The following is a 223178-nucleotide window of genomic DNA, read 5'->3' on the forward strand; positions in this document are numbered from 1 at the left end:
GATCCACCATGGTGTTGATGGTGTCTTTCAGCTCGAGGATTTCGCCGCGCACGTCCACCGTGATCTTCTTCGACAAGTCGCCGCCGGCGACCGCCGTCGTCACTTCGGCGATGTTGCGGACCTGCGCCGTCAGGTTCGACGCCATCGAGTTGACGCTTTCGGTGAGGTCCTTCCAGGTGCCGGCGACGCCGAGCACGTTGGCCTGTCCGCCGAGACGTCCCTCGGTGCCGACCTCGCGCGCGACGCGCGTGACTTCGCCGGCGAAGGCGTTGAGCTGGTCCACCATGGTGTTCAGCGTTTCCTTCAGTTGAAGGATCTCGCCCGAGACGTTCACGGTGATCTTCTTGGAGAGGTCGCCGCCGGCGATCGCCGTGGCGACGTCGGCGATGTTGCGGACCTGCGCGGTCAGGTTCGACGCCATGAAGTTGACGTTGTCGGTGAGGTCCTTCCAGGTGCCGGCGACGCCGGGGACCTGGGCCTGGCCGCCGAGCTTGCCTTCGGTGCCGACCTCGCGGGCGACGCGCGTCACTTCGGAGGCGAACGAATTGAGCTGGTCGACCATGGTGTTGATGGTGTCCTTCAGCTCCAGGATTTCGCCGCGCACGTCCACCGTGATCTTGCGCGAGAGGTCGCCGCGCGCCACGGCGGTGGTGACGTTGGCGATGTTGCGGACCTGTGCGGTGAGGTTGCCGCACATCGCGTTCACGGAGTCGGTGAGATCCTTCCAGGTGCCGGCGACGCCGGGCACGATCGCCTGGCCGCCGAGCTTGCCGTCGGTGCCGACCTCGCGGGCGACGCGCGTCACTTCGGAGGCGAAGGAGCGGAGCTGGTCCACCATCGTGTTGATGGCTTCCTTGAGCTGGAGGATCTCGCCGCGGACGTCGACGGTGATCTTCTTGGACAAGTCGCCGTTGGCGACCGCGATCGTCACCTCGGCGATGTTGCGAACCTGGTTGGTCAGGTTGTTCGCCATCGAGTTGACGCTCTCGGTCAGATCCTTCCAGACGCCGGTCACCTCCGGCACCTGGGCCTGGCCGCCGAGCTTGCCTTCGGTGCCGACCTCGCGCGCGACGCGCGTCACCTCGGAGGTGAACACGCCGAGCTGCTTGATCATGGTGTTGACGATGTTCGCCGACTGCAGGAATTCGCCGCGGAGCGGGCGGCCATCGACGTCGAGCTTGACGGTCTGGAGCAGGTCGCCTTGCGCCACCGCAGCGACCGCACGCGTCACCTCGCGCGTCGGCCACAGCAGGTCGTCGATCAGCGTGTTGACGGAGCCTTCCATGTCGGCCCAGGAGCCGGAGGCGAGGCCGAACTTCACACGTTGCCGGGTCTTGCCCTCGCGCCCCACCACCTGGCCGACCAGCTCGAGCTGCTGCGCCATGCGCTGGTTGGCGGCGATGATTTCATTAAAAGTGTCGGCGATCTTGCCGTCGATACCGAGATAGTCGCCGCTCATCCGGACGGAAAAATCGCCGCTGCGCATGGCTTGCAGCGCGAGCAGCAGCTCCTGTCGGGAATCCGGCTCTGACGTACCGTTGACTCTTGGCTTTGGGACGCGACGACCGGAGCGTGATGCAGATCCGGGTTCGAGGTCGCTCATACTGATTCCCCCGCAGGCGTCGGCCGAATCTCAGGCGTGACGCAATTCATCAAACTAGAGCGTCAGCCAAATTCGAAATCAAGCGCCAAGGTTGCGACGCGAGGAAATGGAACCTGCTTTGCTCAGCCCGACCGCGATAACGACGACGGAGGCGATTGGTTCCACCCGGTTCCAGGAAATTTTGGACCGATTTGCCGTCTTTGCGGTCACGTCGCGGGCTGCCAGTCGACCGGTCAGGCGCCGCATGTGGGTGGCCGCCGGAAGACGAATCGGGGGCTACTTGTCTGCCATCGTACGCTCCACATCCTTCACCTGCGAACGCAGCACTGGCAGTTGGTCGCGGGCAAACCCGGCTAGCGCCGCATTGTCGGGGACTTTCAGATAGCGTTCGAGCAGGGCGATGGTGGATTCGTATTCGGCGATCTGCGCGGCATAGAAGGTTCGGACGTAAGCTGGTCCGTCCGACGTGTCGGGCTCGGCGAGGCTGGCGGCCGCCGTTGTCTTGCCGACGCGCGGCTCGGCACCGATCGCCTCTTGAATGTCCTTCAGGGCCTTGTCGCGTTTCGCCGCCTCTTCGGCACGCAAGGCGGCGAGGTTCTTCACCTCCGCATTGCCTTTCAGGTCGGTGCTCTCCAACAGGCCCTGCTGGAAGCGGCTGAACGCGTACAGGCCGTTGATGACGTCGATCGCCGTCGGCGCGCGGTCGCCCGGCCTTCGCTCGCCGGTGCTGTCGGCAAGAGCTGCGGTGCTGATGAGCATCAGGATGATCGCGACAAGGACTCGCATCGCTATCAATGGCGGATGGCGTGCGAAGTTCCCTCAACGTTACGATGCGGTAAGGACGGTTGCGGAACGTTGGTTCCGTCCCCACGTTTTTATCCATGAAGCAATCTGACATTTTCAGGGACAACGCCGACAACTGCCTGCAGCTCGCCGAGCGTGCCGAGGGCAAACCCGCTCACAGGCGCTATTCGCGCATGGCGGAGGCTTGGATGGCGCTCGCGAACGAGCAGGACTGGCTTGATGGCGAAATCCCGCCCGTCACGGTCCGCACCCGCCAAAGGCAGGATGCCTGATCTCGTTTTCGTGAATCCGCGTGTGAGATCGCTCACGGAATGAGCGCGACCAATCAACGATCATCCGGGAACAGTCGATCGTGCTGATTTTTTGATTCCAGGAGGAGGTTTTGCGATGGCTCCGCGTCTGGCACTTCTCTCACTCGTTCTCGCCTTCAGCGTCTCGGTCGCGTTTGCGACGGTGACGACGGTCCGGCAGGTGCATCAGGAAAATGCGGTGGTCTCGGTGCACGCAGCGCATGGCTAGCGTTGCTCTCTCTTGCGCGCCGGAACATTCGGCGTTCCGGCGCGTAAGCGCTTCGACAGGATCTGGAGAGGCGAGAGGACATCATGGCGCATTCCGACCACGGCATCGTCAAGGACAAGCGGGCTGAGGATCAGCCGCGCGACAAGCAGCGTGCGCAGACCGCGCACAACACGGGCTCTAAGGGCTCGCCGTCGCGTGAAGCGACGCGCGATCCCAAGCTCAACGACAACGGCAAGACGCCGGGATCCGGCGTGATGCCGGACGATTCCGGCGACGCGCCGACCGGTTAATACGCGAGGAACGAATCCCTTCGCGAAGAGTCGATGGATTGCTTTCGGCTGTCATGCCCCCGGTGCGCCGGAAGCAATCTCCAAGGACGGCCCTGGCACCCCACTGTGCCGGGGTCGTTTTTGTTGGTGAGACCGGGGTTCAATCCTCAACGTCGCCCTCGGGCTTGGCGGGCGTGTGTCCTTCAGGCCCGCGGCCAAAGACACCAAACTCGCTGGATTTGATGCCTGCCGGCGTGTCGATGCTTGCCTCGACGCCCGCGGCGGCGAGCCCGAATTTGAGCAGCTCGCGGACCGCCGCAGCGCGTGTCGGCATGCGGTGCTTGAACCGGAAATCATCGACAGCGGCCAGCTCTTCCGGCGAGAGCATGATCTGGAGGCGCTCGGCGCGAAGGTCGTTCATGGTCAATCACACAAAGTGAGTAAGTTGAGTATTTTGCTAAATGCGCCAACTTGCCGGGAGTTCCACAGGAGTCCAAAAAAGCGCCGATTGAGCAAGATATTCAAATAAAATCAATACGTTATGACTTGAAACGATCTCCGCCAAGGCGCATTTAAAGAGAAAGGGAGATGCGCCATGACGGATGAGGTCAGGTTACCCCGCAAGCTTTCCGAGGAACGAGAAGCACCGCAGCCGGTGCGCCCAAGCCACCAGAAGGTCATTGAGCAAGTCGAGCGCTGGGCCAACAGCCCGGGCCTGCAACCACCGAGGACGGACGATGCGAAGACGATCTGAACCCCACACATTCGAGCAACGGCTCGATGCACACAGGCTGCGGCTTGAGCATGAGCTTGCGGGCTTGCCGCTCGGCGTTCAGCGCGATTGCGTTGCGGCTCGCATCGAGCAACTCCAGGCAGCCGCCGAGATGTTTGAATTCCTGTCACCGCAAGGGGCGGCATCGGTCCGCTAAAGCATGATCCGGAAAAGTGTGCAGCGGTTTTCCGAAAAGATCATGCTCAAACAACGACCTAAAGCGCGATGATGATTCATCCCAATCTCATCGCGCTTTAGATCCACCCCGTCGCGTGGCACTGCGGCTCACGGCGTGTTTTGGAACGATCATCTTCAGGCCCGGTTGGTCCCGCACATCGGCAGAGCGGAGAATCGCGATGATGAATCAAGGCGAACTGGACCGCAGCGAAATCGGCCGGCTGATCGGCAGCGACAAGGTCGAGGGAACGTCGGTCTATGGTGCGGATCGCAACAAGATCGGCTCGATCGAACGCGTGATGATCGACAAGGTCAGCGGCAAGGTGTCCTACGCGGTGCTCGGCTTCGGTGGATTTCTGGGCCTCGGCAACGACCACTATCCATTGCCCTGGCAGTCGCTGAAATACGACACCGAGCTCGGAGGCTATGTCACCGGGATCACCGCCAAGTCGCTCGAAGGCGCGCCGAAATATGGCGAGCGCAGCGATTGGAATTGGGGCGACGACGCCGCGGTGCGCGGCATCAACACCTATTACGGCGTTCCCTTCGCGTAGAGCATCACAACGGCGGAGATGCAGGACGCGGGCTTACCCGGCCATCTCCCGTCGTCCCGGCCCCGCATGGACATGCACCTGCTTGGCGTGCAGCACCTCGCCGCATTCGGAGCACACCATCACGGGATCGAACTGCTTGCCGCAGGTCTTGTGCTCGTGCAGCAGCGGGCGGCCGCGCTCGTCGCCCATATGGGTGTCGCCCCAATGCACCATCGCCATGATGATCGGGTAGAGGTCGAGGCCCTTCTGCGTCAGGATGTATTCGTGGCGCTTGGGCGCCTCGGAATAGGGGACGCGGCGCAGGATGCCGAAGCGGACCAGCTTCTTCAGCCGCTCCGAGAGCAGGTGTCGCGTGATCTGCAGCGAGGACTGAAATCCCTCGAAGCGTCGCACGCGCAAAAAGCATTCGCGCAGGATCAGAAGCGTCCAGCGATCGCCGACCACGGCGACGGTGCGGGAAAGCGAACAAGGCTCTTCGTCCAGCGTGTCCCATTTCATGATCCGGTCTCCGGCTTGGCTAGTGAGTCAGAAAAAGGAACTAACTTGACTGATCAACGAAATTCTCACTGCAAATTAGCAGTCGGCCTCGAGATTTGACAGTTCTATTTTAGAACTATAGCCTCCGGCCCAATGACATCCGCACCGGAGGAGGCGACCTTTGCCCAAGCGAAACGCGACAGCTGCCGTCATCGGCGCCGGCGATTTCATCGGCTCCGAGATTGCCAAGAAGTTCGCTGCCGAGGGTTTTTCGGTCTTCGCCGGACGCCGCAACGGCGAGAAGCTGGCGCCTCTGGTGAAGGACATCGAGGCCGCCGGCGGCGAGATCCACGCGCGCTCGCTCGATGCGCGGAAAGAGGAAGAGGTCATCTCCTTCCTCAACGATGCCGACAAGCACGCACCGCTGGACGTTTGCATCTTCAATGTCGGCGCCAACGTCAATTTCCCGATCCTCGACACCACCGAGCGCGTGTTCCGGAAGGTGTGGGAGATGGCCTGCTATTCCGGCTTCCTCGCCGGCCGGGAAGCTGCGCGGCTGATGCTGCCGCGCGGCGGCGGCAACATCTTCTTCACCGGCGCCACGGCCTCCTTGCGTGGCGGCAGCGGCTTTGCCGCGTTCGCCAGCGCCAAGTTCGGACTGCGCGCGGTGGCACAGGCAATGGCGCGCGAGCTTGGGCCGAAGAACATCCATGTCGCCCATCTCATCATCGATTCCGGCGTCGATACTGAATGGGTGCGGCAGCGCCGGCTCGAAGCGCTCGGCCCGAACGCGCTGGATAATCCCGACCTGCTGATGCCGCCGTCCGCCGTGGCCGATTCCTATTGGCAGCTCTATCAGCAACCGAAGAGCGCCTGGACGTTCGAGATGGAGATCCGGCCCTTCGGAGAGAAATGGTGACCGCGGCACGGGACTGCGGCTAGACTGATCCCATACAAACCGAAATCCGGGAGGAAGCCTAAGTGAAGACCGCGATCACCGAACTGTTCGGCATTGAGCACCCCATCATCCAGGGTGGCATGCATTTCGTCGGCTTCGCCGAGCTGGCCGCCGCCGTCTCCAATGCCGGCGGGCTCGGCATCATCACCGGTCTCACGCAGAAGACGCCGGAGCTGCTGGCGAAAGAGATCGCGCGCTGCCGCGACATGACCGACAAGCCGTTCGGCGTGAACCTCACCTTCCTGCCGACCTTCGCGGCGCCGCCTTATCCGGAATACATCGCGGCCATCGTCGAAGGTGGCATCAAGGCGGTAGAGACGGCCGGCCGCAGCCCGGAAGCGTATATGCCCGCGCTGAAGGCCGCCGGCATCAAGGTGATCCATAAATGCACCTCGGTGCGCCATTCCCTGAAGGCCGAGCGGATCGGCTGCGACGCCGTCAGCGTCGACGGCTTTGAGTGCGGCGGCCATCCCGGCGAGGACGACATTCCGAACATGATCCTGCTGCCGCGCGCTGCGGAGGAATTGAAGATCCCGTTCGTGGCCTCCGGCGGCATGGCCGACGGGCGCAGCCTCGTCGCGGCGCTGTCGCTGGGCGCGGCCGGCATGAACATGGGCACGCGCTTCATCGCGACCAAGGAAGCGCCGGTGCATCAGAACGTGAAGAACGCGCTGGTCGCCGCGACCGAGCTCGACACCCGTCTGATCATGCGGAGCCTGCGCAATACCGAACGCGTGCTGAAGAACGCCAATGTCGATCGTCTGCTCGAGATCGAGCGCGCCAAGGGCGACAAGCTCACCATCGACGACATCCACGACCAGGTCGCCGGCGTCTATCCGAGGATCATGCTGGACGGGCAGATGGACGCCGGTGCCTGGAGCTGCGGCATGGTCGCAGGCCTGATCCATGACATCCCCTCCTGCAAGGAACTCGTCGATCGCATCATGAGCGAGGCGGAAACCATCATCCGCAGTCGCCTGATGGGGTTCCTGGACGGAGCGGGTGCGGCGCGAAAGGTCGCCTGACACCGTCAAACTTCTTAACCACGGCGGCACTTGGCCGCTGGAATTGCGCGCGACGCCTCCTAAATAGGGGTAAATTACCTCTTTCATAATCAATTTCAGGAGGCGTCCGTGGTCCTGAAGAGCGTTCCTTTTGCTGTTGCCGTGGCCCTCGTGCTCGCATGGGGCGGCGTGTCGCGCGCTGATGACTACAAGCCTGACGAATTTCTCGGCCTCGACCTGTCCAAGGCCGTGCTGTCACCGAAGCGGCTCGGGCCCGAGACGCAATTTGCGCCTGTCGCGCTGGAGGCGCGCGGCGGCAACGAAGCGCAGGCCCGCGCCGAGCCGGTGGATGTGCCGAAGAAGGTCGTCGCCGAACGCGTGCATGTGTCGGAGCCGAAGGTCGCGCACGTCAAGTCCGCGCAGCCGCGTGGTGCGGCCCGCACCAGGCTCGCGCATCGCCACGGCAATCCGCTGGATGCGCAGGCGAGGGATACCCGCATCCAGACCTGGCCCTGCCGCTCCGGCGGCATCTGCAACTGGCAGCGCTGAGGCTCCTGGATAGTTGGGTTGTGATTGATGTCCGCTGCATTGCCTGAGACGGCGCAACGGGATGATGCTCAATGTCCGATCTCCGCTATCGATGCCTGCTGACGGTCTGCGGTCTGTGTATCTTGAACTTCGTCGCGTTCGTCATTGGCGCGTTCGCGATCGGCGGCGACGCAGTCAATGGCAAGATCGTCGCGGGGCATTTCTATCTCGCAAGCCACGGAAAGCTCACCGAGGTCGGCGAAGCCATGTACAGCTACAGCCTGTGGCACGCACGTAGCGTCTTCGTTACGCTCCCGTTGGCGATGCTGACCGGATACCTCGCGAAACTGGACCAGCAGGCGAGGAAGGCGGCAAGACGCTCGTCCGATGGCCATCAAGTCGGCGTTCTTCCAAATTCACCCTAGGCCCGCCGCCGACCGTCATCCCCGCGTCGCAAAACCGTAGGCCTCGGGTCAAGAAACTGTAAGCCGGGAGTCAAACGGCGCAGGCACCTTCCGTCGCGATTCGACGAAGGTTTTCTGAATGGCAACGCTCCGCGCCGCGCGCGCATGGACCCGGCGGCAGTTCCTGGTCCGCTCCACGTCCGGCCTCGCCTTGGCCGCGCTCGCAAAGCCATCCATCAGCCGTGCCGCCGACCGCCCGCGGATCGCCGGCGGTATCCAGTCCGGCGACGTCTCGGAGGGCTCCGCCGTGATCTGGGCGCGTGCCGACCGGCCCGCGCGCATGCAGGTGGAATGCTCGACGGTCGAGAGTTTCAGGACCATCATTGCAGCGGCCTCCGGCGATGCGTTGCCCGAGGCCGACTTCACCTCAAAGCTATTGCTGAGCGATCTGCCGCTGGGGCAGGACATCTTCTATCGCGTGCGCTTCGACGACATCGCGACCGGCATTGCCGGCGAAAGCCGCGTCGGCCATTTCCGCACCGCGCCGGCAACCGGGCAGTCGATCTCGTTCCTGTGGTCCGGCGACACCGCGGGGCAGGGCTGGGGCATCGACATCGCGCGTGGCGGCTATCGCAGCTATCGCACCATGCTCGACAATCGCCCCGATTTCTTCATTCACTCCGGCGATCACATCTACGCCGACTGCACGATTCCACCTGAGCAGAAGCTGCCCAACGGCGAGACCTGGCGCAACATCGTGACCGAGGAAAAGTCCGAGGTCGCGCACACGCTGGCGCAATTTCGCGGCAACTACAAATACAACCATCTCGACGCACATTTTCGCGATTTCCACGCGAACGTGCCGATGTTTGCGCAATGGGATGACCACGAGGTCACCAACGACTGGTCGCCGACCGGCAGCCACGACGCCGCCGGCTATGAGGACGACGGCACCCCGCGCCTGGTCGCGCGCGCCCGCCGCGCCTTCTTCGACTTCATGCCGATCCGCGACGTCGGCGCTCGGCAGGGGCGGGTCTATCGCAAGATTGCTTACGGTCCGCTGCTCGATGTCTTCATGATCGACATGCGCAGTTTTCGCGATGAGACCTGGAACAAGGGCGACGACCATCGCGGCTGGATTCTCGGGGCCGAGCAGCTCGCCTGGCTGAAGCGGGAGCTGGCCGCCTCGCGCGCGACCTGGAAGGTGGTCGCGGCCGACCTGCCGATCGGCCTGGTCAGCCTCGATGCGGTCGCGCTCGGCAATGGGCCGCCTGACCGGCGCGAGCACGAGATCGCCGACCTGTTGGCGTCGATCAAGCGCGCGGGCGTGCGCAACATCGTCTGGCTCACCGCCGACATGCACTACACCGCCGCGCACTACTACGATCCGAACAAGGCGCAGTTCCAGGACTTCGAGCCGTTCTGGGAGTTCGTCTCCGGCCCGCTGCACGCCGGCACCTGGGGTCCCGGCGAGCTCGACAATACCTTCGGCCCGGTCGCGATGTACCAGAACGGCTGCAGCGCAGCGCAGGGCGAGAACCTCGCGCCGTGCTTCGGCCTGCAGTTCTTCGGCCGCGTCGACATCGACGGCGCGACCGGCGTGATGACCGTGACCTTGAAGGACGTCGACAACCGCGACCTCTGGTCGGTCGACATCGTGCCGCAGCCGCAGGCGCGCCCGGCCGTGGTGGCGCAGCATTCCTAAGGCATGCGCAAGCCGATGCCGCCGCGCACCGGACGGGGCGCGGCCTGCGGAGCCTCCGCGCGCGCATTCATCCAGTCAGGCGCTCGCGGAGCTGCGGGCTGCCGGACAAAGAATTCGCCCTGTTTGGGCGAGCCCGTGTAGGCAAAGCCGTCGGCATGCGCCGGAACTGCGCTGGCAAGGGCTGCCGCTACAAAGGCCATCGTCAAAAGCGTCTTCATGATCGTCTCCTGATTGCCTGCGGCCGGAACGACCGCGATGGTGAGATGCTGACAGGAGAGAGCGATCATCTGAAATGCCGTTTGGCTGTTGCGGCGATGCCCGCCGGCTATCTCGCTAAACTGATCTTGATTTGGTTTCCTTTGGCCGTCGCGCTATGGTGCCGTCCCCCGCCACCTCTTTTCCATCACCGAAGAGTCTGTCCCCGCGGCCTCACCGCGGGCATCTCGCGGGCTGAAATACGTCAGGAGCCTGTTTCATGGACAATCTGAAGACACAGGGCATCAGCATGCCCAAGCTCGGCCTCGGCACCTTCCGCATGCAGGGCGATGCCTGCCGCGCCGCGGTCGAGAGCGCGCTGTCGATCGGCTATCGCCACGTCGACACCGCCGAAATGTACGCCAACGAGGAAGCCATCGGCGCCGCGCTGGCCGCGGCCCGCCTGCCGCGCAGCGAGCTGCACGTCACGACGAAGGTCTGGCACGAGAATTTGGCGCCCGACGCGATCCGCCGCGCCTTCGACGCCAGCCTGAAAAAGCTTGGGCTCGACCATGTCGACCTCTACCTCGTGCACTGGCCGTCCAAGTCGGCGAACTGGGGCGCGGTGTTCGAGACCTTGATGAAGCTGAAGGAGGAGGGGCGCACGCGGGCGATTGGGGTCGCCAATTTCACCACCGCGCTGCTCAAGACCGCCGTCGAGGACATCAGGGCACCGATCGCCTGCAACCAGATCGAATATCACGCGCTGCTCGATCAATCGAAGGTGCTGGCCTATCTCAATGCCAGGTCGATCCCGCTGGTCGCCTACTGCCCGCTGGCGCAGGGGCGCGTTGCCTCGGATCCGGTGCTGGCCGAGATCGGCGCCAAGCATGATGCGACCGCAGCCCAGGTCGCGCTGAAATGGCTGCTCGACCAGAACGGCGTCGCGGCGATTCCGAAAGCGTCGCGCCGCGAGAGCCAGCAGGCCAATCTCGACGCGCTGAAGATCACGCTCGACGAGGCCGACCGCAACAGGATCGCCGCGCTGCCGAAGGACAGGCGCTGCGTCAATCCCGGCTTCGCGCCGGCGTGGGATTAAAAGTCGACGCTGGGCGCACTGTCACCCTCTCCCCTTGTGGGAGAGGGTGGCTCGCCGCGTAGCGGCGAGCCGGGTGAGGGGGGGCTTCTCTCCGCGTGCACATCTCTGTCAGTTTGAATTCGCCGAGAGAGACCCCTCATCCGGCGCTTCGCGCCACCTTCTCCCACAAGGGGAGAAGGAAAAGAGAGCACAAAGAAATGGCCCCGTGAGGGGCCATTTCCATGTTGCGTCGCGCGTTAGTCCCAATGGTGGCGGTGGCCGCTGCGCTTGATCACGACGACCCTGTCGCGATGGTGCCAGCCACGATGCCAGCCATGATCGCGATGCTCGCGGAATTCGGCGCGGGCGCCGTACGGGCCGTGATGGCCGCGCTTGATCACCACCGTCTCCGCGCTCGCCAGCGTCGGCGCCGCGATGACGAGTGCACCGAGCGCTGCAACCACATAACCAAGTTTCTTCATGATGTCCTCCTCCAAACGAATGCAAATCTAAACCGCGCATGCGCGTGAACGTTCCGGAGGAACTGGGAGAGAATTCTGAACGGCTGTTAATCGCAGCGCTGCTGCACGGGCGTCGGCGCGCCCGTGGCGATGTATTTGCCGTCCCTGATCGTGTACGCACCGCGCTCGCCGCGATTGTAGATCGCGCGCAGGCTGCCGTCCTTCGCCAGCAGCAGCCCGAACTCGCGGGTCTGATGCAGCGATGGAAAGTACACCATCACATTGAGCAGGCCCTCGGCATTGACCGTAGCGGACACGACCTCGTTTTCGTCCTTGGCGTCGCCGAAATTGCGTCGGTACATCACCCGGCCGTCCTTCCGGATTTCGTAAGTCAGGAGCGCACCCTTGTCGCGGGCGGGGCTGACGGCGCAATCGACCGCCCATGAGCCGAGCAGGCCCCATCGTTCGACCGTCGCCGCAAGCGTCTCGGCGCCGGCCATGGACGTGAACGCGATCCACACCACGGCAGCCGTGGTCCAGCGGCCCAAACAACGCGTCATGTCCTGAAAAGCCCCGCCTTGAAGAATTCCAAAGTGTAGCATCCGGCTCGCGGTCGTCCACGGCCGCCGCCGATTGCGCGCGAATTTGATCCGCATCAATGAGGCCGGCCGTATCAGGGGTAGGATGGCGGCTCCAGAAGGCGAACGTGGATAGACCAATGCTCAATCAAGTCATGGATTTTGCGGGCGAAGTGCTGCCGGGGAGCTGCGCCGTGCCGCCTTATTCCGAGACCGCGTTTCTGACCGAGCTCGGCGACCGCTTGAGGTCCTCGCGCATGCGCTGCGACCTGTCGCGCCGGGAGCTGGCTCGCCGCTCCGGGATTTCCGAGCGCTACATCGCCCAGATCGAGGCCGGCAAGGGCAACGTCTCGATCGTCCTGTTGCTGCGGCTGGCCTCCGCGATCCACGGCAGCCAGCCCCAGGCGGCCTGACGCTTCGAGGGGGACCGCCATGGGGCAGCTCGTTCTCGCCGCCAAGGTCACCCACGTTCCATCGTTGATGCTGTCGGAGCTATCAGGCAGCCCGTTGCGCGCCGCGCGCGAGCCGGCGGTCAGGTCCTTGCGCGAACTCGGCCGGCGGGCGAGAGAGCGCGGCGTCACCTGCTTCGTGGTGTTCGACACCCACTGGCTCTCCAATTTCGGCTACCACATCAATGCCAATGCGAGGCATCGCGGCTCGTTCACGAGCCACGAGGCGCCGCAGATGATCCAGGATCTGTGCTACGATCTGCCGGGTGATACGCCCCTGGCGCAGGCCATCACTGACAGGGCGGGGGAGGCGGGCCTGAACGTGATCGCCCATCAGGTGGCGAGCCTCGGGCTCGAATACGGCACGATCGTGCCGATGCACTACATGAACCCGGACGGCTTTGCCAAGGTCGTCTCGGTCGCCTCGCCGCTCTTCACCTCATTCGAGGAGAGCCGGATCCTCGGTGAAGCGACCCGCCGCGCGATCGACGAATCCGGCGAGCGGGTCGCCGTCCTCGCCAGCGGCTCGCTCTCGCACCGGCTCTGGCCGAACAAGAAGCTCGGCCCCGAGGCGTGGACATCGGTCGCCAGCGAGTTCAACCGCCAGGTCGATTTGCGCGTGCTCGAGCTGTGGCAGAGCCGCCGCTACCGCGAATTCCTCGACATGCTTCCGGACTACGCCGTCAAGTGCAACGGTGAAGGCGGCATGGCCGACACCATCATGCTGTTCGCCGCGCTCGGCTGGCACGACTATCGCGGAGCCGCCGAGCAGCTGTGTGACTATTTTCCGTCCTCCGGCAGCGGCCAGGTCAACGTGGAGTTTCACGTCGAGGCGTGAACACCGGTTCAACGCGGATCGAACGGTTCGAAGCTCGAATCGCGGCCTACCGACCAGGCTTCCGAATTCGATGGGAAGTACCGGATCAGGGTGACGATCTGATCTCCACTCGACCGATCCTTCCAAAGAAAGCCGTAGGTCCGGCCAGGCGATTTGATTCTTCGTGGTCCCTCAAACTGGTCAGGAGCGATCCCGCGTCTTGCACACTCTTGCTGAATGGCAAGCAGTGCTTCTCCGCGAGCGCTCTCTTCAGTGCTCGTTGCGAAATCCAGGATTTCGGACGCGACGACCACCATGCCAAGAGCGACGAAGATTCCGAGTATCCATCGCGCGATCCGTGCCGCCGCTCTCATCTACGCTTTCGCTTTCTCCACATTGGCGCTGCGGGCCGGCACGCCAAACTCCTTGCGGCACACCTCGGCCAGCACGGCGACGCCCTCGCGAATCTGCTGATGCGTGGGGCTGGCAAAGCACAGCCTGAGGCGTGAGCTGGAATGGCTCTTGTTGGTCGACCATTCCGGCCCGGGATTGATCGAGACGCCGGCAGCGAGCGCGGCCTGGTACAGCTTCAGCGTATCGACCTGGTCGGGCAGCTTCACCCACAGGAAGATGCCGCCCTTGGGCTCCTCGAACTCCGCCGCCGTCCCGAACTGCTCGTTCAAAGCTTCCATCAGCGTGTCGAGCTTGGTGCGCAGCGCCTTCGTCAGGGCCGGCACATGGCTTGCGAAATGCGGCTTGCAATAGGCCGCCAGCACCATCTGCTCCAGTGCGCCGGAGCCGGCATCCGTCTTCAGCGACAGCATCCGCGACATCACATCCCAGGGCGCGACGATGAAGCCGACGCGCAGCGCCGGTGCGATCGACTTGGAGAACGAGCCGATATGGATCACGCCGCCGTTCGGGCTCATCGCATGGATTGCCGGCGGCCGCTGTCCCGACCAGACGAGATCGGCATAGCAATCGTCCTCGAAGATGGGCACGCCGTATTCGGCCGCCAACCGCACCAGTTCGGCGCGGCGGCTCTCCGGCATGATGCTGCCGGTCGGGTTCTGCACGGTTGGAATGGTGTAGATGTATTTCGGCCGGATGCCGCGGCTCTTCAGATCGGCCAGCGTCGCAGCCAGCGCGTCCATGCGCATGCCGTCCGCATCGAGCGGAATGCCAACCACGTTGACCCCGAGCCGCGCCAGGCGGGTCAGCGAGCCCTGGTAACTGTCCTGCTCGAAGATCACGGTATCGCCGCGCGTCAGCAGCGTCGTGTTGACGAGGTCGAGCGCCTGGAGCGAGCCGGAGACGATCATGAGATCGTCGACCGTGCAGTTGATCCCGGCATCGCGCCTCAGCTTGGTCACCAGGAATTCGCGCAGGGGCAGGTAGCCCTGCGGCCCGTGCGCCAGACCGTAGGTGGCAAGCGACCGGCCCTCGCGCCGCAGCACCGCGTTGGCCGCCTCGATCAGCTCGTCCAGCGGCACCTGCTCGGAATCATTGTTGCCGCCGACGAAGCTGTATTTGGCCAGGCCCGTCCAGCGCGCGGAAGGGGCCGGCAGCCCTGCGGGAAACAGGGGCGCGAAATCGAAGCTGGACGTCATGGGAGCGTTCCTCGTTTTGTTCTTGTTGAGCAGCCGGCTTTGCGCAGGCCTGCGTTCTTGTTCCTATCCAACTTGACAAGAGGAGCATATATCAGCGGGGCAGCTTTGCATTGAAAGTATCAAGGATCGGTCAGACGACCAACTTGTCTGCAAGGTCATACCCGTTCGCGGTAATTTGGAATACTTCGCCTTTGTAGCCACGCGCCTCAATAAGGTTCTCACTTTGTAACTGCTCGATTGCGCGGAGCCATTTCGAGAATACTCGATGATTCTCTGCTCCAAACGTCTTTCCATTCGTTTGGATGTGAGCGCCACTCATGTGCTCGACCTTCATAATGAACCCATCATCATCCGCGGCAGCCTCGATGAGGAGTTCTCTCGCTTCAGGTGATAATTCTGGTGGTCGGCCAATACTTATTGGAGCTTGCGAGAGGTCGTTCAGGGCTCTCTCTAGCAGAGACTGCTCGATGTCCTTGCGTATGTTCGTCAGATACTCATGCCCATTCATTTGAATCTGCAGCTCGCGAGCAAACTTGGCTTGAAAATCTGGCGCATTGTCAAATGTAGATATTAGGCCGGCTCCCTCACACCAGGCGCGAAATTTCTGCAGGGCCTCATATTGGGTTAGATTTAGTGCGGCAGGTGCGACTGGAGCGTTTGAAAAATAGACCATTGCTGGTCTACCCGCGGCAACATGGGTCTGGATTTCCTCGACGGTCCCACTCGCCGCGTCGCCAGTTGGTGTCCCCAGCCGTGTCCAAAATATGCCGACCAATAGATCGCAATCTTTCAGGATGCGTTCGTTGATAAGTTGTTGGGGGCGTCCACCTAGGTCGGGGGACGCATGAGAGTCCCAGCCAACGGGAGTTAGGATTGTTTTTGTGGATAGCGAATGGATTGAATTCCAGTCGTTGATGGTTTGCCGAGCAATGTTTCGCTCGGTCAGGACATCGCCAGGCGATGCGATCATCACGGGGATAACAGTTGCAGTGTAAGCCATGATCAGTCCACCGCTATGTTTGTTCTGACCAGCCATAGAGGCCTTGAATTTTGATGACAGGTTTCACGGAGGCTTCCTCAATCGAGTTGAGCCGCTTCCAGTCGCGAGCAATGGTTTCAACGTCCAACAGGCCGACAGTGAAGGCGTTTGTAATCACCTTGCCAGAGAATTCGTCTCTGAAGCCCGATATCTTTGGGACCGGCAGTTGTCCTGTAAAGAGGTGCTGCTCCACATGTAGGGAAACCGACATCTCGACGGGGACGAGCTTCCCGTACCCGTTGTCCATTTGCACTGTCCTTGCTGGAAAGATATCTAGATCTTCGTGAATGCCCGGCTCGATCGGGTAGTCACCTCGGTCCCATCGAGCCGAAGCAGAATCGAGGCAAGTACCTAGGTCAATTCCATTATCGTCGAACGCCTTGACAGCAGAAAAGAAGTCGCCGGCCAGCTTAAATGGGTATGGTGCGGCCATCTGAAAGCGAAACGCCATCCGGGCCTCTCGAAAATCACAGACCGCGGGTATTGTCGGCTTCACCTGCCATTTGTGCGCCCCTGTATCGAAGGGACTGTATAGGTCGAGTTGATAGCCGTCAGCTCGGGTTTTCGCGGATTTTGTGAAGCCTTTTGGGCAAACGAGAACTCCCTTTTGAGCGCCGACGTCGGTCAAAAGGCCATAAAATTCCTCGACCCCCTTAACGTTTACCGGCTTCTTGTAATCCTTGCAGTCGATGATGATACTGATATCGTACTGCCCAACTTTCTCTCTTACGAGGACGTCTATCTGCCGCTTTCGCTTGCTCAAGCGGCCGTCCAAAAGTTGATTGTGGAGCACCTCTGCCTTTGGAGCCAGTTGCCTCTGAATTTCGGCAACCAGGAGTTCAAAGTCTTTATATTTTTCGGCCACCTGTCTTCCCCCGTTGACGATCTCCCTGTTTTTTAGTGGCTGGCGCTGCACGGGCCAGCCTTGTTCTTTTTCTTTCTTGCCAGCCGCCCGGAGGCGGGCCCGCCTTACTTCTTGCCGGCCGTCCTCGTTGGACGGCCCTGGCTGATGAAAGCGTAATGCGCATTGGCGACGCCGCCAACCATCAGGGCCTCGACCACCGGCTCGGCGATTTCGCCGGTTGCCGCCCAGTCGACGAGGAAATTGGCTCCGGTCCCGCCCCGCACGTCGTCGGTCGGAATGAAGATCGAGATGGTGGCGAGCGGCCTCAACGCCACCGGCGCCTTCAGATAGCTTTCGACCTGCTTGCCTGCGGTGTCGAAATAGGCGATGCGTTTGACCACCAGTGCTTGCGTCTCGGAGGCGTTGTGAACGCTCAAGGTCACCGAGAAATCGACGCGCAGCTTGCCCTGGCTCATCGCGACGCTGGAATAGGCCGGCACATAGAACCCGCCGCCGACGGCCAGTTCCTCCTTCGGCAGTGCGGTGAGCGAATCGGCGAAGCTTTGCTCGATATTGACCTTGGATTGCGCTGCGGCCGGCAAAGTGGACGTGAACGGAGCCAGCAGGGCTATCAGCCAGAGCACGATCCGCATGTGACGAATTGCTCGCTTGCCGCGGCGCAACCCGTCTCTAGGGTGCGGCAAAACGGACCCATTTGGCATGCACGAGCTCATTCGCGACATCACACTCTCTATCCTGTTTGCCTGGATGCTGGGGCTAGCAGCCCATTTCTCCCGGCAACCGCTGATCCTGGCCTACCTTATCGCCGGCTTCTGCATAGGTCCATTCGGCGCCGGCTGGGTCCATTCGCAGGAATCGATCAGCGTCATCTCCGAGCTCGGCCTGATCTTCATGCTGTTCATGATCGGCCTGGAGATCGACCTCAAGAAGATCGTGCGGGCGGGAAAGGTGATCCTGTTCGCGGCGGGCGGCCAGCTGCTCGGCGGCTGCCTGCTCGGGGTCCTGTTCTTTGCGGGCATTGGCCTGTCGCTCGGCGGCGGCCGTTTCGATGCGGTCTATCTCTGTATCGCCTGCGCGCTGTCGAGCACCGTCATCATCGTCAAGGTGCTCTACGAGAAGCGCGAACTCGACACGCTGCCCGGCCGCATCACGCTCGGCGTGCTCGTGCTCCAGGACATCTTCGCCATCCTGTTCCTGGCGGTGCAGCCGAGCCTCGCCAATCTGCAAGTGAGCGTCATCCTGCTCTCGATCGGCCGTGTCGCGGTGCTGGTCGCAGCCGCCCTGCTGGTCAGCCGCTATGTGCTGCCGCGCCTGTTCCACCAGATCGCCCGCCGGCCCGAACTGATCCTGCTCGGCGCGCTCGCCTGGTGCTTTCTCGTTGCCGAGACCGCGGAGCGGCTGTCGCTGTCGCGCGAGATGGGCGCGCTGATCGCCGGCGTCTCGCTCTCGACCTTCCCTTACGCGCTCGACGTCACCGCCAAGGTCACCACGCTGCGCGACTTCTTCATCACGCTGTTCTTCGTCGCGCTCGGCATGACCATTCCCGTGCCCGGCCTCTCCGTGATCGGGCTTGCCTTGATGATTGCGCTGTTCACGGTGGTGAGCCGGCTCGTCACGACCTTCACGCCGCTTTATCTGATGAAGCAGGGCCTGCGTGCCAGCCTGTTGCCGGCCCTCAACCTCGCGCAGATCTCCGAGTTCTCGCTGGTGGTGATCCAGACCGGCGTCACCGACAACCACATCGCAGCCGAAACCGCGAACGCGGCCTCTTTCGCCTTCGTGGTGCTGGCCGTGCTCTCGACCTTCGTGATGACCCGCAGCGACGAGATCACCCGCTGGGCGATCGGGCCGCTGAAGCGGATCGGCCTGCGCGATCTCGATCACGGCAACGGCCATGCCGAAGAGAGCCACGAGGGCGGCCATGGCGAGGCCCGTCGCATCGTCATCCTCGGCTTTTTCCGTGCGGCGAGCGCGCTGCTGGCCGAGATCGAACGGCAGACGCCGGTGCTGCTCGAGCAGATCACGGTGGTCGATTTCAACCCCAATGTGTACCAGACCCTGCTCTCGCGCGGCCTGCACGTGATCTATGGCGACATCAGCAATGTCGACACGTTGCTCCATGCCGGCATCGGCAAATCCGAGATGATCATCCTCAGCGTGCCGGATTCGCTGCTGAAGGGCGCCACCAATGCGAAGCTGGTCCGCCATGTCCGCGCGCTGAACCCCACCGCTCTGATCGTTGCGACCGCCGATCTGCTGGCCGATGTCGGCGAGCTCTACGAGGCCGGCGCCAGCTACGTCACGGTGACCCGGCTCAGCGACGCCCACGAGCTGTTTACCGTGATCGAGGCCGCCCAGGCTGGCCTGCTCGCGGACAAGCGCGCCGAGCTCGACCTGCGGCTCGGCGAGCGGCGAGAGGTGCTGCCCTGACGGCGTCCGGCCGTCTTCCTCCCGGGCATTGTGCACCTATATCCCTGGTATCTTCGGTGCAAGCCTGAAACCCGCCGGCGGGGCCGGTCATCAGGCATATGCGGTTGCGTCCAGGACACTAGCGCTTGGGCCCAAGTCCGGCTAAGCGTCCGGCTAAGCCTCCGGCCCATAACCGATAGAGATTGGGAAATGCCCGATACCGTCCAGGAAGTCTTGCAGGCCTTTGCCAGGGGCGAGCTCGTCGTCGTCACCGACGACGAAGACCGCGAGGGCGAGGGCGATCTGATCGTCGCCGCCTCGCTCTGCACCGCCGAGAAGATGGCGTTCATCATCCGCCATACCTCCGGCATCGTCTGCGCGCCTGTGACGACCGAGGATGCGCGCCGCCTGCGGCTCGATCCGATGGTCGCCCACAACGATTCCGCGCACACCACCGCGTTCACGGTCTCGATCGACTACAAGCCCGATGGCGGCACCGGCATCTCCGCCGAGGAGCGCGCTTCGTGCTGCCGCGCGCTGTCCAATCCCAATGTCGGCGCCAACGACTTCGCCCGGCCCGGCCACATCTTCCCGCTGATCGCCAAGGACGGCGGCGTGCTGCTGCGCTCCGGCCATACTGAGGCGGCCGTCGACCTCTGCAAGCTCTCCGGCCTGCCGCCCGTCGGCGTCATCAGCGAGCTGATGAACGACGACGGCAGCGTGATGAAGGGCGAACAGGTCGCCCGCTTCGCCGCCCAGCACAAGCTCAAGCACGTCACCATCGCGGACATGATCGCCTACCGTCAGGTGCGCGAGAAGCTGATCGAGCGGGTCTCGACTTTCGTCACCGAAAGCCCGATCGGCCCCTTGCAGGGCTATGCCTACCGCTCTCCGTTCGATTCCATCGCCCACGTCGCCTTCGTCTATAACGGCGTCGGCGACGGCAAGAACGTGTTGACGCGCTTCCACAAGCCGAACATCGTCAAGGACATCTTCACCGGCCACAAGCGGATGGCGGCCGTGCTCGAGCATTTCAAGACGTCCGGGCGTGGCGTGCTGGTCTATTTGCGTGACGGCGCCGCCGGCGTGCCGGTGGCCCCGCTGCCCGACGAGACGTCGACGGAGGCCGACCGCAACCGCCAGTGGCGCGAGATCGGCGTCGGCGCGCAGATTCTGCGCGATCTCGGCGTCACCTCGATCCGGCATCTCACTTCCTCGGTGCACGACTATAAGGGCCTGTCCGGCTTCGGCATCGAGATCGTCGCCAACGAGCAGCTCGAAATCTGACGACGTCGTTTCCGGGCTCGTGCCGTTGCGCCCCCCGGAATGACCGAAACCAGGATGCAATTGCACTTGTTGCCGTGGCACTTTACTTTGTCGGGCAATTCTTGACGGAACCAGATGCGAAAGGACGTTTCATGAGCGTGCGCCCTCAGGCCAAGGACAAGCCGGCTGCGGCTTCTTTCCAGTGGGACGATCCGTTCCTGCTCGATGAGCAGCTCACCGAAGACGAGCGCATGGTGCGCGACACCGCGCGCGCCTACGCCCAGGACAAGCTGCTGCCGCGCATCACCAAGGCCTATCTCGAAGAGACGACCGATCGCGAGATCTTCAACGAGATGGGCGAGCTTGGCCTGATCGGCATCACGCTGCCGGAGGAGTATGGCTGCGCCAATGCGAGCTACGTCGCCTATGGCCTCGTCGCGCGCGAGATCGAGCGGGTCGATTCCGGCTATCGCTCGATGAACTCGGTGCAGTCCTCGCTGGTGATGTACCCGATCTACGCCTATGGCGACGAGAACCAGCGCAAGAAATATCTGCCCAAGCTCGCCAGCGGCGAGTGGGTCGGCTGCTTCGGCCTGACCGAGCCGGACGCCGGCTCCGACCCGGCCGGCATGAAGACCCGCGCCGAGAAGGTCTCCGACGGCTATCGCCTGACCGGCAGCAAAATGTGGATCTCGAACGCGCCGATCGCCGACGTGTTCGTGGTCTGGGCCAAGTCGGCCGCGCACGACAACCAGATCCGCGGCTTCGTGCTGGAAAAGGGCATGAAGGGCCTCTCCGCGCCGAAGATCGGCGGCAAGCTGTCGCTTCGCGCCTCGATCACCGGCGAGGTCGTGATGGACGGCGTCGTGGTTCCGGAAGACGCGCTGCTGCCCAACGTCTCCGGCCTCAAGGGCCCGTTCGGCTGCCTCAACCGTGCCCGCTACGGCATTTCCTGGGGCGCGCTCGGCGCGGCCGAGGACTGCATGCATCGCGCCCGCCAGTACACGCTCGACCGCAAGCAGTTCGGCAAGCCGCTCGCCGCGACCCAGCTCGTGCAGAAGAAGCTCGCCGACATGGAGACCGAGATCGCGCTCGGCCTCCAGGGCTCGTTGCGCGTCGGCCGCCTGATGGACGAGGGCAAGTTCGCCCCCGAGATGATCTCAATCATGAAGCGCAACAATTGCGGCAAGGCGCTCGACATCGCCCGCGTCGCGCGCGACATGCACGGCGGCAACGGCATCTCGATCGAGTATCACGTGATGCGCCACGTTCATAACCTCGAGACGGTCAACACCTACGAGGGCACCCACGACGTCCACGCCCTGATCCTGGGCCGCGCGATCACGGGCATTCAGGCGTTTTTCTAAGCCGGCGCACCTCGGCATGGAATGCAACTGAACTCTCCAATTGCGTCATGGCCGGGCTTTGTCCCGGCCATCCACGTTCTAGCTGGAGAGAAGAACGTGGATGCCCGGCGCAAGGCCGGGCATGACGAAGTCAGCAAGGTATGAGCAAGCCATGTCCGACAACGACGATGTCCCGTTCAACCGCAACTTTCCGCTGAAAGCCGGCGTCGTCGAGGAGGTCCGCCCCGGCGTGCGGCGCGTGCTCTGTAACAATCCGAGCCCGTTCACCTTTACCGGCACGGTCAGCTACATCGTAGGCCAGGGCAACGTCGCTATCATCGATCCCGGTCCGGACGATGCGGCGCATGCGGCGGCGCTGCTCGATGCCGTGCGTGGCGAGACGGTGAGCCACATCTTCGTTACCCACACTCACCGCGACCATTCGCCGAACACGGCGCGGATCAAGCAGGCAACCGGCGCGCCGGTTTATGCCGAAGGCCCGCACCGCGCCTCGCGCCCGCGCTTCGAGAGCGAGAAGCACAATCCGGAATCAGGCTCCGATCGCGACTTCGTGCCCGATATCAGGATCGCGCATGGCGACGTCGTCGAAGGCGACGGCTGGCGTCTGGAGGCCGTGGCGACGCCCGGCCACACCGCCAACCATCTCGCCTTTGCCTGGCCCGAGCGGAAATTCAACTTCGTCGGCGACCACGTGATGGGCTGGTCGACCTCGATCGTGGCGCCCCCCGACGGTTCGATGATCGACTACATGGAATCGCTCGACCGGCTCGCTGCGCGCGAGGAGGATCTGTATTTCTCCGGCCACGGTCCCGAAATCCCGGATGCCCCGCGCTTCGTTCGTTTCCTGATCCGCCACCGCAAGGCGCGCGAGGCCTCGATCCTGCATCGTCTCGCCAAAGGCGAGGCCGACATCCCGACCATGGTGCGCGCGATCTATATCGGCATCGATCCCAGGCTGACGACGGCCGCAGGCTACTCCGTGCTGGCGCATTTGGAAGATCTGGTCGCCCGCGGCGTGGTGGCGACGGATGGCGATCCCGTGATTGGCGGGACGTACCGGATGGCGTAGGAGCGAATGGCGAATGGGGAGTAGCGAATAAGTGCTTTCCACTCGCTATTCGCTACTCCCCATTCGCCAATCTCACTTCTTCACCGTCTTCGCCGGTGCCTTCGGTGGCGCCACCGGGGTTTTCTTCACCGGCTTGAGCGCATCGGCGTCCGCGGCGGTGTTGAGATCGTCGATGAATTTTGTGACGCGGGCGGCGTTGCTGCCGAGGTCGCTCTCGAAATAGCGCGAGGCGGAGCGGATATCGACGCGGGAATCCTCGCCGTCGGGTACGACCCGGATCGAGATGTCCTCGCGCAGGCCCATGATCGGCGAGCGTGCCACCGCCTCGATGCGGCCGATGCGGCGCGGCGGCTGCGGCGCGCGCTCGTCGATGACGAGCCATTTGCGCTTGTTGACGAGCTGAAGCGCGATCGCATAGGCGCGGTCGACCGGGATCTCAAGCTCGATCGGCTCGATATCCGGATAGAACTGGCGCTGCTGCTCAGCCGAATAGAGGCCGGCATAGACCGCAGTGTTGGCGCCGTCGCCGGCGCGCAGGCGCGCCAGCGCGTCGAAGCGGGGCGGGTCGATTGGATCGGTGGTGATATCGTGGATCGCCGGCAGCTTGCGGTATTGCAGGCCGAGATAGGCGGGGTAGGCGAGGATCGCCCCGTCGATCAGGAAGGCGAGCAGGATGCGCGCCATGCCGCGCGAGCCGTTCTGCCAGATCGCGGCAAAGCCGGCGAGGCCGAACAGGATCGAGAGCGCCGCGATCGCGAGGCCGCCGAAGAAGGTGACGAGCGCCGGCTTCGGCTCCAGAAAGCCGAAGCGAACGACGATGATCGACACCACCACCGCCACCACCGCGAACACGGCCAGATTGCGTGCCCAGCTCGCGAGGCTGGACACGGGCTCCGTCTGATAGGGCGCGGAAAACCTGCGGGCCATACTTGTTCCATCACCGATTGTGGTCGCCGGTTGAGGGGGCAATGGGCGACGGGCGGAAAGCTGACCTAGCGCATTTTTCGCAGCGCTGTGAAGCGGTTTATCCCCACTTTGGGGCCGTCTGCCGGCGCCGGAGCGGTCTTTGGTCGCGGGTCGAACCATCGGCCTCGGACAAGCCACCAAAGGTGGGTGAAACCGTATGCAGGAATCGGCCGTGGCCGACAAAGGCAGCCGAAAACATTGCCGCAACGACGATAGTCGAGGACAGGATTCCGCGAGGCGGCTGTTCTGGCTCAGAGTGACCATCCTCGCCGCATTCTGTGTCGGGCTCCTGATGTGCCCGGCGCTGTGGATCGGGCCGCGCTCCTATCCGGAGGCGCCGGTCTGGTCGATACTGCCCGGGATCGAGGGCGTCGCGGCGAACGGTCTCTATGCCGCACTCTTCGTGCTGGCGGTGCTCGCCGTGGTGGCCCCCAGAGCCCATTGGTCCATTGCCGGCTTCCTTGCCATCGTCGCGGCATTCTGCGTTGCCGACCAGACGCGCTGGCAGCCCTGGGTGTTTCAGTACAGTTTCCTGCTCGCGATCGTGGCGCTCGGGCGAAGCGGCCGCACGGATCCGGGCGGCGATCAGCAAACGCTCAACGCGGCCCGGCTGGTCGTCGCGTTCACCTACATCTTTTCCGGCCTGCAGAAGGTCAATCCCAACTTCGTGGAGAACGATTTTCCCTGGGTCGTCACGCCCATCACCGGCCTGTTTCCGGCGCTGAGCGGCATTCTCGGCGCTTTCGGATTTGCGGTCCCCTTCATTCAAGTGGCGTTCGGCGCAGGCCTGCTAACCCGGCGTTACCGCCGCGTATCGCTGGTCACGGCGGTGGCCATGCACGTCTTCATCCTGGCGATGTTCGGTCCCTTCGGCCTGAACTGGAACAACATCGTCTGGCCGTGGACCGCGACGATGGCCGTCTTCGACGTGCTCTTGTTTTCAGGGGATGCGGAGCTCTCCTGGCGCGACGTGGTCTGGAACGGACGCGGCATCGGTCATGCCGCAGCCGTGGCGTTGTTCGCCGTGTTGCCCGCGCTGAGCTTCTTCAATCTCTGGGATTCCTATCTGTCGTCCGCGCTCTATTCCGGCAATCTGACGGAGGCGCAGATCTATCTCAGCGATCAGGGCGCGGCATCGACGTCGAGCAGCGTCAGGTCACGCGTGGTTCACACCTCTCCAAATACCAATGTGCTGAATCTTCAACGCTGGGCGATCGAAGATCTCAACGTGACGCCCTATGCGGAAACCCGCGTCTTCAAGACCATCGCCAGGGATGTGTGCGGCTCGTTGCGGGATCGCAACCAACTCGTGCTCGTCGTGAAGGAGCAGCGGATGTTCTTCAGCCGGCCGGAGGCGGGCTTTCGCTGCTCGCAGTTGTGAGCGCAAAAAAGGCCCCTGCGGGTAGCGCAGGGGCCGCATGGCGGATACAGTTTCGATGGTTGGACCTACGCCGCCGCGTTTGGGAAGCGGTAATCCTTGAACTGGTCGCGCAGCGCCGTCTTCAGGATCTTGCCGGTGGCGGTGTGCGGAATGCCGTCGACGAAGGCGACGTCGTCGGGCATCCACCATTTGGCGATCTTGCCGTCCATGTATTTCAGGATGTCCTCGCGGCTGGCCTGCTGGCCCTGCTTGAGCTGCACGATCAGCAGCGGCCGCTCGTCCCATTTGGGGTGGAACACGCCGATCACGGCGGCCTCCGCCACGGCCGGATGGCCGACCGCGAGGTTTTCGAGGTCGATCGAAGAGATCCATTCGCCGCCGGACTTGATCACGTCCTTGGAGCGGTCGGTGATCCGCATGTAGCCGTCCTCGTCGATGGTCGAGACGTCGCCGGTGTCGAAGAAGCCGTCCTCGTCGAGAATGTTGGTGTCGACCCGGTAATAAGCCTTGGCGACGGCGGGGCCGGAGACCTTGAGTCGGCCGAAAGTCTTGCCGTCCCAGGGCAGCTCCTTGCCGGCATCGTCGGTGATCTTCATCTCGACGGCGAAGGGCGCGTAGCCCTGCATCTGGAGGACGTCGAGCCGGGCATCGCCGGTCGCGTTCTGGAACGGCGGCTTCAGCGCCGCGACGCTGCCGATCGGGCTCATCTCGGTCATGCCCCAGGCGTGGCGGACGTTCGAGCCCATGTCGAGGAAGGCCTTGATCATCGAGCGCGGCATCGCCGAGCCGCCGCAGATCACCATCTTCAGGTCCGGCAGCTTCAGATGGTTGGCGGTCATGTGCTGGAGCAGCATCAGCCACACCGTGGGAACGCCCGCGGTATGGGTCACCTTCTCGGTCGAGAGCAGCTCGTACACCGAGGCGCCGTCGAGCTTGGCGCCGGGCATCACCAGCTTGGTGCCCTGCGAGGGCGCGGAGAACGCGATGCCCCAGCTGTTGGCGTGGAACAGCGGAACCACCGGCAGCATCGTCTCGGAGGCGCTGGTGCCGAGCGCGTCGACATTGTTCGCCATCAGCGCGTGCAGCACGTTGGAGCGATGCGAATACAGCACGCCCTTCGGGTCGCCCGTGGTGCCCGACGTGTAGCACATCGCCGCTGCCGTGTTCTCGTCAAAGTCCTTCCATTTGAATTTACCGTCGGCCTCCGCGATCCAGTCCTCGTAGGCCACCACATTCTTCAGCGTGGTCTGAGGCATATGCGCCTTGTCGGTGAGCACGACGTAGCGTTCAACGCTCGGCAGCTTGTCGGCGATCTTCTCCAGGACCGGAACGAAGGTGATGTCGGTCATCACGATGCGGTCTTGCGCATGGTTGATGATCCAGGCGATCTGCTCGGGGAAAAGACGGGGATTGACGGTATGGCAGATGGCGCCGATCCCCATGATGCCGTACCAGACCTCGAGATGGCGCCAGGTGTTCCAGGCGATCGTTGCGACGCGGTCGCCGAGCTTGATGCCGTCGCGCTCCAGCATCTGCGAGACCTTGAGCGCCCGCTTGTGGATCTCGCCGTAGGTGGTGCGATGGATCGGTCCTTCGACCGATCGCGTGACCACCTCCTGCTTGCCATGAATCCTGGCGGCGTGTTCGATGATCCGGTGGCAGAGCAGGGGCCAGTCTTGCATCAAACCAAGCATTCAGACGTTCCTCCAAGAAGTCGCTGGACGCGTTATCGCTCTCAGCGTTGGGCCAAAGAATTGTCATGAGTTTTAGCCTGCCGGACTTTCGCCGCAAATGGTCTTGTCGCGGCTATATGTCCGCCGGCGCGGCAATGGTTACCGCCGCGCTGGGGCTAACGCTTGTGCTGGCGGACCGGGCGGAGGCGCGAAAATATGCTGCGCCGCTCGATATCTTCGGCTTTGGTACACCACGGCCGCGCGCGACGGTTCATTCCGCCAAGATCCCGCTACCGAAACCTCGCCCCGCGGAGGCCCCCAAGGCACCGGACGAGGCCGCCCCGGAGGCTGACGGCAGGCCGACCCCTGACAAGCCGGGCGCCAACAAACCCGCCGAGGCCGCGCCGCCGCCCGAGAAGCTGGCATCGGCCTGCCGGCTCGCGCTGACCGAGGAGATCGCGGTCGCGCCGTCCATTCCGGATATCCGCGGTCCCGGCGCCTGCGGTGGTGAGGATCTGGTGCGGCTGGAGGCCATCGTGCTGCCGGACAAGCGCAAGGTGGCGGTCAAGCCGGCGGCCATCCTCCGCTGCACCATGGCGTCCGCGATCGCCGATTGGGTGCGCAAGGACATGGTGCCGCTGGCCACGAGCCTCGGCACGACCATCAGCGATCTCGATAATTTCGACAGCTTCGAGTGCCGCGGCCGCAATCGCGTCGCAGGCGCCATGCTGTCCGAGCACGGCAAGGCCAACGCCCTCGACGTCCGCGCCATCAAGCTCGCCAACGGGCAGTCGATCGGCCTGACCGACCGCACCCTGTCGCGCGAGGTGCGCGAGCGCGTGCTGCATTCGGTCTGTGCGCGCTTTTCCACGGTGCTCGGTCCGGGCTCGGACTGGTACCACGAAGACCACATCCATCTTGATCTCGCACAGCGGCGCAACGACTACCGGATCTGCCAGTGGAACGTCTGGGATCCCCTGCCGCAGGTCGCCCCGCTGCTGCCGGCGGAGCGGCCCGAGGAGGCGCCGCCGCGCGAGGTCGCGGCCAAATCTGAGACGAACAAGCCTGAGGCAAAGGATGGAGCCGATGACGAGGGGGCTGAGAAATCCCCCTTGTCTGCGGACAAGTCGGCTGCCGATGGCAACAAGGCTCAGCCGCACAAGCCGGCAACAAAAAAGCGCCGGTAAAACCGGCGCTTTTGGATATCAGAGATCAGGAGGCGATCAGTAGCTGCCCGCCTGGCCAGTTCCGCCGGCGCCAAGCGCCAGCCGCGAATTGTAGGGCGAGTCGCCGTGCTTGGGCTCGAGCACCACCACGATCGTGCCGACCTTGACGCGATCATAGAGGTCGATCGCGTCCTCGTTGGTCAGGCGGATGCAGCCCGACGAGATCGAGGCGCCGATATATTCCGGCTGGTTGGTGCCGTGGATGCGGAACAACGTGTCTTTTCCGCCGGAATAAAGGTAGATCGCGCGAGAGCCCATCGGATTGTCCGGGCCGGGCGCAACATAGGTCGGCACGCCCAGGCGTGAAATTTCGCCCGGGGTCGGATGCCAGGCCGGCCACTCGGTCTTGCTGCCCACCTTGGCGATGCCGGACCAGGCCATCGCCTCTTCGCCGACGGTGATGCCGTAGCGGATCGCCTTGCCGCCATCCTGCACGTAGTAGAGATAGTGGTTGTCGGAATCGACCACGATCGAGCCCGGCGATTCCTTGCGGTGGTAGTCGACGATGGCGCGGCGGAACGGCTCGGCGACCGGGGTGTTCTCGTACCGGACCTTGGCGAGGAGTTCCTTGTCCTTCGGCTTGAAAGCCTTGCTGTCGGTCGCTTCAAAATGAGTGGCCTGCATGCAGCCCGACAGCATCAGGCCTGCGGCCAAAATCCCCAACTTAACTTTCAGCGACGACATGGTTTGGTTCCAATCAAAACAATACCGCGCGGGAAAGCCTGAGCTTGGCGCCCAAGTTCCTCGACTCCGTTAATCCCATTATCGTTGAAATCTGCCACAATTCCAGCACTCAAGGTCTTTTCCCGCGCTGCAAGACCTCAGCTGTGGCTTTTTTGCCGCAAGTTTTTCAGCTTTGAGCGGGTTTTGGGGCAAAGTGGGCCGGAGTGTCGATTCTGTGCCACGGTTGGGCCACGGCACCGCCACAAATGCAAACGCACCGTTAATGTGCTTGTCATCATGAACTTGTCAGAATCGCGCTAAGGGCTGTCAGTCTGTCGCAGGCCCCAGCTGGAGTTGTGCATGTTTTCTGTGTTCGTTCCCTCCGACACCTCCCTCAAGAAGGCCGTCGTCGACGATCTCGCGACAGTGCCGGAGCATGCGGTGTGGATCGACCTGTTCAACCCGACTGCGGCCGAGGATAAGGCGGTGGAGCGGCTGGCGGGGATCGCCATCCCGACCCGGGAGGACATGCAAGAGATCGAGATCTCCAGCCGCCTCTATATCGAGAACGGTGCGCGCTACATGACGGCGACGCTGATGTGCCATTCCGATACCGACATGCCCCGGACCACGGCGGTGACCTTCATCCTCGGCGACCACCGCCTGGTGACGGTGCGCTACGATCAGCCAAAACCCTTCGCGCTGGTCGAGGCCAAGCTCGCCCGCGCCTGCACCCCGTCCATCACCGGCGAGATGGTGCTGATGGAGCTGCTGGACGCCGTGATTGATCGCTGCGCCGACATTCTGGAGAAATGCGGCGCCGACATCGACCAGGTCTCGCACGACATCTTCGAGCCCGAGAGCGAGCGCCACGGCCACGCCAAGCAATATTCCCAGATCCTGATCTCGATCGGCCGCAAGGGCGATCTGACCTCCAAGGTTCGCGAGAGCCTGGTCTCGATCGGCCGCGTCGTCGCCTTCCTCTCGGCGGTGGTGGAAGGCGTAAAATGGTCGAAGGACATGCGCGAGCAGCTCAAGACCATGCAGCGCGACGTCGCCTCGCTGACGGATCACGCCTCCTATCTCTCCAGCAAGATCACCTTCGTGCTCGACGCCATGCTCGGCGTCGTCAATCTCGAGCAGAACAACATCATCAAGCTGTTTTCGGTCATGGCCGTTGTCCTGATGCCGCCGACGCTGATCGCCTCGATCTACGGCATGAACTTCAAGGCGATGCCGGAACTCGAATGGGCGCACGGCTATCCGTTTGCTCTGGTGTTGATGCTGATCGCCGCGATCGTCCCGTACTGGATCTTCAAGTGGAAGAAGTGGCTGTGATAGCTACCGAGACCTTACGGCGTTCGCAGAGACACGGTGAATCGTGTCGCAGAATAGAGCGGGATTGCGGCCGTGTGGTGATGCGTGCTCGCCGCCCCAATTCCTCCGGTAAAATTTGAGCGGTGGGCTGAACGTTTGCGCGAAACTTGTCTGCGATAAGCAGTGCGTAGCCGCGAGGAACAGCCATGGTTGAAAAACACATAACGTCGCCCCGCAACGTCATCGATCTGGCGAACTATCGTCAGGTCCTGGCGAGCGGCAAGGCGTCGTCGATGTCGGCACGCATGTGCCGGCACTGTGGTGCTCCGCTGCTCGACGGTGAGAACGACGACGACTGCTCGACTGCATTCAGCACGGCCGCTCCGCGGCCGCGCGACAGGTCGCGTCGGATTCGAATCGATTGAGGAGCGGAAGGTAAGGGCGATCCAGGTCTTGCGGCGGCTTTGTCTGGATCGCCTTGCTTCCCGCCTTTCGGCAAATCAGCCCTAGCGTTTCACGATCTGCGCCGTCGAGACGATGGTCTCGGCGATCACGCTGTCGCGGCTGAAGAACGCAAGGTGCTCCCTGACATCGCGCAGCATCGCCTCGACATTCTCTCCCAATGCGTCCGGCGAGGACGAAGAGTAGGTGAGGGTGCGTCGTGTCAGGTCCTCCACGCTCACCGTGTGGCTGGTCTCGACCGTGACAAGTTCGGTAGGCTGAAAGGGACTGCCGCGAAAGAACGCGGGCAAGTCGCGATGGGTGCGCGTGCCTCTGCCTGCCTCCTCCCAGAGCTTGGCCGGCGACCAGCGGCGGCGAACTTCGTTGTAACCATCGAGCCAGGGGTTGCGGCCGTCGGTGGCTGAGAACGAAGCGCAGATCGCTATCGCGCCGTCGCGCGCGACCAGCCCATCGAGGCGTGCGAGCGTCGGCTCGCGATCCATCCAGTGCAATGCGCGGCCGATCGCCACTACGTCGAAGCTGCCGATGTCGGGGGCAAGCGTCTCGGCCTTGCCCTCGATCAGCGTGAGCGCGTGACCTGCGCTCGCGGCCGCGCGTTGCGCCGCATCGAGCATTGCAGGTTCGGGGTCGACGCCGACGAGGTGGCCGACATAGGGGGCGAAGCCGAGCGCCAGCAGGCCGGGTCCGGTGCCGAGGTCGATCAAGCCGGATCGTTTGGAGAGGCTGAGCTGTTCTGCGACGCTACGAAAGAACTCGTCCGGGTAAGGCGGCCGCAAATGCTCGTAGAGTGACACAGTGCTCGCGAACCGGCCCATGCTCTGCGTGCCTTGCCTACACGTGCTGGCCGCCGTTGATGTGGATCTCGGCGCCGTTGACGTAAGAACTGGTCTCCGTGCACAGCACATAGATGATCTTGGCGACCTCGTCGGGCGTGCCGAGCCGGTGCATCGGGATCTGCTGCTCGACGATCTTCTCGGTGCCCGGCGACAGGATCGAGGTGTCGATTTCGCCCGGCGCAATCGCGTTGACGCGCACGCCGACGCGGCCGAAGTCCGAGGCCATTTCGCGTGTAAGCGAAGCCAATGCGGCCTTCGAGGTGGCATAGGCGGCCCCCGCGAAGGGATGCACGCGCGAGCCGGCGATCGAGGTGACGTTCACCACCGAGCCCTTGGCCGTCTTCAATTCCTCGATCAGCCCGCGCGCAATCATGATCGGGGCGAAGAAGTTGACGTGGAAGACATGCGTCCAGGTGTCGAGGTCGGTGTCGACCGAGCCGAGCCGCGAGCCGCCGGGGCCCTTCGGCGAGATCGCGGCGTTGTTCACGAGTGCGTGCAGCATGCCGCCCTCGAGGCGGTTGCGGATTTCGGAGATGGCGCGCGTCGTGTCCCTGGGATCGGCGAGGTCGACCTGGATGTGGTCCTCGGGGCCGGCGTCCCAGGGGCAGTCCTCCGGGAAGGGATGCCGCGAGCAGGTGATGACGCGCCAGCCCGCCGAGGAGAAGCGGATCACGGTGGCATGGCCGATACCGCGGCTCGCTCCGGTCAGGAGTAGCGTGCGTCGCGGTGCGTTTGACGAATGCGGCATGAAGGTCTTTCAGGTCGGGGCCTAAGGATACATCCGCGTCTTGGACCACTTCTGGCCGGCCGCGTCACGGCGAAATTCGATGCGGTCGTGCAGGCGGAATGGGCGATCGTGCCAGAACTCGATACGCACCGGGCTGATGCGCCAGCCGCTCCAGCCCGGCGGCCGCGGCACCTCGCCAATGACGTACTTGGCCGCGACCTTTGCGATGGCCTGTTCGAAGGCGAAGCGGCTCTCCAGCTCCTGCGACTGCTTGCTCGCCCAGGCGCCGATCTGCGCCTGCTTGGGACGGGTGGCGAAATAGGTGTCGGCCTCGGCGTCGGTCACCGGCGTCACGTTGCCGCGGATGCGGACCTGCCGGCGCAGCGACTTCCAGTGAAAAAGTAACGCTGCCTTAGGGTTTGCGGCGAGTTCGCGGCCCTTCTGGCTGGCGATGTGGCTGTAGAAGACAAAACCCTCGGTATCGAAGCCTTTCATCAGCACCATGCGCACATCAGGCAGCCCGTCGGGATCGACGGTCGCGAGCGCCATGGCGTTCGGATCGTTCGGCTCGCTCTTGATCGCCTCGTTCAGCCAGGCCTCGAACAGCGCAAATGGCTCGTCGGCGGCGGTGAAATCACCGGATGTTAAGGGTGTCTGGTGTTTCATCGAGGTCGTGTCGGTCATGTCTGGAGTCCGAGTTGCGTTTCGCGGCCCAAAACGCGTTGTTGTCCGCTACCGCCCTATATAGGGCATGGGGACGCGTTGGCCTATCGGCGATCCGGCCGTCCGGCTTTGTCATGACGGTGATCCTGATCGGGGTCGGCGCCGGCGGTTGCAGCTTTTCCCGCAATGACGGCAGTGCCTATGCCAAGGCCGACGACAGCGACCTCACCGGCTCGATCGTGCGGCAGAGGGACACCGCGCCGACCGAGACCGATCTTGCCTTTGCCCGCAACGCCGCCTCCGACGTGCTCAGCAAGGGCGACAAGGATTCCAGCCAGCACTGGGAGAATCCGGAGACCGGGGCGCGTGGTTCGGTGACGCCGATCGCGCAGTCCTACGCCGCCGAGGACGGCCGCAGGTGCCGCGACTTCCTCGCGAGCTACGTCAACGGCAACACCGAAAGCTGGCTCCAGGGCGCCGGCTGCCAAAGCAGCCGTGGCCGTTGGGAGATTCATACGCTAAAGCCGTGGCGGAGCTAGGATTCGGCCGGCAATCCCAGTTGCAAAAATGCCACTCTCTCCCCACATGGATCGCAGGTGGGGCGGGGAGCCCTTTGGACAATTCGATTTCTTGAAGGAGACGTGACGGATGCGCGACCCCTATGAGGTCTTGGGGGTGCCGCGGAGCGCCAGCGCTGCCGCGATCAAGAGCGCCTATCGCAAGCTTGCCAAGAAGCATCATCCCGACAGCAACAAGGACGACCCGAAGGCCGCCGAGCGCTTCTCCGAGATCAATTCGGCGAACGAGATCATCGGCGACGAGGACAAGCGCAAGCAGTTCGACCGCGGCGAGATCGACGCCGACGGCAAGCCGCGCTTCCAGGGTTTTCCGGGCGGCGGCGGGCCGCGTGGCCGCGCGGGCGGTCCCGGCGGGTTCGAGAGCTATACGTTCCGCTCCGGCGGTGGCCCCGGCCAGGGCGGCGGCGCTTTCGAGGACATCCTCAACAGCATGTTCGGCGGCGGGGTGCGCGGCGCGCGGCCCGGGGCCGGCGGCGCCGGGCAGTTCGAATTCGACACCGGCGGGATCGGGCTCGATCTCGACGTGAACGTCGCCATGAGCGTCTCATTGGAAGAGTCGGTCAAGGGCAGCGAGAAGCGCGTCCGGCTGCCGACGGGCAAGGAGCTCAACGTCAAGATTCCGGCCGGCGTGTCCGAGGGCCAGCAGATTCGGCTGCGCGGGCAGGGCGAGAGCGCCCAGGGCCATCCGCCGGGCGATCTCTTGATCACCATCAGCATTGCGCCGCATGCCTATTTCAAGATCGAGGGCGCGGATCTCAGGATCGACCTGCCGGTCACACTTTACGAGGCGGTGCTCGGCGGCAAGGTCCGCGTGCCCACCCTTGGCAATGCCGTGGAGCTCTCGGTTCCGAAAAACACGTCCAGCGGCCGCACCTTCCGGCTGAAGGGCAAGGGTCTGCCGAAAGCGGGCGGAACCGGGGATCTCTTCGTCACCGTCAGGATTATGCTACCGGACGGGAACGACGCCGAGCTTGAAGCATTGATGGAAAAGTGGCGGGACCAACACCCCTACAATCCACGTAGCGGGCTTGGCTAGGGCGAGATCGGAATTGAAGGGGTTCTCCTAAGGTCTACGGCATCCTCTTTGCAGATGATGCTCATCATATGCCTGAGGCGTGGTAGCGCTTCATGTGCTCGACGTGTCGGCTGTCCGGCGGGGCAGCCGATAAAAAGGTGCGGCCTCGAGAGGGGGACCAGCGCGGTACCAAAAACCCCAATCGAGGCCGCCCGCGTCGATCGGCGGATCGAACGCTGCTCATTTTCGCGTGATCATCCGGTGCGATAATGAGACGCGCCGATGTCTTGATTCCAAATTTTCAATGACGGAATCGAGGCACCGCGCTCGTGCGGTTGTCTAGGTGCCGTTTTTCTCTGCCTGGTCGTAGACGGCCTGCGCCACCTTGGTCAGCCGGTCGCGGTCGCCGCCACCGCTGACGACATAGCCGACGCCCCGTTCAGCCCAGAACAACGCACCGTCCTTGTCCGTCCTGGCGTAGCGCATTTGCGTTGCACCATTCTCGGTCTTGGCGGTGTAGATCGTGTACCGCTCGCCCGAGGCGCCCTCATACATCAGGAACGACGCAGGCCCGCTCGGCCCGGGCAGGAGCCGGCCGCCGACCAGCTTCAGTCCGCTGGCCTCCAGGTTCGGCGCGAACACGGTCCAGCCGCAGCGCCTGGTCAGCCAGGCCTGGAGATGGTCCCGCTCGTTGCCGCCGACCTCGACGGGGTGGCGGACCTCGACGACATAGAGGCGATGGGCGTCGAGTGCGTCTGCCGTAAAACTCTGGAAGGTCGAGGGGGCGTTGGCGGCGCCATGCGCGATCCAGCCGGCGGTGCCGCCGGCGACGAAGGCGACCAGCACAGCCGCGGCGGCGCCATAGAGCCATTGCCGGGGGCGGCGCTCCAGCCGCTCGAGCTCCAGCCGCGCCGGCACCGGCTCCTGGGCGACGCCGTCGTAGCGGGCGTGCAGCATCTCGGCCATGGCGCGCCAGGACTGCACCCGTTCGGCATCCTCAGGATGGGCGGCAAGCCAGGCCTCGACGTCGGCGCAGCGCTCGGCCGGCAATTCGCCGTCGACATAGGCGTGCAGCTCGTCCTCGGTGATGGGAATATTGCGGTCGTTCATATCGGTCGTCTCTGGCTCTGCGGCCCAAAATATCCTTCGTGACCCAACTTCGCCCGCTTCTTTCGGCGGCGGGCGGACGCTGCGCGATGCATCAATCCTGCCATCATTTCACCCGCCTGAGCGCCGGGCGCTCGCCCTCCAGCGAGGCTTTAACGTGGGCACGGGCGCGTGCCAGGCGCGACATCACGGTGCCAATCGGCACGCCCTGGATGTCGGCGACCTCGCGGTAGCTCATGCCCTCCAGCATCACCAGCAGCAGCACCGAGCGCTGCTCTTCGACCAGCGTTGCCAGCGCCTTCTCGATGTCGCGTCCCTCGGCTTCGGTCCCGCTGGCATCCGGGTTGTTCTCGGTCAGCTGCATGAATTGCGGCCGCCTTGCCAGCGAGCGGCGCCGGTTCTTGTTGAGGTTGGTCAGGATCGTATAGAGCCAGCTCCTGACGTCACCTCCGAGGAACAGGCGCTCCGAACGCAGCGCCCGCACCAGCGTATCCTGCACCAGATCGTCGGCCGCATCCGCATCGCGCGTGAGCGCGCGGGCGTAGCGGCGCAACGCCGGGATCATGGCTTCCACACTCTGGCGAAACGCACTCATTGCGGTCTTGACGTCCTGGTATCAGGCGCGAGCGCCTCAACGATCATAACACCCGAACGGAACGGCTATTCCGGCGCTCGAAACAGCGTTAACGCCGCGGATTAGGACTGTACCGCGATGGAGGGCTGGTGTACCTCCAGACCCTAACGAGAGCTCGACGGGACGTTAGCAAAATGGCGCAGAATTCAGGTCTGATGCAAGGACTGATGCAGGGCAAGCGCGGGGTGATCCTCGGCGTTGCCAACAACCGCTCGATCGCCTGGGGCATCGCCAAGGCATGCCACGCCGCCGGCGCCGAGCTCGCCTTCACCTACCAGGGTGATGCGCTGAAGAAGCGCGTCGAGCCGCTCGCTGCCGAGATCGGCGGGCTTGTGCTCGGCCATTGCGACGTCACCGATGCTGCGACCATCGACGCGGCCTTTGCGGTGCTGCAGGAGAAGTGGGGCAAGATCGACTTCCTGGTGCACGCGATCGCCTATGGCGAGCAGCTCGACGGTCGCTACGTCGACACCACGCCGGAGAACTTTTCCAAGTCGATGCTGATCTCCTGCTACTCGTTCACGGCCGTGGCGCAGCGCGCCGAGAAGCTGATGACGGACGGCGGCTCGCTGATCACGCTCAGCTATTACGGCGCCGAGAAGTGGATGCCGCATTACAACGTGATGGGCGTGGCGAAGGCGGCGCTGGAGGCCAGCGTGCGCTATCTCGCCGCCGATCTCGGCGAGAAGAACATCCGCGTCAACGCGATCTCGGCGGGACCGATCAAGACGCTCGCCGCGTCAGGCATCGGCGACTTCCGCTATATCCTGAAGTGGAATGAGAACAACGCGCCGCTGCGGCGCAACGTCTCGACCGAAGACGTCGGCGGCAGCGCGCTGTATTTGCTCTCCGATCTGTCGCGCGGCGTCACCGGCGAGGTGCATCACGTCGATTCCGGCTATCACGTGCTCGGCATGAAGCGCCCGGACGCGCCGGACATCTCGTTCGGCGGCAAGGACTGACGTTTACCTGGAATGCCCGCGCCCACGATCTACTACCTTCGCCATGGCGAGACCGAGTGGAATGCGCTCGGCAGGCTTCAGGGCACCAAGGACATTCCGCTGAATGCGCGTGGCCGCAACCAGGCGGTGCAGGCCGGCGGCGTCTTGGCCGATCTGTTCAAGCGCGACGGCCGCGACAAGGCGGCGCTGGCTTATGTGTCGAGCCCGCTCGGCCGTGCGCGAATGACCATGGAACTCGCCCGCGGCAAGCTCGAGCTGCCGGTCGCAGACTACGCGCTCGACGATCGGCTGCGCGAGATCGACTACGGCGCCTGGGAGGGGCTGACCCTGGCCGAGAGCGAGGCGGCCGATCCCGATGTGTACGCCAGGCGCCTCGCTGACAAATGGACGGTGGGCCCCGCGGGCGGAGAGACCTATGCCGACGTGCAGGTCCGCGTCCGCGCCTGGCACGATCAGCTCCGGACCGACACGGTTGCGGTCGCCCATGGCGGGACCTGCCGGGCCCTGATGGTGTCGCTCGGCCTGGAGACGCCGGCCAGCGCCGCCGAGCTCTATATCGAGCAAGGCGCCGTCTACGTGTTCCGCGACGGGCGGCTGGAGAAGTATAGTTAAGCCGTGCCGCCGTCCTTCCGGGGCGGTGCAGCGGGTTTGACCCCCGGCCCCCCGCGCGTTACCACACGCCGGAACCGAGCGAGCACCAATGTCCTTCAACACCTTCGGCCACATGTTCCGCGTCACCACCTTCGGCGAGAGCCATGGGGTGGCGATCGGCTGCGTGGTTGATGGTTGTCCGCCGATGATCCCGCTCACCGAGGCCGACATCCAGGGTGACCTCGACCGCCGCAAGCCGGGCCAGTCGCGCTTCACCACCCAGCGTCAGGAGCCGGATCAGGTCAAGATCCTGTCGGGCGTGATGGCGCATCCGGAGACCGGCGTGCAGGTGACGACGGGCACGCCGATCGGCCTGCTGATCGAGAACACCGACCAGCGCTCGAAGGACTATTCCGAGATCAAGGACAAGTTTCGCCCCGGCCATGCCGACTTCACCTATGAGGCCAAGTACGGCCTGCGCGACTATCGCGGCGGCGGCCGCTCCTCGGCGCGCGAGACCGCGACGCGCGTCGCTGCCGGCGCCGTCGCGCGAAAGGTGCTGCCCGACGTGAAGGTGCGCGGCGCGCTGGTGCAGATGGGGCCGCACAAGATCGACCGCGACAAATGGGACTGGGACGAGGTCGCCAAAAATCCGTTCTTCTGTCCGGACAAGGACAAGGCCGCGTTCTTCGAGGCCTATCTCGACGGCATCCGCAAGAGCGGCTCCTCGATCGGCGCGGTGCTGGAGATCGTCGCCGAAGGCGTGCCGGCCGGCCTCGGCGCCCCGATCTACGCAAAACTCGATTCCGATCTCGCGGGTGCGATGATGACCATCAACGCCGTGAAGGGCGTCGAGATCGGCGCCGGCTTCGGCGCGGCGGAGCTCACCGGCGAGGAGAACGCCGACGAGATGCGCACCGGCAATGACGGCACGCGCTTCCTGTCCAACCATGCCGGCGGCATTTTGGGCGGCATCTCCACGGGCCAGCCGATCGTGGTGCGTTTCGCGGTCAAGCCGACCTCGTCGATCCTCCAGCCGCGTCTCACCGTCGATCGCCAAGGCGCCGACACCGAGATCTTCACCAAGGGGCGCCACGATCCCTGTGTCGGCATCCGTGCGGTCCCCGTCGGCGAAGCCATGATGGCCTGCGTGCTGGCCGATCATTTCATTCGGGATCGCGGCCAGGTCGGGCGATAGAGGCAGCGAGGTCTTCACCTCCCCTCCGGGGAGAGGTGAAGAGCCCGCGGATGACGCTTCGTGTCGCGGTACTAGCCCACCGCGCAGCTTGACGTCCCCACAACTTCGTCCGCAAATGCGGACATGCAAAATTCCGAGATCCAGCGCATCACCAACTGGCTGATCGACGGCGCGAGGTCGTCCGGAACCCCTTCCGAGATGATCGCCGAGGTCTGCGAGCATCTGGTCGCGGCCGGCCTGCCGCTGTGGCGGTTCGGTATCTTCATCCGCACGCTGCATCCCGAAATCTTCGGCCGCAATTTCATTTGGCGGGAAGGTCAGAAGGTCGAGATCGGCACCGTCGATTTCGAAATCCTGGAGACGCCTGAATTCGCCAGAAGCCCGCTTCGGATCGTGTTCGAGGAGGGGCTGGAGGTCCGGGGACGGATGGACGATCCGGACAGCAAACGTTTTCCGTTCCTCGACGACATGCGTGCCGAAGGCGTCACCGACTATTTCGCGGTACCGATGCCCTATCTCGACGGCTCGATCCACGCAACGAGCTGGGTCACGCGACGTCCCGGCGGTTTCAGCGACGACGACATCGCGGCGATCCGGACCCTCGTGGCGCCGCTCGCCCGCGTCAGCGAGATCATCAGCCTGCGCCGCACCGCCGAGATGCTGCTCGACACCTATGTCGGTAACCGCGCCGGGGCGCGCATCCTCGGCGGCCAGATTCGCCGCGGCCACAACGACACCATGCAGGCCGCGATCTGGCTGTCGGACCTGCGCGGCTTCACCGCGCTGTCCGACCGGCTGCCGGCCGAGACGGTGGTCGAGATCCTCAATCAGTATTTCGACTGCCAGGTCACCGCGATCCGCGGCCATGGCGGCGAGGTGCTGAAATTCATGGGCGATGGCCTGCTCGCGGTGTTTCCGATCGACGAGTATGTCGGCGATGCCGCGCATGTCTGCGCACGCGTGCTGGAGGCGGCCCGCGAATCTCGCGCGAGCGTCGAGGCGCTCGCCTTTCCCGTCGACGACGTCATCGAGCGCTTCCGCTTCGGCGTCGCGCTGCACGTCGGCAACATCCTCTACGGCAATATCGGCGGCGGCAACCGGCTCGACTTCACCTGCATCGGCCCCGCCGTCAATCTCGCTGCACGGCTGGAGAAGATCGCGGGCCGTCTCGGGCGAACCGTCGTGGTCTCGGAAGTCTTCGCCAGCGCCTGCCGCCACGACTGGCGTGAGCTCGGCGAATTTCCGATCGCGGGATTTTCCAGGGCGCAGCGCGTGTACGGGCTGGCGGAGGAAGCGCCGGCGGTGATGGCTTGAAGCACCGAGACCGCCTATGACCGTCGAATTCCGCCAGATCGAGATCGCCGACACCGATGCCTTTCGCGCCGCCGTCGATATGGTCGCCCGCGAGCGCAAATACATCGCGCTGGCGGAGGCGCCGCCGATCGAGCAGGTCCGCGCTTTCGTGGCGCGCAACGTCGAGCGCGGCTACCCGCAGATTGTCGCCGTCGCGGGCGGCACCGTGGTCGGATGGTGCAACGTGCCGCCGGCCAGCCGCGCGGTCTCGGCGCATGTCGGCGATCTCTTCATGGGGCTTCTGCCGGATTTCAGGGGCAGGGGCTTTGGCGAGAGGCTGCTGCGGCAGGCGATTCAAGCCGCGGACGCGTTCGGATTTCGACGCATCGAGCTCGGCGTGTTCGCGACCAACACCGCCGCGGCAGCGCTCTATCGCAAGGTCGGGTTCGTCGAGGAAGGCACCAGGCGGATGGCCATCCTGGTCGACGGCATCTATCACGACGAGATCATCATGGCGCGCCTGAAGGGATAGCTTGAGACGGCGCGGCCTATTCCTCCGGCTCCGTCGTGAACAGCAGCGGGTAGCCCTTGGCGCGGCCGGCATCGGTGGCGCGCGTCGCCTTGGTCTCGGCGACATCCTTGGTGAACACGGCGACCACGCAGGCCCCCAGCTTGTGCGCGGTGATCATGACCTTGTAGGCCTGATCCTCGGTCATGCGGAATTCGGCCTTGAGGATCATCGTGACGAATTCACGCGGGGTGAAGTCGTCGTTGATCAGGATGACCTTGTGCAGCTTGGGCCGCTCGACCTTGGTCTTGGTCCTGGTTTTTGGCTTGCTGACGGTGTCGTTCATTCCGCCTCCCGGAAACGGCGGGCTTGGGTTCCAGCCGCAGCGTTAGCCCGCGGCCTTCTCACCATATTGCAGGACCTGCACCTTCTCCAAGGTGATCAGCCCGCTCGACATCATGCCATCCAGGATGGGCAGGAATGCGTTGATGTTGTCCTCGCTGTCGACGATCTCGATCAGCAGTGGCAGGTCTTCCGAGAGCCGCAGGATTTTCGAGGTGTGCAGCCGGCTCGACTTGCCGAACCCCATCGGGCCGCGCAGCACGGTGGCGCCGGCGAGGTGCCGCTCGCGCGCCGTCATCACGATCGCTTCATAGAGCGGCTTGCCGTCGAAATGGTCGCTCTCGCCGATGAAGATGCGGAGCGAAACAGCCTGATTGGGAATTTGCATGGTCAGCTCCTTTTCAAGCGGTTGGTGCGGCTCGCCAGCATATGGCCGGCCCAGACCGACACCAGCCAGCAGACGACCGAGGACGCGACATAGGCGAGCGCGGTGTATTTCATGCCGCCATGGAACAGGCGAAAGGTCTCCAGGCTGAAGGCCGAGAAGGTGGTGTAGCCGCCGCAGAATCCGGTCATGACGAACTGCCGGTGCTCGGGCCGTGCCAGCACGCGGCCGTCCGGGCCGGTCAGCGTCGCATAGAAGCCGATGATCAGCGAGCCGGTGGCATTGATGAACAGCGTCGCGAAGGGAAAGCCTGGTCCGGTATCGAGCGCGAGCCCGACCAGATAGCGCGTCAGGCCACCGACGACGCTGCCGGCGGAAACCCAGGCATAGAGCATCGCGCTGCGCCAGCGGTCGGAGGCGGGAGCGTTCATCGGCCTCTACCCTCCAAGACTGTCGGCGAGGAAGAAGCCGCAACTGACGGCGGCGAGGCACAGTCCGACCGAGAAGGCGACGTTGCCGAGCGCGTGCATGGGTTCGCCGTTGCGGGCGAGCGTCAGCGTTTGCAGGCTGAACGAGGACACCGTGGTGTAGCAGCCGAGGAAGCCGGTCACAGCGAACAGCCAAGGATTGGGCGAGGCGAATACCGAGCCGGGATGGGTCGCCAGCGCACCAAAAATGCCGATCAGGAAGGCGCCGGTGACGTTGATGGTCATGGTGCCCCACGGAAACGTCTCGCCCAGCCGCCGCGCGATCGCGCCGGAGACGAAATAGCGCGCACAGCCGCCCAGCACGCTGCCGATCACGATCGCGACCATTCCGCTCAGCACGACGAACGACCTCCCATCATCATTTGTCCTCCGCTGCCAGCCCATTCCCGACAGCGAGCAGCCCGGCGAGCGCGACCAGCGCGAAGCCGAGCCCTGCGAGGAACGTGCCGGCCGGACCGTAGGCGTCCCACAGCGCACCGGCGATCACGCTCGCGGCCAGCAGTGCAAGGCCCGTGAACAGGTTGAAATAGCCAAAGGCGGTGCCGCGCAGGCTTGGCGGTGCGGCGTCGGCGACGAGGGCCGAGAGCAGGCCCTGCGTCAATCCCATATGCAGGCCCCACAGCACGACACCGAGCGCGAGGCCGCCAAGGCTCGGCAGCAGCGCCAGCGCGAGATCGGCGCCGGCGAGGAAGACGAGGCCGAGCGCGAGCAGGCCGGTCCGGTTGATGCGGTCCGACAGCACGCCGGCCGGATAGGCCGACAGCGCGTAGACGATGTTCATCAGCACCAGCACCGCCGGCACCCACATCGCATTGAGGCCGATGTTCTGCGCGCGGAGAATCAGGAAGGCCTCGCTGAAGCGCGCGAGCGTGAAGACGATTCCGACCGCCACGACGCGCCAGTAGACGGCGCCGAGCTGCCGCATCGCGGCGGTATTCAGCGGATTCTTCGCGGACTCCCGGCTCGGGTCCGGCTCCGGTTCGTTCACCGCGAACGCGATCAGTCCGAAGGACAGAAAGGCGGGCAGCACAGCCACCCAGAACACAGCGGTAAAATTGTCGGCCGTCCACCACATCAGGCCGATCGCCGCAAGCGGCCCCACGAAGGCGCCGATGGTGTCGAGCGATTGCCGCAGGCCAAAACTCGCGCCACGCAGGCCGATGGGAGCGATATCGGCGATCAGCGCATCGCGCGGCGCGCCGCGGATACCTTTGCCGACCCGGTCGATGAAGCGCGCCGCCACCAGCCATCCGACGCTGGGCGCGACCGGGAACAGCGGCTTGGTGAAGGCGGCCAGGCCGTAGCCGAGCGCGGCCAGCATCTTGCGGCGTCCGAGCCAGTCCGACAGCGCACCGGAGAATATCTTCGTGATCGAGGCGGTCGCCTCCGCGACGCCCTCGATGAAGCCGACGGTGAGCGTGGAGGCGCCGAGCACGGTGACGAGATAGACCGGCAGCAGGGCGTGGATCATCTCGGACGAGATGTCCATCAGCATCGAGACGAAACCGAGCACCCAGATTCCCCTGGGCAGCCCCGTACGCGCAGCATTCGGTGTCGTCGTCGTCACGCCGTCTCCCGGTCTCCGCTTCAGGCAACAAAAAACCCGCCAGCGGCGGGTTTGTCCATGCTCCCGCCAAAGGCATAGGCTCAAAAATTGCCTCACCTCAAGCAGGAGTCATCAGCCCATTACGATCAGCGACCGCCGGGCGGTTGTCGGGGGACTCCATCCCCATCTGTGCGGTCAGCCTAGCATGGAAATCGCGCCGGACAAGTAGGCGGGGCGCTCCATCCACGAGTCGTCATTCCGGGGCGATGCCCGGCGTCGAGCCCGGAATCTCGAATTTCCAGACGCGCAAGGGGCGCGCCGGAGTTCTCGATTCGCGAGCCCGGGACCGACGGTGATCGCGCGCGTTCCGATGTCATTGCGATGGCCAAACGACGGCAAGTCGCCGCGACGACGCAAATTCCTAACTTGAATGTGAAGCGCAAGCGATCTTCGCACTTTGCGGCAAGGCGTTTGCATGTCACCATCGCGTCATACGACGGGAGACTGCGATGCGCATGCTGTTCTCGATCGGGGCTGTGCTTGTGGCCGGCGTGCTCGCCGGAGGGGACGTCGCGGGCTTGGCGGCACCTGGGCCCAAATTTGAACCGCCCAAAAATCAACCGCAGCGGCTGGCGATTGACAGGGATGCGCAGACTGTCGATGTCGAGCTGATCCTTGCGGTCGACGTTTCCTACTCCATGGACATGGACGAGCTCGCGATCCAGCGCGAAGGCTATGCGCAGGCGATCCAGTCGAAGGAGTTCTTGCAGGCGCTGAAGCTCGGTCCGAACGGCCGGATCGCGGTGACCTATTTCGAGTGGGCGGCGTCCAGCGACCAGAAGATCATCATTCCCTGGCGGCTGATCGACGGACCGGAGACCGCCGACGCGGTCGCCGCCGAAATCATGAAGACGCCGATCCGGCGCGCCTCGCGCACCTCGATCTCCGGAGCGATCAATTTCGCGATGCCGCTGTTCGACGAAGATCCCTATCGGGGCTTGCGTCGCGTCATCGACATCTCCGGCGACGGTCCCAACAACAATGGCGGCCCGGTCACGGTGGCGCGCGACGCCGCGCTCGAGAAGGGCATCGTCATCAACGGCCTGCCGATCATGGTCAAGGAGCCGTCCTATTCGACCATGGATATCGACAACCTCGACTATTACTACGAGGACTGCGTCATCGGCGGTCCCGGCGCCTTCGTCATCACGATCAAGGACCGCGACAAGTTCAAGGAAGCGATCCGCACGAAACTCCTGATGGAGGTCGCGGGCCGCACGCCGGAGCGTCCCGTGATGCGCGTCGCCGACAAGGAGCCGCGCGTCAATTGCATGATCGGCGAGAAGATCTGGTCGGATCGCTGGGGCCGCTAGTGGCGGTTGGGACCTTTCGCCTCATCTCGCCCGGCGGTTGAACTTAACTCCTCGTTAACCGGTACGTGGCCCTAATCAGACGGTTTCTGTTTGTTTCCAGTCAGCCTCCTGACATTGCCGGCTGCGAACGAACGAATGCGGGTTTGTCAAACCTGTCTCCGAGCACCCAATGGCCATCGTCACGTCGAGCACCAGCCAGATTTCGCCCGCCAACGAGCGGCTGTATCACCAGAGCGCCCTGCTCGGTGACTGGAAGGGCAATTGGGTGGGAAACAATCAGCCCGTCGGCTTCAAGGTCGTGAACATCAGGGGTAACCGGGCGCAGGTCGAGTACACCCATAACGGGCACACCGAGCGCGGCTTTGCCGAGGTTCAGGGCACGCTCATCACCTTTGGCGGGGTCACGGTCGGCACCAAGGACGGCAAGAACATGGTGCTCCTGTTCTCCTTTGGGGGCGCCGGCAAGCAGACCGCCAATCTCGAGAAGCAGGCGCCGCCGGCCTCCGACAGCCGCCTGATGGGAAGCTGGGGCGGCTATTCCAGCGACAACGGCAAGAGCGCGAGCTTCAAGGTGCTCTCCATCGACGGCAAGGAAGCGCAGGTCAGCGTCACCACCGACGGCATCACCCGCCAGGGCACCGGCTACGTCTACAAGAACGTCATCATGTTCGGCCAGGCGCAGATTGCGACCGACGACGGGCAGAACGGCAAGATCATCTACCAGGTCGGCACCAAGTCCTTCATGGTGCCCGTGACGAAATATCCGCCGGCGGATTCGTCGTCTTCGGTCGACAAGACCGCCTGAACGCTTCGCGTTCCCGGCACGCGCGGCGGCCCGCCGCGCTCACCAGTTCGGTGCCCGCTTCTCCACGAATGCCTTCAGGCCCTCCTGCGCTTCATCCGACGTCGCAACGTTGCAGAAGTCGTCCACGGCGCTCGCGATGCTGCGCCGATAGTCGAGGTCGATCTGGCGCATGAAGGCGGCCCGGCCCATCCGCAGCACCGCGGCCGATTTCGCGGCGAATTGCGCCGCAATCTTCAGCACCTCGGCCTCGAGCTCCGCATCGGTGACGACGCGATTCACCACGCCGAGCTCGCGCGCTTCCGCGGCGCTGAAGACCCGGCCGGTGAACAGCAGCTCGAAGGCGCGATGGCGCCCGACGATGCGCGGCAGATGTGCGTAGTGGATCGCGGGAATGACGCCGACGTCGATCTCGGGATAGCCGAACGTCGCGCTTTCGGATGCCAGCACCACGTCGCAGGACACCGCCATGGTCATGCCGCCGCCGCGGGCCGCGCCGCCGACCGCGGCGATCGACGGCTTTCCGAGCGCGTATTGGGCGTCGTAAAGGTCGATATAGAGCGCCTGGAGGAATTCGCGGATCTGGCCACCGGATTTGCCGAGCAGGATGTCGAGGTCGAGGCCCGCCGAAAAGCGCCTGGCAATCGCGCTCGCCAGCACGACCACGCGCGCATCCGGATCGTCGGCGGCGCGGCGGAGCGCGGCGACCACCGCGCGAATGACCTCGAGGCTCAGCGCATTGACGGGCGGGCGGCACAGCGTAATGCGGGCGATGTTGCCTGTGCGTTCGTAAGTGACGGGATTGTCGGATGTCACCGGGGTCTCCATGTTTTCAGGACGTCAGCAGCTTCGTCGTCAACTCCGTCATCCTGAGGTGCGAGCCGTGGGGCGCGGCGCGCCTCACGCCGCTGAAGAAGCGGCCACCTCAGGGTGACGGTACCGGAGTTGGGCTCGACGGCCCGGTCCATTCGCAAGTTCAGAGCGGGGCGTTTGCTGTTTCTACTTCGCGGCCAGCGGCGGCAGCGGGGGCACGCTGTCGTTCGGTGCTTCCGCCTGCATCGTGATCAGCGTCATCGAGACCAGGTCGTAATAGCCGATCAGGCCGATGATATCCATGATGCCGCGCTCGCCGAACTTCTGTTGCGCCGCGCGGTAGACGTCGTCGGAGACCTTCTTGTCGCGATAGAGCGCCATCGCGAGGTCGTAGAGCGCGGCCTCGTCCTCCTTCATCGCCTTCGGCCGCACGCCGTTCGCGATGTCCTTGGCGACTTCTGGATCGAGGCCGGCCTTCATCGCGAGCGGATAATGCGCGAACCATTCATACTGCGCCGTCCATTGCCGTGCGGTGATCAGGATGGCGAATTCGCTGAGGCGCGCCGGCAGCGACGAATTCCAGCGCAGATAGTCCGACATCGCCGAGAGTTTTGGCGCGAGCTCCGGATTGCGGATATAGGCGCGGTAAGGCGGGTTGGTGAATTTGGCGTTGCGCGGGGGCACGGCGATCGCATCCGCCCATTCCTTCTGCGGCGGCGTCAGCTCGTCCGGCTTCAGCGGCACGAAGCGGGTCGGCTCGCCGGCGCGGGCTGCTCCCGAAACCGTCACAATGAGCAGCGCAGCCAGCGCCAGACCGAGATATCTCATCGTCATCCTCCCATTCGGCGGACTCACGCCGCCTTGCTCGATCGCCAGCTTACGTTGCGGCGCGAGTGAGGCAAGGATGCCGGCGCCGGGCGGGGCTGCGGCATTGGCATGGCCGTATGCCGTAGCCACGCGCCGGCATGGGGAAGATCAGATCCGTGCCTGCCTCACTGGCATTCGCGCCATCCGGAGGGTATAATTTGCGAAGTTTTCGACGGAAGCCTGAATGTCCAGCCTTGCAGGTTCTTGCGGTCTCGCAGCTCTCTTCGCCGTGCTTTGCCTCGGCGGAACGCCCGCTCATGCGCAAGTTGCGCCGCTCCGGTATTTCATACCGGGCGGATCCTTCGGCTTTGGCGACAGTGCCGGCCAAGGCTCCGACGCTTATGGCAACTTCCCAAGCTTCGATGCCGGCGGGCGCACCAATTTTGCGAATGGCTTCTTTGTCGGCAGCCAACGCGGCAACCTCAATTGGAGCGGCCTCGGCCAGGCGGGACTGGCCGGCAATTTCAGCGCGCTCTCCTATGATAGCTCGCAGTTCGGCTACAACACCAAGACCGCGGGCGGCATGCCCGTCACGTTCTTTGCCGGTTTCGACACGCTGAAATACGGCAACGGCATTGGCAGCTCGCTTGCGCCGCTCACCTCCGGCGCCGCGCCCGGCTATAGCGCGTTCGCGGGTGTCGAATTCAAGCCGATCTCCAACCTCAGCCTGTCGTTCGGGGCCGGGTTCATCCAGCAGGATTCGAGCCGCATGGACAGCGATATCAGATCGAACATGCTGCCCGGCGAGTCGCCGGCGTTGAGCGGCCTTCGGCGCTAGAACGACTGCGCAGACCGCATCACCGTTTCCGGGGCGCGCCGCAGCGATTTCGGCAGATCCGGCCCGGCTCCGAAGCGCATGATGATATCGGGACGCCGCTCACCCAGTCCGAGCCAGGTCGCGAATTGCGGCCTTAGTGCCGCCACCTCGACCGGCTGGTTGATGAAGGAATATTTGAGCCCGAGCGCGGTCGCCTGCAGGCCGAACCGCTGGCACGCACGGCCGACCGCAATCCAGTGCGACATGTCGCTACGATCAGCGGCGAGCACCACGACACCCGCGGAGCTGTCGAGCGCGGCGCGGTATTTCTCGTTCTCGCCGCTTGCGGTGAAGAAGAACGGGAGGAGCGGCCGCGCGAGCCATGCCGGCAGGGACGGGTTTCCCGAGGCGCGGGAGAACAGCCCGTCCATGGTCGCGACCGCATCGGTCTCGTTGAATCGCATCCAGCTCACGAGCTCGCGCATGAAGGCCTTGTCACGCATTTGCGCGGCATTGCCTTCGAGCACGTAGTCGGCCATTTTCGCGACGGCCGCGCGTTCGGTCATCAGGATTGCCGAGACGTTCGGCTCCCGGCAGGCGTTCTCGAGCTGGCGCAAGGCGTCAGGTGCCACCGGCTTGCCGTCGAACGGGGCGCGGGTGCTTTGCCTGAGGGGAATCGCGTTGACCAGCGCCGACGTTTCGGGGCGCGCTTGCTCCAGCGCGATCACGATCCTGTCGCCATCGACGATCGGTTTGGCGCGCCAGCCGAGCGCCGATGCCGCGAGGACGAGGTTCTCGGCGGCGCAGCCGAGGCTGACGAAAAGGTGGTGATCGTCGGGGTCGACGGCTGGACAGCGCCGCGTGAAGTCCGGCGCGATCGCGATTTCGTTGCCGTGGACGGAAAAGATCCACGGCTGGGTGTTGTGGCTGTTGGCCGCGAGCGTGGCAAAACGTACGAGCTCGCGGTCCCGCGGCACCGGTTGCAGCGGTGCCCGCGACGCTCGCACCGTGTCCTCATAGGTCGCCGGCGCAGCAGCCGAAGGGCGGGCGGCGATTGCCGCCGCGGAAAGCCCGAGCGCGCTCGCCATGAGTTGTCGCCGGTCGATCGCCATCATCCGCTCCACGGCCCTTTCGCGCGCTGCTTCTAGCGCTGCCGGACGCTCGGGCGGTTGACCGGTATCAAGGTTCGGATCGGCTCCGGATCAATTCGGTGAGGAGCCCGCTGCAGCCGTCCCTTGAGGCTCGCGGCTACCTTACAAACCGCGCCACCAGCTCGACATGCGGCGTGTGGCGGAACTGGTCGACCGGCACCACGGTCTCGATCCTGTAGCCGCCATCGATCAGCAGCCGTGCGTCGCGGGCAAAGGTTGCGACGTTGCAGGAGACCGCGACGATGACGGGCACCTTGGCTGCGGCGAGTTTTAGCGCCTGGGCCTGCGCGCCCTGGCGCGGCGGATCGAACACCACGGCGTCGAAGTCGCGCAGCTCCTGCGGCACCAGGGGGCGGCGGAACAGGTCGCGGGGCTCGGTCTTGATCGGCTTGAGCCCCGGCGTGCGCGCGGCTTTTGCCAGCGCAGCGACTGCGCCGGCGTCGTTGTCATAGGCGGTGACGCGCGCCTTCTCCGCGAGCCGCAGCGCGAACGGCCCGACGCCGCAGAAGAGGTCGAGAACCTCTTTGGCCTTGCCGATACGCTCCGCGACGAGAGACGCCAGCGTCTCTTCGCCCGCCACCGTCGCCTGCAAGAACGAGCCCGGCGGTAGCGTGACTTCAGCGCGGCCCATCTTCACCGTCGGCGGCAGGCGTTGCAGCACCAGCTCGCCATGCCGCGTCAGCCGCGCCAGGCGATGCTGCTCGGCAACGCGCGACAGCGCCGTGACGAGCGGCGTCGGCAGCGGGCCGGAGCCGCGCACGTCGACATCGAGGCCGTTGGTCGTCGCGGTGACCTGGATATCCAGCGGCTTCGTCACCGGCATTTTGGACGTGAGCGGCTCGGCCAGCGCCCAGGCGGCATCGAGCGCGCCGTCGAGCGCGGGATCGAGGATCGGGCAGCGATGGATCGGGATCACGTCGTGCGAACTCGCCGCCGAGAAGCCGACCTTGAGGATGTCATGCGTGCCGAAGCGGCCATGCAGCGTGACGCGCCGGCGTCCCACGCCATGGGCATCGACCAGCGGTGCCACCGCGCAATCGATGCCGGCCTGCGCCAGCGTCTCGACCACGATGCCGCGCTTCCAGGCGTGATACGGTTCGGTTGCCCAGTGCTGGATCGCGCAGCCGCCACAGACGCCGAAATGCGGACAGAACGGCGCGACGCGCTCGGGGCTTGCGACATCGATCGCGAGCAGCTTGCGGCGGTCGGGATGGTTTCCCACGACATGGTCGACCTCGACGGTCTCGCCTCGAAGCGTATAGGGCACGTAGATCGCATCGCCAGCGTCGAGTGCGACACCGTCGCCGCGATGGCCGACGTGATCGATCGTCAGGCGCTCAACCACGGCGCGCGCCCAGGAAGAATTCGATATTGCCGTCGCCGCCGGTGATCGGCGAGGGGAACACCTCGATGTCGGTGCAGCCGAGCGAAGCCGCGAACGTCGCGATGTCGTCGCAGATCTCCTGGTGCACGGCGGCGTCGCGGATGATGCCTTTCTTGTTATGCTTCCGCTCGGCTTCGAATTGCGGCTTGATCAGCGCCAGCAGGCTCGTCGGGGCGGCCGCCAGCGACAGTGCCACAGGCAGCACCGATTTCAGCGAGATGAAGCTGACGTCGATGACGACGACGTCGGGCCGCGCCGGCAGGCGCTTGCCGTCATAGGCGCGAATGTCGGTCTCCTCCATCGACACGATCTTTGGATGACCGCGTAGCGAGGGGTGCAACTGGCTGGTGCCGACATCGATGGCGAATACCAGGCTCGCGCCATTGGCCAGCAGCACCTCGGTGAAACCGCCGGTGGAGGCGCCGACGTCGAGGCAGACATGATCCTCGATGTCGATCGGGTAGCGCTCCAGCGCGCCGGCGAGCTTGACGCCGCCGCGCGAGACATAGGGGTGCGCGGGCTCGGCCTGGATCACCGCGTCCTCGGCGATGGTCTCCGACGATTTTGCCACGGGCTTGTCGTTGGCGGTGACGAGGCCGGCCTCGATGGCCGCGCGCGCCCGCGCCCGGCTTTCGAACAGGCCGCGCTCGACCAGCAGAACATCTGCGCGCTTGCGGGCAGGGGACATAATTTCTCCGGGAGCGACTGATGCGCTTACTTAGCGATCAATCGCGCGGCCGCCGTCCGGACGCAAGTCTCGAACGCGGCAAGGTCATGCCAGACGTCGATGGGCATCGTGACCGGGGTTACCAGCGGGCAGCCGTGCAGCTCCAGCGCATGGATCATCATGAGGTTGTCGACGAGCCCAAAATCCTCGACCGTCAGGCCCTGCGCATCGACCAGCCGCCCGTCCTCGGAGGTGACGTCCATGAAGCGGCCGACCCGGTCGGCATAGACCGCGCCGTCATTGGAATAGGCCAGGCAGAACTTGCGGCGGCCGGCCATGTAGCCGAGCTCGTAGACGGTGCCGGGATCGGCGCCGGCGCCGCGGAACGGCGTCAGGTTCGCGATGATGGCATCGGCCTCGTCCATCATCGCCTCGTTGGCGCAAAAGATCTGCCGCGAGGTGTCGGATGCGGTGAGGTCGACGGCGTTGTCGAGAGGATAGAGGCCGGTCAGCCCATGCGCAGCGCAGATATCGACCTTGCGCCGGCCGATCTCGACCGCGTCCGGAAGGAACACGTCGGGGCCTGCCAGATAGATCTTCATGGAGCCAAAGCCGGAAAAGTTTGGATCAAGGTGCGAGCCACATTGTGTGCTCTGCTCCCTCTCCCGCTTGCGGGGGAGGGTTGGGGAGGGGTATCTCCACAGGCGAGAACCCCCGAGAGGAAAAAGCCCTCACCCGGATCGCCTTCGCGATCCGACCTCTCCCGCAAGCGGGAGAGGTGAACCCAATCAGGCCAGCTTGACCGTCTCGGTCTTCACGTCCTTGCCGAGCGCTTCGAACACCTTGGCGACGATGCCCTTGGCGTCGAGACCGGCGCGGGCGTACATCGCGGCCGGCGTGTCGTGGTCCTGGAACACGTCGGGGAGCACCATCGTGCGGAACTTGACCATGCCGCTGTCGAGCGCGCCCTGATCGGTCAGGAACTGCGCGACATGCGAGCCGAAGCCGCCGACCGAGCCTTCCTCGATCGTGATCAGGATCTCGTGGTCGCGGGCGAGCTTGAGCACCAGCTCGGTATCCAGCGGCTTCATGAAGCGCGCGTCCGCGATCGTGGTCGAAAGGCCGTGCGCGGCGAGCTCGTCGGCCGCCTTCTCGCATTCGGCGAGACGCGTGCCGAACGAGAGCAGGGCGATCTTGCTGCCCTGGCGGATCATCCGGCCCTTGCCGATCTCGAGCGGAATGCCGACCTCGGGCATCTCGATGCCGCGGCCTTCGCCGCGCGGATAGCGCAGCGAGCTCGGACGGTCGTCGATCGCGACCTGGGTCGCCACCATGTGCACGAGCTCGGCCTCGTCGGCCGCCGCCATGATCACCATGTTGGGCAGACAGCCGAGATAGGCGTTGTCGAACGAGCCGGCATGCGTCGCGCCGTCGGCGCCGACGAGGCCGGCGCGGTCGATCGCGAAGCGAACGGGCAGGTTCTGGATCGCGACGTCGTGCACGATCTGGTCGTAGCCGCGCTGGAGGAAGGTCGAGTAGATCGCGCAGAACGGCTTGTAGCCTTCGCTCGCCAGACCTGCGGCAAAGGTCACCGCGTGCTGTTCGGCGATGCCGACGTCGAAGGTGCGGTCCGGGAACGCCTTGTTGAAGATGTCGACGCCGGTGCCGGACGGCATCGCCGCGGTGATGGCGACGATCTTCTCGTCCTTCTGCGCTTCCTTGACGAGGCTCTGGCCGAACACGTTCTGGTAGGCCGGCGCGTTCGGCTTGGCCTTGGCTTGCGTGCCGGTCGCGACGTCGAACTTGACGACGGCGTGGTACTTGTCGGCGGAGGCTTCCGCCGGGCCGTAACCCTTGCCCTTCTGCGTCACGACGTGGACCAGGATCGGACCTTCCTCCATGTCGCGCACGTTCTTCAGCACGGGCAGGAGGTGATCGAGGTTATGACCGTCGATCGGGCCGACATAGTAGAAGCCGAGCTCCTCGAACAGCGTGCCGCCGTCCATCATGAAGCCGCGGGAATATTCCTCGACGCGATTGGCGCGGTTGGCGAGGATTTTTGGCAGCCGCTTGTTGATCTGCTTGGCCGCCTCACGCAGCGTGCGATAGGTCTTGCCGGAATACAGGCGCGACAGATAGGCGCTCATGGCGCCGACCGGCGGCGCGATCGACATGTCGTTGTCGTTGAGGATGACGATCAGGCGCGAGTTCATCGCACCCGCGTTGTTCATGGCCTCATAGGCCATGCCCGCCGACATCGCGCCGTCACCGATCACGGCGATAACGTTGTTCTTGCCGCCGGACAGGTCGCGCGCCACGGCCATGCCGAGGCCGGCGGAGATCGAGGTCGAGGAATGCGCCGCGCCGAACGGATCGTAATCGCTCTCGCTGCGCTTGGTGAAGCCGGACAGGCCGCCGCCGGTGCGCAGGGTGCGGATGCGGTCGCGCCGTCCGGTGAGGATCTTGTGCGGATAGGCCTGGTGGCCGACGTCCCAGATCAGCCGGTCGCGCGGCGTGTCGAAGACGTAATGGATCGCAGTGGTGAGCTCGACCACGCCGAGGCCCGCGCCGAAGTGACCGCCGGTCACCGAGACGGCATCGATGGTCTCCTGCCGCAACTCGTCGGCGACCTGGCGAACCTGCTCGATCTTGAGCTTGCGCAGATCTTCCGGCGTCCGGATGGTGTCGAGAAGCGGCGTCTTACTGTATGCGTTCACGGCGATTTCCAATTTGTCAGCGCCGGAAGGTCGTTCCGGTGCGCGATGGGTTTGCACAATATCGGCGCAGCGCGAGTCCTTAAACCGTCGGAGCCACCTGCATGGGGCCAGGCCCCGTCTTCAAGCTTAGGTGAGCTTAAGTGCGCTCCGGTTCAGTCTATGTGATCCCTGTCACTTAGATCGGCTTCGTCCGTCCCAGCCAATTTCATTAGCAATTTGAAGCGCTTGTCGTTGGTAATCGATGCCCACGCAAGGCTAACAAAAAGCCACACTCCGCGCAGCTTTACACCAAAGCTTGGGCCAAAGCCAACCCGCTGGGCCGATTACGGGCATGCAGCTGCAACCGGCGGGCCAGATTGGTTAACCCTAGCGCCGGCGGGGAGGTTCCCGGCTTGCCTGGTTCCTCGGCAGGATTTTGGGCCGGAGGAAGGCTATTTCCGCTCGATTCCCGGGGCCGAACGGCTTCAGCGAGGGAACTCTTGGGATCTCTGCGCGGCCACTCGCGCCCATGGGCACACGCAGCAGCATGCGATCATGAAAAATTGCAGGCGTCCGATGCCCGAAAGGGGCTTCGGTGGTCGTCCCCTACTGGACGTCGAGCGGCGCGGTTCCAGTGGCCTGGCCACTGGCATCGGTGGTGATCTTGTCGACGCGCGCTTCGGCCTGGCGCAGCAATTCCTCGCAGCGGCGCTTCAGCGCTTCGCCGCGCTCGTAGATCGTCACGGATTCCTCGAGCGGCACCTTGCCGTCCTCGAGCCGCTTCACGATCGTCTCGAGTTCCTCGATCGCGCGCTCGAAGGTGAGCCTGGAGACGTCGACTTGGGTATTTTCGGCCATATCCGTTTCCGATTGCCCGATTCGCTTCACGTCAGAGAAAGCAGCGTTTTGCGGGCTTAATGTGGCGGGTCCGTCTAAGCGCCCATCAAGGCGCCGACATGCGCCGTAACAGATTCTTTCAGTCCTTGCAGGTCATAGCCGCCCTCGAGCACTGAAACAACGCGGCCGCCCGCGGTCTTGTCGGCAAGGTCCATCAGCTTGCGCGTCACCCAAGCATAATCCTCTGCGCGCAAATTCAGCGAGGCCAGCGGGTCGCGGTAGTGTGCATCGAAGCCCGCAGAGACGATGAGGAGCTCGGGGCTGAATTTTTCGAGCTGCGGAAGAATCAGGTTCTCGAACGCGGAGCGGAATTCGGGGCCGCCGTCTTCGGATGCCAGCGGCGCGTTGACGATGGTGTCGTGGTCGCCGCGCTCGCCCTTCGCGCCAGTGCCCGGAAACAGCGGCATCTGGTGTGTCGAGCAGTACATCACCGTCGGGTCCGACCAGAAGATGTCCTGCGTGCCGTTGCCGTGATGCACGTCGAAATCGACGATGGCCGCGCGCTGGATGCCGTATTTGCGCTGCGCATGGCGCGCGGCGATCGCGACATTGTCGAAGAAGCAGAAGCCCATCGGCTTGCCGATCTCGGCATGATGACCGGGCGGGCGCACCGCGACGAAGGCGTTGCGGTGTTCGCCATTCATCACCGCTTCGGTCGCCGCCACCGCGCCGCCGACGCCGCGCATCACCGCTTCCCACGTGCCCGGCGACATCGAAGTGTCGCCGTCGATATAGACGAGGCCGCTGGTCGGCGCGACGTGGCGCAGCTCGGTAACGTAATCCTCGTTGTGGCACAGCGTCACGAGATCGAGATCGCCCTCCGGCGCCTGGTCGCGGACCAGGAACTGGAAACGCTCGTGCGACAGCGCTTCCTCCACCGCGCGCAGGCGGTCGGGCCTTTCAGGATGTCCCGGCGGCGTGACGTGGTCGAGGCAGGCCTTGTGGGAGAGGAGAAGCGTGCTCATCAGGTCGGGCTCACTGGGGAACGGGCTCTTGACGTCGCTTGGCGCATCCGGCGCCAAAACGCAATGCAAATCCAATCTATGCCCTCCACCGGGAATGGCAAAGGGTTGTCCCGTTCCGGACCGTTTGATCCGGATCAATTCACGCGCAGGATGCGACTCAGCGGCAGCGGGCCGATCGGCCCGTGTGCCCGGAAGAACGCGAACAACGCGTCCGCATCGTAGCCGCCATATTGCGGCGCCGTGCCCTGTTTGGCGACGGTAAAACCGTCGCCGCCGACGGCGAGGTAATCGTTGACCGTGACGCGGTAGCCGCTGCCAGGTTCGATCGGCCTGCCATTGAGCGTCATCTTCTCGGCGGCCACGCGTTCGCCGAACGGCTTCGACGCATCCCAGGTGTAGCTGAACCCGTTCGACACCTGAAGGATTCGCGGCCGCTTCGGATCGAGCCATTGCTGTTCCAGCATGTCCTTGAGCTGGCTGCCCGTCAGCGTCATGGTGACGAGGCGGTTGCGGAACGGCTGGCTCGCGAACAGCTCGCCGAAGGACACCGCGCCGTTCTCTTTCGGTACGATATCGGTGCGGATGCCGCCGGGATTGGTGAATGCGATGACAGCGCTGCCATCCCTGGTGTCCTTGGTCGCGGCAAGTTGCGCGTCCGCGATGACGTCGCCGAGCGCGCTTTCGCCGGCCTCGTTCGGAATGCGTGACAGCGTCTGCGTCACCGATCCGGCCGGCCGGTTGGCGATCGGCGCCGACAGCTTGTCGTAGGCCTCGATCAGCGCGGTCTGCTCGGGATCCCTGGCGAGCGAGGCGTTGGCGACGATGACGTTCTCCGCCTTGGCGCTGACGATGTCGCGGGTTACAGGATCGAGCTTGAGATCGATCGCCGTGACCAGGGTGCCGTATTTGTCGCCGCTGGTGACGAGCCGGCCGTCGACTTGGCAAACATAGGCACGGTGGGTGTGGCCGCTGACGACGACGTCGACGGCGCGGTCGAATTTCCTGACGATATCGACGATGGGCCCTGTGATGGCAGGGCATTCATTGTAGTCGCCTGAGGGCTCGCCGCCCTGGTGGATCAGCACCACGATCGCCTCGACGCCACGCGCCTTCAGTTGTGGCACGAGTGCGTTCACCGTGTCGGCTTCGTCGCGGAATTCGAGCCCGGCAATGCCGGATGGCGAGACGATGCCCACGGTCTCCTTCAGGGTCAGTCCGATGAAGGCGACTGGGATGCCCTCAAACTCTCTGATCTCGTAGGGCGGCAGCACGCTCTTGCCGGTCGCGGTCTCCACGGTGGAGGCGGCGAGATAGCGGAATTTGGCGCCCGTGAAGGGATGCGGTCCCTGGCAGCCGTCGACCGGATGGCAGCCGCCGTTCTGCATCCTGAGCAGCTCGGCCTTGCCCTCGTCGAACTCGTGATTGCCGACCGAGGTGATCGCGAGCCCCATCATCGAGAGCGCCTCGACCGACGGCTCGTCGTGAAACATCGCCGACAAGAACGGGCTCGCGCCGATCAAATCGCCGGCGGCAACGAAGATCGTGTTCTTGTGCCCTTCGCGCAGCTGCTTGACCAGCGTCGCCATGTATTCGGCGCCGCCCGCGGCAACCATGACCTTCTTGGCTCGATCTTCGGGATCGTTGATGCGGATGCCGCCGGGCGGCGGCCGCAGATTGCCGTGGAAGTCGTTGATCGCAAGGATGCGCAGCTCGACGGGCGCGGCGGTCTGGGCAGCGGCGGGGAGGGCGCAGGTCAGCGCGAGAGCGGCAAGGATGGATCGGTATCGCATGGAGGCAAGACTAGTCGTTCGGCGCGAAGATTTCACGAAGCATTGTCCTGAACGTGTTGCGGTAGGACGAGGATTCTATCCCCGGCCACAGTATCGTAGGGTGGGCAAAGCGGAGCGTGCCCACGTCTTTCGCTGTCATCGAGACGGTGGGCACGGCGCAGTTGCGCCTTTGCCCATCCTACGATTCCGGACTTGTGGAGGGAAAGTGCGCCCTACCGCCTCTTCCGGTTCGCGAACGCATTGAAGGCAGCTACGGCGTCGTCCGACTTCAAGCGCTCGCCGAACAGATGGGCTTCCTGGTCGATGCGGCGGGTCAGTTCCTCCGGCGGGGCACGCAGCAGCTTGCGCGAGGTCGCGACCGCCTCGGCGGGCAGCCGGCAGATATCGCGCGCCACCTTGCGCGCCTCGACCTCGGTATGTCCCGGCGAGACCACGGTGTTGACGAAGCCGGCAGCGTGCGCCTCCGCGGCAGTGAAGGTCCGCCCCATCACCAGCATCGCGAAGGCGCGCTGGTAGCCCATCGTGCTCGGCATCAAGAAGCTGGCGGCGCCGACCGGCACCAGCCCGAGATGGATATAGGGTGCGGAGAAGGTCGCCGCGTTCGAAGCGAGCACATAGTCGCAATGGAACAGCATCACGGTGCCCATGCCGATCGACGCGCCGTCCACGGCTGCGATGATCGGCTTGGTGTTGAGCGCGAGCGAATAGAGAAACCTGGCGCCGTTCGACAGCGTCTCCGGCCGCGCCGTGTCGGCCTTCAGAAAATCGTCGATGTCGTCGCCGGCGGTGAACACGCCGGAGCCGCCGGTGATGATCATGCAGCGAATGTCCGGGTTGTTCTGCGCGGTGTCGATCGCGCGGCTCATCTCCCGATACATGTCCTGCGTGATCGCGTTCTTCTTGCCCGGGCGGCGCAGGGTGATGACGCGCGTTCCACGCTCTTCGGCGACGACGATGTTGCCATTCGGCATGATGTCCCCCTGCGGTCGCCGCGCCGCTTGCCGCCGGCGAGTCTCGCGAGCATCAGCCTACATCATCTTGCGGGCGTGCCAATCCGCCAGCTCAACCTTTTCGACGACGATTCCGCTGCTCCTGGCGCATGTCGCGCCGGCTGCGGCGGTATTCGGTCCAGGGAACTGTGACGCGCAGCATGGCGCAGCGGCGTTGTTCGTCATGCGCCGTTGCGCGCCGCAACAAATGGCTACAATGTTTCATTTGAAAAACCGGTGGTTGTGGTGCACGATCATACCGTTCGTGTTCCATTTGGCCGATTGCTCGATTGATGATTGCCGCAACTGGTGTCGACGAATCCTCGGTGCATTATCGCGGCTGGCGTGTCGTGCTGGCCTGTTTCCTGATGGCGTTCTTCATGTTCGGCTTCGGCCTTTACGGCCAGGGCGTCTATCTCGCCGAGCTTCAGCGCGCCCATGGCTGGCCCGGCACGCTGGTGTCCGCGGCCAGCACCTTCTCGTTTCTCCTGACCTCCGTGCTCGTCATCTTCACCGACGATCTGCTCGCTCGTATCGGGCTGCGTTCACTGATCCTGTGCGGCCTGTCGGCGCTGGGCGCATCGACGGTGCTGCTGGCGCTGATGCAGACGCCCTGGCAGCTCTATCTCGCCTACGCGCTGATGGCGGTCGGCTGGACCGGCATGGGCACCGTGGTGATCGCGACGGTCCTGAACTCCTGGTTCGAGCGGCGCCGCGGGCTTGCGCTCAGTCTTGCCTTCAACGGCGCGACCTGTGGCGGCATCGTCCTCGTTCCGTTGCTGCTGTCGCTGTCCGGCAGCATCGGCTTCCGCTTCGCCATGCTGGCGGCCACGATCGTGATGGTGGTGCTGGTGCTGCCGGTGGTGGTCGTCTTCACGGGCTGGCCGGCCGGGACGCCGCTGGCACCCGGTGGACGCTCCGCCGGCGGCACGGCCGCGCCGGCTCATTCCCGCAAGACGCTGCTCGCCAATGCTGCGTTCTGGACCATGGTGCTGCCGATCGCGATCGCGCTCCTGGCGCAGATGGGATTCATCATCCACCAGGTGACGTTCCTCGAACCGCTGATCGGGCGCGCCAGCGCCGGTCTTGCCGTCACCGTCATGGCCGCGATGGCGGTGGTCGGGCGCCTGTCGCTCGGCCTGTTCGTCGACCGGCTCGATCCGCGGCTCGCCTGCGCGGCGTCGATGACGAGCCAGGCGGCGGCGTTGTTCGTGCTCGTGCAGAGCACCAGCCCGACCGTGCTGCTGGTGTGCTGTGCCGTCTACGGTTTCTCGATCGGCAACATGATCACGTTCCCGCCTCTGATCATCCAGCGCGAGATCGGCTCCGCCGCCTTCGCCGCGGCGATGGGCCTGGGGACCTCGATCAGCGGTATCGTCAGCGCCTTCGGCCCCGGCATCGTCGGCCTCGTGCGGAGTTTCACCGGCAATTACACGGCGGCGTTCGCGATGTGCGTGGTGCTGGATCTGGTGGCTGCGGGCATCGTGCTGTGGCGGCCGGGGAAAAGGCTGGAAGATTCGCACACTCTATCACCGTCACCCTGAGGTGGCCGCTTCTTCAGCGGCCCTCGAAGGGCGACGGCCCGGCTGTATCCTGGACGTTCATCCTTCGAGGCTCACCTCACGATGCCTCGCATCGCAAGCCTCGCACCTCAGGATGACGAGACCGGCAGTCAGCCCAGCAGCACCGCGTCCGCCGCCGCGACCGACTCCGCACTTTCCGTCACGGTGCGCTCCAGCGCGCTCGCCTGCACCGTGATGTTCTCGGCGAAGAAGCGCGCGAGCGAGACGTAGCGCGGCGCATCGGCAAGGCCGTCGCCCTTCGCCGCCAGCGCCTCGGAGGCCAGCATGCAGCCGCCGAGCGTGGCGCCGAACTGCTGGAGATAAGGCGTCGCGCCGGCAAGCGCCTCGTTCGGTGCGGACGTGACGCGCTCGAGCAGCCACTTGCTGGTGCGCGTCAGCGCCTCCAGCGCCTCACGCAGCTTTGCGCCCGTGGTGCCGAACGCAGGATCGTTGGAGGTTTCGACCTGCTTGACGATCGCGGCGAGTTCGTCGAGCAGCGCCCACACCGCAGCGCCGCCATTCGCCGCGAGCTTGCGCGTCACGAGGTCGATTGCCTGGATGCCGTTGGTGCCCTCGTAGATCGCGGTGATGCGCGCGTCGCGGTAATGCTGCGCGGCGCCGGTCTCCTCGATGAAGCCCATGCCGCCATGCACCTGCACGCCGAGATAGGCGACCTCGTTGCCGACATCGGTGGAATAGGCCTTGGCCATCGGCGTCAACAGCGCCGCACGCGCGGCTGCGTCAGCGCGGACCTTCGGATCCTTGGCGCGCGTCGAGACGTCGATTGCGACTGCGGTCGCATAGCAGATGGTGCGCGCCGCCGCGGTCTGCGCCCGCATCCGCATCAGCATGCGCTTGACGTCGGGATGGACGAAGATCGCGTCCGAGCCGTCGCCCTTCTTGCCGACGGCGCGGCCCTGCTTGCGCTCCTGCGCATAGGACAACGCCTGCTGATAGGCGCGATCGGCGACGCCGACGCCTTCGAGACCGACGCCGAGGCGGGCCTGGTTCATCATCGTGAACATGCAGCGCATGCCCTGGTTCTCTTCGCCGATCAGAAAGCCGATGGCGCCGCCATGATCGCCCATGGTCATGGTGCAGGTCGGCGAGGCGTGCATGCCGAGCTTGTGCTCGACGCCGCTGGCGAAAATGTCGTTGCGCTGCCCCAGCGAGCCGTCGGCATTGACCATGAACTTCGGCACGAGAAAGAGCGAGATCCCCTTGGTGCCGGCGGGCGCGTCCGGCAGCCGCGCCAGCACGAAATGCACGATGTTGTCGGTCATGTCGTGCTCGCCATAGGTGATGAAGATCTTCGTCCCCTTGATGCGATAGGTGCCGTCGGCCTGCTTTTCGGCGCGGGTGCGCAGCGCGCCGACGTCGGAGCCGGCCTGCGGCTCGGTGAGCTGCATCGTGCCGGTCCATTCGCCGGAGACGAGCTTTTCGAGATAGATCGTCTTCAACTCGTCGCTGCCATGGGCATCCAGCGCCTCGATCGCAGAGGCCGTGAGCAGGGGGCAGAGCCCGAAGGCGACGTTGGACGCGCTCCAGATCTCGGTGCAGGCGGCGTTGATCGCAATCGGCAGACCCTGGCCGCCGAAATCCTCAGGCCCCGAGACCGCGTTCCAGCCGCCCTCGGTCCAGCGCTTGTAGGCATCCGGCCAGCCCGGCGCGGTCGTGACCTTGCCGTCGCTGAGCTTGATGCCGTGCTCGTCGCCGACCTTGTTCAGCGGCGCCAGCACGTCGGTTGCGAACTTGCCGGCCTCTTCCAGCACCGCGGCGACGACGTCTGCGTCGAAATCGCCATAATGGCCGGCTTCCATGGCGGCCTTGAGGCCGGCGCCATGATTGAGCGACAGCAGCATGTCAGAGATCGGCGCGCGGTAGGTCATGGCTCACTCCCGTGGACGGATATTGGCGCCGTATTCCCATGAAACGCCGGAGGTCTCAACTGCCCGGACGCCGGGACGGCTCCGGCAGGGAACGGAGGCCTCGGTCCGGACCAATAATCAATAATATGGAGTGTGGCGTGGCCGATCCCGGGGGCTGTGGTATTTTGCCCCTCCAGGCGGTTGAAATGCCGCGCCGCACCCTATAGACCGGCTGCGACTGAAGGGAATCCGCGGCAGCCAGTTCTTCCGCCGGCCCCGGGTCGCCTGTTGGGGCGTAGCCAAGCGGTAAGGCAGCGGATTTTGATTCCGCCATTCGGAGGTTCGATCCCTCCCGCCCCAGCCAGCGCTTCCGCCCAGCCTTAAGGATCCGGCGAAACCGGCCCGGCCCGGGAGCTGCCGCACAGCTCTGCGTCACGCTGCCGCTTCGCCGGTGTCGCTCGAAACGCGCGCTCCGGATCTTTCGCAGGGCCGGCCGGCGAGGTCACAGCATCGGCTCGAACTGGCAGTGCACCAGCATCTCGGAGACCGAGGCGTTGTTCGGCAGCATGAGCGCGGTCTCGACCAGGCCGGCGATGTCGCCCGGCTGGCTCATCTCGTGACGGGGGATCTCGTCGTCGTTCAGCGTCATGTCGGTGGCGACGTAGCCCGGGCAGATCACTGTTGCGCGAATGCCCGCCGCGCGCCCTTCGCGGCGGATGCCGTGGGTGAGGGCGACCACGGCGAACTTGGTCATCGCGTAGCCGACATTGCTTCCCACGCGCTTTCCCGAGAGCGACCCCAGATTGATGACCCGTCCATGACCGCAGACGGCCAGATGGGGCAGGGTGGCTCTGACGAGGCGGAGGGGACCCTTGACGTTCACGCGCCACATGTCGTCGAGCTCGCTTTCGCCCTCGTCGGAGACGCGAACTTTCGGATTGATTCCGGCGGCGTTGACGATGGCATCGACGCCGCCCCACTTTGCGATCGTCGCGTTCACCCACGCGGTCGGGCTCTTGGCGTCTTCCGCGTCGTAGCGATGCGTCATGAGCCTCTCGCTCTCCGCGAGCCGGCTCGGGTCGCGAAGCCCCGCCGATACGCGGAAGCCCGCCGCCAGGAGCCGATCGACGACGGCGCGTCCGATGCCGCGCGAAGCCCCAGAGACCATGACGATCCGATTGCCGACTTCCAACATCCCAGTCCGTCTCCTACCGGTGAGCCAAGCGCATCGCGAAATGTAAGGGGACGCGCGTGACGACGAGTAACAGAAATTCACTCTGCCGGCATCGGGCGTGCTTATGGCTCGCGAGCCGGCGGCTTCGGCCGGGATATTGGATGTCCTTATGAGGGCAGAACAAATCCGCTCTATGCGCGCCTCGGCCTCCGCACGTAGCTTTCCGCAGCTTTGCCTGACTGCAAAAGAACCCTGCGGATGGGATTTTCGGACTATCGAACGGCGTTGGTGACTGGCGCGTCCTCGGGCATCGGGGCTGCGACGGTTCGGCGCCTCCGCGCGGAGGGGCTGGAGGTTCACGCGCTGGGGCGCGATGTCCGCCGGCTGGCAAGCCTGTCGGCCGAGACCGGATGCCGCGTGTGTAGCGTCGATGTGAACGATCTCGAAGCGTTGACGCGGCTTGCGGCTTCGGCCGCATTCGACGTTCTCGTCAACAATGCCGGCCAGTCGCGACGCGGCAACATCCTGGATACCGCACCTGATGATGTCGACACCCTGGTCGACGTCAATCTGCGCGCGGTCCTGCACCTGACGCGGCTGATCGTGCCTGGCATGGCAAGCCGCAATCGCGGCCACGTGGTCAATATCTCGTCGATTGCCGGCCACTACGCCTTCGGCGAGAACGCGACGACATTCAATTCCTCCGTGGCCTATCACGCGACGAAGGCGGGCATCCATTCGCTGTCGCAGCAGTTGCGCGTCGATCTCTACGGGACCTGCGTTCGCGTCACCGAAGTCTCGCCCGGGCGCGTGGCGACGAGCATCTTCCAGAACCAGAATGCCGCCGACAATCCGGATGCCCGCTTCGTCGGCGGCTTCGAAACGCTTCAGTCCGAGGACATCGCCGATGCCATTGCGTTCGCGGTGGGATCTCCGGCCCGGATGAACGTCGCGATGATCGAAATCGTCCCCACGTTCCAGGTCGTCGGCGAACTACGATTCGCGAGCCGATCCGGGGCCGCACGTTTGAAAGACACGAGAAGTGGAGCTGACAATGCCTGAACTCGCAAACCGCCTCAAGACCGTCAAGGTGTCGGCCTCGGCGGCGATGACGGACAAGGCGCGCGAGCTCCGGGACGCAGGCGTCAAGATCGTCGGCCTGTCGTCCGGCGAGCCGGACTTTCCGACGCCGCCGCACGCGATCGAGGCCGCGCATCGGGCCGCGCTTGCGGGCGATACCAAATATCCCGCACAGCCCGGCACCGTCGCGCTGAGGACCGCGGTGCAGCGCAAGTTCAAGCGGGAGAACAATCTCGACTACGCCCTCGACGAGATCCTGATCGCCAATGGCGGCAAGCAGATCATCTTCAATGCGCTGTTCGCCACCTGCAATCCCGGCGACGAGGTCGTCATTCCGGCGCCGGGCTGGATCACCTATGCCGACATCGTTCTTCTTGCGGAGGCGACGCCCGTCGCCGTGCCGTGCCCGGAGAACAACCAGTTCAAGCTCCGCCCGGCTGACCTGGATGCGGCGATCACGCCGCGGACGAAGTGGCTGATCCTGAATTTTCCCAACAATCCGACCGGCGCGGCGTGCACGCGCGCCGAGATGCGCGCGATCGCCGACGTCATGCTGAAGTATCCCGACGTCTGGATTCTCACCGACGACATCTACGAACACCTCACCTATGACGGTTTCGAGTTCTGCACCATCGCGGAGGTCGAACCGAAGTTGAAGAACCGCGTCGTGACCGTGAACGGCGCGTCCAAGGCCTACGCCATGACAGGCTGGCGGGTCGGCTATTGCGGCGGTCCCAAGGACCTGATCGCGGCCATGAACAATGTCCACGGTCAGGCGACCGGCGGAATCTGCACCGTGAGCCAGGCGGCCGCGGTCGCGGTCCTGGATGGTCCGCAGGATTTCCTGAAGGAGCGCGCGGACATCTATCGCGACCGGCGCGACCTGGTGGTCAGGCTGCTCAATCAGATCCCCGGCATCACCTGCCACAAGCCCCAAGGGGCCTTCTACGTGTTTCCGAACATCGCCGGTTGCATCGGCAAGACCACGAAGGCCGGGCGGCGGCTGGAAACCGATGCCGACTTCATCTCGGCGCTGCTGGAAGAGCAGCATGTCGCGGCCGTGCCCGGCGGCGCCTATGGCATGAGCCCGTACTTCCGAATCTCCTACGCGACCGATACCGAATCGCTGAAGGAAGGCTGCCGGCGGATCGCGAGCTTCTGCGAAGGCCTGCGCTGACCGGGCATCGGGATAGCAAGGGCAGGACTCTCCAGCGGAGGACGAAAGATGCAGTCAGTGGCACTTGCCGATCAAGATCGGAGCATTTTGCCGAACCGATTGTCATAATTGTTCCGAATGCCCCTAAACGAAGATGTTCTTGGCCCCGTGGAATGCCGCCGCATAAGCTCCGTGGAAAGAGGGGTAGGCCTTGGTATCGCGCAGTCCAGGACGGCCAGCGATGACCACCAGCGACGATGCGGTGGCGGTTTTGACTGTTGAGGCTCCACGGGCAGCCCGGCGGGGATCGCGGCGGCGTCTGGCCTTGCCGGTCGGGCTTCTGGCCGTCCCGATGCTGGCATTTCTCACATACTTCTTCTTCTATCCGGCGCTGGGGCTGCTGTTCTCGAGCATCCAGACCCAGGACAGCCGCGGCATCATTGGACGCCCCTTCACGCTCGCGCACTACGCGCGTCTGATCAACGTCGAGCTTTACGCGCGCGTGCTCTGGACGACGCTGCGGATCAGCATCATCACCTCGGTGCTGGCGACCGTGCTCGCCTATCCGGTCGCGCTGGTGATGGTCAAGAGCCGTCCGATGGTGACGCGGCTCATCACGCTGATCGTCATTGCGCCCTTGATCGTCAGCGTGGTCGTTCGTGGATACGGCTGGCAGCTGGTGCTCCAGAACGGCCCGAAGGGCATGTTGAACTGGATCCTGATGACGCTGCACATCGTCGACGCACCGATATCGGTGCTCTACACCGAAGTGGCCGTCGTCATCGGATCGCTGCACGTGTTCTTCCCGATGATGGTGCTGCCGCTGGCATCGGCGCTCGGCAAGATCGATCCCAACCTCGAAGATGCGGCCCGCATGCTGGGTGCGCCATGGTGGAGGGTGTTCCTCCGGGTGACGCTGCCGCTGAGCATGCCCGGCTTCGTGGCGGGCTTTACCCTGGTCTTCTCGCTCACGGCCGGTTCCTTCGTCATTCCCGCGATCCTGGGTGGCGCCTCGGCCGTCATGCTCGGCAATCTGATCGAGCAGCAGATCTTCGTCGTCTACGACTGGCCGTTCGGCGCCGCCATCGCCGTCGTTCTCGTCGGCCTGGTCCTTGCGGTGAATGGCGTCTCGATGTGGCTTCTGGAAGGTCGCCGTCTCAGGAGGCCCGAGTGATGGACGAGCGGTTCTCCGGCTTCGGCGCCTTCATCCTCTACACCATCACCGCCGCCATGATGCTGTTCATCCTGGCGCCACTGCTCCTCGTCATGGCCGTGTCGGTCTCCGATTCCTATTTCGTGACGTTTCCGCCGCAGGGCTTCACGCTGAAATGGTACGCCAAGGTTCTCCAGGACCGCGACTTCCTCGAGGCGATGAGGCTGAGCATCCTGCTCGCGCTCGGCACGACGGCGGGCTCGCTGCTGTTCGGCGTGCCCGCGGCCTTTGCGCTGGTGCGCGGCAATTTCTTCGGCCTGGCGGCGATCAAGGGATTCCTGCTGTCGCCGTTGATCTTCCCGGCGCTGGTCACGGGCCTGGCGCTGCTTCAGGTCCTGACCAAGCTCGGCTCGCAGGATGCGCGGCTCAACCTTCTGATCGGCCACGTGGTCGTGACGTCGCCCTATGTCATCCGCACCGTCGTCACCAGCCTTCAGCTGGTGGACGAGAATCTGGAGGATGCCGCGCGCACCCTCGGCGCGAACCGGCTGACGACCTTCTGGCGGGTGACGCTGCCGCAGATCGCCTCCGGCGTCGCGGCCGGCGGACTGTTCGCCTTCATGGTGTCCTTCGACAATTACCCGGTCACGATGTGGCTGGCGAATTCCGAGTACTCGCCCGTGCCGCTGGTCCTGATGCGGCAGCTCGTCAACGTCTTTGATCCTTCCGTGCCCGCGATGTCGACGATCATCATCCTCATGGCGATGGTCGGCGTTCTCGTACTGGAGAAGTTGGTCGGCCTTCGCCGCGCGCTGGCGGCCTGATGTGCATTGCTAGATGGAGATTGGACTCATGAAGCTGACACGTAGGACTCTCATTAAGGCCGGTGCATCCGCGATTGCCTTCCCGACGATCATCAGCCGGGCGTCGGCGCAGGACGTCAAGCAGCTGCATGTCGGCGTCTACAATTCCGCGCTCGGCAAGCTCATCCAGAAAGAGGTCATTCCCAAGTTCGAAGCCGAGTTCAAGTGCCGCGTCTTCACCATCGAAGGCGCGACGCTCTCCAACATCGCCGCCCTTCGCGCGACCCGCGATACGCCGCGCTTCAGCATGATGATGATGGACGACGTCGGCATTCCCCAGGCCAAGCAGGAAGGTTTGATCGACAAGCTCGACGCCAGCAAGATTCCCAATCTTGCGAAGGTCTATCCGCGCTATCTGTTCGAGGAGGAGTATGGCGTCGGCTTCTCGATCTCGAGCGCGGCCATGTTCATCAATCCGCAGGTGACCAAGCCGCTCGAGAGCTATGAGCAGATATTCGACGCCAAGTATCGCAAGCAGATCCTGCTGAATACGCCCAAGAACACCCAGAGCGTTCTGATGCTCATCGTGGCGACGGCGCTCACGACGGGCAAGCCGCTGAAGGAGGCGCAATACCTGGTCGATGGCGGCTGGGACAAGCTCGCAATGCTCAAGCCGAACGTCCTGACGATCTACGACAGCGAGGCGCAGGTGCTCCAGGTGGCCCAGGGCCAGGCGACGATCGGCGGCATCGAATATTCGAAGGCGATCTATCCGCACACGGCCAAGGGCATGCCGCTCGACATGACGTTCCCCAAGGAAGGCGCGTTCACCGGCATCAACAGCATGACGCTGGTCAAGAACGCGCCCGAGCCCGAGCTTGCCTGTGCGCTGATCAACCGCATTCTGGAGCCCTCGGTCGCCAAGATGCTGTCCGAGCAGACCCTTAGCGCGCCCTCGGTGGGCGGCATCGACTTCAAGCCGGAGACGGCCAAGTTCCTTGCCTATCCCGACACCAAGGCAACCGATCTCGGGCTGTTCACGCCGGACTGGAAGTTCATCGTTCCGCGCCGCGGTCCGTGGCTGGAGCGCTACAATCAGGTATTCACGAGCTAGGGCAGGATGCCATGAGGTCTTCCGAAGTCAGGCTTGACCGCCTCAGCAAGGAATACAACCGCACCGTCGCGGTCGACGACGTCTCGCTCACGATCGAGCCGGGCCACATGGTGGCGCTGCTCGGTCCGAGCGGATGCGGCAAGACGACCTGCCTTCGCATGATCGCGGGGCTGATCCGTCCGACCTCAGGCGACGTCTTCGTCAACGACAAGAAGATGACGGACGTTCCGGTGCATCGCCGCAACGTCGGGATGTTGTTCCAGAACTACGCGCTGTTTCCTCATCTGACCGTCGAGGAGAACATCGCATTCGGCCTGGAGATGCGCGGGATATCCAAGGCCGATGCCGCAAGAAAGGTGGGCGAGGCGCTCAATCTCGTCCAGCTCTCCAGCTTCGGGAAACGCTATCCGGCACAGCTCTCCGGCGGCCAGCAGCAGCGCGTCGCATTGGGGCGCGCCCTGGTGATCGAGCCGGCGATGCTGCTGCTCGACGAGCCGCTCGGGGCGCTGGACAAGGGGCTTCGCGAAAGCATGCAGGTCGAGCTGCGCGCCCTTCAGCGCAGGCTCGGCCTGACCACCATCATGGTGACCCACGACCAGGACGAAGCCCTGACGATGGCCGACAAGATCGTGGTGATGCGCGATGGCAAGCTCGAGCAGGTCGGTTCGGCGACCGAGATCTACCAGCGGCCGGCCTCGAAATTCGTCGCGCAGTTCATCGGCGCGTCAAATCTGTTCGAAGGCCCCGTCGAGCAGCGCGACGGAAGCGGCGCTCTCATTCGTGTATCGCCCGAATTGAGCCTTCAGGTCGATCAGATATCGCCGTCGGTCAGCGAGGCGATGGTCTCGATCAGGCCCGAGGCGATCGTCGTCGAGCGCGCTGGCCTGACCCCGGCGGCAAAACGCGCCAACAGCGTGACGGCCCGTGTCGACCAGGCGATCTATCGCGGCTTCGTCAGTCACTATTACCTCAGGACGCCGAGCGGCGGGCAGATCATCGTGTTCGAGCAGAATCAATCGCAGCAGGCGGGACTTCGATACGCCGTGGGCGAGGAGGTTGTCGCGCGGTGGGAGTCGCCCAGCAATCACGTCATTGCCCGTCACTGAGCTCGGGACGCGCGGCGTCTCGCGGGCAATCGACATCGCTTATACCCGCAGACGAACATCGTCTTGGATCGGTTTCCGCCACTTGGCTAGATCGAGGGTGGCGGCGCCACGGGCGTTGGACCAGCGAGGCCCTTTTGTCGATTAATCAGCCCAGCGCCCCCTTCGTCGGCACGATCGAGAAAAGCCCGAAGATCAGCCTGATCGGCACGCTTGCGATGCTGGTCGAGGCGCCGGGCGACTTTGACCTGATTCAGCAGGGGCGCATCTGGGCCCTGGCTGATGCCGTTTCCGCCTGGCCCAACGTCCAGGAAGCCGTCATTGGCGTCACCAATGTGATGCTCGTATTCGAGCAGCCGCCCGCGGACATCGACATGCTCGGCGCTTCGATCGTCGAACTGTGGCATCGTGTGCCCAGCCGAAAAGCCAGCGGCAAGATCATCGAAATTCCCGTGGTCTATGGCGGAGAGCTCGGGTTTGATCTGCCGGCGGTCGCAAGCCGCGCCGGGCTGTCCGAGCGCGAGGTCATCAGGATCCACAGCGAGGGCGACTACACCGTCTGCGCCATCGCGAGCTCGCCGGGGTTCGGCTACCTCCACGGTCTCGATCCGCGCATCCACATGCCGCGCAAATCCGTGCCGTCGCTCAACATGCGCGCAGGCTCGGTGACCATCGGCGGGATGCAGACCGGCGTCGCGGTGCTGACGAGTCCGAATGGGTGGAACGCCATCGGGTGGGCCTCGGTCGCGATGTTCGACCCGACGTCCGTACAGCCCTCGCTCATGCTCCCGGGCGACCGTGTCAGGTTCAGGATCGATCGGATCGAGCTGTGATCGAAATATTGACCAGCCCCGCCTTCAACACCATCCAGGATCTTGGCCGCCACGGCGCGCGCCGTTTCGGCGTGAGCGCCTCTGGCGCCATGGATCCCGTCGCGCTTGCGGCCGGCAACGCACTGCTCGGCAATGACGACGGTGCCGCCGGTATCGAGATCCAGACCTTTCCGTTCCGGGTGCGCTTTTCGGCCGACACCGCGTTTGCGCTCACCGGCGCCGATCACCAGTCCACGCTGGCGGGATCGACCGTCCGACCGTGGTGGTGCACGCGGGCGAAGGCGGGCGACATTCTCGCGATCGCCGTGCCGCGGCGCGGCGCGCGCGTCTACGCGACGTTCGGCGGCGGCATCGATGTTCCGCGCGTGCTCGGTTCGCGCAGCACGCATCTCCGTGCCGGGTTCGGCGGTTTGGAGGGGCGCACCTTGCAGGCGGGCGACGTCGTGCCGATCGGGACTGCGTTCGGCAAGAACAACGGCCGCTTCGACTTCGGCGTCGCGCCGCCGGACGTCGCGATCGCTGGTGCAGCTCCGGCGGATGACCGTGTGCTGCGGATACGCGTCATGCGGGCCGGGGAATATGATCTGTTTTCGGAGACGATGCAGACGAGGTTCTGGTCCACGACCTGGAAGATCAGTGCCCGGAGCGACCGGGGCGGATACCGCCTCACCGGAGACAAGCTGACATTGGACGCGCCGGTCGAGATGCGCTCGCATGGCGTGGTGGCTGGCGTCGTGCAAGTGCCGCCGGGCGGCGAGCCGATCATCCAGATGAGCGACGCCAATACGGCAGGCGGCTATCCGAAGATGGCGGCGGTGATCCAGGCCGATCTCTGGCGCCTCGGCCAGGCAGCGCCGGGTTCGCTCATTGCCTTCAGCGAGGTCAGCTACCAGGACGCGGTCGCGGCCATGGTTCCCGTCAACGATTACCTCGCGAAGTTGCGCGCGACCGCGGATCTCTATCGAGCGCTTTAGAGCATGATCCGGAAAAGCGTGAAGCGGTTTTCCGAAAGGATCATGCTCAAACGAAAGTGGACGTCAACAAGAACAAGAGCAGGGTACGAACATGAAAATCGGCATCAATTCGGACATGGGCGAAGGTTTCGGCAATTACAGCATCTGCGACGACGAGGCGCTGATGGGCATCGTCTCGTCCGCCAACGTGGCCTGCGGCTTCCACGCCGGCGATCCCATCATCATGGATCGCATGGTCCGGCTGGCGAAGCAGAAGGGCGTCGAGGTCGGCGCCCATCCGGGCCTGCCGGATCTGCTCGGATTTGGCCGCCGGGTGATCCAGATGGACGCCGCCGAGCTCGAGAAGCACATGGTCTATCAGATCGGCGCCTTGCAGGCGATCGCGGCCAATGCCGGCCACCGCGTGACCCATGTCAGCTTCCATGCCGCGATGGGCAACATGGTCAATGCGGCCCCTGACATGGCTGACGTCGTCGCCCGCGCGATTGCGACCATCAATCGCGATTTCATCGTGTTCTCGCAGCCTGACGCCGAGATCGTGCGCGCCGCGCGCAAGGTCGGCCTGCGTGTCCTGACGCTGTTCCTGGCCGATCGCGCCTACGACGAGAACGCCCATCTGGTGTCGCGCAAGCTTCCCAATTCCGTCATCACCTCGACGGAAGCCGTGGCCGAGCGGGTCAAGCGGTTCCTGGACAGCGGAACGGTGCAGACCATCGAGGGCAAGTCGATCAAGATCGAGGCGCGCTCGATCCTGATCCACAGCGACACGCCCGGATCGGTCAATCTCGCCGGCACCGTGCGCCGGGTGATCGAGCAGGGCGGCGGCGAAGTCACGCCCGCGACCGTCCTGCTCAACTGACCGGGCCGCTCCCGGCGAGCGGACGGATGCGCACGATCGGTGTGCCGTAGCCGATCATGGCGCCGGTCTCCGCGATCACGGCATCGACGGTGCCGGCGGCTGGTGCCACGATGGGCGCGTACAACAATCCGATCTTGACGAGGCCGACGATCGCGCCGGCCTCGATGCGCTGGCCGGGTGCGACGAACGGCTTGTCGCGCCAGGGATGGGCCGCAAGGAAATGTCCCGCGACATCGGCTTTCGCAATGACGGAATGGTCCGTCGCAGGAGCGGTCGCGGCGGCAGACGCCGGTGAGCCAGCCATCCGGGCGCCGGTGTCCACGACGAGCTTCAGGGATTGTCCGGGCACCTCGATCTCGATCGTGTCGACGCCGGACCTTTCCAGGATCTGCGCCAGACGCTCGATATCGGTCAGCTCGATCGGCATGTTCTGCTCTCCTCGACAAGGCGCACATGGGTCCTGAGCCGATCGAGATAGGCGGACATCTCGGCCTCGGCTTCCAGCGCATCGCTGTAAGCGGTCTGCTCGAACCGCAGCTTGCCGCCGAGCCGCGCCTGTCCGACGCGCCACAGATCGGCGCCGATCACGGTCGCGATCTTCGGATAGCCGCCGGACGTCTGCGCGTCGCGCATCTGGATGATCGGCTGTCCGTTCGGCGGAATCTGGATGACGCCGGGGACGATGCCGTGCGAGCGCTTCTCGATCGGCGCCTTCGGCTTCACGGCAGGGCCTTGCAGGCGGTAGCCGTAACGGTTGCTCTGCGGCGTGATCTTCCAGCTGCTGGACCAGAACAGCTCCTGCGTGGCGGCGTCGAACCCGTCATACTCGCCGGCGATCACGACCCTGACGATGGTCTCGCCCGCGGCAGCGTTCGGCCGCGCGAGCGTGATCCCGGCCGGTTCGACGCCGAGCTCGCCGATGATCGCGGTTGACGCGGCGCAGGGCAGGATGTCGCCGGGCTGGAGCGGCCGTCCGTGCAATCCGCCGAACTCGCCGCGAAACTGCGTGCTGCGCGAGCCCAGCGCCATGGGCACGTCGATGCCGCCGTCGACGGTCAGATAGAGTCGTGAGCCGCGTGGCATCGCCGTGACGGTCAGGATATCTCCGGCGCGGGCATGCGATCGCCACCATGGCGGGATTGCGCGTCCTGCGATCTCGGCCTCGACATCGGCGCCCGTGAGTGCAAAGGCCATGTCCCGGCCGAAACGGAGGCGGAACGGCATCATCGGGATCTCGATGCCGGCGGCGTTCTCGTCGTTGCCGAGCAGGATGTTGCCGGCGCGCAGCGCAACGTCGTCCATCGCGCCCGACGTGCCGACCCCGAAGCGATACTGGTCGAAGCGGCCGAGATCCTGGACGCTGGCGGGACCCGTGACTGCCAGGATCTCGATCACCGGATCACCTGCTTGATCTCGAAGCGGATGGTGTCGCCCGGCGCCAGCGCGGCCGGCGTCGGCCAGGACGGATCGAAGAACGTCCAGCTCGTGTGCCCGATGGCGTGCCAGCCGCTCGGCCCGGGCGATGCGGAGACACCCGTCTGCGATCCACCGATGGAGACCGAGCCGCCCGCGGAACGCTGCAGCGGCGTCTGCCGCCGCGGCATGGTGATGCGCGGGTCCATCCCACCGAGATAGCAATAGCCGGGATGGCTGCCGAGCGCGAACACCGTGTAGAGCGGTGCGGCATGCAGCGACACCACGTCGTCGACCGACAGGCCGCAATGATCGGCGACGGACTGCAGCTGCGATCCGATCTCGCCGCCATAGGTGACCGGCAGCCGGATCTCGCGGCCGCCGATCACGAGGCCTTCCGCCGCGTCCCAGCCGTCGTTGAGCGCGGCGATCAGGGTGTCGAGCTCGCGCGGAGGGGTCTCGAAGGTCAGCATCAGATTGGTGATGCCGGGAATGGCCTCGCGGATTCCCGGCCATGTCGACGCGGTGGCGGCCAGCGCCCAGATGCGCCGCTGATGCGGCAGGTCGAACGTTCCCGGTGCCTCGAACAGCAGGGCTGATGTCCCGAGCAGGCTGATCCGCGGCCGGTCAGACGACGTCATTGCGCGGCCACCCGCGCATTCATCCAGTGCTCGAGATGATGGATGTCGTAGCCGCCGCGGCAGAACGCGGGATCGGCGAGGATCGCCTGATGCAGCGGCACATTGGTCCGGATGCCTTCGGCGCGCAATTCGGACAGGGCGACGCGCGCACGCGCCAGGGCCTCGTCGCGGGTGCCGCCATGGGCGATCAGCTTGCCGATCAGCGAATCGTAGTGACGGGGAACGGTGGCGCCGGCCGTGACGTGCGAATCGATCCGGATGCCGATGCCGCCCGGCACATCCCAGCGCGTCACCGTGCCGGGCGAGGGCGCGAAGCTGGTGGGGTCTTCGGCATTGATGCGGAATTCGACCGCATGGCCGACGGGCGCGATGTCGCTCTGTGAGATCCCCAGCGGCTCGCCTTGCGCGATGCGGATCTGCTCCCTCACGATGTCGATCCCCGTCGTCATCTCGGTGACGGGATGCTCGACCTGGACGCGCGTGTTCATCTCGATGAAGAAGAACTGCCCGTCCTCGTAGAGGAATTCGAAGGTGCCGGCGCCGCGATAGCTGATCCGCCGGCAGGCTTCGACGCAGCTTGCGCCCACCTGCGCGATCAGCGCGCGATCGATGCCGGGCGCGGGAGCTTCCTCGACGACCTTCTGGTTCCTGCGCTGGAGCGAGCAGTCGCGGTCGCCGAGCCAGAGATGATTGTCGTGCTGATCGGACAGCACCTGAATCTCGATATGGCGGGGCTTTTCGAGGAATTTCTCGATGTAGACCGCAGCGTTCCCGAAGGCCTTGCTGGCTTCGGCGCGGGTCAGCGCCAGCGCCTCGTCCAGCGCGCCCTCGCTCCGCACGATCCGCATGCCACGCCCGCCGCCGCCACCGGCGGCCTTGATGATTACAGGATATCCGATGTCCCGCGCGATCGCGCGCACCTCCGCCGGATCATCCGGCAGCGCGCTGTCCGGCCCGGGTACGCAAGGCACCCCCGCCATCCGCATCGCGCGCTTGGCCGCGACCTTGTCGCCCATGGTCCGGATGCAATCCGCGGGCGGGCCGATGAAGGTGAGGCCGGCGCGCGCGACCCGGTCGGCGAACTCCGCGCTTTCGGAGAGGAATCCGTAACCCGGGTGAATTGCCTGGGCGCCGCTGGTCTCGGCCGCGAGCAGGATCGCCGCCACGTTGAGATAAGTGCTGCTTGCCGGCGCCGGTCCGATGCAAAGCGCCTGGTCGGCAAGCGCAACGTAGCGCGCATCGCGGTCCGCTTCCGAGTGAATGACGACCGTCTTGAGACCCATCGCCCGACAGGCGCGCTGGATGCGAAGCGCGATCTCGCCGCGATTGGCGATCAGGACCTTGTCGAACATCAGGATGAACCCGCAGGGCCGATCCGGAACAGGGGCTGCCCCGCTTCGATCTCGTCACCGTTCTCCGCGAGGATCGCCAGCACGACACCGGGCGCCTCGGCGGCGATGTCGATGAAGGTCTTCATCGCCTCGATGATGCAGATCTTCTGCCCTGCCTCGATCCGCGTGCCGACCTCGACCAGCGGCGGCTCGTCCGGCGCCGCGGCCCGGTAGAACACGCCGTGCATCGGTGCGGGCACGAGGATGTCGGTGGTCGCGTCGGGGGCAGGGCTCTCCCGGTGATCAGGGGCGGGAGCCTCAACGCTGCTCCCGCTTGCAGGGTGTGCGGGGACCGCGGGTGTCCCCGCAGGCGCACGCTTGAGGATGCGGATGCGGGTGCCGTCCTGTGTGAGGTCCAGCTCCGCGATGGAGGAGCGCGCAACCAGATCCACGAGTTGTTCGATCTTGGGGAAGTCCACAGTCACGCTCCGCGTTGACGGCCTGTCGAGTTCGCGGCGTTCATGCGTCACTCGGCCGACGGCCGGCTCTTCTGTGCAAAATTGAGGCCGCCGACGACCTGCTGGGTCGGCAGCACTTCCATGAAGGCGACATTCATGCGCGCCGGCGATCCAACCGCGAAGGCGATCGAATTGGCGATGTCCTCGGGCTGGAGTGCATCGTAATCGTCGAAGAAGCGGCGCTTGGCTTCGGCCAGATCACCCAGCAGCCGTCCGAACACTTCCGTCTCGACCCGGGCCGGCGATATCTCGGTGACGCGAACCCTGGTTCCGTAGAGATCGACGCGCAATTGCTGCGACAGCGAGTGAATGCCCGCTTTGGTGGCATGATACACGGTGTTTCCGCCGCCAAACGCGTAGTGGCCGGCGATCGAGGAGATGTTGACGACATGGCCGCGGTCGCGGCGCGCCATGCCCGGCACGACGAGCCGCGTTAGATGCAGAACGGCGCGCAGATTGACGTCGATGAGCGCGTCGACGTCCTCCGGCGTGGTGTCCAGGATATTGCCGCGCCGGGACTGGCCGGCATTGTTGATCAGGACGTCGAACTCGGCCGATTGCGCCAGTGCCGCAAGCGCGTCGAGGTCGCTGATGTCAACGGCGCAGGGGCGGCATCCGGTCTCCGCGGACAAGGCGCTCAGGCGCGTGGCGTCGCGGGCCACGGCGTAAACTTCGAGCCCTTCCGCACGCAGGCGGCGAACCGTCGCAGCCCCGATCCCCGAGGATGCGCCCGTGACCAGGGCCGTTCGATAGTCCGAAAATCCCATCCGTGAGGGCTCCTCTGCTACCGTCCAACCCGCTGGTGGCGTCGGCTGCAACGCGAGCGGCGGACGAGTGCAGCACTACCTATAGGCCCCTCGGGTTCCCAGTGGTAAGAACAATTCCTTCTGATCCCATAGCTTCAGCCTATTGCTGCTGCATGGCTCCCTGTCTGGATATCCGGAGACGCCGTATTGGATACGAAACGTTTGGAGGCCTTCATCAAGGTCGTGGATCTCGGCAGTATGACGAGCGCGGCGAAGGTGCTGAATGTCGCGCAGCCGGCCCTGAGCCAGCACATTGCGAGCCTGGAGGCGGAATTCAAGTGCAAGCTGCTCGATCGCAGCGCCCGCGGGGTCAAGCCCACCGAGGCCGGACGAATCCTCTATCGCTATGCGAGGTCGATCCAGCGGCAGATCGAAGAGGCGAGGCGCACCATTCTGGACAACAAGCCGGAGTTGACCGGCAACGTCACCATCGGCCTCGCCCCGCTCAGCTCGGCGGCATTGCTCGCGACCCCGCTCCTGATGCAGATTCGCGAACGCTATCCCGGCATCGTGCCGCACATTTACGACAGCTCCGGGATCATGCTCAGCGAAATGATGCTGAAGGGGAGCATGGACATCGCTGTCCTCTACGGCGATCGCCCGGTGACCGGTCTCGATTACAAGCCGCTGATGCGCGAGCATTTTTATCTTGTCGCGCCCCGCAGCATGTATCCGGAACAGATGCCTCCGGAGGAGGTTTCGGCGGAGGAGGTCGCGCAATTCGACCTGCTGCTCCCCTATCGGGAATCCTTCCTGCGACAGACGGTCGAGCGGGTCTGCGCCGAGGTGGGGCTCCGCCCGCGCATCGTCGCCGAGATCCACTCCCAGTCGACCCTGTCTTCGGCGATTGCAGCCGGAGTGGGGGCTGCCGTGCTCCCGATCTCCATCGCAAAGGCATTGCCGAACCTGGATGAACTCTGCATTCGGCGGATCAATGCGCCGTCGGCCTCGCAGCAGATGTCGCTCTGCATCTCCGATAACGCTGCCTTGTCCGATGCCGCATTCGCCGTCTACAAGATATTGCTCGAGATCATCGTCAAGACCTGGGGGCCGTTCGATTTCCCGCCCGGCACGACGACCATCGCAGAAGGTCCCCCGACATCGCCTCTGGACGGTCAGAAGAACGAGCCATAACGAAACGCGATGTGGCAATCCTAAAATCTGAAATTCTCCGACGTGAGACGGTCGACTATCTCAGGTGAAGCGCAGATTGCGGACCCTCGGAGGGACCATGGTTCACGTCGTCAGAACATTCGATCGGCCTGGTGCAGACCTCGTCGAGCGCATCAAGCAGTTTCCTCCGTCCACCCTGCACGAGGCGCAGGGTCGATCGGGTGCGCTGACCTCCCGCATCAAGCCGATCTATTCCGGGATGCGCGCCTGCGGACCGGCGCTGACGGTGAGCTGCCATCCGGGCGACAACATGATGCTGATCACCGCGATTTCGCTGGCCAAGCCAGGTGACGTGCTCGTGGTGAGCGCGGGCGATCATCCCGAGCAGGGCGGCTTCGGCGAGGTGCTGGCGACGGCCTGCGTCGCCAAGGGCATCGTCGGCCTGGTCACGGATGCCGGCGTTCGCGATGGCCTCGCGGTGCGCGCCACCGGCTTCAACGTCTTCTCCTACGGCCTTTGCATGAAGGGCACCGTCAAGGAGACCCTCGGCACCATCAATCAGCCGATCGTCATCGGCGGCATCGCCGTCCGTCCCGGCGACATCGTAAGTGCCGATGACGACGGCGTCGTGATCGTGCCCAAGGAGAACATCGCCGACGTCTGCGCCAAGTCCGCGGCGCGCGAGGACAAGGAAGCCGGCGTGATGAAGGCGCTCAAGGCCGGCGGTGACATCCTCGAGCTGTCCGGCATCGGCAAGGTGCTGGAATCCAAGGGCTGCACCTTCGCCTGAGCGGCATGCGCCGCAGGCGAGCAACAACGCGCCGCAAGCGAGCAATGACAGGACAACCAGTGGCAGCCATTCTCGGCTCGGGCGAGCATCGCTACCGCGTCGTCGACAATTGGGCGAAGCTGCCGGATGGCTGGCAGCTCACCGACGTAGCCTCGGTCGCGGTCGACAGCCGCGATCGCATCTACGTCTTCAACCGCGGCGCCCATCCGATGGTGGTGCTCGACCGCGACGGCAATTTCCTGCGCAGCTGGGGCGAGGGCCTGTTCTCCCGCGCTCATGGCCTGCACATCGACGCCGATGACAATCTCTACTGCACCGACGACGGCGACCACACCGTGCGCAAATGCACGACCGACGGCAAGGTGCTGCTGACGATCGGCGTGCCCGAGAAGCCGTCGCCGTTCATGAGCGGCGATCCCTTCCATCGCTGCACCCACACGGCGCTGTCGCCCAAGGGCGAGATCTACGTCTCCGACGGCTACGGCAACGCCCGCATCCACAAATTCACCCCGGACGGCAGGCTGATCAACAGCTGGGGTGCGCCCGGCACCGACCCCGGCCAGTTCAACATCGTGCACAACATCGTCACCGACGCCGATGGCTGGGTCTATGTCGCCGACCGCGAGAACCATCGCGTGCAGGTGTTCGACGGCAACGGCAAGTACGAGACGCAGTGGAACAATCTGCACCGGCCGTGCGCGCTGTGCTGCTGCGGCGGGGCCAGGAGCCCGACCTTCGTGATCGGCGAGCTCGGCCCGGCCATGCCGGTCAACCGCAAGGTGCCCAATCTCGGCCCGCGGCTGTCGATCGTCGATGCCAAGGGCCAGCGCATCGCGCGGCTCGGCGGCGAGGACGGCCCCGGTCTTGCGAGCGGCAAATTCCTCGCGCCGCACGGCATCGCGCTGGATTCCAGGGGCGACATGTATGTCGGCGAGGTCGGCGTCACCGACTGGAAGACCAATTTCCCGGACGAGGACATGCCGACCGTGGTCCGCACCTCGCGTTGCCTGCAGAAGCTCGAGCGCGTGGCGGACGTTCCCCGCTAGAGGCCCGCTCAGCCCTGGCGGCGCAGAAATCCCGTGATCGTGACCTTGTCCCAGATGCCGGCCGCGGCGAAGGGATCTGCGCGGTTGAAGGCTTCGACCTCGTTGCGGCCCGGCGCCTCGATCAGGAACAGGCTGCCGATCATGGTCGCGCCGTCGTCGGAGACGAGCGGCCCCGACATCACGATCTTGACGCCGAAGCGCGAGGTGTCGCTCAGGAAAGCCTTGTGCGCGTCGTAGTTGGCGAGCCTGGTCGGCAGCGCGCCGGCGCGGTCGATGGCGTGAATGGCGAACAGCATGATGTCTCCGTGTTCTTACTTCGGTTCTTGGGACGGCCGCAGGGGCGGCCGTCCGTGTTTGTCGTGATCGGTTGATCTACTTGCCGCCGAGCTTGCTGGCCTCCTCGAAGGTCGGGCAGGTCCGCTGCTCCAGCGGCACGTCGAACGGCTGGTAATTGTCCTTGGTGATGACGGTCGGCTTCAGCACGATCTCGGCGATGACGGGCTGGTTGCGCAAGGAGCGGATCGCCATCATGGTGCCGAGGCAGCCCTGCGCAAATCCGTTGTAGTCGCCGCTCGCCAGCAGCTTGCCGGACTTGATCGCGTCGATCGCCTCCTTGGTGCCGTTGATGCCGATCACCTGCGCCTTGCGGTTGGCGCCGTCGAGCGCCTCGATCGCGCCGACCGCCATGGCGTCGTTGGCGGCGAGCACGCCGTCGATCTGCGGATTCGACTGCATCAGATTCTCCATCACCTGGAGCGCCTGGAGCCGCTGATAGTTGCCGGGCTGCGAGGCCAGCAGCTTGGCGCCTGCGTTCTCCTTCAGCGCGTCGTTGAAGCCGCGCACCCGGTCGACGTTGGTCAGCGAGCCCTTGACGCCCTCGATGATGACGATGTTGCCCTTGCCGCCGAGCGTCTTGAGCAGGAAGCGTGCGGTTTCCAGCCCGAGGCTGTAATCGTCGGCGCCGACGAAGGAGAGGAACTTGCCGCCCGCGGAGCGGTCGGTGATGTTGACGACGGGGATCTTGGCCTCGTTGATCTTCTCGACCCCCGGCACCATCGCCTTGTAGTCGACGGGCGTGAAGACGATGGCGCTCGGTTTCTTCACCACGACATCCTCGATCTGGCTGAGCTGCTCGGGGATCGAATCCGGCTTGGTCGGAATGTACTGGAGCGTCTTGGCGTTCAGCACCTTCGCCATGTTGTCGGCGCCGACCCGCACCGTCTGGAAGAACGGGTTGGTCTGGTTCTTGGTGAAGACGGCGATGGTCTCGCCGTCGGCGCGGGCCTGTGTCGTGAACGCGGCAGCCACCAATAGCGGTACTGCCAGGTAACCCAGTTTCTGTTTCATGTTGCCTCCATCCCTCATTTTGCTTGTTTGACGTCTTGAGAACTCATTGCGCGCGGCGGCGGGTCTTCATGTCGAGCCAGACCGCGAGAATGACGATGATGCCTGTCACCAGCGGCTGCCAGTTGGCGCTGACCGAGAGCAGATTCATGCCGTTCAGCACCAGCGTCAGGATCAGCGCACCGATGAAGGTGCCGAACACGGTGCCGACGCCGCCGAACAGCGAGGTGCCGCCGATCAGCACGGCCGCGATCGCGGGCAGCGTCAGGCTTTCGCCGATATCGGCCTCGGCCGAATTGAGCCGCGACAGGAAGATGATCGAGGCGAGTCCCGCCATGGTGCCGGAGACGGCATAGACCAGCAGCAGGCGCCGCGCGACCGGGATGCCGGAGAGGCGCGCGGCGACCGGATTGGCGCCGATCGCATAGATCTCCTGGCCCCAGACCGTGCGCTGGGCAAACAGCGTTCCGATGCCGAGGAACACCAGCAGCAGATAGACCGGGATCGGCAAGCCGAACAGATAGCCGCTGCCGATCTGGCGGAAGCCGGCCGGAAAACCGTGAAGCGTCTCGCCCGCCATGTACCAATAGGTGAGGCCGTTCAGCACCCAGAGCATGCCGTAGGTGGCGATGAAGGAGGGGATGCGCAGCGCGGTGACCATGACGCCGTTGAGGAGCCCGACGATGCCGCCGCAGGCAAGTCCGGTGAGGATGCCGAGCGCGGGCGAGCCGGTCTTGTGGATCACGGTCCCCGCGATGCAGGCCGACAGCGCGACATTGGCGCCGACGGAGAGATCGAGACCGGCGGTCAGGACCACGAGGGTCAGGCCGGAGGCGATGAAGAAGGTCAGGCTCGCTTGCCTCAGCACGTTGAGGATGTTGCCGAGGCTCAGGAAGGACTCGCTGAGCACGGCGAGCACCGCGCAGATCAGCAGTGCCGCGAGCAGCCGGTAGAACAGCTGGATCGCGTCCTGCGACAGGAAGGAGCGGGGCGGCACGATCGCCTCTTTGGTGATGTCGGTCATGCGCGGCTCCGCAGGCCGTCGAGGAACAGGGCGACGATGACGAGGACGCCGACGCTTGCGACCTGCACCGAGGATGGCAGCGAGATCAGGTTCAGCCCGTTACGCAGCACGCCGACGGAGAGAACGCCGAGCAGCGTGCCGAGCAGCCAGCCATTGCCGCGCTCGAAGGAGGTGCCACCGACCGCCACCGCGGCGATGGCGTCGAACTCGAGCCCGAGGCCGGCGGTGGGATGACCGGAGTTCATTCGCGCGGTCATCAGCAGGCCCGCGATGCCGGCCATGGCGCCGCCGATCGCATAGACCGCGATCAGGAGCCGGTTCGGCGAAAGGCCGGCATAGCGCAGCGCCTCACGATTGCCGCCGAGTGCGAAGATATAGGTGCCGAAGCGGGTGTGATAGAGCAGGCCGTGAAACGCGGCGTAAGTCACCAGCGCCATTACGATCGGCACGGGGACGCCCAGCAGCGTCGCCGAGTAGATGTCGCGCACGCTGTGAGGGATGCCGACCACGCTCTGGCCGTCGCTGACGATCAGCGACAGGCCCTGCGCCATGCCGAGCGTGCCGAGCGTCGCCACGAAAGGCGGAATGCCGAGGATCGCGACCAGCCAGCCATTGGCGATGCCGAAGGCCGTGCCGACCAGCAGGCCGGCACCCAGGCCCAGCAGCATCGACTTGGTCGCGAGCGACACGATCGCGACGCAGAGCGAGGTCAGCGTCAGCACCGCGCCCATCGACAGGTCGAGTCCCTCGGTCATGATGATCAGGGTCATCGGCAGCGCGAGCATGGTCAGGATGGTCGATTGCACCAGCACGTTGGAGAGGTTGGCGACCGACAGGAAGCCGGGCGCGATCGCGCTGAACAGCGCGATCAGCAACACCAGCACGATGGCAACGCCGGGAATGCGTTGCAGCGGATTGGGCTCGGAAACGACCGCGGCTTCACGCATGATGCATCCCCAGTCGCACGATGTTCTCCTCCGTCAGTTCGGCTCGTGTCAGGTGTCCCGCGATGCGGCCCTCGCGCATTACATAAGCGCGGTCGCAGACATGGCAGATCTCGACCTGTTCGGACGAGATCATCAGGGCGGCGGCGCCTTCCGCGACCAGGCGGTCGATCAGCGCAAAGATCTCGGACTTGGCGCCGATGTCGATGCCCCGCGTCGGCTCGTCGAAGATGAAGAGCTTCGAGCCGGCCGCCAGCCATTTGCCGATCACGACCTTCTGCTGGTTGCCGCCGGAGAGCAGGCCGACGGTCTGGCGCGCGCTGGGCGTCGCGATGCGCAGTTGCCGGATCAGGCCGTCGGCGGTGCGCTGCGCGGAGCGCTGATCGAACAGTCTGCTCGGGAACAGTTTTCGCAATGCCGACACCACGAGGTTGTCGCTCACCGACCGGAGCAGCGCGAGGCCTTCGCTCTTGCGGCTCTCCGGGATCAGCGCGATGCCGCGGCGTGCGGCGAGGTCAGGCTCGCCGGAGATGCTCTTGCCGTCGAAGATGATTTCGCCGGCGCTTGTGGGATCGGCACCGAAGATGGCGCGCGCGACCTCGCTGCGGCCTGAGCCGACCAGGCCGCAGAGGCCGACGATCTCGCCCCGGCGCACCTCGATGTTGATGTCGGAGATGCCGGTCGACGCGCTCAGGCCCCTGACCTCCAGCAGCAGTTCGCCGGGCTTGTCGGCGAAATTGCGCGGATAGGTCATGTCGACGGTACGGCCGACCATCATGCGGACGAGCTGGTCCGGCGTGACGTCGGCAGGTTTGACGCCGTCGATGCGGCGGCCGTCGCGCAGCACCGTGATGCGATCGCCGAGCGCGAACACCTCGGCCATGCGGTGCGAGATGTAGACGATGGAGACGCCGTCGGCCTTCAGTCGCCCGATCAGCGCGAACAGCAGCTCGGTCTCGTGGTCGGACAGCGCCGCGGTCGGCTCGTCCATGACGAGGATACGCGCGTTCTGGCTGATCGCCTTGGCGATCTCGACCATCTGCTGCTGCGCCACCCCCAGCTTGTCGACGATGGTGGAGGGGTCGATGTCGAAGCCGATCGTGCCGAGCACGCGTTTGGCGTCGGCGAGGATCCTGCGCCGGTCGATGGTGCCGGGGATGCGGCCCTTCGGCTCGCGGCCGAGGAAGATGTTCTGGGCGATGTCGAGATGGGGGACCAGCGAGAATTCCTGGAAGATCACGGCGATGCCGAGCGTCTGCGCATCCGCAGTCGAATTGATCGCGACCTTGTCGCCCTTGTAATAGAACTCGCCGGCATCGGCGCTGTAGGCGCCGCACAGCACCTTCATCAGGCTCGACTTGCCGGCGCCGTTCTCCCCCAGCAGCATGTGGACTTCGCCGGGGTAGACGGCAAACGACACGTCGTCCAGCGCCTTGACGCCGGGAAATTCCTTGCTGATGCCGCGCAGCTCGAGCAGCGGCGTGGGCGAGGTGACCTCGATGGGGAGCGCGTCGCTCATGCCATCTCACTCATGTCTTGGCTCCGCCTGAAAAGATCTTTCCGGGGTTCATCAATCCATCAGGATCGAGCGCGGTCTTGATCGACCGCATCACGTCGACGGCCTCGCCGAGCTCGTCGGCGAGATAATCGATCTTGCCGAGCCCGATGCCGTGCTCGCCGGTGCAGGTGCCGTCCATGGCGATGGCGCGGGCGACCATTCGGGCCTGCAGCGCCTTGGCGCCTTCGCTCTCCGCAGGCTTGGCCGGATCGATCAGGATCAGCATGTGGAAATTGCCGTCGCCGACATGGCCGACGATCGGGGCGGTGAAGCCGTGCGCGTCCGCGTCACGCCGCGTCTCGGTCAGGCATTCCGCCAGCCGCGAGATCGGCACGCAGACATCGGTGATCACGGCGCGCGCGCCGGGCCGCAAGCCCAGGCCCGCATAGAGCGTGTTGTCGCGGGCGTGCCACAGCCGGCTGCGGTCTTCCTGTGCCTTGGCCCAGGCAAAACCATGCCCGCCATGGTCGGCGGCGATCGCCTCTGCGGCCTCGGCCTGCTCGGCGACGGAGGCCTCGGAGCCATGGAATTCGAAGAACAGGGTGGGTGCCTCGCGATAGCCGAGCTTGGCGTAGGCATTGATGCCGCGCATCATGACATCGTCGAGCAATTCGATGCGCGCCACGGGGATCGCGGACTGGATCACGGAGATCGCGGTGTCCACGGCATCATGCAGTGTGTCGAAGCTGCAGACCGCGGCCGAGATCGCCTGCGGCACGGGATGCACCTTCAGCGTGATCTCGGTGATCAGGCCGAGCGTGCCTTCGGCGCCGACGAACATGCGTGTCAAATCATAGCCGGCGGCCGATTTGCGGGCGCGCTTCGCGGTCCGGATCGCGCGGCCGTCGGCCAGCACCACCTCCAGCGCCATGACATTGTCCTTCATGGTGCCGTAGCGCACCGCCATGGTGCCGGAGGCCCTCGTCGACGTCATGCCGCCGATCGAGGCGTCGGCGCCGGGATCGATCGGGAAGAAAAGACCTGTGTTGCGCAGCTCGGCATTGAGTTGCTTGCGCGTGATGCCGGGCTGCACCACGACATCCATGTCGCTGTCGTGCACGGCCAGCACCTTGTTCATGCGCGCGAAGTCGAAGCAGACGCCACCGGCGACAGACGCCGCATTGCCCTCCAGCGAGGTGCCGGCACCGAACGGCACGATCGGCATGCCCGCGCCGGCACAGAGCTTGACGATCTCGACGACCTCCTGCGTCGTCTCGGGGAAGACGACGATGTCAGGCGGCAGGCTCTGATAATGCGACTCGCTCTGGCCATGCTGATCGAGCACGCCGCGCGCAACGCTCGCGCGCGGGCCGATCATGCCCGTGAGGCGATCGGCCAAAGCTGCTGTGCTGACCCGCGGTCCCATCCTTGCTCCCTGTCTGCCCCGATGACGGACTCTTGTCGGTCCGTTAGCGTTGTGGTTCGGCTTAGGCGGCTCTTGCGTTGCTCGCAACCTGCTTCAGGCCGAAATCGTAGTTGAGATGAAAATACTCGCCGTCCACCATGCGACCATCCGGCGCACGCCCTGCCGGGTGGCGGACGAACTCGCGGATCAGGCTGTCCTTGACGCCGAACACCACGTCGCTGTCGAGATATTTGTCGCCGGCGACGAACACGTGAGTCACGAGCTGCTCGAAGCCCGGCGCCGAGATCATGAAATGCACATGCGCCGGACGCCAGGGATGGCGTCCCTGTACCTCCAGCATCTCGCCGACCGGGCCGTCATGCGGGATCGGATAGGCCGCCGGCTTGATCGACCAGAAATGGAAGCGGCCGTTGGCGTCGGTGTGGAAGCGCGCGCGCATCGCGAGATCGCCGATGTCGTCGAGCTGCTGCACGTCGTAATAGCCGTCGTCGTCGGAATGCCAGACGTCGACGATGGCGCCTGCCAGCGGCTTTCCGTCGACGGTCGAGACCGAGCCGGTCACCAGCATCGGATCGCCCTCCATCGGACCCGAGATGTCGGCGCCGCTGTCCTTCTCCGGCGCCGCCTGGACGAAGAAGGGCCCAAGCACCGTCGTCTCGGTCGCACCTTCCGGCACCGGATGGTTGATCGCGTCGACCAGCATGGAGACGCCGAGCGTGTCCGACAGCAGGATGAATTCCTGGCGCTTGTCGTCGCACATGTGGCCGGTGCGGGTCAGGAAGTCGATGCCGTATTCCCATTCCTTCTGCGTCGGCCGCACCTCGCGAACGAAGGCATGGAGGTGGCGCACCAGCGCCTCGCTGACCTCTTTGATGCGCGGATCGGTTGCATCTGCGATCCGCTCCAGCACCGCGTCCGTGATCGTGGTCTCGTTGAAGTTGCGCATAGATGTCTCCGCTGATCAGAGCTTTGGTTCGCCGAGGCCGGACAGCCGCTCGAGATGCTTCACGGTCGCGATGAAGTCGGCCTCGCCGTCGCCCTGCGCCACCAGCGAGCCATAGGTCTCGCGCACCTGCGCCGCGAGCTGCAGTGGCACGCCGACGGCGTGGCCGGCGCCGAGAATGAGATCGAGGTCCTTGGCCATCTGCCTGCAGGAGAAGGTGGACTCGAAATCCCGCGTCCGCAGCGGCGCGGTCTTGTACTTCACCATGGGCGAAGCCACAGCGCTGTCGTCGAGCACCTTCAAAATGTCCGGCCACGCGATGCCGCCCTTGCGCGCCAGTGCCAGGCTTTCCGCCATCATCGCGGCCGACACCGCGATCATCAGATTGACCGCGAGCTTGGCGTAGCGGGCTTCCTCGGCCGGCCCGAGATAGGTCTGGGCGCGGGTGAAGGCGGCGAACAGCGGCCTTGCATTGCCGAAGGCGTCCTCCGGCCCCGAGACGAAGCAGGTCAGGGCGCCGGTGTGAACGATGCTGGCATTGCCGGAGACCGGCGCGCGCAGATAATGGACGCTGCGCGCCTGCGCGGCCGCCGCAACTTCGGTGGAGGCCTCGACGCTCACGGTGCTGGTCTCGACCAGAACGGCTCCGGGCGTCATCGCGGCAATGAGGCCGGCGGAGCCGAGCAGCGCGCCGCGCAAGGCGGCGTCGTCCGGCAGCGACGTAACGACCGCCGCTTTGCCGCTCACGGCGTCGGCCGGTGAGGCGGCAATCGAAATGCCCAGCGTGCGGGCCTCGCTGATCCGTGCCGCGCTCTGGTCGAACGCGGTCACGGCAAAACCGGCCTTGGCGACGAGCACCGACATCGGCAGGCCCATCTTGCCGATCCCGATGAAAGCGACTTCTTTTGCAGCGTCAGTCATTGTTGTTGCCCATTGGCGCCTTCAGGCGGCGCGTCCCTGTCGTTCGATATCCTGCACCAGCCGCCGGCCGGATTCCGCCAGCAGCTCCTTCTTTGTTTCCAATCCCGCGACCAGCAGCCGGCCGTCCCGTTTCGTCCACGCGCCGCCGATCATGACGGCCTCGATATTGGCAAGGCTCGTCTGCATCACCACGGTCGCGACGGGATCGTGCACCGGGACAAGGTTGAGATCGGAGGCGTTGATGATGACGAGGTCGGCGAGTTTTCCGGGCGTCAGCGATCCGATCTGGTCCTCGCGACCGAGCATGCGCGCGCCTTCCGTCGTGATCCAGCGTAGCGCCTCGCGCACGGGGATCGTGGTCGTCGCCGGAATGGTACCGCTGCCCTTGCGCGTGTCCGCATTGTCGAGCGCCCGCTGCATCGACAGCGCGACGCGGGCGGCGGAGAAGAGATCGCCGGCCAGCACGGATTCGAGGTCAATGCCGATTGTCGGCCGCACGCCGCGCTTGAGCAGCCGTCCGGTGATCGGGAAGCCATGGCCCTGGATCATCTCGTTCTCCGGCGTTACCGAGAAGGACACGCCGAGGTCGATCATCCGGTCGAGCAGATCGTCGGGCAGATCGTTGCCGTGGACGATGTTGATTCCGCCGCCGACGAGGCCCGCCGCGATCAGCTTCTCCCAACCGTCAGGCGTCTTGGCCGGTCCACCGCCCTGGTGCATCGATGCGATCAGCTCGAGCTCGCGCGCCAGGCGGAAATCGTGCATGGCGACGTCGAGCGTCGAATAATGCGGACCCAGGATCGCAAGCCCGAGCGTCACGAGGCCGTCGCGGTCGGCGAGGGGGCCGGCGAGCAGCCGCTCGACCTCGCGGCGTGGATGCGGCACTTCCGAGAAATGCGGCTCACCCGGCTTCGGCTCCGGTTTCGGCGAGCCGTGGAAGAAGGCGGCGCGGATGCCGCTCTCGATCAGGCCGCGCACGGCAGCGTCGGTATGATCAGGCGTCGGATTGTTGTGGCACCAGTCGACCAGCGTGGTGGTGCCGGAATTGATCTGGTTCAGCGCGCCGACCAGCGTGGCGATGTAGATGTCGTCGGGCCGGAACACGGTCGCGAGCCCGGCATGCATGCGACGGAAATATTCCAGCAGCGTCCAGTTCGCGGCATAGCCGCGCAAGCCGGTCTGCCAGGTGTGCATATGCGCGTTGATCAGGCCGGGGATGACGATGCGGCCTGTGCCGTCGACGATCTCCGTGTCGGCCGCGACATCGATCGTCGGGCGCACGCTGGCGATGCGGCGGCCCTCGACCAGCACATCGCCGGTGCCGAGGTCGCCGATCGCATCATCCATGCTGATGATGGTGGCAGATTTAATGAGCGTGCGCCGCATCGCTTCAAGCCGCCGCTTTGATGACGACGGGCGGCTCGCCGGCCCAGGCGCGCGCGATCAGGTCGCGGATGGCATTGCGCTCCAGCGGCCGTGGATTCCAATAGGCATTGGTGACGGCAAGGTCGGCCGCCTTGTCGATGCCGCTCTCGGGCATGCCGACGTCGCGCAGCGCCAGTCTTGCCCCCAGCCGCTTCGCAAGGTCGAAAAGTCCCTGCGATGCATCGGCGGCCCCGATCGCGCGCGCGATGCGCGCCATCGCCTCGGGCACCGCGGGCGCGTTGTAGGCCAGCGCATGCGGCAGCACGATGGTATGGGTTTCGGCGTGCGGCAGATCGAAGCTGCCGCCGAGCGTGTGGCAGAGCTTGTGATGCAGCGCCATGCCGACCGTGCCGAGGCAGACGCCGCACAGCCAGGCGCCATAGAGCGCCTCGGTGCGGGCCTCCCGGTCATCGCCATCAGCGGCAATGGCGGGCAGGGCACGCGCGAGCGCGCGGATGCCTTCTTCCGCCATCAGCGATGTCACCGGATTGGTGTCACGCGCATAAAGCGCCTCCACGGCGTGCGCGATCGCATTGATGCCCGATGTCGCGGCGAGACTCGCCGGCAGCGTCAAGGTGAGATCGACGTCGTAGATCACGGTCTCCGGCAGCACGGCCGCATCGCGCACCGTGGTCTTCAAGCCGTTCTCGGTCTGGCCGACGATCGGTGTCATCTCCGAGCCGGCATAGGTGGTGGGAATGCAGAGCTGGTTGACGCCGGTGCGCAAGGCGAGCGCCTTGCCGAGACCGGTGGTCGAACCGCCGCCGAGCGAGACGACGCAATCCGCCTCGCACGCCTTCATCGCGTCGAGCGCCTTTGCGGTGATCTCGACCGGGGTGTGCATGGTGGCGCCGGGGAAAAGTCCCGCATAGAGCGGGCCGAGCGCGGCACCGAGGCTCTTGCCCTGCGCCTCCTGCTGCGGCGTCGTCAGCACCAGGGCGCGCTTGCCGCCGAGCCGCTCCACCTCGGCCTTCGCCGAGGCAAGGGTTCCGCTGCCGAACACGACGCGGCAGGGCAGGTTTTCAAAGGTGAACGAACCGATCATGCGCCGGTCTCTTTGATGGGATAATCGACCTGGAAGCGGCCGATGCGCAAGTCGCCCAGCGCCTCGCGCACGCGCAAATGCTCGGGGTGGGTGGCATAGGCCGCCAGTGCGGCCTGGTCGGTGAATTCCGAGAACAGCACGACGTCGCAGGCGTAGTCGACGGCGCTCACGTCGACGCCGACCTCGATATGGGTGAGGCCGTCGATCCGGCCGCGCAGGCCCTCGAACAGGGTCTTGACCTTGGTTCGGGCAGCGGACCGCTCCGCAGGCGTCTCCCCGCGCAGCCGCCACATCACGATGTGCCTGATCGGGCCCGACATTTCCCTGTTTCCTCGCCTGTCATCTTGCTTCTGTTGACCCCATTTTGGCTTGCGGGATACGGAAATAAAGGCCAATAATTGTAAGTCTCTTTTCCTGTAAGTGGAAAAATGGATCGGCTGCTGCAATTGGAGGTGTTCGCCAAGACGGCCGAGCTCGGCAGCCTGTCCAAGGCCGCCGAGGCCTTGCGCATGTCGAATGCGGCCGCGAGCCGCTATCTCAGCGCGCTGGAGGAGCGCCTCGCCGTTCGCCTGATCGAGCGTAACACCCGCCGCTTGTGGCTGACCGAGGCGGGCCAGGAATTGCTGGAGCGCTCCAGCCGGGTCTTGAGCGAACTGGCGGAAGCCGAGGACATCGTCAGCGATCGCGCGCTGTCGCCGCAGGGCATGCTGCGGGTCACGAGCTCGCTGTCCTTTGCGGTGATCTATCTGGCGCCGATGCTGCCGGCCTTTCGCGCGCGCTATCCGAAGCTCAACATGCAGATCACCACCGCCAACCGCTATCCCGATTTCATCGAGGCCGGCATCGATGTTGCGATCCGGACCCGCGAGCAGGAGCCGGATTCGAACATCATCGTGCGCCGCATCGGCCAGATGCGCCGCGTGCTCGCGGCAGCGCCGTCATATCTCGCGAGCCATGGCGAACCGGAGCAGCCCGCCGATCTCGCGCGCCACAACATGCTGGTCTACAATCTCGCCAACGATCCCTATTCCCTGCGTCTGCGCAGGAGCAGTGGAACGCAGACGGTGCGCATCACGCCGACGCTCGACAGCAATGACGGCCAGGTCATTCGCGGCGCGGCGCTCGCGGGCCTCGGCATCCTGATCCAGCCGCTCTATATCGTGCAGAGCGACATCGCGGCGGGCCGTCTCGTCCCGGTCCTGCTGGATTGGGAGCTGCCTCTGCTCACCATGAACATCGCCTACCAGAACCGTGCCGGCCTGCCGGCCAAGATCAGGGCCTTTTCCGACTTCCTCGTCACCCACATCCGCGAGCATTCGGAGCCGGGGATCTGGATGGACGCGGCGAAGTAAGCGGGAGACTTTCGTGTATCTCGGCATCGATCTCGGCACCTCGGCCGTCAAGACCGTTCTCGTCGACGGTGCCCAGCGCGTGATTGCAAGCGAGAGCCGGCCGCTCGCGACCGCCTCGCCGCAATCAGGCTATTCCGAGCAGGACCCCGCGCAGTGGATCGATGCGACCTTCGCCACGCTGGATGCCCTGAAGGCGACGCATGCCGGCGAGTTGGCGGCCGTCGAAGGCATTGGACTGTCCGGCCAGATGCATGGCGCCACGCTGCTCGATGCGAGCGCGAAGCCGCTACGGCCTTGCATCCTCTGGAACGACGGACGCTCCGCTGCCGAGTGTCGCATCCTGGAACGACGCTGGCCCGCCTTGCGTGCGACGACGGGCAACAAGGCGATGCCGGGATTCACCGCGCCGAAGCTGCTCTGGATCGCGGCGCATGAGCCCGACATCTTTGCGGCGACGAAGCTCGTCCTGTTGCCAAAGGCCTATCTGCGCCTGGTGCTATCGGGCGAGGCCGTCGAGGACGTCTCGGACGCATCGGGATCGCTGTGGCTCGACGCCGCGCGCCGGGACTGGTCGGAGGCAGCGCTGGCAGCGACCGGCCTGTCGCGCGATCACATGCCGCGTCTGGTCGAGGGATGCGCGCCCGCCGCGACGCTGCGCGGCGAGCTCGCGCGGCGCTGGGGCATGACCCGGCAGCCGGTCATCGCGGGCGGTGCCGGCGACAATCCGGCGGGCGCCGTCGGCATCGGCGCGATCCGGCCGGGAACCGCGTTCGTGTCTCTGGGAACCTCGGGTGCCCTGCTGGCACCGACCGGCAGCATCGCCGCCAACCCGGACCGCGCGGTGCATACGTTCTGCCACGCCATTCCGGGCATGTGGATTCAGGCCGGCGCGATCCTCTCGGCCGCCTCCTGCCTCGCCTGGGCCGCGCGCCTGTTCGGCATCACCGAGGCCGAGTTGCTGGCGCCGCTGGGTTCGCGTCCGCAGGCGCCGTCGCCCGTGAGCTTCCTGCCTTATCTTGCGGGTGAGCGGACGCCGCACGACGATCCCGCCGTGCGCGGCATGCTCGACGGCTTGAGCCACGGCACCGATCGCGGGACGATCGTGCAGGCGGTGCTCGAGGGCGTCGCCTTCGCGCTTGCCGATTGCCGCGACGCGCTCGCGGATGCCGGCATCGCGATCGCGGAAGCTGATGTCATCGGCGGTGGATCACGATCCCGGTTCTGGCTCTCGGTTCTGGCCAACGTGCTGAATGTTCCGGTCCATCGCTTTGCCGGAGGCGAGACCGGCGCGGCGTTCGGTGCGGCAAGATTGGGGCGGCTTGCTGTCACGGGTGAGGCAATCGCCACCGTGTGCACGCGGCCGCAGCGCATCGAGACGTTCGAACCTGACACCGGGCTGACCGATGCTTACGCCGAACGGCTTCTCGCCTGGCGCGAACTGTATCGGCCGCGCCACTAGCATCGCCGCGATATCGCATTTCGCTGTGTTCGGTATTGCCCTGTGCCGCGGCCTTTTGTTTAATGCGTGAGCCGCGCTGACAAGAAGATCGAGACGCGGGTGGGAAACGCATTGTGCGCCGGGAGGCACGATGAACGATCCGATCCTCGAGATGCGCGGGGTCTCGAAGTCCTTCTTCGGCATCAAGGCGCTGCGTGCCGTCGATCTCACCGTCTATGCCGGCGAAATTCATGCCTTGATGGGTGAGAACGGCGCCGGCAAGTCGACATTGATGAAGATCCTGTCCGGCGCCTACAGGCCCGATCCCGGCGGCGAGATCCGCATCGAGGGAAGCCCGGTCCGGATCGAAGGTCCGCTCGGCGGCCGCGCGGCGGGCATCTCCATCATCTATCAGGAGCTGTCGCTCGCTCCCAATCTCAGTGTGGCCGAGAACATCTATCTGGGACGGGAGATGTCGCATGCGGGTTTGCTGGCGCGCGGCGCCATGCGCGAGGGCGTCGGCCCCATCCTGAAACGGCTGGGCGCAGACTTCCTGCCGTCGACGCTGGTGGCGCATCTCTCCATGGGCCAGCGGCAACTGGTCGAGATCGCCCGTGCGCTGCATGCGAGATCGAAAATCCTGATCATGGACGAGCCGACCACCGCGTTGTCGGCCGGCGAGAGCGCGCGGCTGTTCGCGCTGGTCCGCCAGCTTCGCTCGGAGGGGCTCGCCATCATCTACATCTCGCATCGCATGGACGAGGTCTACGCGCTCGGCGACCGCGTCACCGTGCTGCGCGACGGCCGGCTGGTCGGCTCGCTCGACAAGCCCGACATCCGCGCCGACACCATCGTTCGGCTGATGGTCGGGCGCGACGTCTCCTCGTTCTACAAGAAGGACCATGATCCGAAGGCGGGGCGGGGACATCCCGTGCTCGCGGCGATCGACATGGCCGACGGCCAGCGCGTCAAGGGCTGCTCGCTCACCGTGCATGCGGGCGAGGTGGTCGGTCTCGCCGGCCTGATCGGCGCTGGCCGTACCGAGCTTGCCCATCTCATCGTCGGCGCGGCACCGAAAACGTCGGGCCGTCTCGAGCTTGAAGGGCGCCCGGTCGAGATCCGGACCCCCGGCGCGGCGCTCGAGGCCGGCATCGCCTATCTCACCGAAGACAGGAAGGCGCTCGGCCTGTTTCTCGACATGTCGTGCCTGGACAACATCAATCTCGCCGTGCTCGGGCGCGATGCGAAGCTCGGCTGGTTCCTGGATCGCGACAAGGCGCGCGAGCGCGCCGACAGGGCCTTCGCGGGGCTCAGCATCCGCGCCGCCAATGTCGGCGTCCCCGCCGGCGGCCTGTCCGGCGGCAACCAGCAGAAGGTGCTCCTGTCGCGGCTTCTTGCCATTGCACCGAAGGTCCTGATCCTCGACGAGCCGACGCGCGGCGTCGATGTCGGCGCCAAGTCGGAGATCTATTCGATCATCGACAATCTGGCCAAGGCCGGCACCGCGATCCTCGTTATCTCGTCCGACCTGCCCGAGATCATCGGCATCTGCGACCGCGTCATCGTGATGCGGGCCGGGCACATCGCCGGCGAGGTCACGCGCGGTCCGCATTTGCCGCTGACACAGGAAGACATCATGGCGCTTGCCACGGGGATGGAGCATCTCGATGCCTGACAATGGTGCTGCGGAGGTCCAGTCCGCCCCGACGGCCACCAACGGTGCCGCCGCAGAGACGAGGCGCCAGCGCGTGAGGGTGCTCATCAGTGCGCTCGGCATGCTGCCGGTGCTGCTGATCCTCTGCATCGGCTTCCATTTTCTGTCCGAGGGCCGCTTCTTCACCGGACAAAATCTCGGCATCGTGTTGCAGCAGGCCGCGGTGAACACCGTGCTCGCCGCGGGCATGACCTTCGTGATCCTCACCGGCGGCATCGATCTTTCGGTCGGCTCGATCCTCGCGGCCTCCGCGATGGCCGGGCTGACAATTTCGAAACTGCCGGAGCTCGGGATGCTGTGGCTGCCGGCCGCCGTTGTGACGGGTCTCGGCTTCGGTGTCGCCAACGGCGCGCTGATCGCGCTGCTCCGCCTGCCGCCCTTCATCGTCACGCTCGGCTCCCTCACCGCCGTACGCGGCCTGGCACGACTGCTCGGGGCCGACACGACCGTGTTCAATCCCTCGATTCCCTATGCCTTCATCGGCAACGGTTCGCTGACGCTGGTTCCCGGCGTTGCGTCGATCCCGTGGCTCTCGGTGATCGCCCTGCTCGTCATCCTGGTCTCCTGGCTGGTGCTGCGCCGGACCGTGCTTGGCGTGCACATCTATGCGGTCGGCGGCAATGAGAGCGCGGCGCGGCTTGCCGGCATCAAGGTCTGGGCCGTGCTGATCTTCGTCTACGGCATCTCCGGACTTTTCGCCGGGCTCGGCGGCGCCATGCAGGCGGCGCGGCTCTATGCGGCCAACGGCCTTCAACTCGGCCAGTCCTATGAACTCGACGCGATCACCGCCGTGATCCTCGGCGGCACCTCCTTCGTCGGCGGCATCGGCTCGATCTGGGGCACGCTGGTCGGCGCGCTGATCATCGCGGTGCTGTCGAACGGCCTCATCCTCGTCGGTGTCTCAGACATCTGGCAATACGTGATCAAGGGCCTCGTCATTATCGGTGCGGTCGCGCTCGATCGTTACCGGCTGCAAGGCTCCGCCAGAACTTAAGGGGCTCGGCCAGAACTTAAGGGGCTCCGCCAGAACATAAGAAAACTCGGCGCGCGCCCGCTCGAAGTGAATTCCGTTGCGGCAACTGGTCTGCCGCGCCGGGGACCAAGACAGACCAGGGAGGAAGTCCATGTTGAAGACGATCATGCTCGCCGGCGCCGCGACGGCGCTGGCCCTGACCACCGCGCCGTGCTTCGCCAAGGAGCTCAAGTCGATCGGCGTCTCGCTGGGATCGATGGGCAACCCGTTCTTCGTCGCGCTGTCGAAGGGCGCGGAGTTCGAGGCGAAGAAGACCAATCCCAACGTGAAGATCACCACGGTCGGCTTCGAATACGATCTCGGCAAGCAGGTCACCCAGATCGACAACTTCATTGCCGCCGGTGTCGACCTGATCCTGCTCAACCCCGGCGATCCCAAGGCGATCGGGCCGGCGATCAAGAAGGCGCAAGGCGCAGGCATCGTCGTCGTTGCGGTCGATACTGCGGCCGAAGGCGCCGATGCCACCGTGACCACGAACAACGTGCAGGCCGGCGAGATCTCCTGCCAGTACATCGTCGACAAATTGGGCGGCAAGGGCGACGTCATCATCGAGAACGGGCCGCAGGTCTCCGCCGTGATCGACCGCGTCGTCGGCTGCAAGAACGTCCTTTCGAAGAATCCCGGCATCAAGGTGTTGTCCAACGACCAGGACGGCAAAGGCTCGCGCGAAGGCGGCCTCACCGTGGCGCAGGGCTATCTGACCCGCTTCCCCAAGATCGACGCCATCTTCGCCATCAACGATCCGCAGGCGATCGGCACCGACCTTGCGGCGCGCCAGCAAAACCGCAGCGGCATCGTCATCACCGCGGTCGACGGCGCGCCCGATATCGAGGCGGCGCTGAAGGATCCGCAGTCGCCGCAGATCCAGGCCTCGGCCTCGCAGGACCCGTTCTTCATGGCGCGGCGGGCCGTGCAGGTCGGTGTCGGCATTCTCAATGGCCAGAAGCCGGCCTCGACCGTCGAGCTGCTGCCTTCCAAGCTCGTGACCAGGGACAACGTTGCCGAGTACAAGGGCTGGACCTCGGATCGATCCCAGTAAAGCGCCTTGCCGGGCGCGCTCGAAACACGACATGACGGGTGGCGTTTGATCGACGCCGCCCGCGGTCTGCAGAGGGGATGGAACGGCGGCAGGCGCCTGCAGTTCCTATCCCGGAGCCGCAGGAGTATCGATATGGTCGAGGAACGCCTTGCGAAGTTGCTGGGGCGGGCTGCAATGGATGTTTGGGGCGACATGCCGCGCGATGTCCAGGAAGCCTTGTTTGAGACGGCCATGAAAGGCAATGCCGGGGATCGCGAATCCCTGGCGCGGTTGCTGCACGACCGTCACCCCCGCACCTCGCATCCCCCCAAGCCGGCGGTCTAGTTCGACGCCAGCGCCGTCTTGGCGACCTCGGCCATCCAGCGCGATGCCACCGGCAGGATCGCGTCGTTGAAATCGTAGCGCGGGCCGTGCAGCTCGGCACCGTCGCGGAGTTCGCCGTTGCCGATCCAGACGAAGGCGCCGGGCCGGCGCGAGAGATAGTGGGCAAAATCCTCGCCGGCCATGCTCGGCGCAAGGTCGCGGCGAACCGGGGCCTGCACGTTTTCCGCAGCGATGCGTGCAAGGCCTGCTTCGGCCGGCGTGTTGGTCACCACGCCGACGCCCATGACGATCTCGGGCGTGACCTTGACGCCAAAGCTCGTCGCCACGCCGGCGCAGATCTCGTCGATCCGCGCGAGCAGGATGTCCTTCACGGCCTCGCGATGATAGCGCAGGGTGCCGCCGATCGCGACGCGCCCCGCGATCTGGTTGCGCGCCGTACCGCCTTCGAGCGTGCACAGCGAGAGCACGGCGGTATCGAGCGGATCGACGCTGCGCGACACGATCGATTGCAGCGCCACGATCAGATGGCCGGCCGCCATGACCGGATCGCGCGTCAGATGCGGCATGCCGGCGTGACCCGCATGGCCCTCGATGGTGATGGTGACGCGCCCGCCGGAGGCCATGACGACTCCGTCATGGACCGCGATGGTGCCGGCGGCAAGGCCCGGCCAGTTGTGGAAGCCGAACACCCGGTCCATCGGAAAGCGCTCGAACAGCCCGGCGGCGACCATCGCGCGCGAGCCGCCATAGCCTTCCTCGGCCGGCTGGAAGATGAAATCGACCGTGCCGCTCCAGCTGGTGTCGGCGGCGAGCAGCGCCGCGGCGCCGAGCAGGGAGGCGGTGTGCCCGTCATGGCCGCAGGCATGCATCACGCCTGATGTCGTCGAGGCGTAGGGCAGGCCGGTGTCCTCGGTGATCGGCAGCGCATCCATGTCGGCGCGCAGGCCGACGCGGCTCTGCGCGGATCCGCGCGTCAAGGTCGCGACGACGCCGTGGCCGCCGATGTCTGACACGAAGGAAATGCCGAGCTCGGTGAGCCTGTCCTGCACGAAGGCGGCGGTCGCCTTTTCCTGGAGGGACAGTTCGGGATGGGCATGCAGATGACGGCGCCACGCGGTCAGTTTCTGGTGCAGTTCGGGTGTCAAGGCAGGCATCTCTCGCAACGTGTCAGCTGCCGCCACCATAGCGGATTATCGCCGCCCCACATCAGGCGCCTTGGAATGCCTCGCGTGCAGCAACATCGTCATGGCCGGGCTTGACCCGGCCATCCACGTCTTGCCTGCTGCACGGAGAACGTGGATGCCCGGGACGAGCCCGGGCATCACGGATTGCCCAACGGCGAAAGCTTCGCCAGCCCCTTCCAGTCGAAGCCGATGCCGTGGCCCGGCCGCGACGGTGCCAGCGCCTTGCCGTCCTCGAGCACCAGCGGGTGCTCGATATAGGTGTCCAGCCCGAAACCGTGGGCTTCCAGATACGACCGGTTCGGGCAGGCCGCGAGCAGGTGCACGGTGATGTCGTGCGCGCCGTGGCTGGTGACGGGCAGGTTGAAGGCTTCCGCCAGCCGCGCGATCTTCATGAAGGCGGTGACGCCGCCGCAATTGGTGACATCGGGCTCGGGATAGGACACCGCGCCGGCGACGATGTAGTTCTTGAACTCCCACAGCGAGCGCAGATTCTCGCCCGCCGCGATCGGTACCCCGCCGGCCTGCATGATGCGGGCGTGGCCCGCGACGTCGTCGGGGATAACAGGCTCCTCCAGCCAGGTGAGGTCGTAGGGAACGAAGGCGCGTGCGGCGCGGATCGCGTCCTCGACCGTCCATTTCATGTTGGCGTCCGCCATCAGCGGAAAGCCGTCGCCGAGATGCTTGCGCATCGCCGCGACGCGCGCGACGTCGGATTTGAGATCGGGCCGGCCGACCTTCATCTTGATGGCGCGAAAGCCCTTTGCGAGATTGCCGTCGGTCTGCGCGAGCAGCGCCTCGACCGACAGATCGAGGTCGATGCCGCCGGCGTAACACGGCACGTGCGCGTCGAAGCCGCCGAGCAGGCGAAACAGCGGCAGCTTGGCGCGCCGCGCCTTCAGGTCCCACAGCGCGATGTCGAGCGCCGACAGCGCCAGCACCGCAGGTCCCCCGCGGCCGCCATAATGCAGGCCCCACCAGACGTGATGCCAGATCGCCTCGGTGTCGTCGGCCTCGCGTCCCTCGGCCAGCGGCGGGATCTCGCGCTTGAGGATGTCGGCGACAGCACCGCCATTGCGCCCGACCGTGTAAGTGTAGCCGACGCCCTCGGCGCCATCGGCATCGCGGATGCGGCAGGTGATCAGCTGGAACGCCGCGATCTCACCATGCGTGGAGTCCGAGAGCGTGACGGGGAGGGGAATCCGGTAGAGTCCGGACTCGATTGTCGCGATGCGTGCCATTTGGCCTCCCTGCGTTTTCTTTTTGTAGGATGGGGAGAGCGCAGCGAAACCCATCATCTTCAATCGGTTGGGCGATGGGTTTCGCTGCGCTCTCCCCATCCTACGCGCTTTGTTGGTTCGTAGGGTGGATTAGCCGTGCAAAGGTGCGAAGCGCATCTGCACGGCGTAATCCACCACTTCCGTCGCCGCGGAAAGCAAATTGGTGGGTTACGCCTTCGGCCAACCCACCCTACGGACTCGACTCACCGCATCGTCGCGAGCTGCACGGCCAGCGCACACGCGCGGTCATATTCGTCGAGATTGATCCATTCGTCGATCGTGTGCGCCTCGTTCTGGCCGGCACCGAAGGTCACGGTCGGAACGCCATGGCGGACCATCCAGTTCGCGTCCAGTCCGCCATTGGCGGCGCGGACATTCGGCGTGCCGCCGACCGCGGACACGGCTTCGATCGCGCGTTTGACGACGGGGAGGTTCTCCTTCATGCGGAACGGATAATAGTCGGTCTCGGCCTTGAACTTGACCTTGCCGGATTTGCCTTGCGCGTTCGTCACCTTCTTGGCCGCCTTCTCGAACGCGGCCTTGTAGGCCTTGGTGATCTCCTTGAAGAATTTTCCGTCATGGCTGCGGCATTCGCCGCGCACATGCACGTAGTCGGTGACGACATTGGTGGCATCGCCCGCCGGGCGGCCCTCGCCGCCGGTGACGGGGCCGACATTGCTGGTGCCCATCCGCGCGCTCGCGCCCTTTCCCTTCACCACCTTGCCGAACCAGCCACCGGCCTTCACGTCGGCAAGCGCGAGCGCCATGACCATGGTCGAGGAGATGCCGCGCTCCGGCGCGACGCCGGCATGCGAGGCGCGGCCGAAAATCTCGACGGTCCAGCGGTCGGCGCCGACCGCGCCGATGACGACGTTGGAAGCCGAGCCGCCGTCATAGTTGAAGGCCATCACCGGCGAGCCGAGCTCGTCGAGCTTGACGTGGCGCGCGCCATAGAGCCCGCTCTCCTCGCGCACGCAGAACAGCAGCGTGATCGGCGGATGGTCGAGCTTCTGCTTCTCGAGCTCGGCGGCCAGCGTCACCAGCACGCCGCAGCCGCAGCGATTGTCGCCGCCGAGCGCGGTCCTGGCCTCGTTGACGATCTTGCGTCCGGATTTCTTCGGCTTGGCGCCGGCGCAGAGCGGCACGGTGTCCATGTGGGTCATGAACATGATGCGCGGCTGGTTGTGCAGCGCGCCGCGGCCGGGCAGGTCGACGATGAGGTTGCCGGTCTCGGTCGGCACCGGAATGCGCGTGTTGGCGTCGTCGAGCCGGATCGCCTTGGCCGGCACGCCGCTCTCTTTCAGCGCGGCGGTAAGCTCACGCCCGATCGCCGCCTCCTGTCCGGTGACGCCCTCGATGGCGAGGAAACGCATGAGACGATCAGTGGCGGCTTTGGTGTCGACGGGCATGAACTTCATTTCCTTGATGCGATGTGCGCGTCAGCATCCCTTGCAGCACGCCGTTGTGCAAGGCTGCCTCGACGCATGAACGGCGGCGCTGCGTTGCCGGGCGTGCATGGTCCCGGGACCTGCAGCGCGAGGGGGGCGCGGGCGCATCCCTGCGGACTTGCGGGATCGCTGGGGATGGACGCTTCGCGCGGACATAATGTGTCTGAATGTTGCTGTCCGGTGACAGCTTCGGCTACGATTCGCCTCTAACCTAGGTTGTTTTTGGCGCTGCGGCACGCCGATGCATGCCGGAAGATCTTTGGGGGCGACGATGCGGATCGCGGCAATTGCGGGAAGTGCCTTACTCTTCGGTACCGTGGCGGCAGGTGCTGCGGATATGGCGGCCAAGGCGAGACCGATGCCGGTCGCCGCGCAGATCTTCAGCTGGACCGGATTCTACGTCGGCGCCAATGTCGGCGGCGCCTGGACTCCCAGCAGCGGCGGCAGCGATGCCGGACCGCTGTTCCCCCCTTTCGGCGTGACGCCCCCGGTCGCGGCCGTGCTGACGATTGTTCCCGGACAGACTGGCACTCTTGCCGGAGACGGACGCCGCAGCGGCGTCATCGGCGGCGGCCAGATCGGTTACAATTGGCAGGTCCAGCAGTTCGTGCTCGGCGTCGAGGCCGACGCGGTCGGCAGCGGATTGAAAGGCGGCAGCGCCACCGCTTCGCGCACCTTTGGTGCCCCGACATTTGCTCCGGCAGTCACGCAGACGGTGACGGTCGATTTCGGCCATATCGACTGGATGGCCAGCTTCCGCGGGCGCGCCAGCGTCACGGTGGACCGGGCGTTGTTCTACGTCACCGGCGGCGCCGCCGTGGCCGAGGTCGGTGGCTCCAAAACCACTGTCGTCAACGGCCCGGGTATCTCCATCCCGGCGGGAACGTTCACGGCAACAAACGGCGGCTCGACCACGCGCTGGGGCTGGACCGTCGGCGCGGGCATCGAATGGGCGTTCACGCCGAACTGGAGCCTCGCCGGCGAATATCGTTATACCGACTTCGGTCGCCGCAGCGTCGCCTTCACCGTTCCCGATGGGTTCGGCGGCGTGTTCGCGACGGGGACGTCAAGCTCGCGGCTGACCGTCGAGCAAGCGACCCTCAGGGTCAATTATCGCTTCGGCGGACCGGTGGTCGCGAAGTACTGATCTCGGCCCCCGGACGGCTTGGATCCGTGCAAGGATGGCGTGAACGAAACGCTCAACCCGTTCCGCGAGCCGGCGACGTATAGGCGATGAAGACCAGCACGCCGATTGCCAGCATCGCTGCCATGAACAGCAGCACCGCCGGCAAGCCCGCGAGCGCGGCCACCGCGCCCGTGAGCGACTGCATCAGCGCCGCGCCGAGGAAGAACGCGAGGTTGATCGCGGCGAGCGCCTTGCCGGCGGTCTGCGCATCGACGAGCTGACGGGACATGCCGAACAGCAGCGGCTGGGCGGAGGTGGCAAGGCCGATGAGCACGAACAGCACGAGATCGTATTGCGGCGGCATCACGGGCACCCCGCGCAGCATCGAGACCAGATAGTGCGGGGCTCCTAACGCCATCAGGGCCAATAGCAGCGCCCCGATCATGTGCGTGCTCGCCACCAGCTCGCGGCGGCGGCCGAGCCTGCGATCGATCATGCCGATCAGGAGGGGACCTGCGATCATCGCCAGCGTGAAGGCGCCGAGCTGGTTGCCGGCCTCGACGCGCGACAATCCCTTGACCTGCATCAGCCACGGCCCGCCCCACAGGCCGCGCAGCACCAGCGAGGTCGCCAGCGACACCAGCGCCAGCGCGATCAGGCCGCGCAGCGGCCGCGACAGGCCGAGCCTGAGCACCTCGATCATCTGTGACAACGGCGAGGACTCGTCCTTGTGCTCCGCCGGCTGGTTCGGCACCAGCACGAACACGGTGAGCGCGACCGCGATGCCGCCGATCGCGGAGATCCAGAACCCGGCGCGCCAGCCGTAAGTGTCGATCACGAAGGCGAGCGGGCTCGACGACAAGAGCATGCCGATATTGCCGATCGAGAGGATCGCGCCCGACCACAGCCCGAAGCGCGCCGCCGACAATTGCTTGGCCGCCAGCGTCATCGGGCACATCAGCATGCCCGAGGTGGCAACACCAAGCAGCAGCTGCCCGACCGCAAAACTCTCCGGTCCCGTCGCAAAGCCCGACGCCAGCGCGCCGAACACGGTTCCCGCCAGCAAGGCGAGCGACACCGGGCGCACGCCGAACCGGTCCATCGCCGCGCCGACCGGAATCTGCGAGGCCGCAAAGGCAAAATGATAGACCGAGGTGAGGCTCGCCAGCGCCTGCGGCTCGATATGGAAATCCGCCGCCATCAGGTCGAGGCTGATCGCGGGGATCGTGCGCAGCAAGGTCGAGAGCATGTGCCCGCAGGCGAGCGCGACCAGCGCGAAGATCAGCGCGCGGGTGGCAGTGCCCGCGTCGTCAGCGGCGGCGGTGGTCATGAGCGTTTCGTCCCGGCAAGCGTTTTGGCCGGGTTACACGATCGGAGCGAGGATGCCAATGGCGGGCGCGCAGACCGGGCGCTCGACGTTCACGTTGACCGGAGCTTCTATTCCGTTGCCACGCCCCGCATCGATGTCGCTGAAACGACGGTTCGGCGTGACGTCGCCGATCGATCAAGCGCGCCTCAATTCCTGCACTCGGATTTGTCGAAGCACAGGTTCGATCGCTCGAGCCTGGAGAAGTCCTCGGTCGCAACGACGACGAGAAGCCCGAGCAGAACGATCGCTGCGATGTTCGAGCGCATGCTGGCGCCGGTCCCGGCGGCGGGACGACCTCGCTCGAACTTCGAGAGATCGAGCATGCGCAGAATGCTGCTGGGCCGCGCATCATCATCCGGATCTCTGCGCGCGTGCGATCGCGTTCGAAAGGGTACGACGTTTCCCCATTGCTTCGGTTGCTCGGCCATCATCTTGCGCCTCGTTCTCATCGAGCAGTGCTTGCTGAATTTCGATGATAGGGCCCGAGTTGAGTCGAGCGTTCGTTAAATTCGAGATTACCGGCGCAATTCAGCGTGATGCCGCAGCAGCCTTTCCATCTCTCCATGTCGTTTCCGTCTGTTTCTGCTTTTCCTCTGCGGGATGTGTTCGATGCGAGCAACGCGTGTCGCGATGAACGAACATGACGGTTTGGACAGATTGTCGCACGCAATCGTTATTTTGCCGTCGGGATTTTGTCCGCAATACTTTCAGCCTCAAGCAACGGTTTGACGCGCAAGCAGCAGGTTCTGCTGATGCAGGCGCAAACAGTTCGAGGACAATCGATTTGATGCGTCGACCGAAGCTCAGCGTTGCGCTGTTTGGAATCCTTGCAGCAGCCGTGCTGGCCTGCGGCCTGTGGTACGTGTTCGTCGGAAGTGTCGAGCCCGTCGCGGCGGCCGCGCAAAGCGCTTCCGACCAGGCCGCGGCGAAGATCCCCGTGACCTCGTTCGTCGTGAAGAAGGCCGACTTTCCCGTGCACACCTATGGTCTCGGTGTCGTCTCGCCGTTCAAGACGGTGACGGTCAAGAGCCGCGTCGATGGCCAGATCACCAAGGTGTTCTTCAAGCAGGGCCAGATGGTGAAGGAGGGCGACCCGCTTCTGGAAATCGATCAACGCCCCTTTACCGCGGCACTCGAGCAGGCGGTGGCGAAGAAGGCGCAGGACGAAGCCACCCTGAGGAACGACCAGTTGAACCTCGAGCGATTTCAGAAGCTCGCGAAACAACAATTCGAGACCCAGCAGAATCTCGACACCCAGCAGGCGCTGGTCGATCAGATGACCGCGCAGGTGAAGGGCGACCAGGCCGCCATCGACAACGCGCAGACCAATCTCGGTTACACCTCGATCAGGGCGCCGATCAGCGGACGAACCGGTTTCCGCCTGGTGGACCCCGGCAACATCGTCCATGCCGCGGATACGACGGGGATCGTCACCATCGCCCAGCTGCAGCCGATCGCGGTGCAGTTCACCGAGCCCGAAGAGCAATTGCAGGCCATCGACAGGGCCCATGATTCCGGCGAGGTGCCGGTGGAGGCGCTGACCTCGGACGGAGCCATGACGCTGTCGCAGGGTAGGCTCGTGATCATCGACAATTCGGTGAACCAGGCCACCGGGACCATCAGCCTGAAAGCGCGGTTCGACAACAAGGACAACGCGCTGTGGCCGGGTCTTTCAGTCACCACGCGGATGCTGGTCGACACGCGCAAGGACGTCATCGTCGTGCCGCAGGATGGCGTGCAGCATGGGCCGGCAGGTCTGTTCGCCTATGTGATCGGCGACAATGGCAAGGTCAGCGCGCGGCCGATCAAGGTCAGTCAGAGTGGCGACGCCAATGCTGTGGTCTCCGAAGGCCTGAACGTCGGAGACAGGATCGTGGTGGCCGGGCAGTCGCGCCTGTTCGATGGCGCGCTGGTCGACGACAAGCCGCAGGGCACGCCGACGGCGGATGCGAGCGCGAGCGCCGCTCAAGCCAAGTCCGACCCCAAGCCCGATACCAAGACCGGATCGGCTGACTGACATGGCTGGCGGCATCTCGGCTCCGTTCATTCGCCTGCCCATCGCGACGTCGCTGCTGATGGTCGGCATCGTCTTCGTCGGGATCATCGCCTATCCGCAACTGCCGGTGGCGCCGCTGCCGGAGGTGGACTTCCCCACGATCCAGGTCTCTGCCAATCTTCCGGGTGCGGATCCCGAGACGATGGCATCCTCGGTCGCGCAGCCGCTCGAATCGCAGTTCGCGCTCATTCCCGGCGTCTCGGAGATGACATCGCAGAGCCAGACCAGCTCCACCCAGATCGTTCTGCAGTTCGATCTGTCGCGCAACATCGACGGCGCCGGGTCCGACGTGCTCGCCGCCATCAACGCCGCGAGCGGGCAATTGCCCAAGAACATGCCGACCCCGCCGACCTATAGAAAGGTCAATCCGGCCGACTCGCCCATTCTCACGCTCGGCGCGACGTCGACGACTCTGCCGATGACGCAGGTGTCCGACGAGACCTACACCAAGCTCGCCCAGGCGATCAGCCATATCAGCGGCGTCGGCCAGGTCGCCGTCGGCGGACAGCAGGCGCCGTCGATCCGCGTCCAGATCGATCCCGCCAAGCTGGTCGCCAAAGGCCTGTCGCTGGAAGACGTGCGCACCCCGCTCTCGGTGATCACGGTCAACAATCCCAAGGGAACGCTCAACGGAGATACCCGCACCTACACCGTCTATGCCAACGACCAGTTCACCAAGGCCGAGGCGTGGAACGACATCGTCATCGCCTACCGGAACGGCAGTCCCGTCCGCGTCGGCGACATCGGCCATGCCGTCAGCGCGCCGCTGGACAATACCCAGTATGGCTGGGTCGACGGCAAGCCGGGCGTCTTCCTGGTGATCTTCAAGCAGCCCGGCGCCAACGTGATCGACACCGTCGACAACGTCATGAAGCAGCTGCCGCATCTGCAGGCGGGCATCTCGCCGGCCATCAAGGTCTCGGTGCTGTCGGACCGCACGCAGACGATCCGCGCGGCTGTGAAGGACGTGCAGTTCACGCTGCTGCTGACGATCGGCCTCGTCGTGATGGTGATCTTCGCGTTCCTGCGCAGTCTCTGGGCCACCATCATCCCGTCGATCACGGTGCCGCTCGCCTTGCTGGGCGCCTGCGCGCTGATGTGGATGGCCGGCTACAGCCTCGACAATCTGTCCCTGATGGCCCTCACCATCGCGGTCGGCTTCGTGGTCGACGATGCCATCGTGATGCTGGAGAACATCACGCGCTATATCGAGGAAGGCGAGACGCCGATGGCCGCCGCGATCAAGGGCGCCGGCGAGATCGGGTTCACGATCCTCTCGATCTCGGTGTCGCTGATCGCGGTGCTGATCCCGCTGCTGCTGATGGGCGGCATCATCGGCCGCCTGTTCCGCGAATTCTCGGTGACGCTGGCGATGACGATCGCCGTGTCGGCCTTCGTGTCGCTGACGCTGACGCCGATGATGGCGTCGCGCTTCCTCAAGTCGCACGACGAGGAGCGCCATGGCCGGCTCTATATGCTCAGCGAGCGGATGTTCCAGGGCCTCGTGGACGGCTACGAGCGCGGCCTCGACCTCGTGCTGCGCTTCCGCTTCGCCACCCTGATGGTGTTCTTCGCGACCATCGCACTGACGGTCTATCTGTTCGTGATCATCCCCAAAGGATTCTTTCCGCAGCAGGACACCGGCCTGATCACCGGGATCGTCGAGACCTCTCAGGACGTGTCGATCGCGGACATGGCCAGGCACATGCAGGCGATTGGCGCCATCGTGCTGAAGGATCCGGCGATCGATCACATGGCGATGCGGATGGGCGGCAGCGGCAATACGCTCAACGACGGCACGATGTATATCACCTTGAAGCCGCGCGATGAGCGTACCGCCTCGGCCGACCAGGTGATCCGCCGCCTTCAGGTCCAGACGGCGAAGGTGCAGGGCGCGCGTCTCTACCTCCAGTCGGCGCAGGACGTGCGCGTCGGCGGCCGGGCGTCCCGGACGCAATTTCAGTTCACCCTGCAGTCAACCGACATGGACCAGCTCAACACATGGGCCCCGAAGCTGCTCGCCAGGATGAAGGAGATGCCCGAGCTGCGCGACGTCGCGTCCGATCAGCAGACGTCCGGTACGACGCTGACGCTGTCGATCGACCGCAATCAGGCCGCGCGTTTCGGGATCACCCCCGACGTGATCGATGCGACCTTGTATGACGCATTCGGGCAGCGGGAGATCGCGACCTATTTCACCCAATTGTCCACCTACTATGTCGTCCTCGAGGTGCTGCCCTCGCTCCAGAAGAATCCGTCCACACTGGAGCAGATCTACCTGCGTTCCCCGACGACGGGGGGCGAGGTGCCGCTATCGGCGTTCACCAGGTGGACCACGGCGCCGGTGCGCCCGCTGGCCATCAATCATCAGGGCCAGTTTCCGGCGGTCACGATTTCCTTCAACCTCGCGCCCACCGTTGCGCTCGGCCAGGCGACGCAGGCGATCGACGCGGTAGAGCGGCAGATGAACGTGCCGGCCGCCGTCACCTCCACGTTCGCGGGTACGGCGAAGGCGTTCCAGGAATCGCTCTCCTCGGTGCCCCTGCTGATCGTCGCGGCGCTGATCGTGGTCTATCTCATTCTCGGCATGCTCTATGAGAGCTACATTCACCCTCTGACGATCCTGTCGACCTTGCCGTCGGCCGGCGTCGGCGCGCTGGCGACGCTCCTGATCTTCCATTTCGACTTCAGCCTGATCGGGCTGATCGGCCTCGTCCTGCTGATAGGCATCGTCAAGAAGAACGGCATCATGCTGGTGGACTTTGCGATCGTGGCGGAGCGGGATCAGGGCCTGTCGCCGGTGGAGGCCATCCGCCGGGCCTGCCTGCTGCGCTTCCGCCCGATTCTGATGACCACGATGGCGGCAGTGCTCGGCGGTGTGCCGCTGATGCTCGGCCACGGCACCGGCTCGGAGCTCCGTCAGCCGCTCGGCTACGCCATGGTCGGCGGCTTGCTGGTCAGCCAGGTCCTGACGCTGTTCACCACGCCGGTGGTTTATCTCTATCTCGATCGTCTCTCGCAATGGTTCAGCCCGACGCAACACGCAGGACAGGATCATCACGACGATGTTGCCGGCAACGACGATCTGGACGTGGCCGAAAAGATCGCCCCGAAGAAGTCCAGGGTTCTTGCAGCGCAGTAACTGATTGACGTTGTCGGCGCGTCGCTCCCCACGACCGCAAAGCCATATTTCAAAATAGCATGGAAATTTTCTCTGCTGCGCCGCTGCCCGCCATGAGCGCCGCCGGCGCATCCGTATTCCCGGATGTTTCCGATTGCATTTGTTCGGACGAATTCACACACTGTGACCCGGAAAAGCCGCGGACGCGCCAACGTCTGGAAGACGGCTTCCGCTTTGGGGAGAGACACCATGCCGGATATTTCATTCGCCACGCGCCGCCTGTTGCTGGCCGGCGCTGTCTTCGGTGCGTTCACGTTGTCTGCCGCGGCGCAGCAGCCGGCCAGTCCGCCCGCCGCCCAGCCGCTGCCTCCGGGTTCCCCCTTGATCGGGCGCCCGGACGGCGAGGCCGCCGCCAAGCTTGCCCCCGTCGCGCCGCCGCCGATTCCGGCGCAGGCCGACAAGCTGCCGCTCGCCAAGCTCAAGGTGCCCGCGGGCTTCAACATCGAGGTCTATGCCTCCGGCATGGCGAATGCGCGCTCGCTCGCGCAAAGCGACAAGGGCACGGTGTTCGTCGGCAGCCGTCTCGTCGACAAGGTCTATGCGATCGCGGAGAAGGACGGCAAACGGTCGGTCAAGGTGATCGCGTCCGGCCTCTATCGTCCGAACGGCGTCGCCTTCAAGGACGGCACGCTCTACATCGCCGAGCTGTCGAAGGTTTCCAAGATCGAGAAGATCGACGATGTCCTGGACAACCCGCCGAAGCCGACGCTGATCTACGACAAGCTGCCGAAGGACGAGGCGCATGGCTGGAAGTTCATCGCGATCGGCCCCGACAACAAGCTCTATGTCCCGGTCGGCCAACCCGGCAACAATGTGCTGCATGACGCCGATCACGGCCAGATCCGCCGCATGAATCTCGACGGCTCCGGCGCCGAGGTCTACGCGGTCGGCGTGCGCAACACTGTCGGCTTCGACTGGAATCCTGAAACCAAGCAGCTCTACTTCACCGACAACGGCCGCGACTGGCTGTCGGAGACGGTGCCGGAGGACGAGCTCAACCGCGTCAGCAAGGCGGGCGAGGATTTCGGCGCGCCTTTCTGCTACCAGGGCAACATCATCGACCAGGAGCTCGGCTGGGGCAAGGACTGCAAGAACTACACCGCCCCGGTGGGCCTGATGGGTCCGCACACCGCGGCGCTCGGCATGCGCTTCTACACCGGCAGCATGTTCCCGAAGCAGTACAAGAATGCGATCTTCGTCGCGCGCCACGGCTCCTGGAACAAGTCGCAGAAGCAGGGCGGTGACGTCGTCCTCGTCAAGCTGAACAAGGACGGGACCGTGAAGTCGATGGAGCCGTTCCTGACCGGATTCCTCGAGGACAACAAGTATGTCGGCCGCCCTGTCGACGTGATGCAGCTGAAGGACGGCTCGCTGCTGGTCTCCGACGACTGGAACGGCGCAGTCTACCGCATCACCTACGGCAAGCAGAAGGTCGCGGCGAAGTAACTCACAACAGGTAGTAACCGTCGTCATTGCGAGGAGCCCGCGACAAAATTGCGAAGCAATTTTGCGCTGGCGACGAAGCAATCCAGACTGTTTCCGTGGAAACATCTCTGGATTGCTTCGCTTCGCTCGCAATGACGGAGTGCGCGGGAAGCGGCCAATGAACAGAACACTCACCGCCGCCGTGGCGCTCGCTTCGCTTGCCTTCCCGGCCAGCGCGGAAATCCACGAGCGCGCCGCGCCGTGCCTGGCCTGTCACGGCGAGCGCGGCACCTCCGAGACCGAGAATACGCCGTCGCTCGGCGGCCAGCAGGCACCTTACGCGCTGATCCAGCTCTTCATGTTCCGCGAGAAGCTGCGCGTGTTCGAGCCGATGAACGAGATGGCGAAATCGCTGACGGACGCCGACCTGAGCACCTTCTCCGACTTCATTGCCACGCTGCCGAAGCCCGCGCCGCCGGCCGATGCCGCAGACGGCGCACGGATGGCGCGCGGCGAAGCGCTCGCAAGGCAGAACCGCTGCAACACCTGCCACAACACCGATTACTCCGGAAAGGAGAACGTGCCGCGCATCGCCAATCAGCGCGAGGACTATCTCGCCAAGACCCTCGCCGAATACAAGGACAATACTCGCCACGGCTATGATGCGACGATGGCGGACGTGATGCAGACGGTCAGCAAGGATCAGATCGCGGAGCTTGCGTATTACTTCGCGCGTTTTCGCTGAGGTCGAGGCACCCGAACGGAGCCAGCCAGGATCACTTGCCTGTGCTCGGCGGCTGATGGTACTTATCCTGATAGCGCCGATTTGACTCAGCTTGCGGGCGCTTTCAAAAATGCAGCTAAAGAGAACCGCTACGCCTGCATCGTCCCGCATCCGGAATGTCGTCGGCCGTCCCGAAGGGGGAGGGCGAGATGAAGTTTGCCGCCATCGCGGATGTCCACGGAAACTGCCCGGCACTCGAAGCCGTGCTCGCGGACATAGCCGCCCTTGGCATCAGCGAGGTCGTGAACCTTGGCGATCACGTCAGCGGTCCGCTGGAGGCGGCCCGGACTGCGGATCTGCTGATCGAGCGGGGCTTTCCATCCGTGCAGGGTGACCAGGATCGAATTCTGGTTGAGCTGTCGCAGGCAGGGATCTCGGCCCGGAGCGATTTCCGGCAGCTCGAACGCAAGCACTTCGACTGGATGGCCGGCATGCCATCCACGCTCATGTATCGGGAGGATGTGTTGCTTTGCCACGCGTCGCCAAGGGACGATGCTGCGTTTTGGCTCGACTACGTCACGGCCGACGGCGCCGTCCGCGCGAGCCCGATCGACGTTGTCGAGGCGGGCGCTGAAGGCATCGATGCCCGGCTCATCCTTTGCGGACACACGCACATCCCGCGCGTGCTGCGTTTGAGGGATCGACGAATGATCGTCAATCCCGGCAGCGTCGGGTTACCCGGCTATGATGGGCGAACGCCTGTTCCTTACGTCGTCGAGACCGGGACGCCTCACGCGTGCTACGCAATTCTGGAGCAGTCTGGAGGATGGTGGTCCGCGACGATCCGATACGTTCCCTATGACACCACGGCCATGGCGGCATTGGCCCGCAAAAGAGGCATGCCGGCCTGGGCCAGCGCGATTGCCACCGGTTGGGTCGACCGAGACAGCTAGACCTGTTTCTGAAGTCGAATTGATATCGTATCGCCTCATGTCGACAGTTCCCGCAGCACCTTGTGCGTCTCATCGAGCAGAGCCTCGATCTGCCTTCGCTCGTTGATCGCCTCCCTTGAAAACAGCCCATGCGTTCGCGCATTCCCGTTGCCCTTCGGCGCGCCGCTCCTCCGCGCGCCGCCGTGCATGCGGCAGCGCGCCTTGCCGTGCGCCGCCGGCGCGCGGCACGTGCCGCCGTTGCGGGTCCTGGCGCCGCAGCGGGGACTGGCCTGCATCGGGCCGGTGTTGCGGGCGTGATGGCCGGTCATAGGCCGGCCCCTTGCCTTGCCTCGCTCGGGCCCGCCTCCGCAACAATCACGTTGGCATGCTGCGTGACGTTGCCCACGATCGCGCGTCCGCCGTCCTGCACCGACAGGTTTTTCACCGTGATCGCGCGCTCGTCGATGTTGCGGTGGCGGCTCAGGGCCTCGACCTGAGCGGCGAAGGTGCGGGCGAGGCGGGCCAATGCGCGTGTCACGGTCTCCTGCTGCGGAAGATCGTCCGTGCAGGCGAGGCGGCAGGCGCAGCGCATCGCCGCCAAATGAACGGAGACCATCTGGGAGACCAGCATGGCCTCGATGGAATCCTTCGGCGCGATGCTCCTGATCGTCGAGATCATGAAGGCGAGATTGGCCTCGTCGGGCTTCTGTCCGACCGCGCTCGCCTTGGCCAATTGCCTCAGCATGCCGTGGAGCGCGTCGCGGTCGACGGCACCGAGCGCTTCGGCCAGCAGCCGCTCGCCGGCTTGCGGGTCGGGATGGTTGATCGCGATGCGCCGCTTGTAGAGTCTCACGCGGGGGTTCACGGCGGGACTGCTACAATCGGTTGCCGCAAGCGGCGAGGGTGTGTGGTGGCTCAGAGATGTCGTCATGGGCTGTGTCCTTTGCCGGCGCAGGCGCGCGAACGAGCGTTCGCTCGTGGCGCGCGGATACGAATTTTTGGATGTCGATGAAGGGCTTACGCGCGACCGTGTCGATGCGCCTGTGGCCGGGGAGGCCGTGCCGCTTACGGTGATCGCGATGATGCCATTCTGCTCCTGTTTTGCCCGACGTGTCAAATGCGATTCGTAACATCCGAAAAAGAATCGCGATCCTGCCCAAGTGCTTGATCTCGCAAGCGCCGGCTTACTGTGCATGGGGTTGTTTTCGCATTTTTTGTTTGGAAGCGGCGTTTGCCTGCCGCACGGCGGAATGCCGACGCGCGAACGCGATTGCGAAATCCCGCCCGGCCGCTAATCATGCCGCTCACACGCGCCGCACCAACAAGCATGCACAAGCGGCGTCGAGGTCTGGGGAGAAAACGAATGCAACGAACGGCTCGCCTGCTCGCGCTCGTCGCCGGGCTCTGCGCGTGTACGCTGTCGACACAGGCCCTCGCGCAGAAATATCCGACGCGGCCGGTGAAGATCATGGTCGGCTTCAGCGCCGGCGGTCCCGTCGACGTGGTCGCGCGCATCATCGGCGACCGCCTGAGCAACAGGCTCGGCCAGCCCTTCGTGGTCGAGAACCGCGCCGGCGCCAACGGCATGATCGCCGCCGAAGGCGTGGCGCATGCGGACGCCGACGGCTACACCATGCTCGCCTGCAACTCCTCCACCATCACGCTCAACAAGACCCTCTTCAAGGATATCCGCTACGATCCGGAAAAGGACTTCGCGCCGCTCACCACCGTCGTCTCTGCGCCGCTCGTGCTGGTGGTCAATCCCGAGAATCCCAGGACTGCCGACATCAAGACCGTCGCCGATCTCGTCGCCGCAGCGAAGGCGAAGCCGGGCGAGCTCGCCTACGGCTCGGGCGGCAACGGCAACCTCGCCCATCTCGCCATGGAGCTGCTCGGCCAGAAAGCCGGCATCAAGATGATCCACGTGCCGTATCGCGGCGGTGCCGCGTCAGAGGTCGGCATCCTCGCGCAAGAGGTGCTCGCGGTGTTCGATCCGCTCTCCGCCGTGCCGCTGGTGAAGGCCGGCAAGCTGCGCGCGCTCGCGGTGTCCTCCGCCGAGCGGCTTCCGGCGCTGCCTGACGTGCCGACGGTTGCGGAAGCCGGCTATCCCGGCTTCGACCTGTCGTTCTGGGTCGGCTTCTTCATGCCGAAGGCCGTGCCCGCGCCGATCCTGGAGACGCTGCACCGGGAGATCGTCACGGCGGCGAAGGACCCGGCGGTCGCGGAGAAGCTCGGCTCGCAGGGTGTCGTCAGCGTGCTCAGCCCGACTGAGTATGCCGCGAAGATCGCGAAGGAGACCAAGGAGCTTGCCGAGGTCGTGGCGGCCGCGAACATCAAGGCGGAGTAGGAGGGCGGCGGAGCGGCAGGCTCCGCTGCACCTCTCCCGCTTGCGGGAGAGGTCGGCGCGTAGCGCCGGGTGAGGGCTCTATCCGCTGGGGGATTATCTTGTTGCCGCAAGACCCTCTCCCCAGCCCTCCCCCGCAAGCGGGGGAGGGAGCGCACCTGTTTCCGTCACAACCATAGAATCTGCTTGCGATAGCCGAGATCGTTCAGCAGCGGCGCCGCCGGTCCCTGATGGAACACGGCGCCACGCTCCAGCGCGAAGACGCGGTCGGCGAGCGCCAGCACGAGGTCGAGATTGTGCTCGACGATCACGATCGACATCTTCTCGCGGAGCTGGTCGAACACTCCAAACAGCTCCAGCGTCACGGCCGGTGCGAGGCCCTCGAACGGCTCGTCGAGCAGCAGCAGGCGGACATTGCCCGACATGGCGCGGGCGACCGCGACCATCTGCTGCTCGCCGCCGGAGAGATAGTCGGCTGCAACGTTCATGCGCTCCTTCAGGCGTGGGAAGTATTGCAGGATCTGCTCCTCGTTCCAGACCACGCCGTCGCTGCCGTCGGTCTTGCGCGCGAGCCGCCCGAGCGCGAGGTTTTCGCGCACGGTCATCCCGGCGAACAGCCCGCGCCCCTGCGGCACATAGCCGATACCGCGGCGCGCGATGTCAGGGGCGGGAAGGCTTGCGATGTCCGAGCCGCGATAGTCGATCGTGCCGGAGGCTGCCGGCACGAGACCGGCAATGGTCTTGAGCAGCGTCGACTTGCCGGCGCCATTGCGGCCCAGCAACGCGACGATCTCGCCCTCGCGCACGTCGAGCGCGGCGTCGCTCAGGATGTGGCTCTTGCCGTAAAACGTGTTGACGCCGCCGAGGCGCAGCACAGTGTCGCGCGCGCGGGCCTCCCCCATGTTGCGCCGATGCTCGACGGCGGGAATGCCCCTGCCGGTGTAGATCTCCTGCACCCGCAAATCGGCCCGCACCGCCCCGGGGCAATCGGACATCAGCACCTCGCCCTGGTTCATGACGGTCACGATTTGCGAGAAGCCGAGCACGCGGTCGATGTCGTGCTCGACGATCAGCACGGGAATGTTGGCCGCGATGTTCTTGACGAGGTTGGAGACGCGCTCGCGCTCGGCCGCAGCGAGGCCCGCGAGCGGCTCGTCGAGCAGCAGCACCTGCGGCCTGGAGCCTAGCGCGATGCCGAGATCGACCAGCCGCTGCCCGCCATAGGAGAGCTCGCCACCCTCGATCTCCTCGATGCCTTCGAGGCCGAGGAATTTCGTCAGCGCCGCGGTCTCGGCGTGTATCTCCGGATACGCGTCGATGTCGTTCCAGATGTTGAAGCGCATGCCGTGCCGCGCCTGCAGCGACAGGCGCAGATTCTCGTAGATGGTCAGTCCGCGAAACAGATTGGTGATCTGGAACGAGCGCGCCAGACCTAGGTGGCAGATGGCATTCGCCGGCACGCCGGCGATGTCGCGGCCTTGCAGGCGGATCGTGCCCTGGTCGGGTGCATAGAGGCCGGAGACCAGATTGAACAGCGTGGTCTTGCCGGCACCGTTCGGGCCGATCAGCGCGTGGATCTCGCCGGCGGCGACCTTGATGCTGGCGTTCTCGACGGCGCGGATGCCGCCGAACTTTCGCGAGACGCCGCTGACGTCCAGCACGGTGCCCTTCAGCGATTCCGGCCGCAGGAAGTCCGGCAGCGGCAGGCCCTCATGAATCTTGCGCCGGCTCATCGCCGCCGATTCTTCAGGCGCGGGACGGAGGTGCCGCATGACCAGCGCGCCGATGCCGACGAGGCCGCCGGGCGAATACATCACGAAGGCCACGAAGGTGAGGCCGAACCAGAACAGCCAGTCCGACGTCCAGATCGAGAACAGTTCGCGGAACAGGATAAAGAACAGCGCGCCGAGCGCGGGGCCGAGCAGGCTGCGCATGCCGCCGATCACCACCATCGCCAGCAGCTCGCCGGCGAACGGCACCGAGACGGCTTCGGCCGAGACCAGATAGTTCAGGAACGCGATCAGCGCGCCGGCAAGACCGGTGACCATGGCGGAGATCACGAACACCGCCAGCTTGTAGCGTTCGACCGGATAGCCCTGAAAGCTCGCCCGCAGCTGGTTCTCGCGGATCGCGACCAGCACATGCCCGAACGGCGAGCGCACCAGGCGCATCAGCATATAGAGCACGGCGAGCCCGATGATTGCGACCACAACGTAATAGTTCATCGCGCTGTCGAAGCTGACGGGGCCGATGCCGCCGCGCTTCAAGCCGCCGAGCCCGTCCTCGCCGCCGGTGACGCTGGTCCAGCGAAACGCGGTGGTGTAGACGAGCGCGGCGAGCGCCAGCGTCAGCAGCGAGAAATAGACGCCGCGCCGGCGCAGGATCAGCATGCCTGTTACGGCCGATGCGACCGCGACGACCACCATCGATCCCAGCAGCGGTAGCCAGATGTCGCCGGGGAAGAAGCGCAACTGGATCAGGCCGGCCGCGTAGGCGCCGATGCCGAACCAGGCGCTGTGGCCGAACGAGACGAGGCCGGTATAGCCGATGCAGAGATTGAGCCCCATGGTCGCGATCGCAAGGCCGACGATCCAGGTGCCGGTGTTTAGCGACAGGCCGAATGCCTTCAGCAGGAAGGGCAGGGCAACGACCGCCGCAGCTGCGATCAGCAGCGGCTTCAGCTTCGCGATGGTCGAGGCTCTCCTCATTCGAACTTCTCGATGCGCTCGCCGAGCAGGCCGCGCGGACGCACCAGCAGCACCAGGAACATCAGGATGTAGATCGAGGCTTCGCCGGCCGCAGGCTCAAAATGGATGGCGATGCCGCGCACCACGCCGACGAGGAGGGCGGCAATGACGACGCCCCAGAAGCTGCCGAGCCCGCCGATCACGACGACCACGAAGGCCACCGTCATGATGTCCGCGCCCATCGCCGGATGCACGGTCGTGATCGGCGCGAAGAAGGCGCCGCCGAGCGCAGCCATGCCGACGCCGAGCATCACGATCGCGGTCATGTAGGGTTGAAGCCGGATACCGAGGGCAGCGACCATGTCCGGCCGCTGGATGCCGGCGCGCACCACGCGCCCGAACGAGGTCTTGTGCAGCAGCAGCCAGATGCCGAGCAGCACCGCGGCGACGACGGCGAGGATCAAGAGGCGATAGCGCGAGAACAGGAAGTCGCCGACGATGACCGAGCCGCGAAAGGCTTGCGGGATCTCGGTCGAGACGGGCGCGGCGCCCCAGATCATGCGGATCGCCTGTTCTGCGACCATCGCAAGGCCGAAGGTGACGAGCAGGCTGAGGATCGGGTCGGCCGTGTAGAAGCGTCGCAGGATGAATCGTTCGAACAGGATGCCGAGCAGGGCGACCACGAGTGGCGAGATCACGACGGAGGAGCCGAAGCCGAGGCGTTTCGTCAGCTCGACGCAGACATAGGCGCCGAGCGCATAGAAGGCGCCATGCGCGAGGTTAACGATCCCGCCGACCGAGAAGATCAGCGACAGCCCGAGCGCGATGAGCAGATAATAGCCGCCGAGCACGAGGCCATTCACCACCTGTTCCAGCAAGAACTCGAACTGCATGTGGCGTCCGCCTTGCTGCGCGATCCCGGCGTCAGGCTTTCATCTCGCAGGGATTCTGTTCCTTGGTCGGATAGATCGTCTCCAGCGGATCGTTCGCCGCGGGGACCGCTTCGCCGAGCACCAGCATGTCCCACTGGTCCTTCATCTGATCCTTCGGCTTCACGGTGAAGGGATAGGCCTCCTGCACCAGCTGATGGTCCCAGGCGCGGAAATAGGCTTTGCGCGCCTTGCCGATGTCGAACTGGGCTTGCTTCTCGAAATAGGCGATCAGCTCAGCGCTATCGGTGGACTTGGTGGTGTTGATGGCCTCCGCCAGCAGCTTCAGCGTGACGTAGTCGATCCAGGCGTGGTTCTCCGGCGGTTTGCCGTACTTCTTCGTGAAGGCGGCGACGAAGGCCTGCGACGCCGGATTGTCCAGCGTGTGATACCAGACCGTCGGCCAGGTGCCGCTGAGATTGCCCGCGCCCGCGGCCCAGGCGTCGCCGGTGTTGAGGTTGAAGCCGACCAGCGGATAGGGGAAGCCGAATTCGGCATATTGCTTGACGAGATTGGTCACCTGGTTGCCGGCGAGGTTGCAGCAGACCACGTCCGGCTTGGCCTGCCGCACCTTGAGCAGATACGGGCTGAAGTCGGTGACATCGGTTGCGATCAGCTCGTCGCCGATCAAATTGGCCTCATGTGCGCCAAAGAACACTTTCGCGGCCTTGAGCAGATCGTGGCCGAAGATGTAGTCGGCGGTCAGCGTGAAGAACTTCTTGCCCTTCACCATGCCCTTCTGCGACAGCGCGGTGCCGACCGCGTTGACCATCACGGTGTTCGGGATGTCGCAGTGGAAGGAGTATTTGTTGCAGTTCTTGCCGCGCAGCGCGTCCGACCGCGCGCCGGTCGAGAAGAACACCTTCTTGTTGCGCTCGGCGACCTGCATGATGGTGAGCGACGAGGCGGACGAAATTTCGCCGAGCAGCACCACCGCGCCGTCCTGCTCCAGCATGCGCTGCGCCTTGGTGGCGGCGGTCGCCGGGTTGATCGAGTCCTCCGAGAGCAGGTCGATCGGCTTGCCCAGGATGCCGCCGGACGCGTTGATCTCCTCGGCCGCAAGCTTCGCCCCCAGCTGCGCGTAGCTGCCGATCACGCCGAGAAAGCCGGTCAGCGGCGTCAGGTGTCCGATCCGGATTTTCTCGGCCTGCGCCCTCACGATGGCAGGAAACCCCAGTGCGGATGCGCCGACGAAGGCGGCGCCCGCCCGTAACAACGTCCGTCGCGGATAGCGGATCATGTCTGTCTCCTCCCGGGTGCATCGCGTGCCTCCCTTCAAAACCGGGTATCCGGTATTGTGAGAGACGTTTTTCTAATGCTGGAGGATAATCCCGAACGCCGTTGCCGGTGTCAACCGGCAAAATCGCCGCCTGCGCGCGGCTCAGGCTTTTTGCGTGAGCGCCTTCTGCGCCGTGCCGTTGGCGCCGAATTCGGCAGAGAGGCGGTCGGCAGCGGCCTGCACGACCTGGGCGCTGGCATGCAGCGCCTGGTTGGAGAGCCGCCAGATCGGGCCGGAAATACCGAGCGCGCCGACCACCTGCCCGGTGAAATCGGTGACGGGCACGGCGACGCAGCGCACCTCCATGTTGAATTCGCCGTCGTCGAAGGCGACGCCGGTCCGCTGCACCTCGGCGATCTCGCGCATCAACGCACCGACATCGCTGATGGATTTCGGCGTCGACGGTTTCAGCTCGACGCGATCGATGAACCGGCGGAGTTGTTCCGGGCGGAGCGATGCCAGGATGATCTTGCCGAGCGCGGTGCAATGGGCAGGGCGCACCACGCCGACGCGATCGGTCAGCTGGAACGCGCCGGGCCCGCTGGTCCGCGCGATGACAACCACGGCATCGCCCATTCGCACTGCAAAATGGCTGCTTTCGCTGGTCTGGCGCGACAGCTCCTCCAGCACGGGCGTTGCGACATTGACCATCTCGATCTCGTCGAGCGCGGATGCGGCGAGCGCAAACAGTGGCCGGCCGATGCGGTAGCGCTTGCTGTCCTTCTCCTGGCGGAGATAGCCGAGCGAGACCATCGTCTTCGCCAGATGAAAGGTGGTCGAGTTGTGCAGGCCGACCAGCTTGCTCAGCTCCGCAAGCCCGATCCCCTCGCGATGACGCGCCACTTCCTCGAGGATCGAGAAGGCACGGCCGAGCGACTGGACGCCGCCGCCCCGCTGCTTGTCGTCGGTCTCGTCGTCGCCATTTGCCTTGGTAGCAGGGACCAGCTTGGCGATCGCGGCCTTGCGTGGGCTGGCAGGCTTCTCGCCGGTCGTGGGCTTGGTACGCGATTTCAAGGACAAGGCCCCCTTCTCGTGAATCGTCATGGCTCCATTCTTGCGAGACTAGCACGCAACGCGCGCGGCCGTCGGCGCGGGGCACTGCGTTTCCTCAAGCGGACAACCTACCACAATATAAATTGACGTACAGCATTATGAGAAATAGGCTCCAGGTGGCCCTGTGATGACCGGCCGCGTTCCCCGCATCGGTACAGAAGAAGTCGTCGGGCCGAGAGGGAGACCGGTTGATGTCGAAAAACATGCTCAATGGCGCCCAGGTCATTGTCGATTATCTGATCCAGGAGAAGGTGCCGCAGGTGTTCGGGCTCTGCGGCCACGGCAACATCCAGTTCATCGACGCGCTGTACGAGCGGTCTTCCGAGATCAAGACGATCTCCGTGCATCACGAGAGCGTCGCCGGCTTCATGGCTGATGTCTATTACCGCGTCTCCGGCCGGCCGACGGCGACCTTCACCTCGTGTGGGCCGGGCTCGGCGAACCTGCCAATCTCGCTCGCGAATGCCTTCCTCGATTCGGTGCCGTTCATGGCGATCACCGGCAACGTGCCGACCAGCCAGTTCAACCGGGGCGCATTCCAGGAAATGTACCGGCACTACCAGGCCGATTTCCCCTCCACCGTGCGCACGATGTGCAAGAAGGTGTTTCAGCCGACGCGTGGTGAAATGGTGCCGCTTGCGGTGCGGCAGGCCTGGAAGACCATGATCACGGGGCGGCCGGGACCTGTCGTGGTCGACGTGCCCTTCGACGTCTTCATGGAGGCCGCCGCCGAAGAGGCGCCGAAGGCGAGCGAGTGGAGCGCCAACATCTCCAGCCGCTGCGGTGCCGACCCTGATGGCGTCGAGAAAGCGGTCGACATGCTGCTTTCGGCGGAGCGGCCGGTGATGCTGGTCGGGCAGGGCGTGCGCTATGGCGGTGCGGCCGACGAATTGCGCAAGCTGGCCGAGCGGCTCCAGATTCCGGTGGCGGCGTCCGCGAGCGGGCTCGGCGCGCTGGACGTCAATCATCCGCTTGCGCTCGGCCTCGTGGCGCGTGCCGGCCATTACCAGGCCAATCACGCGACCCGTCAGGCCGACGTGCTGCTCGCGCTCGGCGTCCGCTTCGACGATCGCACCTCCAGTTCGTGGATTCCGGGTTATTCCTTCACGATCCCGCCGACCAGGCTGATCCATGTCGACATCGATCCCGAAGAGATCGGCCGCAACTACCCCGTCGCACTCGGACTAATGGCCGACGTTCGCACCTTCCTGCGGCAGCTGCATGCCGAGCTCGATCGTCGCGACAATCTCTTCAAGAAATCCGATGCGCGCAAAAAATGGCTGACGCAGATCGACGGCTATCGCAAGGAGTGGGACAGGTTCGTCGCGCCCGGCTTCTCCGACGACACTACGCCGATCAATCCGCAGCGCGCAGCGGCCGAGATCGACAAGGCGCTGCCGGAGGACGCAATCCTCGTCTCCGACATCGGCGTGCACCACAATTGGCTGCTCGGCTTCTGCAAGCCGAAGCGGCCGGATTCGCTGATCGGCTCGATGGGGTTCGGCCCGATGGGCTTTGGCGTGGCCGGTGTGATGGGTGCGAAGTTCGCGGCGCCCGACCGGCCCTGCGTGTCGGTGTGCGGCGACGGCGCATTCTTCATGCATGCCAACGTGCTCGGCACGGCGGTCGAGTACAATCTGCCCGTGGTCTGGGTGGTCTGGAATAATTACGCCTATGCCTCGATCCGCGGGCTTCAGCGCGGCTATCTCGGTGGCCGCGAGCTTGCGACCGATTTCAAGCATCCGGAGACGGGTGCGCGCTACAATCCGGATTTTGCCGCGATGGCGCGCTCGTGCGGCGTGGAGGGCGTGCGGGTGGATCGCGCGGGAGATCTTGGCGAGGCGATCCGTAAGGGCATTGCCGCCAACAGGCCCTATCTGATCGACGTCGATATCGCCGCCGACGTCAATCCGTCCGGCGCCGGCGTCTGGGAATTGCCGGGCCTCGGCCAGAGCAAGGCCGGCATCGGCACGCGCTTCCAGCCGGGCTGATCACGCGGTCCGCAGATCAACAATCAAGACAATATCAGGGAGATGGGAATGACTCTTGCTGGCAGGAAGATCGTCGTCGTCGGCGGCTCCTCGGGTATCGGTCTCGCCACGGCGGAGCTTGCCAAGGCGCAGGGCGCGGACGTCGTCATCGCCTCACGCAGCGCCGCAAAGCTCGATCCCGTTGCCGAGCGATTGAAGGTGACGGCCATTCCGACCGACGTCACCAGTGACGAGAGCGTCGCCGAGCTTTTCCGCCGCACCGGGCCGGTCGATCATGTCGTGCTGACGGCCGCACAGCTTCGCACCGGGCCGTTCAAGACCGTCGCGATGGAGGATGTGCGCGCCACCATGGAAGGCAAGTTCTGGGGCGCCTGGCGCGTGGCGCGCGCGGCGGAGATTCGCCCGGGCGGATCGCTGACGCTGGTCACCGGTTTCCTCAGCGTTCGGCCGCGACCGAACTCGGCGATCGTCAGTGCAGCCAATGGGGCCCTGGAATCGCTCGCCCGCGCGCTCGCGCTCGAGCTTGCGCCGGTGCGTGTCAATGCGGTGTCGCCCGGCGTGATCGATACGCCGATCCGCGCCGCGATGCCGGAGGCGGCGCGGAAGGAGATGCTGGCGAAGACGGCCGCTGCGCTACCGGTCGGCCGCGTCGGCATGGCCGAGGATATCGCGCAGCAAATCGCGAGCTTCATGACCAACGGTTTCGCCACGGGATCGATCGTCTATGTCGATGGTGGCGCACTGGTGAACTAAGGAGGACGAGCATGGCCGAGGAAACTGGCGGCGCCTTCATCCGCAACATCGCCGAGGTGCCGTGGCGCGAATTCCCCAACCATTTTGGCGGCGCGCTGTCAAAACCGCTGGTGATGCCGGAGACCGCGGGCTCGCGCCGCATCGACTACCGCATCTCGATGTACCAGCCGATGGCCTATGTCGCGCGGCATCATCACAAGGTGCAGGAGCAGGTCTATCACGTGCTCGACGGCGAGGGATTGATGGAGATTGCCGGTAAGAGCCATGTCGTACGCAAGCACGACGTGATCTTCCTGCCGCCCGGCGTCGAGCATGCGATCTCGAATTCGGGCCTGACCGATCTCGTGTTCCTGGTCGTGACCTCGCCAGTGACCGACGACGAGAAGCCGGTATGACCTAGCCCGAGGAGCGTTCGCGCGCCGCAAAGCGGATGGCACGAGCTTTTGCACTCTTTCCGGCCGCGCGGGCCGCGATCACGCCCCGTGCCTTGCCGTGGGAGCCGGTATTCTTTCGCAGCAAGGATGCGAACCGCTTGCGTGCACGGTTTGCGGAGAACCGCGCCGCCAGTTGCTCGGCCTTGCGCATGATGGTGACGACCGACGGAGTCAGATTGACCGGAACCCAAGCGACGTCCCTGGTCTTGGACAGGCTGCCGACGCCTTCGCAAGGCGCTTCTCGCGGAAGGTCGATCCGGATTGCGAGAGCCTCTGCGCGCTCGGTCCAGTCCTCGGCCTTGGTGCCCGTGATGATGCGGACATAGTCGCGCGTCTCACGCGGCAGCTCGCTCTCCCGGGCGAGCCACTTCTGGATGCGGCCGGGGCCTGCATTGTAGGCGGCTGCGGCGAGGCCGAGATTGCCAAAGTCGTCGCGGAGCTTGCGCAGGAACTTTGCCGACGCGGGCAACGCCTTCATGGCATCGAAGGGATCATCGAGGCCAACCTCGGCCGCCGTCTCCGGCATGAATTGTGCGACGCCCTGTGCGCCGGCCGGGCTGACTTCGTTGGAACGAAAGCGGCTCTCCTGCCAGAGCAGTCGCGCAAAGAACGGCACGGGAATGCCGCTGGCCTCGGCGGCTTCGCGAAGCGCGTGGCAGAATCGCTCAGTCGGCGAAACCGGGGCCTGCGCGACGGGCTCGACCGCGGGCGGCGGTTCGATCGTCTCCTCATGGGCTGCGCGGGCGTTGGCGAGCTCGATGGCCCGCACGCTCGCGAGGAAGAGCTCCACCACTGGAACAAGCGGGGAGGCTCGGTTGTTCACAAGAACGGCGTGGTCGAAGCTTGATGTTGGCCGGGACGCCGACGGATCGAGGTCGCACATCAGAATCAGAAACGCGGTGCAAGCCGCGACGACAAATCGCATTGCGTGGACAACCTCGAACTGTGGGATGAACGGCCAGCGCTACGCCGGCGATGGGGAGTTCTTAACCGTCCGATTGCGGCGAAGCTGCGATCACATTGGTTCCGTCGGTGTTACTACGGTGTTCCCGAAGAGAAATTTCCCGTGCGGTTGCGGGGATCTGCGAAGCGGGACGAACGAACATGATGCGGTGGATCTTCGGTGCGGTGATTTTGCTGTGGCTCGGCGTTCCGGCTTTCGCGGGCAATCTTGGCGCCGCTGCAGTGAATGACGCTGTGCGGCCTGCAAAACAGCCGGCCGCCGACAAGGTCGATGCCTCCGTTGTGAAGCTTCAGATCCTGCTCGATCGTGCGCAATTCTCTCCCGGCGAGATCGACGGCAAGTTCGGCGAGAACGCGCAGAAGGCGCTGAAGGCATTCGCGGAGCAGAACGGCATCGCGTTCGACAAGGGTATCGCCCCCGAACTGTGGGACAAGTTGAACGCGGCGAGCGAAGGCCCTGTCGTCGTCGACTACAGGATCGGCGATGCGGATGTGAAGGGGCCGTTCCTGAAAGCGCTGCCGGCGAAACTCGACGACATGAAGTCACTGGAGGCGCTGAATTACACCAACCCTCTCGAGGGACTTGCCGAAAAATTCCACGCGAGTGCGGATCTGCTGAGGGCGCTCAATCCCGGCAAGTCTTTCGACAAGGCCGGAGAGACCATCATCGTCGCGAACGTTTCGGTGCGGCGTGAGCTGCCGCGTACCGCGCGGCTCGAGGTCGACAAGAGGAACGGGACATTGAAGGCCTTCGACGGCTCCGGCCGCCTGGTCGCGTTCTATCCGGCGTCAATCGGCAGTCCGGATCGACCGACGCCGAGCGGGACGCTCAAGGTGACCTCGACCAATGACAAGCCGACGTATCACTACAATCCTGAGTACAAGTTCGATAGCGTCAAATCCAGAAAGCCGTTCGACGTCAAACCCGGGCCCAACAATCCGGTCGGCTCGTACTGGATCGGCCTGTCGGCGCAGGGCTACGGCATCCACGGAACGGCGGAGCCCGACAGGGTCAGCAAGTCTGCGTCCCACGGCTGCATCAGGCTCACCAACTGGGATGTTCGCGCGCTGGGCGACAGCGTCAAGCGTGGCACGCCGGTCGTCTTCCTCGATGCTCCGACGGACTCTTCGTCAAGGCCGCAGGAAAGGCCTGCCGCCAGGCGCGCGGCGAACTAATCCTTCGGAAAGTCCTTGCGCATCGCGATCTCGGCGGCATCGCCGGGCGACAGCACGGTCTGATCGAAGGCCGGTTGCGGCCTGGTCATGATGTCGTAGAGCGAGATGCCCTTGATGGGCTTGCCCATCAGCTCGCGGACGCAGTCGGCGAGCGTGCCGTTGTAGACGAGATAGGGCGGACCCCGGTCCTTCTGCCTCTCGCCCTTCAGCGACGGCCACTTCTTCAGTTCGGCCGGCGCGTCATAGGCGATCGGCGATCCCTCTTTGAACATGCGCTTGATCCCGGACGGCTTGGATTGCCGGGAATCCTAGAGCCGCCGGGTAAACACACGTTAAAGAATTCGTTAAAATCAGCCGGCAATGAAGGCGAGCAGGGTGCCGTTGGCCTCGGCCGGCGGAACGCAGATCGCAGGCCCGCTGCGCACCGCAGCCGGGCCCAGTGCCTTCTCGGTCGCCGCGAGATCGCCGCTGACGAGCACCAGTGCCGCGCCGCCGCGCTCGGAGAGGCCGGCGAGGGGCACGCCGGGATAGCGTTTGCCGAGCTGGTCGAGCGTCAGATAGACGAAGTCGGCGCGATCGCCGCCCGAGGCTACGGTCACCGCACCGTCGGCCTCGGTCTTCGGCTCGCGGTCGATCAGGCGCCCGAGGTGCGCGGCTTCCTTCGTGGGCTCGGGCGTTGCAATCAGCGTCTGCTTGATCCGCTTGGCCGCGTTGGCATGCCTCATCAGTTCGGGGATCCACACGGTCTCGCGGGTCTTGTGCTGGCAGGCGAAGATGCGAACGCCGCCCGGTGCTTCCGCGGTCGGCCACATGAAGGTACGGAATTTGGCCGCCGAGACCGTACCATCAGGCAGCGTGACAGGCCGTTCGAAGTCGGTCGGACCGATCGGCTCTAGACCCCGCGCGCGGATTTCCTCTGCGCCGGCGGCGCTATCGATTGCCGTGAAGGCGATGCGCTCGATGCCTTCGCCGTGCCTGTCGACGAAAGCGCGGGCCGGCGCATTGTGCTCGGTCGCGGCCAGCACGCCGAGCAGCTCCATATAGTCCGGGTCGAACATGATGGTGTAGTTGCCGGTGCCCATATGCGCGCTGTGAGTGCCGCGCGGCGAGATCGTGAAGCCGAGCTGCCGGTAGTTCTCGGCGGCCTTGTCGAGGTCCTTCACCATGACTACGGCGTGGTCGATACCGATGACGTTCTTGAGGGCCACTGTGATTTCCCCGCGGCAGGTGCAGATTGGATTTGGACGGCACGAGCGGCCGCTGTCCCCTATCTACGCCGGATAAGCGATCAAGTCATTTTCAAATCGGCGGGAGAAACCGGAATTTCCTTCCGCGAAATGCGGCATCGGCACGCGACGTCAGCGCGCCTGCTCGATATAGGCGGCGAGGATCGCACGCTCCTCGCCGGTCATCTCGGTGATGTTGCCGGGCGGCATCGCATTGGACCAGGCCGCGACGCGGCCGATCAGGCGGATGTTGCGCTGGATGTGCTCGGGCGCGTCGAGCAAAATGCCCTTCGGCGCGGTGACGATGCCGGCCCAGACCGGTTCGGCCGCATGGCACATGCTGCAACGGGACATCACGATCTCCTCGACATTGGCGACCGTGACTGGCGCCGACAGCGCGCCCGTCTTGACCTCGCGCGGGCCGGCCGCGGAGAGGAAGAGGATCGCGATCACGCCCACGGCGGCGACGCCCCACACCCACCACGGCGATTTGCGCCCGGCATGACCCTCGTTGAAGAAGTGACGGATCACCGGCCCCAGCGCCAGGATGATCGCGACGATGATCCAATTGAAGCGCGTGGCGTAGAGCAGGGGATAGTGGTTGCTGATCATCAGCACGACCACGGGGAGCGTCAGGTAGTTGTTGTGGACCGAGCGCTCTTTGCTGGTCTTGCCGAGTTTCGGATCGGGCGCCTGTCCCGCGATCAGCGCAGCGACGATCTTCTTCTGGTTGGGGATGATCAGCGTGAAGACGTTGGCGACCATGATGGTGCCGATGATCGCCGCGATCTGGTTGAAGGCGCCGCGGCCGCTCAGGACATGGGTGAAGGCGTAGGTCAGTGCGACCAGGAACAGATAGCCGCCGATGGCGAAGGGAAGCTCGCGTTGGGCAAGCCCGGTGCGGCAGGCGACCTCATAGAGCAGCCATGCCAGCGCGAGGCTACAGAAGCTGAACAGTCCCGCCTGGAATGGCGTGAGGTCGAGGATCGACTTGTCGACCAGGAACAGGTCCGCCTCGAGATAATACACCACCACCATCAGCGCGAAGCCGGACAGCCAGGTGGTGTAGGCCTCCCATTTGAACCAGGTGAGCTCGTCCGGCATCTGGCTGGGTGCAACCAGATATTTCATGATCCGGTAGAAGCCGCCGCCATGGACCTGCCAGGCTTCGCCTTGCACGCCGTCAGGAAGGTCAGACTTCGGCTTGAGGCTGAGGTCGAGGGCGATGAAATAGAAGGAACTGCCGATCCAGGCGATCGCCGCCACCACGTGCAGCCAGCGAAGCAGCAGGCTCGCCCATTCCGATATGATGGATCCCCACATGATCACCCCATCAGGTGCGACACAAATGCCGCAGCTTTGATGACCGCAACCGGCGGCCGTGCCCTTACAATGTGTCGCACCGATCAACGGCATTTTCCAGTATGATGGATCGCGGCCGATGCACATCGTGCGGGCATGAGCTGACGTGGGATTCGGCAGGCGGTTGACCCGCCGCAGAGTGATTGCGGGTCGATCGGTGTCGATAGTCGAGACGTGCAGGCCGGGAGGAAGACGACGTGAAGAACTGGATACGGTCCGTGGCGATACCCGTGGGACTGCTGATCGGCACTTCGACCGGGGCACAGGCCGAGCCGGTGCTGCAAGGCAAGGAGGCCTATGGCAATTGGCAAGCCGACAAGCCCGGCACGATCAGGCTGATCCGGCCGCAGGATCTGGTCAGGCCCGGCGCCACGCCGTCGGTTGCGAGTTCGTCGCGCGTGGTGCCGCGGCCACCGGAGGCTTCGCTTCAGGTGCCGGCAGGCTTCAAGATCGAGCTGTTCGCCGAAGGCCTGCGTGCTCCACGGATCATGCGTGTGGCGCCGAACGGCGACGTCTTCGTCGCGGAGACGCGGGCCGGCAATATTCGCGTGCTTCGTAGCGGTGAGGGCGGCAAGGTCGCGACCAACGAGGTGTTTGCCGGCGGCCTGCGGCAGCCGTTCGGCATCGCCTTCTTTCCGACCGGCGACAATCCGCAATGGGTCTACGTCGCCAACACCGACAGTGTCGTCCGCTTTCCCTATCAGGCGGGCGACATCAAGGCGCGCGGCAAGGCGGAGACGGTCGTCGCAAGTCTGCCGCATGACGGCGGCCATTCCACCCGCGACATCGTCTTCACGCCCGACAACAAGCGCATGCTGGTCTCGGTCGGCTCGCTCAGCAACGTCGCCGAGGGGATGGGCACGCCGCCGGGCGGGCTGGACGCGTGGGCGAAGACGCAGCCGCTGGGCGCGGCCTGGGCCAGCGAGACCGAGCGCGCGACCGTGCTGGCCTTCAGTCCCGATGGCAAGGAGCGGAAGATCTACGCCACCGGCATCCGCAACTGCGTCGGCCTTGCGCTTCAGCCCCAGACCGGCCTGCCCTGGTGCTCGACCAATGAGCGCGACGGCCTCGGTGACGATCTCGTGCCCGATTACGTCACGAGCGTGAAAGAGGGGGCGTTCTATGGTTGGCCTTGGTTCTACATCGGTAACAACGAAGACCCGCGCCACGCCGGCGCGCGCTCAGATTTGAAGGACAAGGTGACGGTGCCGGATGTGCTGATCCAGCCGCATTCGGCCTCGCTCGGCATGACCTTCTATCAAAGCACGCAGTTTCCCACGGAGTATCAGGGCGACGCCTTCGCCGCCGAGCACGGCTCATGGAACCGCTCGAAGCGCACCGGCTACAAGGTGATTCGCATCCGGATGAAGGACGGCAAGCCGACCGGAGAGTATGAGGATTTCGTCACGGGCTTCGTGGTGAGCGACACGGAGGTGTGGGGGAGGCCGGTGGGCGTTGCTGTGGCGAAGGATGGATCGCTGCTGGTGTCGGAGGATGGCAACGGCACGATCTGGCGGGTGACGAGCGCGCCGCGATGACGCTGCACCCTCGCCCCTTGTGGGAGAGGGTGGCTCGGCGCGTAGCGGCGAGACGGGTGAGGGGTTCTCTCCGCGAGTCCATCTTGCAATGAGTTTGCCGACGGAACCCCTCATCCGGCGCTTCGCGCCACCTTCTCCCACAAGGGGAGAAGGGAAGGGGCGTGCTTGCGGAGCCTATCCCCGTCTCACACTCGCTCCGCCATCGACCGGCAGCGTCACGCCGGTGATGAAGTTCGCCTCGTCCGATGCCAGGAATAGCGCGGCGTTCGCGACGTCCCAACCCGTTCCCATCTTCCTGCGCAGCGGCACCTTGCTGTCGCGCTCGGCTTCGACTTCGGCGCGGGTCTTGTGCCATTCGCGGGCGCGGGTATCGACGGCCATCGGCGTGTTCATCAGACCCGGCAAAATGACGTTGGCACGGATGCCGTATTCGGCGTTCTGGTAGGCGAGCTGCTCGGTGAAGGCGATCATCGCCGACTTCGTCGCCTTGTAGGCGACGTAAGGGTAGGTGGTGATCGCGGCCATCGAGGAGATGTTGATGATCGCGCCGCTGTGCTGCGCGCGCATGATCGGGATCACTTCCTTCGCCGCCAAAATGCAGCTCTTCAAATTGATGGCGACGACGCGGTCGAACGCTTCTTCGGTCAACTGAAGCAATTCGGCATCGCCGCCGGACAGGCTGACGCCGACATTGTTGTGCAGGACGTCGATCCGGCCCCAGCGTGTCTGCGCGTCCTTGACCATCGCCTTGATGTCGGCGCCTTTCGTCACGTCGGCGTTGAAGGCTGCGGCGGTGCCGTTCTTCTCGGCGATCATCGCGACGGTTTCCTGGGCCGATTCCAGGTGATGGTCGACGCACAGCACCCGCGCGCCCTCGCGCGCAAAGGTGAGTGCCGTGGCGCGGCCGTTGCCCATGCCGTCGCCGGGGCTCTGGCCGGCCCCGACCACGATGGCGACCTTGTCCTTCAAGCGCATCTCGGCTCACTCCCTGGATCGGTCCATCTCGTTATTTTCGTGCAGATTAGCAATCGACCCGACCGGAGAGAAGGGCGCGGCGCCTGCGTTCATGTCATTGAGATCGCATGGAATTGCATGCTGGCGGCCGGCCCATCGGGCACGACTGCCCGTTGCGGTCCGGGAACCGTTCCGAAGTCACGGCGTTTGTTGCGGAGCCTTTCCCGCGCTAGGCTCTCTCCGGGGCTTCCCAACGCCTGTGGCTTGCCGATGAATCTGCTTGATCCACAAGGGCCGGTCGCTGCTGCCAACAGCACCATCCTGGTCGATTCCGTCTTCATCATGCTTGCGATCGTGGTGCCGACCATCATCGCCATCCTGGCTTTTGCGTTCTGGTTTCGCGCCTCCAATCCGAAGGCGCGCTTTCAGCCGGACTTCGTCTATTCCGGGCGCGTCGAGATGGTGGTGTGGGCGATCCCGGCACTCACCGTGATCCTGCTCGGCGGCGTCGCCTGGATCGGCTCGCATCAGCTCGATCCCGCGGCGCCTGTGCCGGGCACCGGCAGTCCGGTGCGCATTCAGGCCGTCTCGCTCGACTGGAAGTGGCTGTTCATCTATCCGGACCAGCGCATCGCCACCGTCAACACGCTGACGGTGCCGGCCGGCGCCGAGCTGAATTTCCAGCTGACCTCGTCGAGCGTGATGAACACCTTCTTCATCCCGCAGCTCGGCAGCATGATCTACACCATGAACGGCATGGTGACGAAGCTGAACCTGCGCGCCGACAACGAGGGCAAGCTTCAGGGCCTGTCGGCGCATTTCTCCGGCGACGGCTTTCCCGACATGATGTTCGACGTCAACGTGATCTCGCCGCTCGCCTTTCCGGATTGGGTGGCGACCACGGCGAAGTCCGATGCCGTGTTGAACGAGGACAGCTACCGAAAGCTGATGCAGCAGGGCACCGAGAAGGGCAGGCTGGCCTTTCGCCTGGAAGATCCCCGCCTGTTCGACCTGATCGCGACCCAGCATATTCCGCCGGGACCGGGACCGGAGCTCATCTCCGATGCCGGCCGGCCGCACAGTGGAGGCCACGATGCTCGGTAAGCTCGACTGGTCGGCCATTCCATTCGATCAGCCAATTCCCCTCATCGCCGGCGCCGTGGTGCTGGTCGCAATCCTTGCCGTGCTGATCTGGGTCGTGGTCAAGGGGCACCTGCCTTATCTCTGGCACGAGTGGATCACAAGCGTCGATCACAAGCGCATCGGCGTCATGTACATCCTGCTCGCCTCGGTGATGCTGCTGCGTGGCGGCAGCGACGCCATCATGATGCGGATCCAGCAGGCGGTGGCCTACCAGTCGCAGGGTTATCTGCCGCCGGAGCACTACAACCAGATTTTTTCGGCTCACGGCACCATCATGATCTTCTTCGTGGCGATGCCGTTCGTGATCGGCCTGATGAACCTCGTCGTTCCGCTCCAGCTCGGTGTGCGTGATGTCGCTTTCCCGACGCTCAATTCGGTCGGCTTCTGGCTGACCGCGACCGGCGCCTTGCTGGTCAATCTCTCGCTCGTGGTCGGCGAGTTCGCGCGCACCGGCTGGCTCGCCTTCCCGCCGTTGTCGGAATTGTCCTATTCGCCGGGCGTTGGCGTCGATTACTACGCCTGGTCGCTCCAGATTTCCGGCGTCGGCACACTCGTTGCGGGCATCAATCTCGTCACGACAGTGCTGAAGCTGCGCACCAGGGGTATGAACTATCTGCGCATGCCGATGTTCTGCTGGACCACGCTGGCCTCCAATCTGCTGATCGTCGCGGCGTTCCCGATCCTCACCGCCACGCTCGCGATGCTGCTGCTCGACCGCTATCTGGGCTTCCACTTCTTCACCAACGAGGCCGGCGGCAACGTTATGATGTTCATGAACCTGATCTGGGCCTGGGGCCATCCGGAGGTCTACATTCTCGTGCTGCCGGCGTTCGGCATCTTCTCCGAAGTGGTGTCGACCTTCTCCGGCAAGGCATTGTTCGGCTATCGCTCCATGGTGCTCGCCACCATGGCGATCTGCGTCATCTCCTTCATGGTCTGGCTGCATCATTTCTTCACGATGGGCGCCGGCCCCGACGTCAACGCCATCTTCGGCATCGCCAGCATGATCATCGCGGTGCCGACGGGGGTGAAGATCTACAACTGGTTGTTCACGATGTATGGCGGCCGCATCCGCTTCGCGACCCCGATGCTGTGGGCGGTCGGCTTCATGGTCACCTTCATCATCGGCGGCCTGACGGGCGTGCTGGTCGCGGTGCCGCCGGCCGACTTCATGCTCCACAACAGCATGTTCCTGGTCGCGCACTTCCACAACGTCATCATCGGCGGCGTGCTGTTCGGCGCCTTCGCCGGCTTCGAATACTGGTTTCCGAAGGCCTTCGGGTTCCGCCTCGACGAGCGCTGGGGCAAGGCCGCGTTCTGGTTTACCTTCCTCGGCTTCTACGTCACGTTCTTGCCGCTCTACATCGCCGGCATGTTGGGCATGACCAGGCGCCTGCAGCATTACGACGTTGCGGCCTGGCGGCCGTGGATGTTCATCGCGGCTTTCGGCATGCTGATCCTGACGATCGGGGTGATCTGCCAGGTCATGCAGCTCGTCGTCAGCATCAGGAACCGCGAGGCCCTGTGCGACCGCACCGGCGATCCATGGGACGGGCGCTCGCTGGAATGGGCGACCTCGTCGCCGCCGCCGGTATTCAACTTTGCCTTCCATCCCGACGTCCGCGGCGAGGATGCCTATTGGGACATGAAGGCCAGCGCCCAGCAGCAATCGCTGGAGCACGACGAGCCCGAGTATCATGACATCGAGATGCCCCGGAACTCGCCAACCGGTTTTACCTGCGCGTTCTTTGCCACCATCATGGGCTTTGCGCTGATCTGGCACATCTGGTGGATGGTGATCCTGGGCGGTATCGGCGCGTTCGCGACCTTCGTCGTGTTCGCCTGGCGCGACCATGACGAGTACGTCATTCCCGCCGACGAGGTCGCCCGCATCGACCGCGTCAATCTCGAGGAGCGGCGCAGTCTCGTCAGCATGGCGGGAGCAGTCTGATGTCGATGACCGCAACAGTCGGCCGCGCCCATGCCGATCCCCATCACATCGGGCTCGTGATCGAGCATCCCGGCCCCGCGCCGAAGCGGATCGTGACTGCGTACGGCTTCTGGGTGTTCCTGCTGTCCGACATCGTGATGTTCTCCTGCTTCTTCGCGGCCTATGCGGTGCTGGTCAGCCAGACCGCCGATGGCCCGAAGGGTTCGGAGATCTTCGAGCAGCGGAACGTCGCGATCGAGACGGTCTGCCTGCTGCTGTCGAGCTTCACCTGCGGCATGGCCAGCATCGCGGCCGACGTGCGCAACCGGTTCTGGTTCTATCTCGGCATGGCCGTGACCTGTGTGCTCGGCGTGATCTTCCTCGCCATCGAGTTCCGCGAATTCGCCGATCTCGTCGCGCGCGGCTATGGCCCGTCGCGCAGCGCGTTCCTGACGGCATTCTTCTCGCTGGTCGGATGCCACGGCCTTCACGTTTCCGCCGGGGTGCTGTGGCTTCTCACCATGATGGCCCAGGTCTTTGCCAAGGGCTTTCGCGCCGATGTGTTGCGGCGGATGACGTGCTTTGCGCTGTTCTGGCATGCGCTCGACATCATCTGGGTCGGGGTCTTCTCCGTCGTCTACCTGCTTGGGAGTGGCGCATGAGCGATCAGACGCACATCGAACATGACCTCGCGCCAGGTGAGGAAGAGCAACACGGTGTCGGCGCGCGCATCCTCGGTTACGTCGTCGGCCTAGCGCTCGCGCTGCTGCTCACGGCGACGTCGTTCTTCATTGCCGGCACCGATCTGGTCTGGCAGCCCTCCATCCCCGTCGCGCTGATCGTGCTTGCGATTGCGCAGATGGGCGTGCATCTCGTGTTCTTCCTGCACATCACCACGGGGCCGGACAACACCAACAACGTGCTGGCGCTGGCCTTCGGGCTGCTGGTCGTCTTCCTGGTGGTCGGAGGCACCGTCTGGATCATGGCGCATCTCAACCAGAACATGCCGCCGATGGATCAGATCATGCAAATGCATCGCTAGTGCGAGCATGAATGCGGAAGCAGGGCGCACAAAAAAGAAGAGCCGCTTGTTTGTGACAAGCGGCCCAAGTCTAGGGAGGAAACGCCCAAGCAAAGCAATCCAAGCCGGACTGCTGCCAAGGAACGCTCGCGCAAAGCGCTTGCGTACGCATACAAATGCAGCAACTCCCGACGGAGTTCAATTCCGGATCAATACTGTCTCCGGCTACCACTCACGGCTGCGTGAACGACTTGTTCACTTTGGCCGGCGGCAATTATAGGCCTTGCGGAAGCCGGCGGCCTGGGCGTCGTCCTCCGAGCAGAACCAGCGGTCCGGCTTGGTGGTCGCCGGATAGCTTGGGCAGCCCCGCAAATGATAGATGCCGATATTGCCGGTAACGCGTGCGCGCACCGCGAGCTTGCCCTTGATGCCGCAACTGGGCGGCATCGTCAGTTCCTCCGGGAACAGCACGGCACGGATTTCCTTGTCGCGGTCCGCCCGGCAGGCAGCGCCGAGCAGCGCGCCGTCCTTCTTGCCGGTCCGGAATTCCTGCGGTGCAACAAAGCAGCCCTTCCAGATTCCGGCCGAGGCCGTCTTGGCTTCGGCCGCCGCCGGCTTGACGTTGGCCTTGATCGGCTCGCGTGCGATGGCGAAGCCGAGCTTGACCAGCTGCTCGTTCAGGCTGGCCTTGTCGCCCTCGGCCGTGCAGATCGCACGGTGGCGTTTGCCAAAGCTCTTCTCCGGCCCGACATCGTCACAGCGGACCGTCCGTTTGCCGATCAGCTTGGTCAACTGGTCGCGGGCCTCGATGCCGCAGGTCCAGGGATCCGCGTGATCGTCGATGCAGACCTGGTCGAGCTCGGGAGCGTCGACGCCGTCGAGGCGATAAGTGACGTCGCCGAGCTGGATGGAGTTGGCATCCCGGACGGTCGCAGCGGCGGTCAGCGCGGAAGCCGGGCCGGAGGTACCCAGAAAGCCGGACAGAGCGAGAAACAAAACAAGCGCGAAAGCGCGGGCGGCAGCAAATGAATTCCTGAAGGACATGCGGTCTCGCTATCGATGGCTCTGACGCCTCGTTCCTAGCATCCGGATGGGACGATACCAATGGTCTGCGCCCTGCGAAGTGCGACATTCGCCCGCCAGCCTTTACTCGCCGGGCACTCTGCCCCTATCGTTCGACGCTGTAGACAAGCGTGCATAGCCGAATCGCCCGGGAAGCGGCGAGGGCGGGAGGACAATGCTTCGATGAAAGACCCCGTGGACGTCCTGATCATCGGCGCCGGCGCGTCAGGCGCCGCGGTGGCGTGGTCGCTGGCCGAGACCAAGATGCATATCCTCTGCCTGGAGCAGGGCGGCTGGATGAACCCGGCGGAATATCCCAGCACGGGCCGCGACTGGGAGGCCAAGTTCTACGGCGAGTGGTCGTCGAGCCCCAACGTCCGCGGCCGGCCCGAGGACTATCCGATCAACGACGACAATTCGCCGATCAAGGTCGTCAACTACAATGCGGTCGGCGGCTCGACGGTGATGTACACCGCGCACTGGCCGCGGCTGCATCCCTCCGATTTCAAGGTGAAGACGCTCGACGGCGTCGCCGACGACTGGCCGATCGACTACGACGCGCTGACCCCGTTCTTCGAAGAGAACGACCGCATCATGGGCACGTCGGGGCTGTCAGGCGATCCGCTGTCGCCGCTGACGCATCCGCCGATGCCGCAGCAGCCGATGGGATTGTCCGGCGCGATCATCGGCAAGGCCATGAACAAGCTCGGCTGGCACTGGTGGCCGTCGGACACGACGGTCGCGACCACAGACTATGAGGGCCGCGCGCGCTGCATCAATCTCGGCCATTGCACGCCGGCCTGCGCGCAGGGCGCCAAATCCTCGACCGACATCACCTATTGGCCACAGGCGGTCCGCGCCGGCGTCGAGCTGCGCACGCATTGCCGGGTGCGCGAGATCACGACCGACGAGAACGGCATGGCCACGGGCGTGGTCTATTACGACAAGGACGGCGTCGAGCAGTTCCAGCCGGCGCATGTCGTCATCATCGCCTGCAACGGTGTCGGCACGCCGCGGCTGCTCCTCAACTCCGCGTCCAGCCGCTTCCCGAACGGTCTTGCCAATTCGTCGGGCCTCGTCGGCAAGAACCTGATGTTCCACCCCTACGCGCAGATCTACGGCTATGTGAAGGAGCCGACCGATAGCAACCGTGCGCCGCCGACCTGCCTGTGGAGCAAGGAGTGGTACGACACCGACCTGTCGCGCGGTTTCGTGCGCGGCTACGGCGTCCAGTTCGTGCGCGGGGCAGGGCCGGTGTTCGAGGCCGTCGTCAGCGAGCAGAAGGGCATCCTGCCGTGGGGTGCGGATCATCACCGTGTGTTCCGCAAGCTCAACGGCCATCGGCTGGGTTTTTCCGCGATCTGCGAGGACCTGCCGGAAGAGCACAATCGCGTCACGCTTGATCCTGTCCTGAAGGACAGCAACGGCATCCCCGCGCCGAAGATCGACTATACGATCAGCGAGAACAGCCGGAAGATGATGGAGCATGCGCTGGCGCGGGGCCGCGAGGTGCTCGAAACCGCGGGTGCGACCGACATCTGCGTGAATTCGCCGATCCCCTGGGGTGGCTGGCATCTGCTCGGCACGGCGCGGATGGGCACCGATCCCGAACGTTCCGTCGTCAACGAATGGGGCCGTACGCATGACGTGAAGAACCTCTTCATCGTCGACGGCAGCATCTTCGTCACCTCGGGCGGGGTCAACCCGACCTCCACCATCCAGGCCCTCGCGCTCTACATCGCCGACCAGATGAAGCAGCGCCTCGCCAATTTGTTCGACTGAGGCCGCCATGTCCGAAAGTGATCTGCTCACGCGCGCCCAGCGCGACGACCTCCGCACCATCGCCGCGATGATCGTGCCCGCCAGCGACGAGTACAAGGTGCCCGGCGCCGACGATCCCGCGATCCAGGCCGATATGCTGGCGACGCTCGGCCGCGATACCAAATTGGTGGTGGCGGCGCTGGACCATCTGACGCTATTGGCTGGGCAACCCCTCGTCGAACTCGATGCCACCAGGCGCGATGCGGTGGCGCAGGAGTTTCGCAAGCGCGGCGGCGTTGCTGCCGCAACCCTCGTCCGCGTCGTCCTGCAATGCTACTACCGCGACGACCGCGTGCTCCGTTCGCTCGGGCTCGAACTGCGTGCGCCGTTCCCCAAGGGCTATGTGCTGCCGGAGGGAGACTGGTCGCTGCTCGATCCCGTGAGGGCACGTGGGGGGACGCCAAGGAGTGTGTCGCGTTGAAGTTGATGATCATGCCTACCACCGTGGCACAACAGTCCCGGGAGACCGCGATGGAACCTGACGATCCCCGGCGTTCGAACACGTCTATCCCCGAGCGAGACGCAGATCGCCCCCATCGCGGTGTTACGCGTCGCGCCCTGCTTGCGACTGCGTCCCTCCTGGTCACGACGTCGGGTGTCAGCGCACGCGTGATCACAAAAGTGCTGCCCTGGAAGTCGAACGAGGTCTATCCGGTCACGCCGGTCCTGCCCGGCGGCTATCTCTTCTTCACCGCCAACGAAGCGGCCATGGTCGACGCCTTCGTCGACCGACTGATTCCGACCGACGAACTCGGCGCCGGGGCAAAGGACGCCGGCGTCACCACGTTCATCGATCGGCAGCTCATGGGCCCGTATGGAGGGCACGACTGGCTCTATATGCAGGGCCCATTCCCGCCAAATCCGCTGCCGTCGCAAGGTCTGCAATCGCCGTTGACGCCGCGCCAGCAATACCGGCTGGGACTGGCCGCGCTCGACGCCTACTGCACGACCACGTTCAACCGCAGATTCGTCCAGCTCAATGCGGATGAGCAGGACAAGCTGATCGGAGGCCTGGAGAAGGGTGAGGTTCAACTGCCGAACTTCTCCAGCAGAATGTTGTTCAACGCGATCTACGCCAACACCATGGAAGGCTATTTCGCCGACCCGATCTACGGCGGCAATCGCGACATGGCCGGCTGGAAGCTCGTTGGATTCCCTGGCGTGCGATACGACTTCCGCGATGTCATCGACAAGCCGAACCAGCCCTACACCCTGCCGCCGGTCGGCATGCAGGGCCGTCCGGCCTGGGGAGAGCGCTGATGGTTCGCCGTCTTCCTCGCAAGGATGTCGTCATCGTCGGCCTCGGCTGGACCGGCTCGATCCTGGCCTATGAGCTTTCGCGTACCGGCCTCGACGTGGTCGCGATCGAGCGCGGACCGTGGCGGGACACGGCGGCGGACTTCAACATCGGCACCGCTGCCGACGAGCTGCGCTATGCCGTGCGTCACGATCTCTTCCTGCGCCCGAAGCAGGAAACCCTGACCATGCGCAACAATCCGTCGCAGACGGCATTGCCGATCAGGCGGTGGGGAAGCTTCCTGCCAGGCAATGGGGTCGGCGGCGCGGGCATGCACTGGAACGGCCAGACCTGGCGCTTCCTGCCCGACGATTTCCGCATCCGCAGCCACATGATCGAGCGCTACGGTGAGAAGATCCTGCCCGAGGGCAATCACATCCAGGACTGGCCCGTCAGCTACGACGAGCTCGAGCCCTACTATGACAAATTCGAGCGTGTCGCCGGCATCTCGGGCAAGGCCGGCAACATCAAGGGCGCGATCCAGCCGGGCGGCAATCCCTTCGAGGGGCAGCGTGCCAGCGAATATCCGACGCCGCCACTGAAGCAGGGCTATCAGCAGGAGCTGTTCACCAAGGCCGCTGCCAATATGGGGCTGCATCCGTTCCCCCGGCCATCGGCGAACATCTCGGTGGCCTACACCAATCCGTACGGCTGCAGCATGGCGCCATGCACCTATTGCGGTTTCTGCGAATGGTTCGGCTGCGCCAATTATTCGAAATCGTCACCGCAGACCTGCGTGCTGCCTGCGCTGATCCGCGAGCCGACCTTCGAAGCGCGGACCGAATGCGAGGTGACCAAGGTCAATCTCGCCGCCGACGGCAAGATGGCGACCGGTGTCACCTATGTCGATGCCAGTGGCGAGGAGTGGGAGCAGCCGGCCGACCTTGTGCTGGTCTGCGCCTACAGCCTGTTCAACGTGCGGCTGCTGCTGTTGTCGGGAATCGGCAAGCCCTATGACCCCGCCAGCAATGAAGGCGTGGTCGGCCGCAATTATGCTTACCAGACAGGCTCCGGTTCGACGGCGATCTTCGAGAACGTGAAGTTCAATCCGTTCGCGGCCGCAGGTTCGCTTGGCGCCGCGCTCGACGACTACAACAGCGACAATTTCGACCACGGCCCGCATGGTTTCGTCGGCGGCGCCTCGATCACCTGCGCCCATACCAATGGAAGGCCGATCCGCTATCACCCGACGCCGAGGGGCACGCCGACCTGGGGCAGCGCCTGGAAGAAGGCGGTGCGTGACAGCTATCAGCGTGTCGCCAATGTCGGCGCGCAGGGCAGCGTGATGAGCTACCGCAACAACTATCTCGATCTCGATCCGACCTACAAGGATCCGCTCGGCCGTCCCTTGATGCGCATGACCTTCGACTATCAGCCGAACGAGCAGAAGATGGCTAACTGGATGGCCGAGCGCTGCGACGAGATTGCGAAGGCGATGGGCGCCAAGACGACCCAGGTCAATCGGCTCAACGTGCCCTGGAACGTCGTGCCGTACCAGTCGACGCACAACACCGGCGGTGCGGTGATGGGTAACGATCCCAAGACCAGCGTGCTCAACCGCTATCTTCAGTCCTGGGATGTGCCCAATGTGTTCGTGATGGGCGCATCCGCGTTCCCGCAGAATGCCGGCTACAACCCGACCGGGACGGTCGGCGCGCTGACCTATTGGGGGCTGGACGCGATCTTCAACTATCTGAAGTCGCCCGGCGCGCTGGTGCGGCCATGAGGTTGGAGCGTATCGTGCGGCTGCGCCATCTGATCCTGTTGCTGCCGCTGCTTGCGATCGGCGGCGCCGCGGCCGATCCGGACTCCTATGTCGATGTCGCGCGCGGCAAGGCGCTCGCGACTGCCGGCGATTGCGTTGCCTGCCACACCGCCAAGGGCGGCCGGCCCTTCGCCGGCGGGCTCGCGTTGCAGACCCCTTTTGGCGCTATCACGACCGCGAACATCACGCCTGATGATGCCACCGGGATCGGGAGCTGGTCTGCGAACGACTTTGCGCGCGCCATGCACGACGGCAGGCGACCGGACGGCACTTACCTCTATCCCGCCTTTCCCTATCCCTATTACACCAAGGTGACGCGCGACGATCTCGATGCGATCTACGCATATTTGCGCACGCTGCCGCCGGTCGAGAACCACGTCAACCGCAACACCCTGCCGTTCCCGTTCAACATCCGCATGTCGATGATCGGATGGAACATGCTGTTCTTCACGCCGGGCGAGTTCAAGCCTGACCCCAGGCGCTCGGACGAGTTCAATCGCGGCGCCTATCTCGTCGAGGGACTCGGCCATTGCGGTGCCTGCCACACGCCGTTCAATGCGCTCGGTGCGAGCAAGGACGACAAATATCTGCAAGGCAACCAGATCGACAACTGGACCGCGCCCAATATCACCAATGATACGCAGGCCGGCCTGGGCAAATGGACCGTCGACGACATCGTGCAATATCTGAAGACCGGGCAGACGCGCTTTAGTCTCGCCAGTGGCCCGATGAAGGACGTGGTCGAGAACTCGACCTCGCACATGCCTGACACCGACCTGAAGGCGATCGCGGTCTATTTGAAGGAACGCGGCGCGGCCGGGCCCGCCACACCTGCGCCGCTGCCGGCTTCCGATCCGCGCATGCAGGTGGGAGAGGCGATCTTCGTGGACACTTGCGCCGCCTGCCATATGCGCAACGGTGCAGGCGTCGAGCGCATGTTTCCGAAGCTCGCCGGCAATGTGGTGACGACCCAGGACGATCCCGCAAGCCTGATCCACATCATCATCGGTGGCGGCCGCGCCGCGGCGACCGATATAACGCCGACCTCGCCCGCAATGCCTTCGCTCGGCTACCGGCTGAACGACGCGCAGATCGCGGCCGTGGTCACCTATGTCCGCAACAGCTGGGGCAATGCCGCGGCCCCGGTCTCGACGGAAACCGTGCAAGGCATGCGTGCAAGGGTGACCGGCGCGGGCGACTAGCGGTCTTGCGGGAGAGACGCCGGGTAACCATCTGACTGGCCCAAAGGAATATTTGCCATGTTGGATTTTACCTCGGATGTTTCCGCGGCCGGCCTGTCGGCCGCCCCCGGTGATCGCGGTCCCGTCAATGATCAGCCGCTGCTGGACGCCTATTCCAATGCCGTGATCGACGTCACCGACCGCGTCGGCCCTGCCGTCGTGCGCGTCGAAACCGGGCCAAAAGTGCCGAACGGCCGCGAGCGCGGCGGGCTCGGCTCGGGCATCGTGATCTCGCCGGACGGGCTGGTCCTCACCAACAGCCACGTGGTCGGCTCATCGAAAGAGATTCGCCTGCGGGATGTCGAGGGTCATGTCGGCGACGCCCGGGTGCTCGGCGTCGATCCCGACACCGACCTTGCGCTGCTGCGCGCCAACGGCGTGCGCGACTTGCCCTATGCCGCGCTCGGCAACTCCCAGACCTTGCGGCGCGGCCAGCTCGTGATCGCGATCGGCAATCCGCTCGGCTTCGAATCGACCGTGACCGCCGGCGTGGTCTCGGCGCTGGGGCGCTCGATCCGCTCGGTGAGCGGACGTACGATCGAGGACGTGATCCAGACCGATGCCGCGCTCAATCCGGGTAATTCGGGCGGGCCGCTGGTGTCGTCGAATGCCGAGGTGATCGGAATCAACACCGCCATCATTAACGGCGCCCAAGGCATCTGCTTTGCGGTCGCCAGCAATACGGCGCAGTTCGTGCTGTCGGAGATCATCCGCCACGGCTATGTTCGACGCGCCTTCATCGGCGTTGCCGGACAGACCGCGCCGGTCCCGCGGCGGCACGCGGTGCTGGCCGGCGTCGAGAACAAGATGGGCGCGCTGCTGATGCAGATCGAGCCTGATGGTCCGGCGGCCAAGGCCGGCCTGTTGCCCGGCGACGTCGTCATCAAGCTCGACGGTGTCGAGATCAACGGCGTCGATGATCTGATCCGCGTGCTCGACCGCGACCGGATCGGCCGGCGGCTCGCCATGGACGTGCTGCGGCTCGGTCGCCTGCGGGCGATCGACATCGACCCGATCGAGCGGAAGCCGGCCCGCTAGCTGCGAGCCCGCGGGCGAGGTATGACGGTGTCATGCCTCGCTCCCGGAAGCCTGCCGCATGATGCCGGTGCATGAGATCTACGATGTGATCGTCATCGGCGCCGGTGCCGGTGGCATGACGGCAGCCGCCGTTGCCGCGGCCGAAGGGCTGTGCGTCCTTGTGATCGAGAAGACGGCGTTCGTCGGCGGTACTACCGCCTGGTCCGGCGGCATGGTCTGGATTCCTGCCAACGCGAAGATGAAAGAGGCAGGGTTGTCCGACAGCGTCGCCGATGCCGTCCAGTATATGTCGAGCACGGTGCCCGAAGCAGCCAATGCCGGCCTGCGTGCCGCCTTCCTTGCACGCGGACCCGAAGCGGTCGCCTATCTCGAAGCCAAGACCGAAGTCCGCCTCCAGCCGGTGAAGGCCTATCCCGACTATTATCCGGAGCGGCTGGGCGCGACATCAGGCGGGCGCGTGCTTGAGCCGGTTGCTTTCGACGGCACGCGGCTGGGCCCTGCTTTTGCGCGATTGCGGCCGCCGTTGCCGGAGTTCACGCTGTTCGGCGGAATGATGGTCAACCGGCTCGACATCCCGCATCTGCGGCGGGTCGGAAAGTCGCTGCGTTCGACCCTACGCGCCGCGCGGCTTGTTTCCGAATACGCGTTGCAGCGGCTGCGCAGCCCGCGCGGGACGACGCTGCATCTCGGCAACGCGCTCGCTGCGCGGCTCTATGCCTCGCTGCTGGCGCGGCAGGTCGAGATCCTCTTCAGCGCGGATGTCGAGGATCTGGCGATGCAGGGCGATCGCGTCAGCGGCGTGGTGATCCGTCACGGCTCCCGCGACCGTGCGATTGCGGCGCGCCGCGGCGTGGTACTCGCAGCCGGCGGCTTCTCGCACGATGCCGCTTTGCGCAAGCGGTTCTTTCCGCCGGCGGCCGGATTTGTCTCGGCGACCAATCCATCAGGCACAGGCGACGGGCTTCGGCTCGCGGCCACAGTCGGTGCCGCGCTCAATACCGAGGCGACGAACCCGGCCTATTGGGTGCCAGCCTCGCTGTTCCGCCGCGCCGACGGCAGCCGCGGCGTTTTCCCGCATACGGTGACCGATCGTGCCAAGCCCGGCGTGATCGCCGTCAATGCCGCGGGCCGGCGCTTCGTCAACGAGGCGCTGTCCTACCATGAATTCGTGCTGGCCATGCTGCGCGACGGCAATGGCGAGCCGGATCGGCCGTTCTACCTGATCTGCGACCGCCAGTTCCTGTGGGCTTACGGCCTCGGTCGCATCAAGCCGTTTGCGCGGAGTATCCGGCGCTACGTTGAAAGCGGTGAGTTGATCGAAGCGCCGGATGTCGCGCAGCTCGCGGCGAAGATCGGCGTCAAGCCGTCAACACTCGCGGCGACGATTGCGAACTACAACGAAGGCGCGAAGGAGGGCCGCGATCCCGAATTCGGCCGCGGCAGCACGATCTATCAACGCCATCTCGGCGATGCCGCTCACAAGCCCAACCCCTGCATCGCCCCGATCGTGCGCGCACCGTTCTTCGCGATGCGTATCTATCCAGCCGACCTCGGCACCGCGATCGGCATGAAGGTGGATGCCCAGGCGCGCGTACTTCGTGAAGATGGCACGCCGGTCGCGGGTCTTTACGCCTGCGGCAACGATATGGGCTCGATCATGAATGGCAACTATCCGGGGCCGGGGATCACGCTCGGGCCGGCGCTGACGTTTGGGTATATTGCGGGAAGGCATCTGGGAGAGGGTGGGGTGGCTACCCCGAGTGATGCGAAGGCGTCAGTCTAAGTTGTTGTCTCCGCCGCATCCACAATCTCCGTCATTGCGAGCACAGCGAAGCAATCCAGGCTACCTCCGCGGAGGGATTCTGGATTGCTTCGTCGCAAGGGCTCCTCGCAATGACGCGGCGAGAGCTTGGGCTCTATCCGCTACTCCGCAGCTGCCGCAAAGCGGCTGTTCTCGAGCTCCGCCTCCAGCCGCGCCTTCTCGGCAGCCGCCAGCTTGATGTTGGCTTCCTTGACGTGGCCGAAGCCGCGGATGGTTTCCGGCACGCGCGCGAGCCGTGCCAGCAGCGGGATCTGCTCAGCCTTTAGCCCGGCCATCCGCTGATCGATCATGTCGAGATAATCTGTGACCAGCTTCCGCTCGGTCCGGCGCTCCTCGGTGCGGCCGAACAGGTCGAAGGCGGTGCCGCGCAAAAACTTCAATTTTGCGAGAACGCGGAAGGCGTGGACCATCCAGCCGCCGAACTCCTTCTTCTGGAGATGCCCTGTGGTCTTGTCGCGCTGCGCGAAGATCGGCGGTGCCAGGTGGTACTTCAGCGTGAAGTCGCCGTCGAACTTCTCCGAGACCTTCCTGGCAAAGCTGCCGTCGGTATAGAGCCGCGCGACCTCGTACTCGTCCTTGTAGGACATCAGCTTGAACAGGTTTTTGGCAACAGCTTCGGTCAGCTCCGAGGACGCGGGCGAGGCGGCGGTTTCCGCCTTGCGTACCTTGGCGATCGCCGCGAGATAGCGGTCGGCGTACGCCTTGTCCTGATAGCTGGTCAAAAACGCTGCGCGGGTCGCGATGATGTCGTCGAGCGACTTTGTCGGCGCGGATGCGCGGCTCTTGAATTGCAGCACGCTGCGCACCCGCGCCATGTCGTGAGCGGCCAGCCGCCCCCAGGTGAACGCGAGCTTGTTCATCTCGATCGCGGCGCCGTTGATCTCGATGGCGCGGAGCAGAGCCTCCAGCGACAGCGGGATCGCGCCCTTCTGGAAAGCGAAGCCGAGCATGAAGGGATTGGTTGCGATGCTGTCGCCCATCAGCGCCGCGGCAATGCCCGTGGCGTCGATGATGTCGAGATTCTTGTCGCCGACAGCATCACGCAGCACGGTCTGCATCGTATCCATCTCGAAATCGAGATCGGGGTTTTGCACGAAGCTTGCGGTCGGTTGCAGGTCGGCGTTGATATAGGCTTTTGTCACGCCGCGCTCGGCGCGGCTGAGCGCGGAAGGGCCGGCCGAGACGATCATGTCGCAGCCGAGAATGACGTCGGCACCGCCGGTGGTGATGCGGACCGCGGAGATGTCCTCCGGCTTCGGTGCGATGCGGACATGGCTCATCACCGCGCCGTTCTTCTGCGACAGGCCGGTGAAGTCCAGCGCCGAGCAGCCGCGGCCGTCGACATGGGCGGCCATGCCGAGCAGGGCGCCGATGGTGATGACGCCGGTGCCGCCGATGCCGGTGACGAGGATGTTGTAGGGGGCGTCGAGCTCACGCGCGGGCGGCAACGGCAGGTCGGCGAACAGCTGGCCGGAATCGACTGCCGAAGTTTTCATGCGCTTGAGCGAACCGCCATGGACGGTGACAAAGCTCGGGCAAAAACCTTCGACGCAGGAAAAGTCCTTGTTGCAGTTCGACTGGTCGATCTGGCGCTTGCGGCCGAACTCGGTCTCCAGCGGCTGCACCGAGACGCAGTTGGAAGCCTGCGAGCAGTCGCCGCAGCCTTCGCAGACGAGCTCGTTGATGAAGGCGCGCTTGGCGGGGTCGGGATAGAGCCCGCGCTTGCGGCGGCGGCGTTTTTCCGCGGCGCAGGTCTGGTCGTAGATGACGACCGTGAGACCCTCGATGTCGCGCAGCTCACGCTGCACGGCATCGAGCTCGCGGCGGTGATGGATGGTCGCGCCTTGTGGGAAGTAGCTGCCCTCGGGGTATTTGCCCGGATCGTCGGACACGATCGCGAGCCGCTTGACGCCTTCGGCCCAGACCTGGTGCGCGATCTGCGCGACATTGAAAGCGCCTTCGGCCGGCTGACCGCCGGTCATCGCGACGGCGTCGTTGTAGAGGATCTTGTAGGTGATGTTGATGCCGGCGGCGGAGGCCGCGCGCAGCGCCAGCAATCCCGAATGGGTGTAAGTGCCGTCGCCGAGATTCTGGGAGATGTGCTTCTCGTCGGTGAAAGGCGACTGGCCGATCCAGTTCACGCCCTCGGCGCCCATATGCGAGATCAGATCGGTGCGGCGGGTCGGCATGCTCAGGGCCATGCCGTGGCAGCCGATGCCGGCCATGGCGCGGCTGCCTTCGGGTACACGCGTCGAGGTGTTGTGCGGGCAACCCGAGCAGAAGAACGGCGTGCGCGCGAGCTTGATCGGTGCGCTGGTGGTGACGGGATGATCGAACGCCTCCAGCCGTGCGAGGCGCTGCTCCAGCACCGGGCTGTGATGCCCGAGCTTGCGCAGCCGCGCCACCAGCGCGGACGCGACGATGGTCGGCGTCAGCTCGCCCTCGCTCGGCAGCAGCGGCGCGCCGCGCTCGTCGCGCTTGCCGGTGACGGTCGGGCGCCGCGATGCGTCGATATTGTAGAGGATGCGCATCAGCTGGTCTTCGATGAAGCCGCGCTTCTCCTCGACGACCAGCACGTCCTGAAGACCTTCGGCGAAACGCTTCGCGCCGCTCTCTTCCAGCGGCCAGGTCAGCGCGACCTTGTAGATGCGCAAGCCCAGATCCTGCGCGTCCTTGTCGGTAATGCCGAGGTCGGCAAGCGCCTGGCGCAGATCGAGATAGGCCTTGCCTGTCGCGACGATGCCGAGCCGTGCCGGCTTGGAATCGAGCACGATGCGGTCGAGCTGGTTGGCGCGAGCAAAGGCCTGCACCGCTTCCATCTTCGGGCCGAACAGGCGCCTCTCGGCGTCCAGCGGCGGATCGGGCCAGCGGATGTTGAGGCCACCGGGCGGCATCTCGAAATCGTCGGGAAGCCTGATCTGGATACGTTCGGGATCACTGTAGATCGACGCCGAGCTCTCCACGGTCTCGCTGATCGCCTTGAAGCCGACCCAGCAGCCGGAGAAGCGCGACAGCGCAAAACCGTAGAGGCCGAGATCGAGATAGTCCTGCAGCGTCGCCGGATTGATCACGGGGATCAGCGCTGCCGCGAACACCTGCTCGCTCTGATGGGCCAGCGTCGAGGACTGGCAGCCATGGTCGTCGCCGGCAAGCGCCAGCACGCCGCCATTGAGCGAGGTGCCGGCCGCATTGGCGTGCTTGAGCGCGTCGACCGAGCGGTCGACGCCGGGGCCTTTGCCGTACCAGATGCCGAACACACCATCGACCTTGGCGCCGGGAAAGAGGCCGACCTGCTGGCTGCCCCAGACCGCGGTCGCCGCCAGATCCTCGTTCAGGCCGGGCACGAAGGCGATGTCGTGCTGCTGGAGGTGCGACTTCGCCCGCCATAGCGCGTGGTCGTACATGCCAAGCGGGGAACCGCGATAGCCGGAGATGAAGCCGCCGGTGTTGAGCCCCTGGAGCCGGTCGCGTTCGCGCTGCAACATAGGCAGGCGGACCAGGGCTTGTGTGCCGGACAGGAAGATCCGCTTCGATTCGAGCCGGTATTTGTCGTCCAGCTCGACCTGCATCAGCGTCATTTCGGGCGTCCTTGTTTTTCTTGGTCCGGCGGGAATTTTGCGCCGCGGAAAGAGCGGCGACTTGCGAAGCAGGATCAGGCAGTCAAGAGCATGGGTCGCCGAAGTCAATACGGCTAGCCGCATCCGTGGCGCTCCTGCTAGTCATGGCTGCCTGTGGAGGAGCCCATGATGGCAAACGCGTTCAATACCGAGATCACCGAGACCGCCGAGGCACTGATCGGGCCGTGGCGCCAGCCGCGCCAGATGCTCCATGCGCAGGTCTACGACGCGCACGCCTCCATCCACGACGACGCCACCGCGCAAAAGCTCGGCTTCAAGGGCGGCACCATCGAGGGGCCGACGCATTTCAGCCAGTTCGCACCGCTCGGCGCGCGCCTGTGGGGACGGGCCTGGTTCGAGAGTGGTTGTCTTTCCGCGCATTATCGCAACGCCTGCTTCGAAGGCGAGGAGGTGCAGGCGATCCTGTCCAAGCCTCTAGCCGGCACGAGCCAGTGCCAGATCCAGATGGTCAAGCGCGACGGCACCGAAGTGCTGCGCGGTACGGCGTCGGTCGGCGAGCCGCATGCCGCGACCGCGCTGGAGACGCGTCTCGGCGAGCTCAAGCCGCTCGCCGATCCCGTGATCCTGCGCGACGTCAGGGTGGCGCAAACCAGCAAGCGCCAGCCGGTGCGGATGGCGTTCGACCAGAACATGGGCGACCTCTATCCTTTTTCGCTCCGGCAGAAGCTCGCCGTCATCACCGAGACCTCACCTTACTATTCGGGAGCGGACAGTCCGTGGGGCAGGGCCATCATCCCGATGGAGATGCTGAGCGTGCTGTTCCAGTACCGCGCCAAGGACGATCCGCTGCCGGCGAAGGGACCGGCGGTCGGCCTGTTCGCCGACCAGGAGATCAGGCTGGTGAAGGGCCCGCTCTTCGTCGACGAGGGTTATGAAGTCGAGCGCGAGGTGGTCGCGCTGTCCGGCAGCCGCCGCACCGAAAGCGCCTGGGTGAAGACGCGCGTGTTCGACAAGACGGGCGCGATGGTGGCCACCATGCTGCTCAACATGGCGACGCTGAAGGATTCGTATGCGCCGTATGAGGAAGAGTATCGGCGGCTGTATGGAGATGCTGCCCGCAAATAAAGCCTACTTAGCCGCCGCTCATCCTTTGAGCAAATGCACGCCGCAACGCCGCCGCACACGGAATAAGCAGGGCTGTGATTTTCTGATAACATTTTGACAGCGCAGCAAATTTTCTCGCGCGGGCGGCTTAATCGCAATTGTACACAATGGCACGGCGTTTGCAGAACTCCTGGCAATGAGAGTTCTCGCGGGGGCCTGCGTCATGTTGAACTCAACCAAGCCGACACCGGGCGTGATCAGCGCCGAGCCCGAGCCGATCAAGCTCGACTGGCCGAGCACCGCGCTTCTCATCATCGACATGCAGCGCGATTTCATGGAGCCCGGCGGCTTCGGCGAGACGCTCGGCAATGACGTCAGCCAGCTTGCGCGCGCGGTGAAGCCGATCGGTGCGCTGCTGAAGGCGGCGCGCGACACCGGCATGCTGGTGGTCCATACGCGCGAGGGCCATCTGCCCGACCTTTCTGATGCGCCGCCGGCGAAGATCGAGCGCGGTGCGCCGTCCTTGCGCATCGGCGATCCCGGCCCGATGGGGCGCATTCTCATTCGCGGCGAGGCCGGTCACGACATCATCCCCGAGCTCTATCCGCTCGACAGCGAAGTCGTGATCGACAAGCCCGGCAAAGGCGCGTTCTACGCCACCGAGCTCACCGACGTGTTGGAGCAATACGGCATCGAGAATCTCCTGGTCTGCGGCGTCACCACGGAAGTGTGCGTCAACACCACCGTGCGCGAGGCCAATGACCGCGGCTTCCGCTGCGTCGTCATCTCGGACGGCTGCGCATCCTACTTCCCCGAGTTTCACGAGATGGGCCTGAAGATGATCAAGGCCCAGGGCGGCATCTTCGGCTGGGTAGCTAGCTCAGCCGCAGTACTGGAGGCGATGAAGATTTCCACATCAGCTTAGGGGCATCACCATGAGCACAATGACGGGGACGACCGGCAAATCTGATCTGAACAAGTCCGAGTTCAAGCCGGCACTATGGACATCGGGCGACTGGAACGCGTTTTTCGGCTTCGGCACCAACATCCTCGTCAACATGCTGGTGCTCACGGGCCTGCTTCGTTTCGTGCTGAAGATGCCGGACAGTCTCGTGTTCGGCCGCATCCTGCCCGCGCTCGGGCTGATGATGTGCCTGTCGACCTTCTATTACGCCTTCCTCGCCTATCGTCTGGCGCAGAGGACCGGCCGCAACGACGTCTGCGCGCTGCCGTCCGGCGTCAGCGTGCCGCACATGTTCATCGTCACATTCGTGATCATGCTGCCGATCACGATCAAGACCGGTGATCCGCTCAAGGGCTGGTCGGCCGGCCTCGTCTGGGTGTTCTTCCAGAGCTTCATCCTGATGATCGGCGGCTTCATCGCGCCGTTCATCCGCAGGATCACGCCGCGCGCAGCGCTGCTCGGCACGCTCGCCGGCGTCTCCGTCACCTTCATCTCGATGCGTCCTGCGCTCGAAATGTACATGACGCCGCAGATCGGCCTCGTCTGCTTCGCCATCATCCTGGTGAGCTGGTTCGGCGGCGTGAAATACTGGCGCGGCATTCCCGCAGGCCTCGTTGCCATCGCGGTCGGCATGGTCATCGCCTGGGGCTCGAACCTGTTCGGCCTCGGTCTCGGCGGGTTGAGCGTCAAGGGCGTCGGCGATGCCTTCGCAAATTTCGGCTTCTCGGTGCCGATCCCGGCGGTGGGCTACGTCTTCTCCGGCTTCGAATTCCTCGGCATCATCCTGGTCACCGCCATTCCCTTCGGCATTTACGACCTCGTCGAGGCCATGGACAATGTCGAGAGCGCAGAAGCGGCCGGCGACGAATATCCGACCACGCGCGTCTTGACCGCCGACGGCGTCGTCAGCCTGATCGGCTGCCTGATGGGCAATCCCTTCATCAACGCGGTCTATATCGGCCATCCCGGCTGGAAGGCGATGGGTGGCCGCATCGGCTATTCGGCGGCGACCGGAATCATGGTGGTCGTGCTGGCGTGGTTCGGCATCATCTCGGTGCTGCTGGCGCTCGTGCCTGTCGTCGCCATCTCGCCGATCCTGCTCTATATCGGCATGCTGATCGGCGCGCAGGCGTTCCAGACCACGCCGGTCAAGCATGCGCCCGCGATCGTGCTGGCGCTGACGCCGCATCTGGCCGCCTGGGCCAAGCTGCAGATCGACACGATGCTGGGCTCGACCATGATGGCGGCGACCTCCGTCGGCGGGCTGGCCGCCGACAAGGTCGATGCGGTCAAGGCCGCTGCGATCGCCGCGCTGCCGACGCAGGGCGTGTTCTACCACGGGCTCGAGGTGATGGGCGGCGGCTCCATCCTCGGCGGCCTCATCCTGGGCGCGATCGGCGTCTTCATCATCGAGCGCGATTTCGAGAAGGCCTCGGCATTTGCGCTGGTCGGTGCCGTGCTGACCTATTTCGGCTTCATGCACGGCGAAGCCGTCGGCATCGGCGGTGGCTTCGGCGTCACGCCCGCGGTGGCGCTTGCTTACGCCGTGACGGCAGCCGGCCTGTTCGCGGCCAGCAAGCTCGGAGCGAGCGAGTCCTATGCCGCCCATCCGGAGATGCACGCGGCTCCGGCGGAATAGGCATCGGCGAGAGTTCTGTCGCGGCCGGGTGGCGATTAGTCGCCCGGCCGCTTTCGTTTTGTCCTTTAGGGGACGACAGCAGCGCTCGATCCTCAGACGTAGCCGAGCCAGCGCCAGTAGGTCGCGCCGAACACGAGAGTGAGCAGATAGGCCAGCACGGTGATTGCGATGCCGGTGCGTATGAAATCGCGTGCTGCGAAGGCACCGGTCCCGTAGCCGACCATCCCCTGAGGCGAATTCACCGGGAGAATGAAACCGAAGCTCACGACGAACTGTAGCACGAGGGTCATGCCAAGCACGTTGATTCCCGGCGTCTGCACTTTTTGCAGAACGGCGATCACGATTGGGATGAGGGACGATGCGAGCGCGGTCGCGCTGGCAAAACCGAGATGAACGACGACAAGGAACGCTGCCATCACGGCAAGAATGGCGAGCGACGGAAGCTGGTTGAGACCGAACCACGCGACGATGAGATTGGCCAGCCACTGTGCTGCCTGGGTTTGCAGCAAGGCCGTGCCGAGGCTGATGCCGATCCCGAACAGCACGATCGTTCCCCATGGGATCAACGGGTTTGCCGTCTTCCAGTCCATGACGCCGATGCCGGGAAGAAACAGCAGGGCCACCGCGATCGTCGTCGTCGTCGAGCTGTCGAAGGAGTGCAAGACACCTTCGGTCGACCAGAAACACAGCAGGATGAGGGAGAGCGCCAACAGACGGGCTTCCTTGCCCGTCATTGGACCGAGTTCGCCCAGCGTCTTTTCCACGGTCGCCTTGCCGCCAGAGATCTCCTTTGCTTCCGGCGGCATCATGGTCATCATGATGAAGTACAGCCCGACCGACAACAGGAACGAGAACGGTGCCGCGGCGATGAACCAGCTCAACCAGGTGATGTCATGGCCCAGCATCTTCTGGAGAAAGCCGACGGCGACCATGTTTTGCGCCGCCGCGGTCTTGATGCCGACATTCCAGATGCTGACCGCCTGAACCGTCGTGATCATCAGAAGGCCGGCAAATCTGCTCTTCTTGTCAACGCCAAAAGCAACAATGATACCCATGATGATCGGGATCACAGCGGCTGCCCGCGCGGTCGCACTGGGTACGAGCAAGGCCAGCACGGTGGACACGACAATGGCGCCGATGACGATCCGATTTGTTCGCGTCCCAACGCGTGACAGGATGATCAAGGCGATGCGACGATCGAGCCTGGTGACCGTCATGGCAGCCGCGAGGAACAAGGCCGCGGCGACCAGCGTTAGCGCCGTATTGCCAAAGCCGCTTATCGCGGTGGTAAGGCCCTGAACCGAGCCGATCGAGACATTCGGGTTGGTGACGTTCGGCGAAATACCCAGGAGCAGGGCCATCAATGCGGCGATGACGATGGCGCTCACCGCATAGTCAAGCGCCTCCGTGACCCAGACGATAACGGCAAAGCCGAAGACCGCGAGCATCCGCTGGCCCGCGACTGATAACCCCGCCGGTGTCGGCGAGAAAAGGATAGCAAGGAGGACAGCCGCTCCCAACACCAAGCCCCAATTGGATCTAATCCAGGTCGGCTGCTTGCTGGCCTGTACCGAAGCGACTGGTGAAGCCTGGTCAGCGATGGTCATGGCTATTCCTCCCTTGCTCGAGAGATTTGCCAGAGTTGGCCAACACGTCCTTGCGGTGGATCAATGGTGGAAGGCGCTCTACGCCTTGCATCCGGGATGTCGCCGGCACCTCCGGGCGCAGCTACCCGCCCTTGACCGCCCCTGCCGTCAGCCCGGCCACGATCTGCCGCTGCGCCAGCACCGTCAGCAGCAGCACCGGGAGGGTGACGATCAGCGCGGCCGCGGCCAGCGGCCCCCAGCTCAGCTGGTCGAACGAGATCATGTTGTAGACGGCGACGGGCAAAGTGCGGGTCTCGCGTCCGGCCAGCACGATGCCGAAGACAAAATTGTTCCAGGAGAAGATCACGGCGAGGATGAAGGCGACCGCGATGCCGGGCTTGGCGATCGGCAGGGCGACGTGCCGGAAGACCTGCCAGCGCGTGGCACCATCGATCAGGGCGGCTTCTTCCAATTCCAGCGGCGTCGTCTCGAAATAGCCGATCATGATCCAGATCACGATCGGCACCGTCACCACCAGATGGATGATGATCTGCGGCACCAGCGTGCCGAGCAGTCCGAGCCACTGGAACAGCAGGAACAGCGGGATCAGGTAAGACAGGCCGGGCGTGATGCGGGCGATCAGGATCACGATCGCGGATTTGTGCGCGGCCATGCGCGCGATGCCGTAGCCGGCGGGGACGCCGACGATCAGCGCCAGCGCGGTCGCGCTTCCGGTGACGACCAGGCTGTTGATGAAATAGGTCAGGAAGCGGTTGGAGGCGAGCACGTCGGCATAGTTCTTCCAGGCGATGTGCTCGGGGAAGAACACCGGCGGGTAGGCGGCATTGTCGATCTCGAATTTGAGCGACAGCGACAGCATCCAGAGGAAGAACAGGATCGCCGGCGACACGATGACGAACACCGAAAGCCACAGGCCGATCTTGCCGATGATTTGACGGGGTGTCATGCGCCGCTCTCGATCTCGGTCCACACCATGCGCTGGCGGGCGTACAGCATCACCGCCGCAAGCAGGACGATCAGCAGGAAGAACACCACCGCGATCGCCGAGCCGTAGCCGAGGTCGTAATAGGTGAAGGCGACGCTGTAGAGATAGATGTTGATGGTCTCGGACGCCGAGCCCGGCCCGCCTTGCGTGATCGCGAAGATGATGTCGAAACTCTTCACCGCATCGATCATGCGGATCATTCCGGCGATGAACAGGAACGGCATGATCAGCGGCAGCGTGATGAAGCGGAACACCTGCCAGAGATTGGCGCCGTCAATCTGCGCGCTCTCATACGGCTCGGTCGGGATTGCTGCGAGGCCCCCGAGCACGATCAGCATGACCAGCGGGGTCCATTGCCAGGTCTCGACCAGCACCAGCGAGGGAATGACGGTCGCGGGATGGAACACCCAGAGCTGCGGCGGTATCCCGACCAGCGACAAGAGGTAGTTCAGCACGCCCAGCTGCGGGTGGAACATCATGGTCCAGACCAGCGCGATTGCCACCGGCGTCGCCATCATCGGCATGATGAAGACACCGCGCAGGAAACCGCGGCCGGCGAATTTCTGGTGGAACACCACGGCCGCGAACGTGCCGAGCACCAGCGGCAGCAGCACCGACAGCGCGGTGTAGACCATGGTGTGGCCGACCGCCTCGAGAAAGCGCGGATCGCTGGTCAGCCGCAGATAGTTGGAGATCCCGACGAAGGTGGTCGGCGAGCCGACCTTCCACTCGTTCAGGCTCATCCAGATGGTGAAGACCCACGGGAAGATGATGATGGCGAGCACGACGACCAGCGCCGGCACCACGAACGGCCAGTAGGACGGCGGCCGCAACTCCTTCTCCGGCGCGGCATCGGACCGTGCCGCGGCCGGATCAGCTTGTGTCAACGCACTCACGCCTTTTCGCTGCGCTCCAGGATCGGCCGGTACTGGTCGTTGGCCTTCTTCAGCTCGGCGGCGGGATCGGCCCCGGACAGCGTCGCGGTGAGCGCTGCGCCGACGATGTCGCGGAATTCGGCGACGGGGACGACCACGGGCAGGCCGAGCTTGCTGATCTTGCCGGACTCGATCACCGATTGCAGCCACTCGGGCGGCATCTTCACGCCCTTCTGGGTCTCGGGGTCGTTCAGGATCGAGTTGCGGAACGGGACGCCGCCGCCGGCCTGGAGCAGGCGCGCGCCCTGCTGCTTCGAGACCACCCACTGGCAGAGCAAATACGCGGCTTCCTTGTTCTTGCTCGCCGCCGCAATGCCGATGCCGTCGCCGTAAGTGGACGAATAATGTCCCTTGGGCCCGGCAGGCACGACGGTGTAGCCGACCTTGCCGACGATGCGCGAGGCGGCCGGATCCTCCAGCGGCGGCGCCCAGCCGACGCCGTCGATCCACATCGCCGACCGTCCTTGGGTGAACGAGGCCATCGACTCCATCCAGTTGAAGCCAGCGACGCCGGGCGGGGCGGACTTCGTCAGCAGCGTCTGGTAGAGCTTCGTGGCCGCGATCGCTTCCGGACCGTCGGTCAGGATGTTGCGTTTGTCGTCGAGGAATTCGCCGCCATAGTTGAGGAAGAAGTTGGTCCACAATGCCATGTTGGCGTTGCGCAAGCCCCGCCCGACGAAGCCGTAGGTGCCTTCCTTGGGATCGGTAAGCTTCTCGGCGGCGGCGACCATCTCGTCGAGGGTCTTCGGGACCGCCACGCCCTTCTTCTGGAACAGCTCCTTGTTGTAGTAGAGGATGAAATAGTCGACCGACCACGGCAGCGATAGCATCTGGCCCTTGTCGTTCCTGGCATATTGCAGGCCCGCCGCGGAAAAATCGCTCTCGACGAGGTCGGGCGCGGTCAGTGACGGGTCCTTCATGAAAGGCGTCATGTCGGCGAGCCAGCCGGCCTTCTCGAACTGCCGCTTCTGCACGTGATAGCTGAGATGGACGACGTCGAAGCTCGGCCGGCCCGAGGTGAACTCGATCACGACCTTCTGGCGCTGCTGTTGCTCGGGGATCTGCTCGGCCTCGACCTGGATGCCGGTGAGGTCGGTGAATTCCTTGATGTTCTTTTGCAGGTTGTCGCCGCGTGGCCCCTTGGCGAGAATCACCTCCAGCTTGGTCCCGGCATATTTCTTCCAGTTGACCTCGGCGCGCGCCGGCAAACCGGTCAGGCTGAGCGCGCCGGCCGCTGCAGTGCCCGTCAAGAGCGTACGGCGCGAGATTCTGTAGTCGACCACTTCAAGTCCTCCCTGTGACTCATCTTTCTTTGGGAGGGATACTAGCGACCGTGCCGCGCCTGCCTAGTCCTAATCTCGGATCAGGGCCGCACGGCCGGCGTCTCCATCGGCAGGCCGCGCGCCCGCGACATCAAATAGAGCTCGAGCGCGACCAGCTCCGGTGCGCCGTATTCGTAGGCCTGGGCGCGAACGCCGCTCATGCAGCTGCGCAGGCGCCGCTCCAGCGAGCCCAGCGTCTGCCATTCCAGCCGATAGAGCGGATAGCCGGTCGGCTGCGCTTGCGTGATCGGCGCGCCCGCAAGGCGCCTGTCGAAATTGTCGTCGTGGCAATTGGTGCAGGCGAGGTTGAGCTGGCCCTCGCGCTGCATGAAGAGGGTGCGGCCCTGCGCGACGAATGGCTTGAGTTGCGGATCCTCGCCAGCCGTAATTGCGACGCCGCGCGACTGGTGGGCGACGAAAGCCGACAGCGCCAGCAGATCGTGGCTCTCATAGGGCAGCGGCGTTGCCTGCTGATGATTGGCGCGGCAGAGATTGATGCGCTGATCCAGGGTAACGGGACGGCCCAGCGCCTTGTCGAAAGCGGGATAGCGCGCCGCGACACCCTTCATGCTGCCCCGCGCATCGCCGTGGCAATCCGCGCAGGCCTTCTCCACGCTGCCGGTCTTCCTGGTCCACAGCGCCTCGCCGTCGAGCACGAACAGCATGCCCGGATTGGACGTGTCGTCATCCTGCATGGCGCGCGAGTCCGGCCCCATGAAGGTGTAGCCGGACCGGCGCGCATCGGGCGGGATCTCGCCGGCGAGCAGGGCAGGCGCTGCTGCGACAAGCGCTGCCACCATGATCGCGCGCCAAAATCTCATTCGACCGTGATCGATGCCGAGGCGGTGGACGAGTAGCCGTTGTCGCCGCTCCATTCGAACTCGAACTTGCCGCTCTCCTTCGCGACGGTGAAGAAGGATAGGTATGGGTTCGCGGCGATCGCCGGAAACAGATCGGCGCGAAAGATCTCGGCGCCGTTGTAGCGGCAAATGAAGCTCGTGATGATATCGCGCGGCACGAGCTTGCCGTCCGCGGTGTGACGGAAGCCGGTTTCCATGATGTGCGAGGTCAGCGTGCGGATTTCGATGATGTCGCCGCGCTTGGCTTTTGCCGGAACATTAATGAGGGCGGCCATCAGTTCATCTCCTCGGTGCAGGCGGCCAGCGTCACGACGATGTCGGCGGCGACCTGCCAGAAGGTGTCGTCGGACAGGCGCGCGATTGCGACCACCTTCTGGGTGTCGGCGAGCCGGATCCTCGTCGAGACCTGGGCGCGGCCGGAGGAGGGGGTGAGATGGAAGTTGCCGATGTTCGGCTGCGGGTTCTTCTCGTTGAAGACGTGGATGCTCTTGACGTAGTCGTTCTCGGTCATCGGGCTTGCGACGCTCACCGTCATCGGCACCGTGTTGCCGTTCTCGACCAGCGGCGGAATGTCGAGCTTCACCCTGCCGGTGCGGATCTGGGCTTCACCGACGATGTTGCGGATCGCGGTGTTGAGCATGGCCGGCGTCGCCTTGAGCGGCCGCAGCGTGACGATCGGGATCGTCCCGGCAACCGTGACGCCGCCGGCAAGGCTCAAAAATTGTCGTCGCGTGGTCGGCATGAGCCTAGTCCCGAAGCGTAGCAAGAAAGGCCACGATGTCCTCGATCTCCGCAGCCGACAAGATCGGCTTGCCGGCAAAATTGCGCCCGACACGGACGAGGCCATCGTTGCGATAATAGGACGGCATGATGGTCTCCGGGTTGAAGCGCGAGGCATCGATCAGTCGAAGCCGCAACTGGCTCACCGACCACCGGTTCCCGGCGCCGGTGAGATCGGGCGCGAGATCGCCCTGGAACCGCGTTTCCGGGAAGGGGCCGGAATGGCAGAGGATGCAGGTCGTCGTGCGCGCCAGCACCAGCGTGCGTCCGCGCCCGGCATCGCCGGGCGTGCCCGTGAGCGAGTCCGCAATGCCGTCGCCGACGATCTTGTAGGGCGCGAGCTGCTGCGCCCTGGTGCCGGAGACGAAGGCAAGGCTGGCGGCGATCAGCGCCGCGATATGGACGGCCGATCTAGCCAAAGGTGTCCGCCGTGATGGTTTGAAACCAGCGTTCGGCTTCAGCCGCCTCGCGGGTGCGCAGCTCGCGCGGCGCGTCGACCGGGCTGGTCGCGCCGCCCTCGATCTCGGCAAAGATGTCGCCCCTGGGCTGGTAGTTGCCGGCGAGCGAGAAGCCGTAACCGGGCGCGACGGTGGTGTAGCAGACGCCGGTGAGCCGCGGTGTTTCCGGTGCGCGGCCTGCGAGCAGGCTGACGATTGCTGCGGCGCAGGCCTTGCCTTGCGCGCTGGCGGCGGAGGCCGATTTGGGAATGCCGCCGCCGAGACAGGCATCGCCGATGACGTGGATGTTCGGGACGAGCTTCGACTCGAACGTCACAGGGTCGATCGGGCACCAGCCGGTTGCATCCGCCGCGCCCGCGATCCCGGCGATGCGGCCGGCGCGCTGCGGCGGGATGACGTTGGCGACGTCGGGAGTGTAGTTGCCGAACTCGGTGATGATGGTCTTCGTCGAAGCGTCAACCGAGGTCACGCGACCCCCTTGCGACAGCGCGATGCGTTCGATCATGTCGCCGTAGAGCTCCTTCCACGCCTTTTCGAACAGCCGCTGCTGGGAGAAAGTGTCCTTGGCATCGAGGACCAGCACCTTCGAGCGCGGCTTCTTCGTCTTCAGGTAATGCGCGATCAGGCTGGCGCGCTCGTAAGGCGCCGGCGGGCAGCGCGAGGGATTGGCCGGGATCGCGATGGCGACGGTGCCGCCGTCTTCCATCGCCTCCAATTGCCGGCGCAGCAGCAGCGTCTGGGCGCCGGCCTTCCAGGCGTGCGGCATTTTTTCCGACGCGGCCTCGTCGTAGCCGGGCAGGGCTTCGACATGGAAGTCTATGCCGGGGGACAGCACGAGACGGTCGTAGGGCATCGCTATGCCATCGGCCGTCAGGACGCTGCGCCGCTGTGGCTCGATCGTGGTCACGGCCTCGCCGATCACGGTGACGCCCTCGGCGGCAAGCCTTTCATAGCCGAATTGCTGCGCCTCGATGTCGCGCAGGCCCGCAATCACCTCGTTGCTGAAGGGGCAGGAGGTGAAGACTGCATTGGGTTCGATCAGGATGACCTGCAGGGTTTCCTGCGCACGCTTCAGTGCGCGGGCGCATGCCGCGCCTCCGAAACCGCCACCGACCACGACGACACGTCCTGTGGATTGCGCGCGCAAGATCGATGGCCGCGCCAGTGTCGCGGCCGCCATGGTGATGCCGAACACGGCATTCCGCCGTGTCACCGGGCGCGTGGTCATCAGGGGCATTCGATCAGGGCTGCGGTGGCAGTCTCTCGCCGCCGCAGCATGTTGTCTAGGCGAAGGTGATGTTCTGGTCGCGCAGCGGCACCGAGCGGATGCGCTTGCCGGTGGCCGCGAAATAGGCGTTGAGCACCGCCGGTGCTGCGACGCCGATGGTCGGTTCGCCGACCCCGCCCCAGAACCCGCCGCTCGGCACCATCACCGATTCCACCTTCGGCATCTCGTTGATGCGCATCGAGTTGTAGGTGTCGAAGTTGGTCTGCTCGATCTTGCCGTCCTTGACGGTGCAGCCGCCGTAGAACAGCGCGGAGAGGCCGTAGACGAAGGAACCCGCGATCTGCCGCTCCACCTGGGCCGGATTGACGATGTAGCCGGGGTCGGTGGAGGCGACGATGCGATGCACCTTGATCTTGCTGCCGTCGGTCACCGAGATCTCGGCGGCGCCGGCGACGTAGCTGCCATAGCCCATGACCTGCGCGATGCCGCGATAGACACCCTGCGGCGCCGGCGTGGTCCAGCCGATCTTCTCGGCCACGGCATTGAGCACCGCCAGATGCTTGGGATGGTTGCCCATCAGCTTGCGGCGGAATTCGAGCGGGTCCTGGCCGACTGACTGGGCCAGCTCGTCCATGAAGCATTCCATGTAGATCGCATTGTGATTGACGTTGACGCCGCGCCAGAAACCCGGCGGAACGTGTGGATTGCGCATCGCATGCTCGACCAGCAGGTTCGGCACCGAATAGCCGATCGCGGCCTCGCCGGACTGGGCGACGCCCTGGAACGCAGCCGGATCCATGCCGTTCTGCAACGCCTCGGGGCGCAGCGAGAACAGGATCGATTGTCCGGACAGGCGGTAATGCAACGCGACCAGATTGTTGTTGGCGTCGAACGCGCCGGTCATCTTGCACTGGGTGATCGGGTGATACCGGCCGTGCGCCATGTCCTCTTCGCGCGACCACAACAGCTTGATCGGCGTGCCCGGCATCTGCTTGGCGATCGTGACCGCCTGGCGGACATAGTCGGTCTGGCCGCGCCGGCCGAAGCCGCCGCCGGGCATCACCTTGTACATGTCGCACTTCTCCGCCGGCAGACCCGAGGCCTCCAGCACCGCCGCGAACACGGCTTCGCCGTTCTGCGTGCCGCACCAGACCTCGCATTTGTCGGCCGTGAAGAGCGCGGTGGCGTTCATCGGCTCCATCGTGGCGTGGTTCTGGTAGGGGTAGCTGTAGACGGCCTCGACCTTCTTGGCGGCGCCGGCAATCGCGGCCTTCACGTCGCCGTTCTTGTTGCCGACATAGGCCGGCTGCGAATCGTCGAGGCCTTCGGCCAGCCACTTCGCAATCGACTCGCTGGAGACCTTGGCGTTCTCGCCCTCGTCCCAGACGATCGGCAGCGCTTCCAGCGCGGTCTTGGCGTGCCACCAGGTATCGGCAACGACCGCAACCGCGGTGTCGCCGACCTTGACGACCTTCTTGACGCCTTTCATGCCGGTGATCTTGGCTTCGTCAAAGCTCTTCAGCTTGCCGCCGAACACCGGGCAGTCCTTGATCGCAGCGTTCAGCATGCCCGGCAGCTTGACATCGATGCCGTAGATCATCGTGCCGGTGGTCTTGTCGGCGGTGTCGAGCCGCTTCACGCCCTTGCCGACCAGCTTCCAGTCCTTCGGATCCTTCAGCTTGACGTCGGCCGGGGGCGTCAGCTTGGCCGCAGCCTCGGCGACCTTGCCATAGGTCGTGGTCCTGCCCGAAGGCGTATGGGTGATGACGCTGTTCGCGGCCGTACATTCGGACGCCGGCACTTTCCACGAATCGGCGGCGGCCTGGATCAGCATCACGCGCGCGGTGGCGCCGCCCTTGCGCACATAGTCCTGCGAAGAGCGGATGCCGCGGCTGCCGCCGGTCGAGAAATCGCCCCAGACGCGCTTGCGGGCGACGCTCTGGCCGGGTGTCGGATATTCGGTCGTGACCTTCGTCCAGTCGCATTCGAGCTCCTCGGCGACGAGCTGGGCGAGGCCGGTGAGCGAGCCCTGGCCCATCTCGGAACGGGCGATGCGGATCACGACGGTGTCGTCGGGTCTGACCACGACCCAGGCGCCGATCTCGGGCGAGCCGTCGGCCGCGCGCACCACGGCGGGCCCGCCGAAGGGGATGTCGAGGCCGATTGCGAGGCCTGTGCCGATCGCGGCCGTGCCGATGACGAAGGCGCGACGGTTCATTTGGGGTGAGACGTGCTTGTTCATGGGGCGGCTCCTTACGCGCTTGCGATCGTGTGGATCGCTTCGCGCACCTGCTGGAAGGTGCCGCAGCGGCAGATATTGGTGATGGCCTCGTCGATATCGGCGTCGGTCGGCTTCGGCTTCTCGTTCAGCAGCGCCGCCACCGCCATGATCATGCCGCTCTGGCAATAGCCGCATTGCGGAACGTCCTGGGCGATCCAGGCCTCCTGCACCTTGTGTAGCGTCCCGCCGGAGGCAAGGCCCTCGATCGTGGTGATCTTCTTGCCCTCGGCCTCGCTGACCGAAACCCCGCAGGAACGGGTGGCGATGCCCTCGATGTGAACCGTGCAGGCACCGCATTGTGCGATGCCGCAGCCATATTTGGTGCCGGTCAGGCCGGCATTCTCGCGGATCGCCCAAAGCAGCGGCGTATCCGGCTCGACGTCGAGCGTGAGGGTTTTTCCGTTGATTGTAAGGTTTGCCATCGCAGTCCCCTGATTGGACCAATCCACCGATTGGACTCAGGAGCGCAATGTGTCCGGCAAACTGGAACTGTTCAAATCAACAGTCTGCGGGGTGGGCTCTCAAGCATCCGACGGGCGCGGGAAGATTATGGGCCCCGCGGTGTTGTGCCGAGCCCGGTCTCGGCGGGACGTGGCCTCTCTCCGGGCGCCAATTCAAGGCTTGGGACGACGTCCGGCGTGTTCCCGCGCTGGAGCGGCGACAGTTTGTCTCTTTTGCCGGGATGCAAGACGAAGGCGCTCTGGTACACTGGGTCGAAGCCAGAGGAGTTCCATGGACGTGCCGAGCCCCTGCAACGTGTTGATGCTCTATCCGCTGTTCACGGCGGAGTCCTTCTGGAGCTTTGGCGAATCCTGCGAACTGATGGGCGTGAAGCGCCCCGCTGCTCCCCTCGGCCTGATTACCGTCGCCGCGATGCTGCCGGCGAGCTGGACGGTGCGCCTCATCGACTGCAACACGCAGCCCCTGAGTGACGAGGATCTTGCCTGGGCCGACGTCGTCTTCACCGGCGGCATGCTGCCGCAGCAGGCCGACACGCTGCGCCTGATCGAGCTGTGCCGCGCGGCAGGCAAGCCCGTGGTCGTCGGCGGTCCCGATCCGACCTCCAGCCCCCACATCTACGCGAAGGCCGACTTCCAGGTGCTCGGCGAGGCCGAGGGTATCCTCGACGAATTCATCGCGGCCTGGGAGGGCGGTGCGCGTTCCGGCGTCTTCATCGCGCCGAAATTCCAGGCCGACGTCACCAGGACCCCGGTGCCGCGTTTCGACCTGCTCAAGTTCGAGGACTATCTCTATCTCGGCGTGCAATATTCGCGCGGCTGCCCGTTCACCTGCGAGTTCTGCGACATCATCGAGCTCTACGGACGCGTGCCGCGCACCAAGACGAATGAGCAGATGCTGGTCGAGCTCGATCGGCTCTACCAGATGGGCTATCGTGGCCATCTCGATTTCGTCGACGACAATTTCATCGGCAACAAGAAGTCGCTCCGGCTGTTCCTGCCCCAGCTCGCCGAATGGCAGCGCGCGCACGGCTACCCTTTCGAGCTGTCCACCGAGGCCTCGGTCAATCTCGCCGACGATCCCGAATTGCTCGACCTGATGGGGGCGGCCAATTTCTTCGGCATCTTCGTCGGCATCGAAAGTCCGGATCCCGCGACCCTGGTCGCGATGCGGAAGAAGCAGAACACGCGGCGCAACATCGCCGAGAGCATCCACAAGATCTACGCCGCCGGCATGCTCGTCACCGCCGGCTTCATCGTCGGCTTCGACAACGAGAAGGTCTCGATGGCGGAGGCGATGATCGATTTCATCGAGGAGGCCGCGATTCCCGTCGCCATGGTCGGCCTGCTCTATGCGTTGCCGAACACGCAGCTCACGCGGCGCCTGGCGAAGGAAGGCCGGCTGCACGCCGATCACGATCTGGCATCGACGACCGGCGGCGACCAGTGCACCGGCGGCATCAATTTCGATCCGGTGAGGCCGCTGCGGGACATCTTGACGGACTACAAGACGGTGCTGGAGCGCATCTACAGTCCGGCGGCCTATGCGGGCCGGGTCGACAAGCTGATGACGCTGCTGGATCGATCGAAGCAGCGCCATGAACTCGCCGAAGGCGACATCCGTTCAAAGGTCGGGGCGATGGAGACGGTGCACCGCGTGGTCACCGCTATCCCGGAGGCACGGGGGCCGCTCTGGCAGACCTTCATGAACTGCGCCAAGCGCGACACGTCGTCGGCGCGGATCGCGGTGCAGATGATCGCGGCCTATGCCCATCTCGGGCCGTTCTCGCGCAAGGTCATCGACGCCATCGACGTGCGCCTCGCTGCGCTCGACGACGAGATCGTCATCCCGGCGGCGACCGTCGATGTGACGGCGGCTCGGCACCTGGCCTGAGGGCCTACTTCACCGCCAGCCGCAGGAAGCTCATGACGCTGCCGAGCACGGCAAAGCCGGCGCCGAGCGCGAGTGCCACGGTCGCGCCCTCGTGACCGGCCAGCGCGAAGCAGGCCGCGGCGAGCGCCGCCCCGGTCGTCTGGCCCGTCAGGCGCGCGGTGGCGACGATGCCGGAGGCGCTGCCGCTGCGATGGGGCGGTGCGCTCGACATCACCGCCTTCATGTTCGGCGCCTGGAAGAAGCCGAAGCCCATGCCGCAGATCACCATCCGCCAGATGATGTCGGCGATGGCAGGGTTGGCCGGGAGCATGGCGAGCAGCGCCATGCCGAGGCCGAGCAGCACGAGCCCGATGCCGCCGAGCAGGCCGACGGCGTAGCGGTCGGACAGGCGTCCCGCAATCGGCGCCATGATGCCGACCACCAGCGGCCACGGTGTCATGAAGAAGCCGGTCTCGACCTGGGAGCGGCCGAGCACGTCCTCGAAATAGAACGGCAGCGAAACGAAGGCGAGGCCCTGGACTGCGAAGGAGCATACGGCGGTCGCCGCCGACAGCGCGAACATCGGCCGGCTGAACAGGTCGATCGGCAACATCGGCGCAGGGTGGTCGGCGTGCCGGCGCGTCAAGATGAAGCCGAACGCAATGGCCGCGACCAACTCGATGCCGACAACAACAGGCGACAGATTGTGCGCGGCGCTGCCGATGCCCGTGATGAACAGGCCGAGGCAGGCCGACGCCAGGACCGCGCCGAGAAAGTCGAAACCGTGGTCGGCCCGCGGCGTTTTCGGCAGCATCGCAAAGCCGATGCCGATCGCGACGAGGCCGAAGGGGATGTTGACGGCAAACAGCCACGGCCAGGGACCGAGCGCGAGGATGGCGGAGGCGATCGACGGCCCGAAGGTGAAGGCGGTGGCGACAACCAGCGCGTTGTGACCAAAGCCGCGGCCGAGCATCCGGCCGGGATAGACGAAGCGTACCAGCGCCGTGTTGACGCTCATGATGCCGCTGGCGCCAAGGCCTTGCAGCGTGCGCGCCACCAGCAGGCTGTCCAGCGACCACGCCACCGCGCAGAACAGCGAGGCGATGGTGAACAGGATCAGGCCGCCGAGATAGATGCGCTGGTGCCCGACGATCTCGCCAAGCGCGCCGAGCGGCAGCAGCGTCGCCACCAGCGCGATCTGGTAGACGTTGACCACCCAGACCGACTGTTCCGGGCTGACATGCAGATCGGCGGCAATGGCGGGCAGCGCGATGTTGGCGATCGCGGTGTCGAGCGAGGCCATCGCCAGCGCGGTGAAGATGGCCGCGATCGCCCAGCGCCGCTGCGCGGCCGGCAGGCCGTCGGACATGGTGTGGTCGGGCTCGCGCGCGGCGGCAGGTAACGTGATCGTCATTGCGTTGGCGCGTTGCTCCGGCGGCGTGGCCATAGGGGACTTTCGGCATGTACTACGCCCGGGCCGGCTTCCACAGGCTCATGCTTGCATGCTGTGTATGCGCGAAGGTCAGGCGATGCGCCTGCGCTCTGGCGTATGATCGTGCTGGCGCAATTTCAGGGGATCGTCATGCAACTCGTCGTTTTGCCCGGTGACGGCATCGGACCGGAAATCACGACCGCGACATCGCTCGTGCTGCGCGCGGCCTCCGAGCGCTTCCAGCTCAACCTGCGCCTGGAGGAGCACGCGGTCGGGCATGCGAGCCTGAAGCTATCAGGCACCACGGTGCGCCCCGAGCTGCTCGACATCGTCCGCGCCGCCGACGGCTTGATCCTGGGCCCGACCGCGACCTTCGACTTCAAGGACGAGGCGCATGGCGAGATCAATCCGTCCAGGCATTTCCGCAAGGGCCTCGACCTCTACGCCAACATCAGGCCGGCGCGCACCTATGCCGGGCGGCCCGGCCGGCTCGGCGAGTTCGACCTCGTCGTGGTGCGCGAGAACACCGAAGGGTTTTACGCCGACCGCAACATGGAGCAGGGCAATGGCGAGATGCTTGTCACGCCTGATGTCGTGATCTCGCTGCGCCGGATCACGCGACTGTGCTGCGAGCGCATCGCGCATGCCGCCTGTCGTCTTGCGATGAAGCGGCGCAAGCATCTCACCATCGTCCACAAGGCCAATGTGTTGAAGATCGGCGACGGCATGTTCCTGGACATCTGCCGCGCGGCTGCGAAAGGCTACCCCGGCCTCGAAGTCGACGATATCCTGGTCGATGCCATGATGGCGCATGTGGTGCGCAACCCCGACCGGTTCGACGTCATCGTCGCCACCAACATGTTCGGCGACATCCTGTCCGATCTCACCGCGGAGCTGTCAGGCAGCCTCGGCCTCGGCGGCTCGCTCAATGTCGGCGACCGCTACGCCATGGCGCAGGCCGCACACGGCTCGGCGCCTGACATCGCAGGGCAGGACGTCGCCAATCCGGTGTCGCTGATCCTGTCGACCGCGCTGCTGCTGGCCTGGCATGGCGAGAAGAACGGCGCCGTCCGCTACGAGGAGGCGGCGCGTGCGATCGAGGCGGCGGTGGCGAAGGCGCTTCGCGAGGGCAGGGCGACGCGCGACGTCGGCGGCAGGCTCGGCACGATCGCGGCGGGCGCTGCGATTGCGGAGATCCTGCAGGCGGAGTGAGGGTGCTCTCGCATTTTTTTGTAGGGCTCGACACAAAAGTCGAAAAACAACCCCATGCACAGTAGAAGGCCCCTTGATCGACAAGGGATTTTTCGAGCGACGTCGCGACGGCGTTCGTGACCGTGATCACGTTGAACCGTCGGGCAAAACACTGGCATGATGCTATCGTCAGCCATGTGTCGTCGGGAGGCCAGTATATGCAGGCGCCGGCCGACCGGAACGAGTGCGCCGCCAGCGCATCTCCCATGAAACCATCGGCCGCCGCACTAAAGTGATCGCTGATTTCCGCAAGGCGCGATCGATCGACCCGGCCGGCGAGCGCAGCAAGAAGGCACGCCGGATGCCGGGCTTCTGAGCGCGGGCGGTGAAGCCGATTGTGGCGAGAATCTCTGCTTGTCGAGCGACGTCTTCAGCAACATCGACCCAAGCGGAGTCTTGAAGCTCGTCGCGCGGATCGGTCAGGCAATGAAACGGCTCTTGCCAAAGACGCAACGCCAATGCTGCTGCATCGGTCCCGCCGTCAACCGCATGCCTTTCATTCGACCTGCGAAGCCCAAATTCTCAGCATTGGCCTTGGCTTGCTCATTTGGGCGGCCTGGAATATGTATAGACATGTTCGCTTGAGGGTTGATCGGCATGGACGATCGCGTGCTTGTGTTCGACGGGATAGGACAGGACTTTCCGTCGCCGGGACAGCGAACCCAAATCCGGGTGCTGGACGGGATCAGCTTCGAGGCCGACCGCGGCAAGTTCATTGCGGTGATCGGACCGAGCGGCTGCGGGAAAAGCACGCTGCTCCAGATGGCCGCCGGCCTGCTGCATCCAACGCGAGGCTCCGTCCATCATCGTGGCCGCAAGGTGACGTCAGTCAACACCGAGGTTGGCTTCGTGCCGCAGCAGGCTCAACTGCTTCCCTGGAAAACTCTCGCAGAGAACGTCGAATTGCCGCTGGTGCTGCGCGGCGTCGCTGCTCACGAACGGCAAAAACGGGTTGCGGAGGCTCTTCGCGCGGTCGGCCTGACGGGTTTCGAGCAACACTTTCCCAGCCAACTCTCCGGCGGCATGCAGAAGCGCGGATCGATTGCGCGCACGCTCGTCTATCGGCCCGACGTCATCCTGATGGACGAGCCATTTGGTGCTCTCGATGCCCAGACCCGGATGGTGATGCAAAGCGACCTGCAGACTTTGTCAATGGAAGCCGGCGCCACCGTCGTATTCGTCACGCATGACATTACCGAAGCGGTATTGCTCGCGGACAACGTCGTCGTGCTGAGCCAGCGGCCGTCGCGGCTCCTCGCCAATATTCCGATCAACCTGCCCCGACCGCGCAATATGTACGAGCCGTTCAAGAACCCGGGCTTCGATGCCGCCTATGACGCTGTCTGGACCGAATTCCGCTCCCAGCTTCAAGCCGGACAGATCCATTGAACGAGCAGCAGGCAATGGGTGACGTTGCTTCTCGAGCTCCCGTCGCGTCGACGCGTGCCAGCGGCGGATTGGCCGAGATCGGCTCGAGAGCGCTGCAATTGCTCGTAAAGCTGCTGCCGGGCATCACGCTGCTGATCTTTTGGCAATGGGCGTCGGGACGTCTGATCAGGGAAATCTACGTCAGCAAGCCGACCGCGGTCGTCGAGCGGTTGTACGAGCTGTTCGCCTCCGGAGAAATCTATCCGCACTTGTGGATCACCGGGCAGGAACTCGTGCTCGGCTACGTCATCGGTGTCGCCGGGGGCGTGTTCGCCGGTTACGCGCTTGGCCGCTCACCGCGGCTTGCACGGATATTCGAACCCTACGTGATGGCCTTCTATGGTATCCCCAAGATCGCGCTGGCACCGCTGTTCATCATCTGGTTCGGCATCGGCATCGGATCGAAGGTCGCACTGGCCTCGATCATGGTGTTTTTCCTCGTTTTCTATAACGTTTTTGCAGGTGTCCGCAGCGTCGATCGCGAACTCGTGAATCTCGTGCAAGTGATGGGCGCCAACCAACGCCAGTTGACCTATCATGTCTTCCTGCCTGCCGCGGCCCCTTTCGTCATGCTTGGGATGCGGCTGGCGATCCCCTACAGCGTCATCGGCGTGATCGTCGGCGAATTCACATCGTCGGTGCAGGGCCTCGGTCTGTTCATCCATGAGGCGTCGTCGACCTACGATCCTGCCGGCGTTTTCGCCGGGATCGTCATCCTGCTCGGCTTCGTCACGATCGCAAACCTGATCGCCGGCGCGATCGAGCGTCGCCTCCTGCGCTGGCGAACATTGTCGGGTTCAGGCCCGATCGATGCCTAAACCGAGAGGATGTCGCAATGCGTGTCACGATGAAATGGGCGAAGGCGGCCACGGTCGCCGCGGCAATTGCCTTGCTGCCCAATCCGGTCCAAGCCCAGCAAGCGGTGCGAATTGGATTGGGGGCCCCGACGCTGAGCTTTCTCCCGGTCTGGTCCGGGCGCGCGCTTGACACGTTCAAGCCGCAAGGCCTTACCGCCACGATCGCTGCGTTGCCCGGTGGCGATGCGTCAGCCCTCGCAGCGCTCGACGCGGGTGATATCGATCTGGCCGCAGTCGGCCCGGATTCGATGCTGCGCGCCGTCGCCAAGGGCCAGCCATTCCAGATCGTCTATTCGTTGATGTCCAAAGTGACGCTCCAACTCGTCGTGTCCAGGGATTTTCTCGAACGTACCGGCGTGAAGCCGACCGATCCGCTGCCGAAGCGACTGGCCGCCCTGAAGGGTGCGACGTTCGGTGCGACAGCGCTGGCCGGCGCTCAAGAGGCCGCGGCGCGCTGGCTCGCAGGTCAAGGCGGCCTGGATGCGAAGAACGATATCAAGGTGGCGCAGGTCGGCAGCCCAGTTGCCATCCAGGCAGCCCTCGAGGCCAAACGCATCGATGCCTTCGTTCTCTCTCCGCCCGAGGGATTTCTCGCGGAGAAGGCGGGCACCGGGGTCGTTCTCGTCTCGATGGGTGACGAATTTCCGCTCCTCGCAAAGCAACCCTATCTCGTGCTGGTCGCGAAGAAGCCGATCAGCCCCGCGACCTCCGAGCTGATCCAGAAAACGGTCGCAGCGATGCAGGCGGCGAGCGCGGCCGTGCTCGACAAGCCCGCCGAGACGGCCGAGGCGATACAGAAGCAATTCTTCGCCAAGGCCGATCCGCAGGCGATCGCTTCGGCGGTCAAGAGCATGAGCAGCGGAGTGGCCGACCGAGGCAAGATCGACGTCGACGCCATGAAGAACGCGCTGACCTTCAACAAGGAGGTCGGCAACAATTTTGGCAAGGAGTTCGACGCCGCGGCGACCAGGGACGATCTGTGGACCAACAGCTTCGTGGACGCGGCGAAAGCCAGATAGGCGAGGTGCCGGTCAGCCGGGCTTCGCATAGCCGGCGGCGCGCGCCTCGGCATCCCAGCGCAACGTGAGTTCGTAGTCGTCAAGGTCGATGGCAGCGAAGGCGTCGAGGCAGAGCCTGTCGCGCAGGGGCGCGCACGCAGGGGCCGCGGCAAAGCTCCAAAGCGCCGCCTGCAAGTCGGCGACGACGCCGTCGGGGCATCCGGCCGCCGCAACCAGGAAAGGAATCGGCGCAAGATCCGTGGTCGCGACGATGCGAATTTGCGAACCGAGCAGCGGCTCGTGGCGCAGCATCAAATCCAGCGCATAACTGTCGAGCGGACCGACGTCGATATCGCCGGAGAGAAGCGCCTCGATCACTCGGCGTGGTGTCGTGAGTGGCCCGACGCTTTCGCGAAATAGTCCCGCCCCGTGCTTCCGATAGTACGGCAAAAGATGGTGGCGCAATGCATTGTATCCCGAATGCGAGTCCGGGACAGTGAAGCCAAGCCGGCCGCCAAATGTGTCTTCGAGCGACCGAAATCGGGAGTCTGCACGGACGACAAGGCGCGTCGCATAGACCGGCCTCCCACCGTAGAGCGCGCCGGATGGAACAGGCGCCGCGACCGGCCGGGGGCGGTCAGCCGCGAGCATGAACGGAAATCCGCACATGAAGGCTGCGCCGAGATCTCCGCGCGCCCACAGGTCGGACAGCGGCAACGGGAATGGATGATCGATGATGTTCAGGGCGACGCTGCTCTCGCGCGCCAACCAATCAAACAGGTCCCTCCAGGCAGCGGTCGCCGCGGGCACTGCCGAATACATCCGCGCGTTCGCGACATACCGCAGCGTTGACGGCCCTTCGCTGCCGGTCATGCAAACCGCAGGCGCTGCCCGATGCCGAGACGCTCGGCCTTTTCCAGCATGGCATGACCCAATGCGATGTCGGAGAGCGAAAGTCCGCGATGCCAAAGGAGATTGGTCTCCGCGTCGCTTTCACGGCCGGGCTTCAGCCCGGCGACGATCTGTCCGAGCTCGGCGTGCAGCGTCTTCTCCGACAGTTTGCCGGCCTCGACATGGGCGCGGAGGCTGCCGAACTTGCCGCCCTTGCATTGCCCCCAATCGTCGACCACGAGTTTGGTCATGATATCGGTCAACGAGAGTTCAATCGCGCTCATCGTACCATAGGGGACGACGAAGGCGCCCTTCTTGATCCATTCGGTCTTGAGCATCGGCGTCGGCTTGTCGAGACGGGATGCCTCGACAACGATGTCGGCACCTTCGAGGCAGGATTGCCAATCCGCGGTTGCGACGACCTTCTTTCCGAGATCGCGGGAGAGCCGTTCGGCGAAGCCATTGCGGCTTTCCTCCCGCCGCGAATGGACCCGGATCTCGTCGAAATCGAAGAGATGATCGAGCAACCGCACGTTCCAATAGGCGGTGCCGCGTGCCCCAATATGGCCAAGGACTTTCGAGCTCTTTCGGGCGAGATACTTGGCGCCGATTGCAGTGACCGCGCCTGTCCGCATGTCGGTGATGCCACTGGCGTCCATGATCGCTTTCGGCGCACCGTTGGACGGGTCGAACAGGGTCAATATTCCCAGTTCCGAATGGAGGCCGAGCTTGTAGTTGTCGACGAAGTCGCCGACGACCTTCACGCCGGCCCTGTCGATCGGCGCCTTGATCGCCCCGCGAAGCACGTTGAAATGACCGTTGGCGACGCCGGGCTCGAGGTGAACGCGCGGTTCGATCACCGTGTCGCCACGGCCCTGCGCCGCCAAGCTCGTCTCGATCGCGGCCAGGATCTCCGCGTCGGTGATCTTGAGCTCCTCGATGTCGAGGCGGTTCAGATAGGCGATGTAGATCGGCGGCATGGCGGCGGCTCCCGAGAAGGCGGCTCCGGAATATGTCTAGACATTAAGGAGCCCGCGGAGGCTGTCAATGCACACGACGTGGAGCGTCATATGCGTCCGGCCGGCAGCACGTGGTTTCGCCTTGTCGGTCAGGTCATGCGCAGTTTCTTGCTCGCGGCCGTCAGCCGACTGGTCAGAGCAAGCGGATGCTGTCCGCTCCCGAGAGCGGAGCGGACATGGCATGCTCTTTCATGGGCCGATCGGACTTAACAGCCCTAAAACTGATACCTCCGCAGCCCCCCATCCACCGGGATCACCGTACCCGTGATGTAGCGCGCCACCGGTGACGCCAGGAACACCGCAAGCGCGGCCAGATCCTCTGGCTCGCCCCAATAGCCGACCGGGATTTCCTCCTCCGCAAACCGTTCGCGATAATCCGGCGGGTAGTTGCGGCGGATCTGTTCGCTCATGATGCGGCCGGGCGGGATGCAGTTGATGGTGATGCCGTGCTCGCCGATCTCGCGCGACAGGCCCTTGGCCCAGGCGTGCACGGCGGCTTTGGCCGCGAAGGCGGCGTTGAGGCCTTCCGGCTCGGACTTGCCGGTGATGTTGACGATGCGGCCCCATTTGCGCGCGATCATCTGCGGCAGCAGCGCGTGCGCGATGCGGCGGTAGCTGGTGAAGTTCAGCGCGATCGCCTCGTCCCATTTGCTGTCGGGCGCATCGACGGGAAGGGGACGGCTGCCGCCGGCATTGTTGACGAGGATGTCGACATGGCCGAGCTCCTTCAGCGCAAAGGCCGTGATGGTCTCGGCCGCGTCCTTGTCCATCACGTCCTGCTCGAGCGGAATGATGAGGCCGCCGCCGACGTCCTTGACCAGCTCGGCAAGCAGGTCGGTGCGCCGCGCCACGCCGACGACGCGCACGCCTTCGGCGGCGAGGCCCTTGGCGATGGCGCGGCCGATGCCGATGCTGGCTCCGGTGACGACAGCGGTTTTCGATTTGAGCCCGAGGTCCATGGTCACACGCTCTCTTGTTTGCTTTTGCTTGTTGCCGTTCGTTTCCTGCCCGTCCTGCTCGACTGGAATTGCCTGAGCGGGACGAGCAGTGGTAACCAAGAGCGAGGTTGAAGGAAACACGAAAAAGAAAAGGCTGAAACGATGGTCTGGGATCCGCAGCAATATCTGAAGTTCTCCGGCCACCGGCTCCGGCCCGCCGTCGACCTCTTGATGCGGATTCCGGATTTCGCACCGCGCGAGATCGCCGATCTCGGGGCAGGGGCCGGCAACGTCACCAGGTTGATCAAGGAGCGCTGGCCGGATGCGGCCGTGACCGGCGTCGAGGGCTCGGCCGAGATGGTTGCCGCGGGCCGCAAGGCGGCACCGGAGGTGCAATGGTCCCATGAAGACCTCGGCCAGTGGCGTCCCGCCAAGCCCTACGACTTGATCTATTCCAATGCCGCACTGCACTGGCTGCCCAATCATGCGGCACTGTTTCCGTCGGTGATGGAGAAGGTGAAGCCCGGCGGTATGCTTGCGGTGCAGATGCCGCGCAACTTTCTGGCCCCCTCGCATGTGCTGATCGGCGAGACCGCGCTGAACGGTCCCTGGCGATCCAAGGTCGCGCATCTCGTCACCCCGCCGCCGGTCGAGGGGCCGGCGTTCTATCACGACCTTCTTGCTCCGATGTCCGCCAATATCGACATCTGGGAGACCGAATATCTTCAGGTGCTCGAAGGCGAGAACCCGGTGAAGGAATGGACCAAGGGGACCTGGCTGACGCGCTATCTCGACGTGTTGCAGGGCGAGGAGAAAGCGGCCTTCGAGGCCGCCTATGGGATGCGGGTCGCGAAGGCCTACCCGAAGAACGCGATGGGACAGACGCTGTTTCCGTTCCGGCGTCTCTTCATGGTTGCCCAGCGGAACGCGTGACGGAGTTGCCGCGATGCGGCATAAGCGCTCGCGGCGCGGGATGGAGCGGGTGCCGAGTTGCATGTACACCAGCCCTCAAGCTAGCTTGGCTGCGGCAAATTGGGCTTAGGTCTAGTTGTTCGGGTGGCGGATTGCTGCCACTACTGAAATCGGAAAACAAAAAGACCCGGTTTTAGAGGTTGTTGGGAGGTACCTTCATGCGCAAGCTGCTCCTTGCGGTCGCTGCTGCGGCTGCTCTCATGGCTCCTGCCGTCGCCCAGGCCCAGAATCCTATCGTCATCAAGTTCAGCCATGTCGTCGCCAACGACACGCCGAAGGGCAAGGGCGCGCTGAAGTTCAAGGAACTCGCCGAGAAGTACACCGACGGCAAGGTCAAGATCGAAGTCTATCCGAACTCCACGCTCTACAAGGACAAGGAGGAGATCGAGGCGCTGCAGCTCGGTTCGGTGCATATCCTGGCGCCCTCGACCGCGAAATTCGCGCCACTCGGCATCAAGGAATTCGAGGCGCTCGATCTGCCCTGGCTGTTCAAGGACGACGAGACCTATTCCAACGCGATGAAGGGCACGGTCGGCAAGTGGCTGTTCCAGAAGCTGGAGGGCAAGGGCATCACCGGCCTCGCTTATTGGGACAACGGCTTCCACATGGTCTCGTCCAATCGCCCGCTGGTGAAGCCGACCGATTTCCAGGGACTGAAGTTCCGCATCTCCGGATCGAAGGTCGCCGACCAGTATTTCCGTCTGGTCGGCACGATCCCGCAGATCATGGCCTTCTCGGAAGTCTACCAGGCGCTCCAGACCGGCGTGGTCGACGGCTGCGAGAACACGGCGTCGAATTACTGGACGCAGAAATTCTACGAGGTGCAGAAGGACATCACGGTGTCCTATCACGCCCATCTGCAATACGCCGTGATCGTCAACTCGAAATTCTGGTCCGGCCTGCCGCCCGACATCCGCGCCCAGCTCGAAAAGGCGATGAACGAGGCGACCGACTACACCAACTCGATCGCGCGCCAGGAGAACGAGGACGCGCTCGCCGAGATCAAGAAATCCGGCAAGACCACGCTGCATTATCTCACCGACGCTGATCGCAAGGCGTGGCAGGAGGCGATGCAGCCGACGTACAAATGGGCAAAGGGCCGGGTCGGGCAGGAGGTGCTCGATCTCGTCGCCAAGGAACTCGACGTCAAGATGAACTGACGGCCGCGCCCTGTCGCCACAACACGAACGGTCGGGAGCCATCATGCTCCCGGCCGTTTCACTCTTGAATGACGAGCCGATCCTGGGGGGACCAAGTTGCTGCGTGTACTGAATCGTGTGCTCGATCATCTCGAGGAGTGGCTGATCGCGACGCTCATTGCGGCTGCGACATCGCTCATCTTCGTCGCCGTGCTGCACCGTTACGGGGCAGGGCTGTCGATCGACATCGCCAAATGGGCCGAAGCCCGCAGCCTGGCCTTCCTCGCGGTGCCCGCGCGCGCGGCGTTCGTCTGGCTTGCCGCCGTGGACCTGTCCTGGGCGCAAGAGCTCTGTATCTACATGTTCATCTGGATGGCGAAGTTCGGTGCCGCCTATGGCGTGCGCACCGGCATCCATGTCGGCGTCGACGTACTGGTCAACGTGCTGCCCGGCGGATCGCGCCGCCGCGTCATCACCTTCGGTCTTCTCTGCGGTGCGCTTTTCACGGCCATTGTGTGCTATTTCGGCGCCGCGTTCGTCGGCCAGATGTGGCAGACCGGCCAGCAGTCCAACGATCTCGAAGCGCCGATGTGGATGGTGTACCTCACGATCCCCGTCGGCTCGGGGCTGATGTGCTTCCGCTTCCTGCAGGTCGCCTGGTCCTTCTATCGCACCGGCGAGCTCCCCCATCACGACATGGCCGGCGTCGAGGGCATCGAGGCGGACCCGGTTCATCCGGCCCCGGTCACGCGCAGCCAGGTCGTCCGCGACGAACGCAGCCCGCTCGGCTGGGTCCTGATGTTGTTGCCGGTCCTGATCGTCGCGCTGTGCTTTGCCCATTCGGCTCACGTGATCGCGCTGCCGCAGGGCCTGCGCGTCGCCGTGGTTTTCTCCCTTCTGCTGTCGTTGATGCTCACGGGCATGCCGATCTCGATCGCGCTCGGTCTGACCGTGCTCAGCTACATGTTCACGCTGACCGACGTGCGAACCGAATCGGTGGCGCTGAAGCTGTTCACGGGGATCGAGAGCTTCGAGATCATGGCGATCCCGTTCTTCATCCTCGCCGGCAACTTCCTGACCCATGGCGGCGTGGCGCGCCGGATGATCGCGTTCGCGACTGCGCTGGTCGGCCATTGGTACGGCGGTCTTGCGCTCTCGGGCGTGGTCGCGTGCGCGCTGTTCGCCGCGATTTCCGGCTCGTCCCCGGCCACCGTGGTGGCGATCGGCTCGGTGATCCTGCCCGCCATGGTCGCGCAGGGATTTCCGAAAAGGTTCGGCGCAGGCGTGATCACGACATCGGGCTCGCTGGGAATTCTCATTCCTCCCTCGATTCCGATGGTGCTCTTTGCCGTCTCCACCAACAGCTCGGTCGGCAAGCTGTTCATCGCCGGCATCGTGCCGGGGCTCATGCTGGCCACGCTGCTCGGCGCCACGACGTTCTATCGCGCCTGGCGCAACGACTATCCGCGCATGCCGAAGGCGACCTTCATGGAGCGCCTCGACGCGTTCCGCAAGTCGATCTGGGGCATCCTGCTGATCGTGATCGTGATCGGCGGCATCTACAGCGGCCTGTTCACGCCGACCGAAGCCGCCGCCGTCAGTGCTGTCTACGCCTTCATCGTCGCGGTGTTCATCTACAAGGACCTCAAGCTGCGGGACGTGCCGCGCGTGCTGCTGTCATCGGCGAATCTTTCGGCGATGCTGCTTTACATCATCACCAACGCCGTCCTGTTCTCGTTCCTGATGACCTACGAGAACGTGCCGCAGGCGCTGGCGCAGTGGATGATCGACCAGGGTCTCGGCTGGATCGGCTTCCTCCTCGTCGTCAACGTGCTGCTGCTGCTGGCGGGCAACGTGATGGAGCCGTCCTCGATCATCCTGATCATGGCGCCGATCCTGTTTCCGGTCGCGATCAAGCTCGGCATCGATCCGATCCATTTCGGCATCCTGATGACGGTCAACATGGAGGTCGGGCTGTGCCATCCGCCTGTCGGGCTCAATCTCTACGTCGCCTCCGGCATCGCCAAGATGGGTATCACCGAGCTCACGATCGCGGTGTGGCCGTGGCTCCTGACGATGCTGGCGTTCCTCGTGGTCGTGACCTACTGGCCGGGCCTGTCGCTGTGGCTGCCCAACCTGCTGGGCATGTAGCGGCGCGAGATGTGACGGGCGAGCCGGCGAGCGCGCGCCGGGGTTCCGCGCGCCGGACTGCGGGGCGCGGATGGCAATCCGCGGCCGGATGCGGTTAGATCATCGTCAGCCAGTCAGCCGGGAGGACGAACGATGAGCGAGACCAGCAGCCGTGGGACGGCGGAGACGCCAAAGCAGGCCTCGCCCTCCGTCATCGCGCAGCATGATGCCATGCTGGCCGCGCTGCCGTTTTCCGACACGCGGGATTTCGACGATGCCGCGCGCGGCTTCCTCGGCACGATCGAGAACGCGAAGATAACTCATCCGCAGGGCCGGACGGTCTGGAGCCTCGAGCCCTACGGCTTCCTGTCCACTGAAGAGGCACCGCCCACGGTCAATCCCAGCCTGTGGCGGCAGTCGCGGCTCAACATGCAGCACGGGCTGTTCGAGGTGGTGCCCGGCGTCTACCAGGTGCGCGGGCTCGACATCGCCAACATGACGCTGATCGAGGGCGACAGCGGCGTCATCGTCGTGGACACGCTGACCTCGATCGAAGGCGCGCGCGCCGCGCTCGATCTTTACTTCAGGCATCGCGGCACGAAGCCGGTCGCGGCCGTCATCTTCACCCATACCCACACCGATCACTGGGGCGGCGCGCGTGGCGTGCTGGAGGAGGACGCGCTCGCCACCGGCCGCGTGCCGATCATCGCGCCGAACCTGTTCATGGAGCACGCCGTCTCCGAGAACATCATCGCGGGACCCGCGATGCTGCGGCGGGCGCAGTATCAGTTCGGCCCCTTCCTCGCCAAGGGGGTGCGCGGGCAGGTCGACAATGGGCTCGGCAAGTCGATGGCAGCAGGCGGCGTTGCACTGCTGCGTCCGACCGATCTGATCATGGCGACCGGTGACAGGCGCGTCATCGACGGCGTCGAGTTCGAATTCCAGATGGCGCCGAACAGCGAGGCGCCGGCGGAGATGCACTTCTTCATCCCGCGCTACAAGCTCTTGAACCTCGCCGAGAACTGCACCCACAATTTCCACAATCTGCTGCCGTTCCGTGGCGCCGACGTGCGCGACGCGCTGGCCTGGTCGAAATACCTGGGTGAGGCCTTGCAGCTCTGGGACGGCAAGGCGGAGGCGATGTGCGGCCAGCATCACTGGCCGGTGTGGGGTCGCGAGCGCATCGGCACGATGATCCGGCAGCAGCGCGATCTCTACAAGTTCGCGCATGACCAGACCGTCCGCCTGATGAACCACGGCCTCACCGCCGCCGAGATCGCCGAGACGATCCAGCTGCCGAAGAGCCTGGAAGGCGCCTGGCACGGCCGCGGCTATTACGGCCACATCCGGCACAATGTGAAGGCGATCTACCAGAAATATCTCGGCTGGTACGACGCCAATCCGGTCAATCTCGATCCGCTGCCGCCGGTGGCGTCGGGCAGGAAGTATGTCGAGTATATGGGCGGCGCGGACGCCATCCTCGCGCGGGCGGCTGCGGATTTCGACAAGGGCGAATTCCGCTTCGTCGCGCAGGCACTCGGCCATCTCGTGTTCGCCGAGCCTGACAATGCGGCGGCACGTCACCTGCTGGCGGATACGCTGGAGCAGCTCGGCTATGCCGCCGAGAGCGCGACCTGGCGCAACGCCTATCTGTTCGGCGCGCAGGAACTGCGCCAGGGCATGCCGAAGACGCCGCCGCGTCCGCCGATGCCGCGCGAGACGCTGGCGGCACTGCGCACCGGGCAGCTTTGGGACGTGCTCGGCATCCGCCTCAACGGTCCCAAGGCGGAAGGCAAGCACATCGTGCTGAACTGGCGCTTTTCCGACACCGGCGAGACCTTCGTGCTCAATCTGGAGAATTGCGCGCTGACCTATAGCGAGGGCGTGCAGGCGGAGAACGCAGACGCGAGCTTCACGCTGGCACGTTCAACACTCGACGAGGTGATCGCGAAGCTGACGAGCTTTCCGGAGGCCGTGGCTGCCGGCAAGATCACGCCATCAGGCAATCCGATGAAGCTCGCCGAGCTGATGGGCCTGATGGACGAATTCCCGCGCATGTTCGAGATCGTCGAGCCGAAGCGGACGGTGGTGGTGTAGTAACCGTCTTGTGCCCCGGACGCAGCGCAACGCTTCTTCAGCGGTGCGCTGCAGAGCCGGGGCCCACGTTTCCGAGAGTGCGCCCTGCCGCGTGGTTCCCGGCTCTGCGCCGCAACGCTAAGGGCGTTGCAGCGCGTCCGGGACACGCGAGTGGTGGGTGCTACCGCTACTCCGCGCTGCTCACCAGCTTGATCCGAGGCGCCTGGGCATCCGTCAGGCCGCGATAGGCCGCGAGATAATCCAGCGCCATTCGCCGCGCCGTGAAGCGCTTTTCGAACTGCTTGCGGATCGCGGCGCGGTCCAGTTGCGGAAGGCGCTTGACGACACCGGCGGCGCTGATGATGTCCTCGACCACGAAGCCGGTGAGGCCCTCGTCGATGATCTCCGGCACCGAACCGCGGTTGAAGGCGACGACCGGCGTTCCGCAGGCCATGGCTTCGATCATCACCAGGCCGAACGGCTCCGGCCAGTCGATCGGCAGCAGAAGTCCGAGCGCGCCGCTCAGGAACTCCGATTTCTCGTGGTCGCCGATCTCGCCGATGAAGTCCACCAGCGGATTGTTCACGATCATCGGCTTGATCAGCTCGTCGTAATAATCCTGGTCGGCGCGATCGACCTTCGCGGCGATCTTCAGCGGGATGCCGCAATGGGTCGCGATCTTGATGGCGCGGTCAACGCCCTTCTCCGGTGCGATGCGGCCGAGCACGGCGAGATATTCCTGTTTCGCCGGCCTCGGCGTCAGCAAATTCTGCGGCAGGCCGTGATGGATCGTCGTCACCCAGTTCGCCTGCGGCACAGGCCTGCGCTGCGCATTGGAGATCGAGATGACGGGCATCTTGGAGAAGGTGTTGAAGACAGGCTGATGCTCCGGCAGGTCGAGCCGGCCGTGCAGGGTGGTGAGGAACGGCGTCGGCTGCCGGTGGAACAGCGACCACGGATAATAATCGAGATGGAAGTGGAGGAAGTCGAACTCCTCGTCGTCACATTTCTGCCGCACGCGCTCCAGCAGCACCATGTGCAGGGCGTTGGGGTCGCGCACGGAACCGTCGAGGCGAAGCGCCCGCGGCCACAAGGCGTCCAGCTTCGCCGACGTCTGCGAGTCGCCGCTGGCGAACAACGTCACGTCATGTCCCAGGGCCACCAGCTCTTCCGTCAACCAATGCACCACCCGCTCGGTGCCGCCATACAGCTTGGGTGGAACAGCCTCCGTCAACGGAGCTACCTGCGCGATGCGCATCTCACCTTCTCCTCTGCGATCATGAACGTTGAAAAACCCCCGCCTGCACGGCACCGGCTATGCCAGGTAAGGGAACGTTCCCGCACTTGCGAAGTTCCTCTCAACAAACGTTACATATTCGACACATCGCACGGCTTGTCTCGATGCTGCCATCTCCTCTTCGCAGATCGTCCGCATCCGCATGTCGTGATCACCTGGCCCGGAACCGGGACGAAGCGGTCGATGTTCAGTCGGCTGGTAGAAAAAACTGTAATCAACAGTACGGGGCGATAGCCACATGGATCATCTTTCTGGATACGCGCGCAGACCATTTGCCTTTGTCTTGCGCTATCTTCGGCGACGGCTGGCGTCGCATCTGGTGATCCTGGCTGCTGTCGTTGCAGCCGTTGCCTGCTCCGTGGGCACGCAGTACGGCGTCAAGTCGCTGGTCGACAGTTTGTCGGCGGGAACCGCGCATGGCGGTAGCGTATGGCTGGCATTCATTCTGCTCATGTCGCTGATCGCCGCCGACAATTTCCTGTGGCGGATCGCCAGCTGGACGGCGAGTTTCACCTTCGTCCGGGTCACCGGCGATTTGCGCCGCGACATCTTTCGCCATCTGACCGGACACGCGCCGAGCTACTTCTCCGATCGTATGCCGGGTATGCTGACGAGCCGCATTACCGCCACATCCAATGCCGTGTTCACGGTCGAGAACATGTTCGTCTGGAATGTGTTGCCGCCGTGCATCGCCACAGTTGCGGCCATCGCGCTGATTGGAACCGTCAGTCCCTATATGGCGCTTGGCCTGATCGTGATCGCGGGCGGCATGGTGGCGGCCATGTTCCGGCTCGCTGCAGCCGGCAAGCCGCTGCATGACGACTTCGCCGACAAGGCCGCCGTCGTCGACGGCGAGATGATCGACGTCATCAGCAACATGCCGCTGGTCCGTGCCTTCTGCGGCATCAGCCACGAGCACGAGCGGTTCGACGCGACGGTGAACCGGGAACTCACCGCGCGCGGGCGCAGCCTGCGCTATCTGGAGAAGCTGCGGCTCACGCACGCCGGCGTGACCGTCGTCCTGACGGTGGCGCTGATGGCCTGGGCGATCACGCTGTGGCAACAGGGCGAGGCGACCACCGGCGACGTCGTGCTGGTCTGTACGCTCGGTCTCTCCATCCTCAATGCCACACGCGATCTCGCCGTGGCGCTGGTCGACGTCACCCAGCACGTCGCGCGGCTCACCGAGGCCATTGCCACGCTTCTGGTTCCGCATGAACTGCGCGATCATCCCGAGGCGGAGCCGCTGATGAAGAGCGGTGCCGCGATCGCCTTCAACAACGTCACATTCGGCTATCCCGGCGGCGCGAAGATCTTCGAGCGGTTCAGCCTGCGGCTTCAGCCCGGCCAGCGCGTCGGCCTGGTCGGCCAGTCCGGCGGCGGCAAGTCGACGCTGTTCACGCTGCTTCAGCGCTTCTACGATCCGGACGAGGGCAGCGTGACCGTCGACGGCCAGGACATCGCGATGGTGACGCAGCTGAGCCTGCGCGAGGCGATCTCGGTGGTGCCGCAGGACATTTCCTTGTTCCATCGCTCCATTCGTGAGAACATCCGCTACGGCCGGCCGAACGCGACCGACGACGAGGTGCTGCGCGCGGCGATCGCGGCGCGCTGCGATTTCATCGACAGCCTGCCGGAAGGTCTGGACACCATGGTCGGCGACCGCGGCGTCAAGATGTCCGGCGGCCAGCGCCAGCGCATCGCGATCGCACGCGCCTTCCTGAAGGACGCGCCGATCCTGCTGCTGGACGAGGCCACCGCGGCGCTCGACACCGAGTCCGAGGAGGCGATCCGCGAGGCGCTGTCGCGCCTGATGCGGGGCCGCACCGTGATCGCGATTGCGCATCGCCTCGCCACGCTGCGCAATTTCGATCGCGTCGTGGTGCTGAAGGCCGGCAAGATCATCGAGGACGGCGCGCCCGACCGCCTGATGCAGGGCCACGGTCCCTACCGTGAGCTGGTGACGCAGGAGATGAGCCGGCTCGCGAAGTTCGCCGCGTAAACCCAACAGTCGCGTTCGCGTTGGTTGCGTTTCGAAACAGGCGCAGGGGAGCAGCTCATGTCAGCCGAAGCCGTCACCAAGTTCGTTTCCGTGGCGCGGACCGTGGAGCAGGTCGCGGAGCAACCGTTCTATATCCCGATGACGGGGCCGTCGGCGCGGCCGCGGCGCTCGCTCAAGCACGACGACACCTTCATCGTGCTCGACAGCCATGGCGACATCGGCGCCTCGGCCGGCGGGCCGGACGGCCTGTTTCACCACGACACGCGCTACCTCGCACGGCTGGAGCTCGTGCTCGACGATCTCCAGCCGCTGCTGCTCGGCTCCAACCTGCGCGACGACAATTCGGCGCTGACCGTCGATCTCACCAATCCCGACATCTACCGGCAGGGCAGCCTCGTGCTGCAAAAGGATCTGCTGCACATCGTGCGCACGATCTTCCTGTGGCGCGGCACGGCCTATCAGCGCATCGGCGTGCAGAACCACGGCGACCGGCGCGCCAGCTTCGAGCTGACGCTGCTGTTCGACAATGATTTTGCCGATCTGTTCGAGGTTCGCGGCGAGCGCCGCCCGCGCCGCGGCGCCGGCACGAGCAGGTTGCTGGGGCCGACCGACGTGCTGTTCGAATATTGCGGCCTGGACGAGGTCGAGCGTACCACGGGCCTGCATTTCGATCCGCGCCCGACGCGGCTGTCGGTGAATGCGGCGGCCTGGCAGCTCGAGCTGGATCCGCATGAGTCGAAATCGCTGTTCGTGGCGGCGTCCTGCAACCGGCCGCCCGCGGAAAGGCCCGCGCGCTTTTTCAGGGGCCTGTTGGCCCACCGCCGCGAAATGCGCCAGTCGACCACGGGCGCGGCCAGCATCGAGACCTCCAACAACATCTTCAACGAGGTGCTGTGCCAGGCCATGGCCGACCTCAACATGCTGACGACGGAGACGCCGCAGGGGCGCTATCCCTATGCCGGCATTCCCTGGTACTCGACGACGTTCGGGCGCGACGGGCTGATCACCGCGCTGCAGATGCTGTGGGTCGATCCGCGGGTCGCCAAGGGCGTGCTCAGGCGGCTGGCGCATTTCCAGGCCAAGGCGATCGATCCGCTCGCCGATGCCGCGCCCGGAAAGATCCTGCACGAGATGCGCGGCGGCGAGATGGCGGCGCTGCGCGAGGTGCCGTTCGCGCAATATTACGGCAGCGTGGATTCGACCGCGTTGTTCGTGCTGCTCGCCGGAAGCTATTTCGAGCGCACCGGCGACGAGGCCACGCTGATCGAGCTGTGGCCGGCGATCGAGGCGGGGCTGGCGTGGATCGACGGTCCGGGCGATCCCGATCAGGACGGCTTCGTCGAATACCAGCGCGCGACGGAGAAGGGGCTGGCGAACCAGGGCTGGAAGGATTCCTACGACGCGATCTTCCATGCCGACGGCCGGCTCGCGGAGGGCAATATCGCACTCGCGGAAGTCCAGGGCTACGTCTACGCGGCCAAGCAGCTCGCCGCGCGATGCGCGCTGCGGCTCGGCAAGCCGGACCGCGTGCGCAAGCTCGAGGCCGAAGCCAAGGCGCTGGCCGAGCGCTTCGAGCAGGCATTCTGGTGCGAGGAGCTCGGCACCTACGCCCTTGCCCTCGACGGCAAGAAGCGGCCCTGCAAGGTGCGGACCTCGAATGCCGGGCAGGTGCTGTTCAGCGGCATGATCCGCGAGGACCGCGCCCGGCTCGTTGCCGCCGACCTGATGCAGCCGCATTTCTTCTCCGGCTGGGGCATCCGCACCGTCGCGCAAGGCGAGGTGCGCTACAATCCGATGTCCTATCACGACGGGTCGATCTGGCCGCACGACAACGCCCTGATCGCGCTGGGGCTCGCGCGCTACGGGCTCAAGCATTCGGTGGCGCATGTCTTCAAGGGCTTGTTCGATGCCGCGACCTACATGGATCTGCGGCGGCTGCCCGAATTGTTCTGCGGCTTCCGGCGCGAGAAGCGGCGCGGCCCGACGCTCTATCCGGTCGCCTGCGCGCCGCAGGCCTGGGCCAGCGCGACGCCGTTCACGCTGCTGGAGGCGGCGCTGGGCATCGAGTTCGACGTGGCGCGCGGCGAGATTCGCCTGCGCAATCCGCATCTGCCGGCGTTCCTGAACGAGGTCATTCTGCGCGATCTGCGTCTGGGCGAATCCAGCGTGGACCTGCGCGTCAGCCGCCACGGCGACGACGTGGCGCTGGAGGTGTTGCGCACGCGCGGCCAGATCCAGGTGTCGATCGTGCTGGCGCGCTAGCGGCAGACGAGGAGGGGTCATGCGTACGATCGGAGCACTGGTGCTGAGCTTGGCGATCGTCGCGGGATTGACGGTCGCCGTATCGCGTGCCGCGGAGGAGCCGCCTGCGGCTCCGACGACGCCTCCAAGCGAAGCAAACGTGCCTGCGACGGCACAGCCGCCGGCCTCGACGGTGCCGGTCACGCCGAAGGACGCCGCGCCGCCGCCGTCGGTTACCATCATCGGCGCCAGCGATGCGCATGGTGTGCTCGGCCGCGACGTGCTCAGCGCCGCGAACGAGGACATGGGCCGCATCGTCGACATCATCGTCGATCGGAGCGGGCACGTGCGCGCCGCCGTGATCGATTTCGGCGGCTTCCTCGGCGTCGGCAGCCGCAAGATCGTGGTGGATTGGAACGCGATGCGATTCGGCAAGATCGTCAACAAGAAGGACAGCATCACGCTGGAATTGACCAAGGCGCAGGTCGCGGCCGCGCCGGAATACAAGGAAGACACGCCGATGGTGGTGCTCGGCGCATCCGGGAGCCTGCAACCGCTGCAAGCGATTCAGTGAGGCGCGGGGAGGGATGGCCGCCGGTGCTGTTGTCGAGAAAGCCGAACCATGCAGCCGAGGATCGTGCTCGCCGCGTTGAACAGGACAACGTTGCAGCGCCGTCGGCCGCAGGCCTTCCGGCGCCATCGCGCCGGAGCCTGCGCGGCCTCGACTGGTTCATCTTCTTCCTCGCCGACGTTCAGACCGGCTTCGGCCCCTTCATCGCGGTCTATCTGACGACGGAGAAATGGACGCAGGGCCAGATCGGGCTCGTGCTGTCGATCGGCGGCATCGTCGCCCTGATCGGGCAGATGCCGGGCGGGGCGATCATCGATGCGGCAAAATCCGAGCGGCTCGTCGCCGGACTTGCGATCGCCACGATCGGCTGCTGCGCGCTCGCCTATGCGGCCATGCCGATTTTCCCCGTGGTGGTGGCCGCCGCGACGCTGCATGCGGCGGCGAGCTGCGTGCTGGGCCCGGCGATCGCCGCGATCAGCCTCGGCCTCGTCGGGCCGCTTGCGATCGGCGAGCGGCTCGGCCGCAACGCGCGGTTCGCCTCCCTCGGCAATGGCGTTGCCGCCGCCGTGATGGGCACGGCCGGCTATCTGCTGTCGAGCCGCTCGGTCTTCCTGGTCACGTTCCTGCTCGCGATCCCGACCCTGATCGCGCTGTCGCGCATCCGCGAGGAGGAGGTCGACATCGCGCGCTGCCACGGCGAGATGCCGCGCGAGGCGGAGGAACGCGGCGACACCAATGTCTGGCACCTGATCCGGCAGCGGCCGCTGATCGTCTTCGCGCTCAGTGTGCTGTTGTTGCAGCTCGCAAACGCCGCGATGATGCCGCTGATGGCGAGCGCGGTGACGGCGCGGTCGAGCCAGTGGGCGACGGTGCTGGTCGCCTTTTGCATCGTCGTCCCGCAGGCGATCGTGGCGCTGTTGTCGCCAACCGTCGGGCGCAAGGCGCAAGCGTGGGGCCGCAGGCCGCTGCTGCTGATCGGATTCGGCGCCCTGATGATTCGCGGACTGCTGTTCGCGACCGTGCGGGATCCCTATCTGCTGGTCGCGGTGCAGGTGTTCGATGGCCTGACTGCCGCGGTGTTTGCGGTGATGATTCCGCTGATCGTCGCCGACGTCGCCTTCGGCAGCGGTCATTTCAACCTCGCCCAAGGCATCGTCGGCACCGCCACCGGCATCGGCGCGGCGCTGAGCACCGTGCTCGGCGGATACATCGCCGACAAGTTCGGCAATGCCACGGCCTTCGTCGGACTGTCCGGCGTCGCCGCGACGGGATTGCTGCTGATTCTGCTGGTGATGCCGGAGACCCGGCGCGTCGCGGCTCGATAGCCGACAAGAAAATGGCCGGCCGAAACGGGTTCGGCCGGCCAGTGGGCAGGGAGGAAAGAGGGATCAGGCGTCGAGATTGTGCAGGCGCGCCCGGTTGCGCAACACGATCTGGCGGGCGCCGGAGAAGCCGAGAATGCCCTGGGCGTGGAGCTGGGAGAGCGCGCGCGACACGGTCTCGAGCGTGAGGCCGAGATAGTCGCCGATGTCGCGGCGGCACATCGGCAGCGCCATCATGCCGGCAACGGCGAGGCGGCGGTCCATTTCGAGCAGGAAGGTCGCGACGCGCTCCATCGCGGTCTTGCGGCCCAGCAGCAGCATGTGGTCCTCGGCGTGGCGAAGCTCACCGGCGGTCATCGCCCAGAGCTTGCGGGCAACCTGCACGTCGATGCCGGCGGCCTTCTCGAGGCTGGCGCGCTTCACGAGCCGCACGCTGGTGTCGATGATGGCTTCAGCGGCAAGACGGTGGGTCGCGCCGGATTCGAGGCCGAACACGTCGCCGGGAAGATGGAAGGCGCCGATCTGGCGGCGGCCGTCGGAGAGAAGCTTGTAGCTGCGCACGGCACCGGTGACGACCTGGTAGACATATTCGGCCGGCTCGTCCTCGCCATAGATCTCCTCGTCCTTGCGGTAGGAGAACTCGGTGGCGACGAGGCCGACGTGGCCCGTGACAGCGCCGAACTGGTCGGAGACGGGATGGGCAGGCGCAATCTTGCCACCGATTTGGGTGTTGATCGCCTGGGTCTTGAGTGTCTGGGTCAGCATCTGCGCCATCTCCGTTGTGATGACGCATTGGTACGCGGTATCGGGTGCTTCGAAAATTTCGCGAGATATCTTAAGGGGGGTGCCTTACGTAGAACCCCGTAGGTCAGAGACGGGCTGCGGGCACTTACGTAGAATCCCGGAGGTCAGTTTCTGCGCCGGTCCTGGATGGCGCGACGGATGCGCTTGACCAGGTTTTCATCGAGAAGCGGCTTCAAAACCACGTCTTTTACGCCCGCTGCGGCAGCCCGGGTCGAGATGTTCTCGTCCGGATAGCCGGTGATCAGGATCACGGGCGTATCGTCGTCGGACTTTCGCAGGCGGCCGGCGAGCTCGATGCCGTTGATGTCGGGCATCTTGTAGTCGATCACGTAGCAGTCGGCGCCGGGCGAGCCGCCGGCATTGAGCAGCGCCGTGCCGCTCCTGAAGGTTCGCACGGCAAAGCCGTCGGTCTCCAGCAGGAACCGCAGGGATCCCAGGACGGCGGCATCGTCATCGACCACAAAGACAGTGGGTTGTCTTGCAGGGGACGGCAGCCGCTCATGGTGTGAGCCGATCTCAATCATGGTGCTTGGCTAGCACACCCGCGGGGAAGGGCCTTGACCTGTCTCAATCGTTGAGCATGCCGGCGCGCATCGCCAGGCGAACCAGCTCCGAGAGACTGTTGGCCTGCATCTTGGTCATGACGTTGGCCCGGTACACCTCGATGGTGCGCGGGCTGATGTCATACTCGCGGGCGATCAGCTTGTTGGAGAGGCCGGCAATCAGTCCCTCCATCACCTGGCGCTCGCGCGGGCTCAACGAGGCGACACGGGCGGCGATGTCCTGGGAGATGGCTTCGTTCTTGGCCGCCGGCTCGGCCTGGCGGATCGCCGATTCGATCATGCTGGTGAGACGCTCGTCCTCGAAGGGCTTCTCCAGGAAGTCGACCGCACCGAGCTTCATCGCCTCCACCGCGAGCGGCACGTCGCCATGGCCGGTCATGATCAGGATCGGGAACGGGCTTTGCTGCGCCTTCATCCGCTTCAACAGCTCGATGCCGTCGAGGCCCGGCATGCGCACGTCGGAGACGACGCAGCCGAAGATGAGGCCGGGCAGGGCGTCGAGAAAGGCTTGCGCGTCGTCAAACAGCGTGACGCCGAAACCGGCGGAATCCAGCAGGAAATTCAGCGAGTCGCGCATCGCCGCGTCGTCGTCGATGACGTAGATATGTCCCTTGGTCGTCATGCATCATTCTCGTCGGCTGCCGGGAGGGTGAAGCGGAATGTCGCTCCGCCCGATGCGTTGCTCTCGGCCCACATGCGTCCGCCGTGAGCTTCGATGATCGAGCGGCTGATGGACAGTCCCACACCCATGCCGGTGTCCTTGGTGGTGAAGAAAGTCTGAAACAGGTTCGGAATGACGTCGTCCTGGAAACCGGTGCCGGTGTCGGACACCTCGACCTCGATCATGTCGTCGGCGACGCGGCTGTTGGTGACGACGAGCTCGCGTCGCCGCGACTGAGCCATCGCTTCCAGCGCGTTGCGGAACAAATTGACCAGGACCTGCTGGATCTGGACCCGGTCGGCGAGAACGAGATCGGCCTCCGGATCGAGACTGAAGCGGAGCTGTACGTTCTGCTCGCGCGCGCCGGCGAGCCCGAGCGCGCCGGCCTCCTCGATCAGCTTGGACAGGCTCTCGACCCGCTTCTCCGATTCGCCGCGGGAGACGAAGTCGCGCAGGCGCCGGATGATCTGGCCGGCGCGCAGCGCCTGCTCGGCGGCACGGTCCAGCGCGCTCTCGACCTTCGGGGTGATCGGATCGCTGCTGCCCGCAAGCAGCCGCCGCGAGCCCTTCATGTAGTTGCTGATCGCCGCCAGCGGCTGGTTGAGCTCGTGCGCGAGCGCGGACGCCATTTCGCCCATGGCGCTCAGCCGCGAGACATGGACGAGCTCGGATTGCAGTTCCTGGAGCCGCGTCTGGGTCTGCTGGTGTTCGGTGAGGTCGCGGACGAAACCGGTGAAATAGGGCTGGCCACCGGACTGCATCTCGCCGATCGACAGGTGCATCGGGAAGGTGGTGCCGTCGCGGCGCTTGCCGGTCACGATGCGGCCGATGCCGATGATGTGGGGATCGCTCGTGGTGCGGTAACGCGAAATGTAGCTGTCATGCCGGGAGCGGTCGGGCTCCGGCATCAGGATATTGACGTTCTGGCCGATCGCCTCGTGTTCGGACCAGCCGAACAGGCGCTCGGCGGCGGTGCTGAACAGCTGGATCATGCCGTGGCCGTCGATGACGATCATGGCGTCGGGAATGGTGTGGAGGATCGAGCGGAGGTGGGTCTCGCGGGTACGAAGCGCTTCCTCGACCTGCTTCTCCTCGTCGATATCGAGAAAGATGCCGCTGAGATGGCGGGCGGTGCCGGTTTCGTCCCGGATGAGTCCGGCCCGGGCGCGAATCCACTGTCCTCCGTTGGAGGCGTTCGCGATCCTGAAGGATACGTCGAAGCCGCCGCCGCGTTCGGAGACGCGCTTGATCGCGCTCTCCACGCGCTCGCGGTCCTTGGGCTCGAGGCGTGACAGGAAGAGGTCGTAGCTCGCCGGCTGATCCTGTCCGATCCCGAGCAGGGTTCGCGCCGTATCCGACCAGTCCAGCGCCCGGGTCTGGAGGTCGAGATCCCAGGTGCCGACGCCGAATCCCTCGATCCGGACCCGGAAATGCTCGCCCCGGCCGTCGTCCGGCGGTTGCGTTACGCGGGTCGGCGCCAAGGTGTCACTCCCATTGTCGTGCCGCAGGCCCGGGTGCCGCAACCACGGCGGTAATTTCGCTCAAGCCCACCCCGGAGGCAAGTTCCGATATTTGATTCCATTGGCGTAATTCCGGTTGCCGCAGGTGGAGGGCGGTTTGATCTATCTCATCCTGCTTCGCGTGGGCAGGGCTAGATTTCACGGCAGTTCATTGCCTCCCGGAGAATCCCGATGACATACGCGACCGTGATGGTCAGCCTGGCGCTTGACCAGTCCAACGAAGCGCGTCTTCAGGTCGCGGGCGAGCTCGCCGAGCGATTCGAGGCCGCCATCGTCGGGGTTGCCGCGGCGCAGTTCGCGCCGCCTCTCTATTTCACCGACGGCGCCGAGGCCCAGAGGCTGATCGACGACGGCGAGGCGTCCGTCAGGCGGCGGCTCGCCGGTCTGGAGGCGCAATTCCGCGCCGCCACGAAGAATCGCGGCGGGCATGCGGAGTGGCGCAGCGCGACGGATTTCCCGGCGCGCTTCGTCCTGACGCAGGCGCGTTGCGCCGACATCGTCGTCAGCGGCGGGCAGAGCCCGGCCTTCTCCGACGCATTCGCGCTCGCAAGCCCCAAGGATCTGGTGATGCAGGCCGGCCGCCCGCTTCTCGTCGTCCCCGACCGGGCCGACTGGCTCGACCTGCGCAGCGTGCTGGTGGCCTGGAAGGATACGCCGGAGGCGCGGCGGGCGGTGGCGGACGCGCTGCCGATGCTGCGCAAGGCGAAGGACGTCACCATCGCCAGCATTCAGGAGCGCGACGACGATCGCTCGGTCGTGATGGCCGGCGTCACCGACGTGACCGCCTGGCTCGCCCGTCACGGCGTCACCGCGACCGCGCGCGTCTCGGAGGCGGCGGGAGGCGAAACCGCTGCCGCGCAGTTGGAGAAGGTCGCCGGCGACGTCGGTGCCGGCCTGATCGTGGCGGGTGCCTATGGTCATTCGAGATTTCGTGAACTGATCCTGGGAGGCGTCACCCAGTCTCTGGTCACTCAATCCACCCGCAGCGTGCTGCTGTCGCACTGACGGCCGGCCAGAGCTATCCGAGGAGGACGCGCCGTGTACAGATTTCTTGAGCAGACCGTCGACGGCTACATGACGCGCAACGTCAAGACCGTGCAGCGCGACCAGGACTTGCTCGCGCTCAGCGAGATGTTCGAAACCGACGATTTCAACTCCTATCCGGTCGAGGACGACGGACAGGTGGTCGGTATCGTCACCAAGTTCGACATCCTGAAGTGCTTCGCCTTCACGCCGAGCCAGATGCTGCCGCGCTATCATGACCTGATGAGCCGCAAGATCGGCGACGTCATGACGCCGGAGTTCATCTATGTCAGCCCCGACACGCGGCTGACGCGCGTGCTCCAGATCATGGTCGAGCACCGCATCAGGAGCATCATCGTGCTGGACGGCGCGCAGAAGCTGGCCGGCATCATCGCCCGCGAGGACGTCATCGCGGCGCTCAAGGCGACGGCGCGCGACTGACGAGGCGCGCTCGGTTCCTGCGAGTCCAGGCTCCCGTGATTCCACGGGAGCGAGCCGTCGTCCTGCGCGTGACGGCGGACGCAAGCGATTGATATCGCTCTTTGACGCGCAGCCGCCTCACATTAACAGAAATCCATCTAGCTTGATTTCAATCAATTCCCCGCGAAGATGGATGTGGTTTCTGGCGCTGTGTTCTTTCAGAGAGAATCCGCATGAGCCAGCCCTCCATCTCCAAATCCATGACCATCGGTGAAAGCGGCCTGGCTGTCGTGTTCGCAGCCACCGCCTTCCTCTGCGTGATTGCCGCCGCCAAGGCGCTCGACGCGCCTTTCGCCTTTCATGCCGCGCTGTTCGCGGCGGGGAGCCTGGCTGCGGTGTTCTTCATCGTCAACCGCTACTTCGAGCGCCCGGCGGCACTGCCGCCGGCGGAGATCAACGGCCGTCCCAACTACAACATGGGGCCGATCAAGTTCTCCTCCTTCATGGCGATGTTCTGGGGCATTGCCGGCTTCCTCGTCGGCCTCATCATCGCCTCGCAGCTGGCCTGGCCCGCGCTGAACTTCGATCTGCCCTGGACCAGCTTCGGACGCCTGCGTCCGCTGCACACTTCCGCGGTGATCTTCGCCTTCGGCGGCAACGTGCTGATCGCGACGTCCTTCTACGTCGTGCAGAAGTCCTGCCGCGTGCGCCTTGCGGGCGATCTTGCGCCCTGGTTCGTCGTGATCGGCTACAACTTCTTCATCCTGATCGCAGGCACCGGCTATCTGCTCGGCGTGACCCAGTCGAAGGAATATGCCGAGCCGGAATGGTATGCGGACCTCTGGCTGACCATCGTCTGGGTGGTCTATCTGCTCGTCTTCCTCGCCACCGTCATCAAGCGCAAGGAACCGCACATCTTCGTCGCGAACTGGTTCTACCTGGCCTTCATCGTGACGATCGCGGTGCTGCATCTCGGCAACAACCCGGCGCTTCCCGTCTCGGTGTTCGGCTCGAAGTCCTACGTCGCCTGGGGCGGCATTCAGGACGCGATGTTCCAGTGGTGGTACGGCCACAACGCGGTCGGCTTCTTCCTGACCGCCGGCTTCCTCGCCATCATGTACTACTTCATCCCCAAGCGCGCCGAGCGGCCGATCTATTCCTACCGCCTGTCGATCATCCACTTCTGGGCGCTGATCTTCCTCTACATCTGGGCCGGTCCGCACCATCTGCACTACACGGCGCTGCCCGACTGGACGCAGACGCTCGGCATGACCTTCTCGATCATGCTGTGGATGCCCTCCTGGGGCGGCATGATCAACGGCCTGATGACGCTGTCGGGCGCCTGGGACAAGCTGCGCACCGATCCCGTGCTGCGCATGCTCGTGGTCTCCGTCGCGTTCTACGGCATGTCGACCTTCGAAGGCCCGATGATGTCGATCAAGGTGGTCAACTCGCTCAGCCACTACACCGACTGGACCATCGGCCACGTTCACTCCGGTGCGCTCGGCTGGGTCGGCTTCGTCTCCTTCGGCGCGCTCTACTGCCTGGTGCCGTGGGCCTGGAATCGCAAGGGCCTCTACAGCCTCAAGCTCGTCAATTGGCACTTCTGGGTCGCCACCCTCGGCATCGTCCTCTACATCTCGGCGATGTGGGTGTCCGGTATCCTGCAGGGCCTGATGTGGCGCGCCTACACCTCGCTCGGCTTCCTCGAATATTCCTTCATCGAGACCGTCGAGGCGATGCATCCCTTCTACATCATCCGTGCTGCCGGCGGCGGGCTGTTCCTGATCGGCGCCCTGATCATGGCCTACAATCTCTGGATGACCGTTCGCGTCGTCGAACAGGAAGTCCAGATGCCCGTCGCTCTTCAGCCGGCGGAATGAGGAGCTCAAGCAATGTCGTTCTGGACACGCCACCAAGTCTTCGAAAAGAACTCGATCATCCTGATCGTCGGCATCCTGCTGGTGATCGCGATCGGCGGTCTCGTCGAGATCACCCCGCTGTTCTACCTCAAGAGCACGATCGAGGCGGTCGACGGCGTCAGGCCGTACACGCCGCTGGAGCTCGCGGGCCGCAACGTCTACGTCCGCGAGGGCTGCTATCTCTGCCATTCGCAGATGATCCGGCCCCTGCGCGACGAGGTCGAGCGCTACGGTCACTTCTCGCTGGCCGCCGAGAGCATGTTCGATCACCCGTTCCAGTGGGGCTCCAAGCGCACCGGTCCGGACCTGGCCCGCGTCGGCGCCAAATACTCCGACGACTGGCACGTCACCCATCTGACCAACCCGCGCGCGATCGTGCCGCAGTCGGTGATGCCGGGCTATCCGTTCCTCAGCGCGACCGAAGTGGATCCGGACACGATCGCCGACCACATGCGCACGCTGAGAACCGTGGGCGTGCCTTACACCGACGACCAGATCACCAACGCAGGCGCGGATATGAAGGCCCAGGCCGATCCGGACAATGCCGGCTCCGACGCCTTCAGCAAGCGCTACGCCAAGGCCGTGGTCCGCAATTTCGACGGCAAGACCGGTACGCCGACCGAGATGGACGCGCTGATCGCGTACCTGCAGATGCTCGGCACGCTGGTCGACTTCAAGATTTACAACGAGAAAGCCAATCTTCGCTGAGAAGGCATCAACGATGAAAGCCATCCTGACACTCGACAATCTCGCGTCCGGTCTCGTGACCACGATCTGGACGCCGGTGTTCGTCGCGATCTTTCTCGCGATCATCGCCTACGCATTTTGGCCCCGTAACAAGGCTGCGTTCGACGAAGCAGCACACCTGCCGTTGCGGGAGGAGTGAGAGACCATGACCGATCATAGCGAATTCGATTCTGTTTCCGGCAAGACGACGACCGGACACGAGTGGGACGGCATCAAGGAGCTCAACACGCCGCTGCCGCGCTGGTGGGTGATCACGTTCTACCTCACCATCGTCTGGGCGATCAGCTACTGGCTCGTGTATCCGGCCTGGCCGCTGATCTCCAGCAACACCACCGGCCTGTTCGGCTACTCCTCGCGCGCCGACGTCGCGGTCGAGCTCGCCAATCTCGAGAAGATCCGCGGAGCCAAGATGGTTGCGCTGGGCGCGGCCTCGCTTGCCGACATCGAGAAGGACCCGGCCCTGCTGGCGCTCGCCCGCGCCAAGGGCAAGACCGTGTTCGGCGACAATTGCGCGCCGTGCCACGGTTCCGGCGGCGCCGGCGCCAAGGGCTATCCGAACCTGAACGACGACGACTGGCTGTGGGGCGGCTCGCTCGACCAGATCATGCAGACCATCCAGTTCGGCGCGCGCTCGGGTCATGCCAAGACGCACGAGGGCCAGATGCTCGCCTTCGGCAAGGACGGCGTGCTGAAGAGCGACGAGATCGTCACGGTCGCCAATTACGTGCGGTCGCTGTCGGGCCTGTCGACCCGCCCGGGCTACGACAAGGCCAAGGGCGAGAAGATCTTCGTCGAGAACTGCGTCGCCTGCCACGGTGACGGCGGCAAGGGCAACCAGGAAATGGGCGCGCCGAACCTGACCGACAAGATCTGGCTCTATGGCTCGGACGAGGCCGCCCTGATCGAGACCATCAGCCAGGGCCGTGCCGGCGTGATGCCGGCTTGGGAAGGCCGGCTCGATCCCGCCACCATCAAGGCGATGACGGTCTACGTCCACTCGCTGGGCGGCGGCAAGTAGCGATCCAAGTCGCCGGTCAGCGGCCAACGGATTCCAGCGGGGGCGAAGAAAAGCGCCCCCGTTTGCGTTGGATCAATTGGCTCGCCGGCGTCGGGTCTAGGTTTAATCGCACCTCTCCGGGAAGTTTCAGGCGATGAACAAGACCGTGAACCCGAAAGACCTCTCATCGGAAGATGACGTCGGGCCGCTCTACGCCGCCCGCAAGAAGGTCTATCCGCAGAGCGTCTCCGGCACGTTCCGCCGGATCAAATGGGGCCTGATGGCGTTCTGCCTCGGCGTCTACTACTTCCTGCCCTTCGTGCGCTGGAATCGCGGTCTCGGCGCGCCCAGCCAGGCGGTGCTGATCGACCTTCCCAACAGCCGCTTCTATTTCTTCTTCATCGAGCTGTGGCCGCAGGAGGTCTACTACTTCACCGGCCTGCTGATCGTTGCCGCGGTGGCGCTGTTCCTGATGAACTCCATCGGCGGCCGCATCTGGTGCGGCTATCTCTGCCCGCAGACCGTCTGGACCGACCTGTTCTATGCCGTCGAACGCCTGATCGAGGGCGACCGGCGCGAGCGGATGAAGAAGGACAAATCGTCCGACCCGATGAAGCTCGAGCGCATTTCCGAGATCGTGCTCAAGCATTCGATCTGGCTATTGATCGCCTGGTGGACCGGCGGCGCCTGGGTGCTCTATTTCAACGACGCGCCGACCCTGGTGAAGGAGCTCGTCACCTTCCAGGGGCCGATGATCGCCTATGTCTGGATCGGCATCCTCACGGCGTCGACCTACGTGCTCGCCGGATTCATGCGCGAGCAGGTCTGCACCTATATGTGCCCGTGGCCGCGCATCCAGGCGGCGCTCACCGACGAATGGGCGCTCAACGTCACCTACCGCTACGACCGCGGCGAGAAGCGCACCTCGGTCAAGAAGGCGGCCGAACTGCGCGCGCTCGGCCAGCAGGTCGGCGATTGCGTCGATTGCTACCAGTGCGTCGCGGTGTGTCCGACCGGCATCGACATCCGCAACGGACCGCAGATGGAATGCATCCAGTGCGGCCTCTGCATCGACGCCTGCGACACCGTGATGACCAAGATCGGCCGGCCGAAGCGGCTGATCGGCTATGACAACGACATCAACATCCATCGCCGCCAGGAAGGCAAGGCGCCGGTCTACCGGATCGTCCGGGCGCGCACCGTGGTCTACAGCGCGATCATCGCGGCGATCGGCGGCTTCATGGTCTATACGCTCGCGACGCGCAGCCTGCTCGACGTCAACGTGCTGCACGACCGCAATCCGGTCGCGGTCAAGCTCAGCGACGGCTCGATCCGCAATGCCTACACGGTGCGGCTGCTCAACAAGAGCGGCTACGACCGCGTCATCGCGATCGACGCCGACGGTCCGGTCAATCTGACGGTTCACGTGATCGGCGTCGATTCGGTGACGCCTGACAGGCCGATGATCGTGATCCCCCGCGACTCCACCAGCGAGCTGCGCCTGCTGGTCACGGCGCCCGCGGACAGCAATCCCGAGAAGTCGACCCCCGTCCGCTTCCACGTCACCGACATCGGTCTCGGCGAGGTCGCGTCCGCCACCGACAATTTCGTCGCGCCTTAAGGATCAGGAGACAGCCATGGCCACCAAGCCGCTGACCGGAACGAAAGTCTTCCTGATGCTGGTCGCCTTCTTCGGCGTCGTGATCGGCGTCAACGTGACCATGATGAAGCTCGCGATCGCGACGCTGCCCGGCACCGACGTCGACAGCCCGTATGCTGCGGGTCTCACCTATGATCGCGAGATCTCGGCGGCGCAGGACCAGGCCGCGCGCAAATGGAAGGTCAACGCCCATATCGAGCGCAGCTCCGATGGCGGTGCCGTGCTTCGGGTCGAGGCGCGCGATGCCAGCGGCCAGCCGGTGTCCGGATTGAGGTTCAGCGGACGCCTGGAGCGACCGACCGATAAGCGCGCCGACCAGGCGGTCGAGCTCTCGGCGGCCGGCATCGGCATCTATCGCGGCAATGCCGCTGCCGTCGCGCCGGGGCAGTGGGACCTGGTGATCGAGGGCGAGGCGCGGGGGACGCGCGTGTTCCTGTCGCGCAATCGCGTGATTCTGAACTGAAGGACTTCGTCATGCACGTCACGCGGGATTATTCGCATTACGTCCGGACCGCGGGCGAGGGCGTCCAGCACATCGATCTCGCGGTCGAGGGCGTCCATTGCGCCGGCTGCATGGCCAAGATCGAGCGCGGATTGTCCGCGATTCCCGACGTCACGCTGGCGCGCGTGAACCTCACCGACCGTCGCGTCGCGCTGGAATGGAAGGCGGGCACGCTCGACCCGAGCCGTTTCATCGACCGGCTCGAAGAGCTCGGCTACAAGGCCTATCCTTTCGAGACCGAGAGCGCGGAGGTGGCGGAGGTCGCCGAATCCCGCTTCCTGCTGCGCTGCCTCGGCGTCGCGGCCTTCGCCACTATGAACGTGATGATGCTGTCGATCCCGGTGTGGTCGGGCAACGTCTCGGACATGCTGCCCGAGCAGCGCGACTTCTTCCACTGGCTGTCGGCGCTGATCGCGCTGCCGGCGGCGGCCTATTCCGGCCAGCCGTTCTTCCGCTCCGCCTGGCGCGCGCTGTCGAACAAGACCACCAACATGGACGTCCCGATCTCGATCGGCGTGATCCTGGCGCTCGGCATGTCCGTGGTCGAAACCATCCACCATGCCGAGCACGCCTATTTCGATGCGGCGATCATGCTGCTGACCTTCCTGCTGGTCGGCCGCTTCCTCGACCAGAACATGCGGCGGCGGACACGTGCGGTCGCCGGCAATCTCGCCGCGCTGAAGGCGGAGACCGCGGCCAAGTTCGTCGGGCCCGACGAGATTTCACAAGTGCCTGTCGCCGCGATCAGTCCCGGCGACATCGTGCTGCTGCGGCCCGGCGAGCGCTGCGCGGTCGACGGCACCGTGGTCGAGGGGCGTTCCGAGATCGACCAGAGCCTGATCACCGGCGAGACGCTGTATGTCACGGCCGAGCAGGGCACGCCTGTTTATGCCGGCTCGATGAACATTTCCGGCACGCTGCGGGTGCGCGTTTCGGCGGCTTCCGAAGCCACGCTGCTCGCCGAGATCACGCGCCTCTTGGACAACGCACTCCAGGCGCGCTCGCGCTACATGCGGCTCGCCGACCGCGCCTCGCGGCTCTATGCGCCGGTGGTGCATGCGACGGCGCTCATCACCATTTTGGGCTGGGTCATCGCGGGCGCCAACTGGCACGATGCGATCGTGACCGGCGTTGCCGTGCTGATCATCACCTGCCCCTGCGCGCTCGGGCTTGCGATTCCGACGGTGCAGACGATCGCCTCGGGCGCGATGTTCAAGGCTGGCGTACTGCTCAATGCAGGCGATGCGATCGAACGGCTGGCGGAAGCCGACCATGTCATCTTCGACAAGACCGGCACGCTGACGCTGCCCGATCTCGAAGTGATGAACGCGGCCGATATCCCGGCCGACGTCTTCGATCTCGCCGGCCGGCTCGCGCTGTCGAGCCATCATCCGGTTGCCGCCGCGGTCGCGCAGGCCGCCGGCGCCAGGTCGCCGATCGTCGGTGCGGTCGAGGAGGCCGGGCAGGGCGTGCGCGCGGAGGTCGACGGCGTCGAGATCCGGCTTGGCCGTCCGTCCTTCTGCGGCGCCGAGGCGCTGGTCGCCGACGGGACCGCGCTCGATCCCGAAGCCTCCATCGTGGCTTTCAGCAAGGGCAGCGAAAAATTCGTCCTCTCGGTGCGCCAGGGCCTGCGCCCGGACGCCCAAGCCGTGGTCGCGGCGCTGAAGGCGCGCACTATCGGCATCGAGATACTCTCCGGCGACCGCGAGCCGGCGGTGAGGGCGGCGGCCGATGCGCTCGGCATTCCCGAATGGCGCGCCGGCGTCACGCCGGCCGACAAGATCGCACGGATCGAGGAGTTGAAACGGCGCGGCGCAAAGGTGCTGATGGTCGGCGACGGCATGAACGACGCGCCCTCGCTGGCGGCGGCCCATGTCTCGATGTCGCCGATCTCGGCCGCGCATCTCAGCCAGGCGACCGCCGATCTCGTCTTCCTCGGCCGGCCGCTGGCTCCCGTCGTCGCCGCGATCGATTCCGCGCGCAAGGCGCTGCACCTGATGCGGCAAAATCTGTGGCTTGCGATCGGCTATAATGTGCTTGCGGTGCCGGTCGCGATCAGCGGTGTCGTGACGCCCCTGATTGCCGCTGCCGCCATGAGCGGATCGTCGATCCTGGTCATGCTGAATTCGCTGCGCGCCCGCAGCGCCGCGCGGGAGATCGTGTGATGGAAATCCTGGTCATCCTGGTTCCGCTGGCGCTGGCGCTCGGAGGCGCCGGCCTCGTCGCCTTCCTCTGGTCGCTCAGAACCGGCCAGTACGACGATCTCGACGGCGCCGCCTGGCGCGCCATCGCCGACGACGAGCCGCCGCAGGACGCACCGCTCAAGCGCTAGCGCTTCAGCGCGAATGTGAGCATGGCTGCGGCCGCGAGGGCGACGCCGACACCCGCGACGCAGGCGTGCCAGCCGAAGCTGTCGAACGGCCGCCCGAGCACGGCCGTGCCGACCAGCCCGCCGCAGAAGTAACACGCAAGATACGTCCCGCTGGCGACGCCGCGGTTGTCGGCTGCGGCCTGTCCGACGAACCCGGTTGCGGCGGCCTGCGCGAAGAATGTGCCGACACCAACCAGAACCATGCCGGCAAGCACCTCTCCCAGATGCGGCGCCAGCATCAGCGGCAGGCCCAGCCCGGCGACAGCGAGCGAGCCCCAGATCGTCGGCCGCGTTCCGAGCCGCGATGCGACCTTGCCGGCGAGCAGCGTCGTGACGACCGACGGCAGGAAGACGAAATAGACGAGGCCGAGGTCCATCATGCCGAGTGACAGCGGCGGCCGGACGAGAACGAAATTGACGAACGTGAAGGTGCCGATGAAGGCGAACAGGATGCAGAAGCCGATGCCGAACGCAGCGCGCAGTTGCGGATTGCGCCAATGTGCGATCATGGCCGTCAGCGGCGATCCCGCCGGCGTCATTGCGTGCATCGGTTGCACGCGCTTGACGGTGAAATAGACCAGCACCGCGCCGGCCAGGTTCAGGGTCGCGAAGAAATAGAAATTCCAGGCGAGGCCAAGGCCATCGGCGACCGCCGCCGAGACCAGTCGGCCGACCAGGTTGCTGGCGACATTGCCGGTGATGTAGGCGGCAAACGCGCCGCCGGCGTCGATCGCGCTGCATTGTTCGCCGAGATAAGCGAGGGTGAGCGCGAAGGCGGATGCCATGCACAGCCCCTGCGCGATCCGCAAGATGGTAAAGACGGCAAGATCTGGCGCAGTCGCCAGCAGGCTCGTGGGGACCGCCAGCAGCGTGAGGCTGAGCAGGATGCCGGTCCGCCGGTTGACATGCGGGCTGAGGAAACCGACGACGAGGCTGGCTGCCGCCATGCCGAAGGTGCTGGCATTGACGGCGAAGCCCATCGCCGCCGGCGTGACGCCGTAGTGACGTGTCAGCGAGGGCAGGATCGCCTGCGTCGCGAAGAGGTCGACGACGGTCAGGAAGGCGGTGAGGCCGATCACGAGCGAGCGCAGCGCCAGACCCGGCGAGTGCGCCTGCATCGTCATTGCGGCCGGTTTCATCGGCGCGGAAAGATCGGTCATGGGGTGGCTTTCCTTTGGCTTGTCATTCCGGGGCGGTGCCGACGGGGCCGCGGAAATGCGGCCCGGAGCACCACACCCGGAATGACGGAGCAGGAATACGCCCATCACATGTGATGGTCGTTCGGATCCTTGCGGACGTCGCCGACATAGAGAATGACCGTCTCCCTGCCGAGGTTCTTCCACCAGTGCGAGGTGCCGAACACTTCCGGGCGGATGTCACCGGCCTTGTGCATGATCGGATCGATGCAATTGGAGGCGTACTCGACGATCTCGCCCTGCTGCACGAAGATCAGGGCCGGGCGGTCGTCATGGCTGTGCCAGGGCACGATGCCGCCCGGCTCGATGGTGAGCTTGCGGAAGCGTAGCTCGCGGCCCTCGATGTGCGCCGGTTGCTTGCCGAGGTCGATCGCGCCGAGCGTGACGTCGGTGACGCCGACCGGCTTGGTGTCGACCATCTGATGCGCATTCGGCTTGATCTTGTCGGCGGGGCATTCGCCCGCGAAGGCCGGCTGCGCCGCAAGGGTCAGGGAGCCGAGAATGGCGAGGCCGGGCCAGACCGCGCGTGACAACATGGGATGCTTGATCATGGGGGATTCTCCTGTGCTGGCCGGCAACCTCATTGGTCGTCGGCTATGGCAGGAGCTTCGTCGAAGCCGGGCGTGTGCTGAAATGCCCTTTCGCTCTTGCTGTGATAGCTCGGCGCTATGACGGCGCGATAGGCGGCAGCTATCGAACCGATTGGGGATCGGCATTTCCGCTCGCGCAGCTTTCGATGCTCGATGGCAGGGCGCCCGATTGGTGGGCGCTCACGTCAATCCGGAGGAGCATCCCATGACGAAAGTGTCCAAGACCCTGATCGCCACCGCCGCCTTCGCGGTCATCGCCACATCGGCCTTCTCGGAGGCGACATGGGACTTCAAGGCCGGCATGGCCTATGTCTATGGCGGGCCCGGCAAGATGTCGGCGATGGCCATGGCCCCGGCCGAGAAGAACCACGAGGCCATGATGAAGAACGCCAGGAAGGTCCCCGACAACACCGTCTTCTTCATGGACAACGGCTCGCTGTACTCAACGTCGGGGCGGCTCGATCCGACCGGCAATTTCTACGTGAACTGAACTCGTCCCACGGGACGGCCGCCCCCTTGCGGGCGGCCGGATCTGGAACCTAGTATTCGTCCCTGGAACGCCGGAGCGGAAGATGACGTCTCTCTCACCAGCCGACGCCGAGCAGCTCCGGCTTGCCTTCCAGCGCTGCCGCGACATGGAGGGAACGCTGAACGAGCAGCTCCGCGCCTATGCCGACGCAAGCCGCCGGGTATTTCCAGCCTATGGTGAGGCGGTCGATCGTCTGGTGGCGCGATTGAACGGCAACGGTGGCGGCGAGACCTCGCCGCGTCCGGGCGACGCGATGCCGCCATTCATGCTGCCTGACGAGCGCGGTCGTCTCGTAACACTGCCCGCCCTGCTGGCGCACGGCCCCGTCGCGGTGATGTTCTTCCGCGGGCACTGGTGTCCGTATTGCCGGCTCAATGTCCGCGCCGTGGTCACGGCGCTGGACCGCATCGAGGCGATGGGCTCGCGGGTCGTCGCGATCATGCCCGAGACGCAGGAATATACGAGGCAGCTCAAGGCCGATTCCGGCGCGCCATTTCCGGTCCTGACCGACCTCGACAATGGCTATGCGCTGTCGCTCAATCTCGCGATCTGGCTCGGCGCCGAGATCCAGCAGCTGTTGTCCTACCAGGACATGGCGAAATTTCACGGCAATGACGGCTGGGTGCTGCCGATCCCGGCCGTGTTCGTGGTCGGCCGCGACGGCATCGTGAAAGCGCGCTTCGTCGACCCCGATTTCCGCAAGCGCATGGAGATCGATGATCTGCTCGCGGCGCTGGAGAGCGCGAGTCGGGAGAACTGAGGCTTGCGCTGCGTGCTTTCTTCGCTTCTCCCCTTGCAAGGGGCGAGGGGAAGACGGGCGCCCGCGCTAGCCCGAGATCTCGCGCCAGTCGGCGCCGCGCAGCATGCGCATCACGGCGTTGGCGACCGCGGTGCGTTGCCGGCCGGCCACGCCGTAAAGGTTGACGGTGCGACGGGCGTCCAGCCCGGCGACGGTGGCGCGCGTCAGCGTTTCCGGCAAGGGCGAGGTGTGCGGCATCATGGCGACGCCGATGTCGGCTTCGACCAGCTCGATCAGATCGCGCTCGCTCGAAATCTCGTGGCCATGCTCGATGCCATGCTCGCGCAGGCTCGCGGAGATGCGGCGCGCGTGCTCGCAAAAAGTCCGGCTCAGCAGTTGCTCCGAGCGCAAATCGTCCAGTTCGATGCTGCTGCGGCCGGCCAGCCGATGTCCGTCGCCGACGACGAGCTCGAAGCTTTCGGTGAACAGCGGCCAGACGTCGAGCCGGTCCCAGGCCTCGTCGATCTCGGCGGCGATGCCGAGCTCGGCCTCGCCCTTCTTCAGGAATTCAGCAACCTCGCGGCTCGTCCCGCGCAGGAAGCGCAGCTCGAGCCGGTTGAACTGCCGCCTGATCTCGTTGAGGTGGGGAACGAGCAGTGCCAGATCGATCGAATGCGTCAGCGCGATGCGGAGCGCGCCGACCTCTCCGCTCTTGAACGAGGAGGCGAGCGAGCGCGCGCCGGCGGCGGCGTCAAAACACTGCTTCAACAGCGGATGCATGCGCTGGCCGAGCTCGGTCAGTTGCGCCGCCGGCCGCTCGCGGCGAAACAGGTCGCCACCGAGCTCGGCCTCGAGCTGCTTGATCGCACGCGTCAGCGAGGGCTGCGTGACGTTGCATTCCTCGGCGGCGCGCGTGAAATTCAAGAGCTGCGCTACCGCGAGGAAATAGCGGACCTGGTGCATTTCCATGAATCGGCTCCCAGCAAGATGACGCGATCCTATCGGATCGGGCCGGCGAATGACATCCCACCTGCGATAGCGCGCGCCTATGGATTCGGAAGCCAGCCGGTATTTCCGCTTGGGCGGCGGATCCTCCAGGGTTCTGCGAAGGCTGAGGCTCGGCCTCGAAGCCAGTCATCGCCAACGGAGATCGCGTCATGAACATACCGCTGAAGCCGCAGACATCTCAGCCTGCACGCGCGCTGGCCGGCAAGGTCGCGCTCGTCACGGGTTCGACCAGCGGCATCGGTCTCGGTATCGCACGTGCCCTGGCCGCGGCCGGCGCCGACATCGTGCTGAACGGCCTCGGCGTCGCCAGCGAGATCGGGCGGACGCGCGAGCAGATCGCCGCCGAGTTCGGCGTCAAGGCGAGCTACTCGCCGGCCGACATGACCAGGCCGAAGTCGATCGCCGAGATGATCGCGGCCACCATCGCCCAGTCCGGACGGCTCGACATCCTCGTCAACAACGCCGGGATCCAGCATGTCGCGCCGCTCGAGCAGTTTCCGGTCGAGAAATGGGACCAGATCCTCGCGATCAACCTGACCTCGGCCTTCCACACCACGCGGCTGGCGCTGCCGGCGATGCGCCAGAACGGTTTTGGCCGCATCGTCAACATCGCCTCCGCGCATGGCCTGGTCGGCTCGCCGTTCAAGGCGGCCTATGTCGCGGCCAAGCACGGCATCGTCGGCCTGACCAAGGTGACGGCGCTGGAGACTGCCGAACAAGGCATTACCTGCAACGCGGTCTGTCCCGGCTACGTCTACACCCCGCTGGTCGAGGCGCAGATCGACGGTCAGGCCAAGGCGCACGGCATCTCTCGCGACGAGGTGATCCGCGACGTGCTGCTGGCGCAGCAGCCGAACAAGCGGTTTGCGACGGTCGAGGAACTCGGCGCGCTCACGGTGTTCCTGTCGACAGATGCGGCCGCCTCGATCACCGGCATCGCGCTTCCGGTCGACGGCGGCTGGACCGCGCATTAACATGAGCCGGCGTAACAAGTCGCAGTCGGCTGCGAGAATTCGGGCAATGCAGGCTGATCAGGAGCGAACCATGAACGGCACGCAGAATAACATCCAGCGCATGGACCTGCCGGGTCAGGTCGTCCTCGTGCTTCAGGGCGGCGGCGCGCTTGGCTCCTACCAGGCCGGCGTCTACCAGGCGCTGCACGAGGCCGGCATCGAGCCGGACTGGATCATCGGCACCTCGATCGGCGCGATCAATGCCAGCCTGATCGCAGGCAACGCGCCGGAGCACCGGCTCGCGCGCCTGAAGGAATTCTGGAAGCGGATGGAGCAGAACCCGGTCTGGGATTGGCGCGCCGCGTTCCCCGGCTTCAATGAGAAGCTGGCCTATTGGTCGACCGTGACCCACGGCATTCCCGGCTTCTTCCGGCCCAATCCGCTGGCGCATGCCGGCGATTCCTATCCGCTGGGCGCCGATCACGCCGGCTATTATTCGACCGCGCCGCTGGAGAAGACGCTGAGCGAACTGGTCGATTTCGATTTGGCCAATCGCTGTGCGCCGCGCCTGACGGTCGGTGCGGCTCACGTCGGCACCAGCGAAATGCGCTATTTCGACAGCCGCGACGGCGAGCTGACGGTGAAGCATGTCATGGCCTCGGGCGCATTGCCGCCGGCTTTCCCGGCGGTGCGCATCGATGGCGAGCTCTATTGGGATGGCGGCATCCTCTCGAACACGCCGACGGAGGCGGTGTTCGACGACAACCCACGCAGGGACTCGCTGATCTTCTCCGTGCATCTGTGGAATCCCGTCGGCGCCGAGCCGGCCACGATGGCGGAGGTGCTGAACCGGCACAAGGACGTGATGTATTCCAGCCGGATCGCGAGCCAGATCGTCCGCCAGCAGCAGGCCCACCGGCTGCGCCACGTCATCAACCAGCTCGCCGCACGTCTGTCCGAGAGCGAGCGCGGCGATCCTGCGGTGAGGGAGCTGATGAGCTACGGCTGTCCCACACGCATGCATGTGGTGCGGCTGCTGGCGCCGCAGCTCGAGCGCGAGACCCACACCAAGGACATCGACTTCAGTCCGTCGGGGATCACCCGGCGCTGGCATGCCGGCTATGCTCACACGAAGTCGGTGCTCGCGCGCAAGCCGTGGGTCGGCGAATTCGATCCGCTCGCCGGCGTGGTGCTGCACGAGCATATCGACGAGATGCCGATGGCTGCGGAATAGGGGTACAGACGCCGGCTCTCGGCATGCCGCGATGTCCGGAGACCGTTCATCGAATTGCCACAGGCCTTGCGGACTGTCCGTCTCTGCCTGCAGTCGAAAGGCCCTGCAATTGGTGTCCGGGAGCTATCTGGAATTGGCGCTCGATCATGTCCGCGCTGGCGCCGCGGGGCAGCTTGCCGGCGTGTTTGGTCCTGAAACGGTCACCTGGCAAATCGACCGCGAGGCCGTCATCTTTCTCGGTGCCGGCCGCGCACTGCTGCTGCAACTGGCCCATCCCTGGGTCGCGGCCGCCATCGCCGAGCACTCCCGGACTTTGGCCGATCCGATCGGCCGCTTCCATCGCACCTTCGACATCGTCTTCGCCATGGTGTTCGGCTCGCTCGACCGTGCCTTGCTGTCGTCCCGGCAACTGCACCGGCGCCACGGCATGATCGTCGGAGAGATGCCCGAGGCCGTCGGCCCGTTCGCGGCGGGCTCGCGCTACTGCGCCAACGACATTCCGTCGCTGCGCTGGGTGCATGCGACGCTGGTCGAGACTGCGCTCATGTCACATGACCTGATCCTGCCGGCGCTCTCACCGGAGCAGCGCGAGCGCTACTGGGCCGAAAGCCGGACGTTCGGCGCCTTGTTCGGGCTGACCGGGGATGACTTGCCGGCGGACTGGCCCGGCTTTGCGTCCTACGCGGCAGGGATGGCGCGGTCGGATACGCTGACCGTCAGCGCGGCGGCGCGCGAGATCGCGACACAGATCTTCGCCGGTGCCCGTCCGTGGTTGCGGCCGCCGCGCTGGTATCGCGCGCTCACGGCGCGCATGCTGCCGGAGCGCTTGCGCGTGGGCTTCGGGTTTGAACTTGACGAGGGCGATATCAGGGCCGCCGACAATGCGCTGCGCTGGATCAGGCGCGTCTATCCGAGATTGCCCGACCGGCTGCGCTATGTCGGTCCCTACCAGGAAGCGCAGGCGCGGCTGCGCGGCGAGCCGCGGCCCGATTGGCTGACCCGCTGTCTCAACCGCGCATGGATCGGACGGCCGCAGATGGACGTGCGGGGGAAGGGGTGAGGTTCTCCGCCTTTAGATCCGTCATCCTGAGGCGCGAGTGGCGCGATGCGAACGCATCGCGCCGGGAGCTTCGAAGGATGCACGGCCCCGTTGCTGCAGCCGGGCCGTCGCCCTTCGAGGGCCGCTGAAGGAGCGGCCACCTCAGGGGGACGGCGACAGATAGGTGCTCGCTGCTTGATCCCGTCATTGCGAGCGCAGCGAAGCAATCCGGACTGTTTCCGCGGAGCCAGTCTGGATTGCTTCGTCGCTACGCTCCTCGCAATGACGGAGTGTGGAGAAACGTCTCGGCCTCACACCGATGCCAGCTTGCGGTACAGCGCGCTGTAGATGCCGGCCGAGATGCTCCAGGAGAACGACCGTCCCATCGCGCTGCGGCGCATGGTGTCGAGCTGATCCTGCGCCATGAAGGCCTCGAAGGCGCGGCGGACGCCGCCGAGGAACGATTCGTGCGAGGGTCTGGAGAACAAGAAGCCGGTTTCGCCGTCGGTGATGGTCTCGGCGAGGCCCCCGGTCTGGTGCCCGATCGGCAGCGAGCCGAAGCGCTGGGCGTACATCTGGCTGAGGCCGCAGGGCTCGAAGCGCGACGGCATCAGGGTGAAGTCGCTGCCGGCAAAGATGCGCCGCGCCTGGGCGTCGTTGAAGCCGATGGTGACGCCGATGGCGTCGGGGCGGCGGCGATGGGCGTCGATCAGCGCCTGCTCGAGCGCCGGCTCGCCCGAGCCGGTGACGACGATCTGCCCGCCGGCATCGACGATCTCGTCGGCGGCTGCCAGCACGAGGTCGATGCCTTTCTGGTGCACGAGGCGGGCGACGATGCCGAACATCGGTCCGCGCGACACCGCGAGGCCGAACTGCTTGCGCACGTAGTCCGCATTGGCCTTCTTGCCGACCCAGTCGCCGGCGCCGAACTGCTGGGCGAGCTGGGCGCAGGAGCGCGGGTCCCAGCTCTCATCGATGCCGTTGAGGATGCCGGTCAGCTCGGACGCGTCGGAGCGCAGGCGGAGCAGGCCCTCCAGGCCGCAGCCGAACTCGGCCGTGGTGATCTCCCGCGCATAGGTGCCGCTGACGGTGGTGAGGTGCGAGGCGTAGACGAGGCCTGCCTTGAGGAAGGAGAGCTGGTCGTAGAACTCGATGCCGTCGATATGGAAGGAGCTTTCCGGTGCGCCGATCCGCCGCAGCGAGTCCTTTGGGAAGAGCCCCTGATAGGCGAGGTTGTGAATGGTCAGGATCGACGGCAGCTTGGCTCCGCGCCAGGCGAGATAGGCGGGCACGAGCGAGGCCTGCCAGTCGTTGGCATGGATCAGGTCTGCTGCCCAATTCTTGTCCAGCTTGCCCATGGCCAGCTCAGCGGCCGCCGAGGCAAAGCGCGCGAAGCGGATGTCGTTGTCCGGCCAGTCGCGCCCGGCCTCGTCGCCATAGGGATTGCCCGGGCGGTCGTAGAGCTGCGAGCACAACAGCACATAGACCGGCAGGCCGTCCTTGGTCGCGGCCCGGCCGAGCGAGCAGGCCGGCATCTCCGCAAGCGGCGGGCAGCGGCCAACGATCTGAATATGCGTGAGTTGTTCGATGATGTCGCGATAGCCGGGCAACATGATCCGGATATCGGCGAAGGGACGAAGCGCTCGGGGCAGCGCGGCGGAAACGGCTCCAAGTCCGCCGACGCGGACGAAGTCGTCCATCTCTGTCGTAACGAACAAGACCCTCAAGAACTGCTGCCCTCATCCGATCCCGCTTGCTGCTATGCAAGAACGGGTCCAGTTGCCCCGAAAATTCTCAAGCCATCTGTGAAGTGCGCTCGTTCGGTAAAGACTTTCCTACTCAGCCGCCGGCCTCTAGGGTCGGCGCACCAACAACAGAGAACATTGATTGTTCCTAAGCGACCCAAGGACACGAGTACGCATGCAGTTAGCAGATAAGCATGAGGGGACGACGACAAAGGCCTTCGCCGGCCTGCGGGTCCTGGATTTTTCGACCACCATCGCCGGCCCTCACTGCGCGCGGATGCTAGCCGATATGGGCGCCGAGGTCATCAAGATCGAGAGCGACGGCGGGGAGACGATGCGGACCCGGCCGCCGCTGCGCAAGGGGTGCAGCACCGCGTTCGGCCAGCTCAATGTCGGCAAGAAGAGCGTCGTGCTGGACCTCAAGTCCGAGGAGGGCAGGGAGGCGGTCCGCCGGCTGGCCGCGACCTCGGACATCCTGGTCGAGAATTTTCGCCCCGGCGTGATGCACCGGCTGCGGCTGGACTACGAGCGGCTGCGTCCGCTCAACCCGAGGCTGATCTATTGCTCGATCTCCGGCTACGGCCAGACCGGCCCCTCGGCCGAGCTGCCGGCCTATGCGCCGGTGATCCATGCCGCCTCAGGCTACGACATGGCGCATCTCGCCTACCAGCCCGGCCGCAGCCGCCCCGATTATTGCGGCATCTATCATGCCGACGTCGTCACCGGCACCTACGGCTTCGGCGCCATTGCGTCGGCGCTCTATCAGCGGACCGTGACCGGCCTTGGCCAGCACATCGACGTGTCCATGCTGGAATCGATGCTGTCGCTGACGCTGACCGAATTGCAGAGCGCGCAATTTGCGGTGAAGCCGCCGCCGCGCCCGATGTTCGGTCCGACCGAGACGGCAAGCGGCTATGTCATGATCACCGTCGCCAGCGAGAAGACGTTTCAGGGATTGATGGGCGTGATCGGCCGCCCCGACTGGATCTCCGATCCACGCTTCGCCACCTACGCCGCGCGCCGCGACAACTGGGCCGAGGTGATGGACGGCGTCGAAGCATGGTCGCGGCAGCTTTCGACCGACGCCTGTCTCGCCGTGCTCGGCGCGGCCGGTGTGCCGGCGTCGGCCTATCGCACCGTGTCCGAGGCGCTGGCCGATCCGCAGCTCGCGCACCGGCAGGCGCTCTCCCAGGTGCAGGACGATGGCGGCTCGTTCCGGGTGCTCAACCTGCCGTTCCGGATGTCGGGTGCCGACACCGCGCCGGCCAGGACGATGGCCGTGCTCGGCGAGCATACGGATGCGCTGCGCGACGAGATTGGCCTGGCTGACGATGCGTCAATTCCGTCAGGCAAAACGGCCGCGACATATTGAGCAACATTGCGCCGCACCTGCGGCGTGTGATCTTTCGTGCGTTCCTCTTGCCGTCGCGAGCATTTGTCGCCAATCTCGCTCCCAGTCATTCAACGATCCGAAACATCGGACGAGGGATCCCGGGAGGAACCATGACGAAGATTGCTGCCGCGGCGCGCAAGCGCGTGCCGATTTTCCTTGTTGCGGCATTTGCTCTCCTCCCGCTGGCTGAGCCGGCGCAGGCGCAGAAGACGGGCGGCAGCATCACCGTTGGCCAGGAACTGGACATTCCCGGCTTCGATCCGCTCAAGGTCGGCGTCTACGACACCTCGACGTTCACCGCGGCGGCCGCGATCTTCGATACGCTGACCACATTGGATGAAAAGGGAGAAGCCGCGCCAAAACTCGCGGTGTCCTGGACCCATTCCGACGACTACAAGAGCTGGACATTCAAGCTGCGCCAGGGCGTGACATTCCACGACGGCACGCCGTTCAATGCGCAGGCCTTCAAGGAGAACTTCGACCGGCAGAAGGACCCCGCCAACAAGTGCCGCTGCGCCTTCTACATCACCAACGTCAAGGAAGTGCTGGCGCCCGACGAATACACGATCGTCTACAATCTCACCGACCCTTCCGTGAACCTGCCGGCGGTGAACACCATCCAGAGCCAGAACAACGCGGTGCATTCGCCCACGGCCTGGAAGACCAAGGGCGACGACTACAATCGCAACCCCGTCGGCACCGGTCCCTACATCCTGAAATCATGGACCGCCGGCGACCGCATGGTGCTGGAGAAGAATCCCAATTACTGGGACAAGGGCCGTCCCTATCTCGACCGCATCATCCTGAAGCCGCTGCCCGACGCGCAGTCGCGCTTTGCTTCGCTCCAGTCGGGCGAGGCCGACATCATCTGGGACGACGAGAACGACGCCGACAACATCATGAAGGCGCAGAAGGACCCCAAGCTCACCGTGCACACCTACAAGGGCTCGGGCGCGCAGGTCTACGCCTTCAACACCAAGGTCGCGCCGTTCGACGACGTCCGCGTGCGCCAGGCGCTGGTGATGGCGATCGACCGTCCGAAAATGTCGCAGGCGATCAGCAACGGCCTGAGCCGGCCGGCGAGCAATCCCTACGGCGACGGGTCCTGGGTCAAATGCAAGGATGACGGCGCGCTGCCGTTCGACGTCGAGAAGGCCAAGGCGCTGATCAAGGATTACGGCAAGCCGGTCGAGTTCAAGATGCTGGTGACCGCAACCCCGCGTGGCCGCATGATCGGCCAGGTGCTCCAGCAATTCTGGAAGCGCGTCGGCGCCAACATGGAGATCGAGCAGGTCGATCAGGCCACCATTCCGTCGCGCGCCTTCACCCGCCAGTTCCAGATGACGCCGTGGCGCATCGTCGATCTCGCCGATCCCGATCCGCAGATGTACGCGAACTTCCGCAGCGGCAGCCCGCTGGCGCTCGCCGGCTTCTCGAGTCCCGAGCTCGACAAGCTCCTCGACCACGCGCGCGTCACGGCCGACCTCGGCCAACGCACCGAGGATTACTGCGCCGTCAGCCGCTTGATCAACAAGGAGGCAATCTGGTTCTGGACCTTCCAGAACACCTATTACGCGCTGTCGAGCGCCAAGCTGAAGGGCTTCCCGAAGATCTACAACAGTGTGATCGACGTCTCGATGACCTGGCTGGAATGATGGCGCGATGCTGAACTTCGTCGTTCGGCGGCTGCTCGCCATGCTGCCGGTGCTGCTCGCCGTCTCGCTGCTGACTTTCCTGATCGCCTCGCTGCTGCCGGGCGATCTCGCTCTCGTCATCCTCGGCGATCAGGCGACGCCGGAGAATGTCGCGGCGCTGCGCCGCGACATGGGGCTCGACCAGCCGCTGTGGTGGCGTTACCTGAGCTGGCTCGGTCACGTCTTGCAAGGCGATCTCGGCCGCTCGTTCCGCACCGGGCAGACGGTGTTGCAGGCGGTCGCCGAGCGCATTCCGGTCTCGCTCCAACTGATGTTGATGGCCGAGTTCATCGGACTCGTGATCGGCGTCCCCGTCGCGATCGCCTGCGCGGCGCGCGCCGGCGGCGCGTTCGACCGCTTCATGACGGGCAGCGCGTTTGCGATGCTGTCGATGCCGTCGTTCCTGGTCGCGATCCTGCTGATCTATCTGTTCGCGGTCGAGCTACACTGGCTGCCGGCGACCGGCTACGTGCCGTTCAGCGAGGCGCCGCTGGCCAATTTGCGCTTCTTCGTGCTGCCGGCCCTGACGCTCGCGCTGGCGGAATGGCCTGGAATCATGCGGGTGCTGCGCTCCGACATGATCGCGACCCTGCAGGAGGACTATATCGCGCTCGCCAAAGCAAAAGGCCTCAAGCCCGCGCGTATCCTGTTCGTGCATGCGTTGAAGCCGTCTTCGCTGACCCTGGTGACGGTGACCGGCATCAATATCGGCCGGCTCCTCGGCGGCACGCTGATCGTGGAATCGATCTTTGCGCTGCCCGGCATCGGCCGGCTCCTGGTCGGGGCGATCTACACCCGCGATCTCGTCATCCTCCAGGGCGTGGTGCTGCTGGTCGCCTGCGGCTTCGTCATCGTGAATTTCGTCGTCGACATGCTCTACGCCGTGCTCGATCCAAGGATCCGCCATGGCCACACTTGAGCTGTCAATTCAAGACGAGGTGGCGTCCGCACCCGTGCGCGGCAAGCGCAAGCTCGGCCTGCTGTTCTGGGTCGCGAGCGCCTGGCTCGCGGTCATCCTTGCGCTTGCGATCCTCGCGCCGCTGCTGCCGCTGCAGAACCCTGTAGACATGGACATGCTGGAGCGCCGCGCCGCATTTTCCAGCGAGCACTGGCTCGGCACCGACAGTCTCGGCCGCGACGAGCTCGCCCGCCTGATTTTTGGCGCGCGGGCCTCGCTGACGGTCGGGCTGATCGCACCGATGATCGGCCTTACGCTCGGCGGTGCGCTCGGCCTGCTCGCCGGCTATTTTCGTGGCCGGTTCGAGACGCTGGTGGTCGGCAGCATGGACGTGCTGCTCGCGTTTCCGCCGCTGATCTTCGCGCTCGCGGTGACCGCCTATCTCGGCCAGTCCATTCCCAATCTCACCTTGATCCTCGGCGTGCTCGGCATTCCCGCTTTCATGCGGGTGGCGCGCGCGGCGACGCTGACGCTGGCGCGGCGCGAATTCGTGATCGCGGCCGAGGCGTTGGGTGCCAGCCATGCGCGCATCCTGCTGCGCGAGCTGCTGCCCAACGTGATCCTGCCGCTGCTCGCCTTCTTCCTGCTCGGCGTCGCCGTCACCATCGTCGTCGAGGGCGCGCTGTCGTTCCTCGGCCTCGGCGTGCCGCCGCCGATGGCGAGCTGGGGCAGCATGATCGGCGAGGGGCGCGACAGCCTCGACGTCGCGCCGCGGCTGGCCTTCCTGCCGGCGGCGGGACTCTTTCTGACGGTGCTGGCCTTCAACCTCGTCGGCGACACCCTGCGGGCGCTGACCGACCCGCGTCAGGGGGCATTGTGAGTGCGCCGCTGCTGACCATCGAGGACGTCGCGGTCGAGCTGCCGACCCCGCGCGGCAATTTGCGCGCCGTGGACCATGTCGACCTGTCGCTGGAAGCGGGCCGCACGCTCGGCATCGTCGGGGAGTCCGGCTGCGGCAAGACCATGCTGTCGCGCGCGGTGCTTCAGCTGCTGCCGAAGAAGGCGAAGCTGACGGGACGCGTGATGTTCGACGGCCAGGATCTGGTGCGGCTCGATACGGAGCGGCTGCGGCGTTTGCGCGGACGTGATCTCGCGGTCGTGTTCCAGGACCCCATGACCTCGCTCAACCCGGTGCTCACCATCGGCACCCAGTTGATGGAGACGATCCAGGAGCACCTCGAGCTCGATGCCCCGGCTGCCAAGGCGCGCAGCATCGAGCTGCTCGCAGCGGTCGGCATTCCCGCGCCGGAGCAGCGGCTCGCGCAATATCCGCATCAATGCTCCGGCGGCATGCGCCAGCGTATCGCGATCGCGATCGCACTGTCCTGCGAACCGAAGCTGCTGATCGCGGACGAGCCGACGACGGCGCTCGACGTCACCATCCAGGCGCAGATCCTCGATCTGCTCGCGCGCGAGCAGCGCCGCCGCCACATGGCGATGATCATCATCACCCACGATCTCGGCGTCGTCGCAGGCCGTGCCGACGAGGTCGCCGTGATGTATGCGGGCAGGGTGGTGGAGCGCGCGCCGACCCAGGCCTTGTTCAAGCGCATGCACATGCCCTACACCGAGGCCCTGCTGGCGGCGATCCCGAAGCTGGACGCCGCGCCGCATACGCCGCTGCCTGCCATCTCCGGCCGCCCACCCGATCCGACCCGGCCGCTGCGTGGCTGCTCCTTCGCGCCGCGTTGCCGCTATGCCGCGGGGCGTTGTCACGAGGCCAAGCCCGAACTGAAGAGCACAGAGATGCCTGATCATCTCTACGCCTGTTTCCATCCGATCCAGATGGTCGAGGGGATCGGCGCATGATGCAGCTGGCCGCGCGCCCCGAGCCGCTTCTGAGCGTCGACGATCTCGTCGTCGAATATGGTCTCGGCAACAAGACGGTGCATGCGGTGTCCGGCGTCAGCCTCCAGGTTGCGCGCGGCGAGACGCTGGGCCTGGTGGGCGAATCCGGCTGCGGCAAGTCGACGCTGGGACGCGCGGTGCTGCAATTGCGCCGCGCCAAGTCCGGCCGGGTGATGTTCGACGGCGAGGATCTCACCGCCATGGAGGGCGAGACGCTGCGCAGGATGCGCCGCCGCGTGCAGCTGATCTTCCAGGATCCGATCGCCTCGCTCAATCCGCGCCGGCGCATCGGCGACATCGTGGCCGAGCCGCTCGTCATCGCCGGCGTCAAGGATGCCGCCGAGCGCAAGCGGCGCGTTCACGAGGTGCTCGGCGCGGTCGGGCTCGACCCTGACCTCGTGGCGGGCCGCCTGCCGCATGAATTCTCCGGCGGGCAGTGCCAGCGCATCTGCATCGCGCGGTCGCTGGTGCTCAATCCCGAGTTCATCGTCTGCGACGAGCCGGTCTCGGCGCTCGACGTCTCGATCCGTGCGCAGATCCTCAATCTGCTGGAGGAGATGAAGGCGCGTTTCGGCCTGACGCTGCTGTTCATCGCGCATGATCTTGCGGTGGTCAAAGCCGTCAGCGACCGCGTCGCGGTGATGTATCTCGGCCGGCTCTGCGAGGTCGGTCCGTCCGAGCAATTGTTCGCACGGCCTGCGCATCCCTACACGGATCTGCTGTTGCAGGCGATCCCGGTGCCAGATCCGGACGTGCGCCCTGTCGAGAGTGTGGCAATTGGCGAGCCGCCATCCCCGATTGCGCCGCCGTCCGGCTGCCGTTTCCGCACCCGCTGCCCGCGGGCCGATCAGCGATGCAGCGCGGAGATACCGGAGTTGCGCGAAGTCGCGCCCGGCCAGTTCGTGGCTTGCCACCATCCGCTGGCCTGAACTAAGACGGCTCTGCGGGTTTGTCTCGTCTCGCCGGCCATGGCATGGTGGTGCCGAGAACGAGAAGCATGCCGGGAGGACGCCGATGAAGAGTTTCAAGGTTGCCGATTTCAAGGCGCCGCTGCAGGAGTTCGACGAGGCCACGCCGCAGCCGTCGGGCACGCAGGTGCTGATCAAGGTGAAGGCCGCGGGCGTCTGCCACAGCGATCTCCACATCTGGGAAGGCGGCTACGATCTCGGCCACGGCCGCAAGCCGCTGTCACTGAAGGACCGCGGCATCAACCTGCCGCTGACGATGGGGCACGAGACGGTCGGCGAAATCGCCGCCTTCGGCCCCGACGTGAAGCCGACCGACCAGGGCGATCTCAGGCTCGGCGATGTCGGCCTGGTCTATCCCTGGATCGGCTGCGGCAAGTGCGCCACGTGCCTTGCCGGTGACGAGAACATGTGCCTGACGCCGCGCTCGCTCGGCGTCTATTGCGACGGCGGCTATTCCGACCACATGCTGGTGCCGCATCCGCGCTATCTGCTCAATCTCAGGGGACTCGACCCTGCGACGACCGCGCCGTACGCCTGCTCGGGCGTCACCACCTACAGCGCGCTGAAGAAGGTCGAGCAGCATTTCGATACGCCGATCGTGATGTTCGGCGCCGGCGGCCTCGGCCTGATGGCGCTGTCGCTGCTCAAGGCGATGGGCGGCAAGGGCGCGATCATGGTCGACATCGATGCCAGGAAGCGCGAGGCGGCCGAGAAGGCCGGAGCGCTCTCAACCGTCGATCCCAAGGCGCCGGACGCGCTGGAGCAGCTCGCGAAGAAAGCGGGCGGGCCGATCCGCGCCGTGATCGACCTCGTCGGCAATGCCGCGACGACGCAGCTCGGCTTCGATTGCCTGACCAAGGGCGGCAAGCTCGTCATCGTCGGCCTGTTCGGCGGCGGCGCGACCTGGGCGCTGCCGCTGATTCCGATCAAGGCAGTGACGATCCAGGGCAGTTATGTCGGAAACTTGCGCGAGACGCAGGAGCTGCTCGATCTCGTCCGCGCCAAGAAGATACCACCGATCCCGGTGACGACGGCACCGCTCGCCAGGGCCAACGATGCGCTGGTGCAATTGCAGCAGGGCGCGGTGGTCGGGCGCACCGTGCTGACTCCGTAGTCTCACGCTCTCCGTCGTCATTGCGAGCGTAGCGAAGCAATTCAGAAATCCCTCCGCGGACACAGTCTGGATTGCTTCGTCGCAAGAGCTCCTCGCAATGACGAGGCCGCACCCTCCGTCACCCAGGAACCCCCATGTCCGCAAACAACGCCTTCCACATTGCCGTGCTCGCCGGTGACGGTATCGGTCCTGAAGTCATGGCGCCGGCGATCGAGGTGCTGCGCAAGATCGAGTCCAAATCGGATCTGCGCTTCCGCTTCACCGAGGCGCCGGCCGGCGCCAACAATTATCTCGCCACCGGCAAGTCGATGCCGGATTCCACCATCAAGCTGTGCGAGGAGGCGGACGCGATCCTGCTCGGCGCTTGCGGCCTGCCGTCGGTGCGCTACCCCGACAACACCGAGATCGCGCCGCAGATCGAGCTGCGCTTCATCTTCGATCTCTATGCCGGCGTGCGGCCGGCGCGCCTCATTCCGGGCGTGCCGAGCCCGATCGTCGGCGCCGACAAGCGCGGCATCGATCTCGTCGTGATCCGCGAATCCACCGAAGGCCTGTTCGCCTCGATGGGCAAGGGCGTCGTCACCCATGAAGATGCGCGCGAGACCATGGTGATCACGCGCCGGACCTCCGAGCGCCTGTTCGAGTTCTCGTTTCGCCTCGCCGAGCGGCGCAAGGCGCGCGGCAAGCCGGGGGCATTGACCTGCGTCGACAAGGCGAACGTGTTCAAGGCCTTTGCCTTTTTCCGCGGCATCTTCGACGAGATCGAGAAGAAGCATCCTGGTGTGAAGACCGACCGGCTCTATGTCGATGCCTGCTCGGCGATGCTGGTGAAGCGGCCCTGGGATTTCGACGTGATGGTGATGGAGAACATGTTCGGCGACATCGTCTCCGACATCACCGCGAGCCTGATCGGCGGCCTCGGCATGGCGCCCTCGGCCGACATCGGCGACAAATATGCCGTGTTCCAGCCCTGCCACGGCACCGCCCCCGATATCATGGGACAGGGCAAGGCCAATCCGACCGGCATGATCCTGTCGGCCGCGATGATGCTGGACTGGCTCGCCGACAAGCATGGCGTCGAGAGCGCGGCGGAAGCAGGCGAGACGATCGAGCGCGCGGTGGACCAGGTCTATGCCGGCGGCATCAAGCCGATGGAGTTCGGCGGCAGCAACGGCACGGCGGATATCACGAAGGCGGTGCTTGCAGCGCTGTAGTCAAAAGAGGCCAGGGTAAAAAATAAGCCTTGCGGCCCCGAGGTCGCATCGAGGCATGGCTGCGATCTTGCTCGTCGCCAGTGACGAAACAGCCCGACAACCAGGAATACTGCGCCCGCCACCGCTGCCAATCCTGCCCAGTGGTAATAGACGTCGCCGTTGAATTGAATAATCCAGGTCCATATCCCACAAACGAAGAGCACCACACCAACTGCGAAGCAGAGCATAGACAGAATTAGAAACGCATTCATCAGTATCAATGCTCCATTTATCAGGCAGTCAGCGCTATTTCCCCGTAAACTGCGGCTTGCGCTTTTCCATGAAGGCCTGGCGGCCCTCGCGAAAATCCGAGCTGTCCATGCATGCGGTGCCGATCGCCTTGATCGCGTCCATGTCGCGTCCGCTTTCGTCCTTCAGCACCTCTGCGATGGTGATCCTGGCGGCTTGGATCGCGAGCGGGGCGTTCTGCGCGATCGTCTCGGCGATTGCCATGGTCTCGCCCCAGAGCTGATCGTCGAGGAAGAGCCGTTCCACGAGGCCGATGCGCAACGCCTCCGTGGCATCGATGCGCATGCCCGTGTACATCAGCAATCGCGCCCAGGACGGGCCGACCAGCGACACCAGATGCCGCAGGCCGTCAAAGCCGTAGGCGATGCCGAGTTTTGCCGCGGGAATGCCGAACTGGCTGTCATGCGAGGCGATGCGGATGTCGGCGAGCATCGCGACCTGCATGCCGCCGCCGAGACAAAAGCCCTGGATGCAGGCGATGGTCGGTTTGGGATAGTCGGCGAGTAATGCGCGCTGGGCGGCGCTGCGCTTGGCATATTCCTCGGATGCTGCTGCGTTGTGGCGCGTCTTCTCGAACTGGCTGATGTCGGCGCCCGAGACGAACGCCCTGCCGCCGGCGCCCCGCAGGATCACGACGCGCACCGCGTCGTCGTCGCGCAAGGCCGTCAGCGCCTCGCCAAATCCCTCCCACATCTCCAGCGACATCGCGTTGCGCTTGTCGGGATTGTTGAAGGTGATCACGCCGACGCCACCGGTCGTGTGTTTGAGAATCTTGCCGTCGGCGTAGGAGGTTTGATTGGAAATATCGGGCATCGCGCGCTCGCTTGTCGCAGGTCGGGCGCAATGTGCTGCCGGGCCGAGGTCCGGGTCAACCGCGGCGAGGCGAGGGGCTCTGCATCCGCCTGTGCCGCGATTGCATGGGCCGGACATCGGCCAAGGAAAAGGGCGGCGAGGCCGCCCTGATTGAGCCGCGGCCGCGCGCGAGGCGCGCAAGCCGGAATATGATCGATCGGTCTCGTTCAATCCGGCCGCGCCCCCGTGACGCGGTGGATTGAACGTCGGCCGTAGAGGCCAGACCGTCGATGGATCAGGCTTCGTTGGCCGCGATCGATTCCATCAGCGAGACGAGCTGACGCTGCACCGTCTGGTCCTTGATCTTGCTGTAGGCGCGCAGCAGGCGGAGGCTGAAGGCCGAATCGAGGAACAGCAGGCTCTCGACTTCGCGGGCCTTGTTGTCGCCGTCGTAGAAGAAGGTCACGGGCACATCGAGGGCGGAGGCGATCTGCTGAAGCCGAGCCGCGCCGACGCGATTGACGCCCTTCTCGTATTTCTGAACCTGCTGGAAGCTGACGCCGAGCTTCTCGCCCAGCTCAGCCTGCGAGATCTTCATCTCGACGCGCCGCAGACGGATCCGCTTGCCAAGCTCAATGTCCGGCTTGCCGGCACTGCGCTGCTTCATTCTTTTCGCCGCTGTTTTCATCTTTGTTTCTCACCGTTCTTCGGTTGAAAATCCCCCGAAGAGCTGGGTCAGGGGTTCGCCCATATACGAGTCCTTGAATTCATGCGGATGCACGAACTCTTCCTTAAACCACGGGAAGCGAGCCGGATTGAAAGCCTCGATCAGCCAGTCAATCATGTGCCGCACGCGGGGAATCCGGCCGCTACCGGGATGGTAGGACAACCAGATATCCAGCGGTCGGTTCAACTCGACCTCCAGTGGAATCAACTTCCCGCCAAGCGCAATAGCGTAGCTCGGGAATACGCCGATTCCGGCGCCATTCGCGACCGCCCAATAGTTGGCGCTCGAGACGTTGGTCTTCATGACCAGAAGGTCACGCTCCGGAACGCCCGGGAAGAAGCTCTCGAAGGTTTCCTTGGCGGCGATCTGATCGGCGAACTGCAGCACCAGGCGGTGCCTGATCAATTCCGCCGCGGAGCGCGGCGCGCCATGTTTTGCGATGTATTTCTCGGCGGCCCAGAACATCAGATGCATGCGGCCGAGCCGCACCAGCTTGACGTCGAGCGCTGAAGGCCGCGACAGATGGATGGCGACGTCGGCCTCGTGGCGGGAGACATCGGCCGAGCGCATCGCGCAATGCAGGTCGACCAGAATTTGCGGATAGGCCTGCTGGAATTCGACCAGGCGCGGGGCGAGCCAGAACGTGCCCAGGCCCTCGGTCACGGCAACGCGGACCTCGCCGGACAGCGCATTGGTCGCCGAGTCGCTGCTGCGCAGCACGTCGAACGCGGCTGCTTCCATTCGCTCGACGGCGGAGACCACCAGTGCGCCTTCGTCGGTCAGATGGGTGCCGTGGACGTCGCGGGTGAACAGGGTGGTGTCGGTCTGGCGCTCGAAATCGTCGATCCGGCGGCGGACGGCGTTGATCGACAGCGACAGGCGTTCGGCCGCCGAGCGGAAACTTCCGCAACGGACGACTTCCAAGAAGATGCGGGCGGCATCCCAATCCGAGAGGCCGCTGAGATTTGTCTTTGGGCGTTCCTCCAGTGGAACGCCCCTTTCCGCCAAGGAGTGCATACAAGTCCCTTCGGGTCGCTAAACTGGCAGAATCTGGCGCAAACCACAACCACGGCGGGTTGGCGGACGACGAGTTTTGAACGTCATCCTTACCGTCTCACGGGTGGTATCTGAATGCAGCCAAGGCTGGGAATCGGGCAGACGATCGCCTGAATGAGGGGTGCGGCGTGAGTTCCGTTGTGAGCCGTGAAATGGCTGCGGGATTGTCAGCGTTGTCCGCAGTGGACGTCCTTACGCGAGAGGCATTGCCGCCTTCCGGGACGGATCAATCACAGCGCATCAGGCGTTCTCCTCTCGATCGTTTCAACACGAGCCAACAGCACCGTACGGCGATGTTCGCCGGAACCGCAGTTTCGACGCTGAAACACATTGAAATCATGTTCTGGGGCGCGGCGGCCTCGTGCTATCCTTGGTCTTCCATGGGGGCCAAAGGGGTCGTCACAAACACGTCTCGCAGGCCGAATTAACGGAAAGAACGCCGGTGTCGCATTCAGACGAACAGTTGCAGTCGGTGCTGGAAACGCTCGAGGAGTGCCGCAGGATCCTCAATGAGAGCGACAGCCGCGAGTCGGCCGAGCTGCTGTCCATTGTCATCCTCGACGTGCGAATGAAGCTCAAAGGAATTGACAGTGCCGATCTCAAGGCATTGTGCGACGAAATGCTGCGGAGCGCTGCAAGCGAACCGCCGCTCCCGACCAAGCAGACGCAGGACCAGCCCCGGCGTCCGCTGCTCCGCGTGGTGAAGTAGCCGCGCCGCCGAGTCTCGCTTTTTGGCGAGATTTGTGCGCGTCCCGATGCCGCATCTGTGATCACGGACGGCATCGGGAGGAGCCCTGGTTTTATGCGCCTCTGTTGCGCATTCTCCGGCATCGGCTACACCAGAGCCGGTGCTCCGGGCCGCGCGCATTTCCCGCGCGCCGCGCCGGTGCCTGAGATGGCCCCGACTGCATCATGCAAAATGTTTCGATCCCGGCGGCGCTGATTGCCGGCCTCGTCAGCTTCCTCTCCCCTTGTGTCCTGCCGCTGGTTCCGCCCTACCTGATCTATCTCACGGGCGCGACGATCGAGCACGTCGAGAGCGACGAGCCGGCCTCGGCCTCCAAGCGCGCCATCATGATGTCGGCGCTGTTGTTCGTGCTCGGCTTCTCCACGGTGTTCGTGGCGCTCGGCGCCAGCGCCTCGCTGGTCGGCGGGCTGATCCGCGCCTGGTCGGCCGAGCTGTCGATCCTCGCCGGCCTCGTCATCATCGTCATGGGCCT

At 65.0% G+C, this 223178-nt stretch carries 215 protein-coding genes, 1 tRNA gene, 1 pseudogene and 1 riboswitch (1 of these 218 cut by a window edge); of the genes and pseudogenes, 117 read left to right on the forward strand and 100 right to left on the reverse strand.

Features of this window, described 5'->3' with window-relative positions:
- Nucleotides 1-1603, reverse strand: a 1603-nt coding sequence (locus tag AC1RUR_RS15660) for a HAMP domain-containing protein (RefSeq protein WP_492845447.1), incomplete at its 3' end; no start/stop codon positions are given.
- 276 nt (nt 1604-1879) lie between these two features.
- Nucleotides 1880-2389, reverse strand: coding sequence for a DUF4142 domain-containing protein (locus AC1RUR_RS15665; RefSeq protein ID WP_492845449.1), 510 nt, complete (start codon nt 2387-2389; stop codon nt 1880-1882).
- A gap of 95 nt (nt 2390-2484) precedes the next feature.
- Between AC1RUR_RS15665 and AC1RUR_RS15670 the strand changes: the two genes are divergently transcribed.
- From AC1RUR_RS15670 to AC1RUR_RS15680, 3 genes are all read left to right on the forward strand, one after another.
- On the forward strand, nt 2485-2679 hold the full coding sequence (locus AC1RUR_RS15670; protein WP_492845451.1) for a hypothetical protein: 195 nt from the start codon (nt 2485-2487) through the stop codon (nt 2677-2679).
- Nucleotides 2680-2794: 115 nt separating this feature from the next.
- The gene (locus AC1RUR_RS15675; RefSeq protein WP_492845453.1) at nt 2795-2926 is read left to right on the forward strand and encodes a hypothetical protein; all 132 of its coding nucleotides are present in this window, start codon (nt 2795-2797) and stop codon (nt 2924-2926) included.
- An 83-nt stretch (nt 2927-3009) separates the two neighbouring features.
- Nucleotides 3010-3216: a hypothetical protein gene (locus AC1RUR_RS15680; protein ID WP_492845455.1), complete on the forward strand. Its 207-nt coding sequence runs from the start codon at nt 3010-3012 to the stop codon at nt 3214-3216.
- Nucleotides 3217-3355: 139 nt separating this feature from the next.
- Here the strand turns inward: AC1RUR_RS15680 and AC1RUR_RS15685 are convergent, their stop codons facing one another.
- Entirely contained in the window at nt 3356-3616 is a 261-nt protein-coding gene (locus tag AC1RUR_RS15685; RefSeq protein WP_492845456.1) for a hypothetical protein, read from the reverse strand.
- Nucleotides 3617-3790: 174 nt separating this feature from the next.
- Between AC1RUR_RS15685 and AC1RUR_RS15690 the strand changes: the two genes are divergently transcribed.
- Complete coding sequence (locus AC1RUR_RS15690; RefSeq protein WP_492845458.1) at nt 3791-3949, forward strand: hypothetical protein; 159 nt, start codon at nt 3791-3793, stop codon at nt 3947-3949.
- Nucleotides 3950-4323: 374 nt separating this feature from the next.
- Nucleotides 4324-4698 (forward strand): PRC-barrel domain-containing protein, encoded by a 375-nt coding sequence (locus AC1RUR_RS15695; protein ID WP_492845460.1) that lies wholly within the window; start codon nt 4324-4326, stop codon nt 4696-4698.
- A gap of 33 nt (nt 4699-4731) precedes the next feature.
- Here AC1RUR_RS15695 and AC1RUR_RS15700 read toward each other — a convergent pair whose 3' ends face one another.
- Entirely contained in the window at nt 4732-5196 is a 465-nt protein-coding gene (locus tag AC1RUR_RS15700) for a winged helix-turn-helix transcriptional regulator (protein WP_492845462.1), read from the reverse strand.
- A gap of 160 nt (nt 5197-5356) precedes the next feature.
- Here AC1RUR_RS15700 and AC1RUR_RS15705 point away from each other — a divergent pair, with 160 nt between their 5' ends.
- The 5 genes from AC1RUR_RS15705 (at nt 5357) to AC1RUR_RS15725 (ending at nt 9774) form a co-directional block, all read left to right on the forward strand.
- Nucleotides 5357-6094: an SDR family oxidoreductase gene (locus AC1RUR_RS15705; RefSeq protein ID WP_492845464.1), complete on the forward strand. Its 738-nt coding sequence runs from the start codon at nt 5357-5359 to the stop codon at nt 6092-6094.
- Between the two features lie 62 nt (nt 6095-6156).
- Nucleotides 6157-7158 carry an NAD(P)H-dependent flavin oxidoreductase gene (locus AC1RUR_RS15710; protein ID WP_492845466.1) on the forward strand — a complete coding sequence of 334 codons (1002 nt, stop codon included), beginning with the start codon at nt 6157-6159 and terminating at the stop codon, nt 7156-7158.
- A gap of 108 nt (nt 7159-7266) precedes the next feature.
- Complete coding sequence (locus AC1RUR_RS15715) at nt 7267-7686, forward strand: hypothetical protein (RefSeq protein ID WP_492845468.1); 420 nt, start codon at nt 7267-7269, stop codon at nt 7684-7686.
- Nucleotides 7687-7757: 71 nt separating this feature from the next.
- Nucleotides 7758-8090: a hypothetical protein gene (locus AC1RUR_RS15720; RefSeq protein WP_492845469.1), complete on the forward strand. Its 333-nt coding sequence runs from the start codon at nt 7758-7760 to the stop codon at nt 8088-8090.
- A 118-nt stretch (nt 8091-8208) separates the two neighbouring features.
- A complete protein-coding gene (locus AC1RUR_RS15725) occupies nt 8209-9774 on the forward strand; it encodes an alkaline phosphatase D family protein (protein WP_492845471.1) in 1566 nt (521 codons plus the stop codon).
- Here the strand turns inward: AC1RUR_RS15725 and AC1RUR_RS15730 are convergent.
- The gene (locus AC1RUR_RS15730; protein ID WP_492845473.1) at nt 9771-9992 is read right to left on the reverse strand and encodes a hypothetical protein; all 222 of its coding nucleotides are present in this window, start codon (nt 9990-9992) and stop codon (nt 9771-9773) included. The two genes, AC1RUR_RS15725 and AC1RUR_RS15730, sit on opposite strands and share 4 nt — an antisense overlap.
- Nucleotides 9993-10249: 257 nt before the next feature.
- Here AC1RUR_RS15730 and AC1RUR_RS15735 point away from each other — a divergent pair, with 257 nt between their 5' ends.
- Nucleotides 10250-11068: an aldo/keto reductase gene (locus AC1RUR_RS15735; protein ID WP_492845475.1), complete on the forward strand. Its 819-nt coding sequence runs from the start codon at nt 10250-10252 to the stop codon at nt 11066-11068.
- A 236-nt stretch (nt 11069-11304) separates the two neighbouring features.
- Here AC1RUR_RS15735 and AC1RUR_RS15740 read toward each other — a convergent pair whose 3' ends face one another.
- Entirely contained in the window at nt 11305-11529 is a 225-nt protein-coding gene (locus AC1RUR_RS15740) for a hypothetical protein (protein WP_492845477.1), read from the reverse strand.
- 86 nt (nt 11530-11615) lie between these two features.
- On the reverse strand, nt 11616-12068 hold the full coding sequence (locus AC1RUR_RS15745; protein WP_492845479.1) for a hypothetical protein: 453 nt from the start codon (nt 12066-12068) through the stop codon (nt 11616-11618).
- Nucleotides 12069-12226: 158 nt separating this feature from the next.
- On the opposite strand from AC1RUR_RS15745, the gene AC1RUR_RS15750 reads away from it, so the two are divergent.
- Together AC1RUR_RS15750 and hpaD are read left to right on the forward strand one after the other, a co-directional pair.
- A complete protein-coding gene (locus AC1RUR_RS15750; protein WP_026202606.1) occupies nt 12227-12499 on the forward strand; it encodes a helix-turn-helix domain-containing protein in 273 nt (90 codons plus the stop codon).
- Between the two features lie 19 nt (nt 12500-12518).
- On the forward strand, nt 12519-13373 hold the full coding sequence (gene hpaD / locus AC1RUR_RS15755) for a 3,4-dihydroxyphenylacetate 2,3-dioxygenase (protein ID WP_492845482.1): 855 nt from the start codon (nt 12519-12521) through the stop codon (nt 13371-13373).
- Nucleotides 13374-13381: 8 nt separating this feature from the next.
- Here hpaD and AC1RUR_RS15760 read toward each other — a convergent pair whose 3' ends face one another.
- From AC1RUR_RS15760 to AC1RUR_RS15780, 5 genes are all read right to left on the reverse strand, one after another.
- Complete coding sequence (locus AC1RUR_RS15760; protein ID WP_492845484.1) at nt 13382-13726, reverse strand: hypothetical protein; 345 nt, start codon at nt 13724-13726, stop codon at nt 13382-13384.
- Nucleotides 13727-14962 carry an aminotransferase-like domain-containing protein gene (locus tag AC1RUR_RS15765; RefSeq protein WP_492845486.1) on the reverse strand — a complete coding sequence of 412 codons (1236 nt, stop codon included), beginning with the start codon at nt 14960-14962 and terminating at the stop codon, nt 13727-13729.
- Nucleotides 14963-15092: 130 nt separating this feature from the next.
- Nucleotides 15093-15962 (reverse strand): DUF4062 domain-containing protein, encoded by an 870-nt coding sequence (locus AC1RUR_RS15770; RefSeq protein ID WP_492845488.1) that lies wholly within the window; start codon nt 15960-15962, stop codon nt 15093-15095.
- A 13-nt stretch (nt 15963-15975) separates the two neighbouring features.
- Nucleotides 15976-16917, reverse strand: a complete 942-nt coding sequence (locus AC1RUR_RS15775; protein ID WP_492845490.1) for a restriction endonuclease — start codon at nt 16915-16917, stop codon at nt 15976-15978.
- Between the two features lie 53 nt (nt 16918-16970).
- A complete protein-coding gene (locus AC1RUR_RS15780) occupies nt 16971-17498 on the reverse strand; it encodes a DUF3124 domain-containing protein (protein WP_492845492.1) in 528 nt (175 codons plus the stop codon).
- A 67-nt stretch (nt 17499-17565) separates the two neighbouring features.
- On the opposite strand from AC1RUR_RS15780, the gene AC1RUR_RS15785 reads away from it, so the two are divergent.
- The 4 genes from AC1RUR_RS15785 (at nt 17566) to AC1RUR_RS15800 (ending at nt 22977) form a co-directional block, all read left to right on the forward strand.
- The gene (locus AC1RUR_RS15785; RefSeq protein ID WP_492845494.1) at nt 17566-19296 is read left to right on the forward strand and encodes a cation:proton antiporter domain-containing protein; all 1731 of its coding nucleotides are present in this window, start codon (nt 17566-17568) and stop codon (nt 19294-19296) included.
- A 189-nt stretch (nt 19297-19485) separates the two neighbouring features.
- Entirely contained in the window at nt 19486-20562 is a 1077-nt protein-coding gene (gene ribB, locus AC1RUR_RS15790) for a 3,4-dihydroxy-2-butanone-4-phosphate synthase (RefSeq protein WP_492845496.1), read from the forward strand.
- 131 nt (nt 20563-20693) lie between these two features.
- Entirely contained in the window at nt 20694-21908 is a 1215-nt protein-coding gene (locus tag AC1RUR_RS15795; RefSeq protein WP_492845498.1) for an acyl-CoA dehydrogenase, read from the forward strand.
- 151 nt (nt 21909-22059) lie between these two features.
- Nucleotides 22060-22977, forward strand: coding sequence for an MBL fold metallo-hydrolase (locus AC1RUR_RS15800; RefSeq protein WP_492845500.1), 918 nt, complete (start codon nt 22060-22062; stop codon nt 22975-22977).
- 72 nt (nt 22978-23049) lie between these two features.
- On the opposite strand, the gene AC1RUR_RS15805 is transcribed toward AC1RUR_RS15800, so the two are convergent.
- Nucleotides 23050-23904 carry a DUF1499 domain-containing protein gene (locus AC1RUR_RS15805; RefSeq protein WP_492845501.1) on the reverse strand — a complete coding sequence of 285 codons (855 nt, stop codon included), beginning with the start codon at nt 23902-23904 and terminating at the stop codon, nt 23050-23052.
- A gap of 211 nt (nt 23905-24115) precedes the next feature.
- Between AC1RUR_RS15805 and AC1RUR_RS15810 the strand changes: the two genes are divergently transcribed.
- Nucleotides 24116-25324, forward strand: coding sequence for an HTTM domain-containing protein (locus AC1RUR_RS15810; protein ID WP_492845504.1), 1209 nt, complete (start codon nt 24116-24118; stop codon nt 25322-25324).
- A 65-nt stretch (nt 25325-25389) separates the two neighbouring features.
- Here AC1RUR_RS15810 and AC1RUR_RS15815 read toward each other — a convergent pair whose 3' ends face one another.
- On the reverse strand, nt 25390-27018 hold the full coding sequence (locus AC1RUR_RS15815; RefSeq protein ID WP_492845506.1) for a fatty-acid--CoA ligase: 1629 nt from the start codon (nt 27016-27018) through the stop codon (nt 25390-25392).
- Between the two features lie 65 nt (nt 27019-27083).
- Between AC1RUR_RS15815 and AC1RUR_RS15820 the strand changes: the two genes are divergently transcribed.
- A complete protein-coding gene (locus AC1RUR_RS15820) occupies nt 27084-28184 on the forward strand; it encodes an extensin family protein (protein WP_492845508.1) in 1101 nt (366 codons plus the stop codon).
- Between the two features lie 36 nt (nt 28185-28220).
- On the opposite strand, the gene AC1RUR_RS15825 is transcribed toward AC1RUR_RS15820, so the two are convergent.
- Nucleotides 28221-28907 carry a L,D-transpeptidase gene (locus AC1RUR_RS15825; RefSeq protein WP_492845509.1) on the reverse strand — a complete coding sequence of 229 codons (687 nt, stop codon included), beginning with the start codon at nt 28905-28907 and terminating at the stop codon, nt 28221-28223.
- A 339-nt stretch (nt 28908-29246) separates the two neighbouring features.
- On the opposite strand from AC1RUR_RS15825, the gene AC1RUR_RS15830 reads away from it, so the two are divergent.
- Complete coding sequence (locus tag AC1RUR_RS15830; RefSeq protein ID WP_492845511.1) at nt 29247-30224, forward strand: magnesium transporter CorA family protein; 978 nt, start codon at nt 29247-29249, stop codon at nt 30222-30224.
- A 185-nt stretch (nt 30225-30409) separates the two neighbouring features.
- Complete coding sequence (locus tag AC1RUR_RS15835; protein ID WP_038972668.1) at nt 30410-30628, forward strand: hypothetical protein; 219 nt, start codon at nt 30410-30412, stop codon at nt 30626-30628.
- Nucleotides 30629-30709: 81 nt separating this feature from the next.
- Here the strand turns inward: AC1RUR_RS15835 and AC1RUR_RS15840 are convergent, their stop codons facing one another.
- The 3 genes from AC1RUR_RS15840 to pdxH are packed head-to-tail and all read right to left on the reverse strand — an operon-like array spanning nt 30710 to nt 32912.
- Entirely contained in the window at nt 30710-31480 is a 771-nt protein-coding gene (locus AC1RUR_RS15840) for a class I SAM-dependent methyltransferase (protein WP_492845513.1), read from the reverse strand.
- 16 nt (nt 31481-31496) lie between these two features.
- Nucleotides 31497-32249 carry an SDR family NAD(P)-dependent oxidoreductase gene (locus AC1RUR_RS15845; RefSeq protein ID WP_492845515.1) on the reverse strand — a complete coding sequence of 251 codons (753 nt, stop codon included), beginning with the start codon at nt 32247-32249 and terminating at the stop codon, nt 31497-31499.
- Nucleotides 32250-32270: 21 nt separating this feature from the next.
- The gene (pdxH, locus tag AC1RUR_RS15850; protein ID WP_492845517.1) at nt 32271-32912 is read right to left on the reverse strand and encodes a pyridoxamine 5'-phosphate oxidase; all 642 of its coding nucleotides are present in this window, start codon (nt 32910-32912) and stop codon (nt 32271-32273) included.
- Between the two features lie 113 nt (nt 32913-33025).
- Between pdxH and AC1RUR_RS15855 the strand changes: the two genes are divergently transcribed.
- Both AC1RUR_RS15855 and AC1RUR_RS15860 read left to right on the forward strand, forming a co-directional pair.
- Nucleotides 33026-33430: an RT0821/Lpp0805 family surface protein gene (locus tag AC1RUR_RS15855; RefSeq protein WP_492845519.1), complete on the forward strand. Its 405-nt coding sequence runs from the start codon at nt 33026-33028 to the stop codon at nt 33428-33430.
- A 109-nt stretch (nt 33431-33539) separates the two neighbouring features.
- On the forward strand, nt 33540-34505 hold the full coding sequence (locus AC1RUR_RS15860; protein WP_492845520.1) for a DnaJ C-terminal domain-containing protein: 966 nt from the start codon (nt 33540-33542) through the stop codon (nt 34503-34505).
- Between the two features lie 318 nt (nt 34506-34823).
- Here the strand turns inward: AC1RUR_RS15860 and AC1RUR_RS15865 are convergent, their stop codons facing one another.
- Entirely contained in the window at nt 34824-35594 is a 771-nt protein-coding gene (locus tag AC1RUR_RS15865) for an anti-sigma factor family protein (protein ID WP_492845522.1), read from the reverse strand.
- Nucleotides 35595-35697: 103 nt separating this feature from the next.
- Entirely contained in the window at nt 35698-36186 is a 489-nt protein-coding gene (locus tag AC1RUR_RS15870; protein ID WP_011085414.1) for a sigma-70 family RNA polymerase sigma factor, read from the reverse strand.
- Between the two features lie 173 nt (nt 36187-36359).
- Here AC1RUR_RS15870 and fabI point away from each other — a divergent pair, with 173 nt between their 5' ends.
- The 5 genes from fabI (at nt 36360) to AC1RUR_RS15895 (ending at nt 40801) form a co-directional block, all read left to right on the forward strand.
- On the forward strand, nt 36360-37187 hold the full coding sequence (fabI, locus tag AC1RUR_RS15875) for an enoyl-ACP reductase FabI (RefSeq protein ID WP_492845524.1): 828 nt from the start codon (nt 36360-36362) through the stop codon (nt 37185-37187).
- A gap of 12 nt (nt 37188-37199) precedes the next feature.
- Nucleotides 37200-37799 (forward strand): histidine phosphatase family protein, encoded by a 600-nt coding sequence (locus AC1RUR_RS15880; protein WP_492845526.1) that lies wholly within the window; start codon nt 37200-37202, stop codon nt 37797-37799.
- A gap of 88 nt (nt 37800-37887) precedes the next feature.
- Nucleotides 37888-38976: a chorismate synthase gene (aroC, locus tag AC1RUR_RS15885; protein ID WP_492845528.1), complete on the forward strand. Its 1089-nt coding sequence runs from the start codon at nt 37888-37890 to the stop codon at nt 38974-38976.
- A 123-nt stretch (nt 38977-39099) separates the two neighbouring features.
- The gene (locus tag AC1RUR_RS15890) at nt 39100-40290 is read left to right on the forward strand and encodes an adenylate/guanylate cyclase domain-containing protein (RefSeq protein ID WP_492845530.1); all 1191 of its coding nucleotides are present in this window, start codon (nt 39100-39102) and stop codon (nt 40288-40290) included.
- A gap of 16 nt (nt 40291-40306) precedes the next feature.
- Nucleotides 40307-40801, forward strand: a complete 495-nt coding sequence (locus AC1RUR_RS15895) for a GNAT family N-acetyltransferase (protein ID WP_492845532.1) — start codon at nt 40307-40309, stop codon at nt 40799-40801.
- Between the two features lie 16 nt (nt 40802-40817).
- Here the strand turns inward: AC1RUR_RS15895 and clpS are convergent, their stop codons facing one another.
- Genes clpS through AC1RUR_RS15920 form a run of 5 tightly spaced genes read right to left on the reverse strand, consistent with a single transcriptional unit; the run spans nt 40818 to nt 43559 of the window.
- A complete protein-coding gene (gene clpS, locus AC1RUR_RS15900) occupies nt 40818-41123 on the reverse strand; it encodes an ATP-dependent Clp protease adapter ClpS (protein WP_492845534.1) in 306 nt (101 codons plus the stop codon).
- 42 nt (nt 41124-41165) lie between these two features.
- Nucleotides 41166-41507: a DUF190 domain-containing protein gene (locus AC1RUR_RS15905; protein WP_492845536.1), complete on the reverse strand. Its 342-nt coding sequence runs from the start codon at nt 41505-41507 to the stop codon at nt 41166-41168.
- A gap of 2 nt (nt 41508-41509) precedes the next feature.
- Nucleotides 41510-41935, reverse strand: a complete 426-nt coding sequence (locus AC1RUR_RS15910; protein ID WP_492845538.1) for a CrcB family protein — start codon at nt 41933-41935, stop codon at nt 41510-41512.
- A gap of 6 nt (nt 41936-41941) precedes the next feature.
- Entirely contained in the window at nt 41942-42376 is a 435-nt protein-coding gene (crcB, locus tag AC1RUR_RS15915) for a fluoride efflux transporter CrcB (protein ID WP_492845540.1), read from the reverse strand.
- Nucleotides 42351-43559 carry an MFS transporter gene (locus AC1RUR_RS15920; RefSeq protein WP_492845542.1) on the reverse strand — a complete coding sequence of 403 codons (1209 nt, stop codon included), beginning with the start codon at nt 43557-43559 and terminating at the stop codon, nt 42351-42353. Before AC1RUR_RS15920 ends, crcB begins: the two co-directional genes overlap by 26 nt.
- Before the next feature lie 95 nt (nt 43560-43654).
- Nucleotides 43655-43732, reverse strand: a riboswitch (Fluoride riboswitch).
- 315 nt (nt 43733-44047) lie between these two features.
- Between AC1RUR_RS15920 and AC1RUR_RS15925 the strand changes: the two genes are divergently transcribed.
- Nucleotides 44048-44911 carry a DUF1194 domain-containing protein gene (locus tag AC1RUR_RS15925; protein WP_492845544.1) on the forward strand — a complete coding sequence of 288 codons (864 nt, stop codon included), beginning with the start codon at nt 44048-44050 and terminating at the stop codon, nt 44909-44911.
- A gap of 169 nt (nt 44912-45080) precedes the next feature.
- Entirely contained in the window at nt 45081-45716 is a 636-nt protein-coding gene (locus AC1RUR_RS15930) for a hypothetical protein (RefSeq protein WP_492845546.1), read from the forward strand.
- A gap of 39 nt (nt 45717-45755) precedes the next feature.
- Here AC1RUR_RS15930 and AC1RUR_RS15935 read toward each other — a convergent pair whose 3' ends face one another.
- On the reverse strand, nt 45756-46529 hold the full coding sequence (locus AC1RUR_RS15935; protein ID WP_492845548.1) for an enoyl-CoA hydratase/isomerase family protein: 774 nt from the start codon (nt 46527-46529) through the stop codon (nt 45756-45758).
- A 183-nt stretch (nt 46530-46712) separates the two neighbouring features.
- Nucleotides 46713-47354 (reverse strand): carboxymuconolactone decarboxylase family protein, encoded by a 642-nt coding sequence (locus AC1RUR_RS15940; RefSeq protein WP_492845550.1) that lies wholly within the window; start codon nt 47352-47354, stop codon nt 46713-46715.
- A gap of 223 nt (nt 47355-47577) precedes the next feature.
- On the opposite strand from AC1RUR_RS15940, the gene AC1RUR_RS15945 reads away from it, so the two are divergent.
- Nucleotides 47578-48171 carry a hypothetical protein gene (locus AC1RUR_RS15945; RefSeq protein WP_492845552.1) on the forward strand — a complete coding sequence of 198 codons (594 nt, stop codon included), beginning with the start codon at nt 47578-47580 and terminating at the stop codon, nt 48169-48171.
- Here AC1RUR_RS15945 and AC1RUR_RS15950 read toward each other — a convergent pair.
- The 9 genes from AC1RUR_RS15950 to AC1RUR_RS15990 form a co-directional block, all read right to left on the reverse strand.
- Entirely contained in the window at nt 48168-49265 is a 1098-nt protein-coding gene (locus AC1RUR_RS15950; protein WP_492845941.1) for an Acg family FMN-binding oxidoreductase, read from the reverse strand. The genes AC1RUR_RS15945 and AC1RUR_RS15950 overlap by 4 nt on opposite strands.
- Nucleotides 49266-49398: 133 nt before the next feature.
- Nucleotides 49399-50646, reverse strand: coding sequence for a class I SAM-dependent RNA methyltransferase (locus tag AC1RUR_RS15955; protein WP_492845554.1), 1248 nt, complete (start codon nt 50644-50646; stop codon nt 49399-49401).
- Nucleotides 50639-51373: a TlyA family RNA methyltransferase gene (locus tag AC1RUR_RS15960; protein ID WP_492845556.1), complete on the reverse strand. Its 735-nt coding sequence runs from the start codon at nt 51371-51373 to the stop codon at nt 50639-50641. Before AC1RUR_RS15960 ends, AC1RUR_RS15955 begins: the two co-directional genes overlap by 8 nt.
- Nucleotides 51374-51399: 26 nt before the next feature.
- The gene (locus AC1RUR_RS15965; protein ID WP_492845558.1) at nt 51400-51954 is read right to left on the reverse strand and encodes a nucleoside 2-deoxyribosyltransferase; all 555 of its coding nucleotides are present in this window, start codon (nt 51952-51954) and stop codon (nt 51400-51402) included.
- A gap of 186 nt (nt 51955-52140) precedes the next feature.
- Nucleotides 52141-54069, reverse strand: coding sequence for a 1-deoxy-D-xylulose-5-phosphate synthase (gene dxs, locus AC1RUR_RS15970; RefSeq protein ID WP_492845560.1), 1929 nt, complete (start codon nt 54067-54069; stop codon nt 52141-52143).
- 585 nt (nt 54070-54654) lie between these two features.
- Entirely contained in the window at nt 54655-54906 is a 252-nt protein-coding gene (locus tag AC1RUR_RS15975; protein ID WP_008132970.1) for an exodeoxyribonuclease VII small subunit, read from the reverse strand.
- 74 nt (nt 54907-54980) lie between these two features.
- Entirely contained in the window at nt 54981-55910 is a 930-nt protein-coding gene (locus AC1RUR_RS15980; protein ID WP_492845563.1) for a histone deacetylase family protein, read from the reverse strand.
- Nucleotides 55911-56044: 134 nt separating this feature from the next.
- Nucleotides 56045-57700 carry a bifunctional metallophosphatase/5'-nucleotidase gene (locus tag AC1RUR_RS15985; RefSeq protein WP_492845565.1) on the reverse strand — a complete coding sequence of 552 codons (1656 nt, stop codon included), beginning with the start codon at nt 57698-57700 and terminating at the stop codon, nt 56045-56047.
- A gap of 212 nt (nt 57701-57912) precedes the next feature.
- A complete protein-coding gene (locus AC1RUR_RS15990; RefSeq protein WP_492845567.1) occupies nt 57913-58671 on the reverse strand; it encodes an enoyl-CoA hydratase-related protein in 759 nt (252 codons plus the stop codon).
- Nucleotides 58672-58982: 311 nt separating this feature from the next.
- Here AC1RUR_RS15990 and AC1RUR_RS15995 point away from each other — a divergent pair, with 311 nt between their 5' ends.
- Nucleotides 58983-60233 (forward strand): MFS transporter, encoded by a 1251-nt coding sequence (locus AC1RUR_RS15995; RefSeq protein ID WP_492845569.1) that lies wholly within the window; start codon nt 58983-58985, stop codon nt 60231-60233.
- 128 nt (nt 60234-60361) lie between these two features.
- On the opposite strand, the gene AC1RUR_RS16000 is transcribed toward AC1RUR_RS15995, so the two are convergent.
- Nucleotides 60362-62140 (reverse strand): acyl-CoA dehydrogenase family protein, encoded by a 1779-nt coding sequence (locus tag AC1RUR_RS16000; protein WP_492845571.1) that lies wholly within the window; start codon nt 62138-62140, stop codon nt 60362-60364.
- Between the two features lie 268 nt (nt 62141-62408).
- Here AC1RUR_RS16000 and AC1RUR_RS16005 point away from each other — a divergent pair.
- A tRNA-Gln gene (locus AC1RUR_RS16005) sits at nt 62409-62483 on the forward strand.
- 138 nt (nt 62484-62621) lie between these two features.
- On the opposite strand, the gene AC1RUR_RS16010 is transcribed toward AC1RUR_RS16005, so the two are convergent.
- Nucleotides 62622-63314, reverse strand: coding sequence for an SDR family NAD(P)-dependent oxidoreductase (locus AC1RUR_RS16010; protein ID WP_492845573.1), 693 nt, complete (start codon nt 63312-63314; stop codon nt 62622-62624).
- Between the two features lie 237 nt (nt 63315-63551).
- Here AC1RUR_RS16010 and AC1RUR_RS16015 point away from each other — a divergent pair, with 237 nt between their 5' ends.
- The 9 genes from AC1RUR_RS16015 to AC1RUR_RS16055 all read left to right on the forward strand — a co-directional run bounded on the left by AC1RUR_RS16015 (nt 63552) and on the right by AC1RUR_RS16055 (nt 72368).
- Nucleotides 63552-64355 carry an SDR family oxidoreductase gene (locus tag AC1RUR_RS16015; RefSeq protein ID WP_492845574.1) on the forward strand — a complete coding sequence of 268 codons (804 nt, stop codon included), beginning with the start codon at nt 63552-63554 and terminating at the stop codon, nt 64353-64355.
- Nucleotides 64348-65550 (forward strand): pyridoxal phosphate-dependent aminotransferase, encoded by a 1203-nt coding sequence (locus AC1RUR_RS16020; protein ID WP_492845576.1) that lies wholly within the window; start codon nt 64348-64350, stop codon nt 65548-65550. Before AC1RUR_RS16015 ends, AC1RUR_RS16020 begins: the two co-directional genes overlap by 8 nt.
- 220 nt (nt 65551-65770) lie before the next feature.
- A complete protein-coding gene (locus tag AC1RUR_RS16025) occupies nt 65771-66703 on the forward strand; it encodes an ABC transporter permease (protein ID WP_492845578.1) in 933 nt (310 codons plus the stop codon).
- The gene (locus AC1RUR_RS16030) at nt 66703-67506 is read left to right on the forward strand and encodes an ABC transporter permease (protein WP_492845580.1); all 804 of its coding nucleotides are present in this window, start codon (nt 66703-66705) and stop codon (nt 67504-67506) included. The genes AC1RUR_RS16025 and AC1RUR_RS16030 overlap by 1 nt, the downstream gene beginning before the upstream one ends.
- 28 nt (nt 67507-67534) lie before the next feature.
- Nucleotides 67535-68599, forward strand: coding sequence for an extracellular solute-binding protein (locus AC1RUR_RS16035; protein WP_492845582.1), 1065 nt, complete (start codon nt 67535-67537; stop codon nt 68597-68599).
- Nucleotides 68600-68610: 11 nt separating this feature from the next.
- Nucleotides 68611-69705, forward strand: coding sequence for an ABC transporter ATP-binding protein (locus AC1RUR_RS16040; protein WP_492845584.1), 1095 nt, complete (start codon nt 68611-68613; stop codon nt 69703-69705).
- Between the two features lie 134 nt (nt 69706-69839).
- A complete protein-coding gene (gene pxpB, locus AC1RUR_RS16045) occupies nt 69840-70535 on the forward strand; it encodes a 5-oxoprolinase subunit PxpB (protein ID WP_492845586.1) in 696 nt (231 codons plus the stop codon).
- The gene (locus AC1RUR_RS16050) at nt 70532-71509 is read left to right on the forward strand and encodes a 5-oxoprolinase subunit C family protein (protein WP_492845588.1); all 978 of its coding nucleotides are present in this window, start codon (nt 70532-70534) and stop codon (nt 71507-71509) included. Before pxpB (AC1RUR_RS16045) ends, AC1RUR_RS16050 begins: the two co-directional genes overlap by 4 nt.
- Before the next feature lie 91 nt (nt 71510-71600).
- Entirely contained in the window at nt 71601-72368 is a 768-nt protein-coding gene (locus AC1RUR_RS16055) for a LamB/YcsF family protein (RefSeq protein ID WP_492845590.1), read from the forward strand.
- On the opposite strand, the gene AC1RUR_RS16060 is transcribed toward AC1RUR_RS16055, so the two are convergent.
- Genes AC1RUR_RS16060 through AC1RUR_RS16085 form a run of 6 tightly spaced genes read right to left on the reverse strand, consistent with a single transcriptional unit; the run spans nt 72361 to nt 77038 of the window.
- Complete coding sequence (locus AC1RUR_RS16060; protein WP_492845592.1) at nt 72361-72795, reverse strand: acetyl-CoA carboxylase biotin carboxyl carrier protein; 435 nt, start codon at nt 72793-72795, stop codon at nt 72361-72363. The genes AC1RUR_RS16055 and AC1RUR_RS16060 overlap by 8 nt on opposite strands.
- Nucleotides 72780-73763, reverse strand: a complete 984-nt coding sequence (locus AC1RUR_RS16065; RefSeq protein ID WP_492845594.1) for a 5-oxoprolinase subunit C family protein — start codon at nt 73761-73763, stop codon at nt 72780-72782. Before AC1RUR_RS16065 ends, AC1RUR_RS16060 begins: the two co-directional genes overlap by 16 nt.
- Complete coding sequence (gene pxpB, locus AC1RUR_RS16070) at nt 73760-74422, reverse strand: 5-oxoprolinase subunit PxpB (protein WP_492845596.1); 663 nt, start codon at nt 74420-74422, stop codon at nt 73760-73762. Before pxpB (AC1RUR_RS16070) ends, AC1RUR_RS16065 begins: the two co-directional genes overlap by 4 nt.
- On the reverse strand, nt 74419-75774 hold the full coding sequence (gene accC / locus AC1RUR_RS16075) for an acetyl-CoA carboxylase biotin carboxylase subunit (protein WP_492845598.1): 1356 nt from the start codon (nt 75772-75774) through the stop codon (nt 74419-74421). Before accC ends, pxpB (AC1RUR_RS16070) begins: the two co-directional genes overlap by 4 nt.
- Nucleotides 75774-76232, reverse strand: coding sequence for an acetyl-CoA carboxylase biotin carboxyl carrier protein (gene accB / locus AC1RUR_RS16080; protein WP_492845600.1), 459 nt, complete (start codon nt 76230-76232; stop codon nt 75774-75776). The genes accC and accB overlap by 1 nt, the downstream gene beginning before the upstream one ends.
- 47 nt (nt 76233-76279) lie before the next feature.
- Entirely contained in the window at nt 76280-77038 is a 759-nt protein-coding gene (locus AC1RUR_RS16085) for an SDR family oxidoreductase (RefSeq protein ID WP_492845602.1), read from the reverse strand.
- A gap of 186 nt (nt 77039-77224) precedes the next feature.
- On the opposite strand from AC1RUR_RS16085, the gene AC1RUR_RS16090 reads away from it, so the two are divergent.
- The 3 genes from AC1RUR_RS16090 to AC1RUR_RS16100 all read left to right on the forward strand — a co-directional run bounded on the left by AC1RUR_RS16090 (nt 77225) and on the right by AC1RUR_RS16100 (nt 80026).
- Complete coding sequence (locus AC1RUR_RS16090) at nt 77225-78211, forward strand: LysR substrate-binding domain-containing protein (RefSeq protein WP_492845604.1); 987 nt, start codon at nt 77225-77227, stop codon at nt 78209-78211.
- Between the two features lie 97 nt (nt 78212-78308).
- Complete coding sequence (locus AC1RUR_RS16095; RefSeq protein WP_492845606.1) at nt 78309-78980, forward strand: 4-carboxy-4-hydroxy-2-oxoadipate aldolase/oxaloacetate decarboxylase; 672 nt, start codon at nt 78309-78311, stop codon at nt 78978-78980.
- A 59-nt stretch (nt 78981-79039) separates the two neighbouring features.
- Nucleotides 79040-80026 carry a peptidyl-alpha-hydroxyglycine alpha-amidating lyase family protein gene (locus tag AC1RUR_RS16100; RefSeq protein ID WP_492845608.1) on the forward strand — a complete coding sequence of 329 codons (987 nt, stop codon included), beginning with the start codon at nt 79040-79042 and terminating at the stop codon, nt 80024-80026.
- 8 nt (nt 80027-80034) lie between these two features.
- Here the strand turns inward: AC1RUR_RS16100 and AC1RUR_RS16105 are convergent, their stop codons facing one another.
- The 11 genes from AC1RUR_RS16105 to AC1RUR_RS16155 form a co-directional block, all read right to left on the reverse strand.
- Nucleotides 80035-80322 (reverse strand): YciI family protein, encoded by a 288-nt coding sequence (locus tag AC1RUR_RS16105; RefSeq protein ID WP_271569245.1) that lies wholly within the window; start codon nt 80320-80322, stop codon nt 80035-80037.
- A 76-nt stretch (nt 80323-80398) separates the two neighbouring features.
- Complete coding sequence (locus tag AC1RUR_RS16110) at nt 80399-81373, reverse strand: sugar ABC transporter substrate-binding protein (protein WP_492845610.1); 975 nt, start codon at nt 81371-81373, stop codon at nt 80399-80401.
- Between the two features lie 43 nt (nt 81374-81416).
- Complete coding sequence (locus AC1RUR_RS16115; protein WP_492845612.1) at nt 81417-82394, reverse strand: ABC transporter permease; 978 nt, start codon at nt 82392-82394, stop codon at nt 81417-81419.
- The gene (locus tag AC1RUR_RS16120) at nt 82391-83341 is read right to left on the reverse strand and encodes an ABC transporter permease (RefSeq protein WP_492845614.1); all 951 of its coding nucleotides are present in this window, start codon (nt 83339-83341) and stop codon (nt 82391-82393) included. The genes AC1RUR_RS16115 and AC1RUR_RS16120 overlap by 4 nt, the downstream gene beginning before the upstream one ends.
- Nucleotides 83334-84857, reverse strand: a complete 1524-nt coding sequence (locus tag AC1RUR_RS16125) for a sugar ABC transporter ATP-binding protein (RefSeq protein ID WP_492845616.1) — start codon at nt 84855-84857, stop codon at nt 83334-83336. Before AC1RUR_RS16125 ends, AC1RUR_RS16120 begins: the two co-directional genes overlap by 8 nt.
- Before the next feature lie 10 nt (nt 84858-84867).
- Nucleotides 84868-86262, reverse strand: coding sequence for an FAD-linked oxidase C-terminal domain-containing protein (locus AC1RUR_RS16130; RefSeq protein WP_492845618.1), 1395 nt, complete (start codon nt 86260-86262; stop codon nt 84868-84870).
- 61 nt (nt 86263-86323) lie between these two features.
- Nucleotides 86324-87208 (reverse strand): intradiol ring-cleavage dioxygenase, encoded by an 885-nt coding sequence (locus tag AC1RUR_RS16135; protein ID WP_492845620.1) that lies wholly within the window; start codon nt 87206-87208, stop codon nt 86324-86326.
- Nucleotides 87209-87223: 15 nt separating this feature from the next.
- Nucleotides 87224-88126, reverse strand: a complete 903-nt coding sequence (locus AC1RUR_RS16140; protein WP_492845622.1) for an NAD(P)-dependent oxidoreductase — start codon at nt 88124-88126, stop codon at nt 87224-87226.
- 21 nt (nt 88127-88147) lie between these two features.
- Complete coding sequence (locus tag AC1RUR_RS16145) at nt 88148-89512, reverse strand: amidohydrolase family protein (protein ID WP_492845624.1); 1365 nt, start codon at nt 89510-89512, stop codon at nt 88148-88150.
- 4 nt (nt 89513-89516) lie between these two features.
- The gene (locus AC1RUR_RS16150; protein ID WP_492845626.1) at nt 89517-90596 is read right to left on the reverse strand and encodes a maleylacetate reductase; all 1080 of its coding nucleotides are present in this window, start codon (nt 90594-90596) and stop codon (nt 89517-89519) included.
- Nucleotides 90593-90916 (reverse strand): Dabb family protein, encoded by a 324-nt coding sequence (locus AC1RUR_RS16155; RefSeq protein WP_492845629.1) that lies wholly within the window; start codon nt 90914-90916, stop codon nt 90593-90595. The genes AC1RUR_RS16150 and AC1RUR_RS16155 overlap by 4 nt, the downstream gene beginning before the upstream one ends.
- A 108-nt stretch (nt 90917-91024) precedes the next feature.
- On the opposite strand from AC1RUR_RS16155, the gene AC1RUR_RS16160 reads away from it, so the two are divergent.
- From AC1RUR_RS16160 to AC1RUR_RS16185, 6 genes are all read left to right on the forward strand, one after another.
- Entirely contained in the window at nt 91025-91948 is a 924-nt protein-coding gene (locus AC1RUR_RS16160; protein WP_492845631.1) for a LysR family transcriptional regulator, read from the forward strand.
- A 13-nt stretch (nt 91949-91961) separates the two neighbouring features.
- Nucleotides 91962-93407, forward strand: a complete 1446-nt coding sequence (gene xylB, locus AC1RUR_RS16165) for a xylulokinase (protein WP_492845633.1) — start codon at nt 91962-91964, stop codon at nt 93405-93407.
- A gap of 130 nt (nt 93408-93537) precedes the next feature.
- Nucleotides 93538-95061 (forward strand): sugar ABC transporter ATP-binding protein, encoded by a 1524-nt coding sequence (locus tag AC1RUR_RS16170; protein WP_492845635.1) that lies wholly within the window; start codon nt 93538-93540, stop codon nt 95059-95061.
- The gene (locus AC1RUR_RS16175) at nt 95054-96094 is read left to right on the forward strand and encodes an ABC transporter permease subunit (RefSeq protein WP_492845637.1); all 1041 of its coding nucleotides are present in this window, start codon (nt 95054-95056) and stop codon (nt 96092-96094) included. Before AC1RUR_RS16170 ends, AC1RUR_RS16175 begins: the two co-directional genes overlap by 8 nt.
- Nucleotides 96095-96224: 130 nt before the next feature.
- Complete coding sequence (locus AC1RUR_RS16180; protein WP_492845639.1) at nt 96225-97172, forward strand: ABC transporter substrate-binding protein; 948 nt, start codon at nt 96225-96227, stop codon at nt 97170-97172.
- A gap of 132 nt (nt 97173-97304) precedes the next feature.
- Nucleotides 97305-97496, forward strand: coding sequence for a hypothetical protein (locus tag AC1RUR_RS16185; protein WP_492845641.1), 192 nt, complete (start codon nt 97305-97307; stop codon nt 97494-97496).
- Here the strand turns inward: AC1RUR_RS16185 and AC1RUR_RS16190 are convergent.
- The 3 genes from AC1RUR_RS16190 to AC1RUR_RS16200 all read right to left on the reverse strand — a co-directional run bounded on the left by AC1RUR_RS16190 (nt 97493) and on the right by AC1RUR_RS16200 (nt 101366).
- Nucleotides 97493-98641 carry an amidohydrolase gene (locus AC1RUR_RS16190; protein WP_492845643.1) on the reverse strand — a complete coding sequence of 383 codons (1149 nt, stop codon included), beginning with the start codon at nt 98639-98641 and terminating at the stop codon, nt 97493-97495. The two genes, AC1RUR_RS16185 and AC1RUR_RS16190, sit on opposite strands and share 4 nt — an antisense overlap.
- Nucleotides 98642-98817: 176 nt before the next feature.
- Nucleotides 98818-99918: a mandelate racemase/muconate lactonizing enzyme family protein gene (locus AC1RUR_RS16195; RefSeq protein WP_492845645.1), complete on the reverse strand. Its 1101-nt coding sequence runs from the start codon at nt 99916-99918 to the stop codon at nt 98818-98820.
- A gap of 242 nt (nt 99919-100160) precedes the next feature.
- Nucleotides 100161-101366, reverse strand: coding sequence for a M20/M25/M40 family metallo-hydrolase (locus tag AC1RUR_RS16200; RefSeq protein ID WP_492845647.1), 1206 nt, complete (start codon nt 101364-101366; stop codon nt 100161-100163).
- Nucleotides 101367-101676: 310 nt separating this feature from the next.
- On the opposite strand from AC1RUR_RS16200, the gene AC1RUR_RS16205 reads away from it, so the two are divergent.
- On the forward strand, nt 101677-102552 hold the full coding sequence (locus tag AC1RUR_RS16205; RefSeq protein ID WP_492845649.1) for an outer membrane protein: 876 nt from the start codon (nt 101677-101679) through the stop codon (nt 102550-102552).
- A gap of 52 nt (nt 102553-102604) precedes the next feature.
- On the opposite strand, the gene AC1RUR_RS16210 is transcribed toward AC1RUR_RS16205, so the two are convergent.
- Nucleotides 102605-103861, reverse strand: coding sequence for an MFS transporter (locus AC1RUR_RS16210; RefSeq protein ID WP_492845651.1), 1257 nt, complete (start codon nt 103859-103861; stop codon nt 102605-102607).
- Nucleotides 103862-104046: 185 nt separating this feature from the next.
- Entirely contained in the window at nt 104047-104223 is a 177-nt protein-coding gene (locus AC1RUR_RS16215; protein ID WP_492845653.1) for a hypothetical protein, read from the reverse strand.
- Nucleotides 104224-104684: 461 nt separating this feature from the next.
- On the opposite strand from AC1RUR_RS16215, the gene AC1RUR_RS16220 reads away from it, so the two are divergent.
- The 5 genes from AC1RUR_RS16220 to AC1RUR_RS16240 all read left to right on the forward strand — a co-directional run bounded on the left by AC1RUR_RS16220 (nt 104685) and on the right by AC1RUR_RS16240 (nt 112239).
- Nucleotides 104685-105917 carry an efflux RND transporter periplasmic adaptor subunit gene (locus AC1RUR_RS16220; RefSeq protein WP_492845655.1) on the forward strand — a complete coding sequence of 411 codons (1233 nt, stop codon included), beginning with the start codon at nt 104685-104687 and terminating at the stop codon, nt 105915-105917.
- 1 nt (nt 105918) lies between these two features.
- Nucleotides 105919-109098 carry an efflux RND transporter permease subunit gene (locus tag AC1RUR_RS16225; protein ID WP_492845657.1) on the forward strand — a complete coding sequence of 1060 codons (3180 nt, stop codon included), beginning with the start codon at nt 105919-105921 and terminating at the stop codon, nt 109096-109098.
- Nucleotides 109099-109326: 228 nt separating this feature from the next.
- Nucleotides 109327-110583, forward strand: coding sequence for a PQQ-dependent sugar dehydrogenase (locus AC1RUR_RS16230; protein ID WP_492845659.1), 1257 nt, complete (start codon nt 109327-109329; stop codon nt 110581-110583).
- 157 nt (nt 110584-110740) lie between these two features.
- Nucleotides 110741-111307: a c-type cytochrome gene (locus AC1RUR_RS16235; protein WP_492845661.1), complete on the forward strand. Its 567-nt coding sequence runs from the start codon at nt 110741-110743 to the stop codon at nt 111305-111307.
- A 188-nt stretch (nt 111308-111495) separates the two neighbouring features.
- Nucleotides 111496-112239, forward strand: coding sequence for a metallophosphoesterase family protein (locus tag AC1RUR_RS16240; protein ID WP_492845663.1), 744 nt, complete (start codon nt 111496-111498; stop codon nt 112237-112239).
- 35 nt (nt 112240-112274) lie between these two features.
- On the opposite strand, the gene AC1RUR_RS16245 is transcribed toward AC1RUR_RS16240, so the two are convergent.
- Entirely contained in the window at nt 112275-112547 is a 273-nt protein-coding gene (locus AC1RUR_RS16245) for an HGGxSTG domain-containing protein (protein ID WP_492845665.1), read from the reverse strand.
- Nucleotides 112544-113149 (reverse strand): hypothetical protein, encoded by a 606-nt coding sequence (locus AC1RUR_RS16250; RefSeq protein WP_492845667.1) that lies wholly within the window; start codon nt 113147-113149, stop codon nt 112544-112546. The genes AC1RUR_RS16245 and AC1RUR_RS16250 overlap by 4 nt, the downstream gene beginning before the upstream one ends.
- Nucleotides 113150-113581: 432 nt before the next feature.
- Here AC1RUR_RS16250 and AC1RUR_RS16255 point away from each other — a divergent pair, with 432 nt between their 5' ends.
- The gene (locus AC1RUR_RS16255; RefSeq protein ID WP_492845669.1) at nt 113582-114565 is read left to right on the forward strand and encodes a Bug family tripartite tricarboxylate transporter substrate binding protein; all 984 of its coding nucleotides are present in this window, start codon (nt 113582-113584) and stop codon (nt 114563-114565) included.
- A 164-nt stretch (nt 114566-114729) separates the two neighbouring features.
- Here the strand turns inward: AC1RUR_RS16255 and AC1RUR_RS16260 are convergent, their stop codons facing one another.
- From AC1RUR_RS16260 to AC1RUR_RS16275, 4 genes are all read right to left on the reverse strand, one after another.
- Entirely contained in the window at nt 114730-117270 is a 2541-nt protein-coding gene (locus AC1RUR_RS16260; RefSeq protein ID WP_492845671.1) for a branched-chain amino acid ABC transporter ATP-binding protein/permease, read from the reverse strand.
- A complete protein-coding gene (locus tag AC1RUR_RS16265; protein ID WP_492845673.1) occupies nt 117267-118142 on the reverse strand; it encodes a branched-chain amino acid ABC transporter permease in 876 nt (291 codons plus the stop codon). The genes AC1RUR_RS16260 and AC1RUR_RS16265 overlap by 4 nt, the downstream gene beginning before the upstream one ends.
- A gap of 31 nt (nt 118143-118173) precedes the next feature.
- Entirely contained in the window at nt 118174-119418 is a 1245-nt protein-coding gene (locus AC1RUR_RS16270; RefSeq protein ID WP_492845675.1) for an ABC transporter substrate-binding protein, read from the reverse strand.
- Nucleotides 119419-119559: 141 nt separating this feature from the next.
- Nucleotides 119560-120501, reverse strand: coding sequence for an IclR family transcriptional regulator (locus AC1RUR_RS16275; RefSeq protein ID WP_492845677.1), 942 nt, complete (start codon nt 120499-120501; stop codon nt 119560-119562).
- A gap of 200 nt (nt 120502-120701) precedes the next feature.
- Here AC1RUR_RS16275 and AC1RUR_RS16280 point away from each other — a divergent pair, with 200 nt between their 5' ends.
- Genes AC1RUR_RS16280 through AC1RUR_RS16290 form a run of 3 tightly spaced genes read left to right on the forward strand, consistent with a single transcriptional unit; the run spans nt 120702 to nt 123649 of the window.
- Nucleotides 120702-122501, forward strand: a complete 1800-nt coding sequence (locus AC1RUR_RS16280) for a thiamine pyrophosphate-binding protein (protein WP_492845679.1) — start codon at nt 120702-120704, stop codon at nt 122499-122501.
- Between the two features lie 48 nt (nt 122502-122549).
- Complete coding sequence (locus tag AC1RUR_RS16285; RefSeq protein WP_492845681.1) at nt 122550-123254, forward strand: SDR family oxidoreductase; 705 nt, start codon at nt 122550-122552, stop codon at nt 123252-123254.
- A gap of 11 nt (nt 123255-123265) precedes the next feature.
- Complete coding sequence (locus AC1RUR_RS16290; protein ID WP_492845683.1) at nt 123266-123649, forward strand: cupin domain-containing protein; 384 nt, start codon at nt 123266-123268, stop codon at nt 123647-123649.
- Nucleotide 123650: 1 nt separating this feature from the next.
- On the opposite strand, the gene AC1RUR_RS16295 is transcribed toward AC1RUR_RS16290, so the two are convergent.
- Entirely contained in the window at nt 123651-124613 is a 963-nt protein-coding gene (locus tag AC1RUR_RS16295) for a lytic transglycosylase domain-containing protein (RefSeq protein WP_492845685.1), read from the reverse strand.
- Nucleotides 124614-124792: 179 nt separating this feature from the next.
- Between AC1RUR_RS16295 and AC1RUR_RS16300 the strand changes: the two genes are divergently transcribed.
- Nucleotides 124793-125827, forward strand: coding sequence for a L,D-transpeptidase family protein (locus AC1RUR_RS16300; RefSeq protein WP_492845687.1), 1035 nt, complete (start codon nt 124793-124795; stop codon nt 125825-125827).
- Here AC1RUR_RS16300 and AC1RUR_RS16305 read toward each other — a convergent pair.
- The 3 genes from AC1RUR_RS16305 to AC1RUR_RS16315 all read right to left on the reverse strand — a co-directional run bounded on the left by AC1RUR_RS16305 (nt 125824) and on the right by AC1RUR_RS16315 (nt 128376).
- Complete coding sequence (locus AC1RUR_RS16305; protein ID WP_304551394.1) at nt 125824-126099, reverse strand: hypothetical protein; 276 nt, start codon at nt 126097-126099, stop codon at nt 125824-125826. The genes AC1RUR_RS16300 and AC1RUR_RS16305 overlap by 4 nt on opposite strands.
- A gap of 78 nt (nt 126100-126177) precedes the next feature.
- Nucleotides 126178-127035, reverse strand: a complete 858-nt coding sequence (locus tag AC1RUR_RS16310) for a VOC family protein (RefSeq protein ID WP_492845689.1) — start codon at nt 127033-127035, stop codon at nt 126178-126180.
- A 150-nt stretch (nt 127036-127185) separates the two neighbouring features.
- Nucleotides 127186-128376, reverse strand: a complete 1191-nt coding sequence (locus AC1RUR_RS16315; RefSeq protein ID WP_492845691.1) for a urate hydroxylase PuuD — start codon at nt 128374-128376, stop codon at nt 127186-127188.
- 236 nt (nt 128377-128612) lie between these two features.
- Between AC1RUR_RS16315 and AC1RUR_RS16320 the strand changes: the two genes are divergently transcribed.
- A complete protein-coding gene (locus AC1RUR_RS16320; RefSeq protein WP_492845693.1) occupies nt 128613-129953 on the forward strand; it encodes a PQQ-dependent sugar dehydrogenase in 1341 nt (446 codons plus the stop codon).
- A 174-nt stretch (nt 129954-130127) separates the two neighbouring features.
- On the opposite strand, the gene AC1RUR_RS16325 is transcribed toward AC1RUR_RS16320, so the two are convergent.
- Nucleotides 130128-130928: an SDR family NAD(P)-dependent oxidoreductase gene (locus tag AC1RUR_RS16325; RefSeq protein WP_492845695.1), complete on the reverse strand. Its 801-nt coding sequence runs from the start codon at nt 130926-130928 to the stop codon at nt 130128-130130.
- A gap of 249 nt (nt 130929-131177) precedes the next feature.
- Between AC1RUR_RS16325 and AC1RUR_RS16330 the strand changes: the two genes are divergently transcribed.
- From AC1RUR_RS16330 to cyoD, 4 genes are read left to right on the forward strand one after another with little or no spacing between them, the layout of a single operon-like run.
- Nucleotides 131178-132011, forward strand: coding sequence for a cytochrome ubiquinol oxidase subunit II family protein (locus AC1RUR_RS16330; protein WP_492845697.1), 834 nt, complete (start codon nt 131178-131180; stop codon nt 132009-132011).
- The gene (cyoB, locus tag AC1RUR_RS16335; protein WP_492845699.1) at nt 132001-134001 is read left to right on the forward strand and encodes a cytochrome o ubiquinol oxidase subunit I; all 2001 of its coding nucleotides are present in this window, start codon (nt 132001-132003) and stop codon (nt 133999-134001) included. Before AC1RUR_RS16330 ends, cyoB begins: the two co-directional genes overlap by 11 nt.
- Nucleotides 134001-134642 (forward strand): cytochrome (ubi)quinol oxidase subunit III, encoded by a 642-nt coding sequence (locus AC1RUR_RS16340; RefSeq protein ID WP_492845701.1) that lies wholly within the window; start codon nt 134001-134003, stop codon nt 134640-134642. Before cyoB ends, AC1RUR_RS16340 begins: the two co-directional genes overlap by 1 nt.
- On the forward strand, nt 134639-135022 hold the full coding sequence (cyoD, locus tag AC1RUR_RS16345) for a cytochrome o ubiquinol oxidase subunit IV (protein WP_492845703.1): 384 nt from the start codon (nt 134639-134641) through the stop codon (nt 135020-135022). Before AC1RUR_RS16340 ends, cyoD begins: the two co-directional genes overlap by 4 nt.
- Before the next feature lie 234 nt (nt 135023-135256).
- Here the strand turns inward: cyoD and AC1RUR_RS16350 are convergent, their stop codons facing one another.
- Nucleotides 135257-136045 carry a thermonuclease family protein gene (locus AC1RUR_RS16350; RefSeq protein ID WP_492845705.1) on the reverse strand — a complete coding sequence of 263 codons (789 nt, stop codon included), beginning with the start codon at nt 136043-136045 and terminating at the stop codon, nt 135257-135259.
- Between the two features lie 201 nt (nt 136046-136246).
- Between AC1RUR_RS16350 and AC1RUR_RS16355 the strand changes: the two genes are divergently transcribed.
- From AC1RUR_RS16355 to AC1RUR_RS16385, 7 genes are all read left to right on the forward strand, one after another.
- A complete protein-coding gene (locus tag AC1RUR_RS16355) occupies nt 136247-137845 on the forward strand; it encodes a GMC family oxidoreductase (protein ID WP_492845707.1) in 1599 nt (532 codons plus the stop codon).
- 7 nt (nt 137846-137852) lie between these two features.
- Nucleotides 137853-138305, forward strand: a complete 453-nt coding sequence (locus tag AC1RUR_RS16360) for a hypothetical protein (RefSeq protein ID WP_492845709.1) — start codon at nt 137853-137855, stop codon at nt 138303-138305.
- Nucleotides 138306-138493: 188 nt separating this feature from the next.
- Nucleotides 138494-139144, forward strand: coding sequence for a gluconate 2-dehydrogenase subunit 3 family protein (locus AC1RUR_RS16365; RefSeq protein ID WP_492845712.1), 651 nt, complete (start codon nt 138494-138496; stop codon nt 139142-139144).
- Nucleotides 139144-140907, forward strand: a complete 1764-nt coding sequence (locus AC1RUR_RS16370; protein WP_492845714.1) for a GMC family oxidoreductase — start codon at nt 139144-139146, stop codon at nt 140905-140907. The genes AC1RUR_RS16365 and AC1RUR_RS16370 overlap by 1 nt, the downstream gene beginning before the upstream one ends.
- Nucleotides 140904-142148 carry a cytochrome c gene (locus AC1RUR_RS16375; protein ID WP_492845716.1) on the forward strand — a complete coding sequence of 415 codons (1245 nt, stop codon included), beginning with the start codon at nt 140904-140906 and terminating at the stop codon, nt 142146-142148. Before AC1RUR_RS16370 ends, AC1RUR_RS16375 begins: the two co-directional genes overlap by 4 nt.
- Before the next feature lie 57 nt (nt 142149-142205).
- Nucleotides 142206-143225, forward strand: a complete 1020-nt coding sequence (locus AC1RUR_RS16380) for a S1C family serine protease (RefSeq protein ID WP_492820640.1) — start codon at nt 142206-142208, stop codon at nt 143223-143225.
- Between the two features lie 58 nt (nt 143226-143283).
- On the forward strand, nt 143284-145008 hold the full coding sequence (locus tag AC1RUR_RS16385; RefSeq protein ID WP_492845719.1) for an FAD-dependent oxidoreductase: 1725 nt from the start codon (nt 143284-143286) through the stop codon (nt 145006-145008).
- A 140-nt stretch (nt 145009-145148) separates the two neighbouring features.
- On the opposite strand, the gene AC1RUR_RS16390 is transcribed toward AC1RUR_RS16385, so the two are convergent.
- Nucleotides 145149-148625, reverse strand: coding sequence for an indolepyruvate ferredoxin oxidoreductase family protein (locus tag AC1RUR_RS16390; RefSeq protein ID WP_492845721.1), 3477 nt, complete (start codon nt 148623-148625; stop codon nt 145149-145151).
- Nucleotides 148626-148790: 165 nt separating this feature from the next.
- Between AC1RUR_RS16390 and AC1RUR_RS16395 the strand changes: the two genes are divergently transcribed.
- The 3 genes from AC1RUR_RS16395 (at nt 148791) to AC1RUR_RS16405 (ending at nt 152332) form a co-directional block, all read left to right on the forward strand.
- Entirely contained in the window at nt 148791-149750 is a 960-nt protein-coding gene (locus tag AC1RUR_RS16395; RefSeq protein WP_492845723.1) for a hypothetical protein, read from the forward strand.
- A 202-nt stretch (nt 149751-149952) separates the two neighbouring features.
- Complete coding sequence (locus AC1RUR_RS16400; protein WP_492845725.1) at nt 149953-150654, forward strand: cysteine hydrolase family protein; 702 nt, start codon at nt 149953-149955, stop codon at nt 150652-150654.
- A gap of 10 nt (nt 150655-150664) precedes the next feature.
- The gene (locus AC1RUR_RS16405; RefSeq protein WP_492845727.1) at nt 150665-152332 is read left to right on the forward strand and encodes a regulator; all 1668 of its coding nucleotides are present in this window, start codon (nt 150665-150667) and stop codon (nt 152330-152332) included.
- A gap of 92 nt (nt 152333-152424) precedes the next feature.
- Here AC1RUR_RS16405 and AC1RUR_RS16410 read toward each other — a convergent pair whose 3' ends face one another.
- The 11 genes from AC1RUR_RS16410 to AC1RUR_RS16460 all read right to left on the reverse strand — a co-directional run bounded on the left by AC1RUR_RS16410 (nt 152425) and on the right by AC1RUR_RS16460 (nt 163210).
- Nucleotides 152425-153939, reverse strand: coding sequence for a DASS family sodium-coupled anion symporter (locus tag AC1RUR_RS16410; protein WP_492845729.1), 1515 nt, complete (start codon nt 153937-153939; stop codon nt 152425-152427).
- Between the two features lie 121 nt (nt 153940-154060).
- On the reverse strand, nt 154061-154885 hold the full coding sequence (locus AC1RUR_RS16415; protein ID WP_492845731.1) for a carbohydrate ABC transporter permease: 825 nt from the start codon (nt 154883-154885) through the stop codon (nt 154061-154063).
- Nucleotides 154882-155820 (reverse strand): carbohydrate ABC transporter permease, encoded by a 939-nt coding sequence (locus AC1RUR_RS16420; RefSeq protein ID WP_492845733.1) that lies wholly within the window; start codon nt 155818-155820, stop codon nt 154882-154884. The genes AC1RUR_RS16415 and AC1RUR_RS16420 overlap by 4 nt, the downstream gene beginning before the upstream one ends.
- Nucleotides 155817-157142 carry an ABC transporter substrate-binding protein gene (locus AC1RUR_RS16425; RefSeq protein ID WP_492845735.1) on the reverse strand — a complete coding sequence of 442 codons (1326 nt, stop codon included), beginning with the start codon at nt 157140-157142 and terminating at the stop codon, nt 155817-155819. Before AC1RUR_RS16425 ends, AC1RUR_RS16420 begins: the two co-directional genes overlap by 4 nt.
- Nucleotides 157143-157222: 80 nt before the next feature.
- Nucleotides 157223-158002 (reverse strand): sulfur oxidation c-type cytochrome SoxA, encoded by a 780-nt coding sequence (gene soxA / locus AC1RUR_RS16430; RefSeq protein ID WP_492845737.1) that lies wholly within the window; start codon nt 158000-158002, stop codon nt 157223-157225.
- Nucleotides 157999-158316: a thiosulfate oxidation carrier complex protein SoxZ gene (gene soxZ, locus AC1RUR_RS16435; protein WP_492845739.1), complete on the reverse strand. Its 318-nt coding sequence runs from the start codon at nt 158314-158316 to the stop codon at nt 157999-158001. The genes soxA and soxZ overlap by 4 nt, the downstream gene beginning before the upstream one ends.
- Nucleotides 158316-158783, reverse strand: coding sequence for a SoxY-related AACIE arm protein (locus tag AC1RUR_RS16440; protein ID WP_492845741.1), 468 nt, complete (start codon nt 158781-158783; stop codon nt 158316-158318). Before AC1RUR_RS16440 ends, soxZ begins: the two co-directional genes overlap by 1 nt.
- 4 nt (nt 158784-158787) lie before the next feature.
- Entirely contained in the window at nt 158788-159240 is a 453-nt protein-coding gene (soxX, locus tag AC1RUR_RS16445; RefSeq protein ID WP_492845743.1) for a sulfur oxidation c-type cytochrome SoxX, read from the reverse strand.
- Complete coding sequence (locus AC1RUR_RS16450; protein ID WP_492845745.1) at nt 159233-160516, reverse strand: FCSD flavin-binding domain-containing protein; 1284 nt, start codon at nt 160514-160516, stop codon at nt 159233-159235. Before AC1RUR_RS16450 ends, soxX begins: the two co-directional genes overlap by 8 nt.
- Before the next feature lie 46 nt (nt 160517-160562).
- The gene (locus AC1RUR_RS16455; protein WP_492845747.1) at nt 160563-162749 is read right to left on the reverse strand and encodes a xanthine dehydrogenase family protein molybdopterin-binding subunit; all 2187 of its coding nucleotides are present in this window, start codon (nt 162747-162749) and stop codon (nt 160563-160565) included.
- A gap of 11 nt (nt 162750-162760) precedes the next feature.
- On the reverse strand, nt 162761-163210 hold the full coding sequence (locus tag AC1RUR_RS16460; protein WP_492845749.1) for a (2Fe-2S)-binding protein: 450 nt from the start codon (nt 163208-163210) through the stop codon (nt 162761-162763).
- A 310-nt stretch (nt 163211-163520) separates the two neighbouring features.
- Here AC1RUR_RS16460 and AC1RUR_RS16465 point away from each other — a divergent pair, with 310 nt between their 5' ends.
- Nucleotides 163521-165140 (forward strand): B12-binding domain-containing radical SAM protein, encoded by a 1620-nt coding sequence (locus tag AC1RUR_RS16465; RefSeq protein WP_492845751.1) that lies wholly within the window; start codon nt 163521-163523, stop codon nt 165138-165140.
- Between the two features lie 4 nt (nt 165141-165144).
- Here the strand turns inward: AC1RUR_RS16465 and AC1RUR_RS16470 are convergent, their stop codons facing one another.
- Complete coding sequence (locus AC1RUR_RS16470) at nt 165145-166533, reverse strand: MFS transporter (RefSeq protein WP_492845943.1); 1389 nt, start codon at nt 166531-166533, stop codon at nt 165145-165147.
- A gap of 168 nt (nt 166534-166701) precedes the next feature.
- On the opposite strand from AC1RUR_RS16470, the gene AC1RUR_RS16475 reads away from it, so the two are divergent.
- The 5 genes from AC1RUR_RS16475 (at nt 166702) to AC1RUR_RS16495 (ending at nt 171106) form a co-directional block, all read left to right on the forward strand.
- The gene (locus AC1RUR_RS16475) at nt 166702-167763 is read left to right on the forward strand and encodes an isocitrate/isopropylmalate dehydrogenase family protein (protein WP_492845753.1); all 1062 of its coding nucleotides are present in this window, start codon (nt 166702-166704) and stop codon (nt 167761-167763) included.
- Between the two features lie 223 nt (nt 167764-167986).
- Entirely contained in the window at nt 167987-168118 is a 132-nt protein-coding gene (locus AC1RUR_RS16480) for a hypothetical protein (protein WP_492845755.1), read from the forward strand.
- A 281-nt stretch (nt 168119-168399) separates the two neighbouring features.
- Nucleotides 168400-169191 (forward strand): ABC transporter ATP-binding protein, encoded by a 792-nt coding sequence (locus tag AC1RUR_RS16485; RefSeq protein ID WP_492845757.1) that lies wholly within the window; start codon nt 168400-168402, stop codon nt 169189-169191.
- A 14-nt stretch (nt 169192-169205) separates the two neighbouring features.
- Nucleotides 169206-170048, forward strand: coding sequence for an ABC transporter permease (locus AC1RUR_RS16490; RefSeq protein ID WP_492845759.1), 843 nt, complete (start codon nt 169206-169208; stop codon nt 170046-170048).
- A gap of 17 nt (nt 170049-170065) precedes the next feature.
- Nucleotides 170066-171106: an ABC transporter substrate-binding protein gene (locus tag AC1RUR_RS16495; RefSeq protein WP_492845761.1), complete on the forward strand. Its 1041-nt coding sequence runs from the start codon at nt 170066-170068 to the stop codon at nt 171104-171106.
- Nucleotides 171107-171118: 12 nt separating this feature from the next.
- Here the strand turns inward: AC1RUR_RS16495 and AC1RUR_RS16500 are convergent, their stop codons facing one another.
- From AC1RUR_RS16500 to AC1RUR_RS16510, 3 genes are all read right to left on the reverse strand, one after another.
- Nucleotides 171119-171958: a phosphate/phosphite/phosphonate ABC transporter substrate-binding protein gene (locus tag AC1RUR_RS16500; RefSeq protein WP_492845763.1), complete on the reverse strand. Its 840-nt coding sequence runs from the start codon at nt 171956-171958 to the stop codon at nt 171119-171121.
- The gene (locus AC1RUR_RS16505; protein WP_492845765.1) at nt 171955-172956 is read right to left on the reverse strand and encodes an ornithine cyclodeaminase family protein; all 1002 of its coding nucleotides are present in this window, start codon (nt 172954-172956) and stop codon (nt 171955-171957) included. The genes AC1RUR_RS16500 and AC1RUR_RS16505 overlap by 4 nt, the downstream gene beginning before the upstream one ends.
- A 254-nt stretch (nt 172957-173210) precedes the next feature.
- Nucleotides 173211-173954, reverse strand: coding sequence for an SDR family NAD(P)-dependent oxidoreductase (locus AC1RUR_RS16510; RefSeq protein WP_492845945.1), 744 nt, complete (start codon nt 173952-173954; stop codon nt 173211-173213).
- A 141-nt stretch (nt 173955-174095) separates the two neighbouring features.
- Here AC1RUR_RS16510 and AC1RUR_RS16515 point away from each other — a divergent pair, with 141 nt between their 5' ends.
- The 5 genes and pseudogenes from AC1RUR_RS16515 (at nt 174096) to AC1RUR_RS16535 (ending at nt 180271) form a co-directional block, all read left to right on the forward strand.
- The gene (locus tag AC1RUR_RS16515; protein WP_492845767.1) at nt 174096-174866 is read left to right on the forward strand and encodes a methyltransferase domain-containing protein; all 771 of its coding nucleotides are present in this window, start codon (nt 174096-174098) and stop codon (nt 174864-174866) included.
- 197 nt (nt 174867-175063) lie between these two features.
- Nucleotides 175064-176065: a DctP family TRAP transporter solute-binding subunit gene (locus tag AC1RUR_RS16520; protein ID WP_492845769.1), complete on the forward strand. Its 1002-nt coding sequence runs from the start codon at nt 175064-175066 to the stop codon at nt 176063-176065.
- Nucleotides 176066-176368: 303 nt separating this feature from the next.
- Nucleotides 176369-176698 (forward strand): annotated as a pseudogene (locus tag AC1RUR_RS16525) (TRAP transporter small permease); the annotation flags it as partial.
- A gap of 216 nt (nt 176699-176914) precedes the next feature.
- Nucleotides 176915-178195, forward strand: coding sequence for a TRAP transporter large permease (locus AC1RUR_RS16530; RefSeq protein WP_492845947.1), 1281 nt, complete (start codon nt 176915-176917; stop codon nt 178193-178195).
- 132 nt (nt 178196-178327) lie between these two features.
- A complete protein-coding gene (locus AC1RUR_RS16535; protein ID WP_492845771.1) occupies nt 178328-180271 on the forward strand; it encodes an alkyl/aryl-sulfatase in 1944 nt (647 codons plus the stop codon).
- A gap of 166 nt (nt 180272-180437) precedes the next feature.
- On the opposite strand, the gene AC1RUR_RS16540 is transcribed toward AC1RUR_RS16535, so the two are convergent.
- Nucleotides 180438-181508, reverse strand: coding sequence for a glycosyltransferase family 4 protein (locus tag AC1RUR_RS16540; RefSeq protein WP_492845773.1), 1071 nt, complete (start codon nt 181506-181508; stop codon nt 180438-180440).
- Nucleotides 181509-181785: 277 nt separating this feature from the next.
- Here AC1RUR_RS16540 and AC1RUR_RS16545 point away from each other — a divergent pair, with 277 nt between their 5' ends.
- The 4 genes from AC1RUR_RS16545 to AC1RUR_RS16560 are packed head-to-tail and all read left to right on the forward strand — an operon-like array spanning nt 181786 to nt 187686.
- Nucleotides 181786-183549: an ABC transporter ATP-binding protein gene (locus tag AC1RUR_RS16545; protein WP_492845775.1), complete on the forward strand. Its 1764-nt coding sequence runs from the start codon at nt 181786-181788 to the stop codon at nt 183547-183549.
- A 57-nt stretch (nt 183550-183606) separates the two neighbouring features.
- Nucleotides 183607-185811, forward strand: a complete 2205-nt coding sequence (locus AC1RUR_RS16550; protein WP_492845777.1) for an amylo-alpha-1,6-glucosidase — start codon at nt 183607-183609, stop codon at nt 185809-185811.
- Nucleotides 185812-185830: 19 nt separating this feature from the next.
- A complete protein-coding gene (locus AC1RUR_RS16555) occupies nt 185831-186364 on the forward strand; it encodes a PRC-barrel domain-containing protein (RefSeq protein WP_492845779.1) in 534 nt (177 codons plus the stop codon).
- Between the two features lie 23 nt (nt 186365-186387).
- On the forward strand, nt 186388-187686 hold the full coding sequence (locus tag AC1RUR_RS16560) for an MFS transporter (RefSeq protein ID WP_492845781.1): 1299 nt from the start codon (nt 186388-186390) through the stop codon (nt 187684-187686).
- A gap of 63 nt (nt 187687-187749) precedes the next feature.
- Here the strand turns inward: AC1RUR_RS16560 and AC1RUR_RS16565 are convergent, their stop codons facing one another.
- From AC1RUR_RS16565 to fixL, 4 genes are all read right to left on the reverse strand, one after another.
- Nucleotides 187750-188448, reverse strand: a complete 699-nt coding sequence (locus AC1RUR_RS16565; RefSeq protein ID WP_492845783.1) for a helix-turn-helix domain-containing protein — start codon at nt 188446-188448, stop codon at nt 187750-187752.
- Nucleotides 188449-188591: 143 nt separating this feature from the next.
- Complete coding sequence (locus AC1RUR_RS16570; protein WP_492845785.1) at nt 188592-189011, reverse strand: response regulator transcription factor; 420 nt, start codon at nt 189009-189011, stop codon at nt 188592-188594.
- A 43-nt stretch (nt 189012-189054) separates the two neighbouring features.
- Entirely contained in the window at nt 189055-189672 is a 618-nt protein-coding gene (fixJ, locus tag AC1RUR_RS16575; RefSeq protein ID WP_492845787.1) for a response regulator FixJ, read from the reverse strand.
- Nucleotides 189669-191192, reverse strand: a complete 1524-nt coding sequence (fixL, locus tag AC1RUR_RS16580) for a sensor protein FixL (protein ID WP_492845789.1) — start codon at nt 191190-191192, stop codon at nt 189669-189671. Before fixL ends, fixJ begins: the two co-directional genes overlap by 4 nt.
- 210 nt (nt 191193-191402) lie before the next feature.
- Between fixL and AC1RUR_RS16585 the strand changes: the two genes are divergently transcribed.
- The 10 genes from AC1RUR_RS16585 (at nt 191403) to ccoS (ending at nt 200834) form a co-directional block, all read left to right on the forward strand.
- Nucleotides 191403-192236, forward strand: coding sequence for a universal stress protein (locus AC1RUR_RS16585; protein WP_492845791.1), 834 nt, complete (start codon nt 191403-191405; stop codon nt 192234-192236).
- Nucleotides 192237-192269: 33 nt separating this feature from the next.
- Nucleotides 192270-192695: a CBS domain-containing protein gene (locus tag AC1RUR_RS16590; protein ID WP_492845793.1), complete on the forward strand. Its 426-nt coding sequence runs from the start codon at nt 192270-192272 to the stop codon at nt 192693-192695.
- A 212-nt stretch (nt 192696-192907) separates the two neighbouring features.
- Nucleotides 192908-194557 (forward strand): cytochrome-c oxidase, cbb3-type subunit I, encoded by a 1650-nt coding sequence (gene ccoN / locus AC1RUR_RS16595; RefSeq protein ID WP_492845795.1) that lies wholly within the window; start codon nt 192908-192910, stop codon nt 194555-194557.
- Nucleotides 194558-194569: 12 nt separating this feature from the next.
- Complete coding sequence (ccoO, locus tag AC1RUR_RS16600) at nt 194570-195304, forward strand: cytochrome-c oxidase, cbb3-type subunit II (protein ID WP_492845797.1); 735 nt, start codon at nt 194570-194572, stop codon at nt 195302-195304.
- Between the two features lie 13 nt (nt 195305-195317).
- Nucleotides 195318-195482 carry a CcoQ/FixQ family Cbb3-type cytochrome c oxidase assembly chaperone gene (locus AC1RUR_RS16605; protein WP_015687703.1) on the forward strand — a complete coding sequence of 55 codons (165 nt, stop codon included), beginning with the start codon at nt 195318-195320 and terminating at the stop codon, nt 195480-195482.
- Between the two features lie 6 nt (nt 195483-195488).
- Entirely contained in the window at nt 195489-196361 is an 873-nt protein-coding gene (gene ccoP / locus AC1RUR_RS16610; protein ID WP_492845799.1) for a cytochrome-c oxidase, cbb3-type subunit III, read from the forward strand.
- Between the two features lie 133 nt (nt 196362-196494).
- Entirely contained in the window at nt 196495-197961 is a 1467-nt protein-coding gene (gene ccoG / locus AC1RUR_RS16615) for a cytochrome c oxidase accessory protein CcoG (RefSeq protein ID WP_492845801.1), read from the forward strand.
- A gap of 16 nt (nt 197962-197977) precedes the next feature.
- Nucleotides 197978-198463 (forward strand): FixH family protein, encoded by a 486-nt coding sequence (locus AC1RUR_RS16620; RefSeq protein ID WP_492845803.1) that lies wholly within the window; start codon nt 197978-197980, stop codon nt 198461-198463.
- Between the two features lie 11 nt (nt 198464-198474).
- Nucleotides 198475-200667, forward strand: coding sequence for a cation-translocating P-type ATPase (locus AC1RUR_RS16625; RefSeq protein ID WP_492845805.1), 2193 nt, complete (start codon nt 198475-198477; stop codon nt 200665-200667).
- Nucleotides 200667-200834 (forward strand): cbb3-type cytochrome oxidase assembly protein CcoS, encoded by a 168-nt coding sequence (gene ccoS / locus AC1RUR_RS16630; RefSeq protein ID WP_492845807.1) that lies wholly within the window; start codon nt 200667-200669, stop codon nt 200832-200834. The genes AC1RUR_RS16625 and ccoS overlap by 1 nt, the downstream gene beginning before the upstream one ends.
- Here ccoS and AC1RUR_RS16635 read toward each other — a convergent pair.
- Both AC1RUR_RS16635 and AC1RUR_RS16640 read right to left on the reverse strand, forming a co-directional pair.
- On the reverse strand, nt 200831-202033 hold the full coding sequence (locus tag AC1RUR_RS16635) for an MFS transporter (RefSeq protein WP_492845809.1): 1203 nt from the start codon (nt 202031-202033) through the stop codon (nt 200831-200833). The genes ccoS and AC1RUR_RS16635 overlap by 4 nt on opposite strands.
- A gap of 104 nt (nt 202034-202137) precedes the next feature.
- Nucleotides 202138-202620 (reverse strand): cupin domain-containing protein, encoded by a 483-nt coding sequence (locus AC1RUR_RS16640; RefSeq protein WP_492845811.1) that lies wholly within the window; start codon nt 202618-202620, stop codon nt 202138-202140.
- Between the two features lie 244 nt (nt 202621-202864).
- Here AC1RUR_RS16640 and AC1RUR_RS16645 point away from each other — a divergent pair, with 244 nt between their 5' ends.
- Both AC1RUR_RS16645 and AC1RUR_RS16650 read left to right on the forward strand, forming a co-directional pair.
- Nucleotides 202865-203149 (forward strand): hypothetical protein, encoded by a 285-nt coding sequence (locus AC1RUR_RS16645; protein WP_492845813.1) that lies wholly within the window; start codon nt 202865-202867, stop codon nt 203147-203149.
- A gap of 82 nt (nt 203150-203231) precedes the next feature.
- On the forward strand, nt 203232-203948 hold the full coding sequence (locus AC1RUR_RS16650; protein ID WP_492845815.1) for a peroxiredoxin-like family protein: 717 nt from the start codon (nt 203232-203234) through the stop codon (nt 203946-203948).
- 66 nt (nt 203949-204014) lie between these two features.
- Here the strand turns inward: AC1RUR_RS16650 and AC1RUR_RS16655 are convergent, their stop codons facing one another.
- Nucleotides 204015-204896, reverse strand: a complete 882-nt coding sequence (locus tag AC1RUR_RS16655) for a LysR family transcriptional regulator (protein WP_492845818.1) — start codon at nt 204894-204896, stop codon at nt 204015-204017.
- A 188-nt stretch (nt 204897-205084) separates the two neighbouring features.
- Between AC1RUR_RS16655 and AC1RUR_RS16660 the strand changes: the two genes are divergently transcribed.
- The 3 genes from AC1RUR_RS16660 (at nt 205085) to AC1RUR_RS16670 (ending at nt 208182) form a co-directional block, all read left to right on the forward strand.
- The gene (locus AC1RUR_RS16660; RefSeq protein ID WP_492845820.1) at nt 205085-205909 is read left to right on the forward strand and encodes a 3-hydroxybutyrate dehydrogenase; all 825 of its coding nucleotides are present in this window, start codon (nt 205085-205087) and stop codon (nt 205907-205909) included.
- Between the two features lie 70 nt (nt 205910-205979).
- Nucleotides 205980-207122, forward strand: a complete 1143-nt coding sequence (locus AC1RUR_RS16665; protein ID WP_492845822.1) for a patatin-like phospholipase family protein — start codon at nt 205980-205982, stop codon at nt 207120-207122.
- Nucleotides 207123-207231: 109 nt separating this feature from the next.
- The gene (locus tag AC1RUR_RS16670; protein ID WP_492845824.1) at nt 207232-208182 is read left to right on the forward strand and encodes an oxygenase MpaB family protein; all 951 of its coding nucleotides are present in this window, start codon (nt 207232-207234) and stop codon (nt 208180-208182) included.
- Between the two features lie 290 nt (nt 208183-208472).
- On the opposite strand, the gene glgA is transcribed toward AC1RUR_RS16670, so the two are convergent.
- Complete coding sequence (gene glgA, locus AC1RUR_RS16675) at nt 208473-209888, reverse strand: glycogen synthase GlgA (RefSeq protein ID WP_492845826.1); 1416 nt, start codon at nt 209886-209888, stop codon at nt 208473-208475.
- A gap of 193 nt (nt 209889-210081) precedes the next feature.
- Here glgA and AC1RUR_RS16680 point away from each other — a divergent pair, with 193 nt between their 5' ends.
- From AC1RUR_RS16680 to AC1RUR_RS16715, 8 genes are all read left to right on the forward strand, one after another.
- Nucleotides 210082-211278, forward strand: coding sequence for a CaiB/BaiF CoA transferase family protein (locus tag AC1RUR_RS16680; RefSeq protein ID WP_492845828.1), 1197 nt, complete (start codon nt 210082-210084; stop codon nt 211276-211278).
- Nucleotides 211279-211409: 131 nt separating this feature from the next.
- The gene (locus tag AC1RUR_RS16685) at nt 211410-212954 is read left to right on the forward strand and encodes an ABC transporter substrate-binding protein (protein WP_492845830.1); all 1545 of its coding nucleotides are present in this window, start codon (nt 211410-211412) and stop codon (nt 212952-212954) included.
- 7 nt (nt 212955-212961) lie between these two features.
- The gene (locus AC1RUR_RS16690) at nt 212962-213912 is read left to right on the forward strand and encodes an ABC transporter permease (RefSeq protein ID WP_492845832.1); all 951 of its coding nucleotides are present in this window, start codon (nt 212962-212964) and stop codon (nt 213910-213912) included.
- Nucleotides 213899-214771, forward strand: a complete 873-nt coding sequence (locus AC1RUR_RS16695; RefSeq protein ID WP_492845834.1) for an ABC transporter permease — start codon at nt 213899-213901, stop codon at nt 214769-214771. Before AC1RUR_RS16690 ends, AC1RUR_RS16695 begins: the two co-directional genes overlap by 14 nt.
- Nucleotides 214768-215760, forward strand: coding sequence for an ABC transporter ATP-binding protein (locus tag AC1RUR_RS16700; RefSeq protein ID WP_492845836.1), 993 nt, complete (start codon nt 214768-214770; stop codon nt 215758-215760). The genes AC1RUR_RS16695 and AC1RUR_RS16700 overlap by 4 nt, the downstream gene beginning before the upstream one ends.
- Entirely contained in the window at nt 215757-216728 is a 972-nt protein-coding gene (locus tag AC1RUR_RS16705; RefSeq protein WP_492845838.1) for an ABC transporter ATP-binding protein, read from the forward strand. Before AC1RUR_RS16700 ends, AC1RUR_RS16705 begins: the two co-directional genes overlap by 4 nt.
- An 85-nt stretch (nt 216729-216813) precedes the next feature.
- Complete coding sequence (locus AC1RUR_RS16710) at nt 216814-217881, forward strand: alcohol dehydrogenase (protein WP_492845840.1); 1068 nt, start codon at nt 216814-216816, stop codon at nt 217879-217881.
- Between the two features lie 134 nt (nt 217882-218015).
- A complete protein-coding gene (locus tag AC1RUR_RS16715) occupies nt 218016-219095 on the forward strand; it encodes an isocitrate/isopropylmalate dehydrogenase family protein (protein ID WP_492845842.1) in 1080 nt (359 codons plus the stop codon).
- A gap of 285 nt (nt 219096-219380) precedes the next feature.
- On the opposite strand, the gene AC1RUR_RS16720 is transcribed toward AC1RUR_RS16715, so the two are convergent.
- From AC1RUR_RS16720 to AC1RUR_RS16730, 3 genes are all read right to left on the reverse strand, one after another.
- Nucleotides 219381-220196 carry an enoyl-CoA hydratase gene (locus AC1RUR_RS16720; protein WP_492845844.1) on the reverse strand — a complete coding sequence of 272 codons (816 nt, stop codon included), beginning with the start codon at nt 220194-220196 and terminating at the stop codon, nt 219381-219383.
- Between the two features lie 274 nt (nt 220197-220470).
- Entirely contained in the window at nt 220471-220842 is a 372-nt protein-coding gene (locus AC1RUR_RS16725; protein WP_027546544.1) for a helix-turn-helix domain-containing protein, read from the reverse strand.
- Between the two features lie 30 nt (nt 220843-220872).
- Complete coding sequence (locus AC1RUR_RS16730; protein ID WP_492845847.1) at nt 220873-221919, reverse strand: LysR family transcriptional regulator; 1047 nt, start codon at nt 221917-221919, stop codon at nt 220873-220875.
- 481 nt (nt 221920-222400) lie between these two features.
- Between AC1RUR_RS16730 and AC1RUR_RS16735 the strand changes: the two genes are divergently transcribed.
- Nucleotides 222401-222667, forward strand: a complete 267-nt coding sequence (locus tag AC1RUR_RS16735; protein ID WP_492845849.1) for a hypothetical protein — start codon at nt 222401-222403, stop codon at nt 222665-222667.
- A 203-nt stretch (nt 222668-222870) separates the two neighbouring features.
- Nucleotides 222871-223178, forward strand: partial view of a cytochrome c biogenesis CcdA family protein gene (locus AC1RUR_RS16740; protein WP_492845851.1) — the 5' portion only. The gene runs 424 nt beyond the window's last position; 308 of the gene's 732 nt are visible here — the first part of the coding sequence; the start codon lies at nt 222871-222873; the stop codon falls past the right edge of the window.

The sequence above is a fragment of the Bradyrhizobium sp. GW821-FHT12B03 genome, assembly GCF_058807535.1.

Bases quoted from the DNA above. Each gene is read 5' to 3' on its own strand.
- AC1RUR_RS15665 (WP_492845449.1), bottom strand. From the start codon at position 2,389: ATGCGAGTCCTTGTCGCGATCATCCTGATGCTCATCAGCACCGCAGCT.
- AC1RUR_RS15670 (WP_492845451.1), top strand. From the start codon at position 2,485: ATGAAGCAATCTGACATTTTCAGGGACAACGCCGACAACTGCCTGCAG.
- AC1RUR_RS15675 (WP_492845453.1), top strand. From the start codon at position 2,795: ATGGCTCCGCGTCTGGCACTTCTCTCACTCGTTCTCGCCTTCAGCGTC.
- AC1RUR_RS15680 (WP_492845455.1), top strand. From the start codon at position 3,010: ATGGCGCATTCCGACCACGGCATCGTCAAGGACAAGCGGGCTGAGGAT.
- AC1RUR_RS15685 (WP_492845456.1), bottom strand. From the start codon at position 3,616: ATGAACGACCTTCGCGCCGAGCGCCTCCAGATCATGCTCTCGCCGGAA.
- AC1RUR_RS15690 (WP_492845458.1), top strand. From the start codon at position 3,791: ATGACGGATGAGGTCAGGTTACCCCGCAAGCTTTCCGAGGAACGAGAA.
- AC1RUR_RS15695 (WP_492845460.1), top strand. From the start codon at position 4,324: ATGATGAATCAAGGCGAACTGGACCGCAGCGAAATCGGCCGGCTGATC.
- AC1RUR_RS15700 (WP_492845462.1), bottom strand. From the start codon at position 5,196: ATGAAATGGGACACGCTGGACGAAGAGCCTTGTTCGCTTTCCCGCACC.
- AC1RUR_RS15720 (WP_492845469.1), top strand. From the start codon at position 7,758: ATGTCCGATCTCCGCTATCGATGCCTGCTGACGGTCTGCGGTCTGTGT.
- AC1RUR_RS15725 (WP_492845471.1), top strand. From the start codon at position 8,209: ATGGCAACGCTCCGCGCCGCGCGCGCATGGACCCGGCGGCAGTTCCTG.
- AC1RUR_RS15730 (WP_492845473.1), bottom strand. From the start codon at position 9,992: ATGAAGACGCTTTTGACGATGGCCTTTGTAGCGGCAGCCCTTGCCAGC.
- AC1RUR_RS15735 (WP_492845475.1), top strand. From the start codon at position 10,250: ATGGACAATCTGAAGACACAGGGCATCAGCATGCCCAAGCTCGGCCTC.
- AC1RUR_RS15740 (WP_492845477.1), bottom strand. From the start codon at position 11,529: ATGAAGAAACTTGGTTATGTGGTTGCAGCGCTCGGTGCACTCGTCATC.
- AC1RUR_RS15745 (WP_492845479.1), bottom strand. From the start codon at position 12,068: ATGACGCGTTGTTTGGGCCGCTGGACCACGGCTGCCGTGGTGTGGATC.
- AC1RUR_RS15750 (WP_026202606.1), top strand. From the start codon at position 12,227: ATGCTCAATCAAGTCATGGATTTTGCGGGCGAAGTGCTGCCGGGGAGC.
- hpaD (WP_492845482.1), top strand. From the start codon at position 12,519: ATGGGGCAGCTCGTTCTCGCCGCCAAGGTCACCCACGTTCCATCGTTG.
- AC1RUR_RS15760 (WP_492845484.1), bottom strand. From the start codon at position 13,726: ATGAGAGCGGCGGCACGGATCGCGCGATGGATACTCGGAATCTTCGTC.
- AC1RUR_RS15765 (WP_492845486.1), bottom strand. From the start codon at position 14,962: ATGACGTCCAGCTTCGATTTCGCGCCCCTGTTTCCCGCAGGGCTGCCG.
- AC1RUR_RS15770 (WP_492845488.1), bottom strand. From the start codon at position 15,962: ATGGCTTACACTGCAACTGTTATCCCCGTGATGATCGCATCGCCTGGC.
- AC1RUR_RS15780 (WP_492845492.1), bottom strand. From the start codon at position 17,498: ATGCGGATCGTGCTCTGGCTGATAGCCCTGCTGGCTCCGTTCACGTCC.
- AC1RUR_RS15785 (WP_492845494.1), top strand. From the start codon at position 17,566: ATGCACGAGCTCATTCGCGACATCACACTCTCTATCCTGTTTGCCTGG.
- ribB (WP_492845496.1), top strand. From the start codon at position 19,486: ATGCCCGATACCGTCCAGGAAGTCTTGCAGGCCTTTGCCAGGGGCGAG.
- AC1RUR_RS15795 (WP_492845498.1), top strand. From the start codon at position 20,694: ATGAGCGTGCGCCCTCAGGCCAAGGACAAGCCGGCTGCGGCTTCTTTC.
- AC1RUR_RS15800 (WP_492845500.1), top strand. From the start codon at position 22,060: ATGTCCGACAACGACGATGTCCCGTTCAACCGCAACTTTCCGCTGAAA.
- AC1RUR_RS15805 (WP_492845501.1), bottom strand. From the start codon at position 23,904: ATGGCCCGCAGGTTTTCCGCGCCCTATCAGACGGAGCCCGTGTCCAGC.
- AC1RUR_RS15815 (WP_492845506.1), bottom strand. From the start codon at position 27,018: ATGCTTGGTTTGATGCAAGACTGGCCCCTGCTCTGCCACCGGATCATC.
- AC1RUR_RS15820 (WP_492845508.1), top strand. From the start codon at position 27,084: ATGAGTTTTAGCCTGCCGGACTTTCGCCGCAAATGGTCTTGTCGCGGC.
- AC1RUR_RS15825 (WP_492845509.1), bottom strand. From the start codon at position 28,907: ATGTCGTCGCTGAAAGTTAAGTTGGGGATTTTGGCCGCAGGCCTGATG.
- AC1RUR_RS15830 (WP_492845511.1), top strand. From the start codon at position 29,247: ATGTTTTCTGTGTTCGTTCCCTCCGACACCTCCCTCAAGAAGGCCGTC.
- AC1RUR_RS15835 (WP_038972668.1), top strand. From the start codon at position 30,410: ATGGTTGAAAAACACATAACGTCGCCCCGCAACGTCATCGATCTGGCG.
- AC1RUR_RS15840 (WP_492845513.1), bottom strand. From the start codon at position 31,480: ATGGGCCGGTTCGCGAGCACTGTGTCACTCTACGAGCATTTGCGGCCG.
- AC1RUR_RS15845 (WP_492845515.1), bottom strand. From the start codon at position 32,249: ATGCCGCATTCGTCAAACGCACCGCGACGCACGCTACTCCTGACCGGA.
- pdxH (WP_492845517.1), bottom strand. From the start codon at position 32,912: ATGACCGACACGACCTCGATGAAACACCAGACACCCTTAACATCCGGT.
- AC1RUR_RS15855 (WP_492845519.1), top strand. From the start codon at position 33,026: ATGACGGTGATCCTGATCGGGGTCGGCGCCGGCGGTTGCAGCTTTTCC.
- AC1RUR_RS15860 (WP_492845520.1), top strand. From the start codon at position 33,540: ATGCGCGACCCCTATGAGGTCTTGGGGGTGCCGCGGAGCGCCAGCGCT.
- AC1RUR_RS15865 (WP_492845522.1), bottom strand. From the start codon at position 35,594: ATGAACGACCGCAATATTCCCATCACCGAGGACGAGCTGCACGCCTAT.
- AC1RUR_RS15870 (WP_011085414.1), bottom strand. From the start codon at position 36,186: ATGAGTGCGTTTCGCCAGAGTGTGGAAGCCATGATCCCGGCGTTGCGC.
- fabI (WP_492845524.1), top strand. From the start codon at position 36,360: ATGGCGCAGAATTCAGGTCTGATGCAAGGACTGATGCAGGGCAAGCGC.
- AC1RUR_RS15880 (WP_492845526.1), top strand. From the start codon at position 37,200: ATGCCCGCGCCCACGATCTACTACCTTCGCCATGGCGAGACCGAGTGG.
- aroC (WP_492845528.1), top strand. From the start codon at position 37,888: ATGTCCTTCAACACCTTCGGCCACATGTTCCGCGTCACCACCTTCGGC.
- AC1RUR_RS15890 (WP_492845530.1), top strand. From the start codon at position 39,100: ATGCAAAATTCCGAGATCCAGCGCATCACCAACTGGCTGATCGACGGC.
- AC1RUR_RS15895 (WP_492845532.1), top strand. From the start codon at position 40,307: ATGACCGTCGAATTCCGCCAGATCGAGATCGCCGACACCGATGCCTTT.
- clpS (WP_492845534.1), bottom strand. From the start codon at position 41,123: ATGAACGACACCGTCAGCAAGCCAAAAACCAGGACCAAGACCAAGGTC.
- AC1RUR_RS15905 (WP_492845536.1), bottom strand. From the start codon at position 41,507: ATGCAAATTCCCAATCAGGCTGTTTCGCTCCGCATCTTCATCGGCGAG.
- AC1RUR_RS15910 (WP_492845538.1), bottom strand. From the start codon at position 41,935: ATGAACGCTCCCGCCTCCGACCGCTGGCGCAGCGCGATGCTCTATGCC.
- crcB (WP_492845540.1), bottom strand. From the start codon at position 42,376: ATGGGCTGGCAGCGGAGGACAAATGATGATGGGAGGTCGTTCGTCGTG.
- AC1RUR_RS15925 (WP_492845544.1), top strand. From the start codon at position 44,048: ATGCGCATGCTGTTCTCGATCGGGGCTGTGCTTGTGGCCGGCGTGCTC.
- AC1RUR_RS15930 (WP_492845546.1), top strand. From the start codon at position 45,081: ATGGCCATCGTCACGTCGAGCACCAGCCAGATTTCGCCCGCCAACGAG.
- AC1RUR_RS15940 (WP_492845550.1), bottom strand. From the start codon at position 47,354: ATGAGATATCTCGGTCTGGCGCTGGCTGCGCTGCTCATTGTGACGGTT.
- AC1RUR_RS15945 (WP_492845552.1), top strand. From the start codon at position 47,578: ATGTCCAGCCTTGCAGGTTCTTGCGGTCTCGCAGCTCTCTTCGCCGTG.
- AC1RUR_RS15950 (WP_492845941.1), bottom strand. From the start codon at position 49,265: ATGATGGCGATCGACCGGCGACAACTCATGGCGAGCGCGCTCGGGCTT.
- AC1RUR_RS15960 (WP_492845556.1), bottom strand. From the start codon at position 51,373: ATGTCCCCTGCCCGCAAGCGCGCAGATGTTCTGCTGGTCGAGCGCGGC.
- AC1RUR_RS15965 (WP_492845558.1), bottom strand. From the start codon at position 51,954: ATGAAGATCTATCTGGCAGGCCCCGACGTGTTCCTTCCGGACGCGGTC.
- AC1RUR_RS15975 (WP_008132970.1), bottom strand. From the start codon at position 54,906: ATGGCCGAAAATACCCAAGTCGACGTCTCCAGGCTCACCTTCGAGCGC.
- AC1RUR_RS15980 (WP_492845563.1), bottom strand. From the start codon at position 55,910: ATGAGCACGCTTCTCCTCTCCCACAAGGCCTGCCTCGACCACGTCACG.
- AC1RUR_RS15985 (WP_492845565.1), bottom strand. From the start codon at position 57,700: ATGCGATACCGATCCATCCTTGCCGCTCTCGCGCTGACCTGCGCCCTC.
- AC1RUR_RS15990 (WP_492845567.1), bottom strand. From the start codon at position 58,671: ATGCCGAATGGCAACATCGTCGTCGCCGAAGAGCGTGGAACGCGCGTC.
- AC1RUR_RS15995 (WP_492845569.1), top strand. From the start codon at position 58,983: ATGATTGCCGCAACTGGTGTCGACGAATCCTCGGTGCATTATCGCGGC.
- AC1RUR_RS16000 (WP_492845571.1), bottom strand. From the start codon at position 62,140: ATGACCTACCGCGCGCCGATCTCTGACATGCTGCTGTCGCTCAATCAT.
- AC1RUR_RS16010 (WP_492845573.1), bottom strand. From the start codon at position 63,314: ATGTTGGAAGTCGGCAATCGGATCGTCATGGTCTCTGGGGCTTCGCGC.
- AC1RUR_RS16015 (WP_492845574.1), top strand. From the start codon at position 63,552: ATGGGATTTTCGGACTATCGAACGGCGTTGGTGACTGGCGCGTCCTCG.
- AC1RUR_RS16020 (WP_492845576.1), top strand. From the start codon at position 64,348: ATGCCTGAACTCGCAAACCGCCTCAAGACCGTCAAGGTGTCGGCCTCG.
- AC1RUR_RS16025 (WP_492845578.1), top strand. From the start codon at position 65,771: ATGACCACCAGCGACGATGCGGTGGCGGTTTTGACTGTTGAGGCTCCA.
- AC1RUR_RS16030 (WP_492845580.1), top strand. From the start codon at position 66,703: ATGGACGAGCGGTTCTCCGGCTTCGGCGCCTTCATCCTCTACACCATC.
- AC1RUR_RS16035 (WP_492845582.1), top strand. From the start codon at position 67,535: ATGAAGCTGACACGTAGGACTCTCATTAAGGCCGGTGCATCCGCGATT.
- AC1RUR_RS16040 (WP_492845584.1), top strand. From the start codon at position 68,611: ATGAGGTCTTCCGAAGTCAGGCTTGACCGCCTCAGCAAGGAATACAAC.
- AC1RUR_RS16055 (WP_492845590.1), top strand. From the start codon at position 71,601: ATGAAAATCGGCATCAATTCGGACATGGGCGAAGGTTTCGGCAATTAC.
- AC1RUR_RS16060 (WP_492845592.1), bottom strand. From the start codon at position 72,795: ATGCCGATCGAGCTGACCGATATCGAGCGTCTGGCGCAGATCCTGGAA.
- pxpB (WP_492845596.1), bottom strand. From the start codon at position 74,422: ATGACGTCGTCTGACCGGCCGCGGATCAGCCTGCTCGGGACATCAGCC.
- accC (WP_492845598.1), bottom strand. From the start codon at position 75,774: ATGTTCGACAAGGTCCTGATCGCCAATCGCGGCGAGATCGCGCTTCGC.
- AC1RUR_RS16085 (WP_492845602.1), bottom strand. From the start codon at position 77,038: ATGGGATTTTCGGACTATCGAACGGCCCTGGTCACGGGCGCATCCTCG.
- AC1RUR_RS16095 (WP_492845606.1), top strand. From the start codon at position 78,309: ATGGTTCACGTCGTCAGAACATTCGATCGGCCTGGTGCAGACCTCGTC.
- AC1RUR_RS16105 (WP_271569245.1), bottom strand. From the start codon at position 80,322: ATGCTGTTCGCCATTCACGCCATCGACCGCGCCGGCGCGCTGCCGACC.
- AC1RUR_RS16110 (WP_492845610.1), bottom strand. From the start codon at position 81,373: ATGAAACAGAAACTGGGTTACCTGGCAGTACCGCTATTGGTGGCTGCC.
- AC1RUR_RS16115 (WP_492845612.1), bottom strand. From the start codon at position 82,394: ATGACCGACATCACCAAAGAGGCGATCGTGCCGCCCCGCTCCTTCCTG.
- AC1RUR_RS16120 (WP_492845614.1), bottom strand. From the start codon at position 83,341: ATGCGTGAAGCCGCGGTCGTTTCCGAGCCCAATCCGCTGCAACGCATT.
- AC1RUR_RS16125 (WP_492845616.1), bottom strand. From the start codon at position 84,857: ATGAGCGACGCGCTCCCCATCGAGGTCACCTCGCCCACGCCGCTGCTC.
- AC1RUR_RS16130 (WP_492845618.1), bottom strand. From the start codon at position 86,262: ATGGGACCGCGGGTCAGCACAGCAGCTTTGGCCGATCGCCTCACGGGC.
- AC1RUR_RS16135 (WP_492845620.1), bottom strand. From the start codon at position 87,208: ATGCGCAACTTCAACGAGACCACGATCACGGACGCGGTGCTGGAGCGG.
- AC1RUR_RS16140 (WP_492845622.1), bottom strand. From the start codon at position 88,126: ATGACTGACGCTGCAAAAGAAGTCGCTTTCATCGGGATCGGCAAGATG.
- AC1RUR_RS16145 (WP_492845624.1), bottom strand. From the start codon at position 89,512: ATGCGGCGCACGCTCATTAAATCTGCCACCATCATCAGCATGGATGAT.
- AC1RUR_RS16150 (WP_492845626.1), bottom strand. From the start codon at position 90,596: ATGATCGGTTCGTTCACCTTTGAAAACCTGCCCTGCCGCGTCGTGTTC.
- AC1RUR_RS16155 (WP_492845629.1), bottom strand. From the start codon at position 90,916: ATGTCGGGCCCGATCAGGCACATCGTGATGTGGCGGCTGCGCGGGGAG.
- AC1RUR_RS16160 (WP_492845631.1), top strand. From the start codon at position 91,025: ATGGATCGGCTGCTGCAATTGGAGGTGTTCGCCAAGACGGCCGAGCTC.
- AC1RUR_RS16170 (WP_492845635.1), top strand. From the start codon at position 93,538: ATGAACGATCCGATCCTCGAGATGCGCGGGGTCTCGAAGTCCTTCTTC.
- AC1RUR_RS16175 (WP_492845637.1), top strand. From the start codon at position 95,054: ATGCCTGACAATGGTGCTGCGGAGGTCCAGTCCGCCCCGACGGCCACC.
- AC1RUR_RS16180 (WP_492845639.1), top strand. From the start codon at position 96,225: ATGTTGAAGACGATCATGCTCGCCGGCGCCGCGACGGCGCTGGCCCTG.
- AC1RUR_RS16185 (WP_492845641.1), top strand. From the start codon at position 97,305: ATGGTCGAGGAACGCCTTGCGAAGTTGCTGGGGCGGGCTGCAATGGAT.
- AC1RUR_RS16195 (WP_492845645.1), bottom strand. From the start codon at position 99,918: ATGGCACGCATCGCGACAATCGAGTCCGGACTCTACCGGATTCCCCTC.
- AC1RUR_RS16200 (WP_492845647.1), bottom strand. From the start codon at position 101,366: ATGCCCGTCGACACCAAAGCCGCCACTGATCGTCTCATGCGTTTCCTC.
- AC1RUR_RS16205 (WP_492845649.1), top strand. From the start codon at position 101,677: ATGCGGATCGCGGCAATTGCGGGAAGTGCCTTACTCTTCGGTACCGTG.
- AC1RUR_RS16210 (WP_492845651.1), bottom strand. From the start codon at position 103,861: ATGACCACCGCCGCCGCTGACGACGCGGGCACTGCCACCCGCGCGCTG.
- AC1RUR_RS16215 (WP_492845653.1), bottom strand. From the start codon at position 104,223: ATGCTCGATCTCTCGAAGTTCGAGCGAGGTCGTCCCGCCGCCGGGACC.
- AC1RUR_RS16225 (WP_492845657.1), top strand. From the start codon at position 105,919: ATGGCTGGCGGCATCTCGGCTCCGTTCATTCGCCTGCCCATCGCGACG.
- AC1RUR_RS16230 (WP_492845659.1), top strand. From the start codon at position 109,327: ATGCCGGATATTTCATTCGCCACGCGCCGCCTGTTGCTGGCCGGCGCT.
- AC1RUR_RS16235 (WP_492845661.1), top strand. From the start codon at position 110,741: ATGAACAGAACACTCACCGCCGCCGTGGCGCTCGCTTCGCTTGCCTTC.
- AC1RUR_RS16240 (WP_492845663.1), top strand. From the start codon at position 111,496: ATGAAGTTTGCCGCCATCGCGGATGTCCACGGAAACTGCCCGGCACTC.
- AC1RUR_RS16245 (WP_492845665.1), bottom strand. From the start codon at position 112,547: ATGACCGGCCATCACGCCCGCAACACCGGCCCGATGCAGGCCAGTCCC.
- AC1RUR_RS16250 (WP_492845667.1), bottom strand. From the start codon at position 113,149: ATGACGACATCTCTGAGCCACCACACACCCTCGCCGCTTGCGGCAACC.
- AC1RUR_RS16255 (WP_492845669.1), top strand. From the start codon at position 113,582: ATGCAACGAACGGCTCGCCTGCTCGCGCTCGTCGCCGGGCTCTGCGCG.
- AC1RUR_RS16260 (WP_492845671.1), bottom strand. From the start codon at position 117,270: ATGAGGAGAGCCTCGACCATCGCGAAGCTGAAGCCGCTGCTGATCGCA.
- AC1RUR_RS16265 (WP_492845673.1), bottom strand. From the start codon at position 118,142: ATGCAGTTCGAGTTCTTGCTGGAACAGGTGGTGAATGGCCTCGTGCTC.
- AC1RUR_RS16270 (WP_492845675.1), bottom strand. From the start codon at position 119,418: ATGATCCGCTATCCGCGACGGACGTTGTTACGGGCGGGCGCCGCCTTC.
- AC1RUR_RS16275 (WP_492845677.1), bottom strand. From the start codon at position 120,501: ATGACGATTCACGAGAAGGGGGCCTTGTCCTTGAAATCGCGTACCAAG.
- AC1RUR_RS16280 (WP_492845679.1), top strand. From the start codon at position 120,702: ATGTCGAAAAACATGCTCAATGGCGCCCAGGTCATTGTCGATTATCTG.
- AC1RUR_RS16285 (WP_492845681.1), top strand. From the start codon at position 122,550: ATGACTCTTGCTGGCAGGAAGATCGTCGTCGTCGGCGGCTCCTCGGGT.
- AC1RUR_RS16290 (WP_492845683.1), top strand. From the start codon at position 123,266: ATGGCCGAGGAAACTGGCGGCGCCTTCATCCGCAACATCGCCGAGGTG.
- AC1RUR_RS16295 (WP_492845685.1), bottom strand. From the start codon at position 124,613: ATGCGATTTGTCGTCGCGGCTTGCACCGCGTTTCTGATTCTGATGTGC.
- AC1RUR_RS16300 (WP_492845687.1), top strand. From the start codon at position 124,793: ATGATGCGGTGGATCTTCGGTGCGGTGATTTTGCTGTGGCTCGGCGTT.
- AC1RUR_RS16305 (WP_304551394.1), bottom strand. From the start codon at position 126,099: ATGTTCAAAGAGGGATCGCCGATCGCCTATGACGCGCCGGCCGAACTG.
- AC1RUR_RS16315 (WP_492845691.1), bottom strand. From the start codon at position 128,376: ATGTGGGGATCCATCATATCGGAATGGGCGAGCCTGCTGCTTCGCTGG.
- AC1RUR_RS16325 (WP_492845695.1), bottom strand. From the start codon at position 130,928: ATGCGCTTGAAGGACAAGGTCGCCATCGTGGTCGGGGCCGGCCAGAGC.
- AC1RUR_RS16330 (WP_492845697.1), top strand. From the start codon at position 131,178: ATGAATCTGCTTGATCCACAAGGGCCGGTCGCTGCTGCCAACAGCACC.
- cyoB (WP_492845699.1), top strand. From the start codon at position 132,001: ATGCTCGGTAAGCTCGACTGGTCGGCCATTCCATTCGATCAGCCAATT.
- AC1RUR_RS16340 (WP_492845701.1), top strand. From the start codon at position 134,001: ATGTCGATGACCGCAACAGTCGGCCGCGCCCATGCCGATCCCCATCAC.
- cyoD (WP_492845703.1), top strand. From the start codon at position 134,639: ATGAGCGATCAGACGCACATCGAACATGACCTCGCGCCAGGTGAGGAA.
- AC1RUR_RS16350 (WP_492845705.1), bottom strand. From the start codon at position 136,045: ATGTCCTTCAGGAATTCATTTGCTGCCGCCCGCGCTTTCGCGCTTGTT.
- AC1RUR_RS16355 (WP_492845707.1), top strand. From the start codon at position 136,247: ATGAAAGACCCCGTGGACGTCCTGATCATCGGCGCCGGCGCGTCAGGC.
- AC1RUR_RS16360 (WP_492845709.1), top strand. From the start codon at position 137,853: ATGTCCGAAAGTGATCTGCTCACGCGCGCCCAGCGCGACGACCTCCGC.
- AC1RUR_RS16370 (WP_492845714.1), top strand. From the start codon at position 139,144: ATGGTTCGCCGTCTTCCTCGCAAGGATGTCGTCATCGTCGGCCTCGGC.
- AC1RUR_RS16375 (WP_492845716.1), top strand. From the start codon at position 140,904: ATGAGGTTGGAGCGTATCGTGCGGCTGCGCCATCTGATCCTGTTGCTG.
- AC1RUR_RS16380 (WP_492820640.1), top strand. From the start codon at position 142,206: ATGTTGGATTTTACCTCGGATGTTTCCGCGGCCGGCCTGTCGGCCGCC.
- AC1RUR_RS16385 (WP_492845719.1), top strand. From the start codon at position 143,284: ATGATGCCGGTGCATGAGATCTACGATGTGATCGTCATCGGCGCCGGT.
- AC1RUR_RS16390 (WP_492845721.1), bottom strand. From the start codon at position 148,625: ATGACGCTGATGCAGGTCGAGCTGGACGACAAATACCGGCTCGAATCG.
- AC1RUR_RS16395 (WP_492845723.1), top strand. From the start codon at position 148,791: ATGATGGCAAACGCGTTCAATACCGAGATCACCGAGACCGCCGAGGCA.
- AC1RUR_RS16400 (WP_492845725.1), top strand. From the start codon at position 149,953: ATGTTGAACTCAACCAAGCCGACACCGGGCGTGATCAGCGCCGAGCCC.
- AC1RUR_RS16405 (WP_492845727.1), top strand. From the start codon at position 150,665: ATGAGCACAATGACGGGGACGACCGGCAAATCTGATCTGAACAAGTCC.
- AC1RUR_RS16410 (WP_492845729.1), bottom strand. From the start codon at position 153,939: ATGACCATCGCTGACCAGGCTTCACCAGTCGCTTCGGTACAGGCCAGC.
- AC1RUR_RS16415 (WP_492845731.1), bottom strand. From the start codon at position 154,885: ATGACACCCCGTCAAATCATCGGCAAGATCGGCCTGTGGCTTTCGGTG.
- soxA (WP_492845737.1), bottom strand. From the start codon at position 158,002: ATGAGATTTTGGCGCGCGATCATGGTGGCAGCGCTTGTCGCAGCAGCG.
- soxZ (WP_492845739.1), bottom strand. From the start codon at position 158,316: ATGGCCGCCCTCATTAATGTTCCGGCAAAAGCCAAGCGCGGCGACATC.
- AC1RUR_RS16440 (WP_492845741.1), bottom strand. From the start codon at position 158,783: ATGCCGACCACGCGACGACAATTTTTGAGCCTTGCCGGCGGCGTCACG.
- AC1RUR_RS16450 (WP_492845745.1), bottom strand. From the start codon at position 160,516: ATGCCCCTGATGACCACGCGCCCGGTGACACGGCGGAATGCCGTGTTC.
- AC1RUR_RS16455 (WP_492845747.1), bottom strand. From the start codon at position 162,749: ATGAACAAGCACGTCTCACCCCAAATGAACCGTCGCGCCTTCGTCATC.
- AC1RUR_RS16460 (WP_492845749.1), bottom strand. From the start codon at position 163,210: ATGGCAAACCTTACAATCAACGGAAAAACCCTCACGCTCGACGTCGAG.
- AC1RUR_RS16465 (WP_492845751.1), top strand. From the start codon at position 163,521: ATGGACGTGCCGAGCCCCTGCAACGTGTTGATGCTCTATCCGCTGTTC.
- AC1RUR_RS16470 (WP_492845943.1), bottom strand. From the start codon at position 166,533: ATGACGATCACGTTACCTGCCGCCGCGCGCGAGCCCGACCACACCATG.
- AC1RUR_RS16475 (WP_492845753.1), top strand. From the start codon at position 166,702: ATGCAACTCGTCGTTTTGCCCGGTGACGGCATCGGACCGGAAATCACG.
- AC1RUR_RS16485 (WP_492845757.1), top strand. From the start codon at position 168,400: ATGGACGATCGCGTGCTTGTGTTCGACGGGATAGGACAGGACTTTCCG.
- AC1RUR_RS16490 (WP_492845759.1), top strand. From the start codon at position 169,206: ATGGGTGACGTTGCTTCTCGAGCTCCCGTCGCGTCGACGCGTGCCAGC.
- AC1RUR_RS16495 (WP_492845761.1), top strand. From the start codon at position 170,066: ATGCGTGTCACGATGAAATGGGCGAAGGCGGCCACGGTCGCCGCGGCA.
- AC1RUR_RS16500 (WP_492845763.1), bottom strand. From the start codon at position 171,958: ATGACCGGCAGCGAAGGGCCGTCAACGCTGCGGTATGTCGCGAACGCG.
- AC1RUR_RS16505 (WP_492845765.1), bottom strand. From the start codon at position 172,956: ATGCCGCCGATCTACATCGCCTATCTGAACCGCCTCGACATCGAGGAG.
- AC1RUR_RS16510 (WP_492845945.1), bottom strand. From the start codon at position 173,954: ATGGACCTCGGGCTCAAATCGAAAACCGCTGTCGTCACCGGAGCCAGC.
- AC1RUR_RS16515 (WP_492845767.1), top strand. From the start codon at position 174,096: ATGGTCTGGGATCCGCAGCAATATCTGAAGTTCTCCGGCCACCGGCTC.
- AC1RUR_RS16520 (WP_492845769.1), top strand. From the start codon at position 175,064: ATGCGCAAGCTGCTCCTTGCGGTCGCTGCTGCGGCTGCTCTCATGGCT.
- AC1RUR_RS16535 (WP_492845771.1), top strand. From the start codon at position 178,328: ATGAGCGAGACCAGCAGCCGTGGGACGGCGGAGACGCCAAAGCAGGCC.
- AC1RUR_RS16540 (WP_492845773.1), bottom strand. From the start codon at position 181,508: ATGCGCATCGCGCAGGTAGCTCCGTTGACGGAGGCTGTTCCACCCAAG.
- AC1RUR_RS16545 (WP_492845775.1), top strand. From the start codon at position 181,786: ATGGATCATCTTTCTGGATACGCGCGCAGACCATTTGCCTTTGTCTTG.
- AC1RUR_RS16550 (WP_492845777.1), top strand. From the start codon at position 183,607: ATGTCAGCCGAAGCCGTCACCAAGTTCGTTTCCGTGGCGCGGACCGTG.
- AC1RUR_RS16555 (WP_492845779.1), top strand. From the start codon at position 185,831: ATGCGTACGATCGGAGCACTGGTGCTGAGCTTGGCGATCGTCGCGGGA.
- AC1RUR_RS16565 (WP_492845783.1), bottom strand. From the start codon at position 188,448: ATGCTGACCCAGACACTCAAGACCCAGGCGATCAACACCCAAATCGGT.
- AC1RUR_RS16570 (WP_492845785.1), bottom strand. From the start codon at position 189,011: ATGATTGAGATCGGCTCACACCATGAGCGGCTGCCGTCCCCTGCAAGA.
- fixJ (WP_492845787.1), bottom strand. From the start codon at position 189,672: ATGACGACCAAGGGACATATCTACGTCATCGACGACGACGCGGCGATG.
- AC1RUR_RS16585 (WP_492845791.1), top strand. From the start codon at position 191,403: ATGACATACGCGACCGTGATGGTCAGCCTGGCGCTTGACCAGTCCAAC.
- ccoN (WP_492845795.1), top strand. From the start codon at position 192,908: ATGAGCCAGCCCTCCATCTCCAAATCCATGACCATCGGTGAAAGCGGC.
- ccoO (WP_492845797.1), top strand. From the start codon at position 194,570: ATGTCGTTCTGGACACGCCACCAAGTCTTCGAAAAGAACTCGATCATC.
- AC1RUR_RS16605 (WP_015687703.1), top strand. From the start codon at position 195,318: ATGAAAGCCATCCTGACACTCGACAATCTCGCGTCCGGTCTCGTGACC.
- ccoP (WP_492845799.1), top strand. From the start codon at position 195,489: ATGACCGATCATAGCGAATTCGATTCTGTTTCCGGCAAGACGACGACC.
- ccoG (WP_492845801.1), top strand. From the start codon at position 196,495: ATGAACAAGACCGTGAACCCGAAAGACCTCTCATCGGAAGATGACGTC.
- AC1RUR_RS16620 (WP_492845803.1), top strand. From the start codon at position 197,978: ATGGCCACCAAGCCGCTGACCGGAACGAAAGTCTTCCTGATGCTGGTC.
- AC1RUR_RS16625 (WP_492845805.1), top strand. From the start codon at position 198,475: ATGCACGTCACGCGGGATTATTCGCATTACGTCCGGACCGCGGGCGAG.
- ccoS (WP_492845807.1), top strand. From the start codon at position 200,667: ATGGAAATCCTGGTCATCCTGGTTCCGCTGGCGCTGGCGCTCGGAGGC.
- AC1RUR_RS16635 (WP_492845809.1), bottom strand. From the start codon at position 202,033: ATGACCGATCTTTCCGCGCCGATGAAACCGGCCGCAATGACGATGCAG.
- AC1RUR_RS16640 (WP_492845811.1), bottom strand. From the start codon at position 202,620: ATGATCAAGCATCCCATGTTGTCACGCGCGGTCTGGCCCGGCCTCGCC.
- AC1RUR_RS16645 (WP_492845813.1), top strand. From the start codon at position 202,865: ATGACGAAAGTGTCCAAGACCCTGATCGCCACCGCCGCCTTCGCGGTC.
- AC1RUR_RS16650 (WP_492845815.1), top strand. From the start codon at position 203,232: ATGACGTCTCTCTCACCAGCCGACGCCGAGCAGCTCCGGCTTGCCTTC.
- AC1RUR_RS16655 (WP_492845818.1), bottom strand. From the start codon at position 204,896: ATGGAAATGCACCAGGTCCGCTATTTCCTCGCGGTAGCGCAGCTCTTG.
- AC1RUR_RS16660 (WP_492845820.1), top strand. From the start codon at position 205,085: ATGAACATACCGCTGAAGCCGCAGACATCTCAGCCTGCACGCGCGCTG.
- AC1RUR_RS16665 (WP_492845822.1), top strand. From the start codon at position 205,980: ATGAACGGCACGCAGAATAACATCCAGCGCATGGACCTGCCGGGTCAG.
- AC1RUR_RS16680 (WP_492845828.1), top strand. From the start codon at position 210,082: ATGCAGTTAGCAGATAAGCATGAGGGGACGACGACAAAGGCCTTCGCC.
- AC1RUR_RS16685 (WP_492845830.1), top strand. From the start codon at position 211,410: ATGACGAAGATTGCTGCCGCGGCGCGCAAGCGCGTGCCGATTTTCCTT.
- AC1RUR_RS16690 (WP_492845832.1), top strand. From the start codon at position 212,962: ATGCTGAACTTCGTCGTTCGGCGGCTGCTCGCCATGCTGCCGGTGCTG.
- AC1RUR_RS16695 (WP_492845834.1), top strand. From the start codon at position 213,899: ATGGCCACACTTGAGCTGTCAATTCAAGACGAGGTGGCGTCCGCACCC.
- AC1RUR_RS16705 (WP_492845838.1), top strand. From the start codon at position 215,757: ATGATGCAGCTGGCCGCGCGCCCCGAGCCGCTTCTGAGCGTCGACGAT.
- AC1RUR_RS16710 (WP_492845840.1), top strand. From the start codon at position 216,814: ATGAAGAGTTTCAAGGTTGCCGATTTCAAGGCGCCGCTGCAGGAGTTC.
- AC1RUR_RS16715 (WP_492845842.1), top strand. From the start codon at position 218,016: ATGTCCGCAAACAACGCCTTCCACATTGCCGTGCTCGCCGGTGACGGT.
- AC1RUR_RS16720 (WP_492845844.1), bottom strand. From the start codon at position 220,196: ATGCCCGATATTTCCAATCAAACCTCCTACGCCGACGGCAAGATTCTC.
- AC1RUR_RS16725 (WP_027546544.1), bottom strand. From the start codon at position 220,842: ATGAAGCAGCGCAGTGCCGGCAAGCCGGACATTGAGCTTGGCAAGCGG.
- AC1RUR_RS16730 (WP_492845847.1), bottom strand. From the start codon at position 221,919: ATGCACTCCTTGGCGGAAAGGGGCGTTCCACTGGAGGAACGCCCAAAG.